This window comes from Streptomyces sp. NPDC096339 (genome assembly GCF_044762985.1).
Classification (GTDB): domain Bacteria; phylum Actinomycetota; class Actinomycetes; order Streptomycetales; family Streptomycetaceae; genus Streptomyces.
This window is the reverse complement of sequence record NZ_JBIWFI010000008.1, coordinates 54,148-234,838: the sequence shown is the minus strand read 5'-3', so window position 1 is coordinate 234,838 and position 180,691 is coordinate 54,148. Positions and strand designations below refer to the sequence as shown.

The window sequence follows — 180,691 nt, the reverse complement described above, 5'->3', positions numbered from 1 at the left end:
CCCCGCCGCATCGAAGACGCGGACGTCGCCGAGCTGTCCCTCGAGATCACTGAACACCTGCGTGGGGAGATCCGCCGCCATGGCCAGCACTGACATCAAGGCGAAGACGGACGACCTCGCCGGACTCGACGCCCTCGACACCGTCCAGACCCACCGCACGCCGGTCCGTGAGGTCCTCGTCAAGAAGGTCCTGCCGCCGTTCCTCGCCGTCGGCCTGGTCCTGCTCGTGTGGCAGGTCCTGGTCTCGTTGAAGATCGCCGAGGAGACCAAACTCCCGCCCCTGTCCGCCGTGTGGGACAGCCTGTCCGACATGTGGGTCAAGGGAACGCTGATCGACGTCATCTGGACCAGTGTGTCCCGGGGTCTGCTCGGCTTCCTCCTCGCGCTGGCCATCGGCACCCCGCTCGGCCTGCTCGTGGCCCGGGTCAAGCTCGTGCGCGCCGCGATCGGCCCGATCCTCCAGGGCCTGCAGTCGCTGCCCTCGGTGGCCTGGGTCCCGCCCGCCGTGCTCTGGTTCGGCCTCAACGACGCCATGATGTTCACGGTGATCCTGCTCGGCGCCGTCCCCTCCATCGCCAACGGCCTCGTCGCCGGCATCGACCAGATCCCGCCGCTCTACCTGCGCGCCGGCCGCACCCTGGGCGCCACCGGCCTGCGCGGCGCCCGGCACGTCATCATGCCCGGCGCGCTCCCCGGCTACGTCGCCGGCCTCAAGCAGGGCTGGGCCTTCTCCTGGCGCTCCCTGATGGCCGCCGAGATCATCGCCTCCTCCCCCGACCTCGGCCTCGGCCTCGGCCAGCTCCTGGAGAACGGCCGCAACAACATCGACCTCCCCGGCGTGTTCCTCGCGATCATCCTGATCCTCATCGTCGGCATCGCCATCGACCTGCTCATCTTCAGCCCGGCCGAACGCTGGGTCCTGCGCAGCCGCGGCCTCCTGGTCAAGAGCTGAACTCCCCTTCCACACCGGCCCGTCCGGCGCCGGCACCGGCTCCGCGGAGGCATCGCCTCCTGCGGAGCCGGTGCCGTTTTTGCCGTCTCGCAACCGCGGATCCGCCCGTCCCGGGCCGGTGTTCGCATCGTGGCCACGAGGTGGTCCACGTTGTGGTCACCGTGGTGGCGGATCTTGCCATGGCGCCTGCGAAATCGCAGGTCAGAGCCGTGTGAACGGATCGTCAGGTGGCGCAATACCGCTGCAACACCATGGGTGGCGCCGGCCCGGTACGTTCCTTTTCATGCCCGCCGAACCCGCCCCCGCCGCCCTCCCGGTAGCCGCCGCGCGCCGCCGCCGGCTGCGCGCGGACCAGGCCCGGCAGCTCGCCGACCTGCTGCGCCATCAGATCCTGGCGGGCGGCTTCCCGGGCGGTGTCCTGCCCCTGGAGGACGCCATCGCCGCCGACTACCGGGCCAGCCGCAACACCGTCCGCCAGGCCCTGGACCTGCTGCGCGGTGAGCAGCTCATCGACCGGCAGCCCGGGGTCGGCACGGTGGTGGTCTGCGAGAAGTACCGGCACGGCCTGGAGCGCCTCCAGGGCCTCGCCGAGACCCTGCACGAGCACGGCCGGGTCACGAACGAGGTCCGCACCGTGGGACCGGTGACCGCACCGGGCCCGGTGGCGCACCGGCTGGGGCTGCCCGAGCACACCGACGTGCTCTGCATCGAGCGGCTGCGCCGCCTGAACGGGCTGCCGCTCTCCCTCGACCTGTCCTACCTGCCCATGGACCTGGGCGGTGAACTCCTCGGCTGCGACCTCGAGAACACGGACGTGTTCCGGCTGTTGGAGTCACTGACCGGCGGCCCGCTGGGCCACGCCGAGATCACCCTCGAGGCCGTCAACGCCGACGCGCACTCCGCCGCCGTGCTCCAGGCTCCGCGCGGCGCCGCCGTCCTGATGCTGGAACGGCTGACCTGTCTGCCCGACGGGCGGCCGGTGGACCTGGAGTTCATCCGGTTCCGCGGCGACCGCATCACCATGAACGGCGTGCTGCGCCGCTCGCTCTGAGCACATCGCTCCTCCCCCTCCCTCCCTCCTCCTGTTCCCGCCCTTCCGGGCCCTTGGAGACAGCCATGCCCCTTGTTCCCCAGCGCACCGACGTGCCCGTGACCATCGACGAGTCCAAGTGCATCGACGGCTGCACGCTCTGCGTCGACATGTGTCCCCTCGATTCGCTCGCGATCCGCGAGGACAACGGCAAGGCGTACATGCACGTGGACGAGTGCTGGTACTGCGGCCCGTGCGCGGCCCGCTGTCCCACCGGCGCGGTGACCGTCAACATGCCCTACCTGCTCCGGTGAAAGGCCCCCTCCCCATGCGTCGCAGAATCCTCGCCCCTGCCGTACCGATCGCCCTGCTCCTGCCCCTCGCCACCGCCTGCGGTGGCGGCGACGGCAAGGCGGGCGGCACGTCGAAGACGGTCACGGTGACCGTCGGCTACCAGTCCAAGACCATCAACACCGTCACCGCCGGCACCCTGCTGCGCTCCCTCGGCTACTTCGAGGAGGAACTCGCGGCGCGCGGCAAGCAGGAGGGGGTGACGTACAAGGTCGACTGGCAGGACTACCCGACCGGCGCGCCCATCACCGCCCAGATGACCGCCGGGAAGATCGACATCGGTTCGATGGGCGATTTCCCGCTGCTGATCAACGCCGCCCGGGGCAGGGAACTGAAGCAGCCGACCGAACTGGTCTCGGTCACGGGCTACAACCTGCGCGGCGGCCTCAACACGGTGGTGACCGCACCCGATTCGAAGCTGGAGTCGCTGGCCGACCTGAGCGGCAAGAAGGTGTCCACGAGCGTGGGATCGGCCGCCGACGGGACGCTGATTCGGGCCCTGCAGCGCGCCGGGATCGACCCGGACAAGGGCATCCAGAAGCTCAACCAGCAGCCCAGCGTGGGGGCTTCGGCCCTCCAGGCGGGCAGCGCGGACGCGCTGTCCCAGTTCGTGGCCTGGCCCGGCCAACTGGCCTTCGAGGGCCGGGCGAAGGCCCTGTACGACGGGGCCGAGCTGAACCTGCCGACCTTCCACGGGGTCACCGTGCGCCAGAAGTTCGCCGGTGAGAAGCCGGGCGTGCTCGACGACTTCCTGAAGGCGCAGCGCCGGGCGACCGACTACCTGCGGACCAACCCGGTCGCGGCTGCCGAGTCGGTGGCGAAGGAGACGGGCCTGCCGCCCGAGGTGGTCTACCTCTACAACGGCGCGAACGGCATCGCCACCTTCGACCCGGAGCTCCGCCCGGAGCTGATCGCCGCGCTGAAGGAGGACGTGCCGGTGCTGAAGGCGGCCGGGCTGGTGACCGACGTGGACGTGGACGCCTTCGTCGACCCGGCGCCGCTGAAGCGGGCCGTCACGGCCCCGGCCTACCCGCAGGCGGCCGTCACCAAGCCCGAGCTGTGGCTGAAGGGCCAGGGCTCCACGGTCACCTTCGACAGCCCCAAGGAGCTGCTGAAGGCCACCAAGGGCGCCGAGGTACGGGCCGCGTACGTGCCGGACGCCCTGACCGGCACCCTGTGGTACGCCGACAAGGCGGTGTGGGTGGCCGACGGCGCCGAGCTGCGCGCCTTCGTCACCCCGGCCAACGCGAAGCGCTACGTCGACGCTCACGCCGGGGCGCGGATCATCGGCTACGCGGACGCCGTGGGTCTCGCGTCATGAGTGCGGGCCGATGGCTGGTCCGCGCCGCCTCGCTGGGCGCGGCCCTCGGGCTGTGGCAGCTGCTGACCTCCCTCGACGTCAACCTGTGGCTGCGGTTCGAGCAGTTCCCGACGGTCGGCGAGGTGGCCTCCGCCTTCGCCGACCGCCTCGGCACCGGACCGTACTGGCAGGACCTGGGACACAGCCTGCGCCGCATCGTGCTCGGCTTCCTGCTCGCCGCGGTACTGGGGGTCGCGGTCGGCACGGCCGTCGCCCGGTCCCGGTGGGCTGCCGACCTGCTGGGACCGTTGGTGGAGGTGGCGCGGCCGGTGCCGGCCATCGCCCTGGTCCCGGTCGCCATCCTGCTCCTGCCGACCAACGAGCAGGGCATCGTGTTCATCACCTTCACCGCCGCCTTCTTCCCGGTGGTGGTGTCGACCCGGCACGCGGTCCGCGCCCTCACCCCGGTCTGGGAGGAGGCCGTGCTGACCATGGGGGGCGGCCGGCTGCGGGTGCTGTTCTCGGTGGTGCTGCCCGGCGCCCTGCCGGGCATCTTCGGCGGTCTCTCGGTGGGCATCGGCGTCGCGTGGATCTGTGTGATCTCCGCGGAGATGATCTCCGGCGAGTACGGGGTGGGGTACCGCACCTGGCAGGACTACACGGTCATCGACTACCCGGGGGTCTTCGTCGGCATGGCCACCATCGGCGCCCTGGGCTGGCTCACCTCGACCGCGGTGGAGGTGCTGGGCCGCCGCGCCACCGCGTGGCTGCCCCGCCCGGCCTCTCGGGGTGCCGGCGGTGCATGGCGTCCGGCGTTCGGCGCGACCGGCCGCACCCCCCTGAGCACGGGCGCCGAACCCGCCGGCGCGCGCACCGCGGCCGTCACTCCCGTCCCCCGGAAGGAACCGGTCTCATGAGCACCGCCATCCTGCCCACCGCGCCCGCCGCGCAGACCGGGGCGGCACTCGCGCTGGAGGACGTACGGCTCGGCCACGCTGACGGCGTCGCCCTGCCGGGCGAGGTCACGCTGAGGATCGCGCCGGGGGAGCTGCTGGCCGTGGTCGGGCCCTCCGGCTGCGGGAAGTCCACCCTGCTGCGCACCCTCGCGGGCCTGCTGCCCCCGCTGGACGGGCAGGTCACCCAGGACGGCGAGCCGATCGCCGGGCCCGCCGCCGACCGGGCGCTGGTCTTCCAGCACGACGCGCTGCTGCCGTGGCGCACCGTACGCGCGAACGTGGAACTGCCCCTGGCGATCCGCCGGGTCCCCCGGGCCGAGCGGCGGCGGTCCGCGGCCGAGTGGCTGGAGCGGGTCGGTCTGGCCGGGCACGCGGGCAAACTGCCGCACCAGCTGTCCGGCGGGCAGCGCCAGCGCGTCCAACTGGCCCGCGCGCTGGCGGGCCGGCCCCGCGCCGTCCTGATGGACGAACCCTTCGGCGCGCTCGACGCGCACACCCGCGCCGGGATGCAGGACCTGCTGGTGGACATCCTGCGCGGCACGGGCGCGACCGTCGTCTTCGTCACCCACGACGTGGACGAGGCCCTGCACCTCGGCGACCGGATCGCCCTGCCGGCCTCCGGTCGGGTGCTGGACGTGCCGCATCCGCGCGAACGCGCCGCGCAGCACTCCCCCGACACGGCCGAACTGCGCCGCCGCATCCTCGAAACCCTCTGAAAGGCACCTCCCGTGGAGACCCTGGTGGACACTCCCCTGACCGTTCCGGCACTCGCCGACGCGACCGAACTCTCCTGTGACGTCCTCGTCATCGGCGGCGGGACCGCCGGCACCATGGCCGCGCTGACCGCGGCCGGACGCGGTGCGCGGGTGCTGCTGCTGGAGAAGGCGCACGTACGGCACTCCGGCGCGCTCGCCATGGGCATGGACGGGGTCAACAACGCGGTCGTCCCGGGCCGGGCCGAACCCGACGACTACGTCGCCGAGATCACCCGCGCCAACGACGGCGTCGTCGACCAGTCCACCGTCCGGCAGACGGCGACCCGGGGCTTCGCGATGGTGCAGCGCCTGGAGTCGTACGGGGTGAAGTTCGAGAAGGACGAGCACGGCGAGTACGCGGTCCGCCAGGTGCACCGGTCCGGTTCGTACGTGCTGCCGATGCCGGAGGGCAAGGACGTCAAGAAGGTCCTCTACCGGCAGCTGAGGCGGCGCGAGATGCGGGAGCGGATCCGCATCGAGAACCGGGTCATGCCGGTGCGGGTGCTCACCCACCCGGAGGACGGACGGGCCATCGGCGCCGCCGGGTTCAACACCCGCACCGGGGAGTTCGTCGTCGTCCGGGCGGGCGCGGTGATCCTGGCCACCGGGCCCTGCGGCCGGCTCGGGCTGCCGGCCTCCGGCTACCTGTACGGGACGTACGAGAACCCGACGAACGCGGGCGACGGCTACTCCATGGCCTATCACGCGGGGGCCGCGCTCACCGGGATCGAGTGCTTCCAGATCAACCCGTTGATCAAGGACTACAACGGGCCGGCCTGCGCGTACGTCGCCAACCCCTTCGGCGGCTACCAGGTGAACCGGCACGGCGAGCGGTTCGTGGAGTCGGACTACTGGTCGGGGCAGATGATGGCCGAGTTCGCCGCCGAACTCGCCTCCGACCGGGCCCCGGTGTACCTCAAGCTCAGCCACCTGCCCGAAGAGACCGTCAGCGCCGTCGAGTCGATCCTGCACACCACGGAACGGCCCACCCGGGGCACGTTCCACGAGGGCCGGGGCCACGACTACCGCACCCATGACATCGAGATGCACATCTCGGAGATCGGACTGTGCGGCGGCCACTCCGCCTCGGGCGTACGGGTCGACGCGCACGCCCGGACGACGGTGCCCCGGCTCTACGCGGCCGGCGACCTGGCCTGCGTCCCGCACAACTACATGATCGGGGCGTTCGTCTACGGCGATCTGGCGGGCGAGGACGCCGCGCGGTACCGGGTGTACGAGGGCGAGCTGCCCGGCGATCAGCTCGCCGCGGCCCACGAGCTCGTCTACCGGCCGCTGAGCCACCCGGACGGGCCGCCCCAGCCTCAAGTGGAGTACAAACTGCGGCGGTTCGTCAACGACTACGTGGCGCCGCCCAAGTCGGGGGCGAAGCTGTCCCTCGCCGTGGAGGCGTTCACCCGGATGTCGCGGGAGATCGCCGGGATGGGGGCCCGCACCGCGCACGAGCTGATGCGGTGCGTCGAGGTCTCCTTCATCCGCGACTGCGCGGAGATGGCCGCCCGGGCCTCGCTGGCCCGTACCGAGTCCCGCTGGGGCCTCTACCACGAGCGCCTCGACCATCCGGAACGCGACGACACGGGCTGGCTGCACCACCTCGACCTGCGCAAGTCACCCACGGGGGCGATGGAGTTCACGGCGCGGCCCGTGGAGCCGTACGTGGTCCCGGTGCCGGAGTTCACGCCGACTCCGGGACCGGAGCGGCTGCTGGGCGAGGTCACGCTGGTGCCGGTGGCCACGGCCGGGCCGAGGGACGCCGCCCCTGCGGCGCGGCCCGCCGGGGACGGCCCCGCCGCACTCCCGGAGGAGTCCGCGGAGGGCTCCGCGCCGAGCCCCGCCCTGCTGCGCCTGCTCTCCCTCGCCGAGGAGTCGCCCGACCTGGACGCGCTCCGCCCCTACTTGGAGGACCCCGATCCCGGGGTGCGGGTCGCGGCCGTGGCCGCCCTCGGCGAGACCGTGCCGGCCGGGGCCGGGCCCGCGCTGGCCGAACGCCTGTGGGACGGCGCGCCCCGGGTCCGCGCCGCCGCGGCCGCCGCGCTGCGCGAGCTCGTCGAGGTGCTGCCTGCCGGGCCGGAGCTGGGGGCCGGGCTGCGTGCGGCGCTGGAGGTCGCGGACCCGACCGTCCGGGCGGCCTCGCTCGACGTGCTGCGGGCGCTGCGGCTGGGCGAGGCAGAGGTGTACGCCCTCGCGCTCTCCGACGCCGACATCGAGGTCCGCACCACGGCCGTGCGCGCCCTGGTGTCGGTCGACGCGGTGGCGGAACTGGCGGTGGCCGCCGCGGACCCGGCCCGCGAGGTCCGGGTAGCGGTGGCACGCGGACTCGCGGCCGTGCACGCCCCGGTCCCGGCTCCGCTCGACCCGCTCCTGGACGACCCCGACCCGCTGGTCCGGGGCGCGGCACTGCGCGCACTGGCGGAGACCGGATGCCCGCCCCCGTACGCCCTGCGGGCCGCCGAGGCGCTCCACGACCCCGCGTGGCAGGTCCGGGCGGGTGCGGCGGGCGCCCTCCGGGCGGCGCTCCCCACGGAGGCGGTACCCGCCCTCTCCAAGGCCCTGGCCGATCCGAACGCGGACGTCCGCAAGGCCGCGGTGCTCTCGCTCCTCGCCCACCGCGCCGTTCCCGAAGCCCGTACGGCCCTGGCCACGGCCACCGCCGATCCCGACGCCGACGTACGTGCCTACGCGTCCCGCGCGGCCTCCTGACCAGGGCCCCGCCGCGGCGGCACGCGCCCGGACTGCGCCTGCCGCCGCACGGAACTAGGCTGATCAGGTGAGAGGGAGGTGAGGCCCCATGTCCGCACCTCGGGCAGCCCGGGCCCCCCGGGCAGCCGCGGCCCGCCGCACGGCCGCCACCACTGTCTGCTTGTTGGTCTTCGCCGGTACGGCCGCGGGCACCGGGGCCGCCCGGGCCGATGACAACGGCATCGCCGACCAGAGCGCCCAGGCCATCGCGGACGCCGCGCGCAAGGCGATGTCCGGGGTCACGTCCATGCGGATGGCGGCCAAGGTGACCGAGAAGTCGGGCACGACCTCGCTGGACCTCCGGTTCGACGAGGGCGGCAACTGCGTCGGCACGGTCACGCCGCCCGGCAACGTGGGCTCGGCCGCGATCATCAAACGCGGCAAGGACGTGTGGCTGAAGCTCGACGACGCCCTCCTGCGGTCCCAGGTGCCGGCCGCCGCCGCCGATGACGCGATCGCGCTCATCAACGGGCGCTATCTGCACGGCACCACGGGCAGTCTCCTGTTGCGCGACTTCGCCGACTTCTGTGATCTGGACTTCTTCAAGAGCGAGCTCTCGTCGAAGCCGGTGAACGAACAGCTGACCAAGGGGCCGCGGACCGAGGTCGACGGGCAGCCCGCCATCACGGTCACGAGCAAGCAGAACGGCCGGACGGGCACCTACCAGGTCTCCACCGAGGACGAGCCGTACCTCCTGCGGGTCAAGGGCACCGAAGCCTCCGGCGAGCGGATCGAGGCCACCTTCTCCGATTTCGACGAGACCGTCCCGGCCAAGGCTCCGGCCCCGTCCGACTCGGTCGACCTGTCGCAGCTCCAGTAGCCCGCGTGCACGATCAGCGGCGCCCCCGGACCGCGATCACCGCCAAGGGGAACGAGATACGGGCCGGGTCGAGCAGCTCCGCGATCCCGGCCTCGACCTCCTCCTCGCTGAGCAAACCGCGTTCGACCAGCGCGGGGGTGAGGGTGGTCAGGGAGAGCCGCGAGACCTCCGCGACCGGGGCGCCCGGGTGGGAGGCCGGCAGTGACGCCTCCGCCATCACCTCCCGATAGCCGCACCGCGTGAGGACCGAGGCGGCGCGCGTGCCCCAGTTGCGCTCCATTCCGTACGAAGCGGCGAGCATCGACCACGCCGTCTCGATGCCGCGGCGCAGCGGGGATGTCTCGGGCATCCCGGCGCACGGGAAGTTGACGAGCTCTTCGATGTGCAGCGTGCCGCCGGGAACGAGCCAGCGGCGCATGCGCTCGACCACCTGCTCGCGCTGGGGCAGGTGCATGAGGACGAACCTGGCGTGGATCAGGTCGAAGGAGTGCTCGGGGAACTCGTCGACCGTGACGTCGTGGCGCACCACGTCGAGGTTGTCCGGACGGTCTCGGGGCATGAGGGTGAGATCGAGATCCGTCGCCGTGACGCGGCCGCGGGAACACCGGGCCGCGAGCCACACGGCGGTCGTCCCGGTCCCGGCACCGACTTCGAGGCAGCGCCCGTCCTGCGGAACCCGCAGCGCGGCCAGCCGCTGTTCGGTGTCCGGGTCGAACGCGGTGGTGATGGCCCGCAGACGGGCCAACTCCAGCGGGTTCACATGCCCGAGCTCGTCGTCGTACCGGCCCGCCGACTGGGAGTCGGCCGTGGACATGACGCCTCCTCACGATGTGCGGTCCCCTGGCCACGGACGGTACGCGCGCCGCCGCGCCGGGCTCGCGCTCGACCCGTCCAGGAGCGCGGGGTCCACCCGCACGGCTCAGCCGTCAGTCCCGGGACCTGTCGGCATCGCCGGTCGCTCCCCGCCGTGGAGCGCCATCCCACGACCCGCAACCCGGGTCGGATCGACCGGTGTTGTACGCCGCCGGGTGCTGAATGCAAGGGGCACTGATCGGCCGCTCGCGGGCTTCTGATAGTTCTTCAAGACATGAACATGATCACCCGTCGGCACGCCCTGGCCATCGCTGCCGGCACGGTCACCGCTGCCGGCCTGACCACCGCCTGTTCCTCCAAGGACTCCAAAACGGCCTCGGGCGCCTCAGGCGCCCCGGGCGCGTCCGGCAAGCCCCTGGCCATACCCACCGGCACCATCGACGAGACCTTCGAAGGCCGTCGCATCCAGATCAGCTTCGACGGCGGCGGCCACCACTCCCCCGGCCTGCCCACCATCAAGATCGACGGCAAAGAGCTGCACCTGATGCGCAACGCCGACAACAGCTGGCTCACCGTCGTCAACCACTACGAGACGTTCCCCGACCCCATCTCGGCCGCGCGAGCAGCCGTCCGCGAACTCCAAGGTGCCGGACTCGTCGCCTTCACCCCCAAGAAGGCAGGCATCCCCAAGTGACCGTCCGCAAGAGCACGGCCGCCCTGACCGCCGCCGAGAAGCGCGCCTTCACCAACGCGGTGCTGGAGCTGAAGCGCAACGGCATCTACGACCAGTTCGTCGACGCCCACAACTGGTTCCTCACGGAGGACTCCGACTTCGGCAACCGGATCGCCCACCGCGGCCCCTCCTTCCTGCCCTGGCACCGCGCCTTCCTGCTGGCCTTCGAGGGGCAGCTGCAGAAGGTGGACCCGAAGGTCTCCCTCCCGTACTGGGACTGGACCGTGGACCGCTCCCCCACCTCCCCCCTGTGGGCCGCGGACTTCATGGGCGGCACCACCCGGGACAGGGACGGGCAGGTCCTCGACGGCCCCTTCGCCGCCTCGGGGGGCAAGTGGCCCATCACCGTGGGAGTGGACTCGCGCCAGTACCTGCGGCGCAACCTCGGCGGAAGCAAGGTCGAGCTGCCGACCAAGGCCGAGGTCAATTCCGTGCTCTCCATGCCGCAGTACGACGTGGCGCCCTTCAACAGCTCCTCGGAAGGCTTCCGCAACCACCTCGAGGGCTGGCGCGGGAGCAGCATCCACAACCGGGTCCACGTGTGGGTGGGCGGCCACATGACCAGCGCGGCCTCCCCCAACGACCCGGTGTTCTGGCTGCACCACGCCTTCGTCGACATGCTGTGGGCGGAGTGGCAGAACCGGAACCCGAAGTCCTCCTACGTACCGGCCACACCGACGGAGAACGTGGTCGACCTTCACGGCGTCATGAGCCCGTGGACCGATGTGACACCGGCCGACATGCTGGACCACCGCAAGTTCTACACATTCGACAGCGAGGGCAAGCGTTGAAGTGCTCTCCCGGCTGAAGCCGGCAGATTCCTGCTTACCTTGCGGCAGCGGGCTTGACGCGCTTGGCGCGCCTGACGACTGCCCTCCCGGCAGCCGGGATGAACGCGAGGCCCATCCGGTACAGGTGCAAGACGTTCCGGGCTGCGTTGTGGTCGGCATTGCCCGACCAGCCGCAGTCCGGGTTCTTGCACACGAACACGGCCTGGGACTCCCGGCTGCCGGGCGTGGTGAAGCCGCACGCTGAGCAGCGTCTGGAGGTGCCGGGTGCGGGGACTTCGTGCAGGGTGCCGCCGTGGCGGGCGGTCTTGTACGTCAGCATGGTGACCGTCCGGCCCCATGCCTCCCCGCTGATCGAGCGGTTCAGCCCGGATTTCCGGGCGACGTTCTTCCCCGGCTCTTCGGCGGTTCCCCTGGCGGACTTGACCATGTTCGTGATGGTGAGTGCTTCGACCACGACCGTGCCGTATGCGCGTGCGATGGCGGTGGTCGTCTGATGCTGCCAGTCCAGGGCCCTGCGCTTGGCTTTCGCGCGGAGTCCTGCGATCTGGTCGTAGGTGTGACGCAGCCGACTGCTGGTTGGCTCGCCGGGCTTGCGGTGCTGCTTACGCCGCGCGGCGCGCCGCTCCAGGTGCAGGAGCTTCGTCTGCTCCCTTTCGGTCAGCCACTGGTCATGCTCGTACGTCTGACCGTCCGAGAGGGCGATGGGCACGGTGACGCCCACGTCGATGCCGACCTCCGGCCCTGGGTGGGGCCCCGGCTTGACCTCCAAGGTCTGGACACGGAAAGCGATGTGCCAACCGAGCGCGTCCTTGACCAGCCGGGCCCCTGTGATCCGGTTCTGGGCGCCCGCGTGCTTGCCCACGGGCAGGTCTTTGGTCCACCGGAACCGGACCCGGCCCACCTTGGGAATGGTGACCTGCCCCCAGCGTCGGTGCACGCGGGTGATGTTCAGATCCCGGCCCTGCGGGATGTCCACGGACATCACCGTACGGAACCGGCCCTTGAAGTTCGGGGCGTCCGCCCGGCCGTCCCAGCAGTTCTTCCACGCCTGGAAGTACGTCCTCAGCACCGCTTGCGCGGCCTGCGCGGGAAGGACGGCGAGGAAGTCGATGTCCACGCGGGCCTGGCGGATCGCGGTGTCCGCGTTCGCGAGGGTTCGTTTCTCCTTCGGCATCATCTGCCACCAGGCGTGCAGCAGGTTCCACAGGGTGCGGGCCGCATGAGCCTGACTGTCAGTCCTCAACACCTGGACAGGCGACAGCGCAAGCCGGGCACGATGCCCGAACTGCCGCTTGACCAGCGTGTCTTGACTCACAATCGAGACCGTAGCAGCGGCCCGTGTCGCCGCGCTGGACGGCGGAAGGCGTTCACCCACGCCATGCTGACCCGCACCGAAGAGATCACGCGGGAGGTCTGCGCCGACTTCGAGGCCGAGCTGAAACAGTTCAACGGCGAAGAGGACCATGTGCACCTGCTCGTGCACTACCCGCCGAAGGTCCAGCTCTCCAAGCTGGTCAACTCCCTCAAGGGCGTCAGCTCCCGCAGGCTGCGAAAGGAATACGACAGCCACGTCCGCCGGGTACCTGTGGGGCGGACACTCCTGGTCCGGCGCCGGCTCCTGCGGCGGCGCACCCCTGACCCTCGTCAAGCAGTACATCGAGAACCAGCAGCGTCCCGTCTGACCGTCACCCCGGAGGCGCAGAGCAATCCGGCGCTTCGCGCCTCCAGCCCACGGATGGCCTTCACCCCGCCCTGAAACGCGGAGCACTGGCCAAGATCAGAGGCAGGAACGGCTTCACCGGACGGGGCGCCCGCACGCGCCCGGTCCGGTGAACCGTTCCCTCTGCCGGCGGGTGATCAGACCGCCGGGGGCACGACCGGCTGCGACTGGGTGCCGCAGTGGATGCCACCGCCGCCGCGCGCGATCTCGTCGATGTTCAGCTGGACCACGTTCCGGCCGGGGTAGGCGGTCCTCAGGATGTCGTAGGCCACGCCGTCGGCGTAGGCGTCGCCGAACTGCGGTGCGATGACGGCGCCGTTGACGGTGTAGTAGTTGGTGTAGCTGGAGAGGAACTCCTCCTCGTTTCGCACGCGGATGTTGTTGCGGTCCGGGCCGGGGAGTTCGGTGATGGCCAGCGGGCGCCCCTGGGCGTCGGTGGCGCTCTGCAGGGCCCGCTTGGTCTCCTCGTAGACCGCGACCCACTTGGGGTCGGTACGGGGGCCGGGCTTGTCCAGGATGACCTGGCCGGGCGCGGTGAAGCGGGCGAGGCAGTCGATGTGGCAGTCGGTGATGTCCTGGCCGGCGATGCCCGGTACCCAGATCACCTTGTCGATGCCGAGCGAGGACTTCAGGTCCTGCTCGACCTGGTCCTGGCTCTTGCCGGGGTTGCGGTTGGGGTTGACGAGCGAGCTGACCGTGGCGAGCAGGGTTCCCTGGCCGTCGGTCTCCAGCGAGCCGCCCTCGCCCACGAACGGCGCCCGGATCCGGTTGACTCCGTAGTCGTACAGCAGCGTCGCGGCCGCCGCGGCGTCGTTGGCGAAGGGCTGGGCCCACTTCGTACCGGCCTTCCCCCAGCCGTTGAAGTTCGTGTCCACGCCCGCGACCGCGCCGGGCGCGACGACGAAGGTGGGGCCGAAGTCCCGGATCCACAGGTCGTCGTTGGGTATCTCGACGACCGTGATGCCGTAGTAGGCGCCGGCCCCGCATTCGTACCGGGCGTCGGCGGCCTGCCCGGGGCGGGCCAGCACCACGACCGGCTCGTACCGCGAGATCGCGTCCGCGACGGTCGCGATGTGCCTGCGCACCCCCGCGAGCCGGGTCGACCAGACCGAGGAGAGCGCCGGCCAGGCCATGAAGGTGCGGACGTGTCGGTCGGTCTCCGCGGGGATCCGCAGCGTCGCGGATCCGGCCGTGGCGGCCCGGGCGACCGCGGGAAGGGCGGAACCGAGGGCCGCGAGCGGCAGGGCGGCCGCGCCGAACTGGAGCAGCCTGCGTCGGGAGGTGCCTGGCGTGTCCATGGGAACTCCTGATGACATATACGAACTGAAAATTCAGTCAATCGAAAAGGGATGGCGGGCAGAGGCGCGAGGTACGGTGCGGCGCGTCTGCCCGCCCGGAAATGCCTGGTGCGTGCGGGCCCGGTTACGGGACCGGCTGCTGCTGGGTGACGCAGTGGATGCCGCCGCCGCCGGCGCCCAGGTAGTCGGTGTTGAGCTGGACGACGGTCCGGCCCGGGAAGAGTTGGACGAGTGCGGCCTTGGCCGCGGCGTCCGCGGAGGCGTCGCCGAACTGGGAGGAGATCACCGCCCCGTTGCAGACGTAGTAGTTGGCGTAGGCCGCGACGAAGTTCGGGTCGGCCGAGCGGATCTTGTAGTAGTCCGGTCCCTGGAGCTTGGTGACCGCCATGGGCGTGCCGGTCGCCGTCTTGGACGTGGACAGGATCTGGTACTGCTGGCGCGCGTCCTTCGCGTAGGCGTCGGTGTCCGTCGCCAGCGGCATCTGGACCACCGCGCGACCCGGCGCGAGGAACCGGGACGTGGCGTCGACGTGGTCGTCGGTGATGTCCTGGCCGACCACCCCGTCGAACCAGATGACCTTGGACGCGCCGTACGCGGAGCGCATCGCGGCCTCGATCTGCGCCTGCGACATCCCGGGGTTCCGGTTGCGGTTGATGATGCTGCTGCGCGTCGCCATGAGGGTGCCGGCGCCGTCCTGCTCGATGGCCCCGCCCTCGGCCACCAGGTCGGCGTAGGTGATCGGCACGCCCGTGTAGGCGGCGATCTTCTCGGCGACCAGCTCGTCCCTGGAGTGCGTCTGCCGGTTGCCCCAGCCGTTGAAGTTCAGGGCGACCGCGTCCAGGCCTCCGGCGCCGTTCGTCCGGAAGACGGGCCCGGTGTCGCGCATCCAGCAGTCGTCGACCGCGATGGACGTGATCACCGTGACCGTCGGCCCGCACATCGAACGCGCCTTGTCCGCGCTCGCGGGGTTGGCGCACATGACGACCGGCTCGTACTTCGCGATCGTCTTCGCGATCAGCGCGATGTTCCCCTGGACGCCCGAGAGCTTGCCCCGCCAGATCGCGGTGCTGTCCGGCCACGCCATCCAGGTCCGGGTGTGGCGCACGTCCTCGGCCGGGACCGCGAAGGTCCCCGCCGACGCGGCCAGGCCGATGCGGGACGCCGCCCGCGCCGCCCCTTCGGACGTCGCCAGTGCGGCGCCGGCCGCGGCCAGGGCCGCCGCCGTCAGGAACCCGCGCCGACCGAGGGCTCCGCCGGCCGGCGGCCTCCCTGCTACGTGATCGTTCATCTACGCCTCCTGTGTCAACTGCCCACGGGATCCCCGTGGTTGGCCGGAAAGCTATTCCTGACCGAGCGCTCGGTCAATATTCCTGGCGGTATTTCTCGCGACCGGCCGGCCCGCCCCCGAGGGCGATCTCGCGGGGTGCGGGGAAACGCCCAGGTGGCGCTCCGTCACTCGTTAGAGTTGCGCCATGGCAGCCCCTCCCAAGGAACCGCGGACTCCCGTGTCCCTCCCCGTCCGAGCGGGACGGACCCGCGTCTCGGCCAAGGGGGAGCAGACGCGCGCACGGCTGATCGCGGCCGCGCGGACGCTCCTGGGCGGCGAGATGAGCGAACGTTTCACGACACGCAACGTGGCCGCCCTGTGCGGGGTGTCGCACGGCATGTGCCACTACCACTTCGAGGACCGTACGGACCTGGTCCTCGCGGTGATCGAGGACATCCGGCCGGAGTGGATCTCCCCCATGGAGGAGACGGTGGACGCCCCGGGCACCTTCGCCGAGCGCGCGGAACGGGTCGTCCTGATGCTGACCCGGGGCGAGAGCCCGGACCTGTCCCACCTCCATTCCGCGCTGCACTGGCACGCGTTGAACGACGAACGCGTACGGGTCAGCCTGGAAGCGGAGTACCGGAGGTGGCGGGCCTGCTTCGTCCGCCTCTTCCAGGTGCTGGCGCAGGAACGCGACGGCGTCGACCCGCGCCCCCTGGGCGAGGCGGTGGCCGCCGCCGTGGACGGACTGGCCGCCATCCAGTCGCTCGACGCCGAGGTCGACGCCGAGTCCGTCTTCCGTACGCTGGTCTTCACGCTCGCCGCAGGAGCCTGAGGCGGCCACGGCCCACCGCCAGGGGGTGTCCGGCGGATCATGGCCGGGTCCGCGCCTCTCCGGCCCCGATCCGCCGGATACCCCCTAGGGCAGGGCCCGGCGGGCCGCCGCGATCCGGCCCGGGTCCCAGCCGGGCCGCGGAACCGACTCCAGGAGCAGCCGGGTGTAGGGGTGCTCGGGCGCCGCGAGCACCTCGGCGGTGCGTCCCGACTCGACGATCGCGCCGTGCCGCATGACGATCACGTCGTCCGTGACGCAGCGGACCACGCCCAGGTCGTGCGTGATGAACAGGTAGCCGATCGCGGTCTGTTCACGGATGTCGGCCAGCAGGTTGAGGATCTGCGCCTGCACCGACACGTCGAGGGCCGCTACGGCCTCGTCGAGGACGAGTACGGACGGTTCCACGGCCAGCGCCCGGGCGATGGCGACGCGCTGGCGCTGGCCGCCCGACAACCGGCGGGGCAGGGCGTCGGCGGCGCGGGTGCCCAGTCCGACCTGGTCCAGCAGTTCACGGATGCGCGCCGCGTGGTCCCGGCCGGGGAAGTGCAGGCGCAGGGTTTCGCGCAGCACCGCCTCGACGCTGGTGCGCGGATCGAGGGAGAGGTACGGGTCCTGGAAGACCATCTGCACCTCGCGGGCGCGGGCCAGGCGCTGGGCCCGGCCGCGGCTGCGTCCGGTGCGGTCGCGGCCGTGCACCAGCACCTCGCCGGCGTCGGCCCGCTCCAGACCGACGACGATCCGGGCCGTGGTGGTCTTGCCTGATCCGGACTCGCCCACGATGCCGAGGGAGCCGCCCGCCGGGAGGGTGAACGACACGTCGTCCACGGCTCGTACGTCTCCGTAGGCGCGGTGCAGACCCGAGACTTCCAGCACGTTGTCAGGCATCGACGGCGCTCCCTTCGAGCCGGTCGCTGTGATGGCACGCCGCCTGGTGTCCGGGGGTTCCGGGTGCGGGCAGCGGCTGGGGGGCCTGCGTGTCGCACACCTCGGTGGCGAGGGGGCACCGGGCGGCGAAGGGACAGCCGTGCAGTTCCCGGCGCAGGTCCGGGGGCTGGCCGTCGATGGCGGTGAGCCTGCCGCGCGGGGCCTCCAGGCGGGGCGTGGAGGCGAGCAGGGCCGCCGTGTAGGGGTGGCGGGGCCGCGCGAAGAGGACTTCCGCGGGGCCGCTCTCGACGATGCGTCCGGCGTACATGACGCAGACGCGGTCGCTGATGGCCGCGGCGAGGTCCAGGTCGTGGGTGACGAAGAGCAAGCCGGTGCCGAAGCGTTCGCGCAGTGTGGCCAGGAGGGCGATGACCTCGGCCTGGGTGGTGACGTCGAGCGCGGTGGTGGGCTCGTCGGCGAGCAGGAGCGCGGGATCGCCCATCAGGGCGGCCGCGATCATGACGCGTTGCAGCATGCCGCCGGACACCTGGCTCGGGTACTTCCTCAGGGCCGAGCGGTCCAGGCCGACCGCCTCGATGAGTTCGGCGGCGCGGGCGTCCGCGTCCGCCTGACTCATGGCCTTGGTCAGGCGCACGCTCTCGGTGAGGAAGTCCCCGATGCGGCGCAGCGGGTTGATGGCGGCGCGGGGGTCCTGGAAGATCATGGCCACCGTGCCGGTGCGCAGGTCCCGCAGTTGGCCGTCGTCCATGGTGAGCACGGACTGGCCGCCCACGCGGACGGAGCCCTCGACCGTGGCGCCCGGCGGCAGCAGGCGCAGGGCGCTGCGGGAGGTGAGGCTCTTCCCGGAGCCGGATTCGCCGACGAGGGCGACGGTCTCCCCGGCGGCGACGGTGAGGTCGACGCCGTCGAGGACGGGGCGGGCGGTGCCGGGCAGGCTGAGCCGGAGCCCCTGGATGTCGAGGGCGTACCGCGGTTCCGTCGGGTCGATCGGTTCGATCGGTTCGATCGGTTCGATCGGGTGCGTCGGGTTGATTGGGGTCATCGGTCTCTCCTGGCGACGCGGTCGGCCCAGCGTTCTCCGACCACGTTGAAGGCGACCACCGTCAGCACGATGACGGCACAGGGCAGGATCGCCGAGAGCGGGTAGCCGAGCTGGATCGCGGTCTGGCCGTCGAAGACCATGCGGCCCCAGTCGGGGGTGAGGGCGGGCACGCCGAGTCCGAGGAAGGACAGTGCCGCGAGGTCCATGAGGGCGTATCCGAAGTTGATCGTGGACTGGGCGAGCACGACGGGGGCGATGTTGGGCAGGACGTGGCGCAGGCAGATCTGCAGCGAGGAGTGCCCCTGCACCTGGTAGGCGCTGACGTAGGGGCGCTCGCGTTCGGCCAGGACCAGGGAGCGGGTGAGGCGGCTGACGTAGGGGAGGTAGGCGACGGCGAGCGCGATGACCGGTGCGGTCAGCCCTTCGCCGTAGACCGAGATGATCAGGATGGCCAGCAGCATGCCGGGGAAGGCGAAGACCAGTTCCGTGCTGCGGGAGAGCAGGGAGTCGATCCAGCCGCCCTTCCAGGCCGCGGCCATGCCGACGGCGACGCCGGCGACGGTGGAGAAGGCGACCACGCCGAGCGGTCCCAGCAGGGACGTACGGGCTCCCAGCAGCAGGCGGGAGAAGGTGTCGCGGCCGGCGGCGTCCACCCCGAGCGGGTGCTCGGCGGAGGGGGCGGCGAGCGCGTTGCCCAGGTCGATGACGTTGGGGTCGTACGGCACGAGCCAGGAGGCGAGCACCGCCGCCACCACGACGAGGGCGACGAACACCAGGCAGACCAGGTACAGCGGTGAACCGGTCACCCGGATCCGGGAGAGGCCGGGCCGGCGGGTCAGGACGGCGGTCATGCGGAGGACCTCCTCGATCCGAGGGTGATCCGCGGGTCGACCAGCGGCAGTATCAGGTCGACGATGAGGTTCACGATCATGAACAGGGCGACGATGATCAGGGAGATGGCCTGGACGGTCGGGAAGTCCTTGGTGGTGGTGGACAGTTCGAGGAGCTGGCCGATGCCGCCGATGCTGAAGGCGGTCTCCACGAGGATCGTGCAGACCAGCAGGGTGGAGACGATGAGGCCGCCGGTGGTGAGCACGGTGCCCAACGCGTTGCGGAACACGTGGCGGCGGATGACCTGGTGTTCGGGGACGCCGCGGCTGCGCGCCACGGTGACGTGTTCGCTGTCGAGGGCTTCGAGCATCGCGGAGCGGGTGACCCGGGCGAGCATGCCGATCAGGTACAGCGCGAGCGCGAGGGCCGGGAGGGTCAGGTGCCAGAGCATGTCGCCGAACCCGTCGCCCGCGCCGCTGCTGGGGAACCAGCCGAGCTTGACGGCGAACAGGCCCTGGAGCAGCACGGCCGCGACGAACGAGGGGGTGCCCACGGCGAAGGTGGTGGTCACGAGGATGGCGGAGTCGGTCGCGCCGCCCTTCACCGAGCCGATCCAGCCGAGCAGCAGGCCGGCCACCACCACGACCACCAGGGCCATCGCGACCAGCATCAGCGTGCTGGGCAGGCGGTCGGACAGGAGCCGGGAGACGTCGGTGCGGTAGGTGATGGACCGCCCGAAGTCTCCCTGTACGACGTCACCGAGCCAGCGGCCGTACCGTACGAGGAACGGGTCGTTCAGGTGGTACTGGGCGTTGATCGCCTCCAGGGCCTCCGGGGAGGCCGAGCGGCCCGCGAGCAGGAAGCTCGCCGGGCTGCCCGGGGCCAGGTACATGGCGCCGAAGACGACGAACGAGGCGGCGAGCAGGGTGGCGGCCATCTCCCCCAGCCGTCGCGCCGCGAATCTCAGGAAGTTCACTGGGCGGCACCCACGTCGGCGGCCCACGGGTAGTACATGTACGAGATCGTCGTCGGGGCGCCGGTGATCCTCTTGTTCAGGAAGAGGGCGGTGGGCCACTCGGCGACCGGGATCCACAGGAGCTGCTCGGCGGCCTGCTTCTGGAGCTTGGCCTCGATCTCCAGGCGCTTTTCCGGCTCGTAGGTGCCGACGGCCTGGTCGACGAGCGCGTCGTACTGCTTGTCGCTGTAGCCGGCGAAGTTCATGTAGGCGCCGGTCTTGAAGTTCGTCAGCAGGTCGAGCGGGTCGGTGATCGAGTCGTAGTAGGTGAGCGGGAACATGTCTATGCCCTCGCGCGCCGCGGGGTCGGTGAACAGCGCGGTGAACGCGTTCGGTGCGATCGTCTTGAGCTGGATGTCCAAGCCGATCTGGGTACCGGCCGCCTGGACCGCGGTGGCGAGGAGGGAGACGTCCTGGCCGATGGAGCTGGTGGCCACGGTCAGCGTCTTGCCGGTGGCTCCGGCTTCCTTGATCAGCGCCTTGGCCTGCTCGATGTTGCGGTCGGGGCGCGGCAGGCCGTCGAGCGCGGTCTTCAGGGTGCTCTCGGGGGCCGCGGCCCAGGCGGCACGGGTGGTGAGGGAGTGGGTGACGGTCCCGGCGCCGCCGAGGCCGGCCTTGACGAACCCGGCCCGGTCCAGGGCGAGGGACAGGGCCTGGCGTACGCGGACGTCGCCGAGCGGGCCCTGCATGTTGGTGATGTTGACGTTGACCGTGCTCAGGCCCTCGCCGAAGTACAGCTTGCCCACGCCGCTGTCGCGAAGCCGGGCGTAGCTCTCGGTGGGGATCAGGTATCCGCCGTCGGCCTCGCCGCTGAGCATGGCGTTGGTGCGGGCGGAGGGGTCGGTCAGGACCCGGAAGACGGCCTTCTTGGACTTGGCCTTGGTGCCCCAGTAGTTGTCGAAGCGCTCCAGCTCGATCGACTGGCCCTTGTTCCAGGTGCCGAGCTTGAAGGGGCCGGTGCAGGCGAGGCTGCCGGTGGTGCCGTAGTCCTTGCCCGCCGCCTCGATCCCGGCCTTGGACGCGACCACGCCGGCGGCGGTGGCCATGTACTGGGGGAACTGGGAGTCGGGCTTCTTCAGCTTGACGGTGACCTGGAGCGGTCCGGTCTTGGTCACGGAGTCGACGTTCTGGAAGTTCTGGGCCCAGGCCGCCGCGTTGTCCGGGTCCATCTGCCGGCCCAGGCTGTAGACCACGTCGTCCGCGCTCATCACACCGCCGTCGTGGAAGCGCACGTTCGGCCGGAGGTCGTAGACCCAGGTGGTGGGGTCGGGGTTGGTCGCCTTCTGGGCCAGCCCCGGTTCCAAGGTCAGTCCCGGCGTCCACCGCATGAGGCTCTCGCAGACGTTCGAGAGGATCGTGTTCTGCGGGTAGTCGAAGGCCACCGTGTAGTCGAGCGTGGGCGGCTCGGCGTAGACCGCCCAGGTGAAGGAGTCGATCTCGCCCTTCGCCGTCGGCGTGGACTTCGACAGGGTGACCTCGGTGACGGGGGCCCCTCCGCTCTTGGGCGGGCCGGAGCAGGCCGCGACCAGGGCGAAGGACGCCAGGACCGCGGTCGCGGCGGCGAGCCGGGCGAACGGGCGGTCGGTGCGTCTGGCGGTGCGGGGCGGGGGTGTGGTCATCGTCGCGCTCTCTTTCCGTACGTGATGCGGGTGGCTGACGGGCCGCGGGGCCGGCCCGTCAGGAGCGGTCGGTCCGCGGTGGTCAGCCGTCGGCGCGCACCGAGGGCACCTGCTGCGTGATGCAGTGGACCCCGCCGCCGCCGAAGGCGATCGCGAGTGCCCGCACCCCGACGACCTTGCGGCCCGGGTACGCCGACGCGATCACGGCCATGGCCTCCTCGTCCTGGGGCAGACCCGCCACCGGGACGACGACGCCGTCGTTGGCCACGTAGTAGTTCAGGTAGGACACCTCGATCTCGCCGCCGGCGAGGTCGGCGAAGGCCGACTGGGTGACCTCGACGATTTCCAGGCTGCGGCCGTGGGCGTCGGTGCTCGCCTCCAGGACGGCGCGGTTGGCGCGCATCCGGGCGTAGTCGGGGTGCGCGGGGTCGTCGGGCAGGGAGATGACGACCTTGCCGGGGGCCGCGAAGGCGCAGACGCCGTCGACGTGGCCGTTGGTCTCGGTGTCGAGGAGACCGCCGTAGGGAAGCCAGATGACCTTGACGACGCCGAGGCGGGACTTCAGCTCGGCTTCGATCTCGTCCCGGTTCATGCCGGGGTTGCGGTTGGGGTGGAGCAGGCACTGCTCCGTGGTGATCAGCGTGCCCTCGCCGTCGACCGTGATCGCGCCGCCCTCGAGGATCATGTCGGAGTGGATGCGCTCGACTCCGAGGTGCTCCAGCAGCAGTCCGCTGATCCGGTCGTCGGAGTCCCACGGCTGGTGCTTCTCGCCCCAGGAGTTGAAGCGGAAGTCCACTCCCGCGCGCCGGCCGTCCCCGTCGAGCACGAACAACGGGGCGGAGTCGCGGAACCAGGAGTCGTCCAGCGGCATCTCGACGACGGTGACGTCGGGGCCGCAAGCGGTACGGGCGTCGTCGCCGTAGCCGGGCGGGGCGACCATCGTCACCGGCTCGAACTCGGAGATGGCGCGGGCGACGTTCGCGTACTCCTCCTTGACGTCGTCCAGCACGCTGCCCCAGAGGTCCGTGCGGGTGGGCCATGCCATCAGGCACCCGTCGTGGGCGGACCACTCGGCGGGCATACGGAAGGCAGTCATCTCGTGTCTCTCTTCTTTCTCGCCAGAAGTACCGGCCGGCGGCAGTCGGTGTGGCGCTGGGCCAATTCGAGCCAGAGGCTGGTACGCGGTGGTTGGAATCTTCCTCTCGACTGAAAATTCAGTCAAGAGCCTGGACGGCACATCCAACAGGATTCTGAAATTCCTGTCAGATCTACGCACAGGACGTGAGTCGTTCGGTCACAGGAAGTACAGGTGGCTGCGATGCTGACACTGACTGAAAAATCAGTCAATACGCGAGGTGTACGGAAGGCAACGCGTTCTGATCACGATGCGTACGGGCATACAGGCGTACGGGCGCACCGGGGGATGGCCCCGGCGCCGCCGAGGGGGTGCCTTCGAGGGCGGGGGCTACTTCTGGCGCAGCCGCGCCAGCTCGACGTCGATGGCGCCTTCCATCAGCGCCCGCGCGTGCGTGATCTGGAGCCCGCCGCTGAGCCAGCGCATGCTGAGGCCCTCCAGGAGGGCGGTGAGCCGCTCGCCGGCCGCGGCGAGCGCGGCCGCCGGGGCCATCGGCTCCACCTGACCCAGCAGGGCCGCCACTTCCTGCACCCACACCAGGGTCGCCCGGGCCAGGTCCTCGCGCAGCACCTCGTCGAAGACGGCGCTCGCCCGAAGCTCGCCCCAGGCGGTGCTGTTCTCCCGGACCTCCGCGGTGTCCTGGAGCTCCAGGAGGAGGGTCTCGGCGAGTTCCTCACGGGGGCCGAGCGGTTCCGCGTCCTCGCCGCGTTCCGTGGTGTAGCGCTCCGCCCGGTCGTTGATGAACTCGAGCGTCGAACGCAGGAGCCCGGTGCGGTCCTTGAAGTGGTAGTAGAGCAGCGAGGTGGACACGCCGGCCTCGGCGGCGACTTCCTCCACGCGCAGGCCACGGACGCCGCTCCGGGCAATCACCCGGGCGGCCGCTTCGAGAATGGATGTGCGTCGGGCCATGCGCCGAACCTTACCCGGCCGTACCCGGCCTCGGGGAACGGGTCTCATGGTCCGTCACTCCGCCCTCACCTCTCCTCACCTGTCCTTACTCGTCCGCACGCGTCCTCACGCCTCCTCACCCCGTCTTCCGGTGGTGGCTCACCTCCACCGTGACGGGTCCGCCGCCCGGTGCGGCCGAGACCAGGCGCACGACGGCGATCTCCTTCTGGTCGGCGCTGCGGATGCAGAAGGGCCGTCCGCCGCTCAGGGCGCTGAAGGCGATGGTGGTCACGGGCTGCGTCTCGACCCCCCGTACGCAGTCGGCGGGGCTCAGCTCGTTCCCGGTCGCGATGAAGGCGTCGCTGTCCTCGGAGGTGACGAACTCGGTCTGGGTGCGGGCCAGGTACCAGGCGGCCGTCTCGGCCGGGACCACCTTCCCCGTCTTGAGGTCGAACTCGTAGCCGGCCTCCGGAGAGGTCAGTTCGGCGTTGGCGTAGCCGGCCTTGAAGCCGGCCGACGACGGGGCCGAGGGGGAAGGGGACGGGCTGACCGGCGGGGAGGCGGGCGGCGAGGTGTGACCGGCGGAAGCCGCGGGGACCTCTGCCTCCGGCTCCTCCGGAACGTCCAGGAACCAGGCCGTGGCGGCGCCGCCCAGTACGAGTACCGAGACCGCGGCCAGAGCCGTGACCGGCAGTCGGCGCCCGCGCCGCCGGGCCCGGCGGGAGGCGGGCGGATCCGGCCGGACGGCGGTCGCGGGGTGCGCGACGGGGGCCGCGGGGGCGGCGAGCGTCAGCCGGTCATGCGTGGGAGTGGGGGCCGGGACGGGGACGGGTACGGGTACGGCGTCGGGCTGCTGGACGCGCCCCGATATCTCGCTGCTGACCTGGTGCGGGAGCCAGCCGTCGGCGAACTCCAGGCGGTGGCCCACGGTGGGGTGGGCCTGCACGGCCGAGATCAGCTCGTCCGGCGTCGGGCGGCCCTCGGGCCGCTTGGCGAGACACCACGTCAGGAGGGAGCGCAGGTCGTGCGGCACCCTGGTGAGGTCGGGCTGCTCGTGGACCACCTTGTACAGGGCGGCCGACTCCGCTCCGGCTCCGAACGGGGGCACTCCCCCGGCCACGAACGCCGCCAGCGACCCGAGGGCGAAGACGTCGCTCGCCGGGGTGACCTGCAGGCCCATCGCCTGCTCCGGTGCCATGAACGCGGCGGTGCCGATCCGCAGTCCGACGCCGGTCAGCGCGGTGGCGTCGGCCGCCCGCGCGATCCCGAAGTCGATCACGCGGGGACCGTCCTCGGCGATCAGGACGTTGGCGGGCTTGAGGTCCCGGTGGACCACCCCGGCCCGGTGGATCGCCTGGAGCGCCTCGGCGATCCCCGCCACGAGCAGCAGCACCGTGCGGACCGGCAGTGGACCGTGGCGCTGCACCACCTCGTGCAGGGTCGGGCCGGGCACATAGGCGGTGGCCAGCCACGGTGTGGGGGCGTCCACCCCCGAATCGACCACCTGGGCGGTGAACAGCCCGTGGATGCGCTCGGCGCTCGCCACCTCCTGGGCGAAGCGCCGGCGGAACTCGGGGTCTCCGGCGAAGTCCGCTCGCACCGCCTTCAGGGCGATCGGGCGGCCCCCCGGGGTGTAGGCCAGGTAGACCACCCCCATGCCGCCGGAGCCCAGCCGGGCGTGGAGGCGGTAGCCGCCGATCTCGTGGGGGTCGTCGGCGGACAGGGCCTTGTGGGCGTGTTGCACACCGGGAATCTGAGCGGACATGCGGTGGCTCTTTCGGCGATATGTACGAAGCGCAGGACGCGGCCCGCCCCGGTGCCTCCACGGCCACGACCGGCACCGGGCAGGGCAGAGCCGACTGCCCCCGCATCGTGCCGCTAACTAAAGATTCAGTCAATGTGAGACGATGGCGGCCGAGAACGTGAGGAGGGGATCAGGCAGTGACGGACCGCAGAACGGCAATCTTGGAAGCGGCCGCCCGGCTCATAGCCCGGCGGGGGGTCCGCGGGCTGCGGGTGGAGGAACTCGCGGCCGAAGCCGGGGTGTCCACGGCGCTCGTCTACTACCACTTCAAGGACCGGGCCGGCATCCTGCGCCGCACCCTGGAGTTCATCAACGACCGCGCGGAACGCTACACGGGAAGCCTCGACGACACGGACCCGTTCCCGGAGGACCCCCGCGAGACCCTGGAGCAGTCCCTCCTGCTCGAGTTCCAGGAGGCGGCCGCGGTGCGCGAGAACAGCACGGCCTGGGGCGAACTGCGCGCCAGCGCGATCTTCGAGCCCGAGCTGCGGGAGGACCTGGCCAAGGCCGGACTGAGCTGGGTCCAGGAGGTCGCCTACCTCCTCGCGTGCGCGCAGCCGCTGACGCCCGCCCCCGCGCTCACGGCCTCCGCGGAACGGCTGACGGCACTGCTGGAAGGACTCAGCATGCGCTGGCTCAGCGGCGTGCTGCAGGTGTCGCACGCCCGCGAGCTGATGCTCGACGCCGTCGAAGTGGAACTGGGACATCTGCGCCGACTCGGCGGGAACTGACCTCACCGCCCACCCCGCCCCTCCCGCATCCCCACCTCACACGCCCGTGAAATTGACTGAAACTTCAGTCAGTGCGAGAGTGGCGACACTGCGGCCCAGCCGCCCTGGCGGACCCACCCCACGTACGGTGAAGTCGACGCGCTGTGCTCCAAGCAGGCCCCGATCGTCGCCCCTGCGCCACGCGTCCCCGCGATGCCCGGCATCCACGGCTAACTTCATCCCGCCAGTTCACGATCGGAGTCAACCGTGTCCGCGTTCTCAGCATCCCGCCGTGCGGCCCTCCGCACGTTCGCCGGCCTCGGAGTGTTCGCCCTCGGCGCTTCGGCATGCGGCCCCGGTGAAACCGGACGGCCCGGCACCTCCGCCAACCCCTCCGGCCAGAGCTCCGCCCCCGCCGGAGCCCGGCACCTGGGCGCCGAGTGGGAGAGCCACACCCGCACCTTCATGTCCTGGCCGGCGCTGGCCTCCGTATGGGAGCAGGACCTGCCCTACGTACGGGAGGACATCGCCCGTGTGGCGCGCGCCATCGCGCAGTACGAGTACGTCGTGATGATGGCCAGGCCCGACCAGCAGGCCGCGGCCCAGAAGGCGTGCGGCTCCGGCGTCGAGGTCATCCCCATGGAGGTCGACGACCTGTGGGCCCGTGACACCGTCCCGGTGTTCATCGAGGACGGCGGCAAGCTCGCCGGCGTCGACTTCAACTTCAACGGCTGGGGCGACAAGCAGGAGCACACGAACGACGCCCAGGTCGGCCGCAAGCTGCTGGAGAGGTACAAGATCCCGCGCATCCAGGCGCCGCTGGTCGCCGAGGGCGGCTCCTTCGAGACGGACGGCGAGGGCACCCTCCTGATCACGGAGAGCTCGATCGTCAACGACAACCGCAACCCGGGCAAGAGCCGGGACCAGATCGAAGCCGAGCTCAAGCAGACCCTCGGAGTCCGGAAGGTGATCTGGCTGGCCGGCGTGCGCGGAGAGGACATCACCGACGCCCACGTCGACAGCCTCGTACGGTTCGCGGCCCCGGGTGTCGTCCTCCTGGACAAGGCGTACCCGGGCACGCCCCCCGATTCCTGGTCCCGCTCCTCCGACCAGGCGAGGGCCGTCCTGGCCAAGGCGACCGACGCCCGCGGGCGGCGTCTGGAGATCATCGACCTGCCGCAGCCCGACCTGGACAAGATCACGGGCCACGGTGACGACTTCGTGTCGACGTACGCCAACTTCTACGTGGCCAACGGCTCGGTGTTCATGCCCCGCTTCGGCGACGCGAAGGCCGACGACCGGGCGCGGGGCATCCTGCAGGAGCACTTCCCGAAGCGGGACATCGTGCCGGTCAGGATCGACACGATCGCCTCGGGCGGCGGCGGCATCCACTGCGCCACCCACGAACAGCCCGGCAAGCCGGCCGACTGACGGCAGGCCCGGTCCATCGACGGGCGGGCGGCGGGGTCCGGTGCCAGGCTGGGGTCGTACTCGATCCCCGAAAGGCAAGCGCCATGATCACCACCGACTTCGTGCCCGGATCCCCCTGCTGGCTCGACCTGGGCGCTCCCGACGTCCGTGCCGCCGCCGCCTTCTACGGAGCCGTGCTCGGATGGGAGTACGAGCCCATGGGCGAGGCGGGCGAGGGAGGAGATGCGGGGGACGGGAACATGGAAGGCGGGATGTTCCGCAAGGACGGCAAGCTCGTCGCCGGACTCGGCAAGCTCACCGAGGAGGGCGCGCGTTCGGCCTGGATGATCTACTACAGCGTCAGCGACGCGGACGCCACGACCCGGCTCGTCGAACGCGCGGGCGGCAAGGTGCGGGTGGCGCCGAGGGACCTCGGCGAATGGGGCCGGATGGCGCAGTACGACGACCCCGCGGGGGGCCAGTTCGCCGTGTGGCAGCCCGGGAAGGACAGCGGCGTCGAGCTGGTGGACGAGCCCGGCTCGCTGTCCTGGACGGAGCTGTACACGAGCGATGCCGCGGGCGCGCGGGAGTTCTACGGGGGTGTCCTCGGCTGGCAGTTCAGCGACACGCCGATGCCGGGCGGCGAGGGCACCTACACCCTCATCACCCCGGCCGGACTCCCCCAGGAGCGCATGCAGGGCGGGCTGCTGGAACTCCCCGCGGAGCACCTCTCCCTGGCGAACGGACGGCCGTACTGGCACCCGGTCTTCAACGTCACCGACTGCGACGCCGCGGTCGCCAGGGTCACGGAGAACGGCGGCAGCGTGCAGATGGGGCCCGTGGACGCCCCGGGCATCGGCCGGATGGCCGTCTGCCTCGACCCGTCGGACGCCGACTTCCTCCTGCTCACCCCCGCCGGGAGTTAGTGCCGTACCGTCACCCGATCGGGCGTAGGCTTCGCTTGGCATGGAGGCGCTGGGGGCGGAGCACATGGTTGCAGAAGCAGAGCAGAGGTGGGGGGCGACCCTCGATTCGGTCGTGGTGTACGCGCAGGGCGCGCTCTGCCGCCGCCTGGCCCGGGGCACCGTGCCCCCTGACGGCCGGGTGCGGGTGACCGGACTGCCCCGCTCGCTGGACCCCGGCTCGCTGCGGGCCCGCGTCCTGGGTGCCCCGGGGGTACGCGTCACCGAGGCCCGGGTGGAAGTGGAGGCCGAGCCCCTCGGTACGGACACGCCCGACGCGTTGCGGCGCGAGGTCGAGCGGCTGCGCGACGAGTACGCGGCGGCGCAGGGGCGCCGGGACCGGCAGTTGAGCCGGATCGAGGAGGTCACGGCCCTCCACCCGGTCCCGCCCGCCCGCGAGCCCGAGGACCCGCACCGGCGTACTCCGGTGGACGTGTGGCTGGAGTTCGCCGACTTCGTGGACGAGCGGCTGGAGCGGCTGCACGGCCGCCTCGTCGAGCTGGAGGCGGCCGTGCGCGATCTCGGGCACGAGCTCGCCGTCGCCACCGACCGGCTCTCCCGCGCCTCCACCGACGCACCGGCCGCGCACGTGGAGACCACCGTCTGCGCGGTCCTGACCTTCGACGGCACCCGTGGTTCCGAGACGGAGGTCGAGGTCGAGGTCGAGTACGGGGTGCCGGGCGCCGTCTGGGCGCCGGCCTACCGGCTCACCCACCGTCAGGGGGACGGCACCGGACGCCTGGTGCTGCGCGCGTCGGTCGCCCAGCGGACCGGCGAGGACTGGACCGGCGTCCGCATCGCCCTGGCCACCGCCGATCTGCGGCGCCGCACGGATCTGCCGAGGCTCCGGTCGATCCGGATCGGGCGCCGTCAGCCCGCCCCCGCGCCTTCCGGCTGGCGCGAGCCCCCTGCCGGGCTCGCCGACCTGTTCACCGCGTACGAGGCCGCCGGCCCCCGACCGCGCACGGCCACCACGCCCGTTCCGCCGCCGCCTCCGCCTCCCCCGCCGCTGCCCGTGCCCGTACCGGCATCGGCGCCGGTACCCCAGGCCTACGGTGCTCCGCCCGCCCCGGCGCCCGGGGCCGTCGGCGGCGCGATGCCCGACCTCGCCGCCTCGCCCGCCCCGCGCCCGGCCCCCGCCAGGGCGCGTGCCGGTGGCAGGCCGCGCGGCGGTGCCGGGCCGGGTGACGGTGCCGGGTTCGCCGGGCGCCCCGCCGGGATGGCTCCCCCGTCACCCGCGGCGCCTGCCGCTCCCGCGGCCCCCGGCATGGCCGCGGCGCCGCCCGCTCCCGCCCCGGACCCGGTATCCGGTCCGCCGCGGCCGAGCGGCGCCGAGCTCGACTACGCCGAGCTCGTCCTGTCCGGCCCCGAGGAGCCGGGCGCCCGCCGGGGCAGGCTGTTCCCCGGCGCGGCCGGCGACCCCGTGACGGACGAGTGCCGCCGCCGGGCCGAGGCGGTGGCCGCGCTGCCGCTGCCCGGGCAGGCGGTACGGCCCCGCGCGTCGGCCGGGTCCTTCGACCACCGCTTCGACGCCGCCGCCCGCGCGGACATCCCGTCGGACGGCACCTGGCACACCGTCACCGTCGGCGAGATCCCGGTCGGCCTGCGCACCGAGTACCTGTGCGTGCCGTCCGTGGAGGAGACGGTGTACGCGACGCTCGTGCTCTCCAACGCCACCGACCAGGCGCTGCTGGCCGGCCCGGTGGAGGTCGTCGTCGACGACGGCTTCCTGCTGACCGCCGGGCTGCCCACGCTCGCGCCCGGTGGCGTCCGCCGGGTGGGACTCGGGCCGGCCGAGGGCATCCGGGTCACGCGCCGCACGAACCTGAACGAGTCGACCTCGGGCCTGCGCGGCGGCACCACGGTGCTCGACCACCGTGTCCACGTGGAGCTGGCCAACCGGCTCGCGGGGCCCGTCACCGTCGAAGTCCGCGAGCGGGTGCCGGTCACCTCCGAACCGGACGTCCGGATCGAGGAACGGTCCGACTGGACGGCACCCGTGGAGGGCGAGGGATCGGAGCACCATGCCCCGGGCACCCGCATCTGGCGCCTCGACCTCCCCGCCGGCGCCACCGCCGCCCTCGACGGCGGCTACGAGATCCGCATCCCGACCGGCAAGGCCCTGGTCGGCGGCAACCGCAGGAGCTGACCACCGCCATGTCCACGGTCCCGAAGCCGATCCCCCTTCCCGTCACCGCCGTCACGTGCCTGGAGGACCGTGCCCACGTCGAGCGGAGCACCGTGCTCGATCTGGAGGCGGGCGTCCAACGGCTGCGTCTGGGGCCGGTCAGTGCGCTGGCCGTCGACCGGACCCTGCACGCCGAACTGACCGCCGAACACCCGGCGACCGTGCTCGACGTACGGATCGTCCGCAGCTGGACTCCGCGCGGGCCGCTGCCGTCCGCCGACGACGATTCCGTCCTGCGCCACCGCGTACACGCCCTCGAAGAGGAACAGACCGCCCTGGAGCGGGAACGCGGCCGGCTGCTCACCCGCCAGGGTCTGCTGGCCCGCCTCGCCGCCGACCTGCTGCGCGAGATCGGCGAGGGCGCCGGATCCGGGGAGTCCGAACGCTCCCGCTGGTCCCGCGAACTGGACCGGGTCGATGAGGAGCGCGATACCCGAGGGGAGCGGCTGCGCGTCGTGGAGGCCCGGCTGGCCGCGCTCGCCGCCGAGCTCGGGGAGACCCGGCGGGCGGTGCGGCTCTCCGAGGAGGAGCCCGCCGAGCTGGTCGGCCATGTCGAGTTGACCGTGGAGACCGCGGCGGCCGGGCCGGTCGGGCTGCGCCTGGGACACCTCACCCCGTGTGCGCTGTGGCGGCCCTCCTACCGGGCCGTGGCGGCCGGGGACGCCCTGACGCTGGAGACCGACGCGGTGGTCTGGCAGCGCACCGGCGAGGACTGGTCGGACGTACGGCTGACCCTGTCGACCGCCCGGTCGGCGCTGGCCGGCGATCCGCCGCGGCTCGGCGAGGACGTCCTGACCCTCAAGGACCGGTCCGCGGCGGAGCGCCGCACGGTCGACGTGGAGCTGCGCGAGGAGGAGATCGGGGACCTCGGCCCGGCCCCCGTGCTCGGCCTGCCGGGCGTGGACGACGGCGGCGAGGCGCGGGTGCTGACCTCCCCCGTTCCGGTCTCCGTGCCCGGGGACGGGCGCGCCCACCGGGTGCCGCTCTCCGTCTTCACCGCGCCCGCGAGCAGCGAGTACGCCTGCTCACCCGAGCTGTCGCCGCTGGTCACCCAGGTGGTGCGGTTCGACAACCTGTCCGGGCACGCGCTGCTCGCCGGGCCCGTGGACCTGGTCCGCGGCAACGGGTTCAGCGGCCGGGGCACGCTGGACTTCACCGCGCCGGGCGCGCCCGTGGAGCTCGCGTTCGGCAGTTGCGACGACCACGGCGTGGTCCGGCACACCGAGGAGTCCCGGGACACCACCGGGATCATGCAGCGGACCGTGGTCACCCGCACGGTCAGGCTGCACCTGTCGCGGTTCTCCGCCCCCGGGGAGCGCGGGGAGCGGGTCGTCGTCCTGCGGGAGCGGATTCCGGTCTCGGAGGTCTCGGCGGTGGAGGTACGCCTGCGGAAGGACGCCTGTTCCCCGGCGCCCGAAGCGGTCGACGCCGAGGGCATCGCCCGCTGGGACGTCTCCCTGCCTCCCGGCGGGCGGCGCACGGTCACTCTCGTGTACGAGTTGTCGGCGAGCTCGAAGGTCGCCGGGCTCTGAGCCGTCCGAACCGGATTGCCCATTCCTGTTTCACCTTTTCGGGCTCACGGAAATCCGCCGGCATTTCGATGAGAAGTCCATCCGATTTTCACCGCATCACCCGGATGGACTTCGGCTGATTGCCGGACGCCACGCCTGCGTGTTCTCGTGGCGGTGAGGTCTGCCGTGCGCGACCATACGGACGCCGAGCCGGCAGATATGGAACAGCGCGACAGGAAGAAGGACGGACGTGTCCGGCAGCGAAAGCGAGAACCCCGCAATCTCCTCCCCGACCCCCACCCCGACCACCCCGAGGACGAACCGGGACTGGTGGCCGAACCAGCTGGACCTCCAGGTCCTCCACCAGCAGTCACCCCAGTCCAATCCGTTGGGCGAGGACTTCGACTACGCCAAGGAATTCGCGACCCTGGACGTCGACGCCCTGAAGCGGGACGTCATCGCGGTGATGACGGATTCACAGGACTGGTGGCCCGCGGATTACGGCCACTACGGGCCGCTGTTCATCCGGATGAGCTGGCACGCCGCGGGAACGTACCGGATCGCCGACGGCCGGGGCGGTGGCGGCTCCGGCGCCCAGCGTTTCGCTCCCCTGAACAGCTGGCCGGACAATGCGAGCCTCGACAAGGCGCGCCGTCTGCTCTGGCCCGTCAAGCAGAAGTACGGGCAGAAGATCTCATGGGCGGATCTTCTGGTGTTCGCCGGAAACTGCGCCATGGAATCGATGGGGTTCAAGACCTTCGGGTTCGGCTTCGGGCGCGAGGACATCTGGGAGGCCGAGGAGATCTTCTGGGGGCCCGAGGACACCTGGCTCGGCGATGAGCGCTACACCGGCGACAGGGAGCTCACCGGTCCGTTCGGCGCCGTGCAGATGGGGCTGATCTACGTCAATCCGGAAGGCCCCAACGGGAACCCGGATCCGATCGCCGCCGCGCGGGACATCCGCGAGACGTTCGGGCGGATGGCGATGAACGACGAGGAGACGGTCGCGCTCATCGTCGGGGGCCACACCTTCGGCAAGTGCCACGGCGCGGTCGGCCCCGAGTACGTCGGTCCGGAACCCGAGGCCTGCCCCATCGAACAGCAGGCCCTCGGCTGGAAGAACAGCCAGGGCAGCGGCGTGGGCGTCGACACGATCACCAGTGGTCTGGAGGGCGCCTGGACCACGGAGCCCACGAAGTGGGACAACGGCTACCTGGACAACCTCTTCAAGTACGACTGGGAGCTGACGACGAGCCCGGCCGGTGCGCACCAGTGGACCCCCACCGACGCCTCGGCCCAGGGCACGGTGCCCGATGCGCACGATCCGTCGAAGCGGCACGCCCCCATGATGCTGACGACGGACCTCTCGCTGAAGCTGGATCCGGTCTACGGGCCGATCTCGAAGGGCTTCCACGAGAACCCGGACAGGCTCGCGGACGCGTTCGCCAAGGCCTGGTACAAGCTGCTGCACCGTGACATGGGGCCCCTCTCGCGCTACCTCGGCCCGTGGATCCCCGAACCGCAGCCGTGGCAGGACCCGGTCCCCGCGGTCGATCACCAGCTGGTCGGGGACCGGGAGGTGGCCGACCTCAAGGCCCGGATCCTGGCCTCGGGACTGTCCGCGTCCCAGCTGGCCGCCACCGCCTGGGCGTCGGCGGCGAGCTTCCGCGGCACCGACAACCGGGGCGGGGCCAACGGGGCGCGGATCCGGCTCTCGCCGCAGAAGGACTGGGAGGTCAACGCCCGTCCCGAGGTGGCCGAGGCGGTGCGGACCCTCGACGGGATCAAGCAGGAGTTCAACTCGCAGAACGGCGCGAAGGTTTCACTCGCCGACCTGATCGTGCTGGGCGGGTGCACGGCCGTCGAGCAGGCGGCGAAGAACGCCGGGCACGAGCTCACGGTCCCGTTCGCCCCCGGGCGCACGGACGCCTCGCAGGAGCAGACCGACGTGGAGTCGTTCGCCGTACTGGAGCCCAGGGCGGACGGATTCCGCAACTACCTCCGGGCGGGCGAGAAGCTGTCGCCGGAGACCCTCCTGCTGGACCGCGCCAGCCTGTTGACGCTGACCGCGCCCGAGATGACGGTCCTCGTCGGTGGCATGCGTGCCCTGAACGCCGGTTTCGGGCAGTCCCCGCACGGTGTGTTCACCGGCCGGCCGGAGACGCTGACCAACGACTTCTTCGTCAACCTGCTGGACATGGGTACGGAGTGGAAGGCGTCGGCCGCGGACGAGAACGTCTTCGAGGGCCGGGACCGCGCCACGGGCAAGGTCAAGTGGACCGCCACCGCCGTCGACCTCGTCTTCGGTTCGCACTCCGAGCTCCGGGCGCTGTCCGAGGTGTACGCGTCCGCGGACGCCGGAGCGAAGTTCGTGCGTGACTTCGTGGCGGCGTGGGTGAAGGTGATGAACCTGGACCGGTTCGACCTGGCCTGAGCCAGGCGTCCCGGCCGGCCGGCTCCCCCACCGGCCGGCCGGGACGTGCCGCCGGCGCCCTCAGCCCTCCTGGCGGGCGGCATCGGCGAGTTCCGCCAGGGCGGCCGCCAGTGCGATGAGGCCGGGGCCGGCGGGTCCGCCGGGTTCGGACATGTAGACGTCGCGTCGGATCTCGACCATCAGCGCACCGACCCGGTCGTCCCGGCCGTAGTGCTTCAGCGGGACGTAGGTGCCGGCGAAGGGGCTGTCGAGCCCCGTGCCGCCGAAGCCCGCGAACGCCTTCTCGGCCGCGGCGAGGAGCCCGGCCGGGGTGTGGAAGGGGTCCGTGCCCAGGCAGATCGGCGGGCGGCCGCCGTCGCCGTGCAGCTCGTACGGGAGCGGCTGCGTGGGGTAGGAGTGCACGTCGATGATCACGGCCCGCCCGGTGGCCTCCAGCCGGTCCTCCACGGCCCGCGTCATGGCCTCCGCGTAGGGGTGGAACCAGCGCTCGATCAGCGGCCGGCCGTCGAAGCCGTCGGGGCGCAGGTCCTCCCGGTGGGTGGTGCGCGTGTACACGGCGCCCATGCCCACGGCCAGCATCTCCTCGCGCTCGTCGGGAAACCGCTCGGGGTCGATGACGAGCCGGGACAGCCCGTTGACGAACTGCCACGGCGTGACCGCGCAGCGGGCAGCGGCCGCCGCGGCGATGTCGGCGGTGTGGGAGTCCGTGATGTGGTCCAGTTCCAGATCGAGCGCCCGGTCGTCCAGCACGATGCCGGCGCGGACGGACTCCGGTATGACGCGCGAGGAGTGCGGCACGTGCAGGATGACCGGCGACGTGTCGGCGCCGGCGAGGAGCCGAAACGGCTCGGGCGTGTGGTTCATGAGACGAGCGTACGGCCGAACGGGCGAATCACGCTGACGGAGCGCCACGTGACACTGGGTCACTCCGGTCGGGGCGACACGTACCCGGATGAGGCCGCGGGCCCGTCCCACGGGTGCGCAGACACCTGCTCCACGGACTGACGGGCCTTCACGTTGTGGGCATTTATGGCGGATCGTCAGGGTCTGGGTTGTACTGGGCGCCAAGGCAACACCACCCGGCGACTGGAGCGTTACGTGGCATCCACCACCCTCACCGTCTGGAAGTTCCCCACGCCCGAGGGCGCGCAGCAGGCCGAAACGGCCCTGCTCACGCTGCAGAAGGAACAGTTGATACAGGTGCACGACGCGGCGGTCGTCACGTGGCCCGAGGACCGCGGGAACCCGAAGACCCGGCAGCTGAACAACCTCACGGGGGCCGGGGCGCTCACCGGCACCTTCTGGGGGATGCTCTTCGGCCTCCTGTTCTTCGTGCCGCTGCTCGGCGCCGCCGTGGGTGCGGCGGCCGGCGCCATCGGCGGATCGCTGACCGACGTGGGCATCGACGACCGGTTCATCGACGACGTGAAGAGCGAGGTCAAGCCGGGGACTTCCGCGCTGTTCCTGCTCTCCTCCGACGCCGTGATCGAGCGGGTGCGCGGCGCCTTCCCGGAAGTGCGGGCGCAGCTGATCCGCTCGAACCTCTCCCATGAGCAGGAGCGGCAGCTCCGCGAGGTCTTCGCCGCCTGAGCCCCCGACGTCAGATCCCCGCCAAGACATCCGATATCGGAGGTATCTCCATGAAGCGTCTCGCCATCACCGCAGCGCTGGGCACGGCCACCGCGGTCCTGTTCCTGTCGGGCTGCTCGTCGGACGACAGCAGCCCCAAGGAACAGGCGACGAAGGCCGCCGCGGACCTGTGCGACGGCCTCTCCACGCTGAAGGCGGACCAGGCCAAGCTGGCCGCTCTCGACCCGGCCACCACGACGAAGGACCAGTTGGGGGACGCCGTGAAGGCGGTCCAGAAGGACTGGGAGAGCGTCGCCTCCTCCCTGGGCGATCTCGACTCGGCGAAGAAGTCGGCTGTGCAGTCGGCCGTCGGCGATCTCAAGTCCGGCTACGCGGACCTGCCGGGCGACGCAACGGGCGCCGACGCGCAGGCCAAGCTGAAGCCCCAGGTGCAGAAGCTCGACGAGACGCTCGTCGCCGCCTCGGCCGGGGTCAAGTGCGGCTGACGTAGGGCGAGAGGTCCCGTCAGGGCCGGGGGAACGCCCCCGCCCCCTCCTTCCGGGGCTCCGGGGCCGCTGTCGGCCCGGGCCTCGTGGCCTGCGCCAGCAGGCGCAGGGCCGTGTGAGCCGCCGAGCCGGCCGGGGCGGTCGCCACGACCAGGATCTGGTCCTCGGAGATCGTCAGCGCCTGCTGGGTGACCGTGAGCGCGCCCACCAGGGGGTGCCGCAGCCTGTGTTCGGCGATGGTGCAGGGCCGCACCCGGTGGTCGGCCCACATCGTCGCGAACTCGGGGCTGCGCATGCTGAGTTCACCGACGAGGGCGGCGAGAGCGGCGTCGTCGGGGTGCCGGCCCGCCGCGTAGCGCAGGGAGGCGACGACGGCCCGGGCCTTGTCCTCCCAGGTTTCGTACAGGTCCCGGGTGTGGGCGTCGAGGAACATGAGCGAGGCGTTGTTGGGGCGGTCCGCGGGCCGGTCCGGTGCGAGCGGGTCCAGGTGGCCGGCGAACAGGGCGTGGCCCAGCGGGTTCCAGGCCAGTACGTCGGTCCGCCGGCCCGTGACGACGGCCGGCACGTCGGGCATGGAGTCCAGCAACGCGCGCGTCGCCGGGGCGATCCGCTCCACCGGCGGGCGGCGGGCCGGACGGCGTCGTCGGACGGCGGCGCCCGCCAGGTCGTGCAGGTGGCGGCGTTCGACCTCCTCCAGCCTCAGGGCGTGGGCGATCGCGTCCAGCACCTCCGGTGAGGCGTTGTGCGCGTGGCCCTGCTCCAGGCGGGCGTAGTACGAGGCGCTGACCCCGGCGAGCAGGGCCAGTTCCTCACGGCGCAGGCCCTGCACGCGGCGCCTTTCCCCGTACGTGTCGAGGCCGATGTCCTGGGGCGTCAGCCGGGAGCGGCGGGCCTGCAGGAACGCGCCGAGTGAGCTCTGTCCGTCCATGTGCCCAGTATCCGCGGGCTGCATGCCGCCTGCCGCTCCCTGCCGGGGATAGGCAGCGAAGGGTGTGGCTGCCCGCGCCGTGGCCGCCGAGTGTGGTGGCCATGGACACCATCGAATTGGGCAACGTCAGCGTCAGCCGGGTCCGCGAGTACTACGGACCCCTCGGCCTCTCTCCCCACGGATTCATCCCCGACAGCAGCACGGACGTCTGGAAGGCGGAATCCGCCTGGCTGGAGCCGGAGTTCGTCGGCGGCGAGCCGCCCGTCGCCAACGCGGCGCTGCAGACCTGGGTGCTGCGCAGCGAGGGCCGCACCATCCTCGTCGACACGGGCGGCGGCAACCACAAGTCGCGCCCCGGCATGCCCTGGGACCGGCAGGAGACCGGCTTCCTGGACAACCTCGCCCGGGCCGGGGTACGGCCCGAGGACGTCGACCTCGTCGTCAACACCCATCTGCACGCGGACCACGTGGGCTGGAACACCCGTCTCGACGGCGACGACTGGGTGCCGACCTTCCCCAACGCCACGTACCTGATCCACCGCGACGACTTCGACTTCTGGAACCCGGCGAACGGACACACCTCCGTCCTGGGCGACGGCAACGTCGAGGCCTTCGAGGACAGCGTCGCCCCCGTCCACGCGGCGGGCCGGACCCTGCTGTGGGAGGGCGACAGCCACCGGATCGACGCGAACCTGCGCCTCGACCTGGCCGCCGGCCACACGCCCGGCTCGTCCGTGGTCACCCTCGCCTCCGGCACGGACCGGGCGGTGTTCGTCGGGGACCTGCTGCACAGCCCGGTGCAGATCCTGGAACCGGACGCGAACAGCTGCTTCTGCGAGGACGCCGGTCAGGCGCGGGCCGCCCGGCGCCGGCTGCTCGGCTGGGCCGCCGATCGGGGAGGGCTGCTGATCCCGGCGCACTTCGGCGGTCACGGCGCCGCCGAAGTGGCCCGGGACGGCGGCGGCTTCGCGATCAAGGGCTGGGCCCCGTTCACCGCGTACACACCGGGTGACGAGGGCTGACGGCGGGGCCACCGGGCGCGTGCCCGGGCGGGTGCCCGTACCCCACGGCGCCTCCCGGGGGCGCGCCCGCCCTGCGGTCTACGGGGCGAGGTCCCGCCTCCTCAGCAGTGCGTACGCCCCCGCCAGCCCCAGCGCGCCGACGCCTACGAGGACGCCCAACTGCGGCCACAGCACCTCGCCCCGGGCCAGCGCGTCGCCCGGCGTGTAGTAGTGGAACGGGCTGACGAACCTCAGCGGCGCCGCCTTGGACCAGGCCAGGGCGATGAAGTTCACGGCGAAGCCGACGGCCCCGATCGCGATGGTCACGCCGACCACCGGGGCCCGCCGGCTGCCGCCGGCCGACACGGCCAGCGCCGGGCCCGCCACGCAGAACGCGAATCCGCACCCCATCACCCCGGCGGCGAGGACGCCGGTCAGCGGCACGGCCCGGTGGATGCCGGGCGACAGCCAGACCCCGGCCGCCACCGCCGCCGTGGCCGCCGCGTTCAGGGCGAGGACGGCGATGCCGAGCGCCGCCGCCCGTTCGGTCAGCAGCCGGTTGCGGCTCACCGGTCGCACCATGACCAGTTCGATCGTTCCCGACTCCACGTCCGCGGCCACCGCGGCGGCGGCCAGCGAACCGATCGCGGTCAGCTGCATGGCGATCCAGAACGGGTGGATCAGCCCCGCCCCGAGCAGCCCGGGGTAGCTCGCGATCGACACGTCGCCACCGGAGCCGCTGAACGCCCGGTACACCGACGGTGGTCGTCTGCCGCCGGTGGCGAACAGCTGCCCCGGGGCGATGGTGTTGGCCACCACCACGATGAGCGTCTCGAAGACGACCATGCCCACCACGAGGGCGATCAGCATCCGCCGGCGCCGGTGCAGCGCCAGCCACAGCAGCGGCCACCGCGCGCTCACGGCTCCTCCCGCACGGTGCCGTTGCCGTTGCCTGTGCCTGTGCCGGTGCCGGTGCCGCTGCCGTTGCGGTAGAGGTCGAGGAAGGCCTCGTCCAGCCCCGCCTCCTCGACGGTCACGTCGGCCACGCCCATGGCGAGCAGGCTCCGCAGGGCCCTGACCACCTCGACCGGGGGGACGAGCAGCTCCACCCGGTCCCCCGCCCAGCGCGGGGCCCACTGGTCCGCCCGCCCCAGGGGCCGCGCGCCCTTCCCGTCCCCGAAGTCCAGACGGATCCGCCGCGCCCGCGCCTCCCGGAGCGCGGCGACGCTCTCCACCGTCACCAGCCGCCCCTCCCGGACGATCGCCACCCGCCCGCAGGCCCGCTGCACCTCGGGCAGTACGTGGCTCGACAGCAGCACCGTCCGCCCGGCGGCCACCGTCTCCGCCATCAGCTCGAAGAACGTCTCCTGGACCAGCGGGTCCAGCCCCTCCGTGGGCTCGTCGAGCACGACCAGCCGGGGATCGTGCTGCAGCGCCTGTACGAGCCCCAGCTTCTGCTTCATGCCCCGCGAGTAGCCGCCCACCGTGCGGCGCAGGACCGGGTCGGTCAGTCCCAGCCGTTCGCACAGCGCGCCGCGGCTCGGGGCGGGCACGCCTTGGAGGGAGCACAGCAGGTCCAGGGTCTGCGCGCCCGTGAGTTCCGGGTAGAGCCGCAGCTCGCCCGGGAGGTAGCCGAGCGCCCCGGCGAGCCGGCGGTGGTCGCGCACGGGGTCGAGGCCGAGCACCCTGACCCGCCCGGCCGTGGGCCGCAGCAGCCCGGTCAGGCAGCGCAGGGTGGTCGTCTTGCCCGCTCCGTTGGGGCCGAGGAACCCGAACACCTCGCCCTCGTCCACGGTCAGGCTCAGGGACTCGATCCCCACGACCGGCCCGTACGCCTTGGTCAGGCCGCCGAGCTCGATGGCACGCGAATCCACCCGCATACCCCCAGTCTCCGCCCGCGCCCCCGGGCACGCCCCCGCACGTGCCACACTCCCCCGGGGCCGGCGAAGTTCTCCCGGCACGATCCGGTGCACGCAGGGGGCGAGGAGATTCATGACGGACCACGACCTGTCCGGCTACGAGAAGAGCACGTTCGCGTACGGGGGCACCGAGCGCCGGATCCTCCGGCGCGGCACGGGACCCGCCGTGATCGTGATGGCCGAGATACCGGGCATCACGCCGAAGGTGCTGGAGTTCGCCGACCGGGTCGCCGCGATCGGCTGCACGGCCGTGCTCCCGGTGCTGTTCGGCGAGCCCGGCCGCGACCCCCGTCCCGAGGCGCACGGCATGCTGAGCGCCGGCCGGTACGCGGCCTCGTCGATGCTCAAGGTGTGCGTCAGCCGGGAGTTCACGCTGCTGGCCACGGGCCGCAGTTCCCGGGTCGTGGCCTGGCTGCGGGCCCTGGCCGCGCACGAGCACGAGCGGTGCGGCGGCCCGGGCGTCGGAGCCGTGGGAATGTGCCTGACCGGCGGTTTCGCCCTGGCCATGGCCACCGATCCCCGGCTGGTCGCCCCGGTGCTGTCGCAGCCCTCGCTGCCGGTGGCCGTCTCGGCGGGCCGTTCGCGCGTGATCGACATCAGCCCGGCGGAACTCGCCGTCGTACGGGGGCGGTGCGAGCGCGAAGGGTTGCAGGTGATGGGGCTGCGGTTCAAGGGCGACAAATTCGTCCCCGGGGACCGCTTCGCGTTCCTGCGCCGCGAGCTCGGCGAGGCCTTCGTCGCGGTGGAGCTGGAGGACGGGACGGCCAATCCCGAAGGCGTGCTGCCCCCGCACTCCGTACTGACCGAGCACCTGATCGACACCCCCGGGGAACCCACCCGGGCGGCACTGGACCAGGTGCTCGGCCTGTTCCGCACCCGGCTGCTGGCCGCCCCCTAGGCGTCGAGCCAGATCGGGTTGGTGAAGGCGGCCGGCGGGCCAGGCAGCGGAGGCGTTTGCGCCGGGTGGCGGACCTCCGCGCGGACGTATGCCGCCCGGGCGGGAGTCGTACGCCACTCCAGGGAGGTCGCCCCGGGCGCCGTGAAGGCCAGGCCCTGGTCCGTGACCAGCCGCAGGTCGCACCCCTCCGCCCCGGTCACGGACAGCCGTACGAGGACCTCCGTGGCCGGATCGGACACGCGCAGCCGCTCGCCGATGCCCGCGTGGGCGCCGCGCGGGGTGACGGCGGTGAAGTCGACGGAGACGGTGGAGGATTCTGCGGCGTAGGCGCGGCCGGCCCGCAGGCCCGCCAGGATCGCCGTGCGCGAGAGGTCGTCGGCCAGGACGACGGTCTGCGGGCCGCCGACGCGGTCCGGGTCGCGGTGGTAGTCGCTGTGCGCCAGGGCCGGGAGCCAGCGCTCCCCGTGGGCTCCGTGCAGGGTGGCGTCCCAGGAGGCCAGGGACACCTCGTCGTCGGGGGTCCAGGCACCGTTCCACACCTCCACGGCGTCCGCCTCGCCGAAGCCGAACTTCCAGGCGCAGCCGATGCAGGTGGCGTGCGGGTGGGCGGGGACGACGAGACCGCCCGCCTGCCGGACGGCACGGGCGAACCGCTCGAAGCGGCCGTCGCGGGAGCGGTAGCGCCAGTCGACGAAGGTGCCCGGGTCGGTGCCGACGGCCAGGACGTGGCCGGTGCGGGTGGTGATCTCCTCGCCCGTGAGGACGAGCAGGCCCTGTTCGGCGGCGCCGGCCCAGGCGGTGTGGGAGCTGTGGGTGTTGTGTTCGGAGGTGTTGACGAAGTCCAGGCCGGCGGCCCGGGCGAGGCCGGTGATCTCGGCCGGGGTGCGGCGGCCGTCGGAGTGCACCGAGTGCACGTGGCAGTCACCTCGGTACCAGGCGCGGCCGCGGCCCGGAAGGCGCTCGGGCGGGTAGGCCGCCGGGGTCGGGGCGGCCGGTTCGCCGTGGGTCAGCTCGGCGGTGATCTCGTACGACAGGCCCTGCGGGGCCACGGTGTAGGGGCCGAGCGCGATGTACCAGCGGCCGGGCTCCAGCGGGCCGGGCAGGTAGCCGGGCGTGGCTTCGTCGGCGCGGAGGAAGAACTCGCCGCGGGCGCCGCCGGACCAGCCCCGGAAGCCGCGGCCGCCGAGCGCGGTGCCGCGCTGGTCGAACAGGCCGATGTCGAGGGCGTTGCCCGGGGTGCCGGGCGGGGTGGGCGGCTTGTCGTAGCAGTAGGAGACGCGCAACTCCCGTACCCCCGGGGGAACGTCCAGCGGGAGGTACACGAAGTCCGGGGCTCCGGGTGGGATGGTGCCGCGCAGGGTCGTGGTGGTGGTCGGCTCCGCCCCCGAGGCGGCCGCCGCGGTGACGGAAGGGGTCGCGGCGGCGGCCGCCGCGGTTGCCTGTGCCAGCAGTGCTCGTCTACTGAGGGCCATGCCCCCGATCATCGCCGGGGAAGGTGAATCCGGCGTGAACGTTCCCGAGGTGCCGGGGGGTGGAACCTGTGCGCCGAGTCGCGCGTTGAGACCCGCGGCGCGGCCTGTCGGAGGGGGAGAGCATGGAGGCGCGGGAAGTGGCGGAGGCACGGGTGCGGTTCGCCATCGGGGCGGGGTACGCGTTCTACGAGGGGCCCACGACGGACAACTCCACGCACCGGCACGCCGCGTTCCAACTGGCCGTCGCCCCGCGGGGCGAGCTGACGATGGTGGACGCCGCCGGGGTACGCCACCGCGGCACCGTCCTGGCCGTGCCGCCGATGGTGGCGCACCGCATGGTGCCGGCGCCGTACCAGCGCACGTTCTTCGTGGAGCCGCACTGCGCCTTCGCCGACCGCCTGCGCGAGCTCTGCGGCAGCGGCATCAGCGCGGTTCCCGAGCTGCGCGGGCTCAGTGAGCGGGATCTGCTCGGTTCCGGCGCGCGGCCGTCGAGCCGGCTGGACGGCCGCCTGCTGTCGGCCCTGAACGCCCCGGCGGCGGAGGGGCTGACGATGCCAGAGCTCGCCGCCCGGGTCGGGCTCTCCCCGCAGCGGCTTCGCGCCCTCGCCCGGCAGCAGCTGGGCATGACCCTCGCTCGACGTCGCATCTGGCACCGGCTGGCCCGCACGGCGGGCGCGCTGCGTGCGGGCCGGTCTCCGGCCGAGGCCGCTGTCCTGGGCGGCTTCGCCGACCAGGCTCACTTCACCCGGCAGATGCGCGAGATGATCGGGATCACGCCGACGGCGTTGGTGGCGATGCTGCGCGCGTCGGACCCGTCGGGTCCCTCGGTCCCGGCAGGCCCCTCGGTCCTCTCAGACCTCTTGGACCTCTCAGGTCCCTCACGGGCGCCGGGCGACGTAGACGGAGATCGAACCGGTAACGGTTGACACCACCTCGGCCTCGCGGACACCGAGGAATCCCGCCTCCGCGATCAGTTCGGGCAGGGCGCCGTCGGCGTTCGGCTGCGTGTCCTCCTTGCCGTCCGCCCACTGCACCACCTTGAACGCGAGGCGCATCGCCCTGGTCCGCTGCAGTCCGAAATCGGCGATCACCAGCCTCCCGCCGGGCTCCAGCACCTCGAACATCGAAGCGAGGATCTTCCGCTTCACCGGGAGCGGGCACTGGTGGAGCACCAGGCTGGAGACCACGGCGCCGACGGACTCCGCGCCGACCACCTCGGTCAGCGCGTCACCCATCCCGACCCGCCACCGCACCCCCGTGCCGGCGCCGCCCTTGTCCCGCGCGATCTCCAGCACGTCGGGATCGGGATCGACGCCGATGATGCGCGCGCGGGGTTCGATCCGTTCCAGCAGCAGCGTGGTCGATCCGGTGCCGCAGCCCACGTCGATGATCACGTCACCGGGCTGCGGGGCCACGTACATGGCCAGCAGGCCCCGCCACAGCCGTTCGCGCGTCAGGGCCAGCACGGGGTCGTAGAAGCGCGCGGACGCGAAACGGCCCAGCGCGGGAGTGAAGCTTCGCTCGTTCACGGTCATGCGGACAGCCTGTCCCGGGCGCCCCCCACCGGTCTTGAACGAAGCGCTCGCGCGCCTGCTACTCCCAGTCGTCCCAGGGCGGGTCGATCTCGTCCGGCTCGAAGGGCGGCTCCTCGTCATACGGCTCCGCGGCACGAGGGGCCGACGCCCGCGGGATCGACTCGGCCGCGGGCGGGGCCGCCGGGGCCGGGACCGTCGCCTGGGCGTGCGCCTCGGCGAGCGCGTCGAGCACGCCTTCGGCGTACTTCGCGAGCTTCGCCTCGCCGACCCCTCCGATCGTGCCCAGCTCCTCCACCGTGCCGGGCACCCGCGTGGCGATCTCCCGCAGCGTCGCGTCGTGGAAGACGACGTACGCCGGCACTCCCTGTTCGCGCGCCGTCGCGGCCCGCCAGGCGCGCAGGGCCTCGAAGACCGGGACCGCGGCCGCCGGCAGGTCGGCCGGTACGCGAGAGCCCTTCCCCTTGCGCGAACCGGACTCCTTGCGGGCGGTAGCGGCCGCCGCCGTCTCCTTGCGCATCGTGACCTTGCGGCGGCCGCCCAGCACCTCGCCGCTGTCGTCCGTCAGCACGAGCGTCCCGAAGTCGCCTTCGACCGCCAGCAGCCGCAGCGCCAGCAGCTGGCGCACGACCCCGCGCCATTCCGCGGTGCCCAGGTCCGCGCCGACTCCGAACACGGACAGCGCGTCGTGGTCGAACTGGATGACCTTGGCGGTCTTCTTGCCCTGGAGGATGTCGATGATCTGGCCCGCGCCGAACTTCTGGCGCCGTTCCTTCGCCAGCCGCCACACCGTGGACAGCAGCTTCTGCGCCGCGACCGTCGCGTCCCAGGACTCCGGCGGCGTCAGGCAGGTGTCGCAGTTGCCGCAGGCCTCGCCCGGCTGACCGAAGTAGGCCAGCAGCCCGACCCGGCGGCAGTCGACCGTCTCGCACAGCGCGAGCATGGCGTCGAGGTGCGCCGCCATCGAACGGCGGTGGGCGTCGTCGCCCTCCGAGCCGTCGATGAGTTTGCGCTGCTGGACCACGTCCTGCAGTCCGTACGCCAGCCATGCCGTGGCCGGCTCGCCGTCGCGGCCCGCACGGCCGGTCTCCTGGTAGTAGCCCTCGACCGACTTCGGCAGGTCCAGGTGGGCCACGAAGCGCACGTCGGGCTTGTCGATGCCCATGCCGAAGGCGATCGTGGCCACCACGACGACCCCGTCCTCCCGCAGGAAGCGCGACTGGTTCGCGGCGCGCGTGCGGGCGTCCATTCCGGCGTGGTAGGCCACGGCGTCGATGCCCTGTTCCACCAGGAAGGCGGCGGTCTTCTCCACGGAGGAGCGCGAGAGGCAGTAGACGACGCCGGCGTCCCCCTCGTGCTCGGACCGGATCAGCTCCAGCAGCTGCCTGAGCGGGTTGTTCTTCGGCACGATGCGGTACTGGATGTTCGGCCGGTCGAAGCTGGCGACGAAGTGCCGGGCGTCCTGCAGACCGAGCCGCGTCGCGATCTCGGCGTGGGTGGCGGTGGTCGCCGTCGCGGTCAGCGCGATCCGCGGCACCTTCGGCCAGCGCTCGTGCAGCATGGACAGCGCGAGGTAGTCGGGGCGGAAGTCGTGGCCCCACTGGGCCACGCAGTGCGCCTCGTCGATGGCGAAGAGCGACACCTTGCCCCGGTCCAGCAGCCGCTGGGTGCCCTCCATGCGCAGCCGCTCGGGCGCCAGGTAGAGCAGGTCCAGTTCGTCGGCGAGGAAGGCCTGCTCGACGGCCTGCCGCTCGTAGGGGTCCTGCGTCGAGTTGAGGAATCCGGCGCGCACGCCGAGGGCGGTGAGCGCGTCCACCTGGTCCTGCATCAGCGCGATGAGCGGCGAGACCACGATGCCCGTGCCTTCTCTGACGAGCGCCGGGATCTGGTAGCACAGCGACTTTCCGCCGCCGGTCGGCATGAGCACGAGGGCGTCGCCGCCGCCGGTCACCTGCTCGATGATCTGCTGCTGCTCGCCGCGGAAGGAGTCGTAACCGAAGACGCGGTGGAGCACACGCAGAGCATCGGAGATCTCGGGGGACGCGTCCGGAAGGGCCATTCGAGAAGCCTAGCGGCACCCGCCGACACACCCGTCCCATCCGTCCGGACCTGTGGACGACGCGCGCACGACCCGGCGCCACCTGTCAAGTGACGAATTGCCGGGGCTACGGCTCCGTCCCTCCCCCGGGCACGGTGGAAACCGGCCTTCCGCGCACCGCGGGAGGAGTGGCCGTCAGCGAGATCGAGACCGGGATCGGAGGCATCATGTACCCCCGTGCAGGGGTCTTCGTGACCCGCCGCCCCCGGTTCGTCCTCCTCGCGGCACTCGCCTTCCTGCTGCTGTCCGCCGTGTTCGGCGCCTCGTCGGCGGGCCGGCTGAAGACGCAGGGTTACGACGATCCGCGCTCGGAATCCAGCCGGGCCGCCCGTGTGGCCGCCGAGCACCTGGGGGCCACACCCAACCTGGTCGTCGTCGCGCAGACGCGCGGCGGCTACGTGGACGATCCGGCGGCGCGGCGCGCGGGCGAGGCCCTGACGAAGCGGCTGGCCGCCGAGGCGCACGTGAGCGCGGTGAGCTCGTACTGGACGAACGGCGACGCGGCGGCGCTGCGCGGCCGGGACGGCCACTCGGCCATGATCGTCGCGCACGTGGACGGCGACGGGAAGCGGTTGGCCGAGCGCGCCGGACACCTGCGCGAGGAGCTGAGCACCCCCAAGGCTCCGACGACCGGCCTCACGGTGCACGTGGGCGGGTCCGCTCTGGTCGACGCCGAGCTCCAGGACATCGCGGAGTCCGACCTGAAGCGGGCCGAGTCCGTCGTCCTGCCGGGCACCCTCGTCCTGCTCGTCCTGGTGTTCGGCAGCGTGGTGGCCGCCACACTGCCCCTGCTCATCGGGGTCCTGGCCATCGCCGGGACGCTGCTGGTCCTGAGCGTCCTCGCCTCCGTCACCGACGTGTCCGTCTTCGCGCTGAACCTCACCACCGCGCTCGGCCTGGGGCTGGGCATCGACTACGGGCTGCTGATCGTCTCCCGGTTCCGGGAGGAGCTCGCCGCCGGGTACCGGCCGCGCAACGCCGCCGTACGCACCGTGCGCACCGCGGGTCACACGATCCTCTTCAGTGCCGCGACGGTCTCCGCCGCGCTCGCGACGCTGCTCGTGTTCCCTCCGTACTTCCTGCGCTCCTTCGCCTACGCGGGCATCGCCGTGGTGGCGATCGCGGCCGTGAGCGCCGTGACCGTCCTGCCGGCCCTGCTCACGCTGCTCGGGAAGCGGGTGAACGCCTGGCCCGTACCGTGGCGCCGCCGTACGCACACGGGCTCGCGCTCCCGCTTCTGGGAGGGGCTCGCGCGGATCGTCGTACGCCGCCCGGTGGCCGCGGCCCTGCCGGTGATCGGTCTGCTCGCGCTGCTGGCCGGCCCGTTCGCGCACGCCGGTTTCGCCACCCCGGACGACCGGGCGCTGCCACTGAGCGCGGCCGGCCGTCAGACCGGGGACCTCGTGCGCGGCGCCTTCGACGCGCAGGGCGCCGGCCCGCTCACGGTCCTCGTCCTGGGACCGGCTTCCCCGTCGGCGCGGGAGGAGTACGCCCGACGGCTGTCCGGGCTCCCGCACGTCGCCCGGGTCATGGCGCCCGGCGCCGTGTTCCGCGACGGGGCCAGGGACACCGGTCCCGGCGCCGCCCGGTCCCTCACCGCGCCCGCCGCCGACGGACCCGCACGGTTCTCGGTCGTACCGCTGGTCGACCCCCAGTCGCACGCAGCCCAGCAGCTCGTGCGCGAGGTCCGCAGGGCTCCGGCCCCGGCGGGCGCCGAGGTACTGGTCGGCGGACCGAGCGCCGTCCTGGTCGACGCCAAGGCCACGGTGGGAAACCGGCTGCCACTGGCGCTCTGCGTGATCACCCTGACCACCTTCGCGCTGCTGCTCGGCTTCACCCGCAGTCTGCTCCTGCCCCTGAAGGCCATCGCGCTGAACGCCCTGAGCCTCACGGCCGTCCTCGGCGCCATGGTGTGGGTCTTCCAGACGGGCCATCTGAGCGGGTTGCTCGGATTCACGCCCGGCCCCCTCAGCACGACCATGCCGGTGCTGCTGTTCTGCATCGTCTTCGGGCTGTCGGTGGACTACGAGGTGTTCGTCCTCGCCCGCATCAAGGAGGCGCACGACGCCGGGCAGGACGACGACGCCGCGATCGTCTCGGGCATCGCCCGCACGGGCGGCATCGTCACGACCGCCGGCGCCCTGCTCGCCTTCACCCTGCTGGGCTTCGGCACCTCCCGGGTCTCCCTCCTCCAGTTCTTCGGGATCGGCGCGGCCCTGGGCGTCCTCCTCGACGCCACGCTCGTACGGGGCGTCCTCGTACCGGCGCTGATGCGCCTGGCCGGTGGCCTGAACTGGTGGGCGCCGCGGCCGCTGCGGCGCGGCCCGCCCAAACCGGCACCGCGGCCTCCCCCGGGCACCTCCGGGAGGTGCCCGCCGGCCCGGAACCGGGCCCCGGTCCGCACCCCGCTCTGCACCCGGACCCCCGCGCGCCGCTGACCACCCGGCCGCCTCCCCGAAGAAGTCCGCTCATCCCGTCCCCGAGAACACCCCGCACAGCGAAGGAAGAACCGTCATGAACGAGATCGCCATCACCGGACTCGGCTGCCGCTTCCCCGGAGCCCCCGACGTCAACGGCTACTGGAAGCTCCTGATGAGCGGGGAGCGGCAGTTCTCCGCCGTCCCGTCGGACCGCTGGAACCACGGGACCTTCCACGAACCCGGCAACCGGTCGGCCCCCAACGCGGCCTACACCGACCAGGTCGCCTTCCTGGACGGCGTGGACCGCTTCGACGCCGAGCACTACGGAGTGCCTCCCGCGCGCGCCCGGGCCATGGACCCGCAGCACCGGCTGATGCTCGACGTCGCCCGCGAGGCCCTCGACGACGCGGGGCTGGGCCGCGGGGACTTCGACCGGGAGAACACCGGGGTCTTCTTCGGGGTGTCGGTGTCCGACTACAAGGACCTGATGACGGCCCCCATCCGGGCCATCACCCTGGCCGAGGAATCCCTCCACGCGGACGACCCCGGCGGCATCGAAGCCGTCAAGGAGCAGGCGGCCCTGCTCGGCTCCATCCAGAGCTTCACCCTGCCCGGCAGCCTCCTCAACATGGCCTGCGGCACCGTCAGCCGCCACTTCGACCTGGGCGGCCCCAGCTTCGCGGTAGACGCCGCCTGCTCCGGATCGCTGGTCGCCCTCGACCAGGCCGTCGCCCACCTGCGGCAGGGCACCTGCCGGATCGCCGTCGTCGGCGGGGTGTACCTCAACCTCACCCCCGACAGCCTGGTCGGCTTCTCCAGGCTCCGCGCCCTGTCCGCCGCGGGGGTGTGCCGCCCGTTCGACGCGGAGGCCGACGGCTTCGTCCTCGGCGAGGGCGCCGGGGTCGTCGTCCTCCGGCCGCTCGCCGACGCGCTCGCCGACGGCGACCGGGTGTACGCGGTGATCAAGGGCATCGGCTCGGCCAACGACGGCGCCTCCCCCGGACCGCTCGTGCCCACCGCCGAAGGCCAACTGCGCGCCATGCACCGCGCCTACGACGACGCCGGTGTCGCCCCCTCCTCCGTGGGCTTCCTGGAGGCCCACGGCACCGGTACCGCCGCGGGCGACCGCGCCGAGACCGAGGCCCTGCGCCGGCTGCGCACCGAGTGGCCCGACGACGACCCGTCGCTGTGCTACCTCGGCGCGGGCAAGGCCCTCATCGGGCACTCCCTGTCCGCGGCGGGCATCGCCGGGCTGATCAAGACGGCCCTGGTCGTCCACCACCGCACGATCGTGCCGCAGCCGCACACCACCCCCCACCCGGACCTGGCGATCTCCGCCGCGGGCCTGCGCATCGCCGACACCGCGCGGCCCTGGCCTGAGCACGGCCCGCGGCGGGCCGCCGTCAGCTCCTTCGGCTTCGGCGGCACGAACGTCCACGTGGTGCTGGACGAGGCGCCGGCCACCCCGGCCGTGGCAGGTCCCCCGGTACGCACCGAGCGGCCCGCGCCCCAGCTCGTACTGGTCTCGGCCGGCGGCCCCCGGCAGCTCGACCGGCACATCGGCGAGGTGCTCGACCACCTGGACGCGCTCGGCCCGGCGGACCGCCCGCCGCTCGCGGCACTGGCGCACACGCTGGGCTCGCGCCGGCCGCTGAAGGCGCGGCTCGCGATCGTGGCCACCGACACGGAGGAGTTCACCGAGCGGCTGCGCGAGGCCCGTGAGCAGCTCCTCGAAGGCGCCAGCGGCGACCTCGGGGACGGCGCCTTCGCCGCCGATGCCCCACTGCCGGCCGAGCAGCGCAGGATCGCCTTCCTCTTCCCCGGCCAGGGCAGTCAGGGGCCGGGCATGATGGCCGACCTCCACGAGCGGTTCACCGGCTTCCGGGCGACCGTCGGCGTCCTCAGCGCCGTGGCGCGCCGGGACACCGGCGTCGACCTCGCCGATCTGCTGTACGGCGAGGCCGCGGCCGGCGGCGACACCGAGGAGATCGGGCGGCGGATCACCGCCACCGAGGTGTGCCAGCCACTGCTCGGCACCGTCCAGATCGCCACGACCCGGCTGCTCGCCGACTGCGGGATCGCTCCGGACGTCGCCCTCGGGCACAGCGTCGGGGAGTTCGCCGCGGCCGCGGCCGCCGGAGCGCTCACCGACGCGGACACCGTCCGGCTGCTGGTCCACCGCGGGGCGGCCCTGCGGCTGGCCGAGACGGGCCTGCGGGGCGGGATGCTCGCCGTGCAGAGCGACAAGGAGACCTGCCGCCGGCTGATCGACGGCATCGACGACGTGTGGCTCGCCTGCTTCAACCAGCCCCGGCAGGTCGTGGTCAGCGGCACTCCCCAAGGGCTCGCCGCGCTCCGCAAGGCCTGCGCCGAGGCCGGGGTCGTCACGGCGATGCTCGAAGTGTCCAACGCCTTCCACTCGCCGCGGCTGGCGGCCGCCGAGGAGAGCATGCGCGCGGACCTCGCCGGCCGCCGTGTCAGCAGCCCCGTGCTGCCGTTCGTCTCGTCGGTGAACGCCGCGGTCTGCACCGACACCGGGGAGCTGCGCGAGCTGTGGGTGCGGCACGCGTCCACGCCGGTGCACTTCTCCGACGCGGTGGGCACGGCGTACGAGCAGGGGGCCCGGGTCTTCGTCCAGGTGACCGGCGGCAGCTCGCTGCTCACCTCGGTCCGCCGCAACCTCGCCGGCCACGGGGACGTCCATCTCGTGGCCGCCGCGGCGGCGGAGCCGGACGGTGGCCGCGCCTTCGTCCTGGCCCTGGCCCGGCTCGCGGTCCTGGGCGCCCCGGTCGACCCGCGCGCGCTGGTTCCGCGGGAGGACCGCCGTCTGCTGGACCTGCCGGTGGCGAAGCTCGACGCGCAGTCGTACTGGGTGACGGACCGACGCCCCACGGAACCGGCCGCCGCCGAGGCCCGACTCCACCCGGGATCCGCTCCCCAAGCCGCAACCCCGCCCCGTGCCCAGACTCCGCCCCAGGCCCCGGCCCCGGTCGCGTCCCAGGCACCGGCCCTGGTTGCGGCCCAGGCCCCGGCCCCGGTCGCGTCCCAGGCACCGGCCCCGGCTCAGGCCCCGCCTCAGGTCCAGGTTGCGGCTCCGGCTCCGGCTGGGGCCCCAGCCCCGAGCCCGGCCCAGGCCCAGGCCCAGGCCCAGACTCCGGCATCGGCATCGGCATCGGCCCGGACTCCGGCTCCGGCCCCGGTTGCCGACCAGGCATCGACACCGGCCGGGGCCCCGAACCCGGCCCAGGCCCAGACTCCGGCATCGGCATCGGCATCGGCACCGGTTTCGGCGCGGCCGGAGGGCGGGGCGGCGCCGTTGCCGCCGGCCGGGGCCTCCGGGCCGGCCGCCGAGGAGTCCTCGCTGATCGGAGGACTCGACGAGGTGACCGAGACCGTACTCGGCCACGTGGCCCGGATCAGCGCGTTCCCGGTGAGCCGCTTGCGGGCCGACCAGCTGCTGATCGACGACCTCGGCTTCGACTCGCTGATGCTGACCGACCTGTTCACCTCCCTCAAACGGCAGTGGCCCCGGTGGAGGTTCGACGAGCGGGTGGCCGACCGGCCGACCGCCGCCCGGATCTCCGCACTGATCGCGACCGGCTCCGCCGACCCCGCCGATCCCGCACCGGCTGCCGTAGCCGTCCCCGCACCCGTGCCCGTGCCCGTCCCGGGACAACGTGCCGAGTACGAGGGCGAGGCCGGGACCCCTCCCCCGCTGCCCGACGAGCACACCCGGATCGAGTGCTTCCCGGAGGTCACCGAGCACGGCCGGCGGGTCGCCGCGCTCGGGGGGCTCGGGCTGGCCAATCCGTACTTCCTCGTCCACGAGGGCGGCCTGACGGACACCACCGTCGTCGACGGCCGCGAACTCCTCTCGTTCGCCGGTTACAACTACCTCGGCATGGCCACGCACCCCCGGGTGAACGAGGCGGCCAAGGAGGCGATCGAGCGCTACGGCACCTCCGCGTCGGCCAGCCGGCTGCTGTCCGGCACCCGTCCGCTCCACCTGGAGCTCGACGCGGAACTCGCCGACCTGCTCGGATGCGAGGACGCGCTCTCACTGGCCAACGGGCACGCCACCAACGTCACCGTGATCGGGCACCTCGTCGGACCGGGCGACCTGGTCGTCCACGACTCCCTCGCCCACGACAGCGTCCTACAGGGCTGCAGGCTCTCCGGTGCGACCCGGCGGCCGTTCCCGCACAACGACGCGGCCGCCCTCGACGCCATCCTCACGCAGGTCCGCGACCAGTACCGGCGGGTCCTCGTCGTCGTCGAGGGCGTGTACAGCATGGACGGGGACATCGCCGACCTGCCCTCGATCGTCGAGGTCAAGCGCCGGCACGGTGCGCTGCTGATGATCGACGAGGCGCACAGCATCGGAACGATCGGTGCGACGGGGCGCGGCATCGGCGAGCACTTCGGCATCGACCGCCGGGCCGTGGAACTGTGGTCGGGCACCCTGTCGAAGGCCCTCGCGAGCTGCGGCGGCTACGTCGCCGGGAGCCGGGCGGTCGTCGAGTACCTGCGCTACACCGCTCCGGGTTTCGTCTTCAGCGCCGGGATGACCCCGGCCGACGCCGCCGCCTCGCTGACGGCCCTGCGGGTGCTGCGTGCCGAGCCGGAGCGGGTGGCCCGCCTCGCGGAGAACGCCGCGCTGTTCGTCCGCCTCGCGCGCGCCGAGGGCATCGACACCGGTGAGAGCCGCGGCACGGCGATCGTCCCGTGCATCGTCGGCGACTCGGCGAAGACCCTGCGGCTCGCGGAGGCCCTGTTCCGGCAGGGTGTCAGCGTCAACCCGATCCTGTACCCGGCGGTACCCGAGGAGATGGCCCGGCTGCGCTTCTTCGTGACCCGCGACCACACGCTCGACCAGATCCGCCGTACGGTCACCGCGCTGACGCGGGAGCTGCGGCACCTGGACGCGGCGGCCCCGGCCAGGGCCGCCGCATGAGCCCCGCCGCCGTGGCGGCCGGCGCCTTCCCGCCGATCGCGCCGGGCGGCGTCCACCGATGGGGCGGGGCCGCCCTCATCGTGGCCCGGCGCCCCGGCCCGCACGAGGCGCCGTGGCCCTCCCCCGGCCTCTCGCCGGCCGAGCGGCGGGTGGTCCGGGCGCTCCCGGCCTGGCGGCGGGCCGAGTGGCTGGCCGGCCGGCTGCTCGCCAAGCGTCTGGTGGGCGGGGCCCTGGCCGCGCCGGAGCGCGAGGTGGAGATCCTCCCGCGGGACGACGGCAGCCCGTACGCGGTGGTCGGCGGCAGCCCGGTGCCCGCGCTGAACGTGTCCATCAGCCACACGGCCCGTCACGTGGCGGCCGCGCTCGCTCCGGAACCGGTCGGAGTGGATCTGTGCGAGGCCGGCTCGGCCGACGCGGTACGCCGGGTCGCGGACCACGTCTTCTCGCCCGCGGAGCTCGCCCTCATCGGTACGGACCGGGCCGATGCCCTGGCCGGTGCCTGGGCGCTGAAGGAGGCCGCGGTCAAGGCCGACCGGAGCGGCGTCTTCGGTTCCGCCCCGCGCGGTGTCGCGCTCCTCGGCCTGACGCCGCCCCTGCTGGGCGGTCGGCGCCGCGCGATGGTGTGGCGGGCGGGCGGCGCACTGCTCGCCCTCGTCCTCGCGCGGCCGTGAAGGCACTGCGTTGGTGCTCCCTGCCCGGCTGGATCATGCTTGTCAGTGGAGCCCCTCGCCGTGCGGGGTGCCGTCGGACTTCGGCAAGGGAACTAGCGAGGGCGAGATGAGCGGCGATGGAGCAACTTCCCACCTCCCCGGGTGAGCGGCCGCAGGTCGCGCTGGACGCATGGGCCTTCGACCAGTCCCCCTGCTTCCTCGCGATCTTCGATGCCGATCTGAGGCTGCTGCGCGCGAACCGCGGAATGGAGCGCACGCTGTCGCTCACGGAGGCCGAGATGCGCGGGCGGAGGCTGCCGGAGATCGCGCCGGATCCGGTGAGCGACGAGACCGAGCGCAAGATGCGCCTGGTGCTGGACACGGGTGAGCCACAGCACCTGGACGCCTTCGTCCGCCCGCCGGGGACGAGCCCGGAGCACGGCTGGGCGACCTCGCTGTCCCCGGTGCGGGACCCGGACGGCCGGGTGCGTGCGGTGGGGCTGTCCGCGCACGACAAGACCGCGATGGAGGGCGGTCCCCGGCAGCACCTGCTCATGCCGGACGTGGCCGGCGCGCCGATCGGCACCACCCTGGACAGCACCCGGACCGCGCAGGAGCTGGCGGACGTGGCCGTGCCCCGGCTCGCGGACCTCGCCGTCGTGGATCTGCTGGAGCCGCCTCCGCGTGGCAACGAGGCCTCCCGCGGCCGTTCGGCGGGGCCGGTCACCGTGTCCCGTTCCGCCGTGCGCTCGGTCCTCGCGGGGAGCCCGGAGGCCCGGATCGGGGTCGGGGGGTCGACGGTCTATCCACCGCAGTCGCCGCCCGCCGAGTGTCTGGCCTCGGGTCGTGGCGCCGTGTACGCGGGCACGGACCCCGCCGTGGCCCGGTGGCTGGCCCAGGACGCTTCGGCCGCCTGGATCGGCGAGTACGGGGCCCGGGCGCTGATGCTGGTGCCGCTGCGCGCCGACGGCGTCACGATCGGCCTGGCCGTCTTCAGCCGTCACGAGCGCCAGGAGCCCTTCCAGCAGGCGGACCTGCTGCTGGCCGAGGAGCTCACGTCCAAGGCGGCGATCAGCATCCACAAGGCCCGCCGGTACACCCGCGAGCACACCAGCACCATGACCCTGCAGCGCAGCCTGCTGCCGCACACGCTGCCCGATCAGGCGGCACTGGAGATCGCCTCCCGCTACCTGCCCGCCGGCGGCGAGGCGGGGGTGGGCGGCGACTGGTTCGACGTGATCCCGCTGTCGGGCGCGCGGGTGGCCCTGGTCGTCGGCGATGTCGTCGGCCACGGCATCCGCGCCTCCGCCACGATGGGCCGGGTGCGTACGGCGGTGCGCACCCTGGCCGATGTCGACCTGCCGCCCGACGAGCTGCTCACGCACCTCGACGACCTGATCATCCACCTGTCCGCCGACGAGGCCGACCAGGAAGGGGGCGGGGAGGCCGCGGGGGGCATCGGCACCACCTGTCTGTACGTGGTCTACGACCCGGTCACCCGGGGCTGCACCGTCGCCCGGGCCGGTCACCCGCCACCCGCCGTGGTTTCCCCGGACGGCTCCGCGTACCTGCTCGACGTGCCGGCGGGGCCGCCGCTGGGCCTGGGCGGCCTGCCCTTCGAGACGGTCGAGGTCGAACTGCCGGAGGGCAGCATGCTCGCCCTGTACACCGACGGTCTGCTCCAGGCCCGCGACCACGACATCGACGAGGCCCTGAACACGATGCTGGAGGCGCTCGTCCGCCCGGCGTCCACGCTGGACACGGTCTGCGACCGGGTGCTGACGGCCCTGCTGAGGCACCGGCCCGATGACGACGTGGCCCTGCTCGTCGCCCGGACCCGGGCCCTCCACGCCGACCAGGTCGTCGTCTGGGACCTGTCCTCCGACCCGTCCGTGGTCGCCGAGGCCCGTCGCAAGACCACGGAGCAGCTGACGGCGTGGGGGCTGGAGGAGGCCTCGTTCGTCACCGAGCTCGTGGTGAGCGAGCTGGTCACCAATGCCATCCGGTACGGCGCGCCGCCGGTGCAACTGCGGCTGATCCACGACAAGTCCACGCTGATCTGCGAGGTCTCCGACACGAGCAGTACCGCCCCGCACATGCGGCGGGCACGGATCTTCGACGAGGGAGGGCGGGGCCTGCTGCTGGTCGCCCAGCTCGCCCAGCGGTGGGGGACCCGGCACACGCCCGTCGGCAAGACCATCTGGGCGGAACAGTCCCTCGTCGACTTCGGGTCCCTGTGACACCGCTGTGACAGTCGGCGGACACCGCCATGAACTCCGACGAACAAGCTCTTTAACAGGGACATACAACGACATTCGGGATATGTCCCCTGCTGACAAGGGTGTGAGCAGTGATGACCGAACCGATTCGTCGGAGGAAATCCCATGAGCCTCACCCTCGTCGCGCCGCACGTCGAAACCACCGCCACCACGCTGGCCCCGCGTGAGCAGGAGGCACTGCGCCACATCGCCTCCGGGTGCACCTACCTGCAGACGGCCCGCCTCATGGGACTCTCCAAGCACACGGTCGACGCCTACCTGCGCCGCATCCGGGCCAAGCTGGGCATCAACACCACGGCGGAAATGACCCGCCTGGCCATCGCCCTGGGGCTGTGAGCGCCCCCTGACACACATCCCGGCAGGGCGCCGGGACCGGCCTACCAGCGCCGGGCGTACGGGTCGGGGAAGACCGGCCGGGCCCAGGCGGGAGGCTCCGGAGGCGGCGCCGGGTTCGCCACGACGGTCCGCTTGACGGCGCCGTTCGCGGTCCCGGTGGCCGCGCGCAGGGCCGCCACGAATTCCAGGCAGGAGCCGTACCGGTCCTCGGGGATCTTCGCGAGGGCCTTCGCCAGTACTTCATCAGCAGCGGGCGCGATGTCCGGCCGCCTCTCGGTCACGGGAGGCGGCTGGTCGTATTGGTGTGCCCAGAGCAGGGCGACGTCCTCGTCACGCACGAAGGGGGGCCCTCCGGCGAGGGATTCGTAGACCACGCAGGCGAGGCTGTAGAGATCGCACCGGCCGTCCACGGGACGGCCGGTGATCTGTTCGGGGGCCATGTAGTCGAGCGTGCCGACGAACTCGCCGGCGGTGGTGAAACCGGTGAGCGAGAGCGCCTTCTTCGTCAGCCCGAAGTCCGTGAGGTAGATGTGCTCGGGGTGGTCGCTGTCGGTGCCCGCGGCGACCAGGATGTTGGCGGGCTTGACGTCCCGGTGGACCAGGTCGTGTTCGTGGGCCGCGTCCAGCGCGGACGCCACCTGGGCGGCGATGCGCAGGGCGGTCGTCACGGGAAGCGGGCCGTCGCGGTCCAGCAGGCCCCGCAGGTCCAGGCCGGATACGTACCGCATGGCGATGTACAGGACGCCCTCGGTCTCACCGGCTTCGAAGATCGGCACGATGTGTGGGTGGTCGATCTTCGCGGCCACCCGCGATTCGTGGGTGAAACGGCGCCGGAAGGTTTCGTCCCGGGCGCGCTCCGGGGCGATCAGCTTGAGCGCGACCATCCGGTCCAGGCGCAGGTCCTTGGCCCGGTAGACGACGGCCATGCCGCCGCGGCCGATCATGCGCTCGATCCGGTAGCCCGCGATCTGCCGGCCGATCAGGCCGGAGGCCCGGCCCGAGTACGCGCTCAGGTTCGCTGCCGTGCCCATCGGGGGCCGCCCCCTTCACCGGGCCGGCCCGACGACGGACGCCGCGGGCCGCACTTCCATACCGTGAATTCTATCGAGCGATGCATTCGAGTGCCCTTGTGAATGGCTCCAGGGGTCCCGGTGTGGAGGAGGTCGGGACCCCTGGAGCAGTGCTTCGCCGGGCGTGCCGGCCGGATGTGGAGGTTGGGGGGTTGAAGGGGGTTGAAGGGGGGTGTCGGGGGATGTCGGGGGGTGTCAGCCTTCGCCCCCGTCGCCGCCGCGGCCGCCGAAGCCGCTGGTCTCGCAGCCGACGCCGACGCAGAGGCCGCCGTCGCCGCCCCAGCCGCCCTTGCCGCCGTCGCCCCCGGCGGGCGCGGCCCCGCCGTTGCCGCCGTTGCCCCCGTTGACGCTGCCGCTGCACACACCTACGCAGACCCCGCCCTTGCCGCCGTTCGTACCGTTGGCACCGATCCCGCCGGTGGTGCCGTTGCCGCCGTTGCCGCTGCCGTTGCAGAGCCCGGCGCAGACCCCGCCGTTGTGGCCACTGGTGCCGTTCACCGTGCCGTTGCAGGTACCCGCGCACACCTTGTCGCCGACGCGGACGCTGCCGTTGCCCACCTTGACCCCGCCGAGGGCCGCGGCGCCGGTGCCGAGTCGGCTCCCGCCGCTCCGGCCGTCTCCGCTGCCGTGCGAGGAGCCGTGGTACCCGACGACGGCGGTGGAGGTCGGCGCCGCCGTGGCGGCCGGCACCATCGCTCCTGCGCCCATGAGGGTCGCCGAGACGACGAGACCGAGACGGAACTTCCAGGTGCGCACACGCATGACGTTCTCCCTTTCCAGAGATTGAATTCCTTGGCGCGGTTCCGCTCGTCCGCTTTCCGCGCCGATTTCCGAATGGGGGCCGGATCGGGTCCGGGTCACAGGCAGAAGGGGAGTCCGCCCGCCATCAGGGAGCACCAGTCGCCTGCGAGGTAGTCCTTCTTCCAGTCGTCGAGCTGCTCCTGCGAGATCTTGTACTTCTTGGCGATCTTCTCCTTCATCTCGTCCGAGTCGTCGGTCACCAGGAGCATCACGATCCGCACCTTGTCGACCGCGTTCAGCTCCGACTTCGACTTGTCGGGCAGGTCCTCGAACCGGAAGCAGCCCACGCCGCCGGGCTTGCCGGGCTCACCCGGCTGACCGGGCTGACCGCCCCTGCCGCCTTCTCCGCCCTTGCCGCCTTCGCCGCCCGCTCCGCCCAGAACACAGTGGGAGGGAGTGGAGCCGACGGCCGCGGTGGTGTGGGACTGCGACGCTTGCGCGGCGCACGCCGTACCGGTGACCAGAGCCAGGGAGGCCGCCGCCAGGATGAGCGGGCGCTGCCAGGGACTCGTGAACATGGGGGTTCTCCTATTCCGTGAATACGGATGTCGTTCGATGTGGGGGGTGAGGGGGTGGAGGCCCCAGGGCCTCCACCCCCGTGGATCAGGTACCGCCTTGGTCGGGTGCGGGGTCAGAAGATGCTGCCGCCACCGGCCCCACCGGCTCCGCCGAGGCCGCCGAAGATGCCGCCGAAGCCGCCCTTGCCGCCCTTGCCGCCGTTGCCGCCCTGGAGGACGCCGAAGCCACCCTTGCCGCCGTTGCCGCCGTCGCCGCCCTTGATGAGGCCGCTGCCGCCGCCACCGCCGTTACCGGCGTTGCCGCCGAAGATGCCGGTACCACCGTCACCGCCGTTGCCGCCCTTGCCGCCGATCACGCCGTCGCCGCCGCCACCGCCGCCACCGCCGCCACCGCCGGCGAGGAGCCCGTCGCCGCCCTTGCCGCCGTTGCCACCGGCGCCGCCGACGCCGAGGACGCTGCCGCCACCGGAGCCACCGGAGCCACCACCGCCACCGACGAGGCCGCCGCCGCCGGCACCGCCATCCCCTCCGGCGCCTCCGCCGTTCGGGAGGGCGGTTACCGAGTGGGCCGGCATCGGGGCCGCCGACGCCATGGAGGCCGGAAGGAGGATCGCTCCCGAAGCCATCGCGGCCGAAGCGACCAGTGTCGCGAGCCGGAATCCCTTGCGGTGGGGACGGACAACGCTGTTGGTGCGAATCTTGCGGTTCATGACTTTCTCCTACTTATTCGGATGCGGTGACCCATTTCGTTTCCGGGTTTCTGTTCCGGTGAGGCCCGCACCACAAGTAAGCCGCGATCGGCACATCCGGGTCATGTTCCGGAAAGTCGGGACTTGACACACCCGGAGACACCGGGTAAAAACCCGGCCCGCGCGGCCCCGGGCGGCCGGTACGGTGCCGTTATGGATCTTTCCTCAGCAATTCCGACCGACGAGAATCCGACCCTGCGGGGGGCCGTGAAGGCCGCCGCGCGCCGGCAACTGGTGAAGGTGGGGGCCGGGGGGCTGTCCCCGGAGGGCGTGGCCCAGGACCTCGGCCTCGGCACGGCCGAGGTGGAAGCCCTCTTCCCGCACCGGGACGACCTGCTGACCGCACTGGTCATCGACGCCTACGACGCCTCCGGCGCCGCGATGGAGCAGGCCGACCTCGCCGCCGGAAAGGCCGGAGCCTCTGCGGGTGCGCGACTCCTCGCGGTCACGCGCGCCCTGCGGCAGTGGTCCTTCGACAACCCCGGCGAGTTCACGCTGATATACGGCTCGCCCGTGCCGGACTACCACGCCCCGCAGGACACGGTCCCGTCGGCCTCGCGCACCCCGGCGGTGCTGGCCGGGATCGTACGGTCGGCACTCGAGGGTGGTGAACTGGTCCCGCCCCGGCGGGCGGTGCCCGGTCCGCCGCTGCTCCTGCCGGCGGCCGTGGAGCTGTTCGGCGGCGTGCCCGAGGCTCCGTTCTCGGACATCATCGAGCGCGGCATCGTCCTGTGGAGCAATCTCATCGGGCTCCTGGTCTTCCAGGTGTTCAGCCGCACCCACGACAGCGTCCGGGACGAGGCCGCCTTCTTCGACTACGCCGTCGCCGTGGCGGCCGAGAGCATCGGGCTCACGGTGTCCCCGGGCGAGGACTCCGTCTCCGGCTGATCCGGGGCCCGGCAGGACGGTGTGGTTCCGGTAGGGACCGTACCGTCCCGCGTCGGCCAACTCGCCTGATTCCCGGGCAAGTTCACATGTGTCTGACCTATGTTCGAGGGCGCCGATCCGATTCGCCCCTGGAGGTCAGATTGCAGTTCCGACGACGCCCGACCCGTCCCCCTCTCATACGCCGCTCCCACCTGCTGGTGGCCGCGGGCCTCGGGTCGCTCCTGATCGGGATGACGCCCTGGCTCGGGGTCGCGAGCCAGGCGCCGGCCGCCCGTAAGCCGCCGCCGGGCGCCGCGGCCCTCGACCAGCAGGGGGCGAAGCAGTCACCGCACCACGGCATAGCGCCGGCGAACGCGATGGAACCCTCGGCTCCCGTCCTCGACCGGACCGGCTGGACGGCCACCGCGAGCGACGAGGAGACCACCGGCGAGAACGGCCGCGCGGCGAACGTGCTGGACGGCGACGCCGCGACGATCTGGCACAGCAAGTGGACCGGCACCCCGGCCCCGCTCCCGCACACCATCACCATCGACATGCACCGCACGGCGGTGGTGTCCGCACTCGTCTACCGCCCCCGCGCCAACGGGGCCAACGGGCGGGTCGGCGAGTACGGAATCAGCGTCAGCGCGGACGGCCAGAACTGGGGCAGCCCGGTCGCCACCGGCACCCTCGCGGACGACGCCACCACCAAGACCCTCGGGTTCGCGCCGCAAGGCGCCCGGTTCGTCCGGCTCACCGCCGTCACCGAGGCCGGCGGCCGCGGCCCCTGGACCTCCGCCGCCGAACTCAACCTGCTGGGAGACCCGGGAACCCCCGCCGCCACCGTCGACCTGGCACGCACCGGCTGGACGGCCACCGCGAGCGACGAGGAGACCGCGAGCGAGAACGGCCGCGCGGCGAACGTGCTCGACGGCGACGCCGCGACCCTCTGGCACAGCAAGTGGAGCGGCACCCCGACCCCGCTCCCGCACACCATCACCATCGACATGCACCGCACGCAGACGGTCTCGGCCCTCAGCTACCAGCCGCGCCGCGACGGGCCCAACGGCAGGGCGGGCGCGTACTCCATCACCACCAGCACCGACGGCACTTCCTTCGGCACGCCGGTGGCCGCGGGTACCTGGCGGGACGACGACACCGTCAAGACCGCCACTTTCACCCGCGCCGAGAACGCCCGCTTCGTACGCCTGACGGTGACCAGCGAGGCCGGTGCCCGCGGCCCGTGGACCTCGGCCGCCGAGATCCGCCTGAGCGGACCTGCGAGCGCCGCCGTCCACGGCTCCTGGGACCGGATCACCGGCTTCCCGCTGGTGCCGGTCGCCACCGCCGTCCTGCCGGGTGACAAGCTGCTGGCCTGGTCGGCGTACGCGACGGACCGTTTCGGCGGCAGCAACGGCTACACCCAGACGGCGATCCTCGACCTGAAGACCGGCAAGGTCACCCAGCGCCGGATCGACAACACCGGGCACGACATGTTCTGCCCTGGCATAGCCATGCTCGCCGACGGCCGGGTCCTCGTCACCGGGGGCAGCAACGCGGACAAGGCGAGCATCTACGACCCGGCCACCGACGCCTGGTCCGCCACCACCAACATGAACATCGCCCGCGGCTACCAGGCCATGACGCTGATCTCCACCGGTGAGGCCTTCGTCCTCGGCGGCTCCTGGAGCGGGACCGCGAACACCGACAAGGCCGGCGAGGTCTGGTCGCCCACCACGGGCACCTGGCGAAAGCTCCCGGGCGTTCCCGCCTCCCCGGCGCTGACGGCCGACCCGGCCGGCCCCTACCGCGCCGACAACCACATGTGGCTGCACGCCACTTCGGGCGGCAAGGTGCTGCAGCTCGGGCCGAGCAAGCAGATGAACTGGATCTCGACGACCGGCACGGGCGGCATCACGGCCGCCGGCCCCCGCGCCGACAGCCAGGACGCGATGACCGGCAACGCCGTCGCCTACGACATCGGCAAGCTGCTCACGCTGGGCGGCTCGCCCGCCTACCAGGACGTCCCCGCCACCCGCCGCGCGTACACGGTGGACATCTCGGGCGGCCAGGTCCAGGCCTCCCGTACGGGCGACATGGAGAACGCCCGCGCCTTCAGCAACAGCGTCGTCCTCCCGGACGGCAAGGTGGCCGTCTTCGGCGGGCAGGCCTACCCGGTGCCGTTCAGCGACGCGACCTCCGTGCTGACCCCCGAACTGTGGGACCCGGCGACGGGCGTCTTCACCCCGCTGGCCACCATGGCCGTCCCGCGCAACTACCACAGCGTGGCGAACCTGCTGCCGGACGGGCGGATCTTCTCGGGCGGCGGCGGCCTGTGCGGTGACTGCGCGACCAACCACGCCGACGGAGCCGTGTTCACTCCGCCGTACCTGCTGAACGCGGGCGGTTCGCCCAAGCCCCGTCCCGTCATCACCGGCGGGGTGCCCGCGCGCGTCGCGCCCGGCGCGACGCTCACCGTCGCCGCCCAGGGCCCGGTGGCGTCCTTCGTGCTGATGCGGGCCGCGGCGGCGACCCACTCCACCGACAACGACCAGCGCCGGGTCCCGCTGCAGTCCACGGCCACCGGATCCGGCTCGTACTCGGTGGCCATCCCGTCCGACACGGGCGTGGTACTGCCGGGGAACTACATGCTGTTCGCCCTGGACGCGCAGGGGGTGCCGAGCATCGCCAAGTTCCTGACCGTCTCCGCGCCGTAGGCGGGAGAAGTCGTCAGCGGCCGCCCCGCCCCGGGGTCCCGCCCTTGACCCCCGTGGTGTCCGCCGCGCCGGTGGGCGCCGCGGCGGCCGGGGCGGCCGTGCTGTCCGCGATCCGGTCCAGGTCCGCCAGCAGCGACGCCAGCCAGGCGTCCGCCGCGTAGTAGCCGGTCGGCGCCCCTGCCGTGACGGTCCCCGCCGCGCCGTCCGCGTACGGCGCGGCGGGGGCCTGCCGGGAGTCCTCGATCGGGTCCAGTACCGCGGACAGCATCAGCATCCGCCCCGCCACCCGGTCCCCGAGCCTGGTCAGCGCGGCGGCCGCCGCCGGCTCCAGCGGCGGTACGCCCTCGTCCGCCGGGCCCCGGCCCGGCGCGGGCGGCGCCAGCACCCGGCCGGCGCCCCACAGCGTGTGGTGGCCGGCCAGCAGCACCGCCTGCCAGTCGACGAGCAGCCGCCCCTGCGCGGACCCCGGCTCGCTCTGGAGCTGGGCGAACGCCGACTCCGCCAGGACGAGCGAGTGCCGCAGCGACTTGTGCTCCGGCGGCACGTCCACGTCCCGTACCCCTTCGGCCGTGAGCGCCGCGGCCGTGGTGACCACGGCCTCGGCCGCGGACCGCAGCAGCGCGGCGCCCGCGCGCCGCACCTCCCGCCGTGCGCCGCGCGGCCAGGCCAGCAGCCCGAAGACGGCGCCGATCGCGCTGCCGATCAGCACGTCCAGCACCCGTACCTCGGCGAGCCGCCAGGTGGCGGGAGCCAGCTGGGCGAAGACCAGGGCGACCGTCATGGTGAACAGCGCCTGGGACCAGCCGATGCCCTTGACCGGGCCCACCGTGAACGTGAACAGCATGATCGGGAGCAGGACGATCGCGTACACCGTGGTGTGGGTCCCGACCAGGGAGAGCACCCCGGCCGTGCACAGGGCCCCGATCAGGGTTCCGGCCAGGGCCTGCCGGATGCTGCTGCGCGTGGCCTCCATGGTGGTGCGGGTCAGCGTCAGCGTCGCGAGCATCGCCCAGAAGCCGTGCGGCAGCGTGTCCAGGCCGGCCACGGCCCGGGCGGCCGCCAGCGCCAGGCTGGTCCGTACCGCGTTCTGGAAGAAGACCGACCGGCTCCCCGCGTTGCCCATCAACCGCACCCACCACAGCCGCGGCGCCCGCATCCGCGCGTACCAGAACCGGCCGGAGGGCACGTCGGGCGCGGCCTCCCGCCCCCGTACGGCCAGCGCCGCGGCCGCCGCCAGCACCAGGGCCGCGTCGGCCACCTCCAGCAGGTCCGCCCTGCGGCGCAGCGCGGCCGGGCCGGCCCCGCCGGTCGGGGCGGCCGCGAGCGCCGCGCGCTCCCGGCCCGGGCCGGAAGGCTTCGGCTCCACCGGTCCGGGCGCACCGCGCAGCAGTGCGGCGGTGTCGGCCGCGGACCGTCCGACCGCGTTCAGCAGGGCGAGCGCGGCCTCGCGATCCGGATCCGCCTCCGGGCCGGGCGGCGGGCCGGGCAGCCGTCCCAGCCGGTTCAGCAGGGTGCGGGCCGCCAGCCCGGTGTGGCCCAGGCCGCGTGAGCGGACCCCGGCCCCGGCCGGGCGTTCCGCCTCCGGGACGTTCGAGGGCCGCAGCGCCTCGCCCGCGGCCCTGGCCGCGGCTGCGGTCGCCGGGGACAGCGCGTACGGAGCCCGGGCCAGCTCCCCGGCGCAGCGCTCGGCGGTGATCGCGGCGCGGGCGGCCAGCTCCCGGTAGGGCAGGGTCGGCGGTTCGGGCAGTACGAAGGCCTCGGCGAGCACCAGCAGCAGGAGCCCGGTGGTGGTGCCGATGAGCCGCTCCCCCAGGGTGTCCGGGGCGTACGGCGGGAAGGACGGCAGGATGTACAGCAGCTGGAGCCCCGGCGCGGCGCCCGCCGGGCGCGGACCGCCCACGGCGACGAAGGCCAGCGCGAAGCCGATGACCAGCATCCCGGCCACGGCGGTCCAGGTCCGTACGGCCAGGAAGGTGCCCACGACCACCAGCAGCCAGGCCGCCGGGATCAGCCGCAGCACCATGCCGGCCCGCTGCCGTCCGGTCCCGGGGATGCGGGACAGTCCGGCCAGCGACACCGCCGAGAACAGCGCGTAGGTGGCCGCGACCGTGGACCCGAAGCCGTAGAGGAACAGGAAGAACCCGGCCCCCGCCGCGAGGGTGACCCGCAGTGATCGGCGGGCCGCGCCCGCGTAGGCGGCGGCACCGTTCGTACCCATGCCACCAGCATCGGGCACGCGCCCGGGCCCGGCACTTCCGCCCGGTGCGGAAAACACCTGGCGCGGCGGGCCGGGAAGCCATAGCCTTCCGCACGATGATCACTGACTCGGCTATCCGATCGGAGGTCCCGTACGCGCAAGGTGAGTGCTGATGTCCACTCACATCGCGAACGGGTCTTCCCACCTGTCCATGTGGCTGCGCGTGCGCGAGTTCGCCGTGCCGCCCTCCATGATCGAGACCGCGACGGCCCGCCGCCGCTCCGGGGACTGGGCCGGAGCGTGCTCGGCCGCCCGCTTCGACCTCGATCTCGACCTGCGGTCCGTGGCGCGTGTCCACGGCCGTGAACCAACCGCCCGGATCCGGGCCGATCTGCGCCGGCTGGCGCCCGATCTGCTGCGCTGGCACATGCCGAGGGTGGCTCCGCACGGGCTGCTGCGGCCCGGGCTGACGGTCTCACTGGCCCGGTACGAGGTCCCCGGGCGGGACGGCGACCAGCCGGTGCACCTCGTGGCCCGGACGGCGCCCGCCTGGGCCGACGCCGGCCAGCGGATCAGCCTCGCGCTGTGGGACGGATCCCGCGCTTCCCGGTCCGACGAGGCCGCCCGCCGGCACCCGCACGCCCGGCCGAACCGGCGGTTCCGCCTCGATCTGCACCGGCACCTGTGGGACGCGGACCGGGCCGACGAACTGCGGGCCCGCTCCGGGGCCGACCTGCCGCCCGGCGACGGCCCGCGGCGCGCCGCCGACCGGTGGGCGGCCGAGGCGGCGCTGCTCCTCCACGCCGAGGGGCGGGCCGACGGCGCCGTCACCGTACGGCTCGCGGCCCGCGAGCGGCTCCTCCTGGAACTGGTCACCGGGGCCGGGGGCCAGGGGCCGCCCGTGCCGCGGGTTTGGCAGGCTCCCCCGCACCGGGGGCTCTCCGCGCTGCCGGTCCTTCCCGATGCGGCCACCTGGGAGCTGCCCGATCTGGAACTGCTCCGCGCCGGCCTGATCGGGGCCGACGCGCTGCATCCGCTGGTCGCGGCGGCACTGGTACCGGATCACGTGCCGTCCGGGTCGTCCCGGACGGCGGACGTGGCAGGAGCTCCGCACCACGTGGAGTGCCGGGGAGCCCGGCACCGGATCGGCCTGGTCGACGGGGTGCTCTCCGCGCTCGACCACGGCCCGGACGAGCTCCGCCGCGAGGAACTGCTCGTGGCGCTCACCGGCACCCCGCTCCCCTGCCTGCGGGCGATCGACACGGCCCACCGCGAGCCCCACTGCCTCACCGGCGTCCGCGAACGCCTGCGCCACGGGGACGTCGCCGGCGGGCTGGCCGTCGTCGAGGGCCTGCTGGGCCCCGGCGCGGTGCTGCGCTCGGGCGCCCTCAAGGACGAGCTGGCGGCGGCCGCGCGGCGCCGGATCACGTACGGACTGTTCCGGGCCGGCCTGTACGGACCGGGACGCGACCGGATCCGCCCCGCCGAGCCCCGGCCCGTCACCCACCGCTCTCACCCGCGCCACACCACGGGCCGCTGAGCCGCGCGCTCCGCCGCCCCTTCCGCTCGCCACGAACCCAAAGGTGATCTCCCATGCCCACGCACGCCCCACTCGCCCCCGCTTCCCGGATCGACGTCGCCGGCGAGCTGCTCGCCCTCCTGCGCGACACCACGACCGAACCGCGCCCCGACCCGCAGCTGGAGGCCCTGACCTTGGCCGTCGCCGCCGACCTGCCCGTACTGCTGTGGGGAGAGCCGGGGATCGGCAAGACCGCGGCCCTGAACCAGCTCGCCGAATCCCTGGACCTTCCGCTGACCACCGTCATCGCGAGCGTGCACGAGCCGTCGGACTTCTCCGGGCTGCCGGTGATCGGCGAGGACCCCGCGGTGCACGGCGTCCCGATGGCCCCGCCGGACTGGGCCGTGCGCCTGGTCCGGGCCGGGCGCGGGCTGCTGTTCCTGGACGAGCTGTCCACCGCTCCACCCGCCGTGCAGGCCGCGCTGCTGCGCCTGGTACTGGAACGGCGGATCGGCGCCCTGCGGCTGCCGGCCGGGGTGCGGATCGTGGCGGCCGCCAATCCGCGCTCCTCGGCCGCCGACGGCTGGGAGCTCAGCCCGCCGCTGGCGAACCGGTTCGTCCACCTCCAGTGGGTCCACGACCACGAGGTGGTCGTACGCGGTCTCGGCGGCACCTGGCCCCGGGCGACGCTGCCGCGCCTCGACCCGGGGCGGTTGGCGGAGGCGGTGGACTTCGCCCGCCGCGCGGTGTGCGGGCTGCTGGCCGCGCGCCCCACTCTCGTGCACCGGCTGCCCGAGGGCGAGGCGCGCCGGGGCGGCCCGTGGCCCTCGCCCCGCAGCTGGGACATGACCCTGTCCCTGATCGCCTTCGCGACGGCGGCGGGATCCTCGCGGGACGTGCTGTCCCTCCTGGTCAGGGGCACGGTGGGGGACGGCCCGGGGCTGGAGCTGCTGGCGAGCCTGGACCGGATGGACCTGCCCGACCCCGAGGTGCTGCTCGCCGACCCGGCCGGCGCCGTGCTGCCCGAGCGGGGGGACCTGCGCCAGGCCGCGCTCGACGGGGTGGTGGCCGCGGTCAACCGGCGCCCGGAGAAGTCCCGCTGGGACGCGGCCTGGGAGCTCATGGTGCGGGCCCTGGACACGGGGGCGCCGGACCTGGTCGTCGTACCCGCCTCCACGCTCGCCGCGCTGCGCCGGGAGGACTGGGACGTACCGGCCTCGATCGAGCGGCTCGCCGGCGCCGTCGACCTGTCCCGGCGGGCGGACGACGCGGCGGCCCGGGTCGCGGCCAAGGCCGTGGCCGCCTCGAACGGGGCCCGATGAGGAGCGGGGCGCCGGGGGCGCTCGACCTGGACAAGTTGTTCGCGGCCCGGCTGCACGCCGTACGGGCCCGGCCGTATCTGGCGACGGCACTGTTCGCCCTGCACGCGGTGGAGTCCCGGCGGGTGCCGACGATGGCGGTCGACCGGCACTGGCGGTGCTACGTCTCGCCCGCCTTCGTGGACCGGACCCCGGTGGAGGAACTGGCCGGGGTGTGGGTGCACGAGGTGTCGCACCTGCTGCGCGACCACCACGGGCGCGGGGACCGGGTCGCGCGCGAGCGGGGACTGACGGGGCCGGGCGACCGGCTGCGGATGAACATCGCGGCGGACTTCGAGATCAACGACGACGTGTTCGGCGACGGGCTGGCCATGCCCGAGGGTGCCGTCCTCCCGTCCCGGCTGCGGCTTCCGACGGGCCTGCTCATGGAGCAGTACCTGTACGAGTTCCAGGTCGGGCCGCACTTGCAGGAGCTGGCCTGGCTGGACTGCGGCAGCGGCGCCGACGGGCTGGAACGGGACTGGGAGCTCGGACCGGACGGCGCGCACGGCCTGAGCGCCCAGGAACAGGACGCGGTCCGCTTCCGGGTGGCCGAGGGGATCAAGGGCCGCCCCGGGGACGCGCCGAAGGGGTGGAAGCGGTGGGCGGAGGAGGCCTTCCACCCGACCCAGCCGTGGCGGGAACTGCTCGGAGCGGCGCTCCGCTCGGCCGCGTCCGGGGCCGGTGCGGGCGACGACTACACGTACGGCCGGCCGGCGAGGCGCGCGGCCGGGGTGCCGGGCGTCGTGCTGCCGGCCCTGCGGCGCACACCGCCCCGGGTCTGCGTGGTCATCGACACCTCCGCCTCGGTCAGCGACGCCGAGCTGGGCAGCGCGCTCCACGAGGTCGCCGCGATCACCCGCGCCGTGGGCGGCCGCCGCGACCTGGTCACCGTGCTGTCCTGCGACGCGTCGGCGCAGGCCGCGCACCGGCTGTGCCGCGCCGAGGGGATCTCCCTGGTGGGCGGCGGGGGCACGGACCTGCGCACCGGATTCGCCGCGGCCCTGCGGTCGCGCCCCGCCCCGGACGTCGTCGTGGTCCTCACCGACGGCCAGACCCCCTGGCCGGGCACGCGACCGCCGTGCCGCACGGTGGTCGGCCTGTTCCCGCGCCGGTCGGCCCGCTCGTACGACGAGGACGACCCCGACTACGTCCCGGACACCCCGCCCGCCTGGGCCCGCGTGGTCGAGATCGGCTGACGCCCGACAGACCCTAGGAGCAGGCCGGGCACAGCCCGCGGTAGGTGACGTCGGCGCCGGAGACCTCGAAGCCGAACCGCGCCTCGGCCGGGAGGACGGCCAGCGGGTCGCCGGTCGGGTGGACGTCGCGGATGAGTCCGCAGCCGGAGCAGACCAGGTGCTGGTGGGGGCTGTGCGCGTTGGGGTCGTACCGCTTGGCGCGGCCGTCGGTGGAGACCTCCACCACCTCGCCCAGGGAGACCAGCTCGCCCAGCGCGTTGTAGACGGTCGCCCGGGAGATCTCGGGCAGCAGCCGCGCCGCGCGGGCGTGGACCTCGTCCGCCGTGAGGTGGACGTGGTCCCCGTCGAGGACCTCTGCCACGACACGCCGCTGGGAGGTCAGTCGCCAGCCACGCTCGCGCAGCCGTTCCAGCAGGTCACTCATATCGCTCCACCTTTCAGGCCCGGCGTCATTCCCGAAGGTTCACCCGACTGGGATCCGGGATCCGATTGGATATGGCTTTGGCGCGCTTCTTGACTTGGACTCTGTCCATCGTAGGATCGGTTCCGTTGATAACCAAGTGACTAGAAGACTCCAGTACGGCTCGAGACCAAGCCGTGACGGACATGCACGGACCGCTCCACCGCATGTAGTTCCTCTCAGCTCCATGACCCCCCGGGTCCGGAAGGATTCCCATGTCTGAGAACAACGACGCCCACGCCGTAGACGCGAACGCGGAGGCCGGCGGCTGCCCCGTCGCGCACGGGCGAGCCTCGCACCCCACCCAGGGCGGCGGTAACCGCCAGTGGTGGCCGGAGCGGCTCAACCTGAAGATCCTCGCGAAGAACCCCGCCGTGGCCAACCCGCTCGGCGAGGAGTTCGACTACGCCGAGGCGTTCGCCGCCCTGGACCTCCAGGCGATAAAGCAGGACATCGCCGAGGTGCTCACGAACTCGCAGGACTGGTGGCCGGCCGACTTCGGCAACTACGGCCCGCTCATGATCCGTATGGCCTGGCACAGCGCCGGCACGTACCGCATCAGCGACGGCCGCGGCGGCGCGGGCGCGGGTCAGCAGCGCTTCGCCCCCCTGAACTCCTGGCCGGACAACGGCAACCTGGACAAGGCCCGCCGTCTGCTGTGGCCCGTCAAGAAGAAGTACGGCCAGTCCATCTCCTGGGCCGACCTCATGATCCTCACCGGCAACGTCGCCCTGGAGACGATGGGCTTCAAGACCTTCGGCTTCGCCGGTGGCCGTGCCGACGTCTGGGAAGCCGACGAGGACGTCTACTGGGGTCCCGAGACCACCTGGCTCGGCGACGAGCGCTACACGGGCGACCGTGAGCTGGAGAGCCCGCTCGGCGCGGTCCAGATGGGTCTCATCTACGTGAACCCCGAGGGCCCCAACGGCAACCCGGACCCGATCGCCGCCGCCCGCGACATCCGCGAGACCTTCCGCCGGATGGCGATGAACGACGAGGAGACCGTCGCCCTCATCGCCGGTGGCCACACCTTCGGCAAGGCCCACGGTGCGGGCCCGGCGGACAACGTCGGCGCCGACCCCGAGGGCGCCCCGCTGGAGGCCCAGGGCTTCGGCTGGTCGAGCACGTACGGCTCCGGCAAGGGTGCCGACTCGATCACCAGTGGTCTCGAGGTCACCTGGACCACCACGCCCGCCAAGTGGGGCCACGACTTCTTCAAGCACCTCTTCGAGTACGAGTACGAGCTCACGCAGAGCCCGGCCGGCGCGAACCAGTGGGTGGCGAAGGACGCCGAGGCGATCATCCCGGACGCCTTCGACGCGGAGAAGAAGCACCTCCCGACGATGCTCACCACCGACCTTTCGCTGCGCTTCGACCCGGTCTACGAGCAGATCTCCCGCCGCTTCTACGAGAACCCGGACCAGTTCGCGGACGCCTTCGCCCGCGCCTGGTACAAGCTGACCCACCGCGACCTGGGCCCGGTCGTCCGCTACCTCGGCTCCGAGGTCCCGGCCGAGACCCTGCTGTGGCAGGACCCGCTGCCGGCGCGTGACGGCGAGCTGATCGACGCCGCGGACATCGCCTCCCTCAAGGAGCAGATCCTCGGCTCGGACCTCACGGTCTCCCAGCTGGTCTCCGCCGCCTGGGCCGCCGCCTCCTCCTTCCGCGGCAGCGACAAGCGAGGCGGCGCCAACGGCGGTCGCATCCGCCTGGAGCCGCAGCGCAACTGGGAGGTCAACAACCCGGACGACCTCGCGCAGGTGCTCCGCACCCTCGAGGGCATCCAGGCCTCCTTCAACTCCGGCGCCAAGAAGGTCTCGCTGGCCGACCTCGTCGTGCTCGCGGGCTCCGCGGCCGTCGAGAAGGCCGCCGAGGACGGTGGCTTCGCGGTCGAGGTGCCGTTCACCCCGGGCCGTGTCGACGCGGCGCAGGAGCAGACGGACGTCGAGTCCTTCGCCGCTCTGGAGCCGTCCTCCGACGGGTTCCGCAACTACGTCGGCAAGGGCAACCGCCTGCCGGCCGAGTACCTGCTGGTCGACAAGGCGAACCTGCTGACCGTCTCCGCTCCCGAGATGACGGTCCTCGTCGGTGGTCTGCGCGTCCTGGGCGCCAACCACGCCGGTTCGAAGCACGGCGTCTTCACGGACCGTCCGGGCACCCTGACCAACGACTACTTCGCCAACCTGCTCGACATGGGCACGACCTGGAAGTCGACGTCGTCGGCCCAGGACGAGTACGAGGGCCGTGACGCCTCGGGCGCGGTCAAGTGGACCGGCACCCGTGCCGACCTCGTCTTCGGCTCGAACTCCGAGCTGCGCGCGCTCGCCGAGGTCTACGCGAGCGATGACGCGAAGGAGAAGTTCGTGAAGGACTTCGTCGCGGCGTGGGTCAAGGTCATGGAGCTCGACCGCTTCGACCTGGTCTGATCGCCCGCGTCCGGGCCGGCCCCCACGGGCCGGCCCGGACGTGTTCGCGGAGGGGCACGCCCGCGGTCTTGTGCGGGACGGAGGCCTTCCGCATACTCCCCGGAGCGCTTGTCAGGAACACGCCAATCCTGACGGGCCTCACAGGGCCCACCACCCATCGGGCCCCGACTCTCCGAGGAGGAGACCAGTGAGGAAACCGCGCACCTCGTCCCCCGTCACCCCCACCGCCCGGCGCACCGCGATCGCGGCCGCCGCGGCCGGCCTGCTGGCAGCGACGGTGCTCACCGTACCCACCGCGCAGGCGGCCGCCCCCAGGTCCTTCGGCGCGGCCGAACTCGCCGCGGTCGACCGGGCGGTGCTCTCTGCGGACGTCGGCGGCACCGCGTGGTACACGGACGCCGCGAGCGGGCGGATCGTGGTCACGGCCGACAGCACCGTCTCCGAGGCCGGCCTCGCGAAGATCAGGAAGGCCGCGGGAGCGAACGCCGGGGCACTGCGCGTCGAGCGCACCCCCGGGACGTTCACCCGCCTCCTCGGTCCGGGTGACGCCGTCTACGGCGGCGGATACCGCTGTTCGGTCGCCTTCAACGCCGTCAGCGGCGGCACCCGCTACTTCCTGACCGCCGGCCACTGCGGCAACGTCGTCAAGACCTGGTACACCAACTCCGCCCAGAGCACGCTGATCGGCCCCACCGTGGGATCCAGCTTCCCCGGCAACGACTACGCGCTCGTCCGCTACGACAACGCCTCCATCAGCGCCCCCGGCGGCTTCATCGCCGCCGACGCCTACGTGGGCGAGCCGGTCAAGCGCAGCGGATCGACCACGGGCACCAAGAGCGGTACGGTCACCGCCCTCGACGCGACCGTCCACTACAGCGGTGGCGGGACGGTCCGCGGCATGATCCAGACCAACGTGTGCGCGGAGCCCGGCGACTCGGGCGGCGCGCTCTACGACGGCACGAAGGCGCTCGGCATCACCTCCGGCGGCAGCGGGAACTGCTCCGTCGGCGGCACCACCTTCTACCAACCGGTCCCCGAGGCCCTCGCCAAGTACAAGGTCTCCCTGTCCTGACCCGCGCGCCGTGCGGGGCCGTCGGTCCTCGGCGGCCCCGCCGAGGACCGACGGGCCGAGGACCGACGGCCGGCCCTAACCCGCCTGGTGCACTTCCAGGGCGGTCCGTACCGCCGACTCCAGGGCGCCTTCGATCCACGCCGGCTTGACGGAGGTGTGGCAGCCGGCGAAGTGCAGGGGGCCCTCGGCCGCGCGGACGTGGGGGAAGAGCTCGGTGTGCTGGCCGGGCAGCAGGACCGACGCCTCGCCGTACGCGTACGGGTCGCGCATCCAGGACTGGGTGCGGCCGACTCCCGTGTAGAACACCTCGATCCGCTGCCCGAACACCTCCTGGACCCCGGCGAGCGCGCGCGGGTAGCGCTCCTCGTCGTCCAGGGAGTCCCACTTCAGCGCGTCGTCGGACCAGCTGTACGAGGCGAGGACGACCCCGCCGGGGCTGCCTTCGACGGGGTGGGAGGGCTGGAACACGAAGCGGTTCGGATTGTCGGTCGCCGAGCCGCCGCCGATGACTCCGGCCGCCTCGGGCTGGTCGCGGGTGACCACGCGGCAGGCGGCGTAGTGGGCGCGCTGGACTTCCGAGATGTGCCCCCGGGGTACGGAGGGGTGTGCGCCGAGCAGGCCGCCGTCCGCCGGGGTCTTCGCGATCTGGTAGCCGCGGTAGAGCCCGGGCTTCACCGCCTCCAGTTCGCGCTTCCAGTCCGCCTCGTCGAACTCCCACCAGCGGCGGCTGAATTCCAGCAGCACCTTGGTGGCGGCGTCGTAGTGCAGTTCCGTGACCGCGCGCCGCTTGCCGTACGAGAGCGCGGGCGTGACCGGGATGTGGCGCAGCCCTGAGAAGGGGACGGTGACGATCGCGGTGTCGCCGGTGAAGGTCTCGCGCCGCACGGTGCCGTCGCGGCCCTCGGAGACGGTGTCGATGCTCACCTTGCCGTCGCCGTGCGTGATCCGGGTGGCGCGCCGGTCGAGCCGTACCAGGTCCTTGACGCGGGCGTAGAGGGCGTCGGCCAGTGTGGCGGTGCCGCCGGGCAGTTCGAAGAAGGCGGTGTCGGGGCTGATCAGGGAGGCCCCGATGAAGCTGTGGATGAAGGCGAGGTGGAGACGGGAGGTGAGGTTCTCCACGGTGCCGATGAGGTCGACGGTCCGTTCGTCGAGCTTCGCCTCCTCGGTGAGGTAGCGGTACATCGACATGTGGCCGTAGCGCTGGACGATCCGCGCCCAGCCCTCGACGAGCTCCTTGTCCTTCTTGCCCTCGATCTCCTCGCGCACGGGGGCGAAGGCGCCCCGGACGATCTGAGCGGCGGGCACGGACTCGTGGGCCGCCGGAACCCCGAAGGAGCGGTTGACGGCCTTCGGGTCGCGGGCATAGTCGGCCCGCCGTACCCGGATGCCGTTCACGTGGATCCACGTCCGGTGCGCGGGGCGGCCGGCCCCGTCGACGTCGACGAGGTGGAAGCGCCGGCGCTTCAGGCCCAGGCCGTCGATCAGCCCGGTGACCAGCGGGTGGCTGTCGGGGATGCGCATGGCCCCGGCCTCCGCGTACTGCTTGGGGTCCGCGAAGGGTGCCTGCGCCTTCTCGTGGCCGCCCGCGCGGAAGGTCTTGATCCGGCCGCCCACCCGGTTCGCGTTGGCTTCGATGACGGTGACCCGGTGTCCGGCCTCGCGCAGCAGGTGGGCGGCGGTGAGCCCGGCGGGCCCGGCGCCGACGATCAGCACCTTCCTGCCGGGGCGGCCGGCGGCGCCGCGCTGCTTGGGCAGGCCGTTCTTCAGCAGGACGTCGGCGTAGTGCGGTACGAGCGGCCGGTCGTTCTCGTCCCGTACGAGGATGGCCCGCGCGATGGTGAGGCAGGTGTCCCAGTCGGGCCGGGCGGAACCCGTCGGCACCTGCGGGGTCTCGGCGGAGGCGGCGGCGACGGTCAGCGTGGCGGCGCCCGCGACGGCGGCGGCGCCCGCGACGGCGGCGGCGCCCGCGATGACGGTGCGGCGGGAGGGCCTGCGGGAGGGCTCCGGGGCGGGCTCGGCGGAGGGTTCGGGGGTGGGGAGCGGGTCCGTGATCATGGACCCACTCTTGCGGCCCCCCGGAAGCCCCGGAGACCGAAAGAGCCCCCGGCGGCGAACAACCACCCGGACGTGCGGTCCGGTCAACTCAGCGCTGACGTACGGGATTTCGTACGGCCGGCCCCTTTCCGCGGGGGCCGGCCGTACGGGGCTACTGGCGCGAGCCGATGACGTCCGCCGGGCGGCCGGACAGCGCCAGCCGGCCCGGGATCAGCGTGGCCAGTGCGGTCAGCGCCGCCGCGAAGCCGAGGACGCCCAGGTACATCCACGGGTCGACGGACGGGGACGCGGAGCCCGTCATTCCGATGCTGAAGGCGGTGAGCACCGCGAAGGCGATGCCGGTGCCGAGCACCGCGGCGATCAGGACCACCTGGGCGGCCTCGATGCGGAGCATGCGCATCACCTGACGGCGGGTGGTGCCGACGAGCTGGAGCAGGGCGAACTCACGGGTGCGGTCGGAGACGGACATGGTCAGGGTGTTGACCACGGCGATCGCGGTGAAGGCGATGATCAGCCCCATGGCCACGTAGTTGACCTCGGCGTTGGACTGCTGGACCTCGGCCTGGAGGTCCGCCACCTGGTCGCGGTCCAGGACGCCGACGCCGGGCAGGCCTCCCAGCGCCTTCTGCAGTTCCGCGCGTCCGGCGGCGCCGCCGGCGGCGGTCTTGACCAGCAGGGAGGCGGCCAGGGGGTTGTCAACGTGCTGGGATACCAGGGCGTGGGACATGGTGAGGTCTCCGAAGCCCAGGCCCCGCTCGTAGACGGCGGCCACCTCCAGCTCGGTCTCCGTGCCGTCGCCGAGGGTCAGTTTCAGGGTGTCCCCCGGCTTCTTCCCCAGGTTGTCGGCCGCGACCTCGCTGAGCGCGACGCTCTTCGGGCCGAAGCCGTCCAGGCTGCCGCCGGTGACGCCCGGGTCCCAGGTGCGGGTCAGGCCCTCGGTGGACACGCCCTGTGCCGGGTACTTCTCCAGGCCCACGCGCACGGAGGTCCGTACGACTTCGGTCACCGCGCTCACTCCGGAAACGCGGCGCAGTCGTTCGGCGGCCTCGCCGGGCACGCCGGGTCCGGCCGAACCCACGACCCAGTCGGCCTTGTTGCCCGCCTGGGCCTGCGCGGTGGCGGCCGCACCCATCGTGGTCTGCACGAAGAACACCGTGCAGGCCATCCCGATCAGCAGGGCCAGCGGGGTGACCGCGGCCGCCACGCGCTTGGTGTTGGCGCGGGCGTTGGCCGTGGCCAGGTGCCCGGCGACCCGGGAGGCGCGCAGCGGGACTCCGAGGGCCCCGACCGCGATCCGGGCGATCAGCGGCCCCAGCAGGGAGACCGCCACCGAGAGGACCACGACCGACAGGAAGGTCACCGGGGTGGACGCGGGCTCGCTGCGCAGCGCCCCGAGGACGGCGAGCAGTACGACCCCGCCGACCAGGAACGCGGCCCCGGCACCGAGCCGGCCCCAGGCGAGGTTCCGCTGTTCCATGGCGGCCTCGGACAGGGCCTCGGCGGGCCGGATGCGGGCGGCGCGCCGGGCGGAGATCCTCGCGGCGGCCCAGGCTCCGAGCAGGGCCGCGCCGATGGCGGCGAAGAACGGGAAGACGCTGAAGGTGACTTCGAGGGTCTCGGGAATGGCCTTGAAGCCGACGAAACGGGCGTGGAGCCAGTACGCGATGGGCAGTCCGGCGATCGAGCCGAGCACTCCGGCGAAGAGGCCGACGATCAGCGCCTCGCGGCCGATGAGCTGCCGGATCTGCCGGGGGGTCGCCGCGATGGCGCGCAGCAGGGCCAGTTCGCGGTAGCGCTGCTGGATGGAGAGGGCGAAGGTGCCGACGACGACGAGGATGGCGACGAGCAGCGAGGTGCCGCCGATGGCGCCGCCCATGGACACCAGCTTGATCCGGGCCTTCGCGGCGTCGAGGAATTCCACCGGGCCGCGCTCTCCTCCGGTGACCACCTGGGCGGTGGTGCCGGCCAGGGCCTTCTTCACCTGCGCGGCGAGCTCGGCGGTGGTGACGCCGGGCTTGGGCAGGACGCCGACGGCCGTGATGCGGCCGTTGTGGCCGGAGAGCCGTTCGGCTTCGCCGTCGGAGAAGAACAGCGAGGTCTGCTGCTCGAGGTCGCCGCCCGCGGGCGCCGCGATGCCGGTGACCCGGTAGGTGCGCGGGGATCCGGTGGCCTGGACGGTCAGTTCGGCGCCGGGCTTGAGGCCGGCCCGCCGGGCGAGTTCGCGGTCGACGACGACCTCGTCCGGGCCGGCCGGGGCCGCGCCGTCGGCCAGGGTGAAGGGGGTCAGGGGCGCGGAGGTCCACGCGTGCCCGTACGAGGGCTTGCCGTCGACGCCCGGGACGATCTGCCCCTTGGCCGTGACCGCGTACGCCGGGAAGGTGGTCTCGGGCAGCGCGGCCCGGACCCCGGGCAGCGAGCCGAGGGTGTTCGCGGTGTCGGCGGGCAGCCAGACCCGCTCGCCGAGCGGCTTGGCCTTCTCCTTGGTCTTGCTCTTCCCGTCTCCCTTGTCCTTCACGGTGACCTGGTGGACGTTCTGGTCGGCGCCGACGATCACCGGGGCACCCGCGTAGCGCTCGGTGCCGATGGTGCCGCGCAGTCCGGTCTCCAGGAGGATGCCGCAGGCCGTGACGAGCGCCGCGGCACAGAAGAGGGCGAGGAAGGCGCCGATGAAGCCGCCCTTGCGGGCGCGCAGTGTCTGCAGGGCGTAGCGCAGCATCAGGCCCACGCTCCCAGGTGCGTCATCCGGTCGGCGACGCGGTCGGCGGTCGGGGACTGCATCCGGTCGGCGATCCGGCCGTCGGCGAGGAAGAGGACGGTGTCGGCGTAGGAGGCGGCCACCGGGTCGTGGGTGACCATGACCACGGTCTGGCCGGTCTCGTCCACGCAGGACCGCAGCAGGGAGAGGATCTCCTTCGCGGTGACGGTGTCGAGGGCGCCGGTGGGCTCGTCGCCGAAGATGACGTCGGGGTGGGTGATCAACGCGCGGGCGATCGCCACCCGCTGCTGCTGGCCGCCGGACAGCTCGGCGGGCCGGTGGGTGGCCCGGCCGGCGAGGCCGACGCGGGCGAGGATCTCCTCCAGCCAGGCGGGGTCGAGGCGTTCGCCCGCGAGGCGCAGCGGGAGTTCGACGTTCTCCCGTACGGACAGCGAGGGGATCAGGTTGAAGGCCTGGAAGACGAAGCCGATGCGCCCCCGGCGCAGTTCCGTCAGCTGGGTCTCGTTCATCCCGTTCAGCTCGGTGTCACCGATGTACGAGCGGCCGCTGGAGGGCTTGTCGAGGCCTGCGGCGCAGTGCAGGAAGGTCGACTTGCCGGAACCGGAGGGCCCCATGACGGCGGTGAACGAGCCCCGGTCGATCCCGACGGAGACGCCGTCCAGCGCGCGCACGCCTCGCCCGGCCTTGCCGTACTCCTTCACGACCTCGTCCAGGCGCAGCGCAACTGTAGGTGACATCGAAGACTCCACAACTCGGCAGGTTTCTTGACTGCGTCGACGTTATGGATCGGTCATATCGGCGGCTTATCGAGCGGTTAAGCGCTGCCGTCGAGCGCCGCGCTCACCTTGTCCTCCCAGGGCGGCGAACCGATGTGCCGGAAGATCGCGAGCGCGGCGGTCAGGTGCTGTCGCCCCTCCTCCTCGCGGCCGCTCGCGCGGCAGGTTTCGCCGAGCGCGTGCAGGATCTGGGCCTCGACCATGGGGCTCTGCGTGCGGCGGGCGACGTCCAGCGCTTCGCGGAAGGTCCGCTCGGCCGCTTCTGTCGAGCCCGCCAGGAGCCGGGTCTCCGCGAGACCCAGCAGCGTGTAGGCGACGCCGAGCAGATCGGACCGGTCCCTGACGATCTCCAGGGCTCGGATGAACTCGATCTCCGCCGTCTCCAGTTGACCCAGCACGAGATGGGCGCTCCCCAGCCGGTGCCTGGCCTGCGCCAGACTGCGCCGGTCCACGCCCATGGCCTCGCATACGCGTACGGATTCCCGGCACAGCTCCAGCGCGGCCTCCGGTTGCCCCGTGTCCAGAGCACACTGCCCCATGTTCTGGAGCGTGTACGCCTCCGATGAACGGTCGCCCACCGCCCGGAACACCGGGAGGATCTCCCGAAGCCGCTCCCATGCCCGGTCCGGGTCTCCACGGAGCCTGTCGATCATGGACAGTCCGCTCATGACCAGTGCCCGCCCGTGGACTTCCCCCACCTCGGTGTACAGAGCGAGGGCCCTCTCGTACCGTTCGGTCGCCTCTGCGACCCTGCGCAGGCGCAGCTCCAGCGCGCCCAGCTCGTGCTCCATGACGGCCTGGCCCCGGACGTTGCCCGCGACGCGTGTCGCTTCGAGGGCGTACTCACTGCACCGGCGCCAGTCCTCCAGGTAGTTGCGGTATCCGAAGAGCGGCTCCATGTGCGCGACCAGCTCCCAGACCAGCTCGTCCATGCCCATCCGGGCCGACTGCTCCACGACGGCGTTCAGCGCGAGCCGTTCGACTTCGAACCACTCCAGCGGGGCCGCGATCAGCTCCTCCAGCAAGGCGGGTTCGATCGCACGGCGAGGGGCGTGGCCGGGCACCTTGCCGTAGGGTCCGCCGTACTCACTCTGGTAGGCCTGGTCCGCGATGGTCAGGAAGGTGCGGAAGACCCGGTCGCAGGCGGCCCGCCGGTCCGCCTCCGGCTCCTCCTCCCGGACCCGTTCGCCCGCGTACAACCGCATCAGGTCGTGGAAGCGGTAGCGCAGCTGCCCGGTGGTGTCGACGCCGACGACCTGGAGGAACTGGGTGTCCACGAGGTGCTCCATGAGCCGTTCCGCGTCCAGTACCCCGCTGTCCAGCAGCGCTGCCCCCACCCACACGGTGAAGTCGGGTACGGAGAGCAGCCCGAGGAGGCGGTAGAGCCGGGCGGCGTCGTTCGGCAGGTAGCGGTAGCTCAGCTCGAAGCTCGCCCGTACCTGGGACTCCCCCTGGCTGAGCTCGTCCAGGCGGCGACGCTCGTCAGTGAGCCGGGTGACCAGGTGGCGGACCGACCAGTGCGGCTTGGACGCGAGGCGGGCAGCGGCGATGCGCAGGGCGAGGGGCAGCCGGTCGCAGAGCTCGGCCAGCCGTGTCGCTTCCCCGGGTGCCCCGGCGATGCGGGCCTCACCGACGATGCGCCCGATGAGTTCGACCGACCGGTCCTCGGGGAGCAGGCCGAGGTGGACCCGGGCCGATTGCGGCCAGGTGACGAACTGCTCCAACTGGTCCCGGCTCGTGACCAGGACGGTGCAGCCGGCGCTGCCCGGCAGCAGCGGCCGTATCTGTGCGAACGTCCGGACGTTGTCGAGCACCAGGAGCACCTGGCGGTCGGCCAGCACGCTGCGGTAGAGCGCGATGCGGTCCTCCAACCCGTCGGGGACGACGTCGCCCTCCACTCCGAGGGAGCGCAGGAAGCGGCTGAGGATGTCTCCGGCGGTGGTCGGTGCCTGTTGCTCGTCGTAGCCACGCAGGTCGGCGAAGAGCCGCCCGTCCGGGAAGTGTTCGGCGACCCGGTGGGCCCAGCGGACGGCGAGGCCGGTCTTGCCGACTCCGGCGACGCCGGTGATCAGGCCGGTCGTCGGGGCGTGCCGGTCCTCGCCCGCGTCGTCGATCAGGCCGTCGAGGGAGGCGAGTTCCTCGGCGCGTCCGGCGAACCCGGGTACGTCCGGAGGAAGTTCGGAAGGCACGATCTGGCCCCGCGCTCTCGGGGGCTGCGGGCCGGCGGCCGTTTCGGCGGCGGGCCGGCGCGCCCCGGCGGGTCCGGCCGCGCCGTCACCGGGCCGGTGCGCCGCGGGCGCGCTCAGCGCCGGGTCGTCCCTGAGGATCGCCTCGTGCAGCTCGACCAGTTCGGGCCCGGGAGCCATGCCGAGTTCGTCGATGAACCGGCGCCGCGCCTCCCGGAAGCTCTCCATCGCCTCGGCCCGGCGCCCGGAGCGGTACTGGGCGAGGATGAGGTGGTAGCGGGCCCGTTCGCGCAGCGGGTGTTCGCGCACCATCGCGGCCAGTTCGGGCAACAGCAGCTGGTGCTGCCCGAGTTCGAGCCGTACTCCGGTCATCGCCTCGTGGGCGTTGATGCGTATCTCTTCCCAGCGGGCCGCCTCGTCCTCGACGAGCCGCCCCGCGACCCCCGCGAGTGCGGGACCGCGCCACAGCCCGAGCGCCGCGGCGTAGGAACGCGCGGCATCGGCCGGTCTGCGCTCGCGCGTCGCGGCTTCCGCCTCGGCGACCAGATCGGTGAAGGCGAGGCTGTCGAGCGCATGCCCTTCGACGCGCAGCACGTACCCGGGGTGTGCGGTGGCGATGACCTCCTCGTCCACCCCCTCGCCCTTGAGCGCCTTGCGCAGGGCCGCGATGACGATGGCGATCTGGGTCCGGGCGGTGGCGGGCGGGCTGTCGTGCCACACCGTGTCCACCAGGGTGTCGACCGGCACGATCCGGCCGGCGTTCAGCAGCAGCACGCCGAGGACCGTCCGCTGCCGGGCCCCCCCGAGTGCGACCGCGCGCCCACCCACGGTGACCGTGAGCGGGCCCAGAATTCTGAAATCGAGCTGCTCGCCCACTGGTTCTCCCCCGTTGTCGGCCGCGCCAACCGACAAGATCACCCTACCTGTTGGCGGTCGGCAGGAGCAGGGCCTCGGGTCGTCAGAGGGGCTCGACGTCCATGAAATCCCACAGGTCAGCCGGTTCCGCGCGGCCGGGGGCGCCGGGCAGCGCCTGCTGCGCCCAGATGACCTTCCCCTCGGCGGTGTAGCGGGTGCCCCAGTGCTCGCTGAGCTGCGCGACGAGGAACAGGCCCCGGCCGCCCTCGTCCGTCGTGGCGGCGTACCGCAGGTGCGGGGCGGTGCTGCTGCCGTCCCACACCTCGCAGGTCAGGGTGTGGTCGTGCAGCAGCCTCACCCGTACCGGCGCACGGCCGTGACGCACGGCGTTGGTGATCAGCTCGCTGAGGATCAGCTCCGTGGCGAAGGCGAGCTCCGGCAGGCCCCAGTCGTCGAGCTTCCTCGACGCGGCGTTGCGCACGGCGCTGACCGCGCTGGGCTGGAACGCCACCTCCCACTGTGCGACCCGGTCCGGGCCCAGGGTCCGCGTACGCGCGATGAGCAGCGCCACGTCGTCGGTGGGGCGGGCCGGCAGCAGCATGTCCAGTACGGCCTGACAGCTCTCCTCCGGGGTCCTGCCGGGCCGGCTGAGGGCCGCGCGGAGCAGCTCCAGCCCCTCGCCGATGTCCCGGTTGCGTTCCTCGACGAGACCGTCCGTGTACAGGACGAGCTGACTGTCCTCCGCCAGCTCCAGTTCGGCGGTCTCGAAGGGCATGCCGCCCAGGCCCAGCGGGGGTCCGGCCGGCAGGTCGAGGACGGTCGTGGTCCCGTCGGGGGCGACGACCATGGGCGGCAGGTGCCCGGCCCGCGCCGCCGTGCAGACGCGGGAGACGGGGTCGTAGACGGCGTAGAGGCAGGTCGCGCCGAGGACGCCGCCGGCGCCGTCGCCGGCCTCCCCGTCGTGGTCGATGCGCTGTACGAGGTCGTCCAGGCGGGCGAGGATCTCGTCGGGCGGCAGGTCGAGGGAGGAGAAGTTGTGCACCGCCGTGCGCAGCCGTCCCATGGTGGCTGCGGCGTGCAGGCCGTGCCCGACGACATCCCCGACGACCAGGGCGACGCGGCTGCCCGGCAGCGGGATCACGTCGAACCAGTCGCCTCCCACCCCGGACTGCGCGGGCAGGTAGAAGTGGGCCACGTCGACGGCGCTCTGCTCGGGCAGGGCCCGGGGCAGCAGGCTGCGCTGGAGCGTCACGGCGAGGGCGTGTTCACGGGTGTAGCGGCGCGCGTTGTCCATGCTGACCGCCGCCCGGGCGACGAGCTCCTCGGCCAGGGACAGGTCGTCCTCGTCGAAGGGCTCGGGCTTGCTCGACCGCCAGAAGTTGACCACACCGAGTACGACGCCCCGGGCCTTGAGCGGGGCCGCGATCAGCGAGTGGATCCCGTAGTCCACGATGGCCCGGGCCCGCGGCGGGTCCTGGGCCTCCCAGCCCGGAGCGTCGCCGAGGTCGGGCACCAGCTCCGCCTGGCCGGTGCCGTAGCCGATGGCCTGCGGGGTGGACGGCAGGAAGTCGATCAGGCGGCCGCGGGGGTAGAGGGGGTGGTCGGCGCGGATGCCGTGGACGGCGGTGCGCCGCATGTCTGCGCTGGGGCCGGGCTCGTCCCCGTCGAGCACGGCGGCGGCCAGGTCTACGGTGACGTAGTCCGCGAAGCGGGGGACGGCGACGGTGGCCAGTTCCTCGGAGGTTCGCACGACGTCGAGGCTGGTGCCGATGTCGCCGCCCGCGTCGTAGAGGAGTTTCAGCCGCCTGCGGGCCGCGTCCGCCCGGCCGGACAGCACGCGCATCTCGGTGGAGTCGCGGATGGTGGCCACGGTGCCCTCCGGCTTGCCGCCGGGGTGCGTGAGCCGCTGGTTCACGACGAGGAGCCGCTCGCCGCTCTCGAGCACCTCGTCGGTGGCGACGCGGCCGGAGAGCAGCAGGTCCGCCATCCGGCGGTCGAGTCCCGCCACGTCCGCGATCAGGCTTCCCTCGGCGTCGTCCGGCAGGCCGAGGAGGCGTTTGGCCTCGTCGTTCGCCAGCAGCAGCCGCCCTTCGCCGTCCGTGATCACCACTCCTTCCCGGACGGCGTGGAGCACCGCGTCGTGGTGCTCGTACATGCGGGTCATCTCCTGCGTGCCCAGCCCGTGGGTCTGGCGGCGCAGCCTGCGGCTGATCAGCGCCGTGCCCACGGTGGCCAGGGCCAGGCCACCGGCGATGGCCAGGAGGATCACCGGTAGCTGGCGGTCGACGACACCGCTCACGTTCTTCACGGTCATGCCGGCCGAGACCAGCGCGACGACCTTGCCGTCGGCGTCGGTGACGGGCACCACCGCCTGGATCTCCTTGCCGAGCGGGCCCTTCACGCTCTCGGTGTGGACCTTGCCCGCCAAGGAGGGCTCGATCGTGCCGACGAAGCGTTTTCCGATGCGGTCGGGCTTGGGATGGCTGTACCGGATGCCGTTTTTGTCCATCACGACGATGAAGTCCACCTTGGCGGCCTTGCGGGTGCCTTCGGCGAGTGGCTGCAGGACGGCGGACGGGTCGCTCGTCTTCAGGGCGTCCTGGAGGCCCAGGGAGTGGGCGAAGGTCTCGGCGACGGAGACCGACCGGTTGCGGGCCTCGCGGTCGATGTCGTGGCGCGACTGGAGCAGGAGGGCCAGCAGGGCTCCGGCAGCGAGCAACACCACGATCGTCACCTGGAGGACGAATACCTGGCCGGCGACGCTCCTGAACCGGTTGCCTAGAGGTGACCGCACCGACGTACCCGGCACGGGTGGCGAGGAATGGTCACGCCCCCAGTTGTAGCACCTCCGGGCGGCGATGGCCCACGACAGGCCCACCAGGCGTCCGATAAGTCACCAGGAGTGACGAAAAAAGAACGGTCACGTCTCTCAATTCCTTGAATTCAAATCTTTGACGATCGGCCGACCGAAAGAAATAGGAAGATGCAACCACGATGCCCGGCAACGGAGTTACCGACCAGAAGCCATGGAACGTCGCACTCAAATTCGGGTACCTTCTGTCACGTCGCCGCTACACCTCGGGCACAAGGCCCTCCTGGGACTCGCGGCGCGAAGGACCAGACACCCGTTGACGACAGCGACCGAAGTCTTCACTGTCCGGCCGTACACCCCTCATTGCGAAGTCATTAACAATGAGGGTGATCATGCGGTCATCGGCATCTCTCCCGGTAATAGTTATTTCTCGGCACAGCGCATCCACGATCTCGCCCAGTGGGGGCTGCGCAACTTCGATCAGGTCGACATCATCTACACCGACCTGTACGTCGCCGAGATGTTCGAAGCCCTCGGCTACGACGAGATCGAGGCGCGGCGCAAGACGGTGAAGAACCTGCGCGGAGTCCGCGCCAAGGTGAACAACGCCGCCGCCGAGGCCGACCCCTCCGGCGAGCGCCTGCGCGCCCGCCCGATGTCGGCACTGACCGACATCCCGGCCTACAAGGCCATCCACGCGGACCTGACCAGCCGCCTGGACAACGACCCCGACTTCCTTGCCACGTGCAACGAGCTGGTGGACTCGTTCCTCTCCTCGAAGGTGCTGAACGGGGAGAGCGCCACCACCCGGCAGCGCGAGGTCTGCCTCCAGTACGTCTGCGCCGAGGCGCCGCTCTTCCTCGACACGCCGGCCATCATGGGCGTGCCGTCCTCGCTCAACTGCTACCACCAGCTCCTGCCGATGGCGGAACTGCTGTACTCGCGCGGCTCGGGCCTGCGCGCCTCCCGCAACCAGGGCCACGCCGTGATCACCCCCGCCGAAGGAACCTTCGATGAGCACTGACACCATCCTCGACTTCCCGTTCTCCGCCCGCGGCGACCAGATCCCCGCCGAGGTCGAGCAGCTCCGCTCCGAGCCGGTCAAGAAGGTCCGGACGATAGCCGGGGACGAAGCCTGGCTCGTGTCGTCCTATGAGCTGTGCAAGCAGGTCCTCGAAGACCCGCGGTTCAGCCTCAAGGACACCTCGGCCCCGGGCGTGCCCCGTCAGTACGCGCTGACGATCCCGCCCGAGGTCGTCAACAACATGGGCAACATCACCGGCGCCGGCCTGCGCAAGGCCGTGCTCAAGGCGATCAACCCCAAGGCCCCCGGCCTGAACGACTGGATGCGCGACGAGGCCAACAAGCTCGTCGACAGCCTCCTGGCCTACGGTGCCCCGGTCGACCTGCGCGGCCAGTTCACCAACCCGTACTCCGAGAACCTGCACTGCCGCATCCTCGGCATCCCGTTCGAGGACGCCCCGAAGCTGGCGCACAGCCTCGACATCGCGTTCATGAACTCGGCCTGCCCCGTCACCGGTGCCAAGCTCAACTGGGACCGCGACATCGCGTACATGATCGAGCGGCTCGACGACCCGGCCACGACCGGTCTGATGGCCGAGCTCGCGGCCCTGCGCGAGGACCCCGACTACGCGCACCTGACGGACGAGATGCTGGCCACGGTCGGCGTCACCTTCTTCGGTGCCGGCGTCATCTCCACCATGGGCTTCCTGACCATGGCGATCTTCTCGCTCCTGCAGAACCCCGACGTGTGGGAGCAGCTGCGCGAGAACCCGGAGAAGATCCCGACGGCCGTCGACGAGCTGCTGCGCGTCAACCTCTCCATCGCCGACGGCCTGCCCCGGCTGGCCACGGAGGACGTCCAGCTCGGTGACGTCCTGGTGAAGAAGGGCGAGCTGTGCCTCGTCCTGGTCGAGGGCGCGAACACCGACCCGTCGGTGTTCCCGGACCCGCACACGTTCGACATCGACCGGGAGAACGCCCACCAGCACCTCTCCTTCGGCGGCGGCGGCCACTACTGCCCCGCCACGGCCCTCGGCAAGCGGCACACCGAGATCGCCATCGAGGTCCTCCTGGAGAAGATGCCCAACCTGGCCCTGGCCGTGCCGGTGGACCAGCTCGTGTGGCGCACCCGCTTCATGAAGCGCATCCCGGAGCGCCTGTCCGTTCTCTGGTAACAGCGCGCCGACGCCGTCCTCGGCGCGAGGTACGAGGCGTGAGGCATGACGATGGCCCCGGTCGGGATTCCCCGGCCGGGGCCGTTGCCGTACCGCCCGGTCCGCGGGTCCGCGGGGCTAGGGCACGGGACCGCGGGCAAGGCGATGGCCCCGGCCGGGGAATCCCGGCCGGGGCCATCGCCTTACCGCTCAGACGTACCGGATCAGACGCCCGGGACCGGGTAGGTCGGGTACTCGACCCCGGAGATGTGCCGGACGACCCGGATGACCTGGCACGAGTAGCCGAACTCGTTGTCGTACCAGAGGTAGAGGATCGCGTTGTCGCCGTCGACCTTGGTGGCGCCCGCGTCGACGATCGAGGAGTGGCGCGAGCCGACGAAGTCCATGGAGACGGCGTCGGGGGCCGTGGTGAAGTCGATCTGGCGCTTCAGCGGCGAGTGCAGCGAGACGTCGCGGAGGTAGTCCAGGACCTCCTCGCGCGTGGTCTCACGGCCCAGGCGCAGGCTCAGGATGGCGATCGAGACGTCCGGGACGGGGACGCGGATCGAGCTGCCGGTGATCGGGGCCTTGAGGTCGGGCAGCGCCTTGGCGACGGCCGAGGCGGCACCGGTCTCGGTGATCACCATGTTGAGCGGCGCGGAGCGGCCGCGACGGTCGGCCTTGTGGTAGTTGTCCAGCAGGTTCTGGTCGTTCGTGAACGAGTGGACGGTCTCCACGTGACCGCGCAGCACGCCGTACTCGTCGTCCATGGCCTTGAGCGGCGGGACGATGGCGTTGGTGGTGCAGGAGGCGCAGGACAGGATCTGCTCGTCCGGCTTGATCGTGTCGTGGTTGACGCCGTGGACGATGTTCGGGACGTCGCCCTTGCCCGGAGCCGTCAGGACGACCTTGTCGATACCGGGGCGCAGGTGCTTCGACAGACCCTCGCGGTCGCGCCACTTGCCCGTGTTGTCGATGAGGATGGCGTCCTTGATGCCGTACGCCGTGTAGTCGACCTCGGACGGGTCGTTGGCGTAGATCACCTTGATCGCGTTGCCGTTGGCGATGATCGTGCTGTTCGCCTCGTCGACGGTGATCGTGCCGTTGAACTGGCCGTGGATCGAGTCGCGGCGCAGCAGCGAGGCGCGCTTGACGAGGTCCTGGTCCCCACCACCGCGGACGACGATCGCACGCAGGCGCAGACCGTTGCCGGAGCCGGCCTTCTCGATGAGCAGGCGGGCGACGAGTCGGCCGATGCGGCCGAAGCCGTAGAGGACGACGTCACGGCCGGTGGCGCGCTCCAGCTTGTTCGCGCCGGTGGCGCCGGCGACGGCCTCGGCGGTGAACTCCGCCACCGAGAGACCGCGGCTGTCGCTCTTGTAGTCGGCGGCGAGCATGCCGATGTCGATCTGCGAAGGGCCGAGATCCAGCGTGGTGAGAGCCTGCAGGAACGGCAGGGTCTCGGTGACCGAGAGCTCCTCACCGTCGATCTGCCGGGCGAATCGGTGGGTCTTGAGGATGCTGACCACCGACTTGTTCACCAGCGAGCGGCTGTGAAGCAGGACCGTGACGTCCCGCTCCCGGTGCAGCTTCCCGATGATCGGAATCATCGACTCCGCGATCTCTTCGCGGTTTTTCCAGCTGCTGAACGAGTCCTCAATGACAGTCACAGGTTTATCTTTCGAGCTAGGCGGTGCTCATATGCTAACCACCTTATCCCCTGCCCTTTCACTCGCCCCCCTCGGGCTACGCTGCGAGTGATCCTCTAGGAGTCAGGGATGGAGCAGCACATGGAGACGCAGAGCCGTACCGCGCTGGTGGAAGGCCTGATGGAGCGCTTCCCGCACGTGCCCCGGGAGGCCGTGATCAAGGAGGACCTGCTCCGCGGAGGCATGGCCTTCGACGAGTCCGCGCTCAGCGGTACGGCCGACGGCGCTTCGGGGGACGTCAAGCCGAAGTCGTACTTCATCTTCTCCTTCGACCACCGGACCCTGCCCGAGCTCGGTGCCGCCGCGCTGAACCGCCCGCCGGAGGAGATCGTCCTCACCGGCGGCCCCTACGGGCTGCGCCGCACGGTCGTGTCGGTGCGGGTCAACCCGGACTCCCCCTACGTCGTGCGCGGCGGCGAGGACGGTTCGCTCGGCCTCTACCTGGACGGCGTACGGATCTCGGACGTGGGCCTGCCGCCGATGCCGGAGTACTACCGGCACAAGCTGTCGAACGGCAAGTCGGTGATGGAGGTCGCGCCGACCATCCAGTGGGGCTACCTGATCTACCTGACCGTCTTCCGGGTGTGCCAGTACTTCGGCGCCAAGGAGGAGTGCCAGTTCTGCGACATCAACCACAACTGGCGCCAGCACAAGGCGGCCGGCCGCCCCTACACCGGCGTGAAGCCGGTCGAGGAGGTGCTGGAGGCCCTGGAGATCATCGACCGGTACGACACGGCGGGCACCTCGCGGGCGTACACCCTGACCGGCGGTTCGATCACCTCGCAGGTCGGCGGCCGTGACGAGGCCGACTTCTACGGCCACTACGCGAAGGCCATCGAGGAGCGCTTCCCCGGCCGCTGGACGGGCAAGGTCGTCGCCCAGGCCCTGCCCCGGGACGCCGTGCAGCGCTTCCACGACTACGGCGTCAAGATCTACCACCCGAACTTCGAGGTGTGGGACCGCCGACTGTTCCAGCTGCACTGCCCGGGCAAGGAGCGGTACGTCGGCCGCGACGAGTGGCACCGCAGGATCCTGGACTCCGCCGAGGTGTTCGGCCCGCGCAACGTGATCCCGAACTTCGTGGCGGGCATCGAGATGGCCGAGCCCTTCGGCTTCACCAAGGTGAGCGAGGCCATCGAGTCGACCACCGAGGGACTGCGGTTCTTCATGTCGAACGGTGTCGTACCGCGCTTCACCACCTGGTGCCCGGAACCGACGACCCCCCTGGGCAAGGCGAACCCGCTGGGCGCCCCGCTGGAGTACCACATCCGACTGCTGCAGGCCTACCGGGCGACGCTGGAGGAGTTCGGCCTGAGCTCCCCTCCCGGCTACGGTCCGGCCGGTCCGGGGCGCGCGGTGTTCTCGGTGAGCTCGTTCATGGACAGCATCTCTGATTAGCCACGTGATCCTGTGTCGGACGTGGTGTCCGGGATCGTTTCCCATCGTGGTGGGGTGGCGTGGGCGTGGAGGTGGAATCCCGCGCCCAGTGCGGCCCCTCGTGGCCAGTGTCGGCCGGTGGTGGGTGTGCTGATCGTCGTCACGCCCTGGTGCCGGTGGGCTGCGCGGGGCAGCCTGGGCCGGTCCGTGTGAGCGTGTCCCTCCGGACGCTTGCCCGCCGGACCTTGCGGCCTGGTGGGGGAGGGTGTCCGGCGTCGCCTGGGCGTCGGACGTGTTGGCTTGTGTCGGGTGGGTCCGGTCTTGGACCGGTCCCGGCCGGCCTTGGGCGTGGTCGGTGTGATGGCCGCGCGGGCTTCGAGGTGGTCAACGGTTACGCGGATGACCATGGTGGCGGTGGTGCGGTCCACCACTGTCTTGGCCTGGTGGGTCAGTCCGCGTGCGGCGATACGCCGCCATGCGCCTTGGTCGCGGTCGCCCTGCCAGCCGCAGCCCGGACAGAGCGCCCATTTCCAGCCGGGTGTGGTGGGACGGTCGGCCGCCTTGCGGTGCCGCAGCGGGGTGAGGCAGTTCGGGCAGTGCTTCGAGGTGCCCCGGGCCGGGACGGTCACCACCGCGATACCGGTCTCTGCTGCGAGGTGCCGCATGTGTTCGGCGATCTGGCCGCGCACGGTCTGGGAGAGACGGGTGTTCATGGTGCGGCCCATGCCGCGGGCTTCCATGGAGCGCAGGTCTTCGAGGTAGATGACCGTGGCGCGGGCGGCGACGGCCTGGTCGACGGCCCAGCGGGCGGCCGACCGCGCGAGGGCATCGTTGAGGTGGGAGCGGCGCTCGGATACGTGGTGGATCTCGTCCCGGATGAGCGCCTGCTTGCGCTCCAGCGGGACGTTGGGCTTGAGGTCCTGTTGTGCGCGGCCGCCGGTGAGGCGCTGGTGCCGGTCTGTCTTGGTGTGCAGCTTCTCGGACTGGCGGCGCAGGCGGTGCTGTTTGGCGAGGACGCCCGCGGCCTGAAACCGGGCACCCGAGCCGAGGGTCGTGATCTGCCCGTCCTCGTGCAGCCGGACGGCTCCGGCGGACAGGAGCGTGTTCAGGCCCCAGTCCACACCGAGCGCGACCATGTGACCGGCACGCCGGGTCTTCGGCACGGCGTGACTGTAGGCGAGGTCGGCGCACACCCGGCCCTGGTGGAAACGCAGCGTGGGCAGGTGCACCACCGCCCCGGCCGGAACCGTCGGCGGCAGGTTGATGCGGCAGGCCACCCAGCTCCAGTCCCGGTACGACCGAGGGTCGGGACGGACGGGCAGTTGCAACCGCAGCACCACCCGGCCCGGCTCGTCCACGCAACGTTCGATGGTGGCCTGCTGCCCGTCGCACGCGGACAGCAGCAGCACCCGGGCCACACGCGGCACACCCTCCAACTCGAAAACGCTGGTAGGCATGCGGCCATTGGCCTTGGCGAACGCAGAGACTTGCCTCGTGCGGCCCTTGATCACACTGGATGGAAGGTGCTGCCCGCCGGGTACGGCGGCACGTACCTTCGCCCATTCGTCGTCGGTGCGCCTGTCAGGGTCGGCGGGCCACGACGTGAGGACACCGGCAGTGAGTTCGGTCCGCCACTGCACGGATCTCAGCGTGCGCCCGGCCTGTTCCTGTGCCATGCGCACGATCCGGTCATTGACCTTGACACCCACAGGAGCGGAGGCGCCCCACTCCAGACGCCGCAGTGCCATCCACGCGTTCGACGGCAGCGCGCGCCCTCCGGCATCCTCTCCGGAGGCAAGCATGCCCACGTCGGATGCGTTCCAGTGCTCGGTGATCAGCGATCGGGCCATGCCGGACACCAGATCGGCGCACCAGCCGACCCGCTGAGCCACCACGGCCCGGCCGAGTAATTCGCCGGTCCTCTCATCCACCCCAGATCGCACAGCACCACGGACGCAAGCGGTCCGGGAGACCTCACCCTCGGCAAGCGGCACCTTCCCTTTCACCACCCACCTCCCCACGACCCGATGCTGTCATCCGATCAACGACCATCCACACGCAAGGTCACTCATTCGACCCACGAACCCACATCCGCCATACGGCACCAGCACAGGACGAACACCAGGACGCGAACACACAATCGCTACGGATACTCAAGAAACTGCGTAAGCCAGGAAGGCCCGAAGGCCTGACGCCTGACCGGAGGCGCCCGACTCTCGCCGCTCAGCCCTCACCCCCGAGCGCGTCGCGCTGGATGCGGTAGGCCAGGGTGCGGCGCACCGGGCCGACACGGGTGCGGCCGCGGTCTTCGACGGGACGTCGAGGCCACGGCTGATCTCGTCGTACGCGGCTCGGTGGCCGCGCGGTCGGGGAGTCCGACCTGAACCAGCCCTCCCCCGCCGGCCCACGAGTTCGCCGGGCTGTTCCCCGACGCCGCGTCCGCGGTGCAGCCCGGGGCCGGGCACTACCCGTGGACCGACGACGCCGACCGGTTCACGGCCACCGTCCAGGCCTTCCAAACCCCTTCATCTCACGATACGAGACGGTAGGATTTCGAATTCCCTTCACAGATAACAATTTCCCGTAAACGGGGTTTGAACTCCGTACGATCTCTTATCCTCCCCGCATGCCGATCTTCGGAACCCGCCGCCGCAAGCCGCGCCTCGCACCTGAGCTCGACGACGTCCAACTCGGCCGGGTCCTGAAGGCGTTGGAAGGCAGCCCCTCCCCCGGCCTGGCGGACCTTCAGATCGCGCAGGTGGAACAGCTGCTGGCGGACGCCGGCACGGACTGGGACCGGCGTTCGCACCGGATCGGCGTGCTGGCCCACGCCGCGGCCGACTCCAACTTCGTACGGACGTGGCCCGCCCGGCGCCCCGGCAGCGCCGACGCGCTGCTGCTGCAGGCCTGGGCGGACCTCGTACGAGGCACCCGCAAGGGCGACATGGACGACGCACAGGCCGCGGTCGACGCCTGCTACGACGCGGCGGACCTGCAGCCCGTCGACCCCGCCCCGTGGGTGGTGCTGCTGGGGATCCTGCGCCTGCTGCGGCGCCCCTCGCAGGAGGTGTTCCGGATATGGCAGGAGGTGCTGTCCCGTGACACCTGGAACCGCGAGGCGCACCTCCAGATGCTCGGCTACCTCTCGCCGGACGAGTGCGGCTCGCACATGCAGGTGCTCGAATTCATCGACGCCTCGCGCTCCCGCATGCCGGCCAACGCGCCCACGGCCGCCATCGAGCTGACGGCGACCGTCCGGCGGCACCACACCGGCGCCACCGAGGACGACCTGAGCACGCTCATGGCGCGCAGGCACTGGGCGAGCGCCCCCGCCGCGCCCGTCCTGGACCGGGCGTACGCCAACTGGAGGAGCCCGGGGTTCCTGAACCACGCGGCGGCCAAGGCCGATCTGAACCTGCTGGCCTTCGCCCTGGTGCAGGCCAATCGCATCCGGGACGCCGGTGAGGTCTTCGCGCTGATCGACGGCACGGTCACCGAGTGGCCGTGGCGGCTCGCCGGCGACCCGATGCAGCAGTACGCGTACTGGCGGGAGCGCGCGCAGCGCTGATCCGCGCCGTCCGCCGCGGGATCCGCGGCGAGCCCGGCGCGGCGCCCGTCAGCCCTTCCTGACCACGCTGGACTTCAACTGCATGTTGCCGAAGCCCTCGATCCTGCAGTCGATGTCGTGGCCGTCGACCCCGTCGACGAGGCGGATGTTGCGCACCTTCGTGCCCGCCTTGATGCCGGAGGTGCTGCCCTTGACCTTCAGGCCCTTGACCACCGTCACCGTGTCCCCGTCCGACAGCACGTTGCCCACGGAGTCCTTGATCACCCGCTCCTCGGAGGGGGCGTCGCCCGACCTGGCGCCGGCGGGCTCCCACTCGTGCCCGCACTCGGGGCAGACGAGCAGCGCGCCCATCTCGTAGGCGTACTCACCGGAACATTCGGGGCAGGGGGGCAGGGAGGTTTCACTCATCCCGTCAGTATATTTCCGACAACGCGGCCTTCCGCGGCCGCCCTCCGCCCCGCTCTCCTGACAAATCATCAGGTCATTTGTCCCGGACTATTGACTCTGCTGTCAGCAGCCGAGATTCTCGGTCGGATCCCCCACCGTGCCATCTGCCGAGCGAAGACGTGATGATGACATGTTCATGACCCCTCTCCCGCGCTTCAGGCGCAGACCGTTCGCGGTCCTCTCGATACTCCTCACCGTGCTCGCCATGGTGATCGTGCCCGCGGCGAGCTCCTCCGCCGCCGACCCCGGCTGGTGGAACCCGGTCGCCCGACCCGCCCCGGACTCCGAGATCAACGTCACCGGCGAGCCCTTCAAGGGCACCGACGCCCAGGGCCGGGTCCGCGGCTTCGTCGACGCCCACGACCACCTGATGTCCAACGAGGGCTTCGGCGGCCGCCTCATCTGCGGCAAGCCGTTCTCCGAGCAGGGCGTCGCCGACGCGCTCAAGGACTGCCCCGAGCACTACCCCGACGGCACGCTCGCGATCTTCGACTTCATCACCAAGGGCGGCGACGGGAAGCACGACCCGAACGGCTGGCCCACCTTCAAGGACTGGCCCGCGCACGACTCGCTCACCCACCAGCAGAACTACTACGCCTGGGTGGAACGGGCCTGGCGCGGCGGCCAGCGGGTGCTCGTCAACGACCTCGTCACCAACGGGGTCATCTGCTCGGTCTACTTCTTCAAGGACCGCGGCTGCGACGAGATGACCGCCATCCGCCTGGAGGCGCAGAAGACGTACGACATGCAGGCGTACATCGACAAGATGTACGGCGGCCCGGGCAAGGGCTGGTTCCGCATCGTCACCGACTCCGCGCAGGCCCGCGAGGTGATCAAGCAGGGCAAGCTCGCCGTCGTCCTGGGGGTCGAGACCTCCGAGCCCTTCGGCTGCAAGCAGATCCTGGACATCGCCCAGTGCTCCAAGGAGGACATCGACCGCGGCCTGGACGAGCTGCACAAGCTGGGCGTGCGCAGCATGTTCCTCTGCCACAAGTTCGACAACGCGCTCTGCGGGGTCCGCTTCGACGAGGGCGCCCTGGGCACCGCGATCAACGTGGGCCAGTTCCTGTCGACCGGAACCTTCTGGAAGACGGAGCAGTGCACCGGCCCGCAGCACGACAACCCCATCGGCCTGGCGGCGGCACCCGAGGCGCAGAAGCAGCTCCCGGCGGGCGTGGCCGTGCCCTCGTACGCGTCGAACGCGCAGTGCAACAGCCGCGGTCTGACCGACCTCGGCGAGTACGCGGTGCGCGGGATGATGAAGCGCAAGATGATGCTCGAGGTCGACCACATGAGCGTCAAGGCCGCGGGGCGGGCCTTCGACATCCTGGAGACCGAGTCCTACCCCGGCGTGATCTCCTCGCACAGCTGGATGGACTCGGAGTGGAGCGAGCGGGTCTACAAGCTCGGCGGCTTCATCGCCCAGTACATGAGCGGCTCCGAGGGCTTCAGCGCGGAGGCCAAGAGCAAGGACGCCCTGCGCGACAAGTACGGCGTCGGCCTCGGGTACGGCACCGACATGAACGGCGTGGGCGGCTGGCCGGGCCCCCGGGGCGCGGGCACCCCCAACCCGGTGAAGTACCCCTTCCGCAGCACCGACGGCGGCTCCGTCATCGACAAGCAGACGACGGGGCAGCGCACTTGGGACCTCAACACCGACGGCGCCTCGCACTACGGCCTGGTCCCGGACTGGATCGAGGACATCCGGAACGTCGGCGGCCAGGGCGTGGTGGACGACCTCTTCAAGGGCGCCGAGTCCTACCTCGGCACCTGGGGCGCCTCCGAGCGGCACAAGGCGGGCGTGAACCTCGCCGCGGGCGCTCCCACCTCGGCCAGCTCGGCGGAGTGGAACCCCTTCACCAGCTACGCGTCCGGCCGTGCCGTGGACGGCGACACGGGCTCCCGCTGGGCGAGCGACTGGAGCGACGACCAGTGGCTCCAGATCGATCTCGGCAGCACGAACCTCGTCAAGCGCGTCACGCTCAACTGGGAGCGCGCGTACGGTAAGGGCTACCGCATCGAGGTCTCGTCCGACGGCACGAACTGGCAGTCCGCATGGTCCACGACGACCGGTGACGGCGGCCTGGACACGGCGTTGTTCGACGGGGTCTCGGCCCGCTACGTACGCGTCCACGGGGTGCAGCGCGGCACCAAGTGGGGCTACTCCCTCTACGAGGTCGGCGTGTACAGCAGCTGACCCCCGTACAGGGGCACGGAAACACCCCGGGGCCGGCCGGATCGGGAACCTTCCCGGTCCGGCCGGCCCCGGCACCGGAACGGAAGGGACCCGATGGCACGGATGCCGTCCGCCGAGCGCCGCCGGCAGCTGACCGAGGCCGCGATCCGCGCCATGACCCGCGACGGGGTCGCCCGGACGACGACGCGCTCCATCGCCGCCGAGGCGGGCGTGTCGCTGAGCGTCTTCCACTACTGCTTCGACTCCAAGCAGGCCCTGCTCGAATCCGTCATCACCGCGATCACCGGCGAGTACATCACCGTGGTGCGGGAGGCGATCCGGCCGAAGGCCACCCTCCGCGAGACCGTACGGGCCGGCTTCCGGGCGTACTGGGACCACGTGGCCGCCCACCCCGGCACGCACCTGCTCACCTACGAGCTCACCCAGTACGCGATGCGCCAGCCCGGCTTCGAGCACCTGGCGCGCCGGCAGTACGAGGTGTACTCCGAGACCTACACCGAGCTCCTCGAAGAGCTCCGGGGCAGTGTGGAGTTCGAACTGCGCATCCCGCTGCCCGCGCTGGCCCGCTATCTGGTGGCCATGACCGACGGGCTGACGCTGAACCTCCTCGTGCTCGGCGACGACAAGGCCGCCGCGGAGATCCTCGACACGATGACCGAGCACGTGGCCGCCCTCGTCACCCACGACGGCTGACCGCCCGGGGCGGGGCGGCCGGCTCAGGCCCGGTGGAGCAGGGTGGTCAGCACCTCGTGGAGGACGGCCTCCGGGTCCTCCGCCTCCTGCGGCCACCGCCAGGCCACGAACCCGTCGGGCCGTACGAGGACGGCGCCGGCCGGGGTCGTGCCGTGCGCCTGCGCCCAGTCGGCGCCCTCCTCCGGGGACAGGTCGGCGTCGGGTCCGGTGCCGATCGCGTAGGCGACCAGGTCCACGCCCAGCTCCTCGGCGACGGACCGGGCCGCTTCCCGCCACGGCGTGCCCTCGGAGCCGAGCAGCACGAAGGACCGCTCGTAGAGGTCCACCGTCGACACCCGCTCCGCGGGCCCCGGCTCCCCACGGGTGTGCAGCCACATGTGCGGGGCCCGTGTGCCCGGATCGCCGGCCGGCCGCATCCGCTCGGGTACGACGGGCTGCTCGGGGTCGGCGCCCAGGACCGCGCCGTGGTGGTAGCGGTAGCCCATGGCCACGGACAGGACCCCGCCCTGCCGTCCGCCGCCGGGGGCGGCGGAGCCGGGGTCGGGCTCGTAGCCCGGGTGGCTGTGCTCGGCCGAGCGGGCCGAGGCGCGCGCGCTCGTCGCCCGCGCCACCGGCAGCCGTTCGGCCTCGTAACTCTCCAGCAGCCCCGGGCCCGCCGCCCCCTTCAGCACCGCGGCGAGCTTCCAGGCCAGGTTGTGGGCGTCCTGGATGCCGGTGTTCGAGCCGAACGCGCCGGTGGGGGACATCTCGTGGGCGGAGTCGCCGGCGAGGAAGACCCGCCCGGCGCCGTACCGCTCGGCGACCCGTTCGGCGGCGTGCCACGGGGCCTTCCCGGTGATCTCCACGTCCAGGTGGGGCGCGCCGACGGCCCGTCGGATGTGCTCGGCGCAGCGCTCGTCGGTGAAGTCCTCCATGGTCTCGCCCCGGTCGGGGTGCCAGGGCGCGTGGAAGACCCACCGCTCGGCGTTGTCGACGGGCAGCAGGGCGCCGTCCGCGTCGGGCTTGGTCAGGTAGCAGACGATGAAGCGCCGCTCGCCGACCACGGCCGCGAGCCCGCGGGAGCGGAAGGTGATGCTGACGTTGTGGAAGAGGTCGCCGGGGCCGGTCTGCCCGATGCGGAGCTCCTCCCGTACGGGGCTGCGCGGGCCGTCGGCGGCGACGAGGTAGTCCGCGCGCACCTTGAGGTGCTCCCCGGTCTCCAGGCCCTTCAGGACGGCGGTCACCCCCGTGGCGTCCTGGTCGAAGGAGAGCAGCTCGGTGGAGAACCGCAGATCGGCGCCGAGCCCGGGGGTCACCGACATCAGCACCGGCTCGATGTCGTTCTGGCTGCACAGGCACCAGGTCGCCGGGCTGAAGCGGGCCAGGCCGCCGCCGGGGTCGATCTCCTGGAACAGCCACTCCTGGTCGTCACCGGTCAGCGAGCCGCCCTGCAGGATGCCGTGGTTGTCCGCGAGGACGCTCGCGGCCGCGCGGATCCGGTCCTCGACACCCGCGACCCGGAACAGCTCCATGGTCCGCACGTTGATCCCGCGCCCGCGCGGGTGCAGCGAAGTGCCCGCGTGCTTCTCGACGAGCATGTGCCCGATGCCGTGCCGCCCGAGGAACAGCGAGGTGCACAGGCCCACCAGTGAGCCGCCCACGATGAGGACCGGGACGCGGAAGTCGACGTTTTCCTTCATGGCTCTTCCATGCCCTGTGCGAGGGCCGTTCCCTCGCCCGTTCACCCGCTTGGTTCTCCCCTCTCGCGCCGGGCGGTCCACGGGACAACGATCGGTCACGGGTGGCGCCGCCTCCCGTGGCGACCGCGACGTCCCGAAGGAGTGTGAAAGATGACAACTTTGTCGGAACGGATATCCCAGTCCGCCTTCGACGGCTCGAGACTTCGGGTCGTGCTGCTGCTGGACCTGTACGACGGCGCTCAGAACCGGTTCCTGGAGGTGTACGAGCATCTGCGCAAGCAGGTGTCCTCCGTACCCGGCCACATCAGCGACGAACTGTGCCAGTCGATCGAGAACCCTTCTCAGTGGCTGATCACCAGCGAATGGGAGAGCGCACCGCGCTTCCTCGCCTGGGTGAACAGCGAGGACCACGTCGCGTCCGTCCAGCCGCTCCACGGCTGCGTACGGGACACCCGCTCGCTGCGGTTCAGCGTGATGCGCGAGGCCGGGAAGGACTCCGTCGTTCCCCTCGACTCCCCCGCTCCGCGCCGCGGGGACGGGGTGGTGCGCCACGCGCTCACCTTCACCGTGAAGCCGGGCAGCGAGGCCGTGGTCGCCGAGCTGCTGGCCTCGTACGTCTCCCCGCAGGCCCGGGTCGACGAGAGCACACGGCTGCGCCGCACTTCGCTCTTCATGCACGGCAACCGTGTCGTGCGGGCGATCGAGGTGGAGGGTGACCTGCAGGTGGCCCTGAGCCATGTGGCCCGGCAGCCCGAGGTCCGGGCGCTGGAGGAGGCCATCAACCCGTACCTGGAGCTCGACCGCGACCTCGCCGACCCGGGATCGGCCCGGACGTTCTTCACCCGGGCGGCCCTGCCCGCCGTGCACCACGTGGCGGCGGCGCGGCCCGAGAGCGAGGGCCTCGCGCGGCACGCGCTCTTCTATCCCGCGAAGGACGGGTGCGGCATGGCCCTCGCCCGGCTGCTCGCCCGCCAGGACGAGCTGGCCGTGGACGATCCGACGAGCCCCGTCGAGGCCAGCACCGTCTTCGAGCGCGACGACGTGGTCGTGCGCCTCCTGGACGTGCGCGGGCCGCTCGACGCCCGACCCGCCCTGGCGCTCGGCGTGGAGGGCGACCACAAGGCGGCCGTCCTCGCCCGGCTGCTCGACAGTGCCAAGGACGGGGTTCCCATCACCGACCAGGAGATCTCGCGCTTCCTCGCGCGCTCCGAAATGCGCCTGATCACCGACCGGCGTTCGCCGGCGCGAGCCTGAGGAGTTGTCCGTCATGACCGATCGACTGACCATCGAAGAGCTGGCCGCCCTGATGAAGAAGGGCGCCGGCGTCACGGTCGACGCCCGCGACATGGCGAGCCGCCCCGACTCGGCGTTCGACGAGTGGGGCCTGGACTCCCTGGGCCTGCTGGGCATCGTCGGCGAACTGGAGAACCGGCACAGCCGGTCCCTGCCGCCCGACGCGGAGCGGTGCAAGTCGCCGCAGGAGTTCCTCGACCTCGTCAACGGCGCCCTGATGTCGGGCACCTGAGCGGTACCGGGGCAGGACACGTCTGCGGAACGCCCCCGGGACCGGCCCTGCGCCGGTCCCGGGGGCGTTCCGCGCACGAGCCGTGCCGGACGGCCGGGGTCATCCGGGCACGGTGGACTCGAACGCGTGCAGGTAGGCGTTGACCGGCCGGACGGAGGTGACCACCAGGCCGGCGTCGGCCATCCGGGTGCGCATGCTGTCCTCGGTGTGCTTCGCCCCGCCGACGTTGAGCAGCAGGAGCAGGTCCATGGCCGTGGTGAACTTCATCGACGGGGTGTCGTCGACGAGGTTCTCGATGACGACGACCCGGGCTCCGGGGCGGGCCGCCGCGATCACGTTCCGCAGGGTCCTGCGGGTGCTCTCGTCGTCCCACTCCAGGATGTTCTTGATGATGTAGAGGTCGGCCTCGACCGGGACGGCCTCGCGGCAGTCCCCGGGGACGATCTCGGCGCGCGCCGCGAGCGGGCCGCCGTCCCGCAGCCGGGGATCGGCGTTGGCCGCCACGCCCGGCAGGTCGAGCAGGGCTCCCCGTACGGCCGGGTGCTTCTCCAGCAGGCTCGCCAGCACGTGGCCCTGGCCGCCGCCGATGTCGGCGACCGCCCGGACCCCGGTGAGGTCGAGGAGTTCCGCGACGTCCAGCGCCGACTGCCTGCTGGAGGTGGTCATGGCCCGGTTGAAGACGTGGGCCGATTCGTGGGCGTCCTCGTGCAGGTAGTCGAAGAATCCCTTGCCGAACAGGTCCTGGAACACGCTGCCGCCTGTGCGTACGGCCTCGTCGAGGCGCGGCCAGGCCTGCCAGGTCCAGGGCTCGGTGCACCACAGGGAGATGTAGCGCAGGCTGTGGGGGTCGTCCTCGCGCAGCAGCCGGGACATGTCCGTGTGGACGTAGGTGCCCTGCTCGGTCTCCGCGAAGATCCCGTAGCAGGACAGGGCCCGCAGCAGCCTGCTCAGCGGTCGGGGCTCGCAGCCGACGGCCGTCGCGAGTTCCTCGGCGGTGGCGGGCGCGTCGCCGAGCGCGTCGGCGACGCCGAGGCGGGCCGCCGCACGGACCGCCGCGGCGCAGGCGGCGCCGAAGACGAGCTCGCGCAGCCGCATGCCGGGCTGGGGGGTGTGGGGCTGGGCGGGGGGCGAGAGGGGGGTCGGCTTCGGGCTCACCGTGGTCATGGGGCCTCGTCTCTCCTGGTGGCGGTGGGCACGGTCAGCACATCCCGGCGGGCACGGACGTCCGGCAGCGGTTGCCGGTGAACTTGTTGCCGGTTCCGGTGCCCTGGTTGGCGAGGTCGGCCGGCTCGTTGCCGCGCACCACGTTGTCCTTGATGACGTTGTCGCTGTTCTTGGCGCCCACGAAGCTCTTGAACAGCAGGATGCCGCCCGAGAGCGGCGAGGAGCCGACGTTGTCGCGGATGGAGTTGGAGCGGATCACCGTCTCCTCGGCGCCGGTGAGCACGATGCCGACGCCCTGGATGTCGGGGAGGCGGGTGTTGCCCTTGCAGAACTTGTTGTTCGCGTGGATGCGGTTGCCGCGGATGGTCATGTCGCCGGCGCCGGGGATGCCCTCGTCGCCGACGACGAAGACGCCGCCGCAGTTCCCGGTGGCGGTGTTGTCGTTGACGGTGAGGTTCCGGACGCGCCTGACCGTCACTCCGATCCGGTTCCCGGTCAGGGTGTTGTCCCGGACCACGGCTCCGAGCGTGTCGGTGGCCCCGCCCTCCCGGTCGACGGTGTTGGCGATGAAGATGCCGGACTCCGCGTTGTCCCGGGCGGTGTTCCCGCGGAACAGCCCGCGGGTGGACCTCTCCTGGGCGATGCCCCAGGTGCCGTTCTTCTCGGAGATCACCTGCTCGACGGCGAGCCGGTCGGTGCGGGAGGCCCAGATGCCGTTCCGCTTGAAGCCGGAGACGGTCAGCGAGCGGATGTTCACCCGGTCGACGTCCTTCTCCGCCGTTCCCATGACGCAGATGCCGGTGTCGGCCTGGGAGCAGGCGGCGCCGGCCGCCCGGGCGGGCGGAGCCGCGGCGGGGGTCGCCGGCGGCTTGATGACGGTCTGGCGCCCCCAGCCGCGCAGGGTCAGCCGCTTGGTGATGAGTACGTTCTCCCGATAGGTGCCGGGCAGCACGGTGATGCTGTCTCCCGGCTTCGCGGCGTCCACGGCCGCCTGGATCGATTCTCCCGGATGCACCATGTGTCCGGCCGCGGCGGCGGGTGGCGCGGCGACTCCCAGACCGGCGGCCATGACGGCTGTGATGCATGTGAGGCACTTGAGTTGTCGGTTCGTCACCTTGCCGAAGCTAGGGGCGATCACCACCGCCCGCCACACCGGGTAAGCGGATGGATACATCCCGTCGGCAAACGGCTGCATTTTGAGGTTCACCGGCGTGGCGGCCTTCCCCTGTTGACCACCGGTCCGGAACCGGGCAGGTCGGCGGGGGTTTCCCCGCTCCGCCGGGGACGGGCAACGGGAAACCCGTCGACCCCGGCTCCGCCGCGGGCACACGCTGAAGGGGTCCGCACGAAGCGGGACCCGGAGAAAGACCGGAGCAGGACCGGAGCCAGACCCGAGGGGAAAACATGTTCAAGCTGTTCCGCGGCGCCGCCGCACTCGCGACCGCCACCGTCGCCGTCGTCGCGCTCAGCGGCACGGTTCAGGCCAAGCCCGCCGACGCGTGGGCCGGGTGCCCGGACGGAGCGGTCTGCATCTACCCGCAGAACCAGAACCCGGCCGTCAAGCCGACCCACGTCTTCTACAGCTACGGGGCCCACAACCTGAACGGCCAGTACGGGAACCACTGGGTCCTCAACAACCAGTACGGCGGTGCGACCGCAAACCTGTGCACGGGCTACAACGGCGCGGGCTGCGGCAACCCCATCGCGGCCAAGACGGGCGTCTACGCCGACCTGACGCCCATCAACTCGATCCGCCTCAACCCCTAGCACCGCGACCCGAGCAGCCGCGTCCGGAGCCGTACCCGAAACGGCTCCGGACGCGCCTGATCCGGTCACGCACGTGCGTGGACCCGGCTCACCGTCAGACCCCCGCTGTAGCCTGGGCAGTGCCGTCTCGCTGCCTCGGCACGCACCGCCATGGGGGATGTTGTGGGGGATCCGGACCACCGTCGCAAGACCGGTCACCAGCTCGATTCCGACCTCGCCGAAGACGCCGACGCGCCCTTCCCCGTCCGATTGCGGCGTCTGCGTGTGCAACGCGGGCTGTCGCTGGCCGACCTGGCCAGGCAGACGCACTACAGCAAGGGCTACCTGAGCAAGATCGAGACCGGCGCGAAGCGGGCGACCCCCGACGTGGCGCGCCGCTGCGACGAGGTACTGCGAGCGGAGGGCGAACTCCTGCGGATGGTGCGGGAAAACGAACCACCGCCGCCTGCGGACCACCCGGCCGAGTCCGACGAGTGTCCGTACCGCGGTCTGCCGGCGTTCACCGTGCGGGAGGCGGGCTGGTTCTTCGGCCGGGAGCGGGCCACCGCCGAGCTGGTCGAGCGGGTCTTCGAACGGACCGGCAGCGGTCCCCTGCTGCTGGTCGCCCCGTCCGGCGCCGGCAAGTCGTCCCTGCTGAACGCCGGTCTCGTGCCGGCGCTGCGACGCCCCGGCGGCTTCCCGATGGCGGGCGCCGACTCCTGGCCGGTGGTGCGGCTCACCCCCACGGCGCACCCCCTGGACGAGCTGCTGGACCGTACCGCGAAGGTGCTCGGCAGCGATCTCGGTCTCACCGCGGAGGGGTTGACGGCCGAGCCGGCGGCCCTGCTCGCGGCCGTCCACCGACTGCACGGCGGCTCCCCCGCGGACCCGCGGGACCGGCCGGCTCCGCCGCGGCGGCCGGTGCTGATCGTCGATCAGTTCGAGGAGCTGTTCACCCTCTGCTCCGACGAGGAGGAACGGCGCGCGTTCGTCCGGGTGCTGCGGGCCCTGGCCGCGGCCCGTCCGGCGGAGGGCGGGCACGACCCGGCCGTCGTGGTGCTCGGCGTACGGGCCGACTTCTCGGGGAACTGCCTGGACCTCCCCGAGCTGGCACCGGTCTTCGCCGAGGGCCTGTTCGTGCTGCCGCCCATGTCCGTGGCGGAGCTGCGGGAGTCGGTCACGCGCCCGGCCCAGTGCGCCGGGCTCTCCCTCGAACCGGGCCTCGTCCCCCTGCTGCTGCGCGACGCCGGTCTGCGGGGCGACCCGGCGGACCGGATCCCCTCCGGCGCGCTCCCCCTGGTCTCCCACGCGCTGATGGCCACCTGGCGCCGGCGGGAGGGCGACACCCTGACCGTCGCCGGATACGAGCGGACCGGCGGGATCCGGGGGGCGGTCGCACGGACCGCCGAGGACGTCTTCGCCCGGTTGTACCCGGCCGAGCAGCGGACCGTCCGGCGGATGCTCGTACGGCTCGTCCACGTGGTCGACGGCGCCGACGGCACCGGGGTGACGCGGCGCCGGGTGAGTCGGAGCGAGCTCATGGCGGCGCAGCCGGCCGGGCCCGACCGCGCGACGGCCGCGCTCGACAGTTTCGTACGGGCCCGCCTGATCACCATGGACAGCGACACCGTGGAGATCACCCACGAGGCCCTCCTGGAAGCCTGGCCGCGGCTGCGCGGCTGGATCCGGACCGACCGGGCGGGGCTGCTGATCCACCAGCAACTGGCCCTCGCCGCCGCCGAGTGGGAGCGCGAGGGCCGCGATCCGTCGGCCCTCCACCGCGGCGCCCGGCTGGAGAACGCCCGCGCCTGGGCCGACGAGCTCGACGGCAGCGGCCGCCTCGGTCCCCTGGAGGAGGCCTTCCTGCGGGCCAGTCAGGCCGCCGAGGAGGCCCGGCAGCGGCAGGCCGGCCGCCAGGTGCGGCTGCGGCAGCGGATGCTGGCCACGCTCGTGGTCCTGCTGGTCCTCGCCGTGGGCGCGGGCGGGCTGGCGTACCAGCAGCGGGCCGGCGCGCTCGACCAGGAGCGCGTGGCACGGTCTCGGGCGCTCGCCCTGCAGTCCGCTGCGCTCTCGGCCGGGCAGCCCGAGGCCTCGATGCGGCTCGCCGGGGAGGCCTACCGCGCCGCGCCGACGAGCGAGGCCCGGGGCGCCCTGCTGAGCACGCAGTCACAGCCGTTCATCGCCCGGCTCGGCGGGCACGACGGGCCCGTCAACGCGGTGGCGTTCGCACCCGACGGCCGGACCCTGGCCTCGGCCGGGGCCGACGGCACGGTGCGCGTGCGGGAGACGGCCGGGCACCGCGTCCTGGCGTCCTTCACCGTGCCGGGCCGGGTCCGCGCGGTGGCGTTCAGCCCCGACGGCCGCACCCTCGCGGCCACTTCCGCGGACGGGCCGGCCCGGCTGTGGGACATCGCCGGGCGCCGTACCGCTGCGGTGCTCCCGGCGAGCACGTCCGGCGCCCGGGCCGTCGCCTTCGCCCCGGACGGCCGGACCCTGGCGGTCGCGGGCCCGGACGGGACGATCCGGCTGTGGGGCACGTCGGGGGACACGGCGGGCGGGTCGGCAGGCGATGCCGCGGCCGGGGAGGGATCCGGGGAACGCCGCGCCGTGGGCTCCCTGGAGGGGCACACGGGCCGGGTCAACGCCCTCGCCTACGCCCCGGACGGCCGGACGCTCGTCTCGGCCGGCGCGGACCGGACCGTACGGCTGTGGGATCCGGCGGGGGCCCTCCCCCCGGCCGTCCTCGCCGGGCACACCGACGAGGTGCTGGGAGTGGCCTTCGCCCCGGACGGCCGTACGGTCGCCAGCGGGGGCGTCGACCGGACCGTACGCCTGTGGGACGTGGCCGGCCGCCGCACCACCGCGACGCTGACCGGCAACAGCGACGACGTCAACGGCGTCGCGTACACCCCGGACGGGACGACGGTCGTCAGCGCGGGCGGAGACGGGGCGACCCGGCTGTGGGACGTGGACAGCGGCCGGCTGACGGCGACCCTGTCCGGGCACACCGACTACGTCCTCGGGGTGGCCGTGGACCCGGCGGGTGCGGTGCTGGCCACCGCCGGGTTCGACCAGTCGGTGGTGCTGTGGGACCTGCGCGGCGCGGTGCTGGCCTCGCGGCCGTTCTCGGAGATCTGGCACGCGGCCTACAGCCATGACGGGAAGCTGCTGGCCACGGCGGAGGGGGACCACGCGGTGCGGCTCTGGGACGTGCCGGGCCGCAAGGTGCTGGCCGCCTTCGAGGGGCACGGCGAGACGGTGTTCTCGGTGGCCTTCTCCCCCGACGGCCGCACGCTCGCCTCGGCCGGGTCCGACGGCACGATCCGGCTGTGGGACATCGCCGCGCGCCGCTCCTCGGCCGTCCTCCCGGGCCGGGCGGGGACGGTGTTCTCGGTGGCCTTCTCCCCCGACGGCCGCACCCTGGCCTCCGCCGGATCCGACGGCGCCGTCCGCCTGTGGGACACCGCGGGGCGCACCGAGTCGGCCGTCCTCACCGGTCACACGGACTTCGCCAACGACGTGGCGTTCAGCCCCGACGGGCGCACCCTGGCGAGCGCCGGTGACGATCTGACGGTGCGCCTGTGGGACGTGACCGGGCGCCGCGCGCTCGCCACGCTCACCGGCCACACGGGTGCGGTGCGCGGTGTGGCCTTCAGCCCCGACGGGTCGACCCTGGCCAGCAGCGGCAACGACGGGACGGTCCGGCTCTGGGACGCCCGGCGCCACCGCTTCGAGGCCGCGCTGAGCGGCCACACCGGTTCGGCCCGCGGAATCGCCTTCTCCCCCGACGGCCGCACCCTCGCCAGCAGCGGCAACGACCGTACGGTGCGGCTGTGGGACGTGGCCGGGCGCCGGGCGGTGGCCACGCTGTCGGGGCATACGAACGCGGTCTGGGGCGTGGTGTTCTCCCCGGACGGGCGGACGGTGGCCTCCAGCAGCACCGACGGCACGGTCCGGCTGTGGGACCCGGACGTCGAGGCGCGGCTGGCGGCGATCGCCCGGACGCTCCGTCCGGGCGACTGAGGACCGGTTTTCGCGAGCGGCGGCCCCTGAAAGGGCCTTTCACGCCTACGCGTTGGCGATGACCAGCAGGGTGCGGGCGGGCTCCGGGCCCGACAGGCGGCAGCGGTGCGGGACTTCGCCGCGGTGGTGGGCGCTCTGGCCCGCGCGCAGGGTGAGCGGCTCCTCACCCTCGACCTCCAGCACGATCTCGCCCGCCAGGACGTACAGGAAGTCCTCGCCGGGGTGTTCGAACCAGCCGCGCTCGCCCTGGCCGGGTTCGAAGTGGTGCTCGTAGGCCTCCATGAGGGTGCTGCGCCCACCGGGGATGAGCACCTGCGCGATCTGCCCCGCGGCCTCGTTGACCCGGATCACCTGCGGGTCCGCCTCGTGGCTGACCGTGCCGGGCCGGCCGGGCGGCCGCAGGAAGGTGCCCGGCGTGACGTCGAGGGCCTCGGCGATCCGGTAGATCGAGCTGAGGCTGGGCGTGGCGAGCCCGCGTTCCAACTGGCTGAGGAAGGGCTGCGAGAGGCCCGACCGGGCGGCGAGCACGGCCATGGAGACGCCGCGTTGCTTGCGGCAGCCGCGGATCACCTGTCCGACCTCGATGGCTTCGGGCGTGGGTTCGGGGCGAGACACGCTGGTGAACGTACCTCATGGCGGATCACGGGCCGGACGGCTCCGGGAGGTTTCGCACTGCCGCAACACTCCCTTAATAAGCGTCGTCAATTATTGACCTCACTTATCCCGCCTTGAGCGAACGCCCTCCTCGGGCGAACGCACGACCCAGGAGCCGCCCCGTGCACGCCACCCCCTCACCGCCCGGCCGGGCCCTCGGCCGACTCGGCCCGGCCCTGGGCGCGGCCGGTGCCGTACTCGCCCTCTGGTACCTGCTCGCCCGGTCCGGTGCGGTGGCTCCGGGTCTGCTGCCGACGCCCGCGCAGACCCTCGCCGCGCTCGTGGACAGTGCGGCCGGCGGCACGCTGGCCACGGATCTCGGCGCCAGCCTCACCCGGGCGGGACAGGGCTTCGCCTTGGGCGCGGCCGTCGGCAGCGCGCTCGGCTTCGCCACCGGCAGCCTGCCCTGGCTGTCCGCCGCCGTGTCCCCTGTGGTCTCCTTCCTCCGCCCGATTCCGGCGATCGCGCTGGTTCCGCTGGCCACCGCCTGGTTCGGCATCGGCGAGAGCGCGAAGCGGCTGCTCATCGCCTACGCCGTCCTCCTCGCGGTGTGGCTGTACGTGCACGACGGGGTGTCCCGGGTGCCCGTCTCGCACCTGCGGGCGGCCCGGTCGCTCGGGGCGCCCCTGCACCGGCGGATCACCGAGGTCCTGCTGCCCGCCGCGGCCCCCGCCCTGCTCGCGGCGCTGCGCTACGGAGCCTCGGTGGCGCTGCTCGCGCTGGTCGCGGCCGAACTGGGCGGTGCGGACAGCGGATTGGCGTACCGGCTCCAGGTCGACGGCCAGTTCCTGCGGGTGGACCGGATGTTCGCCGGGCTGCTCGTCCTCGGGCTGCTCGGGGTCGCCGTCGACCTCGTACTGGCGGCGGCGGGCCGCCGGTTCGCGCACTGGAGCGAGTCATGAGCCTCGACGTACGCCTGGAGGGGCTGTCGGTCGGCTACGGCACGGCCCCGGTGCTGGAGCGCACCGACCTGGAGTTCCCGGCGGGCTCGTTCACGGCCCTGCTGGGCCCCAGCGGCTGCGGCAAGTCGACCGTGCTGAACACGATCGCCGGGTTCGTACGGCCCGCCTCCGGGCAGGTGACGGCCGGCTCGACGCCGGTGCTCGGACCGGGCCCGGAGCGGGGCGTGGTCTTCCAGCACTACGCGCTGTTCCCGTGGCGCACGGCCCGCGGCAACGTCGAGTTCGCCCTCAAGCGGCTCGGCCTGCCCCGCGCGGAACGCCGGCGGCGGGCCCTGGAGGCGCTGGCCGGAGTGGGACTCGCGGACGGCGCGGAGAAGTACCCGGCCGAGCTGTCGGGCGGGATGCGCCAGCGGGTGGCGCTGGCCCGCGCGCTGGCGGCCGAGCCGGAAGTCCTGCTGATGGACGAGCCGTTCGGGGCGCTCGACGCCTTGACCCGGACGCGGATGCAGGAGCTGCTGCGGGAGCTGTGGCAGCGCACCGGCACCACCGTCCTCTTCGTCACGCACGACATCGACGAGGCCCTGGCCCTCGCCCAGCGGGTGATCGTCCTCGGCGGCTCCCCGGGCCGCGTGCTCGCCGACCACCCCGTGCCGGCCGGGCCGCCGGACCCGGATCTCCGCGCCTTGATCGCACGCCACCTCGGCTCCGAATGATCGCCCCCGCCGGACCCTCGCCTCTCGCCCCTCCCCTTGACCCTCGCCTCTCGACTCTCGCCTCTCGACCCTCGCCTCTCGACTCTCGCCTCGTGACCCCGGAAGGACCTCCACCATGCTCAGACCCCGCGCAGTGGCCGCCGTACTCCTGACCGCCCTGCTCGGCACCTTCGCCACCGCTTGCGCCGGCTCCCCGTCCGACAAGGCGGGCAGCGGCGGCCGTCCGGCCGTCTCCATCGCGGCGAGCGACCACCTCGGCGGCGCCCCCGTCTACGTGGCCCAGGAGCGGGGGCTGTGGTCCGCCGAGGGCGTCGACGCCACCGTCACCACCCATCCCACCGGCCGCGACGCGCTGAACGCCGTCCTCGGCGGCCAGGCGCAGCTCGGCGTCGTCGGCGACCTGCCCGCCGTGACCGCCGCGCTGGGCGGGCGCGAACTGCGGGTCGTCGCCGACCTGTCCCGGTTCTCGGACTGGCGGCTGCTGACCCGGGCCGACCGGGGGATCACCGGTTTCGCCGCGCTGAAGGGCCGCAAGGTCGGCGTCCCGCAGGGCACGAACGTCGAGTACGCGCTGTCGCGGATGCTCGCCTCGGCGCAGTTGACGGCCGCCGACGTGACGGTGGTCAACCTCGCCCCGAACCAGGTCCCTTCCGCGCTGGCCCGCGGGGACATCGACGCCGGGGTCACCTTCCCCGGCTTCTACGACGCCACCCGCACCGCCCTGGGCACGGGCTACGCCGAGGTCCCCTTCACCGGGTACACCGCCAGGACCCTCCTCGTCGCCGGACCCAAGGCAGACAAGGACACCACGGCCGCGGTGCTCCGGGTGGTGCTGGGCGCGCAGCGCGAGATCGCCGCCGACCCGGCAGGGGCGCGCAAGGCCTTGGTCACGCAGTCCAAGGGCACCCTCCAGGCCGGATACGTCGACGTCTTCCAGCCCCGCTACACCTACGGCGCCGCCCTCTCCGCCGAGCTGCTCGCGCAGCTGGAGGAGGAGGCCGGCTGGGCGAAGGCGGCCCAGGGCCTGCCGGGCGCCGCGGACCGCGCCTCGCTGCGGCGGTACCTGGACCCCGCCCCCCTCACGGCCGCGGACCCGTCCGCCGTCACCGTCCACTGACGTCCCCCGAACCGAACTCCCCCACCCGACTTCCTTCGAGGAGATCCCCATGACCGTCGACCAGAACACCCTGCGCCGCCGCGGCGTCGGCCTCATCGCCCACGACCCCGAGCGCAGCTACGGCGGCTACACCCTCTACACGCCGATCACCAGCGCCGGCGAGATCCACCTCGTCGACATCGAGGGCCGCACCGCCCACACCTGGAACTCCCCTCACCCGCCGGGCCGCCAGGCGCAGCTCCTCCCGAACGGGAACCTCTTCTACGCGGCCAAGGACACCAGCGGCCCGGTCCTCTTCCCCATCTGGGAGGTCTACCACGGCGGCATCTTCCAGGAACTGGCCCCGGACTCCAGCGTCGTGCGCGAGGTCCGCCACCCCTTCCACCACCACGACGCCTCGATCCTGCGCAACGGCAACCTCCTCATCGGCGCCGTGGAACCCCTCGACCCCGCCGACGCGGCCCGGATCCGGGGCGGCATCCCCGGCTCCGAGGCTCCGGGCGGGGTGATCTACGGGGACGTGGTGTACGAACTGACCTGGGACGGCGAGATCGTGTGGCGCTGGGCCGCCATCGAGCACCTCGACCCCGAGGAGGTGCCGCTCGACCGGCACTTCGACCGCAACCACTGGCCGATGGCCAACACGGTCAACGAGAGCGCGGACGGTTCCATCGTGGTGGGCTTCCGCAGCGCGTCGACGGCCGTGTCGATCGACCGTGCCGACGGATCCGTCCAGTGGCGGTTCGGCCCGGACGTGCTCGCCCAGCAGCACCACCCGCACGAACTGCCCAGCGGCAACATCCTGGTCTTCGACAACGGCAGCTACCGCGACACGACGTCCGTGCCGTACTCGCGGGTGCTCGAGCTCGACCCGCGCACGGGCAAGGAGGTGTGGTCGTACGAGGACAACCCGCCGCAGAACTTCTACAGCCCGTACATGTCCAGCGCGCAGCGCCTGCCGAACGGCAACACCTTCATCGCCGAGGGCTCCTTCGGCCGGCTCTTCGAGGTGACCCCGGAGCGGGAGGTGGTGTGGGAGTTCGTGGTCCCGCAGTTCCGGTCCTTCGGCGACGGCGTGGGCCTGGAGTCCTCGGCCGGCGCCCAGAACTCCGTCTTCCGCGCCTACCGTTACAGCGCGCAGGAGCTGCCCTGGCTGTAAACGGAAGCCCCGTTTTATTTCACCAAAGGGCGTTCTGTGTACGGCGGATGACATTGCCGTGCGCTTGACGGGACATCGATATCGAGGACGTTGACAGCTCTTCAGGGGGCTGCCTAGCTTACGCCGCAGACAAAGACATCAGCGGCCTCTTTCTGTCCGGTATGACGGCTGCTTTTCGAGAATTCACCTTGTCGAAGCCGAAACCGCTGGAGCGTCCGTGACCGAATCGCTCACCCTCGTCGCACCCACCGGCCGGTCCGGGGAACCCCCCGGGCCGGCCGAGCGGGTCCTGCCGCTGCGCCGGCCCGGGCGGTGGATCGCCACCGCCCTCGTGCTGGTGCTGGTCGCCCAGGCCGGCCACGGTCTGTTCACCAACCCCTTCTACCAGTGGGACCGATTCGCCTACTGGTTCGTGCGGCCCGCCATTCTGGACGGACTGCTCATCACCCTCCAGGTGGCCGCGCTCAGCGCGCTCCTCGGTCTGGCCGGCGGGATCCTCCTCGCCCTCGCCAGGCTCTCGTCCAACCCGGTGCTGCGCTCGGTGAGTTGGACGTACGTCTGGCTGTTCCGTTCCGTGCCACTGATCGTGGTCCTGCTGTTCCTCTACAACTTCAGTGCGCTCTACCCCACCCTGAGCATCGGGGTCCCCTTCGGCCCCGCCTTCTTCACCTTCGACGAGTCCCGTCTCGCGACCGACACGGTGCTGGCGGTCGTGGGACTGAGCCTCGCGGAAGCGGCGTACGCGGCCGAGGTGGTCCGGGCGGGTCTGCTCTCCGTCGACCAGGGCCAGCACGAGGCGGCGGCGGCGCTGGGGCTGCCCAGGCGGTACCAGTTCGCCCGGATCGTCTTCCCCCAGGCGCTGCGCGCGATCGTCCCCGCGTACGTGAACCTGCTGCTCGGGCTGGTCAAGGCCACCTCGCTGGTCTTCTACGTGTCGCTCCTCGACCTCTTCGGCACGGTGCAGAGCCTCGGCAGCACCTATTCCGGCGACGTGGTGCCGCTGCTGCTGGTGGCCACCGCCTGGTACGTGATCCTCACCAGCGCACTGTCCGTCGTCCAGTTCTACGTGGAGCGGTACTACGCGCGCGGCGCCCTGCGCACCCTGCCGCCCACCCCCCTGGAGCGGGCCCGGGCGGGCCTGCGCGACCTGCGGGTCCGCTTCCGGAAGGAGACGGCGCGATGACCACGCCCACGACCACCACCGCTGCCACCACCGCTGCCACTGCCACTGCCACTGCCACTGCCACTGCCAACGCCACCCGACCCGCCGCGATCGAAGTCCACGACGTGCACAAGTGGTTCGCAGGCCGACGCGTCCTGGACGGAGTGAACCTCACGGTCGCTCCGGGCACGGTCACCGCGGTGCTGGGGCGCTCCGGTTCCGGCAAGTCCACGCTCCTGCGGGTCATCAACCACCTGGAGAAGCCCGAGGCCGGCCACGTCAGCGTGGGCGGCGAGCCGATCGGCGTGCATCGACACGGCAAACGACTCAAGGAGCTCCGCGAACGGGAGATCCTCGCCCAGCGGGCCCGGATCGGGTTCGTCTTCCAGAACTTCAACCTCTTCCCGCACCTGACCGTCCTGGACAACGTCGCCGCGGCCCCGGTGGCCACCGGGCGACTGTCCAGGTCCGAGTCCGAGGCGAGGGCGCGCGAGCTGCTGGAGCGGGTCGGGCTCGGAGACCGGGCCGGCGCGTACCCCAGACAGCTCTCCGGCGGCCAGCAGCAGCGCGTCGCCATCGCCCGCGCGCTCGCGCTTCGGCCCGGGGTCATCCTCTTCGACGAGCCCACCTCGGCGCTCGATCCCGAACTCGTCGGCGAGGTGCTGTCCGTCATCAAGGACCTCGCGGGCGGCGGCACCACGCTCGTCATCGTCACGCACGAGATCGGCTTCGCCCGCGAGGTGGCCGACGAGGTGGTCTTCCTCCACGAGGGCCGCATCGTCGAACAGGGGCCGCCCGAGGAGGTACTGGACCGGCCGGCCCACCCCCGTACCCGGGAGTTCCTGAGCAAGGTCCTCTGACCTCCCCCGCTCCCCCTCCCTCCCCCCCCGTAATCCAGCAAGGGAAAACCATGCGACGACACTCCATCCTGCGCACCGGACTCGTCCGCGGGCTCGGCGCCCTCACCACCACCGTCGCCCTCGGCTCCGTGCTCACCGCCTGCGGCGGCGATGCCGAGGCCGGTGAGCAGACCTCCGACCGCGTCACCGTCGGCGCCGTGTCGAACGGCGTCGCCCGGGAGACCGAGCTGTCCGTTCCGGTCGTCGAGTCGCTGCGCGCCCAGCTGCCCGCGGCCGTCCGTGACCGCGGCGAACTGGTCATCGGCGTCGGCGCGCTGCCCGCCGGCTTCCCACCGCTCGCCTACCCCGGCACCGACCAGCAGACCCTGACCGGGGCGGAGCCCGATCTCGGCCGACTGGTGGCGGCCACCCTCGGGCTCAAGCCCGTGGTGAAGAACTCCACCTGGGAGAACCTCTTCGTCGGCATCGACAGCGGCAAGGTCGACGTCGCCTTCTCGAACATCACGGTGACCGAGGAGCGCAAGAAGAAGTACGACTTCGCCTCGAACCGGAAGGACAACCTGGGCTTCGAGGTGCTGAAGGACAGCACCTGGAACTTCGGCGGCGACTTCCACAACCTCGCCGGCCGGAACATCGCGGTCGCTTCGGGCACCAACCAGGAGAAGATCCTGCTGGAGTGGCAGAAGAAGCTCCAGGCCGAGGGCAAGGACTTCAACGTCAAGTACTTCCCGGACGTCAACAGCACCTACCTGGCGCTGAGCGGCAGGAAGATCGACGTCAACTTCGCCCCGAACCCGGCCATCGCCTACCACATCACCCAGACGGCGAGCGGCAACGCGCCCACGCGCAACGCCGGTTCCCACTCGGGCGCGGGCGAGTCGATCCAGGGCCTGATCGCGGCGACCGCGAAGAAGGACAGCGGGCTGGCGGGGCCCGTGGCGGCCGCGATCAACCACCTGATCGAGAACGGGCAGTACGGCAAGCTGCTGGGCGCTTGGAACCTGTCCGACGAGGCCGTCACGACCTCCGAGGTCAACCCGCCCGGCCTGCCGCTGACCAACTCGTGAGCACGACCGCGCGCGCTCCGCTCTCCCCGCACGTGCTGGACAACCCTGCCTGGGCCTCGCTCTCGGGTGCGCACGCGGCCCTGGCCGAGCGTCCTCCGGGCGGCGGGCGGGCCGCGCGCTACCCCGAGGACGTCTCGCCCTTCACCGCGCTGGCCGATCCGGACGACCCGCGCGCCTGGGCCGACCTGCGCGCCCTGGTCGGGCCTGGCGAGGTCGCCTCGCTGGCCGGGGTACTGACCCCGCCCGACGGCTGGGAGACGGTGGGCGCGATCCAGGGCGTCCAGCTGGTCGACGCCTCGCTGCGTGCCGAACCCGCCCCCGAGGCGGTCCGGCTGGGCCCCGCCGACGTACCGGAGGTCCTGTCGCTGATCGAGCTGACGCGGCCCGGCCCGTTCCGGGCCCGTACCGTCGAGCTGGGCACGTACCTCGGCATCCGCCACCGGGGCCGGCTCGTGGCGATGGCCGGGGAGCGGCTGCGGCCGCCCGGGTGGACCGAGATCAGCGCGGTGTGCACCCACCCGGACCACCGGGGCAGGGGCCTGGCGACACGCCTGGTCCGCGCCGTGGCGGCCGGTATCCGGGAGCGCGGCGAGATCCCTTTCCTGCACACCGCCGCGAGCAACACCGAGGCGATCCGGCTCTACGAGTCGATCGGTTTCACCCTGCGCCACCGGCCCTTCTTCATGGCGGTCCGGGCGCCGGGAAACACCGCCGCCACACCCTCGTAATACCGCCAAGTTCTTTTCATACCGGGGTCATTGAAGGGCCCGTCGGCGCGCCGTAGCGTTTTCGAGAAGATCTCCCGTTCAACGGCCCGTCCGTTTCCGTTCCCTGCGCCCATTCCCTACGCCCATTCCGTACGTCCATTCCCTACGTCCATTCCCTACGTCCATTCCGTACGTCCATTCCGTACGGCCGATCAGGAAGGCTGCATTCGACGTGTCCACACTGCATCTCGCCGTCGCCCTCGACGGGGCGGGCCGGCATCCCGCCGCCTGGCGGGAGCCGGGCGCCCGGCCCGCCGAGCTGTTCACCGCCCGGTACTGGGCCGACGTCACCGCGGAGGCCGAGGCCGGACTGCTGGACTTCGTCACCTTCGACGACGGCCTCGCCCTCCAGTCCTCGTCCCCGTCGGATCCCGACCTGCGTACGGACCAGGTGCGCGGGCGGCTCGACGCGGTGCTCACCGCCGCCCGGATCGCACCCCTGACCCGGCACATCGGTCTGGTCCCCGGGGTGACGGCCACCCACACCGAGCCGTTCCACATCTCCAAGGCCATCGCGACCCTCGACCACGTCAGCCGTGGCCGCGCCGGCCTCGGCGTCCAGGTGAGCGGACTGCCGCACGAGGCACGTCACTTCGGGCGCCGCGCGTTCCCGGTGTCCGAGGCCGAGCTTCACGGGGAGGCCGCGGACCACGTCGAGGTCGTCCGGCGGCTGTGGGACAGCTGGGAGGACGACGCGGAGATCCGGGACGTGGCCACGGGCCGCTTCGTGGACCGCCGCAAGCTCCACTACATCGACTTCGAGGGGCGGCACTTCTCCGTGCGGGGCCCCTCCATCACCCCGCGCCCGCCGCAGGGACAGCCCCTGGTCGCGGCGGCGTCCGGGGTCCTGGACGGCTCGGCCGACCTCGTGTACGTCAACGCGCGCGACGCCGACGAGGCCCGCGCCGCCGTGTCCCGGGTCGCGGGCGACCCCGCGCACGTCTTCGGCGACCTCACGGTCTTCCTGGACACGGACGCCCGGGCCGCCGAAGACCGCCTCGCCCGGCTGGACGAGCTCGACCCGAGCCCGTACGCCGATGGCACGGCGAGCTTCACCGGCACCCCGGCGCAGCTCGCGGACCTGCTCCAGGACGCGCGGGCGGCGGGCCTGACCGGGTTCCGGCTGCGGCCCGGGGTGATCGCCCACGACCTGCCCGCGATCACCCGGTCCCTGGTGCCCGAGCTCCAGCGGCGCGGGGTCTTCCGCCGCGCGTACGGGGCGGACACCCTGCGTGGCCTGCTCGGGCTGGGGCGACCCGGCAACCGCTACGCCCGCCCGCCCGCCGCCTGAGCGCCACCAGACCGGAAAGGACGATCCATGAGCACCAAGCCGCTCAAGCGGATCCATCTCGCCGCCCACTTCCCGGGCGTCAACAACACCACCGTGTGGAGCGACCCGGCGGCCGGCAGCCACATCGACTTCGACTCGTTCGTCCATTTCGCGCGGACCGCCGAGCGCGCCAAGTTCGACTTCCTCTTCCTCGCCGAGGGACTGCGGCTGCGCGAACAGGGCGGGAAGATCTACGACTTGGACGTGGTGGGCCGGCCCGACACCTTCACGGTGCTCGCCGCGCTGGCGGCGGTCACCGAGCGCCTCGGCCTGACCGGCACCATCAACTCCACCTTCAACGAACCCTACGAGGTGGCCCGCCAGTTCGCCTCGCTCGACCACCTCTCCGACGGCCGGTCCGCCTGGAACGTCGTCACCTCCTGGGACGCCTTCACCGGGGAGAACTTCCGCCGCGGGGGCTTCCTGCCGCGCGAGGACCGCTACTCCCGCGCCAAGGAGTTCCTGGCCACGGCCACCGAGCTCTTCGACTCCTGGGACGGCACCGAGGTCGTCGCCGACGCGGGATCGGGCACCTTCCTGCGCGACGCCCGGGCCGGGGCCTTCCGCCACCAGGGGCGGCACTTCGACATCGAGGGCCGCTTCAACGTCCCGCGCAGCCCGCAGGGCCGTCCGGTGATCTTCCAGGCGGGCGACTCCGACGAGGGGCGCGAGTTCGCCGCCGCCGGCGCCGACGCGATCTTCGGCCGGTACGGGACCCTCGACGAGGGCCGCGCCTTCTACGCCGACGTCAAGGGCCGGCTGGCCAAGTACGGCCGTACGCACGACCAGTTGAAGATCCTGCCCGCCGCCACCTTCGTCCTCGGCGACACCGACGCCGAGGCGCAGGAGCTCGCCCACGAGGTGCGCCGGCTCCAGGTCAGCGGACAGACCGCGATCAAGTACCTGGAGCACGTCTGGAACCGGGACCTGTCGTCCTACGACCCGGACGGCCCGCTGCCCGACGTCGACCCGGAACCCGGCGAGAACACCGTCGCCCTCGGGCGGGCGAGCGTACGCCAGTTCTCCGACCCGCTCGCGACGGCGCGGCAGTGGCGCGAGCTCGCCGCGGCCAAGAACCTCTCCATCCGCGAGCTCGTCATCGCGACCACCTCCCGGCAGACCTTCGTCGGCTCGGCCGCCACGGTCGCCGACCGGATCAACGACCTGGTGCAGGCGGACGCGGCCGACGGCTTCATCCTGGTCCCGCACATCACCCCGGGCGGCCTGGACGTGTTCGCCGACACCGTCGTCCCCCTGCTCCAGGAGCGCGGGGTCTTCCGCACCGACTACGAGGGCACCACCCTGCGCGACCACCTCGGCCTCGCCGTGCCGGAGCCGGTCGCCGGGCGGGCCGCCGCCTCGTGAAGTTCCTCGCCATCACCCTGATCACGGACTCCGCCGATCCGGTGACCGGCGCCCCCACGCCCACCCGTCAGCGGTTCCGCGAGGTCGTCGACGCCGCGGTCTTCGCGGAGCAGCTCGGGTTCGACGGGTTCGGTGTGGGCGAGCGCCACGAGCGGCCGTTCCTGTCGTCCTCGCCGCCCGTGGTCCTCTCGCACATCGCCGCGCTGACCCGCCGGATCCGCCTGTTCACGGCCGTCACCACGCTGAGCCTGCTCGATCCGGTCCGGGCGTACGAGGACTACGCGACGCTGGACCACCTCAGCGACGGGCGCCTGGAGCTGATGATCGGCAAGGGCAACGGCACGGGCCTGCGCGAGCTGTTCCAGGTGACCCCCGAGGACCAGTGGGAGCGCAACTCCGAGAGCTACGAGCTGTTCCGGCGGCTCTGGCGCGAGGACAAGGTGACGGCCCGGCCGCGCTTCCGCCCCGAGCTGACGGCCGCGGAGGCGCTGCCGCGGCCGTTCCAGCGGGAGCTGCGCGTCTGGCACGGCAGCGCCACGAGCTGGGAATCCGTCGACCTCGCCGCGCGCCACGGCGATCCGCTGTTCTCGGCGAACGTCACCCACCCGATCGGCCCGTACGCCGAGCTGATCCGTCACTACCGGGAGCGCTGGGAGCACCACGGGCACGACCCGGCCCACGCGGTCGTCGGCGCGGGCACGGCCGGCTACCACGCGGCGCCCACCTCGCAGCGGGCGGTGGCCGCGTACCGGCCGGCCTTCGCCCGTTACCTGGCCTTCCACGAACAGCTGGGCGCGGCTCCCGTGTTCCCGACCCTGGAGGACTTCGTCGAGCGCAGCTCCGCGCTGATCGGCAGCCCGCAGCAGGTGATCGAGAAGGTCCACCGCTACCACGAGGAGTTCGGCCACACCGTCCTGCACCTGCAGGCCGAGCCGGGCGGGCTCACCCACGCGGAGCACCGTGCCTCGCTCGAACTCTTCCAGTCGCAGATCGCGCCGGTGCTCCGCCGCGAGATCCCCGACCCGCCCTTCTCCGACCTTTAAGGAGCCGCCATGTCCGGCATCCCCCTCGGGGTCCTCGATCTGATCCCGGTCGCGTCCGGTTCCACCGCCGCCGAGGCCCTCCACCGCAGCATCGACCTCGCCCGGCAGGCGGAAGGCTTCGGCTACGCCCGGTACTGGTTCGCCGAGCACCACCTCAACCCCGGGGTCGCGGGGACCTCCCCGGCCGTGGTCCTCGCGCTCACGGCCTCGGCGACGAGCACCATCCGGCTCGGCTCCGGGGCCGTGCAGCTCGGGCACCGCACCGCGCTGTCGACGGTCGAGGAATTCGGTCTGATCGACGCGCTGCACCCGGGCCGCATCGACCTGGGGCTGGGCCGTTCGGCGGGCCGGCCCCCGGCGCGCACCGGCGAGCCCGTACCGTCACCCGCCACCCCGGTCGTGGACGGCTACACGGCGAACGGGCTGCGCATCCCGGACCGGTTCTCCTTCGCGCACCTGCTCGGCCACCCCCGCGTCCTGCTCCAGCAGAAGCTGCTGAACCTGCCCGGCGCCCGGCCCCAGGACTACGCCGAGCAGGTCGACGACGTCCTCGCACTGCTGCGGGGCGAGTACCGGTCCCCGGAGGGGGTGGAGGCGCATGCCGTCCCCGGCGAGGGGGCCGACGTACAGGTGTGGATCCTCGGCAGCAGCGCTGGGGTGAGCGCGGAGGCGGCGGGAGGCAACGGGCTGCGGTTCGCGGCGAACTACCACGTCAGTCCCGCCTCGGTGCTGGAGGCCGCCGACGCCTACCGGGCCGCCTTCAAGCCGTCGGCCGAACTGGACCGGCCCTACCTGACCGTCTCCGCGGACGTGGTCGTCGCCGAGGACGACGAGACCGCCCGGGAGCTGGCCATCGGGTACGCGCCGTGGGTGCGCGGCATCCGCAGCGGCGAGGGCGCCATCGCCTACCCCACCCCGGCCGAGGCGCGCGCCCTGCCGTGGACCGACGCGGACCGGGCGCTGGTGGCCGACCGGGTGGAGACGCGGTTCGTGGGTTCGGCGCGGACGGTGGCCGATCACCTGGAGCGGCTCCAGGAGGCCACCGGCGCGGACGAGTTGCTGATCACCACCATCACCCACGACCACGCGGCCCGGGTCGACTCCTACCGACTGCTGGCCGAGGAGTGGGCCCGACGGTGAGGCCGGCACGAGTATGACGGAAGTCTGACGGACCGCCGCGGACCCTGGTCCCGCCGGGTCCGCGGTGGTCGAATCGCCGGGTGAGCACAGACGAACGCACCGCCCCCGACGGACGGGGCGCCCCCATCGGACGCCGGCTGGTCCTCGGGATGCTCGGCCTCGGCGGCGCCGGGCTGGTCGCCGCCCCGTACCTGCAGCGCGGCTTCGAGACCGTCACCAAGAAGGACCCGACCGGCCTCACCGGCCTGCTGCCGAACGGCGGCGGCTTCCGTTACTACTCGGTGGCCTCATCGGTGCCCGAGCGCGGACCCGCCGACTACCGCCTCACGGTCGGCGGGCTGGTCGATCGCCCGACGGCCTACACCCTGGACGCCCTGCGGCGGCTCCCCCAGACCCGGACGGTGCGGGACGTCCAGTGCGTGACGGGCTGGCGTGTCCCCGCCACCCCCTTCGAAGGGGTGCCGCTGTCCGTGCTGCTCGACGCCGCCGGAGTCCGGCCCGAGGCCACCGCCGTCCGCTTCGACTGCTTCGACGGTACGTACACGGAGAGTCTGACCATCCGGCAGGCCCGACGGGACGACGTGCTGGTGGCGTTGCGGATGCGAGACCGGCCTTTGACACACAGCCATGGCGGACCGGTGCGGCTGTATGTGGCACCGATGTATTTCTACAAGTCCGCCAAGTGGCTCTCCGGCATCACCCTCACCGAGAGGGTGGAGCCCGGCTACTGGGAGCACCTCGGCTACGACGTCGACGCGTGGGTCGGCCGATCGAACGGACGCGACGATGCCCCTACCGTCTGAGCCGCCGCGCCGGGTGCGCCGCTTCAGCCGCGCCGAGCGCTGGGTCCACCGGTCGACGGCGTCGCTCGCGCTGCTGTGCGTGGCCGGGGCGGGTTTCCTGTACCTGCCGCCGCTGGCGGAGCTGGTCGGCCGCCGGCATCTCGTGGTGACCGTGCACGAGTGGTCCGGACTGCTGCTCCCCGTCCCGTTCCTGCTGGGTCTGGCCTCCCCCGCCTTCCGCGCGGACCTGCGCCGGCTGAACCGCTTCGGGCCGCACGACGGCCAGTGGCTGCGGGCCGCGCTGCGGCGCGACCGCCTCGCACCCCGGCCCGCGGGCAAGTTCAACGCGGGGCAGAAGGTGTACGCGGGCTGGCTGGCCGGAGCGGTCCTCGTGATGCTCGGCACCGGGATCCTGATGTGGTTCACCGGTCTCGCGCCGCTGATCTGGCGGACCGGCGCCACCTTCGTCCACGACTGGCTCGCCCTGGCGCTCGTCGTGGTGCTCACCGGGCACATCGCCAAGGCGCTGGCGGACCCGGAGGCCCGGCGCGGCATGCGTACCGGATCCGTGGAACGGGCCTGGGCCGAGCGCGAGCACCCGCTGTGGAGTACCGACGACTGAGCCGGCCGGCACGGATCGCGTGCCGACCGGGTCATCGGCTTGTGCCGTCAGCCGCCGTCTCGGACCGCGACGATGCCGTTGAAGACGCCGACGTACGCCGTGCCGTCCGGGCCGAGGGTGATCGGGGCCCAGTTGTTGTCGTACAGCGGGCCGGTTCCGGTGAGCTTGCTCCAGCGCCGCTCACCGGAGCGGAAGTCCACGGCGGTGAGGTACCAGGCGTCGACGCCCCAGAAATTGGGCTGCTTCTCGTAGAAGTAGAGCAGTCCGTTGGCGGTGGAGAGCTTGGGGACGACGGAGGGAGCGCGGATCGCGCTCTCCCAGACCGTGTCGCAGCCGCTGCCGTCCGCGCGGACGTCGATGCGGCTGACGCCGCCGACGACCGACTTGCCCAGGAGCAGCGTCGTCACGTTCTCGTAGCCGTAGTTGTTCTCGACGACGATGCTGTTGCCCCAGGTGATCAGGGAGTTGTCGGTGGTCGAGGCGCCGGAGCCGAAGACCGGCACCTTGCAGACCAGCCGCTGGTCCGCGGGGACGTCCACGCCCCGCTTGTAGACCAGGACGTTCATCCGGTCGTCGGCGTTGTCGGTGATGGCGACGTAGCCGTTGCCGAAGAGGTCCGGGGTGGTGCCCGAACCCTGGTTCACGGAACCGGGCTTGGTGCCGGTGCCGCGGTCGTACGTCTGGCGCCACTGCACCACGGGGGTGCCGTCGGCGGCGGCTCGGAAGCTGTAGAGCGCGTGGTCGGAGACGATGGAGACACCGTCCTCGGCCACCGAGAAGGAGTTCTGGATCTCCTCACCCGCGAGCTGGACGGAACGGATCTGCGAGGTCGCCGGGTCCACGGTGCCGACGCGGCCCTGGCGGGTGACCCACCAGATGCGGCCGTTCCAGTCGGGCATCACGGAGGTGACGGGGTCGCAGGTGCCACTGGGCCACAGGTTGGTCCAGCTGACGCAGTCGTGCGGCACCTGACCGGTGAGGTCCCAGTCGTTGTCGACCGCGAACTTCCAGCTCCCGTCGGGGTTCTGGGAGTGGGACAGACGCAGGATGTGCTGGCGGGAGTCGGCCAGCACGGCCCGGTCCTGGTTGTCCAGGTAGAAGTACGCACCGCCCGAGGTGTCCTTGAAGATCTTCGAGAAGTCGAGCTGGGTGATGGCCTCGACCGTCGAGGAGCGCTGCGGGAGCTGGTACTCCGCCAGCGTGGCCAGCGTACGGGGCTCGAGGAGCTTGACCTTGAAGCCCGAGAAGGTCCCGCACACCGTGACGAGCCGGCCCCCGGAGTCGAAGGTGGCGGTGGCGCATTCGCCACCGAGGGCCGCGATGGCCTCGCTCTTGACCTGGGGGTTCTTGCCGAGCGGGCCCGACCAGGGCGAGGTGGCGCTGCCGCCCGCGTCGGAGTGCATGCCGCTGCGGCCGTTGGGAGCGAGGAACGGGTGCTGCGGGGGCGCCTCCCCCGGCAGCGGGGCGGCGGTGGCCGGGGCGCCCTCGTAGTTGCCGACCAGGCGGTGGCCGGGGGTCTTGGGTATGTCGTCGGCCCCGGCCGACGTGATGCCGTTGATCGTCGCGAACACGGCGACCACCGGTATCACGGCGCAGTTCAGCGCTCTTCGGAACATTCGGGCTTCCTCCCCTTCTCTTCGGCTTTGTTGACAATGTGTCTGACATCGCGCCGCCGCCAGACGCTAGATCGCCGTGCCCGAAGAGTCCATGGATGTGGCGGATGATTCACGAACGCGCAACAGTTGATCGACTTTCGGCATGGGAAGCCGGAGTCGCCGCCCGTCGGATGGGTCAGGGCCTGAGGCCGGAGACCACGTTCGCGGTGGCCGAGAGGCCGTCGTGGATGGTCGCGGCCATGCTGCTGCTCGCCAGGTAGAAGCCGAGCAGCACGCAGACGAGGGCGTGCGAGAACTTGAGGCCGCCGCTGCGCAGGAAGATCCACGCCAGGACGATCAGCAGGACGACCACCGAGAGGGAAATCACCATCGAAACCTCCTTGCTCGGCGCCATGTTGGCGCAGAGAGGGGTTGCTGCGGACGAACGAGGTGTCCGCCGAACGGGTGTTGACCGTCCGTGACGTCGATCCGGTCCTTGACGATCGGCCGGCGGGGAGCCGGAGAAAGGCTGGAGAAGGGCCGCGCCGACGTCTTGCCCGGCCCCCGATCCGCGTGCCATATATGTCTAGACCTTTCGGCCAAAGGAAGCGGAGGACGGCACCCGTGCGACGCACCACCCCCGCACTCGCCCTGTGCCTGGCCCTCGCGGCCACGGCTGCGGCCTGCACCGCCTCCGACACCACTCCGCCTTCCGCCCCCGCAGGTCTCACCGCCCAGGCCGGCAGCGCCACCAGCGTGCACGTCATGTGGGACGCCGCCGCCGAGGGCGAGGGGGTGAGCGGCTACCAGGTCTTCGAGGACGGCCGCCTCGTGCGCGAACTCCCGTCAGGGAAGACGATGGTGGACGTCACCGGCCTCGCCCCGGAGACCGGCTACACCTTCACGGTCCGCGCCCGGGACGCCGCCGGGAACCACTCGCGGCCGGGCGCCCCCGTGCGCGTTACGACTCCGGCGGCCAAGGCCGAGGACCGGCGGCCCCCCACCGCCCCGGCCACGGTCACGGCCCGCGCGACGGGCCCGCGGGCGGCCCTGGTGTCCTGGACCCCGGCGAGCGACGACACCGGCGTGACCGCCTACGACGTCTACCAGGGCGGCGTACGCGTCCACACCGCGGGCCCCGGCGCGAACGAGACCGCGCTGACCGGCCTCCAGCCCGACACCGCCTACACGTTCACGGTCCGGGCCCGGGACGGGGCCGACAACTCCTCCCCCGACGGCCCGGCCGTGGACGTGACGACCCCGCCCGCCCCCGGCACCGGCCCGGACACCGCCCCGGCCGGGTTCACCGCGACCGCCTCCCCGGGCGCGGTCACCCTCGGCTGGACCGCCCCGGACACCGGCCGCGCGACCAGCGAGTACGAGCTGTACGTCAACGGACGGGCCACCACCGTCATCCAGTTCGGGGCGGGCGCGGTCCCGAGCGGAAGGGCCGAGCACCGGCTGACCGTGAGCGAGCCCGCCGGCACCGTGTGGACGGTGAAACTGCGGGCCAGGCTGCCGGACGGGAAGTGGGGCGCCTTCTCCGCGGAGCGGACCATCACTCTCACGGGGTGAGTTTCGGCAACGATCTGGCCGGAATCGACTCTGTCGGATAAGAAGATCACGCACAATACATCCGTGTTCGGTGAGTACTCGGTCAACGACAATCAGGCAGGATCCGCCGGTGGCGATCCCGCGCGCACTCCGGCGACGGCGGCGGGGAACCTGCCGCCGGAGCCCTCGGGCTTCGTCGGCCGTGAGTGCGAACTGGCGTGCCTGCGCGAGCTGTTGGAGAACCGGCGGCTGATCACCCTCACCGGGGCGGGCGGTGTGGGCAAGTCCCGGCTCGCCCTGCGGGCCGTCTCCGACGCCATCGGGCCGAGGCCCGATGGCGTGTGGTGGGTCGAGCTCTCGCCGCTGCGCGACCCCGGCCTGCTCACCACGACCATCTCCCATGCCGTCGGCCTAGCCGACCACTCCTCGGGTTCCCTGGACGAGGAGTTGTGCGCCTGGATGGCGGACAAGCGGCTCCTGCTCGTGCTGGACACCTGCGAGCACCTGGTGACCGAATGCCGCCACCTGGTGGGTGAACTCCTGCAGTCGGCACCGGGCTTGACCGTCGTGGTCACCTCCCGCGAGCCGCTCGGCTCCCCGGGCGAGGAGGTCGTCGAGGTCCGCCCGCTGCCCTGCGAGGGGCCCGACAGCGACGCCCTCGCCCTCTTCCGCGCGCGTGCCCTCGCCGCGACCCCGCAGGCGGCGGCCGTGTTCGCGGACCCCGCCCGCACGGCGGTCGCCGCCGAGGTGTGCAGGCGTCTCGACGGCATCCCCCTCGCCCTCGAACTCGCGGGCGCCCGGATGCGGTTGTGGACGCTGGAGCAGATGGCCGAGCGGCTCGGCGAGCGCTTCAGCCTGCTGTCGGACACCCGGGCGTCCCGCGTGCCCCGGCACCAGACGATGCGCACCACGATCGGCTGGAGCCACGAGCTGTGCGAGCCTCTGGAACGGCTGCTGTGGGCCCGGTTGTCCGTGTTCTCGGGGGACTTCGACGTCGCCGCCGCCCGCGCGGTGTGCGCGGGCGGCCCGCTGGCCGCCTCGCGCGTGGAGCGCGTACTGGCGGGCCTGGTCGCGAAGTCGGTGGTGCTGCGCAGCGAGGAGCGCGGGGCGGGGTCCCGCTACCGGATGCTGGACACGATCCGCGAGTACGGGCACGACTGGCTGGCCGAGCTCGGCGAGGTCCAGATCGTCTCCGACCGGCACGCCCACTGGTACGCGGCGCTCTCCGAGGCCGCCGAACGGGGCTGGCTCGGCCCGGGCCAGGTCGACTGGTACCGCAGGATGACCGCCGAGCACGCACAGTTGCGCACGGCCCTGGAACACCTGCTGGGCACCGACCCGGAGGCCGCCCTGGGGATGGCCGGGGCCTTGTGGTTCTACTGGTTCTCCTGCGGGCACGTGCACGAGGGCCGGGGTTTCCTGGAACGGGCCCTGCGGGCCGCCCCGCACCCCGGACCGGCGCACAACCAGGCCCTGTGGGCGCTCGGACTCACCACGCTGCTCCAGGGCGACCTGGAGACGGCCGAGCGGCTCGGCGAGGAGTGCACGCGGGACGCGGCCCGTCTCTCCGACCCGGAGCGGGAACTGCGCGCGGCCTACCTCCACGGGGTGGCGCTGCTGATGCCGGGCGATCCCGTACGGGCCCTCGCGCTGACGGGCCCGCGGGCCCGGGCGGGCCACGGCGGGCGCACCGACGGCGCGGGGTGGCTGCTGTGCAAGCTGGCCACCGGCTACGCCCTGTGCGACCTGCGGCGGTTCGAGGAGGCGACGGAGGAGGCGCGGTCGCTGCGGGAGGCCTGCGCGGAGCTGGGCGAACGATGGCTACGGGCCTACGCGGACTACATCCTGGCGGTGGCGGCGCTGGGCCTCGGCGAACACGGCGAGGCGGCCCGGCACGTGCGGGCGATGCTGTCGGGGAAGCGGCTGCTCGGCGACCGCTTCGGGATCGCGCTGGGCCTCGACCTGCTGGCCGCGGCGGTGGCGGCGCTGGGCGACGGCGAACTGGCGGCGCGGCTGCTGGGCACCGGGCACGCCTGGTGGCGCACCGTGGGCCGGCCGCAGATGGGCTCGCCCTCGCTGACGGCCCTGCGGGACCAGGGCGAGCGGCAGGCCCGGGCGGCGATCGGCGACGCCGCGTACGAGACGGCCTTCCTGGGTGGCACTGCCGCACCCACCGGCTGACCGGCAGCCGGTGGGCGGCGTAACTCGTGGGCTCCCGTCAGTACGGGAGGGGTCTGCCCGACGGTGTGCGCAGATCCAGGTCTCGGGGAGCGGGCTTGGGGACGGGCTTGCGGATCAGCTGCTGGCGCATGCTGCCTCCTGGCTCAGACCAGGGCCGGGCGGCGGGGTTCCACCGTCTGGCCTTCGGGGAGCAGTTCACCGGTGTCGTCGAAGACGACCACGCCGTTGCAGAGCAGACTCCAGCCCTGTTCGGGATGGGAGGCCACGGTGCGGGCGGCGTCGTGATCGGCGCTGTCGGCGGACGGGCAGGGGGGCTGGTGGGAGCACATGGCGCACCTCCTCGCAAGTGTGGGGCGGGAGGGCCGGTGGTCACCCGGTCGAATCCGCGATCCACGGTGGCGGTGAGTATTACTGATCGCCACCCCCCGACGGAACCCATATTCGAGGTCCAGTTCAAGGTGTGTATGCCCGATTACCATGCGCTCATGCCCGTTATCCGGATCGTTCACCAGACTCCTCTGGCCCCTTCCGAATCATGGAAGAGGCTGACGGACTGGGCCGGACACGGCGCACAGGTCCCTCTCACGCGGACGATCATCGAGACGCCCGGCCCCACCCGCGTCGGAACGATCTTCACGGCTCGAACGGGCGTGGGCAGGGTCACATTCGACGACCCGATGGAAGTCGTCCTCTGGCACCCCCCGGAGGACTCCGGGCCGGGCCTCGTCCGCCTGGAGAAGCTCGGCCGCGCGGTGACGGGCTGGGCGGAGATCGAGATCCGCCCGTCCCCGGCCGGGGGCAGCGAGATCCTCTGGACCGAATTCCTCCGCCTCCGCGGCCTCCCCCGCTTCCTGGACCCCTTGGTCGCCAGAGCGGGCCACCGCCTCTTCACCCGGGCCATGAGCCGCCTCCTGGCCCGGGCCGCCCCCTGACACCGGCCCCGCGAGGCCCGGACGGGCCCCGGCTCCGGTCCGGGGCCGGGGACGGGGCCCACAGGCCCGGCAAGGGCCGCAGACCCGAGCAACCCCCGAGGCCTGCGGCCCCGGGGGTTGCCACCGCCGAGGCACAGCGCCTAGCGGATCGGCATGCCGGAGAGGGTGCGGGCGATGACGAGCCGCTGGATCTCGCTCGTACCCTCGAAGATCGTGTAGATCGCGCTGTCCCGGTGCATGCGCTCCACCGGGTACTCCCGGGTGAACCCGTTGCCGCCGAGGATCTGGACCGCCTGGGCGGTGACCTTCTTCGCCACCTCGCTCGCGAAGAGCTTCGACATCGAGCCCTCCGCCGAGGTGAACGGCCGGCCCGCGACCGCCATCCACGAGGCGCGCCACACCAGCAGCCGGGCGGCGTCGATCTGCGTCCGCATGTCGGCGAGCTGGAAGGCCACGCCCTGGTTGTCGATGATCGGGCGGCCGAACTGGGTACGGGTCTTCGCGTAGTCCAGGGCCACCTCGTACGCCGCGCGCGCCGTGCCCACCGCCATCGCGCCGACGGCCGGCCGGGAGGCCTCGAAGGTGGCCATGGCGGCGTTCTTCACGCGCTCCCCGCCCCCGCTGCGTGCCCGCTCGCGCGCCCGCGCCAGCCGCTCGTCCAGCTTCTCCTTGCCGCCGAGCAGGCAGGAACCCGGAACCCGTACGTCCTCCAGCACCACCTCGGCGGTGTGCGAGGCACGGATCCCGTGCTTCTTGAACTTCTGCCCCTGGGACAGCCCCGGGGTGTTCGGCGGGACGATGAAGGAGGCGTGCCCCTTGGTGCCCAGCTCCGGGTCGACCACGGCCACGACGATGTGGACGTTGGCGATGCCGCCGTTGGTCGCCCAGGTCTTGGTGCCGTTCAGCACCCACTCGTCCTTGGCCTGGTCGTAGACGGCCCGGGTGCGCATGGCCCCGACGTCCGACCCGGCGTCCGGCTCGGAGGAGCAGAAGGCGGCCACCTTCACGTCGTCCGGGGTGCCGTACATCTGCGGGATCCAGGTGCCGATCTGCTCCTCGGTGCCGTTGGCGACGACGCCGATGGCCGCGAGACCGGTGCCCACGATGGACAGGGCGATGCCCGCGTCGCCCCAGAAGAGCTCCTCCATCGCCATCGGGATGCCGAGGCCCGTCGGGTCGAAGAACTGCTGGGCGTAGAAGTCGAGGGAGTAGATGCCGACCTTGGCGGCCTCCTGGATGACGGGCCAGGGAGTCTCCTCGCGCTCGTCCCATTCCGCGGCGGCCGGGCGGATCACGTCGGCGGCGAAGCCGTGGATCCACTCCTGCACCTGCTTCTGGTCCTCGCTCAGCTCCATGGTGAACTCCGCCATGTCCCCTCCACCTGTCCTACTCGTTCTCGTCCCAGCGCGGGTTACCAGCAGTAACCCGTACGTTCGCCACAGTCTGTTACCGGCGAGTAAGCACTGTCAAGCGCGGCCGAAGGAGGTACGGCCGATGGGATCGACGAGGTGTCCGGGGTGTTACGTTGCGTGGGCGTCACGCACATCGCAAGGGCGGGGAGAGAAACACGTCATGGAGACCACGCAGCAGGCCGGCGAGCCCGGCGCGGCCGATCGCCGGCGCCGGGAACTGCTCGAGGCGGCGGACCGGGTCGTGCTCAGGGACGGCCCCAAGGCCTCCATGAACGCCATCGCCGCCGAGGCCGGCATCACCAAGCCGATCCTCTACCGCCACTTCGGTGACAAGGCGGGCCTCTACCAGGCGCTCGCCGTCCGGCACACGGACGCCCTGCTGGACTCGCTGCGGGCCGCGCTCGACGCCCCGGCCGAACGCCGGAGCCGGGTGGAGCACACCCTGGACACCTACCTGGCCGCCATCGAGGCCCGCCCGCAGGTCTACCGCTTCCTGATGCACCCGGCCGAGGACTCCCACAGCGCGGAGCGCGGCTTCGACGTGGGCCTGCACTCGGCGCCGCTGCTGCGCAGGCTCGGCGAGGAACTGGCGCAGGTGATCGGCGAGCGGGTCGACCTCGGCCCCGGCGGGGAGCGCCTGGCCCGGGTCTGGGGGCACGGCATCGTCGGCATGATGCACGCGGCCGGCGACTGGTGGCTGGGCGAACGCCCCTGCGAGCGCGCGGAACTGGTGGCCGCCCTCACCGACCTCCTCTGGGGCCGCCTCTCCACCGCCGGCAACCGCCAGGACGGCCCGGGCTTCTGACCCTCGCGCCTCCCCGGCCCCGCCGGGGCAAATCCAGCCTCGCCGGCGTTTGAGGCGCGGGTCCGGGCGGAGCCCGGTGCCCGGCGGAGCCGGGTTTCCCGGGGGGGCCGGGGTCAGCCGCGCAGCGCAGCCGCGCCCCAGGGGGTTTTGCGGATGGCACGCCGCAGGCGACGGGCGCGGAGCCCCGTGACCCGGTCCGCGTACACCGCACCGGCAAGGTGATCGCACTCGTGCTGCAGGCACCGCGCGAAGAACCCCGTCCCCTCGATCCGCACGGCGGCGCCGTCCGAGGTGACCCCCTCCACGACCGCCCGGTCGAACCGCGCCGTGCCAGCCTCCAGCCCAGGGAGCGACAGGCAGCCTTCCGGTCCGAGGAACTCGTCCCCGTCCGCGGCGACCAGCCGCGGGTTCACGATGTGGCCGACGTGCCGCACGTCCTCGTCGTCCGGGCAGTCGTACACGAACACCCGCTGCCCCACGCCGATCTGGTTCGCGGCGAGCCCGACGCCCTCCGCGGCGTACATCGTCGCGAACATGTCCTCGATGAGCCGGTCGAGGGCCGGGCCGAATTCGGTGACCTCCGCACAAGCGGAATGCAGCACCGGATCGCCCAGGAGGCTCATGGTGCGGACGTGACCGTTGGTACCTGGGATGGGGCGCTGTCGCATGGCCGTAAGGGTACGACGGGCGAATATATGAGGAGATCTGCCGTGGCGTTGGGGCGCCGCGGTCAAGGCCCCGGCAGGTACTGGATAGGCTGGGGCCGACCGACGCAAGGAGGACAAGGGACGATGGCAGGCAACACGGAGCCGCTTTCGCCGCGGGCCAAGCTGGCCGTGACGGCGGGCAAGGCCGCGGCGGCGGTGTCGCGGGCCGCGGGACGCGGAAGCGGATCGGTGATCGGAGGCAAGGTCGCTCTCAGGCTCGACCCCGATCTCCTCGGAGCACTCGCGCAGCATCTCGATGTCGTCCTCGTCTCCGCGACGAACGGCAAGACCACGACGACCCGACTGATCGCGGAGGCCCTGCGGGCCAGCGGTCCGGTCGTCTCCAACGCGCTGGGCGCGAACATGCCGGCCGGCATCACCTCGGCCCTCGCCGGCGGCTCGGACGCCAAGTACGGCGTCATCGAGGTCGACGAGAAGTACCTGGCGGGCGTGGCCCGGGACGTCACCCCCAAGGTGATCGCCCTGCTGAACCTCTCCCGCGACCAGCTGGACCGCGCCGCCGAGACCCGCATGCTCGCGGAGAAGTGGCGCGAGGGCCTGGAGGGTTCGAAGGCGACCATCGTCGCGAACTGCGACGACCCGCTGATCGTGTGGTCCGCGTCCTCCTCGCAGAACGTGGTCTGGGTCGCGGCGGGCCAGGAGTGGAAGGACGACGCCTGGTCGTGCCCCTCCTGCGGTGGCGTCATGCAGCGCCCGGGCGACGACTGGTTCTGCGGCGAGTGCGGTTTCCGCCGCCCCACCCCCACCTGGGTTCTCTCGGGCGACCACGTGCTGGACCCGCACGGTTCGGCCTGGCCGATCCACCTCCAGCTGCCCGGCCGCGCCAACAAGGCGAACGCCGCGACCTCGGCGGCCGTCGCCGCGGTCTTCGGCGTCCCGCCGCAGGTCGCGCTGGAGCGGATGTACCAGGTGCAGGCCGTCGCCGGCCGTTACGACGTGGTGAACTTCCAGGGCCGTGAGCTGCGGCTCCTCCTCGCGAAGAACCCGGCGGGCTGGCTCGAAACGTTTTCCCTGATCGATCCCCCGCCCACGCCGGTGATCCTCTCGGTGAACGCGCGCGGCGCCGACGGCACCGACACCTCCTGGCTGTGGGACGTGGACTACCCGCGCCTGGCCGGCCACCCGATCTTCGTGATCGGCGACCGCAAGCTGGACCTGGCGGTCCGCCTGGAGGTCGCGGGGCTGGAGTTCCGGGTGTGCGAGACCCTCGACGAGGCCGTGCAGCTCGCGCCGCCCGGTCAGATCGAGCTGATCGCGAACTACACCGCCTTCCAGGACGTCCGCCGCCGCGTCGGCAACTAGCACCCTCAAGGACAGATGAGCATGAGCGACAACAGCCTGCGTCTGGTGTGGGTCTACCCCGACCTGCTGAGCACGTACGGAGACCAGGGCAACGCCCTCGTGGTGGAGCGCCGGGCGCGCCAGCGCGGTCTGGACGTCCAGCGCGTGGACGTGCGCAGCGACCAGCCGATCCCCACCTCGGGTGACATCTACCTGATCGGTGGCGGCGAGGACCGGCCGCAGCGGCTGGCCGCGGAGCGCCTGCTGCGCGACGGCGGCCTGGAGCGCGCCGTCTCGAACGGGGCGATCGTCTTCTCCGTCTGTGCCGGTTACCAGATCCTCGGCAAGGAGTTCGTCAACGACATGGGCCAGCGCCAGGAGGGGCTGGGCCTGCTCGACGTCGTCACCGTGCGCGGTGAGGGCGAGCGGTGCGTCGGCGACGTCCTCGCGGACATCGACCCGCGGCTCGGCCTGCCGCAGCTGACGGGCTTCGAGAACCACCAGGGCGTGACCCACCTGGGTCCGACGGCGAAGCCGTTCGCCCGGGTGTCGATGGGCCGCGGCAACGGCACCGGCGACGGCACCGAAGGCGCGTACAACGACACGGTGTTCGGCACGTACATGCACGGCCCCGTGATGGCCCGCAACCCGCTGATCGCGGACCTGCTGCTCAAGCTGGCCCTCGACGTGAACGCCCTGCCGCCCATAGACGACCGGTGGTACGAGGCGCTGCGCGCGGAGCGCATCGCGGCGGCGACGCAGCCCGCGTAGCGCGCCCGCACCAGCCGTTCGGCCCGGTTTCCCCTGGTGGGAACCGGGCCGACGTGCGTTCGCACGACCTTTGGGAAGAGGATGTGGAGGATGGTTCAGTCCACCCTCTTTCCGCTTGTAGGGTGACGGGTAGTTCCAACCGGACGACGTGGTCCGGTCGTCGGCCCACGTTGCAAAGGTCTCCCCTGCCATGCGCATAGGTGTGCTCACTTCCGGTGGCGACTGCCCCGGCCTCAACGCCGTCATCCGTTCCGTCGTGCACCGCGCCGTCGTGGACCACGGCGACGAGGTGATCGGCTTCCTCGACGGCTGGAAGGGCCTGCTGGAGGCGGACTACCGCAAGCTCGACCTCGACGCCGTGGCGGGCATCCTCGCCCGCGGCGGCACGATCCTCGGCTCCTCCAGGGTCCAGCCCGCGCACCTGCGCGACGGTGTGGAGCGCGCCCGCGGCCACGTCGCGGACCTCGGCCTCGACGCGATCATCCCCATCGGCGGCGAGGGCACCCTGAAGGCCGCGAACCTCCTCTCCCAGGCCGGTCTGCCCATCGTGGGCGTCCCGAAGACCATCGACAACGACATCGCGTCGACCGACGTCACCTTCGGCTTCGACACCGCCGTCGGCGTCGCCACCGAGGCCCTGGACCGGCTGAAGACCACCGCCGAGTCCCACCAGCGCGTGATGGTGGTGGAGGTCATGGGCCGCCACACCGGCTGGATCGCCCTGCACTCGGGCATGGCGGCCGGCGCGCACGCGATCGTGGTCCCTGAGCGCCCCTTCGACATCGAGCAGCTGACGCGGATCGTCGGCGAGCGCTTCTCCGCGGGCAAGCGGTTCGCGATCGTCGTGGTCGCCGAGGGCGCCAAGCCGAAGCCCGGCTCGATGGAGCTGGAACAGGGCGGCACCGACATCTACGGCCACGAGCGGTTCGCCGGCATCGGCAACCGGCTGGCGGTGGAGCTGGAGAACCGTCTGGGCAAGGAGGCCCGGCCGGTGATCCTGGGCCACGTCCAGCGCGGCGGCACGCCCACCGCCTACGACCGGGTGCTGGCCACCCGCTTCGGCTGGCACGCCGTCGAGGCGGCGCACCGGGGCGAGTTCGGCATGCTGACGGCGCTGCGCGGCACGGAGATCGAGATGGTGCCGCTGGCGGAGGCGACCTCGACCCTCAAGACGGTTCCGGCGCAGCGCTACGAAGAGGCGCAGACGGTTCTGTGACGCCCTTTCGGGGGCTTTTGCCCTGATGCCGCCCCCGCGCGCAGCAGCGTTCGGGGGCGGCACTACTGTGGTGGGGCAGCACAGTCAAGGGAGTGAACAGATGGATCACAGCGGGCACGGCATGGACATGAACATGGACATGGACCTGCCGCCCTTCACTCTCGGACGCGGGTTGGAGTTCTCCTTCGACTCCTTCTTCCTGTTCGGCTCGCTGATCGGCCTCGCGCTCTACGGGTGGGGCGTGCTGCGGCTGCGCCGCCGCGGGGACTCCTGGTCGACGGGCAGGACGATCGCGTTCACGGTCGGCGTCCTGACCGTGGTGCTGGTGATGTGCACCAAGCTGAACGACTACGGCATGGTCATGTTCAGCGTGCACATGGTCCAGCACATGGTGATCAGCATGATCACCCCGATCCTGCTGCTGCTCGGGGCGCCGATGACGCTGGCGCTGCGCGCCCTGCCGCCCGCCGCGCGCGGTCACAAGGGTCCGCGCGAGCTGCTCCTGATGCTGCTGCACAGCCGGTACATGCGGATCATCACGCACCCGGCCTTCACGATCCCGATGTTCATCGCGAGCCTGTACGCCCTGTACTTCACCCCGCTCTTCGACTTCCTGATGGGGAGCCGGACGGGGCACATCGCGATGATGGTCCACTTCCTCGCGGTGGGCATCGTGTTCTTCTGGCCGATCATGGGCGTCGACCCGGGCCCGCACCGGCCCGGCTACGTCATGCGGATGCTGGAACTCTTCGCGGGCATGCCGTTCCACGCCTTCTTCGGCATCGCGCTGATGATGGCGAGCCAGCCGATGGTCAAGACGTACTCGAACCCGCCGGCCTCCCTCGGGATCGACCCGCTGCTCGACCAGCAGTGGGGCGGCGGCATCGCCTGGGCGTTCAGCGAGATCCCCTCGGTGCTGGTGCTGATCGCGCTGATGTACCAGTGGTACCACTCGGAGCAGCGGGCGGCGAAGCGCGCCGACCGCGCCGCCGACCGGGACGGTGACCAGGAGCTTGCGGCGTACAACTCGTATCTCGCCTCGCTCCGCGCGCGTGGCCAGTAGCGGAACCACGCCTTCGCGCGCCACCATGGGGCATGACCGGATCCGTGAAGGCGATGGCCATCCTGACCTTCGCCGCCCTGGTGGCCGTCGCCACGTACTCCGTGGCCCTCGGCAGCAACGGCTGGCTTTGGTTCGGCTGGATCGTGCTGGGGATGATCACCGTCGGCATGGCGGCCTCGCGCAACGGGTGACCGGGCGGTAGGAACCCGCCGAGCGCCTGCGGACGCCGGCCAGGCCGCCGACCCGCGGTGCCCTGCCGCACGACCCCGCCGGTGGGGCGGGTCAGTTGATCACGCCGTCGCCCGGCAGTGTAGAAAGAGTGCTCGTACGACCGGTTCGGTCGACACATCACGCACATTTTCGGGGGGAATCCGACCATGCGCACACGCACGCTCCGCACGACCTTCACGTCCCTGCTCGTCGCCTCGGCGGTGACCGTCCTGGTCCCGTCGCCGGCGTCGGCCGCCGATCCCGGCCAGTGCATGACCAGCGCGACCGGCCGCTCCGAGGACCTGCGGCCCGGCCGGCAGCTCGCCCCGGGCACGAGCCTGATCCCCACGCCCGGCAAGGCCGAGCTGGTCATGCAGCCCGACGGGAACCTCGTCGTGTACGCGCCCGGCCGGCCGGGCGGCTACAAGCTCCCGCTGTGGAGCAGCGGCACGTACGGCAACCCGGGCGCCTACGCCCTCATGCAGGACGACGGCAACTTCGTCGTCTACCGCCAGGGCGGCGGCCCCCGGACGGGCGGCGCCCTGTGGGACTCGGCGACGTACGGCTCCCGGGCCAACACCTACATGGCCGCCTCGATCAAGGACAACGGCGAGCTCAGTGTGAGCGGCCGCAGCGAGCAGACCTGGAGGTCGGGCACCGAAGAGTGGCACGTCAGGCTGTGCTCCACCGACCCGTCCTGGAGTCGGGGCCTCTGGGCCCAGTCCGCCACCGCCTGGCTGGTGCTCCAGCGGGACAACAACCTCGTCATGTACCGCAAGAGCGACGGCAAGGCCATCTGGAGCAGCGGCACCTACGCCGGCCGGAACGCCCTGAACCTGGAGATGGGGGACAACGGCAACCTGACCCTGCGTGAGTACGGGCTCAACGGCACGGTCCGCTGGAGCACCGGCACGGGCGGCAACACCGGCGCCTACGCCCTGCTCCAGGACGACGGCAACTTCGTCGTCTACAAGAAGGACGGCGGCCCCGGCAAGGGCGGCGCCCTCTGGGCCACCGGCACCTACGACAAGATCTGACCGCTCCGCGGGGCGGATGCCGAGGGGCGGGGTGCGACGGGCACCCCGCCCCTCCTGCGTACGGCGGCCCCGGCCCACCCGAGCCGGTTCCGGCTCCCCCTCCCCCTCCCCCTCCGGTCCGGGACTGACCGTACGTAAGATGTCCGTGACAACGGGATGTCGACGGGAGCGCCCTGGTGTTCTACCACTTGCTCAAGCACGTGTTCCTCGGCCCACTGCTGCGGCTGCTGTTCCGACCCCGGATCGAGGGACTGGAGAACATCCCCGAGGAGGGCGCCGCGATCGTCGCGGGCAACCACCTGTCGTTCTCCGACCATTTCCTGATGCCGGCGATCCTCAAGCGCCGGATCACCTTCCTCGCGAAGGCCGAGTACTTCACCGGCCCCGGGGTGAAGGGCCGGCTGACCGCCGCCTTCTTCCGCAGCGCCGGGCAGATCCCGGTGGACCGCTCCGGCAAGGACGCCGGGCAGGCCGCGCTGCGGGAGGGGCTGGGGGTGCTGGCCAAGGACGAACTGCTCGGCATCTACCCGGAGGGGACGCGCTCGCACGACGGCCGGCTCTACAAGGGCAAGGTGGGCGTGGCCGCGATGGCGCTGGGCGCGGGGGTGCCGGTGATTCCGTGCGCGATGGTCGGGACCTTCGAGATCCAGCCCCCCGGGCAGAAGATCCCGAACATCCGGCGGGTGACCATCCGCTTCGGCCGGCCGCTGGACTTCTCCCGGTACGAGGGTCTGGAGGGCGAGCGGGCCGTGCTGCGGGCCGTCACCGACGAGATCATGTACGCGATCCTCGAACTCTCCGGCCAGGAGTACGTCGACCGGTACGCGGCCGAGGTCAAGGCCGAGGAGGAGGAAGCACGGAAGAAGGCCCGGCGCTCCTCACGCTGAGCCTTCTCCCGTACGTCACTGCCGCTCCCGGTCCTTAACGGATGGCCGGGAGCTCCTCACGCGCCGGGAACACGGAGTTCGCCGGTGCGGCGTCGGACGTCAGCGCCCGGGCCGCGGCGGGGGCCGGGGCGACCGGGGCGGCGTGCGGGTCGCACGTCACGTCCTGGGCGTCGACCTTGCCGGTCAGCAGGTAGGCGTCGACCCGCGTGTTGATGCAGGGGTTCACCAGGCTGGTGACACCGTGCGAGCCGGCGTTCTTCTCGGTGATCAGACGCGAGCCGCCGAGACGGCGGTGCAGCTCGACCCCGCCCTCGTACGGCGTGGCCGCGTCGCGCTCGGACTGGACGATCAGGACCGGCGGCAGACCGCGCTTGGCGTTCGCGCCGACCTCGATCGGGTTGCTCTGCTTGGACTTCCAGGTCGCGCAGGGCAGGTTCATCCACGCGTTGGACCAGGTCAGGAACGGGTACTTCTCGTGCAGCTTGGAGTTGTCCCGGTCCCACTTGGACCAGCTGGTGGGCCACTTGGCGTCGGCGCACTCGACCGCGGTGTAGACGGCGTTGCCGTTCTCCGAGGCCGCGTTGCCCGCGATGTCCGTCATGTCCGGGGCGATGGCGTCGATGAGCGCCTGCTCGTCACCGGCGGCCCAGGCCGCGAAGGTCTGGGCGACGGGCACCCACGAGGAGTCGTAGTACGGCGCGCCCTGGAAGAAGCCGATGAGCTCCGCCGGGCCGACGATCCCGCCGAGCGGGTGCGCCTTGGCCTTGGCACGCAGCTCCTGGTACTTGGCCTCGACCTTGGCGCGCGTGTCGCCGAGGTGGAAGGTGGCGTCGTTCTTGGCGACCCAGTCCTGCCAGTCGTTCCAGCGCGTCTGGAAGGCGACGTCCTGGCCGAGGTTGGCCTCGTACCAGATGTTGTCCTGCGCCGGGTTGACCACGCTGTCGACGATCATGCGGCGCACGTGGTTCGGGAACAGGGTCGCGTAGACCCCGCCGATGTAGGTGCCGTAGGAGACGCCGAGGAAGTTCAGCTTCTTCTCACCGAGGGCGGCCCGGATGACGTCCAGGTCGCGCGCGGTGTTCGGAGTCGTCATGTACGGCAGCATCTCGCCGCTGCGCTCCTTGCAGCCGTCCGCGTACTCCGCGGCGAGCTTGCGCTGGGCGCTCTTGTCGGCCGCGGAGTCCGGGACCGGGTCGGCCTTGGGGGCCTTCACGAACTCCTGCGGGTCGACGCAGGAGATCGGCGCCGAGTGTCCGACACCGCGCGGGTCGAAGCCGACGAAGTCGTACGCCTTGGCGGTGTTGACCCACAGCGGGCTCTTGGTGGTGGACCGGCGCGGGAAGCGCATGCCCGAACCGCCGGGGCCGCCGGGGTTGTAGACGAGCGCGCCCTGGCGCTCTTCCTTGGTGCCGGTGCTGACCGCGCGGTCGACCGCGATGTCGATGGTCTTGCCGAAGGGCTTGGCGTAGTCGAGCGGGACCTTGACCCAGCCGCACTGGATCGGGGCCGCGAAGCCCCAGTCGGCCGGGCAGTCCTTCCATTCGATCCCGGTACGGGCGGCGCGGGCGGCGGCGAGCTGTACGCCCAGCGCCTCCGGGAGCCCGTTGTCACGGCCGGCGGTGGCCGCCGAGGCCGGCGTGGCGAGCAGCAAGCTCGCCGCCAGCGTTCCGGTGATCAGTGTGGCGGCGCTCCCCAGCGCCGCGTTGCGTATCACGTGGTTGATCCCCCTGCGTCAGATACGGCACGGACCGCCGGGTGCGGCGGTCCGCGTGCAGGGGGATCCTTGCGCCTTACCGGGAGTTGGCGACAGGGTCGGTTCGACTTCTTTGCCAACCCGATAACCGGAAAGGTGTGTACCGCTGAGCGGTGTCTGCTTCGTCCCGTGTTCGCCTCCGGGTCACCAGGCGTAGGTGGCGCGGGCCTCCTCCAGCAGGGCGCGCAGCGCGAGCGCGTCCGGGGCGAGGGCCGTGACCAGGACCGCGGGGCCGGCCAGCGGGGTCACCGCCGCGAACTCGCCCAGCGTCCCGGCCTGCGGCGGCTGCCCTGTGAAGTCCGGGTTCACGACGAGGAGTTGCCCGAGGACCCGGTGTCCGGCGAGGACCGCCGGGCCGTCCCATCCGTTCGGGGCCCCCGGTCCGCAGGCGACCTCCTGGTCCAGCAGGGGCCGCTCGTCCCGGGTGACGGTGAGGCGGCTGCGCAGCAGACCCGGGGCCTCACCGCTGCGGCCCAGCACCTGCTCCTCGCGCAGCAGCAGCCGGGCGGTGGGGGCCAGCTCCACCCGTGTGTGCACGCGCAGTTCGCTGCCGCGTACGGAGACCAGCGGCTCCGGCAGCCAGCGCGCGGACGCCCCGTCGTCCAGGGTCAGGTGTACGTCGTACCGCGCGGGTTCGCCGCCCCGGCCGGGCAGGGCCAGGGTGGCCGCCGCCGAGCCGAGCGCGAGGTTCGCCCCGGGCCCGACGGCGGCCTCGACGGTGAGGTGGTCCCCGCCGAGGGGGGCGCTCATGGCCCCGACCAGCATCACGCCGGCCACGGCTCCGGCGCCCCGGGTGCGGCGCAGCGCGAGCGGTCCTTCGCCGGCCAGCAGCGGCAGGGCGGTGCCGCCCCGCCCGTCGGCGGTTGCGCGGATGCGGGCGGTGGCCCGTACGCCGGCCGGGGGCGGGCCCAGGGGCGGTGCGCTGGTCACCGGGCGCTCCAGGCGGCGATGCGCTCGCGCACCCAGTCCGCCACCGGACCCACCCCTTCGGCTCCGCGCAGCGACTGGAAGGCGACGGGCAGTTCGCCGCGCTGGTCGGCGGCGTCGCGCGCCATCCGGCCGAGGTCGGAGCCGACGTGCGGGGCGAGGTCGGTCTTGTTGACGACGAGGAGGTCCGCGGTGGTGACGCCGGGGCCGCCCTTGCGGGGGATGTCGTCGCCGCCCGCCACGTCGATGACGAAGATCTGGGCGTCGACGAGTCCGCGGGAGAAGGTGGCGGTGAGGTTGTCCCCGCCGGACTCGACGAGGATCAGGTCCAGCCGGCCGTTCTCCCGGAAGGTCTCCTCCAGTTCCTCGACGGCCTCCAGGTTGGCGGAGATGTCGTCGCGGATGGCGGTGTGCGGGCAGGCCCCGGTCTCGACGGCGGCGATCCGCTCGGGGGGCAGGACGGCCTCGCGCAGCAGGAACTCGGCGTCCTCCCGGGTGTAGATGTCGTTGGTGACGACGGCCATGGAGAGCTCGCTGCGCAGGGCGCGGCACAGGGCGGCGACGGTGGCGGTCTTTCCGGAGCCGACGGGTCCGCCCAGGCCGATCCGCAGGGCGCGCCGGGTGCCGTCGGGCCGTAGCGGGTCGGCGCTGTGGGTGTGCCGCTGGGGATAGGTCACGGCGTGGTCGAGGTGCATGGGGGTCTCCTTGGGGATTCAGGAAGCGAAGAGGCGTACCGGCCAGTCGGCATGGACCTGCGCCGAGATGTCCAGCAGCGGCGAGGAGGCCGCGGGCAGCGCGTCCAGGCCCTCGGAGCGGGCCAGCAGCGCGGCCGCGGCCGCCTCGGCGCAGACACCGTCGAGTTCGGGGGCGAGGCGGGCCAGTACCCCGCTCGCCTCGAAGGGGTCCAGGCCGAGCAGGCGTACGGTCGCGGTGGCGGGACCGCTGACGCTCTCGTACGCCGCCACGTGCGCGGCGTCGAGAGGCCTGAGCCCCGCCGCCCGGGCGGTGACCCCGAGCACCACGGGCTGGTGGGCCCCGCGCGGGAAGGCCGCCGCCAAGGCGTCCAGTTCGGGCGCCGGCCAGGTGGCCCGGGCGGCGCGCAGCAGCTGCCGTCCGAGCCTGCGGGCCGCTGAACGCAGCGCGGGCGAGGGGGTGCGGGCGTCGGCGGCGGCGTCGAGTGCGGCCGGGTCGAGCCCGAGGGCGGCGGCCGCGGTGAGGGCGGCCGCGGTGAGCCCGGAGGTGTGCAGCCGGCCCCGGCAGAACTCCTCCAGGGTGGCGGCGTCGTGGATCCGGCCCGCCTTGCAGGCGGCCTCCGCCCCGCCGGAGTGGGCGTGCCCTCCGGCGGGGAAGCGGCCGTCGGCGAGGACGAGCAGTGCGGCGAGGCTCATCGGTCCGTGCCCATCAGAAGAGGAAGTATCTCTGCGCCATGGGCAGTTCCGCCGCGGGCGCGGGCTCCACGGCCTCGCCGTCGATGGTGACGGTGAAGGTGTCGGCGTCGACCTCGACCCTCGGCATGGCGTCGTTGTTCCGCATGTCCGCCTTGGAGACCTTGCGGGTGTTCTCGATGGCCGTGAAGGTCTTGCCCAGGCCGAGCCGTTCGGGCAGTCCGTCGTCGAGGGCCGCCTGCGCGGTGAAGTTGAGCGAGTTCAGGGCGGGTGCGCTTCCGGTGCCGCCGAACATCGGACGGGGCAGGACGGGCTGCGGGGTGGGGATGGAGGCGTTGGCGTCGCCCATCTGCGCGTAGGCGATCTGGCCGCCCTTGATGACCAGTTCGGGCTTGACGCCGAAGAAGGCGGGGTTCCACAGCACCAGGTCGGCGAGTTTGCCGTTCTCCACCGAGCCGATGTCGCGGGCGAGTCCCTGGGCCACGGCGGGGTTGATCGTGTACTTGGCGACGTAGCGGCGGGCGCGGTGGTTGTCGGCGGGTCCGTCGCCGGGGAGGAAGCCGCGCCGCTTCTTCATCACGTGGGCGGTCTGCCAGGTGCGCATCACGACCTCGCCGACCCGGCCCATGGCCTGGGAGTCAGAGGAGATGATGGAGATGGCCCCGAGGTCGTGCAGGACGTCCTCTGCGGCGATGGTCGAGGGCCGGATCCGGGATTCGGCGAAGGCGAGGTCCTCGGGGACGGCCGGGTTGAGGTGGTGGCAGACCATCAGCATGTCGAGGTGTTCCTCGACGGTGTTGACGGTGTGCGGCCGGGTCGGGTTGGTGGAGCTGGGCAGGACGTTCGGCTCGGAGACCACCGAGATGATGTCGGGTGCGTGCCCGCCGCCGGCGCCCTCGGTGTGGTACGAGTGGATGGTCCGCCCCGCGATGGCGGCGAGGGTGTCGGCGACGAAGCCGGCCTCGTTGAGGGTGTCGGTGTGGATGGCGACCTGGGCGCCGGTCTCCTCGCAGACACTCAGGCAGGCGTCTATGACGGCGGGGGTGGAGCCCCAGTCCTCGTGGATCTTGAATCCGAGTGCGCCGCCCCGCAGTTGGGAGTGCATGGCCTCGCGGGACATCGTGTTGCCCTTGCCGAGCAGGCCGATGTTGACCGGGTAGGCCTCCAGCGCCGCGAACATCCGGGCCAGGTGCCAGGGTCCGGGGGTGACGGTGGTGGCCTTGGAGCCTTCGGCCGGTCCGGTGCCGCCGCCGACGAGGGTGGTGATCCCGGAGGCGAGCGCCGCTTCGATGACCGTCGGGGAGATGAAGTGCACGTGCGCGTCTATGGCGCCGGCGGTGACGATCTTGCCGTTGCCCGCGATGATCTCGGTCTCGGGGCCGATGACGAGTGCGGGATCCACCCCGTCCATGGTGTCGGGGTTGCCGGCCTTGCCGATGCCGCAGATCCGGCCGTCGCGGATGCCGACGTCGGCCTTGACGATGCCCCAGTGGTCGAGGACGACGACCCCGGTGATCACGGTGTCGGGTGCGCCCTCCGCCCGGGTGGTACGGGCCTGCCCCATGGACTCGCGGATCACTTTGCCGCCACCGAACACGGCCTCGTCGCCGGCCCGTCCGGGGCCGCCGGCCAGGTCCTGTTCGATCTCGACGAAGAGGTCCGTGTCTGCGAGCCGGATCCGGTCGCCCGTGGTCGGCCCGAAGAGGTCGGCGTACACCTGTCGGGAGATCTCAGACATCGAGCGGCCCTCCGGTCTCGCCGCGCAGACCCGGTACGGTGCGCAGCCCGGCCAGCGGTACGAGGTCCACCGCGACCGGGATGCCCGGCTCGAAGCGGACGGCCGTGCCGGCGGCGATGTCGAGGCGCAGCCCGCGGGCGGCGAGCCGGTCGAACTCGAGGCCGGGATTGACCTCGGCGAAGTGGTAGTGGGAGCCGACCTGGACGGGCCGGTCGGCGGCGTTGAGCACGGTGAGGCGGGTGACGGGGCGGCCCTCGTTGAGGAGCACCGGTCCGTCCCCGTAGGCGATCTCGCCCGGGATCATGCGGGTGACTCCCCTTCAGACGATCGGGTCGTGGACGGTGACGAGCTTGGTGCCGTCCGGGAAGGTCGCTTCCACCTGGACGTCGTGGATCATCTCGGGAATCCCCTCCATGACCTCCTCGCGCGTCAGGACGGTACGGCCTGAGGCCATCAGCTCGGCCACGGTCCGGCCGTCTCGGGCCCCTTCGAGGATGTGCGAGGTGATCAGCGCGATCGCCTCGGGATGGTTGAGGCGCACCCCGCGCGCCTTCCGTTTCTCGGCCACGTCCGCGGCCACGTGGATGAGCAGTCTCTCCTGCTCATGCGGTGTCAATTGCACACGTCTCACCTAGTTTCCGGGACAAGGTCAACTTCGAGCACGGCGACCCTAGCGGCCTTCAACACTTTGTTGACCTGCACATATCCGAGCCAAGCGTCTCTTGCCCAACGCGGGGGAAGGCTTTCCGTCCCGACCACCGTCGCTTTACCGGTCCATGGGTGATCATTGGCGGTCGAGCGTTACCCCACGGTAGGGGCCGCGCTTTTCCGGCGAGTTAACCCACGTTTCCGGCAGGCAACCGGTTCGATCCGGTGGTCCGCGGACCGTCGTTCCGTATACGGAGCTCCACTCGGAATGCCCACTGAGGAGACAGATGTTCGTCAATCCCGTCCGGCACATCACCTTCGACGCCCACGACCCCTACAAGATCGCCGAGTTCTGGTCGGCGGTGACCGGCTTCCCGATCCACCCAGACGACGAGGCCGATGACGACGAGATCCTGCTGGAGGCGGGCCAACCGAACGTGCCCGGCCTGCTGTTCATCCGCGTGCCCGACGGAAAGTCCGTCAAGAACCGGGTTCACCTGGACATCCAGCCCGCCACCGGCACCCGGGACGAGACCGTCGAGCGCCTGGTCGGGCTCGGCGCACGGGTGGTCGACGACCGGCGCGCCGAGGACGGGGTCCTCGGCTGGGTCGTCCTCGCCGACCCGGAGGGCAACGAGCTGTGCATCGAGCGCAGCGCGGCGGAGCGGGCCGCGTCCGACTGATCCCGAGTTCAGCGGCCGGTGGGGGCCTTCGCCTGCGCCCCGGCTCCGACCGTCCACGGCAGGGCGATCGAGACCGTCTTGCCGCCGTCCTCGGTGGGGGTGACCGAGAGCCGGCCGCCCGCCTCCGCGGTGAGCCAGCGGATGATGACCATGCCCCGGCCGTTGTCCTGCTGGACGGCGGCCGGGAGTCGCTTGGGCCAGCGCGGGTGGCTGTCGGTGACCCCGATCCGGAGCCACTCCTCCCGTTCCAGCCGGATGTCGACGGTGAACGTGGGCGACTGGCCGAAAGTGTGCTGTACGGCGTTGGTCGCGAGCTCCGAGACGATCAGCCGGATACTGTCCGCGGTATCCGCGTCATCGGGGAGCCCCCATTCGCCCAGTACCTCCGCGACGTAGCGGCGGGCGGTGGCGACCGAGGCGGGATCGCTCGGCAGAGTGACGGATGCTTCCTGGTGATCTGCCATGGCGACGGTCCCTTTCCCACCGGGGCCGAGCCGCCCCGGATCTGTGCTGGACGCCAGAGTGCCACCCCTCGCCCCGCCGCACCCGCCGTTCCCCCAAGATATGCATATATCTGTCGCTCGATGCGGTGAACTCTGCTACGGAAGAGCGTATTTGGACGGCAGACTGGTGCGAGCTGTGCCGGTGGAAGGAGGCGGGTGTGCAGCACGGTCCCGCGGTGCGTCGGCGCAAGCTCGGCGAGGAACTGCGTGCCCTTCGAGACCGGTCCGGACTCACCAGTGGTGAGGCGGCCCGGATCGTGGGATGGCACCAGTCGAAAATCAGCCGCATCGAAACCGGTCGAAGTGGCGTGAAACCCGAGGACATCCGCCTGCTCCTCGACGCCTACGGGGAGATCGTCAGCCCCGAGCAGCGCGCACTGCTGGAGGCGCTGTCCGTCTCGGCCGCCGGCCCCGGGCCGGGTGGGGACACCGGGCGGGGCCGCCAGTGGTGGCACGACTACCGGGGGCTGCTGCCGCAGGAGTACCGGGACTTCATCAGCCTGGAGGCCGGGGCCCGGTCCGCCCGCACCGTGGAACTGTCCGTCGTGCCCGGCCTGCTGCAGACTCCCGGGTACGCCCGGGCGGTGACCCGGGCCGCGCTGGGCGGGCTCCCGGAACCGAAGGTGGACGCGCTCGTCGACGTACGTCTGGCCCGGCAGTCGGTGCTGCGGGCCGATCCACCGCTGGAGCTGAGCGCCGTACTGGACGAGGCGGTGCTGCGCCGGCAGATCGGCGGGCCCGGGGTGATGGCCGAGCAGCTGCGGCACCTGGTGGAGGTGTCACGGCTGCCCCAAGTGCGGCTGCAGGTACTGCCGTTCAGCGTGGGGGGACATCTCGGCCTCACCGGACCGTTCGTGATTTTCTCATTTCCGAACATCGCCGATCTGGATGTGGTGGTACTCGACCATTTGACGAGTAGCCTCTATCTGGAGCGGAAGGAAGACCTAGAGGCGTACAGCGCCGCGTTCCGCACCATCCAGGCGCACGCCCTCCCGCCCCAGGACTCGTCGGATCTCATCAGCACCCTCGCTGACGACGCGTAAGGAGGCACCCCCGTGTCCGCAACCCCCTTATCCACCAGCGGACTTCTGAACAGCGCGCGGTGGCGGCGGAGCAGCCGCAGCACCGGAATGAACAACTGCGTGGAAGCGGCCGTCCTCTCGGGCGGCCTGCTGGCCGTCCGTGACTCCAAGCGGACGGACGGCCCGGCCGTGCTCTTCACCGGGCCGGCCTGGGACGGCTTCCTCGCACACGTCAGGGCGGACGTTCCCGCGTAACCCGCCTACCGGTCCGTGGCTCCGGCCGGAGCGGTCCGCAGGATCGTCCCGACGGCCCGGTCGATCTCGTCCCCCGTGAGATCCGCCCGGGCGGTCAGCCGCAGCCGGGAAATGCCGTCCGGTACCGACGGCGGCCGGAAGCACCCCACGGACAGACCTGCCTCGCGGCAGTCGGCGGCCCATTGCAGTGCCGCCGAGGCCGACGGGGCCCGAACCGACACCACGGCCGCGTCCGGCCGGGCCGCGGTCAGGCCGGACGCGGTGAGCCGCCCGTACAGCAGGGCGGCCACCTCGCGGGCGCGGTCCGCGCGCTCCGGTTCCCGCCGGAGCAGGCGCAGGCTCGCCAGTGCCGCGCCCGCGGCGGCCGGGGCCAGCCCGGTGTCGAAGATGAAGGTGCGCGCGGTGTTGACCAGGTGCCGGATGACCTTGGCCGGACCGAGTACGGCTCCGCCCTGGCTGCCCAGGGACTTGGAGAGGGTCAGCGTGGCGACCACCCCGGGCGCGCCCGCGAGCCCGGCGGCGTGCAGCGCGCCGCGGCCGCCCTCGCCGAGCACGCCGAGCCCGTGCGCGTCGTCCACGACCAGGGCCGCGCCCTCGTCCCGGGCGGCCGCCGCGTAGCCGGCGAGCGGGGCGGCGTCCCCGTCAACGGAGAACACCGAGTCGCTGACCAGGAGCGCCCTGCCCTCGTGCGCGGCGAGCGTCTTGCGCGCGGCGTCGGGGTCGGAGTGCGGGATCACCGCGGTCTCGGCGCGCGAGAGCCGGCAACCGTCGACGATCGAGGCGTGGTTCCCGGCGTCGGAGACGACCAGGGTGCCGCGCCCGCTGAGCGCGGTGACGGCCGCGAGGTTGGCCGCGTACCCGGAGGAGAGGACCAGCGCCGCCTCGAAACCGCAGAATGCCGCGAGCTCGCGTTCCAGTTCCTCGTGGAGTTCGGTCGTTCCCGTCACCAGCCGGGAGCCGGTGGCGCCGCCGCCCCAGCGCTCGGCCGCCTCCCTGGCGCCGCGGACGGTCTCGGGGTGCCGGGTCAGGCCGAGGTAGTCGTTGCTCGCGAGGTCCAGCAGCGACGACGACTCCGGGCGCGGGCGCAGCGTCCGTACGAGTCCGGCCTCGGCCCGGGCGCTCTCCGCGTCGTCGATCCACGCGAAGACGTCCGCGGGGTCGGGGGTGTGCTGGGGCAACGGCGGCATCGGCAGGTCCTCGCGTTTTGTCGGCAGTCCACAGACCAGCCTTGACCCTAGTCGCCGTCACCGGCGCGTCAGGTGTGGCGATACACACACTCCCATCCGGCCATGTTGTGCGATCTCTCCTTGGCCGGGAGCGGTCGTGTAGTCCAGGATCGGCGTCATGGACCTGCTGAACAACCTGGTGGACAAGGGGCTCCGACGCGAGCTGCCGACCCGCGAAGAGGCGCTCGCCGTACTGGCGACTTCCGACGACGAACTGCTCGACGTGGTGGCCGCGGCCGGCAAAGTGCGCCGCCAGTGGTTCGGGCGTCGGGTCAAGCTGAACTACCTGGTCAACCTGAAGTCGGGCCTGTGCCCGGAGGACTGCTCGTACTGCTCCCAGCGGCTGGGCTCGAAGGCCGAGATCCTCAAGTACACGTGGCTGAAGCCGGAGGAGGCCTCCGAGGCCGCCGCCGCGGGTGTCGCGGGCGGCGCCAAGCGGGTCTGCCTGGTCGCGAGCGGCCGCGGTCCGACGGACCGGGACGTGGACCGCGTCGGCAAGACCATCGCGGCGATCAAGGAGCAGAACGAGGGCGTCGAGGTCTGCGCGTGTCTCGGCCTGCTCTCGGACGGCCAGGCGGAGAAGCTGCGCGACGCGGGCGCCGACGCGTACAACCACAACCTGAACACCTCCGAGGCCACGTACGGCGCGATCACCAAGACGCACACCTACGCGGACCGGGTGGACACCGTGCAGAAGGCGCACGCGGCGGGCCTGTCGGCCTGCTCGGGCCTGATCGCGGGCATGGGCGAGAGCGACGAGGACCTGGTCGACGTCGTCTACTCGCTGCGCGAGCTGGACTCCGACTCGGTGCCGGTCAACTTCCTGATCCCCTTCGAGGGCACCCCGCTGGCCAAGGAGTGGAACCTCACCCCGCAGCGCTGCCTGCGGATCCTGGCGATGGTCCGATTCGTCTGCCCCGACGTGGAGGTCCGGATCGCCGGCGGCCGCGAGGTGCACCTGCGCTCGATGCAGCCGCTGGCGCTGAACATCGCCAACTCCATCTTCCTCGGCGACTACCTCACCAGTGAGGGCCAGGCCGGCCAGGCCGACCTCGACATGATCGCGGACGCCGGTTTCGAGGTGGAGGGCGCCGGTACGACCACCCTTCCCGCGCACCGCGCCGACGTGGCCGCGGCCAGGACCGGCGGCGGGTGCGGCTCCCACGGTGGCGGCGCCTCGGTCTGCGGCACCGCCGGCTCCGACGCCTCCGCCGCCGAGGCCGGCTGCGGCTCGGCGTGCGGCGGCTGCTCCGGGCACGCGGACGAGGCTCCCGTCCCGGCGCAGGCCGAGCCGGGCGAGGTGCGCTCCGACCTGGTGGCCGTGCGCCGCCGCGGCACGGGGACGGACATCGCCCCCAATGCCTGATCAGCACCACTCGCTGTCGACGGGCGCGGAACTCCTCGCGCTGGACCGGCAGCACGTCTGGCACCCGTACGGTCCGATGCCCGGGCGGCAGGAGCCGCTGGTCATCGCGTCCGCGTCGGGGGTCCGGCTGAGGCTCGGCGTGCCCTCCCAAGGGCAGGGGCACGACGAGTTGGTCGACGGCATGTCCTCCTGGTGGTCGGCCATCCACGGCTACAACCACCCGGTGCTGAACGAGGCCGCGACCGCGCAGCTCGGTCTGATGTCGCACGTGATGTTCGGCGGGCTCACCCATGAGCCCGCCGTCCGGCTCGCCGCGAAGCTCGTCGAGATCACCCCGGCCGGACTGGAGCACGTCTTCCTCGCCGACTCGGGCTCGGTGTCCGTCGAGGTCGCGGTCAAGATGTGCCTGCAGTACTGGCGTTCCCTGGGCCGCACGGGCAAGACCCGGCTGCTGACCTGGCGCGGCGGCTACCACGGGGACACCTGGCAGCCGATGGCCGTCTGCGACCCCGACGGCGGCATGCACGAGCTGTGGCAGGGCCACCTGCCGCGGCAGGTCTTCGCCGACGCGCCGCCCGGCGGCTTCGACACCCCGGTGGACCCGGCGTACGCCGACCACCTGCGCTCCCTGATCGCCGCGCACGCCGACGAACTGGCCGCGGTGATCGTGGAACCGGTGGTGCAGGGTGCGGGCGGCATGCGCTTCCACAACCCGGGGTACCTGCGGGTGCTGCGCGAGCTGTGCGACGAGTACGGCGTACTGCTCATCCTGGACGAGATCGCGACGGGCTTCGGCCGCACGGGTGCGCTCTTCGCCGCCGACCACGCGGGGATCACCCCGGACGTGATGTGCCTGGGCAAGTCGCTGACCGGCGGCTACCTCACCCTCGCCGCGACCCTGTGCACGGAGCGGGTGGCGGACGGCATCTCGCAGGGCGAGGTCCCCGTCCTCGCCCACGGGCCGACCTTCATGGGCAACCCGCTCGCGACGGCCGTGGCGTTGGCCTCCGTCGACCTGCTGCTCGGCCAGGACTGGACGGCCGAGGTCAAGCGGATCGAGGCCGGCCTGCGCGAAGGCCTCGCGGACGTCGCCTCGGTGCCGGGTGTGAAGGACGTACGCGTCCTGGGCGCGATCGGAGTGGTCCAGCTCGACCACGAGATCGACATGGCGGCCGCCACCCGGGCGGCGGTGCGCGAGGGCGTCTGGCTGCGCCCGTTCAGGGACCTGATCTACACCATGCCGCCGTTCGTCACGGGCGACGCGGACGTGGCCCGTATCTGCCGTGCGGTGCGCGCGGCGGCCGAGGAAGGCTGAGATGTCCGTACTGGTCGTGTCCGGCACCGGAACCGAGATCGGCAAAACGGTGGTCACGTCGGCGATCGCGGCCGCCGCGCTGGCGGCCGGCCGTTCGGTGGCGGTGCTCAAGCCGGCTCAGACGGGCGTCGGCCCGCAGGAGCCGGGGGACGCCGCCGAGGCGGTTCGGCTGGCCGGTCCCGCCGTCACGGCGACGGAACTGGCCCGCTACCCGGAGCCCCTGGCCCCGGACACGGCCGCCCGCCGTGCGGGTCTGCCCACGCTGTCCCCGGCCCGGATCGCGGAAGCCGCCCGTGAGCTGTCCCTGACCCACGATCTGGTCCTGGTGGAGGGGGCGGGCGGCTTGCTGGTCCGCTTCGACGAGGCGGGGCACACCCTGGCGGACGCGGCCCGCCTGCTCGACGCGCCGGTCTTGGTGGTGGCCGCGGCGGGCCTCGGCACCCTCAACTCCACCACCCTCACCGCGGAAGCCCTCCGGACCCGGGGGCTGACCGGGCTGGGCGTGGTCGTCGGCAGCTGGCCCGCCGAGCCGGATCTGGCCGCCCGCTGCAACCTGGCGGACCTCCCCAGGAGCTCGGGCCTGCCGCTGCTGGGCGCGGTGCCCGAGGGCTCGGGCGGCCTGGCGCCGGAGGAGTTCCGCGGCTCGGCGCCCGGGTGGCTCTCCCCCGCCCTGTCTGGCACGTGGTCGGCCGAGTCGTTCCTGGCGGCCTGGCCGGCGTAAGGGCGTGACGCGCGGGGCCCCCGGCAGCAGCCGGGGGCCCCGTTCTCCTACCCGAACGGCTTCACCCAGCGCCGCCAGCGGTCCTCACGGTGGTAGCCGGCCGCCGCCCACACCAGGTGCGCCCGCGTGTTCGCTTCGAGGACCATCGCGTCCCCACGCCGGCCCCCGACGGCGGTGAAACGCCGCTCGGCCGCTTCGAGGAGCGTGCCCGCGATCCCCCGTCGCCGGTGGGAGGGCAGTACGGCCAGCCGGTAGAGCGAGGCGCGCCAGCCGTCCCAGCCGGCGATCACCGAGCCGACGAGGAGCCCGTCGGACTCCGCGAGGATCAGGGCCTCGGGATCACGTGTGACGAGGCGTGTCACGCCGTCCAGGTCGTCCGTGATCGAGGTGCCCTCCGCCGCTTCCTTCCAGAAGGCGAGCACGTTCTCGGCGTCGGCCGGCACAGCGGTCCGTATGCGGATCTCGGTCATGATCTGGAGCCAAGCACGCCCGGCCCGCGGGCCGCCACCGACTTCTTCCCCCGGGGACGCGGACCGGGTCCGCCAAAAGGATGATCCGCCCCCTTTGCCCTTCCTTTACGATGTGGGTCGGGCGTTCCGCAGGGAACGGCCGAAGGACCGAAGGACCGAACGACTCCGATGAAAGGTGTGAGCGTCCGCCCATGGGCGAGCCTCCCAGTCCACGACCCTCCCGATCGCGACACCGCGCGGTACTCCTCCTCCTGGCCGATCATGGAACGGAGGTGATCGACCGATGACCGAGGTGCTCCTGCTCGTCGTGGCACTGCTGCTCTGCCTTGCATGCGGAGTCTTCGTCGCGGCCGAGTTCTCGCTGACCACCGTCGAACGCAGCGAACTCGAACGAGCCGTCGAGCGCGGCGAGCGGGGCGCCGACAGCGCCCTGGCCGCCGTTCGCACCCTGACCTTCCAGCTCTCCGGCGCCCAGCTCGGCATCACCGTGACGGGCCTGGTCATCGGCATGATCTCCAAGCCGTCGATCGCGGCCCTGCTCCAGGGTCCGTTCGAGGCCATGGGACTCTCGGCGGCCGCCGCGTCCTCCACCGCGCTGGTCCTCGGCACCGTGCTGTCGACCGTCGTCCTGATGGTCATCGGTGAGCTGGTGCCCAAGAACTGGGCGATCTCCTCCCCACTCGCCATCGCCAAACGCGTGGCGACCATGCAGCGGGTGTTCAGCCGGATCTTCAGGCCCCTGATCAGCCACCTGAACACCACCGCGAACCACATGGTCCGCCGCTTCGGCATGGAGCCGGCCGAGGAGCTGGCCTCCGCCCGCACCCCCCAGGAGCTGGTCGCGCTGGCGCGGCACTCCGCGAAGGCGGGTGCGCTGGAGAAGGACACCGCCGAGCTGTTCGTGCGCACCCTGAACCTGGCGGACCTGACCGCGGAGAACGTGATGACCCCGCGCGTCCAGGTCACCGCCCTCGACGTGCAGACCACCGCGGAGGACGTGGCGAACGCGACGCTGGCCACCGGCCTGTCCCGTTTCCCCGTCTACCGGGGCAGCCTCGACACCGTCGTCGGCACCGTCCACATCAAGGACGTGCTGGCGCTGCCCGCCGAGGAGCGCCACCGCCACCCCGTGGCGCAGCTGCTGCGCGAGCCCCTGCTGGTACCGGAGTCTCTGACCGTGGACCGGCTGCTGGACCGGCTGTCCGGCAGGCAGACCATGGCCGTGGTCATCGACGAGTACGGAGGTACGGCCGGCGTGGCCACCCTCGAGGACATCGTCGAGGAGGTCGTCGGCGAGGTCCACGACGAGCACGACCTGCACGAGACCCTGGACCTGGCCCCGACCGGTACGGACGCCGACGGGCGCACGCTCTACTCCGCCGACGGCGCGGCCCGCACCGACCAGCTCCAGCGGATCGGGCTGCGCGTGCCCGAGGGGCCGTACGAGACGCTCGCCGGTCTGATAGCGACCGAGCTGGGCCGGATCCCGGTGGTCGGCGACAGCCTGGAGCTGGGCGGCTGGCGGCTGGACGTGGTGGACGCGGGCGGGCGACGGGCCGCGCGGGTGCTGCTGCACATGCCGGCCGAGCACCAAGAGCACCGGGACCACCAGGGTGACGAGGGTACGGAGGGGGCCCGATGACCGCGATCCAGCTTCTGATCGGCCTGGCGACGCTGGTCGTCAACGCATTCTTCGTCGGCGCGGAGTTCGCGCTCATCTCGGTCCGGCGCAGCCAGATCGAGCCGTACGCGGAGCAGGGCGACCGGCGGGCCCGCGCGGTCCTGTGGGGTCTGGAGCACGTGTCGGCGCTGATGGCGGCGGCCCAGCTCGGGATCACGCTGTGCACGCTGGTGCTGGGTGTGGTGGCCGAGCCGGCCATCGCGCACCTGCTGAGCCCCCTGCTCGACGCCGTCGGGGTGCCGGCCGGGGTGACGCACGCGATCTCCTTCGTGGTGGCGCTGGCCCTGGCGACGTACCTGCACATGCTCTTCGGCGAGATGGTGCCGAAGAACGTGGCGCTGGCCGAGCCGGTGCGCACGGCTCTGCTTCTGGGCCCGCCGCTGGTGACCCTCACCCGGGCTCTGCGGCCGGTGATCTTCGCGATCAACGCCTTCGCCAACGCCCTGCTGCGGCTGCTGCGGGTGGAGGTGAAGGACGAGGTCGCGGCGAGCTTCTCGGACGACGAGCTGGCGCGGATCGTCAAGGACTCCAGTGACGCGGGGCTCATCGACGACCGGGCGAGCGAGCGGCTGCACGACGCCCTGGAACTGGGCCGCCGGCCGGTCACCGACGTGGTGCTGGCCGCGGACCGGGTGGTCCCGGCCCGTGAGGACATCACCCCCGCCGGGCTGGAGCGGTTGTCGGCGCAGTCGGGGTACTCCCGCTTCCCGGTGATCGACGCGCAGCACCGGATCCTGGGATACCTGCACGTCAAGGACGCCCTGGACGCCGATCCGGACGCGCGTGACGAGCCCTTCCCGGTCGCTGCCCTGCGGCCGATCGCGCAGATCCGGGCCGAAACCCCGCTGGACGACGTGCTGACCGCGATGCGGCGCAGCCGTACGCACCTGGCGGCGGTGCTCGGCCCGGACGGGACGATGACGGGCCTGGTGACGATGGAGGACGTCCTGCGCGAGCTGTTCGGCCGTCCCGCCTCCGCCTGAGGATCCGGCCCCCGGCCCTGCGGGGCCGGGGTACCGCGCGGTAACATCACTCCGCCATGGAGATGAATGCGCGTTACACCAGTTTCGTCGCGGTCGGCGACTCCTTCACCGAGGGCATGTCCGACCTGCTCCCGGACGGCTCCTACCGGGGCTGGGCCGACCTGCTGGCCGCCCGCCTGGCGGCGCTCGAACCGGACTTCCGCTACGCGAACCTCGCGGTGCGGGGCAAGCTCATCGGTCAGATCGCCGAGGAGCAGGTCCCGGTGGCGGCCGCGATGCGGGCCGACGTGGTGACGCTGGTGGGCGGACTGAACGACACCCTGCGCCCCAAGGTGGACATGGGCCGTGTCCGGGAGCGGTTGGAGACCTCCGTGGAACTCCTCGCCCCCTCGTGCCGACAGCTGGTCCTGATGCGCTCCCCGGGACGCAACGGACCGGTGATGGAACGCTTCCGGCCCCGCATGGAGGAGCTCTTCCTCTTCATCGAGGAGCTCGCGGCCCGGCACGGCGCCCTGGTGGTCGACCTGTACGGGGCTCCCGCCCTCGGGGACCAGCGCATGTGGGACGTGGACCGGCTGCACCTGACCGCCGAGGGCCACCGCCGGGTCGCCGAGGCCGTCTGGCAGACTCTCGGGCTGCCGGCGGAACAGGACTGGCGTGCCGAACTCCCGGCCACGGAGCCCCCGGGCTGGGCGGTCCGCCGGGCCCGGGACCTGAGCTTCGCCCGCCGGCACCTGCTCCCCTGGATCGGCCGCCGCCTGACGGGCCGCTCCTCCGGAGACGGCCGCCCGGCGAAGCGCCCGCAACTGCTGCCGTACGCGCCGTACGAGGACTCGCCCGTCTCGTAGCAAGGCACAATCGGGCGCGGGTGCCCTACCTGCGTAAACGCACAGCTCGGGCCCAAGTAGAATCCCTACACGTGACAGCCAAGCCCCGCATCCCCAATGTCCTGGCCGGCCGCTACGCCTCCGCGGAGCTCGCCGTCCTGTGGTCCCCCGAGTACAAGGTGACGCTGGAGCGGCGGCTGTGGCTCGCCGTGCTGCGCGCCCAGAAGGACCTCGGCATCGAGGTCCCCGACGCGGCCCTCGCCGACTACGAGCGCGTCCTCGAGACCGTCGACCTCGCCTCCATCGCCGAGCGCGAGAAGGTCACCCGGCACGACGTGAAGGCCCGCATCGAGGAGTTCAACGCCCTCGCCGGCCACGAGCACGTCCACAAGGGCATGACCTCGCGCGACCTCACCGAGAACGTCGAGCAGCTCCAGATCCGGCTCTCCCTGGAGCTGGCCCGCGACCGCACCGTCGCCGTCCTCGCCCGCCTCGGCAAGCTGGCCGGCGAGCACGCCGAGCTGGTCATGGCCGGCCGCTCCCACAACGTCGCCGCGCAGGCCACCACCCTGGGCAAGCGCTTCGCGACGGCGGCCGACGAGCTCCTCGTCGCCTACGACCGCCTGGAGAACCTCCTCGAGCGCTACCCGCTGCGCGGTATCAAGGGCCCCGTCGGCACCGCCCAGGACATGCTCGACCTGCTCGGTGGCGACGCCGCCAAGCTCGCCGACCTGGAGCAGCGGATCGCCTCCCACCTCGGCTTCGCCCAGGCCTTCACCTCGGTCGGCCAGGTCTACCCGCGCTCGCTCGACTACGACGTGGTCACCGCCCTGGTCCAGCTGGCCGCCGCGCCCTCCTCCATCGCCAAGACGATCCGCCTGATGGCCGGCCACGAGCTGGTCACCGAGGGCTTCAAGCCCGGCCAGGTCGGCTCCTCCGCGATGCCGCACAAGATGAACACCCGCTCCTGCGAGCGCGTGAACGGCCTGATGGTCATCCTGCGCGGCTACGCCTCGATGACCGGCGAGCTGGCCGGCGACCAGTGGAACGAGGGCGACGTCTCCTGCTCCGTGGTCCGCCGCGTGGCACTGCCGGACGCGTTCTTCGCCTTCGACGGCCTCCTGGAGACCTTCCTGACGGTCCTCGACGAGTTCGGCGCCTTCCCGGCCGTCGTCGCCCGCGAGCTGGACCGCTACCTCCCCTTCCTGGCCACCACCAAGGTCCTGATGGGTGCCGTCCGCGCCGGTGTGGGCCGCGAGGTCGCCCACGAGGTCATCAAGGAGCACGCGGTGGCCTCGGCCCTCGCCATGCGCGAGCAGGGCGCCGAGCGCAACGAGCTGCTCGGCAAGCTGGCCGACGACGAGCGCATCCCGCTGGACCGCGCCGCCCTCGACGCTCTGATGGCCGACAAGCTGTCCTTCACCGGCGCCGCCGGCGACCAGGTCACGGCAGTGGTCTCCCGTATCGAGGCGATCGCCAAGCAGCACCCGGAGGCCGCCGGGTACACGCCGGGGTCGATCCTCTGACCCCCGACGAGCTGAACGCCGCCCGTGACCGCGTCCTCCCGGACGTGGTCGCGGGCGGTCTGCGTGTGCTCTTCTGCGGTATCAATCCCGGCCTCCTCTCCGCCGCGACGGGCCACCACTTCGCCCGCCCCGGCAACCGCTTCTGGCCCGTCCTCCACCTGTCGGGCTTCACCCCGCGCCGGCTCGCCCCCTCCGAGCAGGAAGAGCTGCTGACCTACCGGCTCGGCATCACCAACATCGTGGCCCGCGCCACGGCCCGCGCCGACGAGCTGAGCACCGAGGAGTTCCGCGAAGGCGGCCGCATCCTGACGGCCAAAGTGGAACTCCTGCGCCCCCAGTGGCTCGCGGTGGTCGGGGTCACCGCCTACCGCACCGCCTTCGGCGAGCGGAAGGCTCAGATCGGCCCCCAGGAGCGGACCATCGGCTCCACCCGGATCTGGGCCCTCCCCAACCCCAGCGGCCTCAACGCCCATTGGACCGCCGAAACCATGGCCCAGGAATACGCCCGCCTCCGCGCCGCCGCCGAATCGCCGGACACCCCCTAAAGCGGATCGATGACCGTGACCCCCGCCATCAACAGGTAGGGATCTTCCGTGTCCCACTGCGCCACATAGGCCACCAGCCACTTCTCCCCGGCCCGCCACAGGTGCACGTGATCGGTGGTGTTGCTCACCTCGCCCCACGGCTCCGGTATCTCCTCCCCCTCGAACCCCCGCTCCAGCAGCGACGTGACGCTGAAGACCTGCTGCTCCCCCCACCGGTCGGCCAGGGCCTGGGTGAGCGCCTCGTACTCGGCCTCGATCTGATCGGCCGCCTCGGCCCGGCCCGAGCCGTCGTCCTCCCAGAAGTCCCGCGTCCGGCCGAGCTGGACGAGGTGGTAGCCCGGGCCGCTGCTCTGCCCGCCGGACCACACCGGCTCGGGCGGGAATTCCGTCACCCGGAGCCGGTCGATCGTGTCGAGATGCTCTGCCGTGGTCATGCCGTCAGTATCCCGACCCCCACTGACAACTGGCCTGCCGTCAAGCGTCCCGGCGCCGCACCGCCATGAGACCACCGATGACCGCGGCCGCGGCCCACAGCATCGCCACCCCCATTCCGGTCCACGGGCCGAGGACCCCGCCTATCGACTCGCTCCGCAGCACCATCTGCCCGGCCTTGTCCGGCATGAACTGACCGATGTCGCTCGCGGCTCCACTGATGACGAAGGAGAGCAGCAGCACGAAGGGGACGAGGATGCTGATGACGGCGACACCACTGCGCAGGATCGCCGTCAGGCCGGCCGAGAAGATCGTGATGACCGTCAGGTAGAGCCCGCAGCCGACGATGGACCGCACGGTGCCCGGGTCGCCGAGCCCCAGCGCGTACTGCCCCATGAACGCCTGCCCGCCGACGAAGGTGAGCAGTCCCGTCACCTGGCCCACCAGGAGCGCGAGGCCGCCGATCACGGCCATCTTGGAGAGGTAGAACCGCGTACGGTTCGGCACGGCGGCGAAGGTGGTGCGCAGGGCACCGTTGTGGAATTCGGCGGAGAAGGCATTGGCGCCGAAGGCGATGGCCGCCACCTGGCCGAAGTTGATGGCGTAGTAGGCGGCGAACAGCGGATCGTCACCCATGCTCCCTTCCTCGGCCGTGCCTATCGCCCAAGCCGTGAACGCCTGGATGCCGGCGGTCGCGATCAGCACGGCTATCAGTGCGCCGATCGTGCCGCGCAGCGATCTGATCTTGATCCATTCGGAGTGCAGGACGGGTCGGGTGGGCAGGGCGGTGCTCATGGCGAGCCTCCAGTCAGGAAGGGGGGCGGTCAGTGGGTGGCGGCGAACTGGGCGTGGTCCGCCGTGAGGTCGAGGTAGGCCTGCTCCAGTGAGGCGCGCTCGTCGGCGAGTTCCAGCATCGGGATCCCTTCGCGGGCCGCCATGATGCCGAGCTGTTCCGCCTGTACGCCGTCGACGGTCCAGCGCCCGCCGTCGGCTTCCACCAGCTCGTGGCCGTCCCTGGCGAGGGCGGCCCGCAGCCGGATCGGGTCCGTGGTGCGCAGCCGCACCCGGGGGGTGCTGCGTGCCTCGATGAACTCCTCCATCGAGGTGTCGGCCAGGAGTCGGCCCGCGCCGAGCACGACCAGGTGGTCGGCCAGGGTCGAGGTCTCGGACATGAGGTGGCTGGAGACCAGGACGGTCCGGCCTTCGGCCGCCAGCCCGCGCATCAGCTCGCGGATCCAGATGATCCCCTCGGGGTCGAGCCCGTTGGTCGGCTCGTCGAGGAGCAGCACCCCGGGATCTCCCAGCAGTGCGGCGGCGATGCCCAGCCGTTGGCGCATGCCCAGGGAGAAGGTCTTCACCCGGCGCTTGGCCGCCGAGGCTATGCCGGCCTGCTCCAGTACCTCCTCCACCCGGCGGGCCGGTATCCCGTTCGAAGCGGCGAGGAAGCGCAAGTGTTCGCGTGCGGTGCGCCCACCGTGGATGGACTGCGGGTCGAGGAGCGCTCCGACCCGGCGCAGCGGATCGGCGAAGGTGGTGAACGAGTGTCCGCCGATGGTGGCGGTACCGGAGGTCGCCCGGTCCAGGCCCAGCAGTAGCCGCATCGTGGTCGACTTTCCGGCGCCGTTGGGGCCGAGGAAGCCGGTGACCCGTCCGGGCAGCACGTCGAAGGTGAGGCGGTCCACAGCACGGGTGGTGCCGTATTCCTTGGTCAGTTCCCGAATCTCGATGCTGTTCATGTCTCAAGATTCGCCGCCGGCCCCACCCCCTGCCCTCCCCCACGTGGGGGGATCGTCTCCCCCGCATGGGGGAGACGGGAGCCTCACACCGGCTGCCAGGATGAGGACATGTACCGACTGCTCCGTGCTCCCTTCCGCGGGATCACGTACACCCGCTGGCTGCATCTGAACGTACCGATCCTGCTCGTCTCCATCTGGATGTTCATAGAGCCCGCCTGGCCGTGGATGCCCGCCGTGATCGTCGCGCCGTTCGGGTTGGTCCCCTGGGTGCGGCTGGCCGAGGGGCTGCAGGCGCAGTTTCTGCTGACTCCGCACGAGCGTGGCCGGCACGACGGGTCCATCAGCACTGCCGCATCCGCCCGTTGGGGGGACCGCTGGCGGACGGTCGCCTGGCTGGAGATACGGCTCCTGCTGTCGGGCGTGGCCATGATGGCAACGGTGTGGCTCCCGATGACGACGCTGGAGCTCGCCATCACCGGTGCGGGCCGCGCTCTCGGGTCGGACGACGTGATCCTCCCTTTCATCCCGCCGCGCTGGGCGGCCCTGCTCCTCCTGCCGGTGCCGCTGCTCCTGCTGCTGGCCATCATGGTTCTGCTCGGTGAGGCCGTCACCGCGATAGCGGCGAAACTCCTGGGGCCGTCGGCGGCCGAGCGTCTGACCGCGCTGGAGGCGCGGACCGAGCAGCTGCTGGAACGGACCCGGATCGCGCGGGAGTTGCACGACTCCATCGGGCACGCGCTGACCGTGGCGGTCGTCCAGGCGGGAGCCGCCCGGGCGGCGGGCGATCCGGAGTTCACCGAGCGGGCCTTGTGCGCGATCGAGGAGACCGGTCGGGCCGCGATGGAGGATCTGGACCGGGTGCTGAAGGTGCTCCGGGAATCGGACCAGCCTCCCTCCCAGCGGCCCACTCTGGCCGATGCCGACCGGCTGCTGGAATCTGCGCGCGCGTCGGGCGCCCCGGTCGACGCCGAACTGTCGGGACCGCTGGAGCAGTTGCCGGGCCCGGTCACGCGCGAGGGGTACCGGATCCTGCAAGAGGCACTGACCAACGTGCTGAGACACAGCGGGCCGGTTCCGGTCCGGGTCCGGGTCGAAATGGCCGTGGGAAGACTGGACTTGGAGGTGACCAATCCGCTCCCGTCCGAGGCCGCGCCGATGACGGGCCGCGGCTCCGGTCTACGCGGCATCCGGGAACGGGCGGCACTGCTCGGCGGGGAGGCCGAGACCGGGCCGCACGAGGGCAATTGGAGGGTGCGCGCCCGGCTTCCGCTGGAGCGAATACGCTGACCGGATGCCGGTTACCGTACTCCTCGTCGATGACGAGCCCCTGGTGCGCGCAGGTCTGCGCGCCGTCCTCGAAGCCCAGCCCGACATCAAGGTGGTGGGCGAGGCGCCCGACGGGGCCTCCGTGGTCCCGCTCGTGCGACAGCTGCGGCCCGACGTGGTGGCGATGGACGTACGGATGCCGCTGCTCGACGGGATCGAGGCGACCCGGGCGATCCTGAAGACGGTCGACTCCCCGCCGAAGATCCTCGTCGTCACCACCTTCGAGAACGACGAGTACGTCTACCAGGCGCTGCGGGCCGGCGCGGACGGGTTCCTGTTGAAGCGTGCACGACCCTCCGAGATCGTGCACGCGGTCCGGCTGGTGGCGGAGGGCGAGACGCTGCTCTTCCCCGCGGCCGTGCGGGCCCTGGCCGCCGAGTACGGAAATCGCCAGGCCCGGGCCGTCCTGGAGCGGGCGGCCCTGACCGAGCGCGAGGAGGCGGTCCTGAGGCTCATGGCGCGAGGGCTGACCAACGTGGAGATCGCGGGCAAGCTGATCGTCGGCACGGAGACGGTGAAGTCCCACGTCAGTGCGATTCTGTCGAAGCTGGGAGCTCGGGACCGGACCCAGGCCGTGATCACGGCGTACGAGTCGGGGTTCGTCGCCCCGGCTTGAGCGGAGGGGCCAGTTCCGGCCGATGGGGGGCTGGTTCTCGCTGAAGCACCAGGTGGGCAGTACCATCCGGCTGACGGGCTCGCTAGCTGGGAGGACACACGTTGGGGCAGCTGACCGGCGGGGACCCCTCTCTGCTGAGGCGGATCAATTCCGCCGTGGTGCTGCGTGCACTGCGCGCGGCCCAAGCGCCGACGCTCACCGATCTCACGCGGGTCACCGGGCTGTCCCGGCCGACCGTCGAAGGGGTCGTGGAGGGGCTGATGGCGACCGGACTGGTCGCCGAGGCCGACGCCGAGGAAGGCGCGCGGCGGCAGGGTCGACCGGCGAGGCGGTTCCGTTTCAGGGCCGAGGCGGGGCACCTGCTCGGCATAGAGATCGGTTCGCACCGCGTCGCGGTGCTGCTCTCCGGCCTGGACGGACGGGTCATCGGCGCGGGCACGAAGGACGTGGCGGAGTCGGCTTCCGCCGATGAGCGGCTGGAGAAGGTCCGTTCGGCCGTGGCCGATCTGCTGCGCCGGGCCGGGGTGCCGCGGGATTCCCTGCGTGCGGTCGGCGTCGGCAGCCCCGGGATCGTGGAGGCGGACGGCACGGTCCGCCTCGGTACGGCCCTGCCCGGCTGGACGGGGCTCCCACTGGGGGAACGGCTCCAGCGCTCGTTCCGCTGCCCGGTGAAGGTGGAGAACGACGCCAACGCCGCGGCGGTCGCCGAGCACTGGAAGGGGGCCGCGCGCGACACCGACGACATCGTGTTCGTCATGGCGGGGCTCAGTCCCGGTGCCGGTTCCCTGATCGGCGGCCGGCTCCACCGGGGCTTCGGCGGAGCGGCCGGAGAGATCGGCGCGCTGCATCTGCTGGGCCGTGAGGTCACGCCGGAGAAGCTGCTGTCGACCACAGGCGAGCCGCTGCACCCGCTGGACGAGCCGGCGGTCGCCGAGGTCTTCGCGATGGCCAAGCGGGGCGACGAGCGCGCTGTGGCCGCCGTGGAGCGGTTCCTCCAGCGGCTGGTGCACGACGTGGCGGCGCTGGTCCTGGCGATGGATCCGGAACTGGTGGTGGTCGGCGGCTGGGCGGCCGGGCTGGACGGGGTGCTCGATCCCCTGCGCCGGGAGCTGGAGCGCTACTGCCTGCGCCCGCCGAGGGTGGCCCTGTCCCTGCTCGGCGAGGCCGCGGTGGCCACCGGCGCCCTTCGCCTCGCGCTGGACCACGTCGAGGAAGAGCTGTTCGCGGTGGAGAAGACGGTCACGGCCCGCCGCCGCTGACCGTGTCGCGCGTCGCCGCCGGCCTGGTACTGGCGCCGGCGCCCGTGCCCGGAAACCGGTACGGCCCGGGCCCGGCGACTGCTGGGCCCGGGCCGTACCGACGACCTCGACGACTCGGCCCGCGCGGGGCCGCCCGTGTCAGGAGGCGACGCGCGGCTCGTGGGTGATCTCGACGTCGCCCGAGTCACCGAAGGTGAGGCGGCAGGTGTCGGCCCGGTAGGTGGCCACCGAGACCGCGGCCGTGCCCGCGCCGGTGAAGTAGCGCGTGGTGACGACGAGTACGGGCGCGCCGGGCAGCCGGTCCAGTTCCTTGGCGTCGTCGGCTCGTGCGGAGCCGAGCTCCACCGAGCGGTCCTGGCCGTCGAGGACCAGTCGCTGCAGCTCGCGCAGGACCGCGCGGGCGCGGGCGGGGCCGGCCGGGGCGTCGATCGCGGGGAGTCCGGGCACCGAGGCGGCCGGGACGTAGAGCATTTCGGCGGCGACGGCCTGCCCCTGGGTGACCCGGGTCCGGCGCACGGTGTGGACCGGCTCGTCGGCGGAGAAGGCCCCGCCGGTGCCCAGCAGCTTCAGGACCGCGGCCGGCGGCAGCGCCTCGGCGGCGTCCACCGGCTCCCAGCCGTCGGCCTGCTCGCCGGGCCAGCTGTGCCCCGGGGTACCGACGGCGACACCCACCCGCGGCGGGGCGACGGTGGTTCCGACCCCGCGGCGGCGCTGCAGACGGCCTTCGAGCTCCAACTGCTCCAGTGCCTGGCGCAGGGTCGCTCGGGCGACGCCGAACCGGGCGGCGAGTTCACGCTCGTTCGGCAGGACCTCTCCGACGGCGAAATCCTGGTCGAGTGCTTCGCTGAGGACGGTCTTGAGGTGCCAGTACTTCGGCTCCGGCACCGTTTCGAGCTGCGTGGTCCCCACCCTGACTCCTCCTGCCATCGCCGCACTCGCCGTGTGTTCCAGCGGCAGTTCCGCGCCTTTGTTTATTAAAGGTTCCTGCACTATCCCTGCGACGATAGGACGGTGCACCCCCTTGGTCAAGACCAATGGTCACCCCTGTACCGGGCAGATCGGGCATGGGCATCAAGCCGTTCACAGGATGTTCTCGCGGGCGCCGAAGGCTTGTAGTCAAGGGCTACCGGACGGTAATGATGACGGCAGGGCTACTGACAGCCTGTCTCACACGCGTCCAGCCGACGAGGAGCAGCATGACCGCCACGGTCTCCTTCACGATCGAATCGCCGCTCGGCCCCCGCACCGCCACCGTCGCCTACGAGCGCAAGGGCGCGGGCGAACCGCTCCTCCTGCTGCACGGCATCGGCCACCACCTCCAGGCCTGGCACCCGGTGACCGACATCCTGGCCGCCGAACACGATGTGATCGCCGTCGATCTGCCCGGCTTCGGCGCCTCGGCGCCCCTGCCCGAGGGCGTCCCGTACGACCTGGCCACCGTGTCCCCGGCACTCGGGGCGCTCTGCGCGGCCCTCGGTGTCGAGCGCCCGCACGTCGCGGGGAACTCCCTCGGCGGCCTGCTCGCGCTCGAAATGGGCCGGACCGGCCTGGCCCGCTCGGTCACCGCCCTCTCCCCGGCCGGGTTCTGGACGGAAGGCGAGCGCCGCTACGCCTTCGCCGCCCTCCTCGCGATGCGCGCCGGCGCCAAGGCGCTGCCCCTTACCGCACTGGAGCGGCTCTCGCGCGGCTCCGCGGGCAGGATGGCGCTCACCGGCACCATCTACGCCCGCCCTGCCCGCCGTTCGCCCGAGGCCGTGGTCGCCGAGACCCTCGCCCTGCGCGGGGCCACCGGCTTCGAGGCGACCCTGGCCGCGGGTGGGTCCGTACGGTTCACCGACGACGTGCCCGGTCTGCCGGTCACCATCGCCTGGGGTGCCCGCGACCGGCTGCTGCTGCGCCGCCAGGGCGTACGGGCCAAGCACACCATCCCCGGCGCGCGGCTGGTCCGGCTCCCCGGGTGCGGACACGTGCCGATGAACGACGATCCGGCGCTCGTCTCCCGGGTGATCCTGGACACCGCCCGTGCCCGGACCCCCGTGGCGGCCTGACGGCGGCACGGCGCGGGGTGGCCTGACGGCGGCACGGCGCGGGGTGGCCGAAAAGGGCGAACGGGTCGAAGAGCTGAACGGCTGAGCGGCTGGCGGCTGTTCATCCCGGGTTCGCGTGGGCGACGCGGCCGGGCCGGGGTGTGGCGGCACCCTGGTCCGACCCACCCCCGCCCGCCCCTGGAGACGCACCGATGGCACCGATGCCGCACACCCGACGGTCCCTGATCGGCGGTTCCCTCGCCCTGTCCTCCGCGCTGTTCGCCGTTCCGGCGCTCGCGGCCCCCGCCTTCGCCCGCTCCGGCCGGCCGAACGCGCTCTGGGGCGTGCAATCGGGCGAGATCACCGCCCACTCGGCCACCGTGTGGACCCGCTCCGACCGCCCCGCGTGGATGTCCGTGGAGACCTCCCCGAGCGAGGCGTTCCGGTACGCCGTGCGCCGCCACCGCGGTCCGCTCCTCGGCCCCTCCTCCGACTTCACCGGGACCACCGTCCTGCGCGACCTCCCGCCCGGCCGGCAGATCCACTACCGGGTGGTCCTGGCCGACCCCGACGACCCGCGCCGCACCTCCGAGCCGGTCCACGGCAGCTTCCGCACCACCCCCGTCTCCCGCCGGCACGACGTGCGCTTCGTGTGGTCCGGGGACCTGGCGGGCCAGGGCTGGGGCATCAACCCCGACCTCGGCGGCTACCGCGTCTTCGAGGAGATGCGGCTGCGCAATCCCGACTTCTTCCTCTTCAGCGGGGACACCATCTACGCCGACGGGCCGATCAAGCCCTCCGTGCCGCTGCGCGACGGCACGACGTGGCGCAACGTCACCACCGAGGAGAAGTCGAAGGTCGCGGAGACCCTCGCCGAGTTCCGCGGGAACTTCCGCTACAACCTGCTCGACGACAACCTGCGCGCCTTCAACGCCCAGGTGCCCGTGCTCGCCCAGTGGGACGACCACGAGGTGCGCAACAACTGGTACCCGGGCCAGCTGATCGACGACCCCCGCTACACGGTGCGGGACGCCGACACCCTCGCCGCCCGCGCCCGCCAGGCCTTCGGCGAGTACTTCCCCGTCACCGACCTGCGCGGCGGTCGCGCCGAGGGCCGGATGTACCGCGTGATGCGGTACGGCCCGCTCCTCGACGTCTTCGTACTCGACATGCGCACGTACCGGAACGCCAACTCCCCCGGCACCGCGGCGGAGGACCCCATCGGGATCCTCGGTCCCGAGCAGCTGGCCTGGCTGCGGCGCGAGCTCAGCCGCTCCCGCGCCACCTGGAAGGTGATCGCCTCCGACATGCCGCTCGGCATCGTCGTCCCCGACGGCGCGACCGATTTCGAGGCCGTGGCCCAGGGCGACCCCGGCGCCCCGCTGGGCCGCGAGCTCCAGATCGCCGAACTGCTGCGCCACATCAAGCACCAGCGCATCACCGGCACCGTCTGGCTCACCGCCGACGTGCACTACACCGCCGCCAACCACTACGCACCGGAGCGGGCGGCCTTCGCCGACTTCGCGCCCTTCTGGGAGTTCGTCTCGGGCCCCATCGGCGCGGGCGGCTTCCCCTCCGGACGGCTCGACGCCACCTTCGGCCCGGAGACGGCCTTCGTCCAGTCGGCGCCGTTCGCCAACATGTCACCGTCGGAGAACCCGCCCTACTACGGCGAGGTCGACATCGACGGCGACAGTGGGGAACTCACCGTCCGCCTGCGGCGCCAGGGAGGCGGCGTACTGTTCACCAAGACGCTCCAGCCCGGTCGGGTGGGGCAGTAGGGTCGGCGGGTCCACGGAAATGCCCCGGAAAACTGGGTGAAATCGGCCAGATGGACACTTAACCAGGCGGTCACAGATCGTTCGTGATCACGCAACACCCCTGCGCCACAGTGGTGTGCATGACTGACCGTGATCTTGCCTCTGCCCAGCGTCCCCACCGCCACCACTGGCGTCGTGACGTCGTCGAGCTCGCCGCCCTCTTCTGCGCCGTCGCGGTCGCCGACGCCATCGCCAATCTCGTCGCGCACGGGCCCGGAGGCCCGGTCCTGCTCGTCGCCTCGGCCGTCGCGCTCCTCGTCACCGCGGCCTTCCACACCTGGTGGGCCAGGCGCCACAGCCATGCGCCGCCGCCGGACACCGGGCCGGCGGCGGTCCGGGGCACGAGGACAGGCGCGGGCACGGCCCCCACCGCCGACGCGCCGACCGCCGCCCTGTGGCGGATGCGCACGACCGTACGGGACGAACCCGGCTCCCTGGCCGCCCTCTGCACCGCCCTCGCCCGCAACGGCGTCGACATCCTCACGCTCCAGACGCACCCGCTCCCCGAGGGCGGCACGGTCGACGAGTTCCTGCTGCGGGCCCCGCAGCAGCTGCCGTCCGCCGACCTCACCCGCGCCATCGCGCTGGCCGGCGGGCACAGCACCTGGATCGAGCGCGCCGACGCCCACGACCTGGTCGACACCCCGACCCGGGTCCTGGGCCTGGCCACCCGCACCGCCCTCGACGCCGCCGAACTGCCGCTCGCGCTGCGCCAGCTGCTGGGCCGCTGCACCATCCACTCGATCCCGGCGACCACCCTCTCCGGCCGTCCCAACGCGGGCGCCGACGCCCCGGTGGAAGGAGTGCTGGAGGCCACCGTCATGCGGCTGCGCGACCCCTCGGGCGGCGCGATCACCGTGGAGCGGCCCTACCTCCCCTTCACGCCGACCGAGTTCGCCCGCGCCCGTGCCCTCGTCGAGCTCGACGCCCGCCTCGGCCCCCGCGTCCCGCGCGGCCTGGACGTACTGACCCTGCCCGAGGGCAACGAGGTCACCGTCCGCCGCGCCGACGGCTCCGACCTGACCGCCGCCCGCGCGATGCACGACCGCTGCTCCGAGCGCACCCTGTCGCTGCGCTACCACGGCCCCGTCGCCGACGCCGACCGCTACCTCGGCCACCTGCTCAGCCCCCGGTTCGGCCGCACCCTGGCCGCCACCACCGCCTCGGGCAGGCTCGTGGCCCTCGGCCACCTCCTGTGGGACGGCGACGAGACCGAGGTCGCGCTCCTCATCGAGGACGACTGGCAGCGCCGCGGCATCGGCTCCGAACTGCTGCGCCGGCTCGTCGCGATGGCCGTCGAGGCCGGCTGCGACAGCGTGTACGCGGTCACTCAGGCCTCCAACACCGGCATGGTCGCCGCCATGCGCGGGCTCGGCCTCCCCCTCGACTACCAGATCGAGGAGGGCACGCTCGTGATCACGGCCCGGCTGGACGCGACCCCCGTCAGCTCGCGCCTGCCGTACGACGTCACCCACGACATCACCCACCAGATCACCCACGACGGCACGCACGAACTCCCGCGGCGCGAACCGCGGCCTCCGCGCAACCACCACTGAACCCACCCGCCGGGACCGGCGACAACCAGCCACAACCGGCCGCCGGGGAACGTCCCTTTCGCCCCGACCCGCACCCCGGCCCGCACGCGACGCGGCAGCCGATCCGGCACCTGCCCGGGCCGCGTGCGGGTCGGCGGCATTTCCGAAAGCTGCCCAGGTCAGCAGACTGGCGTCATACGGTGATGACGTAGGACCGTCTCACGTACGAAGATGGCCGCATGTCAGAGATCTTCAACAACGGCAGCACTCCGAAGCTGCCCCGCCAGGTGGCCGACGCGTACGTCGACGACCTCATCGCCCTCGATCCGATCACGGGCACCTACCTCGGTGTCGCCGAGTGCTCCGGCAAGCTCCCGGACTTCTCCCCGGCCGGCCGGGCGGCCGTCGCCGAACTGGCCCGCACCACCCTCGCCCGGCTCGACGCCGCCGAGGCGCTGCCCGGCGCCGACAGCGACGCCGAGCGCCGCTGCGGCCGGCTGCTGCGCGAGCGGCTGAACGCCGAACTCGCGGTCCACGGGGCCGACGAGGACCTGTGCGCGGTCAGCAACATCCACAGCCCCGCGCACGCCATCCGCGAGGTCTTCACCCTCACCCCGTCCGACACCGACGAGGACTGGGCGGCCATCGCCGAGCGGCTGCGCGCCGTACCCTCCTCCCTCGGCGGCTACCGCGAGGGCCTGGCCCTCGGCCTGGAGCGCGGCCTGTACGGCGGCCCCCGCGCCACCGCCACCATGATCGGCCAGCTCACCGCCTGGGCCGGGCAGGACGGCGACGAGCCCGCCTTCTTCGAGGACTTCGCCTCGGGCGGCCCCGAAGCGCTGCGCGCGGAACTGGACGGGGCGGCCGCCGCCGCGACGGCCGCCCTCGTCGAGCTCCGCGACTGGATGCGCGACGTGTACGCCCCGGCCGTCGAGGGCAAGCCGGACACCGTGGGGCGCGAGCGGTACGCCCGCTGGTCGCGCTACTTCAACGGCACCGATCTGGACCTGGACGAGGCGTACGCCTACGGCTGGTCCGAGTACCACCGCCTGCTCGCCGAGATGAAGGCCGAGGCCGCCAAGATCCTCCCGGGCGCGGGCCCCTGGGAGGCACTGAAGCACCTGGACGAGCACGGCACCCACATCGAGGGCGTCGACGAGGTCCAGGCCTGGCTCCAGGGGCTCATGGACGAGGCCATCGAGAACCTCGACGGCACCCACTTCGAACTCGCGGAGCGGGTCAAGCGGGTGGAGTCGAAGATCGCCCCGCCCGGCGGCGCGGCGGCTCCGTACTACACGAACCCGTCGGAGGACTTCTCCCGTCCGGGCCGCACCTGGCTGCCCACGATGGGCCAGACCCGCTTCCCGATCTACGACCTGGTCTCCACCTGGTACCACGAGGGCGTCCCCGGCCACCACCTCCAGCTCGCGCAGTGGACGCACGTCGCGGACCAGCTGTCCCGCTACCAGGCCAGCGTGGGTCTCGTCAGCGCCAACGCCGAGGGCTGGGCGCTGTACGCGGAGCGCCTGATGGACGAACTGGGCTACCTCAAGGACGCCGAGCAGCGCCTGGGCTACCTGGACTGCCAGATGATGCGCGCGGCGCGGGTCATCGTGGACATCGGCATGCACCTGGGCCTGGAGATCCCGGCGGACTCACCGTTCCACCCGGGCGAGCGGTGGACGGTGGACCTGGCCCAGGAGTTCTTCGGCCTGCACAGCGGTCGGCCGGGCGACTTCATCGAGAGCGAGGTGACCCGCTACCTGTCGATGCCGGGGCAGGCCATCGGGTACAAGCTGGGCGAGCGCGCCTGGCTGCTGGGCCGCGACAACGCGCGGGCCGCGCGCGGCGAGTCCTTCGACCTGAAGGCCTGGCACATGGCAGCGCTGTCGCAGGGTTCGCTGGGTCTGGACGACCTGGTGGACGAGCTGTCCAAGCTCTGAGGCCATCGGGAACACGGACGGGCCGCTCATCTCCCCCCGGGGTGAGCGGCCCGTCCGCCTGCGCGGGACCCGGCCCGCACGGCGCACACGTCAGCAGCCGCAGTCGTCCGAGTCGGTGGGCGCGGTCAGCGGGTCGGCCTCGGCACGCTGCTGGTTGCCCTGCCAGGTCTCGACCTCGAAGCCCTCGCGGATCCAGTACTCGATGCCGCCGAGCATCTCCTTGACCTGGAAGCCGAGTTCGGCCAGGGCCAGGGCGGAGCGGGTGCCGCCGTTGCAGCCGGGGCCCCAGCAGTACGTCACCACGGGCACGTTCTTGTCCAGGAGCCGCTCGGCCTGCTCGGGGATGAGGGCGGTGGGCAGGTGGATGGCGCCGGGCACGTGGGCCTGGTCCCAGGACGGGGTGGAGCGGGAGTCGATCAGCTGGAAGCCGAGCTCGGCGCCCTGCTCGCGGTGGGCCTTGAAGGCCGCGGCGACGTCCGAGACGTCCGCGTGGAAGGCCAGGCTCGCGGCGAAGTACGCGGCGGCCGCGGCCGGGGAGGCCGGGGGCACCCGGAGCACGGGGTTGGCGGTGGCGGCGGGGGAAGTGGTGTTCTGCGTCGTCGTCATGACTGGAAATCTACGAGTTGTTGATCAACCTAGGAAGTGATTTTCCCCGGCCTTTGGCTTGTACTGCCGGGGAATCCCCTGCTAGATCTGCAACATGACCGAGTATTCCCCTGACGCCACCGACTGGCGGATCCTCGAAGCCCTCCAGCAGGACGGCCGCGCCAGCTTCACCGAACTCGCCCGCTCCGTGTCCATGTCCGCGAGCGCCGTCACGGAGCGGGTCCGCCGTCTGGAGGAGGTCGGGATCATCACCGGCTACACGGCGGTGGTCGATCCGGAGAAGCTGGGCAAGGCGATCCTCGCCCTGGTGCGGCTGCGCTATCCGCACGGCAACTACAAGCCGTTCCACGACTTCCTGGACGCCACTTCGGAGATCCTGGAGGCCCACCACGTCACGGGCGACGACTGCTTCGTACTGAAGGTCGCGGCCCGCTCGATGGCGCACCTGGAGGAGATCACGGGCCGGATCGCGGGCCTCGGGCCGGTGACGACGAGCATCGTGTACTCGTCCCCGCTCCCGAGGCGCCCGCTCAGTCCGTGAGGTCCGGGAGGTCCGGGAGGTCCGCGAGGTCCGCGAGGTCCGCGAGCGGATCCGCTCAGTCCGTGAGCGCCGCCGTCCGGTGGCGCACCACGGAGCCGCCGCGCTGCTTGACGACCTCCAGCTGGGTCTGGACCCGAGTCCGCAGGTCGGCGACGTGGCTGACGATGCCGACGCTGCGGTCCCGCTCGCGCAGCGAGTCCAGTACGTCGAGCACCTCGTCCAGCGCCTGGTCGTCGAGGCTGCCGAAGCCCTCGTCGATGAAGAGCGTGTCGAGGCGCATCCCGCCCGCCTCGTCGGTGACCACGTCGGCGAGGCCCAGCGCGAGCGAGAGCGAGGCGAAGAAGGTCTCGCCGCCCGACAGCGTGGCCGTGTCCCGCTCACTGCCGGTCCACGCGTCGAGGACGTGCAGGCCGAGCCCGGAACGCCCCCGTCCGCTCGCCCGCGCGTCGGAGTGCACCAGGGTGTACCGGCCGCCGGACATGCGCAGCAGCCGTACCGTCGCGGCGGCGGCCACCTGCTCCAGGCGGGCGGCCAGCACGTAGGCCTCCAGCCGCATCTTGCGCTCGTTGTCGGCCGAGGTGCCCGCGGTGAGTCCGGCCAGCCGGGCCACCCGGTCGTAGGCCTCGCGCAGCGGGCCCAGAGCGCGCAGTTCGTGCTCCGCCTGCCGGGAGAGGCGGTCCAGCTCCTCGCAGCGGACCCGGGCCGCGTCGAAGGCCGATCCTGCCGTACGAAGTTTCGCGGCGGCCCGCGCCGCGTAGGCCTCGGCCTCCATCGGTGCAGCCGGGGGCAGCTCTCCGGCCGCGGCGGTGTCGCTCTCGGCGAGGCGGTCCGCCAGCATGGCCTCCTCCGCCTGCCAGCCGTCCAGCCGGTGTTGGAGCGCGGAGCGTTCGTAGTCGGGCAGCACCGCGTCGGCCGCGTCCTCGATGGTGTCGAAGCCGGCCTTGAAGGCGGCGTCGGCGAGCTGGTCGTCGGCCTCCTTCAACCGGGCGGCGGTGGTTTCGGCGCGGCGCAGCGCTGCGGCGGCCCCCGAGACGATCCGGACCCGGTCCTCCAGGAGGCGGGCGCGGGCGGCGACGGTGGGCGCACCGTCCCGCACCTGTGCGAGCTCCGCCTCCAGCGAGGCCTGCTCCCGGTCCAGCGCCTCGCGGCGCGAGGCCCTGGCGGCGGCCCGGCGTTCGGCGTCGAGCCGGTCGGCACTGCGCGCGGCGTGCTCGCGTTCGGCGCGGGCGAGGCGCTCGCGGGCGGTGTGCAGTCCGGCGGCCGCCGCGTGGGCGGCGGCGTGACGGGAGCTCAGGTCGGAGGTCAGTTCGAGGAGTTCGGCGGCGGTGGCGTCCCCGGCGGCGGCCGCGGCCTCGGCGCGGGCCTGCCGGGCGGCGGCGAGGCGGCGTTCGACGGCGGCGCGTGCCTGTTCGGCGCGCTCGAAGAGGGCGTGGGCGGCGTCCTCGGCGGCACGGTCCACATGGCCCGGGGCGGGTCGGGCGGGTGCGGGGTGCTCGGCGCAGCCGCACACCGCGCAGGCCTCGCCCGCCACCAGCGCCTCGGCGAGTTCGGCGGCGATCCCGCGCAGCCGGGCTTCCTTCAGCTCCAGCCAGCGTTCCCTGGCGAGGGCGGACTCCTCGCGCAGGGTGAGGAGTTCGCGCTCGGTGCGCTCGGCCTCGGCGGCCAGCTCGTCGCGCCGGCGGGCGAAGTTCAGGTGCATGCGGGCGGGTTCCAGCTTGCCCGCGAGCTGCTCGGCGAGGGTCGCGGCCTGCTGGGCCGCGTCCGCCCGCTGCCGCAGCCCGGCCCGGGTGGCGTCCCAGCGCGCGAGCCACTCGGCCGATTCCAGGTGGGCTTCCTCCGCGGCCCGGGACTCCCGTTCCAGGTCGGCCCGTTCGCGGCCGATCTCGGCGCTGCGCTGCTCGTCCCGGCGGGCCGCTCCCAGTGCGCCGAGTGCCTCGCGCAGTTCCTGCTCGACCCCGGCCAGTTGCTCGGTGCCCGCCTCCCTGAACATCGGGGGGAGTTCGGACCGGGCGGCCGTCTCCGCGTGGGCGGCGGCGAGGTGCGCGGCCGAGGCCGCTCCGCGCAGTTCCAGCGCGGGGGCGACCAGGGCGCCGCGCCGGGCCCGGTCCAGGAGGGCGCGCACGCGCTCCCGCTCGGGCTCCGCCCCGGCGAGCAGGGCGGCCCGGCGGGTGGTCTCCGCGTGGCGGCGCTGCAGGCGGTCCAGCTCCCGGGCGTCCTCGGCGGCCCGCCGGGCCGCGGCGTGCCGGCCCTCGACAGCGGCGAGCGCGTACTCGGCCACCGCCAGCCGCTCCCGGGCGGAGCACCGGGCGACGGCCGCCCACGCGCGGACGGCTCCGGCGAGCCCGGGGTCGCCCGGCTGGTGCCCGGGCATGGGCCAGGCCCGCAGGTCGGCGCTGTCCCCGGCTGCCTGGGCGAGCCTCTGGGCGGTGTGCAGCACCTTCTCGTCGCCGGCCCGCACCTTGGCCTCGGCGGCCCGGCGGCGGTCTCCGAGCAGGGTCTCGACGGCGGCGAAGCGGCGGGTGTCAAAGAGCCGGCCGAGCAGGCGGCCGCGCGCGGCCTCGTCGGCGCGCAGGAACTTGGCGAACTCACCCTGCGGCAGCAGCACCACCTGGCAGAACTGCTCGCGGCTCATGCCGAGGAGCTGCTCGATCTCCTCGCCGATCTCCTGGTGGGAACGGCTCAGCGCCTCCCAGCCCTCGCCCGTGTGCTCGCGCAGCCAACTCTGCGCCTTGTCCTTGGTCGTGCCCGTGCCGCGCTTCTTGGGCCGGTCCTGCTCGGGGCGGCGGGTGATCTCCAGGCGCCGTCCGCCCGCGGTGAGTTCGAGGGTGACCTCGGTCGGGGTGTCGGGGGCGGCGTGGTCGCTGCGCAGACTGGTGCCGGGGGCCTGGCGGGGGCCGGGGACGGAGCCGTACAGCGCGTAGCAGACGGCGTCGAGGACGGAGGTCTTGCCGGCGCCGGTGGGCCCGTGCATCAGGAAGATCCCGGCGCCGGACAGGGCGTCGAAGTCGATCTCCTGGGGCTCGGCGAAGGGCCCGAAGGCGGTGACCGCCAGCCGGTGCAGCCTCATCGGTGGGTCTCCTGGCGGCTGTCGTCGGTCCGTACGTCGTCGAAGGCGCTGCGCAGCACGGCCCGTTCGGCCTCGTCCGCGTGCCCGCCTCCGCGTACGTGGGCCACGAAGTCCTCGGCGATCTCCTGGTCGCTGCGGCCGCGCAGCCGCTGGGCGTAGGAGGTGCCGGTCTCCTCCTCGCGGCCCTCGGGGTCGAAGGCGAGGCTGAGGGTGTGCGGGAAGCGGGTGACGAGCCGGGCCATGGGGTCGTCGGGCCGGACCGGGTCGGTGAGGGTCGCCTCGACCCAGGCGTCCTCGTGCGCCGTGTACGCCGGGTCCTCGAGCAGGGTCTCCAGCGGCCCTCGCAGCCGGGCGAGGGCCCGGGGCACGGGGGTGTCGATCCGCTCGGCTCCGGTGATCTCCCCTTCCGCGCCCAGTTCGACGAGCCACATCGTCTTGCGGTGGTCGGCCTCCGAGAACGAGTAGGCGAGCGGGGAACCGGAATACCGGACCCGTTCGTTGATCGTCTGGCAGCCGTGGAGGTGGCCGAGGGCCGCGTAGTCCACCCCGTCGAAGACGGAGGCGGGCACGGCCTCGACCCCGCCCACGGAGATGTCGCGCTCGCTGTCGCTGGCCTGCCCTCCGGTGACGAAGGCATGGGCGAGGACGACGGAGCGGGTGCCGGGCGCACGCCCGGAGAGATCGGCCCGGATCCGCTCCATGGCCGCGCCCAGCACGGCCTCGTGGCTGACCTTCTGCGTCGCGAACTCGTCCTTGACCAGGGCCGGTTCCAGGTAGGGCAGCCCGTAGAAGGCCACGTCTCCGTGTACGTCGGCCAGCACCACGGGGTCGGCGCAGCCGGCCGGGTCGGTCCTGAGGTGGATCCCGGCCCGGTCGATCAGCCCGGCCCCGACCCCGAGGCGTCGGGCGGAGTCGTGGTTCCCGGAGATCATGACGGTGGGCACGCCGAGCTCGGCGAGCCGGTGCAGGGCCTGGTCGTAGAGTTCGACGGCCGGCAGCGGGGGCACGGCCCGGTCGTAGACGTCTCCGGCGACCAGGACGGCGTCGACCTCGTACTCCCGGGCCGTCTCGACGAGGTGGTCGACGAAGGCCGCCTGGGCGGCGAGCAGGTTGACGCGGTGGAGGGACCGGCCGAGGTGCCAATCGGAGGTGTGCAGGAACTTCACTCGCCGGTCCCGCCGCACATGCCGTGTCCCCCTGATCGTCTTCCGCTCGCCTGACCCCTCTACGCTAACCCGTCCCGGGGGCGCTCAGGGCGCGTACGTCTCACCACCGAGCGTGAGGGTGGCACTGCCCGCCGTGCTGTCGGCGAGCCAGGCCTCGAAGCCGGGCAGGTCCGCCTCCGGCAGGGCGACCTCTATCTCCACCGCGGCCCCGTAGCGCAGGTCCACGACGGTGCGGCCGGTGGAGCGCAGGTCGTTCTGCGTCTTTCCGGCCCGCTGGTGGTCCACGGTCACGGTGGCCAGCCGGTAGCGGCGCCGGGTGACGGTGCCGAGCGCGTCGAGGGCCTCGCCGACGACACCGCCGTACGCCCTGATCAGACCGCCGGCGCCGAGCTTGACGCCGCCGTAGTAGCGGGTGACCACGGCGACGGCGTACCGGACGTCCCGGCGCATGAGCATCTGCAGCATCGGCACCCCGGCGGTGCCGCCGGGCTCGCCGTCGTCACTGGCCTTCTGCACGGCGGCGTCGGCGCCGATCACGTACGCGAAGCAGTTGTGCGAGGCGGTGGGGTGCTCCTTGCGGATCCGCGCGAGGAAGTCCTGCGCCTCCTGCTCGGTCGCGGCGGGCGCGAGCGAGCACAGGAAGCGCGAGCGGTTGATCTCGGACTCGTGCATGCCCTCTCGGGCCACCGTCACGTATTGGTCTGCCTTCACTTCTCCACCCTACGGGGAAGACGACGTGCGGTTTTTCCGTTGAGGAGTCGGGGTCCGGCAACGGTCGGACGGCCAGACCAGCAGGAGGCGGCACACGTGTACGGCGACCCGGCAACCATCCGCAAGATCCTCACCGAGCTCGGGGACACCTGGGCCGTCGTGGGCCTGTCCAACAACCAGGACCGGGCCGCGTACGGGGTGGCCCGCGTGCTCAAGCAGTTCGGCAAGCGCGTGGTGCCCGTGCACCCGAAGGCCGAGACGGTGCACGGCGAGCCCGGGTACGCCTCTCTGGAGGAGATCCCGTTCAAGGTGGACGTGGTGGACGTCTTCGTGAACAGCACCCTGGCCGGGGCGGTCGCCGACTCCGCGGTCGCCGCCGGCGCGGAGGCCGTCTGGTTCCAGCTGAACGTGGTCGACGAGGCGGCCTTCGCCCGCACCCGTGAGGCGGGGCTGGACATGGTGATGGACCGCTGCCCGGCGATCGAGATCCCGGCCCTCTAGGGCCTTCCCCCAGCCTCGGGCGGCCAGTCAGTTCCGGGGCTCGGCCACCCGGGCGGGCGGGGCCGCGTGCGCGGGGGCCGGCACCGGTGCCGACACCGGCGGGACCGACACCGCGAGCGTCATCTCCATCGGCACCGTGCCGTCGTTGCGGTAGGCGTGCGGGAGGTTGGCCTCGAAGGTGGCCGCGGCCCCGGCCGGTACGCGGAACTCCTCGTCGCCGACCACCAGCGTCAGGTCCCCCGCGGTGACGTGGAGCATCTCGATGGTGCCGGAGGGGTGCGGAGCCGATTCCGTCCCCTCGCCGGGCACGAGGTGCCAGGTCCACAGTTCCATCGGCCCGCGCTCGTCGGTGCCGATCAGCATCGTCGTCGAGCTGCCCGCCTCGCTGGACCAGATCCGCACCGTCTGGCCGGGCTCGACGATCCGCACCTGGGGACCCCTGTCGTAGTCGAGCAGCGTGGAGATGCTGACCCCGAGGGCGTCGGCCAGTTTCACCGTCGTGCCGACGCTCGGGTTCGTACGGGCCTGTTCGATCTGGATGATCATCCCCCGGCTGACTCCCGAGCGGGCGGCCAGCGAGTCCAGGGTGAATCCGCGCTCACCGCGCCAGCGCTTGAGGTTCCGGGCGAGTGCCTGGGTGAGCTCTTCGAGATCCGACACATTCCGTCCAATATTTTGGATGACGCAGTCCAGCACAATGAACTACCGTGCGGAGTGTTCGATGCTGCACCCCACCGTTCATCACACTGTACTGCGAGGCCCGCCATGACCGCCCTCTTCGCCCTGGCCACAGCCGTGCTGTGGGGCCTGGCCGACTTCGGCGGCGGGCTGCTGACCCGCCGGATCCCCGCGCTCACGGTGGTCGTGGTCTCGCAGATCGCCGCGGTGGCCGTGCTCGGCGCCGTGGTCCTCGGCACGGGTGCCTGGCGGGAGGCCGGCCCGCAGCTGTGGTTCGCGGTCGGCGCGGGCCTCGTCGGGCCGGTGGCCATGCTCAGCTTCTACAAGGCGCTGGCCCTCGGCCCCATGGGCGTGGTCTCCCCGCTCGGCTCCCTCGGCGTGGTCGTGCCCGTCGCCGCGGGGCTGCTGCTGGGCGAACGGCCCGGCCTCGGCCAGTTCGCGGGGATCGCGGTGGCCGTCGTCGGCATCGTCCTCGCGGGCGGCCCGGAACTGCGCGGCGCCCCCGTCCAGCGGCAGGCCGTGGTCCTCACCCTGGTCGCGGCCTTCGGGTTCGGCGCGGTGATGGCCCTGATCGCGCAGGCCTCCACCAGCGTGACCGGGCTGTTCCTCGCGCTGTTCGTGCAGCGGGTGACGAACGTCGCCGTCGGCGGCGCCGCCCTGTGGGCGCAGACCCGCCGCGGCATCCCGGCCCTGCCCGCGGGGACCGGTCCGCGGATCCTGTGGGGGCTGCTGCCGGCGCTCGCCTTCGTCGGACTCGCTGACGTCGCGGCGAACGGCACCTACTCCGTCGCCGCCCAGCACGGCCCCGTCACCGTGGCCGCGGTGCTCTCCTCGCTCTACCCGGTGATCACCGCGCTCGCCGCCTTCGCCGTACTCAAGGAACGGCTGCGCACCGTACAGGCGGCCGGCGCGGGCCTCGCCCTCGCCGGAACGGTTCTCCTCGCGGCCGGCTAGGACGGGTCACTTCGCCTGTTCGGCCTCCGCCAGCTGCGCCAGCCCGCGCAGTTGCTCCGGGGTCATCCCGTCCGGGATCGGCACGGGCGCCGGGGTCCGCAGCGGCGGCTGCCAACCGGTCTCGGGCTGCCACCTGCGTACGATGCGCGCGGGCGCCCCCGCCACCACCGCGTGGTCGGGCACCTCGCCCCGTACGACGGCCCCCGCGGCCACGACGACGTTGCGGCCGAGCCGGGCGCCCGGCAGGATCACCGCGCCCGTGCCGAGCCAGCACCCCGGACCGATCTCCACCGGGGCGCTGCGCGGCCACTGCCGGCCCACGGGCTCGTGCGGATCGTCGTAACTGTGGTTCGTGGACGTGATGTAGACCCCGGGGCCGCAGAAGGTGTTGGCCTCGATCGTGATCCGGGCGTCGGCGATGACATGGCTGCCCCGGCCCAGGACGACCCCGTCGCCGAGCACGAGCATCGGCTCCGCGCCCAGGTCCAGGTCCGGCATCATGCCGGCGGTGAGGGTGACCTGCTCGCCGATGATGCAGTGCTCCCCGAGGCGGATCCACTGCTCGCCGAAGACCGTGCCCTGCGGGAAGGCGAGCCGGGTGCCGTGCCCGATCGCGCCGAACCGCAGGCGTCCCGGGGTCTGCGCGGTGACGGCGCCGGCCTGCTGCATCCAGCGCCAGCCGGCGTGGACCGCGCGGTTCGCCAGCCGGCGGCGCAGGGCCGTCAGCGATGAGAACGTGTTCTGGTTCTTCGGCACCCGGCCACGGTAGTGCGCCGGGCGCCGGTCGTCGGGGCCACGATCCTGTGATCTTCACCCCATCGCGGGTGCGGGGACCCGCGTGCCCTACGGTGCTCTGAGCGCGGCAGCGGCATCCGGAGAGACGAAGGAAGAGAACATGACGCACCAGGGGCCCCAAGCACTCGTGGCGGGCGTCGGCGGCAAGAACCCCGACATCGACGCGACGGCCTTCACCGCGCCCACCTCGGTCGTGGTTGGGGAGGTCACCCTCGGCGCCGGCGCGAGCATCTGGTACTCGGCGGTGCTGCGCGCCGACTGCGGCCCGATCGCCCTCGGCGCCGACAGCAACGTGCAGGACAACTGCACGATCCACGTGGACCCGGGCTTCCCGGTCTCGATCGGCGAGCGCGTCTCCATCGGCCACAACGCCGTCGTGCACGGCTGCACCGTCGAGGACGACTGCCTGATCGGCATGGGTGCGACCGTCCTGAACGGCGCGGTGATCGGCGCGGGTTCGCTGGTGGCCGCGCAGGCGCTGGTGCCGCAGGGCATGGTGGTCCCGCCCGGCTCGCTGGTCGCGGGAGTCCCGGCCAAGGTGCGCCGCGAGCTGTCCGAGGAGGAGCGCGAGCACATCCGGATCAACGCCCAGATGTACGTGGAGCTCGCCAAGCAGCACCGCGCCTCGGTGACCCCGGAGGCGTAGGGCCCGTCCGGCGTATCAGGGTCGCCGGCGGATCAAGGTCTTACGGGCCGCGCCGTCCGTCCGGGCGGCGCGCTCCCCTACGGGCCCCGTACGCGCCGACCCGGCGGCCTCAGGTCCCGAGCGCGGCCCGGAGTGCGGCCACGACCCGCTCGTACGCCGGGATGCGGTGGCCCGAGTCCGGGGTGCGGGTCCTGAACCCCCGCCCCGACACCGCCTCCCGCACGGCCCGCTCCGTGACGGCGGCGCCGCGCGCGATCAGCTGCTCCACCACGGCCTGGTGGCCGAACCGGGCCGCCCATTCGAGCGCGGTGCGGTCCCGCATCCGCTCCTCGGGGTCGGCGCCCCGGTCCAGCAGCAGGTCCACGGTC

Annotated in this window: 154 protein-coding genes and 2 pseudogenes (1 of these 156 cut by a window edge); 93 read left to right on the top strand and 63 right to left on the bottom strand. The window is 72.3% G+C overall.

Annotated features, from left to right (window positions below; all coding sequences use genetic code 11):
- From ACIQ5Y_RS14560 to ACIQ5Y_RS14520, 9 genes and pseudogenes are all read left to right on the top strand, one after another.
- Positions 1–93 (top strand): annotated as a pseudogene (locus ACIQ5Y_RS14560) (ABC transporter ATP-binding protein); the annotation flags it as partial.
- Positions 80–952: an ABC transporter permease gene (locus ACIQ5Y_RS14555; protein ID WP_403879624.1), complete on the top strand. Its 873-nt coding sequence runs from the start codon at positions 80–82 to the stop codon at positions 950–952. The pseudogene ACIQ5Y_RS14560 and the gene ACIQ5Y_RS14555, both read left to right, overlap by 14 nt.
- A 283-nt stretch (positions 953–1,235) precedes the next feature.
- On the top strand, positions 1,236–2,003 hold the full coding sequence (locus tag ACIQ5Y_RS14550) for a GntR family transcriptional regulator (RefSeq protein WP_403879622.1): 768 nt from the start codon (positions 1,236–1,238) through the stop codon (positions 2,001–2,003).
- 65 nt (positions 2,004–2,068) lie between these two features.
- Complete coding sequence (locus ACIQ5Y_RS14545; protein WP_384582820.1) at positions 2,069–2,296, top strand: ferredoxin family protein; 228 nt, start codon at positions 2,069–2,071, stop codon at positions 2,294–2,296.
- A 14-nt stretch (positions 2,297–2,310) separates the two neighbouring features.
- Positions 2,311–3,654: an ABC transporter substrate-binding protein gene (locus tag ACIQ5Y_RS14540; protein ID WP_403879620.1), complete on the top strand. Its 1,344-nt coding sequence runs from the start codon at positions 2,311–2,313 to the stop codon at positions 3,652–3,654.
- A complete protein-coding gene (locus ACIQ5Y_RS14535) occupies positions 3,651–4,550 on the top strand; it encodes an ABC transporter permease (protein WP_403879618.1) in 900 nt (299 codons plus the stop codon). Before ACIQ5Y_RS14540 ends, ACIQ5Y_RS14535 begins: the two co-directional genes overlap by 4 nt.
- Positions 4,547–5,305 carry an ABC transporter ATP-binding protein gene (locus ACIQ5Y_RS14530; RefSeq protein ID WP_403879616.1) on the top strand — a complete coding sequence of 253 codons (759 nt, stop codon included), beginning with the start codon at positions 4,547–4,549 and terminating at the stop codon, positions 5,303–5,305. The genes ACIQ5Y_RS14535 and ACIQ5Y_RS14530 overlap by 4 nt, the downstream gene beginning before the upstream one ends.
- Before the next feature lie 24 nt (positions 5,306–5,329).
- Positions 5,330–8,062, top strand: a complete 2,733-nt coding sequence (locus tag ACIQ5Y_RS14525; protein WP_403879614.1) for a fumarate reductase/succinate dehydrogenase flavoprotein subunit — start codon at positions 5,330–5,332, stop codon at positions 8,060–8,062.
- An 88-nt stretch (positions 8,063–8,150) separates the two neighbouring features.
- Positions 8,151–8,921 (top strand): hypothetical protein, encoded by a 771-nt coding sequence (locus tag ACIQ5Y_RS14520; protein WP_403879612.1) that lies wholly within the window; start codon positions 8,151–8,153, stop codon positions 8,919–8,921.
- Between the two features lie 13 nt (positions 8,922–8,934).
- Here ACIQ5Y_RS14520 and ACIQ5Y_RS14515 read toward each other — a convergent pair whose 3' ends face one another.
- Positions 8,935–9,735 carry a class I SAM-dependent methyltransferase gene (locus ACIQ5Y_RS14515; protein ID WP_403879610.1) on the bottom strand — a complete coding sequence of 267 codons (801 nt, stop codon included), beginning with the start codon at positions 9,733–9,735 and terminating at the stop codon, positions 8,935–8,937.
- A 273-nt stretch (positions 9,736–10,008) separates the two neighbouring features.
- On the opposite strand from ACIQ5Y_RS14515, the gene ACIQ5Y_RS14510 reads away from it, so the two are divergent.
- On the top strand, positions 10,009–10,428 hold the full coding sequence (locus tag ACIQ5Y_RS14510) for a tyrosinase family oxidase copper chaperone (RefSeq protein ID WP_403879608.1): 420 nt from the start codon (positions 10,009–10,011) through the stop codon (positions 10,426–10,428).
- Complete coding sequence (locus ACIQ5Y_RS14505) at positions 10,425–11,258, top strand: tyrosinase family protein (protein WP_403879606.1); 834 nt, start codon at positions 10,425–10,427, stop codon at positions 11,256–11,258. The genes ACIQ5Y_RS14510 and ACIQ5Y_RS14505 overlap by 4 nt, the downstream gene beginning before the upstream one ends.
- 34 nt (positions 11,259–11,292) lie before the next feature.
- Here ACIQ5Y_RS14505 and ACIQ5Y_RS14500 read toward each other — a convergent pair whose 3' ends face one another.
- Positions 11,293–12,573, bottom strand: a complete 1,281-nt coding sequence (locus tag ACIQ5Y_RS14500) for an RNA-guided endonuclease InsQ/TnpB family protein (RefSeq protein ID WP_403879604.1) — start codon at positions 12,571–12,573, stop codon at positions 11,293–11,295.
- 90 nt (positions 12,574–12,663) lie between these two features.
- Between ACIQ5Y_RS14500 and tnpA the strand changes: the two are divergent.
- Positions 12,664–12,940, top strand: a pseudogene (gene tnpA, locus ACIQ5Y_RS14495) (IS200/IS605 family transposase); the annotation flags it as partial.
- 175 nt (positions 12,941–13,115) lie between these two features.
- Here tnpA and ACIQ5Y_RS14490 read toward each other — a convergent pair.
- Complete coding sequence (locus tag ACIQ5Y_RS14490) at positions 13,116–14,276, bottom strand: agmatine/peptidylarginine deiminase (protein WP_403879602.1); 1,161 nt, start codon at positions 14,274–14,276, stop codon at positions 13,116–13,118.
- 124 nt (positions 14,277–14,400) lie between these two features.
- Positions 14,401–15,564, bottom strand: coding sequence for an agmatine/peptidylarginine deiminase (locus tag ACIQ5Y_RS14485; RefSeq protein WP_403879600.1), 1,164 nt, complete (start codon positions 15,562–15,564; stop codon positions 14,401–14,403).
- Positions 15,565–15,748: 184 nt separating this feature from the next.
- On the opposite strand from ACIQ5Y_RS14485, the gene ACIQ5Y_RS14480 reads away from it, so the two are divergent.
- Positions 15,749–16,381, top strand: a complete 633-nt coding sequence (locus ACIQ5Y_RS14480) for a TetR/AcrR family transcriptional regulator (RefSeq protein ID WP_403879599.1) — start codon at positions 15,749–15,751, stop codon at positions 16,379–16,381.
- An 84-nt stretch (positions 16,382–16,465) separates the two neighbouring features.
- Here ACIQ5Y_RS14480 and ACIQ5Y_RS14475 read toward each other — a convergent pair whose 3' ends face one another.
- From ACIQ5Y_RS14475 to ACIQ5Y_RS14440, 8 genes are all read right to left on the bottom strand, one after another.
- Positions 16,466–17,266, bottom strand: coding sequence for an ABC transporter ATP-binding protein (locus ACIQ5Y_RS14475; protein WP_403879597.1), 801 nt, complete (start codon positions 17,264–17,266; stop codon positions 16,466–16,468).
- A complete protein-coding gene (locus ACIQ5Y_RS14470; RefSeq protein ID WP_403879595.1) occupies positions 17,259–18,308 on the bottom strand; it encodes an ABC transporter ATP-binding protein in 1,050 nt (349 codons plus the stop codon). The genes ACIQ5Y_RS14475 and ACIQ5Y_RS14470 overlap by 8 nt, the downstream gene beginning before the upstream one ends.
- Positions 18,305–19,159: an ABC transporter permease gene (locus ACIQ5Y_RS14465; protein ID WP_403879593.1), complete on the bottom strand. Its 855-nt coding sequence runs from the start codon at positions 19,157–19,159 to the stop codon at positions 18,305–18,307. The genes ACIQ5Y_RS14470 and ACIQ5Y_RS14465 overlap by 4 nt, the downstream gene beginning before the upstream one ends.
- Entirely contained in the window at positions 19,156–20,115 is a 960-nt protein-coding gene (locus ACIQ5Y_RS14460) for an ABC transporter permease (RefSeq protein WP_403879591.1), read from the bottom strand. Before ACIQ5Y_RS14460 ends, ACIQ5Y_RS14465 begins: the two co-directional genes overlap by 4 nt.
- Complete coding sequence (locus tag ACIQ5Y_RS14455; protein ID WP_403879589.1) at positions 20,112–21,773, bottom strand: ABC transporter substrate-binding protein; 1,662 nt, start codon at positions 21,771–21,773, stop codon at positions 20,112–20,114. The genes ACIQ5Y_RS14460 and ACIQ5Y_RS14455 overlap by 4 nt, the downstream gene beginning before the upstream one ends.
- An 82-nt stretch (positions 21,774–21,855) precedes the next feature.
- Positions 21,856–22,869 (bottom strand): agmatine/peptidylarginine deiminase, encoded by a 1,014-nt coding sequence (locus tag ACIQ5Y_RS14450; RefSeq protein ID WP_403879587.1) that lies wholly within the window; start codon positions 22,867–22,869, stop codon positions 21,856–21,858.
- 369 nt (positions 22,870–23,238) lie between these two features.
- Positions 23,239–23,817, bottom strand: coding sequence for a TetR/AcrR family transcriptional regulator (locus ACIQ5Y_RS14445; protein WP_403879585.1), 579 nt, complete (start codon positions 23,815–23,817; stop codon positions 23,239–23,241).
- Between the two features lie 115 nt (positions 23,818–23,932).
- Positions 23,933–25,561 carry a serine/threonine-protein kinase gene (locus tag ACIQ5Y_RS14440; protein WP_403879583.1) on the bottom strand — a complete coding sequence of 543 codons (1,629 nt, stop codon included), beginning with the start codon at positions 25,559–25,561 and terminating at the stop codon, positions 23,933–23,935.
- A 176-nt stretch (positions 25,562–25,737) separates the two neighbouring features.
- On the opposite strand from ACIQ5Y_RS14440, the gene ACIQ5Y_RS14435 reads away from it, so the two are divergent.
- The 6 genes from ACIQ5Y_RS14435 to katG (ACIQ5Y_RS14410) all read left to right on the top strand — a co-directional run bounded on the left by ACIQ5Y_RS14435 (position 25,738) and on the right by katG (ACIQ5Y_RS14410) (position 34,815).
- Positions 25,738–26,331, top strand: coding sequence for a TetR/AcrR family transcriptional regulator (locus ACIQ5Y_RS14435; protein WP_403879581.1), 594 nt, complete (start codon positions 25,738–25,740; stop codon positions 26,329–26,331).
- A 246-nt stretch (positions 26,332–26,577) separates the two neighbouring features.
- Entirely contained in the window at positions 26,578–27,741 is a 1,164-nt protein-coding gene (locus ACIQ5Y_RS14430; RefSeq protein WP_403879579.1) for an agmatine deiminase family protein, read from the top strand.
- A gap of 83 nt (positions 27,742–27,824) precedes the next feature.
- Positions 27,825–28,646 (top strand): VOC family protein, encoded by an 822-nt coding sequence (locus ACIQ5Y_RS14425; protein ID WP_403879578.1) that lies wholly within the window; start codon positions 27,825–27,827, stop codon positions 28,644–28,646.
- A gap of 64 nt (positions 28,647–28,710) precedes the next feature.
- Positions 28,711–30,831, top strand: a complete 2,121-nt coding sequence (locus ACIQ5Y_RS14420; protein ID WP_403879576.1) for a DUF4139 domain-containing protein — start codon at positions 28,711–28,713, stop codon at positions 30,829–30,831.
- An 8-nt stretch (positions 30,832–30,839) separates the two neighbouring features.
- Complete coding sequence (locus tag ACIQ5Y_RS14415) at positions 30,840–32,402, top strand: DUF4139 domain-containing protein (protein ID WP_403879574.1); 1,563 nt, start codon at positions 30,840–30,842, stop codon at positions 32,400–32,402.
- Positions 32,403–32,631: 229 nt separating this feature from the next.
- Positions 32,632–34,815 (top strand): catalase/peroxidase HPI, encoded by a 2,184-nt coding sequence (gene katG, locus ACIQ5Y_RS14410; RefSeq protein WP_403879572.1) that lies wholly within the window; start codon positions 32,632–32,634, stop codon positions 34,813–34,815.
- A gap of 60 nt (positions 34,816–34,875) precedes the next feature.
- Here katG (ACIQ5Y_RS14410) and ACIQ5Y_RS14405 read toward each other — a convergent pair whose 3' ends face one another.
- Positions 34,876–35,679, bottom strand: coding sequence for an N-formylglutamate amidohydrolase (locus ACIQ5Y_RS14405; protein ID WP_403879571.1), 804 nt, complete (start codon positions 35,677–35,679; stop codon positions 34,876–34,878).
- Positions 35,680–35,913: 234 nt separating this feature from the next.
- Here ACIQ5Y_RS14405 and ACIQ5Y_RS14400 point away from each other — a divergent pair, with 234 nt between their 5' ends.
- Positions 35,914–36,405, top strand: coding sequence for a DUF1269 domain-containing protein (locus tag ACIQ5Y_RS14400; RefSeq protein WP_403879569.1), 492 nt, complete (start codon positions 35,914–35,916; stop codon positions 36,403–36,405).
- Between the two features lie 50 nt (positions 36,406–36,455).
- Complete coding sequence (locus ACIQ5Y_RS14395; protein ID WP_403879567.1) at positions 36,456–36,890, top strand: hypothetical protein; 435 nt, start codon at positions 36,456–36,458, stop codon at positions 36,888–36,890.
- Between the two features lie 19 nt (positions 36,891–36,909).
- Here ACIQ5Y_RS14395 and ACIQ5Y_RS14390 read toward each other — a convergent pair whose 3' ends face one another.
- Positions 36,910–37,818 (bottom strand): helix-turn-helix domain-containing protein, encoded by a 909-nt coding sequence (locus ACIQ5Y_RS14390; RefSeq protein WP_403879566.1) that lies wholly within the window; start codon positions 37,816–37,818, stop codon positions 36,910–36,912.
- Positions 37,819–37,919: 101 nt separating this feature from the next.
- On the opposite strand from ACIQ5Y_RS14390, the gene ACIQ5Y_RS14385 reads away from it, so the two are divergent.
- Entirely contained in the window at positions 37,920–38,840 is a 921-nt protein-coding gene (locus ACIQ5Y_RS14385; protein WP_403879564.1) for an MBL fold metallo-hydrolase, read from the top strand.
- Between the two features lie 78 nt (positions 38,841–38,918).
- Here the strand turns inward: ACIQ5Y_RS14385 and ACIQ5Y_RS14380 are convergent, their stop codons facing one another.
- Together ACIQ5Y_RS14380 and ACIQ5Y_RS14375 are read right to left on the bottom strand one after the other, a co-directional pair.
- On the bottom strand, positions 38,919–39,740 hold the full coding sequence (locus ACIQ5Y_RS14380; RefSeq protein ID WP_403879562.1) for an ABC transporter permease subunit: 822 nt from the start codon (positions 39,738–39,740) through the stop codon (positions 38,919–38,921).
- The gene (locus ACIQ5Y_RS14375; protein WP_403879560.1) at positions 39,737–40,699 is read right to left on the bottom strand and encodes an ABC transporter ATP-binding protein; all 963 of its coding nucleotides are present in this window, start codon (positions 40,697–40,699) and stop codon (positions 39,737–39,739) included. Before ACIQ5Y_RS14375 ends, ACIQ5Y_RS14380 begins: the two co-directional genes overlap by 4 nt.
- Before the next feature lie 112 nt (positions 40,700–40,811).
- Between ACIQ5Y_RS14375 and ACIQ5Y_RS14370 the strand changes: the two genes are divergently transcribed.
- Entirely contained in the window at positions 40,812–41,636 is an 825-nt protein-coding gene (locus tag ACIQ5Y_RS14370) for a dienelactone hydrolase family protein (protein ID WP_403879558.1), read from the top strand.
- On the opposite strand, the gene ACIQ5Y_RS14365 is transcribed toward ACIQ5Y_RS14370, so the two are convergent.
- On the bottom strand, positions 41,633–43,108 hold the full coding sequence (locus ACIQ5Y_RS14365) for a CehA/McbA family metallohydrolase (protein ID WP_403879556.1): 1,476 nt from the start codon (positions 43,106–43,108) through the stop codon (positions 41,633–41,635). The two genes, ACIQ5Y_RS14370 and ACIQ5Y_RS14365, sit on opposite strands and share 4 nt — an antisense overlap.
- Before the next feature lie 122 nt (positions 43,109–43,230).
- On the opposite strand from ACIQ5Y_RS14365, the gene ACIQ5Y_RS14360 reads away from it, so the two are divergent.
- A complete protein-coding gene (locus ACIQ5Y_RS14360) occupies positions 43,231–44,034 on the top strand; it encodes a helix-turn-helix domain-containing protein (RefSeq protein WP_403879554.1) in 804 nt (267 codons plus the stop codon).
- Here ACIQ5Y_RS14360 and ACIQ5Y_RS14355 read toward each other — a convergent pair.
- Together ACIQ5Y_RS14355 and recQ are read right to left on the bottom strand one after the other, a co-directional pair.
- Positions 43,987–44,643: a class I SAM-dependent methyltransferase gene (locus ACIQ5Y_RS14355; protein ID WP_403879552.1), complete on the bottom strand. Its 657-nt coding sequence runs from the start codon at positions 44,641–44,643 to the stop codon at positions 43,987–43,989. The two genes, ACIQ5Y_RS14360 and ACIQ5Y_RS14355, sit on opposite strands and share 48 nt — an antisense overlap.
- 58 nt (positions 44,644–44,701) lie before the next feature.
- Positions 44,702–46,699 (bottom strand): DNA helicase RecQ, encoded by a 1,998-nt coding sequence (gene recQ, locus ACIQ5Y_RS14350; RefSeq protein WP_403879550.1) that lies wholly within the window; start codon positions 46,697–46,699, stop codon positions 44,702–44,704.
- A 206-nt stretch (positions 46,700–46,905) separates the two neighbouring features.
- Between recQ and ACIQ5Y_RS14345 the strand changes: the two genes are divergently transcribed.
- From ACIQ5Y_RS14345 to ACIQ5Y_RS14325, 5 genes are all read left to right on the top strand, one after another.
- Positions 46,906–49,176, top strand: coding sequence for an MMPL family transporter (locus ACIQ5Y_RS14345; protein WP_403879548.1), 2,271 nt, complete (start codon positions 46,906–46,908; stop codon positions 49,174–49,176).
- 76 nt (positions 49,177–49,252) lie between these two features.
- Positions 49,253–54,112, top strand: a complete 4,860-nt coding sequence (locus ACIQ5Y_RS14340) for an aminotransferase class I/II-fold pyridoxal phosphate-dependent enzyme (RefSeq protein WP_403879546.1) — start codon at positions 49,253–49,255, stop codon at positions 54,110–54,112.
- The gene (locus ACIQ5Y_RS14335; RefSeq protein ID WP_403879544.1) at positions 54,109–54,783 is read left to right on the top strand and encodes a 4'-phosphopantetheinyl transferase family protein; all 675 of its coding nucleotides are present in this window, start codon (positions 54,109–54,111) and stop codon (positions 54,781–54,783) included. The genes ACIQ5Y_RS14340 and ACIQ5Y_RS14335 overlap by 4 nt, the downstream gene beginning before the upstream one ends.
- A 116-nt stretch (positions 54,784–54,899) precedes the next feature.
- Positions 54,900–57,002 carry a SpoIIE family protein phosphatase gene (locus ACIQ5Y_RS14330; protein WP_403879542.1) on the top strand — a complete coding sequence of 701 codons (2,103 nt, stop codon included), beginning with the start codon at positions 54,900–54,902 and terminating at the stop codon, positions 57,000–57,002.
- Positions 57,003–57,146: 144 nt separating this feature from the next.
- Positions 57,147–57,377 (top strand): response regulator transcription factor, encoded by a 231-nt coding sequence (locus ACIQ5Y_RS14325; protein WP_403879540.1) that lies wholly within the window; start codon positions 57,147–57,149, stop codon positions 57,375–57,377.
- A 41-nt stretch (positions 57,378–57,418) separates the two neighbouring features.
- On the opposite strand, the gene ACIQ5Y_RS14320 is transcribed toward ACIQ5Y_RS14325, so the two are convergent.
- From ACIQ5Y_RS14320 to ACIQ5Y_RS14305, 4 genes are all read right to left on the bottom strand, one after another.
- On the bottom strand, positions 57,419–58,408 hold the full coding sequence (locus ACIQ5Y_RS14320) for a serine/threonine-protein kinase (protein ID WP_403879538.1): 990 nt from the start codon (positions 58,406–58,408) through the stop codon (positions 57,419–57,421).
- Positions 58,409–58,642: 234 nt separating this feature from the next.
- Positions 58,643–59,209, bottom strand: coding sequence for a hypothetical protein (locus tag ACIQ5Y_RS14315; protein WP_403879536.1), 567 nt, complete (start codon positions 59,207–59,209; stop codon positions 58,643–58,645).
- A gap of 95 nt (positions 59,210–59,304) precedes the next feature.
- The gene (locus tag ACIQ5Y_RS14310) at positions 59,305–59,766 is read right to left on the bottom strand and encodes a hypothetical protein (RefSeq protein ID WP_403879534.1); all 462 of its coding nucleotides are present in this window, start codon (positions 59,764–59,766) and stop codon (positions 59,305–59,307) included.
- A 113-nt stretch (positions 59,767–59,879) separates the two neighbouring features.
- Positions 59,880–60,476 carry a hypothetical protein gene (locus tag ACIQ5Y_RS14305; protein ID WP_403879532.1) on the bottom strand — a complete coding sequence of 199 codons (597 nt, stop codon included), beginning with the start codon at positions 60,474–60,476 and terminating at the stop codon, positions 59,880–59,882.
- 192 nt (positions 60,477–60,668) lie between these two features.
- Between ACIQ5Y_RS14305 and ACIQ5Y_RS14300 the strand changes: the two genes are divergently transcribed.
- Both ACIQ5Y_RS14300 and ACIQ5Y_RS14295 read left to right on the top strand, forming a co-directional pair.
- Positions 60,669–61,403, top strand: coding sequence for a TetR-like C-terminal domain-containing protein (locus ACIQ5Y_RS14300; RefSeq protein WP_403879530.1), 735 nt, complete (start codon positions 60,669–60,671; stop codon positions 61,401–61,403).
- A gap of 140 nt (positions 61,404–61,543) precedes the next feature.
- Positions 61,544–64,099, top strand: a complete 2,556-nt coding sequence (locus ACIQ5Y_RS14295; protein WP_403879528.1) for a discoidin domain-containing protein — start codon at positions 61,544–61,546, stop codon at positions 64,097–64,099.
- 13 nt (positions 64,100–64,112) lie between these two features.
- Here the strand turns inward: ACIQ5Y_RS14295 and ACIQ5Y_RS14290 are convergent, their stop codons facing one another.
- Positions 64,113–66,317 carry an FUSC family protein gene (locus tag ACIQ5Y_RS14290; protein WP_403879526.1) on the bottom strand — a complete coding sequence of 735 codons (2,205 nt, stop codon included), beginning with the start codon at positions 66,315–66,317 and terminating at the stop codon, positions 64,113–64,115.
- Positions 66,318–66,468: 151 nt separating this feature from the next.
- Between ACIQ5Y_RS14290 and ACIQ5Y_RS14285 the strand changes: the two genes are divergently transcribed.
- Genes ACIQ5Y_RS14285 through ACIQ5Y_RS14275 form a run of 3 tightly spaced genes read left to right on the top strand, consistent with a single transcriptional unit; the run spans position 66,469 to position 70,372 of the window.
- On the top strand, positions 66,469–67,836 hold the full coding sequence (locus tag ACIQ5Y_RS14285) for a hypothetical protein (protein WP_403879524.1): 1,368 nt from the start codon (positions 66,469–66,471) through the stop codon (positions 67,834–67,836).
- 53 nt (positions 67,837–67,889) lie between these two features.
- On the top strand, positions 67,890–69,137 hold the full coding sequence (locus ACIQ5Y_RS14280) for an AAA family ATPase (protein WP_403879522.1): 1,248 nt from the start codon (positions 67,890–67,892) through the stop codon (positions 69,135–69,137).
- Positions 69,134–70,372 carry a VWA-like domain-containing protein gene (locus ACIQ5Y_RS14275; RefSeq protein ID WP_403879520.1) on the top strand — a complete coding sequence of 413 codons (1,239 nt, stop codon included), beginning with the start codon at positions 69,134–69,136 and terminating at the stop codon, positions 70,370–70,372. The genes ACIQ5Y_RS14280 and ACIQ5Y_RS14275 overlap by 4 nt, the downstream gene beginning before the upstream one ends.
- A gap of 13 nt (positions 70,373–70,385) precedes the next feature.
- Here the strand turns inward: ACIQ5Y_RS14275 and ACIQ5Y_RS14270 are convergent, their stop codons facing one another.
- Complete coding sequence (locus tag ACIQ5Y_RS14270) at positions 70,386–70,796, bottom strand: Fur family transcriptional regulator (RefSeq protein ID WP_403879518.1); 411 nt, start codon at positions 70,794–70,796, stop codon at positions 70,386–70,388.
- A gap of 251 nt (positions 70,797–71,047) precedes the next feature.
- Between ACIQ5Y_RS14270 and katG (ACIQ5Y_RS14265) the strand changes: the two genes are divergently transcribed.
- A complete protein-coding gene (gene katG, locus ACIQ5Y_RS14265) occupies positions 71,048–73,258 on the top strand; it encodes a catalase/peroxidase HPI (protein ID WP_403879516.1) in 2,211 nt (736 codons plus the stop codon).
- 187 nt (positions 73,259–73,445) lie between these two features.
- Positions 73,446–74,330, top strand: a complete 885-nt coding sequence (locus tag ACIQ5Y_RS14260; RefSeq protein WP_403879514.1) for a S1 family peptidase — start codon at positions 73,446–73,448, stop codon at positions 74,328–74,330.
- Between the two features lie 75 nt (positions 74,331–74,405).
- On the opposite strand, the gene ACIQ5Y_RS14255 is transcribed toward ACIQ5Y_RS14260, so the two are convergent.
- From ACIQ5Y_RS14255 to ACIQ5Y_RS14235, 5 genes are all read right to left on the bottom strand, one after another.
- Complete coding sequence (locus ACIQ5Y_RS14255) at positions 74,406–76,385, bottom strand: FAD-dependent oxidoreductase (protein WP_403879512.1); 1,980 nt, start codon at positions 76,383–76,385, stop codon at positions 74,406–74,408.
- Between the two features lie 151 nt (positions 76,386–76,536).
- Positions 76,537–79,101, bottom strand: a complete 2,565-nt coding sequence (locus ACIQ5Y_RS14250) for an FtsX-like permease family protein (RefSeq protein WP_403879510.1) — start codon at positions 79,099–79,101, stop codon at positions 76,537–76,539.
- A complete protein-coding gene (locus ACIQ5Y_RS14245; RefSeq protein ID WP_403879508.1) occupies positions 79,101–79,838 on the bottom strand; it encodes an ABC transporter ATP-binding protein in 738 nt (245 codons plus the stop codon). Before ACIQ5Y_RS14245 ends, ACIQ5Y_RS14250 begins: the two co-directional genes overlap by 1 nt.
- Before the next feature lie 77 nt (positions 79,839–79,915).
- Positions 79,916–82,939 carry a BTAD domain-containing putative transcriptional regulator gene (locus ACIQ5Y_RS14240; RefSeq protein ID WP_403879506.1) on the bottom strand — a complete coding sequence of 1,008 codons (3,024 nt, stop codon included), beginning with the start codon at positions 82,937–82,939 and terminating at the stop codon, positions 79,916–79,918.
- An 82-nt stretch (positions 82,940–83,021) separates the two neighbouring features.
- Positions 83,022–85,712 (bottom strand): SpoIIE family protein phosphatase, encoded by a 2,691-nt coding sequence (locus ACIQ5Y_RS14235; RefSeq protein WP_403879504.1) that lies wholly within the window; start codon positions 85,710–85,712, stop codon positions 83,022–83,024.
- Between the two features lie 334 nt (positions 85,713–86,046).
- Between ACIQ5Y_RS14235 and ACIQ5Y_RS14230 the strand changes: the two genes are divergently transcribed.
- Entirely contained in the window at positions 86,047–86,754 is a 708-nt protein-coding gene (locus tag ACIQ5Y_RS14230; protein ID WP_403879502.1) for a tRNA-dependent cyclodipeptide synthase, read from the top strand.
- A complete protein-coding gene (locus ACIQ5Y_RS14225) occupies positions 86,744–87,928 on the top strand; it encodes a cytochrome P450 (protein WP_403879500.1) in 1,185 nt (394 codons plus the stop codon). The genes ACIQ5Y_RS14230 and ACIQ5Y_RS14225 overlap by 11 nt, the downstream gene beginning before the upstream one ends.
- 203 nt (positions 87,929–88,131) lie before the next feature.
- Here ACIQ5Y_RS14225 and ACIQ5Y_RS14220 read toward each other — a convergent pair whose 3' ends face one another.
- On the bottom strand, positions 88,132–89,577 hold the full coding sequence (locus ACIQ5Y_RS14220) for a glyceraldehyde-3-phosphate dehydrogenase (protein ID WP_403879498.1): 1,446 nt from the start codon (positions 89,575–89,577) through the stop codon (positions 88,132–88,134).
- Positions 89,578–89,697: 120 nt separating this feature from the next.
- On the opposite strand from ACIQ5Y_RS14220, the gene ACIQ5Y_RS14215 reads away from it, so the two are divergent.
- Positions 89,698–91,014, top strand: a complete 1,317-nt coding sequence (locus ACIQ5Y_RS14215; RefSeq protein WP_403879633.1) for a radical SAM protein — start codon at positions 89,698–89,700, stop codon at positions 91,012–91,014.
- On the opposite strand, the gene ACIQ5Y_RS14210 is transcribed toward ACIQ5Y_RS14215, so the two are convergent.
- Entirely contained in the window at positions 91,011–92,450 is a 1,440-nt protein-coding gene (locus ACIQ5Y_RS14210) for a zinc ribbon domain-containing protein (RefSeq protein ID WP_403879496.1), read from the bottom strand. The two genes, ACIQ5Y_RS14215 and ACIQ5Y_RS14210, sit on opposite strands and share 4 nt — an antisense overlap.
- 1,169 nt (positions 92,451–93,619) lie before the next feature.
- On the opposite strand from ACIQ5Y_RS14210, the gene ACIQ5Y_RS14205 reads away from it, so the two are divergent.
- Positions 93,620–94,561, top strand: coding sequence for a hypothetical protein (locus ACIQ5Y_RS14205; RefSeq protein WP_403879494.1), 942 nt, complete (start codon positions 93,620–93,622; stop codon positions 94,559–94,561).
- Positions 94,562–94,609: 48 nt separating this feature from the next.
- Here the strand turns inward: ACIQ5Y_RS14205 and ACIQ5Y_RS14200 are convergent, their stop codons facing one another.
- Entirely contained in the window at positions 94,610–94,969 is a 360-nt protein-coding gene (locus tag ACIQ5Y_RS14200; RefSeq protein WP_403879492.1) for a zinc ribbon domain-containing protein YjdM, read from the bottom strand.
- A 175-nt stretch (positions 94,970–95,144) separates the two neighbouring features.
- Between ACIQ5Y_RS14200 and ACIQ5Y_RS14195 the strand changes: the two genes are divergently transcribed.
- Together ACIQ5Y_RS14195 and ACIQ5Y_RS14190 are read left to right on the top strand one after the other, a co-directional pair.
- The gene (locus ACIQ5Y_RS14195) at positions 95,145–97,205 is read left to right on the top strand and encodes a discoidin domain-containing protein (protein WP_403879490.1); all 2,061 of its coding nucleotides are present in this window, start codon (positions 95,145–95,147) and stop codon (positions 97,203–97,205) included.
- Positions 97,206–97,298: 93 nt separating this feature from the next.
- Entirely contained in the window at positions 97,299–97,898 is a 600-nt protein-coding gene (locus ACIQ5Y_RS14190) for a TetR/AcrR family transcriptional regulator (RefSeq protein ID WP_403879489.1), read from the top strand.
- A gap of 23 nt (positions 97,899–97,921) precedes the next feature.
- Here the strand turns inward: ACIQ5Y_RS14190 and ACIQ5Y_RS14185 are convergent, their stop codons facing one another.
- Positions 97,922–99,577: an FAD-dependent oxidoreductase gene (locus ACIQ5Y_RS14185; RefSeq protein WP_403879487.1), complete on the bottom strand. Its 1,656-nt coding sequence runs from the start codon at positions 99,575–99,577 to the stop codon at positions 97,922–97,924.
- A 150-nt stretch (positions 99,578–99,727) separates the two neighbouring features.
- Here ACIQ5Y_RS14185 and ACIQ5Y_RS14180 point away from each other — a divergent pair, with 150 nt between their 5' ends.
- A complete protein-coding gene (locus tag ACIQ5Y_RS14180) occupies positions 99,728–100,831 on the top strand; it encodes a SchA/CurD-like domain-containing protein (protein WP_403879485.1) in 1,104 nt (367 codons plus the stop codon).
- A gap of 13 nt (positions 100,832–100,844) precedes the next feature.
- Positions 100,845–101,102 carry a phosphopantetheine-binding protein gene (locus tag ACIQ5Y_RS14175; protein ID WP_403879483.1) on the top strand — a complete coding sequence of 86 codons (258 nt, stop codon included), beginning with the start codon at positions 100,845–100,847 and terminating at the stop codon, positions 101,100–101,102.
- 99 nt (positions 101,103–101,201) lie between these two features.
- Here ACIQ5Y_RS14175 and ACIQ5Y_RS14170 read toward each other — a convergent pair whose 3' ends face one another.
- Both ACIQ5Y_RS14170 and ACIQ5Y_RS14165 read right to left on the bottom strand, forming a co-directional pair.
- Positions 101,202–102,266 (bottom strand): methyltransferase, encoded by a 1,065-nt coding sequence (locus tag ACIQ5Y_RS14170; RefSeq protein ID WP_403879481.1) that lies wholly within the window; start codon positions 102,264–102,266, stop codon positions 101,202–101,204.
- A gap of 34 nt (positions 102,267–102,300) precedes the next feature.
- Positions 102,301–103,335 (bottom strand): nitrous oxide reductase family maturation protein NosD, encoded by a 1,035-nt coding sequence (locus ACIQ5Y_RS14165; protein WP_403879479.1) that lies wholly within the window; start codon positions 103,333–103,335, stop codon positions 102,301–102,303.
- Positions 103,336–103,670: 335 nt separating this feature from the next.
- On the opposite strand from ACIQ5Y_RS14165, the gene ACIQ5Y_RS14160 reads away from it, so the two are divergent.
- Both ACIQ5Y_RS14160 and ACIQ5Y_RS14155 read left to right on the top strand, forming a co-directional pair.
- Positions 103,671–104,033: a hypothetical protein gene (locus ACIQ5Y_RS14160; RefSeq protein ID WP_403879477.1), complete on the top strand. Its 363-nt coding sequence runs from the start codon at positions 103,671–103,673 to the stop codon at positions 104,031–104,033.
- 162 nt (positions 104,034–104,195) lie between these two features.
- Complete coding sequence (locus tag ACIQ5Y_RS14155) at positions 104,196–108,035, top strand: helix-turn-helix domain-containing protein (protein ID WP_403879475.1); 3,840 nt, start codon at positions 104,196–104,198, stop codon at positions 108,033–108,035.
- A 45-nt stretch (positions 108,036–108,080) separates the two neighbouring features.
- On the opposite strand, the gene ACIQ5Y_RS14150 is transcribed toward ACIQ5Y_RS14155, so the two are convergent.
- Positions 108,081–108,650 (bottom strand): helix-turn-helix domain-containing protein, encoded by a 570-nt coding sequence (locus ACIQ5Y_RS14150; RefSeq protein ID WP_403879473.1) that lies wholly within the window; start codon positions 108,648–108,650, stop codon positions 108,081–108,083.
- Positions 108,651–108,811: 161 nt separating this feature from the next.
- Between ACIQ5Y_RS14150 and ACIQ5Y_RS14145 the strand changes: the two genes are divergently transcribed.
- From ACIQ5Y_RS14145 to ACIQ5Y_RS14080, 14 genes are all read left to right on the top strand, one after another.
- A complete protein-coding gene (locus tag ACIQ5Y_RS14145; RefSeq protein ID WP_403879471.1) occupies positions 108,812–109,591 on the top strand; it encodes an ABC transporter permease in 780 nt (259 codons plus the stop codon).
- Positions 109,588–110,304 (top strand): ABC transporter ATP-binding protein, encoded by a 717-nt coding sequence (locus tag ACIQ5Y_RS14140; RefSeq protein ID WP_403879469.1) that lies wholly within the window; start codon positions 109,588–109,590, stop codon positions 110,302–110,304. The genes ACIQ5Y_RS14145 and ACIQ5Y_RS14140 overlap by 4 nt, the downstream gene beginning before the upstream one ends.
- A gap of 115 nt (positions 110,305–110,419) precedes the next feature.
- The gene (locus tag ACIQ5Y_RS14135; RefSeq protein ID WP_403879467.1) at positions 110,420–111,421 is read left to right on the top strand and encodes an ABC transporter substrate-binding protein; all 1,002 of its coding nucleotides are present in this window, start codon (positions 110,420–110,422) and stop codon (positions 111,419–111,421) included.
- Between the two features lie 49 nt (positions 111,422–111,470).
- Entirely contained in the window at positions 111,471–112,580 is a 1,110-nt protein-coding gene (locus tag ACIQ5Y_RS14130) for an aryl-sulfate sulfotransferase (protein WP_403879465.1), read from the top strand.
- Between the two features lie 217 nt (positions 112,581–112,797).
- A complete protein-coding gene (locus ACIQ5Y_RS14125; protein ID WP_403879463.1) occupies positions 112,798–113,763 on the top strand; it encodes an amino acid ABC transporter permease in 966 nt (321 codons plus the stop codon).
- Positions 113,760–114,602: an amino acid ABC transporter ATP-binding protein gene (locus ACIQ5Y_RS14120; RefSeq protein ID WP_403879461.1), complete on the top strand. Its 843-nt coding sequence runs from the start codon at positions 113,760–113,762 to the stop codon at positions 114,600–114,602. The genes ACIQ5Y_RS14125 and ACIQ5Y_RS14120 overlap by 4 nt, the downstream gene beginning before the upstream one ends.
- 50 nt (positions 114,603–114,652) lie before the next feature.
- Positions 114,653–115,669, top strand: coding sequence for a transporter substrate-binding domain-containing protein (locus ACIQ5Y_RS14115; protein ID WP_403879459.1), 1,017 nt, complete (start codon positions 114,653–114,655; stop codon positions 115,667–115,669).
- Entirely contained in the window at positions 115,666–116,397 is a 732-nt protein-coding gene (locus ACIQ5Y_RS14110) for a GNAT family N-acetyltransferase (RefSeq protein ID WP_403879457.1), read from the top strand. Before ACIQ5Y_RS14115 ends, ACIQ5Y_RS14110 begins: the two co-directional genes overlap by 4 nt.
- Before the next feature lie 211 nt (positions 116,398–116,608).
- A complete protein-coding gene (locus ACIQ5Y_RS14105) occupies positions 116,609–117,727 on the top strand; it encodes an LLM class flavin-dependent oxidoreductase (protein ID WP_403879455.1) in 1,119 nt (372 codons plus the stop codon).
- A gap of 27 nt (positions 117,728–117,754) precedes the next feature.
- Positions 117,755–119,131 carry an NtaA/DmoA family FMN-dependent monooxygenase gene (locus ACIQ5Y_RS14100; RefSeq protein ID WP_403879453.1) on the top strand — a complete coding sequence of 459 codons (1,377 nt, stop codon included), beginning with the start codon at positions 117,755–117,757 and terminating at the stop codon, positions 119,129–119,131.
- Positions 119,128–120,174, top strand: a complete 1,047-nt coding sequence (locus ACIQ5Y_RS14095) for an LLM class flavin-dependent oxidoreductase (RefSeq protein WP_403879451.1) — start codon at positions 119,128–119,130, stop codon at positions 120,172–120,174. The genes ACIQ5Y_RS14100 and ACIQ5Y_RS14095 overlap by 4 nt, the downstream gene beginning before the upstream one ends.
- A 9-nt stretch (positions 120,175–120,183) precedes the next feature.
- Entirely contained in the window at positions 120,184–121,314 is a 1,131-nt protein-coding gene (locus ACIQ5Y_RS14090) for an LLM class flavin-dependent oxidoreductase (protein WP_403879449.1), read from the top strand.
- Positions 121,315–121,394: 80 nt separating this feature from the next.
- The gene (locus ACIQ5Y_RS14085) at positions 121,395–122,117 is read left to right on the top strand and encodes a molybdopterin-dependent oxidoreductase (RefSeq protein WP_403879447.1); all 723 of its coding nucleotides are present in this window, start codon (positions 121,395–121,397) and stop codon (positions 122,115–122,117) included.
- Positions 122,101–122,718, top strand: a complete 618-nt coding sequence (locus tag ACIQ5Y_RS14080; RefSeq protein WP_403879445.1) for a cytochrome b/b6 domain-containing protein — start codon at positions 122,101–122,103, stop codon at positions 122,716–122,718. Before ACIQ5Y_RS14085 ends, ACIQ5Y_RS14080 begins: the two co-directional genes overlap by 17 nt.
- A gap of 47 nt (positions 122,719–122,765) precedes the next feature.
- Here ACIQ5Y_RS14080 and ACIQ5Y_RS14075 read toward each other — a convergent pair whose 3' ends face one another.
- Positions 122,766–124,334 carry a hypothetical protein gene (locus ACIQ5Y_RS14075; protein ID WP_403879443.1) on the bottom strand — a complete coding sequence of 523 codons (1,569 nt, stop codon included), beginning with the start codon at positions 124,332–124,334 and terminating at the stop codon, positions 122,766–122,768.
- 175 nt (positions 124,335–124,509) lie between these two features.
- Complete coding sequence (locus ACIQ5Y_RS14070) at positions 124,510–124,704, bottom strand: hypothetical protein (protein WP_403879441.1); 195 nt, start codon at positions 124,702–124,704, stop codon at positions 124,510–124,512.
- Positions 124,705–124,937: 233 nt separating this feature from the next.
- Between ACIQ5Y_RS14070 and ACIQ5Y_RS14065 the strand changes: the two genes are divergently transcribed.
- Entirely contained in the window at positions 124,938–125,888 is a 951-nt protein-coding gene (locus tag ACIQ5Y_RS14065; protein ID WP_403879439.1) for a fibronectin type III domain-containing protein, read from the top strand.
- Between the two features lie 63 nt (positions 125,889–125,951).
- The gene (locus ACIQ5Y_RS14060) at positions 125,952–128,048 is read left to right on the top strand and encodes an ATP-binding protein (RefSeq protein ID WP_403879437.1); all 2,097 of its coding nucleotides are present in this window, start codon (positions 125,952–125,954) and stop codon (positions 128,046–128,048) included.
- 143 nt (positions 128,049–128,191) lie between these two features.
- Here the strand turns inward: ACIQ5Y_RS14060 and ACIQ5Y_RS14055 are convergent, their stop codons facing one another.
- Positions 128,192–128,377 (bottom strand): DUF5999 family protein, encoded by a 186-nt coding sequence (locus tag ACIQ5Y_RS14055; RefSeq protein WP_365170754.1) that lies wholly within the window; start codon positions 128,375–128,377, stop codon positions 128,192–128,194.
- Between the two features lie 321 nt (positions 128,378–128,698).
- Here ACIQ5Y_RS14055 and ACIQ5Y_RS14050 point away from each other — a divergent pair, with 321 nt between their 5' ends.
- A complete protein-coding gene (locus ACIQ5Y_RS14050; protein ID WP_403879435.1) occupies positions 128,699–128,980 on the top strand; it encodes a hypothetical protein in 282 nt (93 codons plus the stop codon).
- A 140-nt stretch (positions 128,981–129,120) separates the two neighbouring features.
- Here the strand turns inward: ACIQ5Y_RS14050 and ACIQ5Y_RS14045 are convergent, their stop codons facing one another.
- Positions 129,121–130,350: an acyl-CoA dehydrogenase family protein gene (locus tag ACIQ5Y_RS14045; RefSeq protein WP_403879433.1), complete on the bottom strand. Its 1,230-nt coding sequence runs from the start codon at positions 130,348–130,350 to the stop codon at positions 129,121–129,123.
- A gap of 202 nt (positions 130,351–130,552) precedes the next feature.
- Between ACIQ5Y_RS14045 and ACIQ5Y_RS14040 the strand changes: the two genes are divergently transcribed.
- A complete protein-coding gene (locus tag ACIQ5Y_RS14040) occupies positions 130,553–131,197 on the top strand; it encodes a TetR family transcriptional regulator (protein WP_403879431.1) in 645 nt (214 codons plus the stop codon).
- A 113-nt stretch (positions 131,198–131,310) separates the two neighbouring features.
- On the opposite strand, the gene def is transcribed toward ACIQ5Y_RS14040, so the two are convergent.
- Positions 131,311–131,865 (bottom strand): peptide deformylase, encoded by a 555-nt coding sequence (def, locus tag ACIQ5Y_RS14035; protein WP_403879429.1) that lies wholly within the window; start codon positions 131,863–131,865, stop codon positions 131,311–131,313.
- A gap of 123 nt (positions 131,866–131,988) precedes the next feature.
- Here def and ACIQ5Y_RS14030 point away from each other — a divergent pair, with 123 nt between their 5' ends.
- The 7 genes from ACIQ5Y_RS14030 to ACIQ5Y_RS14000 all read left to right on the top strand — a co-directional run bounded on the left by ACIQ5Y_RS14030 (position 131,989) and on the right by ACIQ5Y_RS14000 (position 138,390).
- The gene (locus ACIQ5Y_RS14030) at positions 131,989–133,227 is read left to right on the top strand and encodes a MurT ligase domain-containing protein (RefSeq protein ID WP_403879427.1); all 1,239 of its coding nucleotides are present in this window, start codon (positions 131,989–131,991) and stop codon (positions 133,225–133,227) included.
- Between the two features lie 21 nt (positions 133,228–133,248).
- Entirely contained in the window at positions 133,249–133,977 is a 729-nt protein-coding gene (locus ACIQ5Y_RS14025) for a type 1 glutamine amidotransferase (RefSeq protein WP_403879426.1), read from the top strand.
- Positions 133,978–134,167: 190 nt separating this feature from the next.
- A complete protein-coding gene (locus ACIQ5Y_RS14020) occupies positions 134,168–135,193 on the top strand; it encodes a 6-phosphofructokinase (protein ID WP_403879424.1) in 1,026 nt (341 codons plus the stop codon).
- A 100-nt stretch (positions 135,194–135,293) separates the two neighbouring features.
- Positions 135,294–136,256, top strand: coding sequence for a cytochrome c oxidase assembly protein (locus ACIQ5Y_RS14015; protein ID WP_403879422.1), 963 nt, complete (start codon positions 135,294–135,296; stop codon positions 136,254–136,256).
- A 32-nt stretch (positions 136,257–136,288) separates the two neighbouring features.
- Positions 136,289–136,447 carry a hypothetical protein gene (locus tag ACIQ5Y_RS14010; RefSeq protein WP_403879420.1) on the top strand — a complete coding sequence of 53 codons (159 nt, stop codon included), beginning with the start codon at positions 136,289–136,291 and terminating at the stop codon, positions 136,445–136,447.
- Positions 136,448–136,633: 186 nt separating this feature from the next.
- Entirely contained in the window at positions 136,634–137,503 is an 870-nt protein-coding gene (locus ACIQ5Y_RS14005; RefSeq protein WP_403879418.1) for a hypothetical protein, read from the top strand.
- 176 nt (positions 137,504–137,679) lie between these two features.
- The gene (locus ACIQ5Y_RS14000) at positions 137,680–138,390 is read left to right on the top strand and encodes a lysophospholipid acyltransferase family protein (protein ID WP_403879416.1); all 711 of its coding nucleotides are present in this window, start codon (positions 137,680–137,682) and stop codon (positions 138,388–138,390) included.
- 34 nt (positions 138,391–138,424) lie between these two features.
- Here the strand turns inward: ACIQ5Y_RS14000 and ACIQ5Y_RS13995 are convergent, their stop codons facing one another.
- The 7 genes from ACIQ5Y_RS13995 to ACIQ5Y_RS13965 all read right to left on the bottom strand — a co-directional run bounded on the left by ACIQ5Y_RS13995 (position 138,425) and on the right by ACIQ5Y_RS13965 (position 144,815).
- On the bottom strand, positions 138,425–140,104 hold the full coding sequence (locus tag ACIQ5Y_RS13995; RefSeq protein ID WP_403879414.1) for an alpha/beta hydrolase: 1,680 nt from the start codon (positions 140,102–140,104) through the stop codon (positions 138,425–138,427).
- A 183-nt stretch (positions 140,105–140,287) separates the two neighbouring features.
- Entirely contained in the window at positions 140,288–141,073 is a 786-nt protein-coding gene (locus ACIQ5Y_RS13990; protein ID WP_403879412.1) for an urease accessory protein UreD, read from the bottom strand.
- A complete protein-coding gene (ureG, locus tag ACIQ5Y_RS13985) occupies positions 141,070–141,765 on the bottom strand; it encodes an urease accessory protein UreG (RefSeq protein WP_403879410.1) in 696 nt (231 codons plus the stop codon). The genes ACIQ5Y_RS13990 and ureG overlap by 4 nt, the downstream gene beginning before the upstream one ends.
- Before the next feature lie 18 nt (positions 141,766–141,783).
- Positions 141,784–142,458 (bottom strand): urease accessory protein UreF, encoded by a 675-nt coding sequence (locus ACIQ5Y_RS13980; protein WP_403879408.1) that lies wholly within the window; start codon positions 142,456–142,458, stop codon positions 141,784–141,786.
- Between the two features lie 13 nt (positions 142,459–142,471).
- Positions 142,472–144,193 (bottom strand): urease subunit alpha, encoded by a 1,722-nt coding sequence (locus ACIQ5Y_RS13975; RefSeq protein ID WP_403879406.1) that lies wholly within the window; start codon positions 144,191–144,193, stop codon positions 142,472–142,474.
- A complete protein-coding gene (locus tag ACIQ5Y_RS13970; RefSeq protein ID WP_376657125.1) occupies positions 144,186–144,497 on the bottom strand; it encodes an urease subunit beta in 312 nt (103 codons plus the stop codon). The genes ACIQ5Y_RS13975 and ACIQ5Y_RS13970 overlap by 8 nt, the downstream gene beginning before the upstream one ends.
- A gap of 15 nt (positions 144,498–144,512) precedes the next feature.
- A complete protein-coding gene (locus ACIQ5Y_RS13965; protein WP_384593923.1) occupies positions 144,513–144,815 on the bottom strand; it encodes an urease subunit gamma in 303 nt (100 codons plus the stop codon).
- 313 nt (positions 144,816–145,128) lie between these two features.
- Between ACIQ5Y_RS13965 and ACIQ5Y_RS13960 the strand changes: the two genes are divergently transcribed.
- Entirely contained in the window at positions 145,129–145,524 is a 396-nt protein-coding gene (locus tag ACIQ5Y_RS13960; protein WP_403879404.1) for a VOC family protein, read from the top strand.
- 8 nt (positions 145,525–145,532) lie between these two features.
- Here the strand turns inward: ACIQ5Y_RS13960 and ACIQ5Y_RS13955 are convergent, their stop codons facing one another.
- Complete coding sequence (locus ACIQ5Y_RS13955; protein WP_403879402.1) at positions 145,533–145,988, bottom strand: ATP-binding protein; 456 nt, start codon at positions 145,986–145,988, stop codon at positions 145,533–145,535.
- A 197-nt stretch (positions 145,989–146,185) separates the two neighbouring features.
- On the opposite strand from ACIQ5Y_RS13955, the gene ACIQ5Y_RS13950 reads away from it, so the two are divergent.
- Positions 146,186–147,070: a helix-turn-helix domain-containing protein gene (locus ACIQ5Y_RS13950; protein WP_403879400.1), complete on the top strand. Its 885-nt coding sequence runs from the start codon at positions 146,186–146,188 to the stop codon at positions 147,068–147,070.
- 12 nt (positions 147,071–147,082) lie between these two features.
- Positions 147,083–147,304: a DUF397 domain-containing protein gene (locus tag ACIQ5Y_RS13945; RefSeq protein WP_403879398.1), complete on the top strand. Its 222-nt coding sequence runs from the start codon at positions 147,083–147,085 to the stop codon at positions 147,302–147,304.
- Between the two features lie 5 nt (positions 147,305–147,309).
- Here ACIQ5Y_RS13945 and ACIQ5Y_RS13940 read toward each other — a convergent pair whose 3' ends face one another.
- The gene (locus tag ACIQ5Y_RS13940; protein WP_403879396.1) at positions 147,310–148,491 is read right to left on the bottom strand and encodes an 8-amino-7-oxononanoate synthase; all 1,182 of its coding nucleotides are present in this window, start codon (positions 148,489–148,491) and stop codon (positions 147,310–147,312) included.
- A gap of 157 nt (positions 148,492–148,648) precedes the next feature.
- Between ACIQ5Y_RS13940 and bioB the strand changes: the two genes are divergently transcribed.
- The 3 genes from bioB to bioD are packed head-to-tail and all read left to right on the top strand — an operon-like array spanning position 148,649 to position 151,932.
- On the top strand, positions 148,649–149,896 hold the full coding sequence (bioB, locus tag ACIQ5Y_RS13935) for a biotin synthase BioB (RefSeq protein ID WP_403879394.1): 1,248 nt from the start codon (positions 148,649–148,651) through the stop codon (positions 149,894–149,896).
- A complete protein-coding gene (locus tag ACIQ5Y_RS13930) occupies positions 149,889–151,211 on the top strand; it encodes an adenosylmethionine--8-amino-7-oxononanoate transaminase (RefSeq protein ID WP_403879392.1) in 1,323 nt (440 codons plus the stop codon). The genes bioB and ACIQ5Y_RS13930 overlap by 8 nt, the downstream gene beginning before the upstream one ends.
- Position 151,212: 1 nt before the next feature.
- Complete coding sequence (gene bioD / locus ACIQ5Y_RS13925) at positions 151,213–151,932, top strand: dethiobiotin synthase (protein WP_403879390.1); 720 nt, start codon at positions 151,213–151,215, stop codon at positions 151,930–151,932.
- A 47-nt stretch (positions 151,933–151,979) separates the two neighbouring features.
- On the opposite strand, the gene ACIQ5Y_RS13920 is transcribed toward bioD, so the two are convergent.
- Entirely contained in the window at positions 151,980–152,402 is a 423-nt protein-coding gene (locus ACIQ5Y_RS13920; protein ID WP_403879388.1) for a GNAT family N-acetyltransferase, read from the bottom strand.
- A gap of 283 nt (positions 152,403–152,685) precedes the next feature.
- On the opposite strand from ACIQ5Y_RS13920, the gene ACIQ5Y_RS13915 reads away from it, so the two are divergent.
- The 5 genes from ACIQ5Y_RS13915 (at position 152,686) to mug (ending at position 157,964) form a co-directional block, all read left to right on the top strand.
- A complete protein-coding gene (locus ACIQ5Y_RS13915) occupies positions 152,686–154,044 on the top strand; it encodes a hemolysin family protein (RefSeq protein WP_403879386.1) in 1,359 nt (452 codons plus the stop codon).
- Positions 154,041–155,066, top strand: coding sequence for a hemolysin family protein (locus ACIQ5Y_RS13910; protein WP_403879385.1), 1,026 nt, complete (start codon positions 154,041–154,043; stop codon positions 155,064–155,066). The genes ACIQ5Y_RS13915 and ACIQ5Y_RS13910 overlap by 4 nt, the downstream gene beginning before the upstream one ends.
- 56 nt (positions 155,067–155,122) lie before the next feature.
- Positions 155,123–155,914: an SGNH/GDSL hydrolase family protein gene (locus ACIQ5Y_RS13905; RefSeq protein ID WP_403879383.1), complete on the top strand. Its 792-nt coding sequence runs from the start codon at positions 155,123–155,125 to the stop codon at positions 155,912–155,914.
- Between the two features lie 71 nt (positions 155,915–155,985).
- Positions 155,986–157,419 carry an adenylosuccinate lyase gene (purB, locus tag ACIQ5Y_RS13900; protein WP_403879381.1) on the top strand — a complete coding sequence of 478 codons (1,434 nt, stop codon included), beginning with the start codon at positions 155,986–155,988 and terminating at the stop codon, positions 157,417–157,419.
- Complete coding sequence (gene mug / locus ACIQ5Y_RS13895; RefSeq protein WP_403879631.1) at positions 157,416–157,964, top strand: G/U mismatch-specific DNA glycosylase; 549 nt, start codon at positions 157,416–157,418, stop codon at positions 157,962–157,964. The genes purB and mug overlap by 4 nt, the downstream gene beginning before the upstream one ends.
- On the opposite strand, the gene ACIQ5Y_RS13890 is transcribed toward mug, so the two are convergent.
- From ACIQ5Y_RS13890 to ACIQ5Y_RS13880, 3 genes are read right to left on the bottom strand one after another with little or no spacing between them, the layout of a single operon-like run.
- Positions 157,961–158,398, bottom strand: coding sequence for a hypothetical protein (locus ACIQ5Y_RS13890; protein ID WP_403879379.1), 438 nt, complete (start codon positions 158,396–158,398; stop codon positions 157,961–157,963). The two genes, mug and ACIQ5Y_RS13890, sit on opposite strands and share 4 nt — an antisense overlap.
- Positions 158,399–158,438: 40 nt before the next feature.
- Complete coding sequence (locus ACIQ5Y_RS13885) at positions 158,439–159,191, bottom strand: ABC transporter permease (protein ID WP_403879377.1); 753 nt, start codon at positions 159,189–159,191, stop codon at positions 158,439–158,441.
- 29 nt (positions 159,192–159,220) lie between these two features.
- The gene (locus ACIQ5Y_RS13880; RefSeq protein ID WP_403879375.1) at positions 159,221–160,132 is read right to left on the bottom strand and encodes an ABC transporter ATP-binding protein; all 912 of its coding nucleotides are present in this window, start codon (positions 160,130–160,132) and stop codon (positions 159,221–159,223) included.
- A 108-nt stretch (positions 160,133–160,240) separates the two neighbouring features.
- Between ACIQ5Y_RS13880 and ACIQ5Y_RS13875 the strand changes: the two genes are divergently transcribed.
- From ACIQ5Y_RS13875 to ACIQ5Y_RS13865, 3 genes are all read left to right on the top strand, one after another.
- A complete protein-coding gene (locus tag ACIQ5Y_RS13875; protein WP_403879373.1) occupies positions 160,241–161,419 on the top strand; it encodes a sensor histidine kinase in 1,179 nt (392 codons plus the stop codon).
- 4 nt (positions 161,420–161,423) lie between these two features.
- Entirely contained in the window at positions 161,424–162,074 is a 651-nt protein-coding gene (locus ACIQ5Y_RS13870) for a response regulator (protein WP_403879371.1), read from the top strand.
- Between the two features lie 101 nt (positions 162,075–162,175).
- Positions 162,176–163,333: an ROK family transcriptional regulator gene (locus ACIQ5Y_RS13865; protein ID WP_403879369.1), complete on the top strand. Its 1,158-nt coding sequence runs from the start codon at positions 162,176–162,178 to the stop codon at positions 163,331–163,333.
- A 138-nt stretch (positions 163,334–163,471) separates the two neighbouring features.
- On the opposite strand, the gene ACIQ5Y_RS13860 is transcribed toward ACIQ5Y_RS13865, so the two are convergent.
- Complete coding sequence (locus ACIQ5Y_RS13860; protein ID WP_403879367.1) at positions 163,472–164,242, bottom strand: GntR family transcriptional regulator; 771 nt, start codon at positions 164,240–164,242, stop codon at positions 163,472–163,474.
- Positions 164,243–164,529: 287 nt separating this feature from the next.
- Here ACIQ5Y_RS13860 and ACIQ5Y_RS13855 point away from each other — a divergent pair, with 287 nt between their 5' ends.
- The 4 genes from ACIQ5Y_RS13855 (at position 164,530) to ACIQ5Y_RS13840 (ending at position 170,658) form a co-directional block, all read left to right on the top strand.
- A complete protein-coding gene (locus ACIQ5Y_RS13855) occupies positions 164,530–165,381 on the top strand; it encodes an alpha/beta fold hydrolase (protein ID WP_403879365.1) in 852 nt (283 codons plus the stop codon).
- A 191-nt stretch (positions 165,382–165,572) separates the two neighbouring features.
- Positions 165,573–167,141: an alkaline phosphatase D family protein gene (locus tag ACIQ5Y_RS13850; RefSeq protein ID WP_403879363.1), complete on the top strand. Its 1,569-nt coding sequence runs from the start codon at positions 165,573–165,575 to the stop codon at positions 167,139–167,141.
- 119 nt (positions 167,142–167,260) lie between these two features.
- Positions 167,261–168,736, top strand: coding sequence for a GNAT family N-acetyltransferase (locus ACIQ5Y_RS13845; RefSeq protein ID WP_403879361.1), 1,476 nt, complete (start codon positions 167,261–167,263; stop codon positions 168,734–168,736).
- A 218-nt stretch (positions 168,737–168,954) separates the two neighbouring features.
- A complete protein-coding gene (locus ACIQ5Y_RS13840; RefSeq protein ID WP_403879359.1) occupies positions 168,955–170,658 on the top strand; it encodes a DUF885 domain-containing protein in 1,704 nt (567 codons plus the stop codon).
- Positions 170,659–170,748: 90 nt separating this feature from the next.
- Here ACIQ5Y_RS13840 and ACIQ5Y_RS13835 read toward each other — a convergent pair whose 3' ends face one another.
- The gene (locus tag ACIQ5Y_RS13835; RefSeq protein WP_385364098.1) at positions 170,749–171,264 is read right to left on the bottom strand and encodes a rhodanese-like domain-containing protein; all 516 of its coding nucleotides are present in this window, start codon (positions 171,262–171,264) and stop codon (positions 170,749–170,751) included.
- 94 nt (positions 171,265–171,358) lie between these two features.
- Here ACIQ5Y_RS13835 and ACIQ5Y_RS13830 point away from each other — a divergent pair, with 94 nt between their 5' ends.
- A complete protein-coding gene (locus ACIQ5Y_RS13830) occupies positions 171,359–171,805 on the top strand; it encodes an Lrp/AsnC family transcriptional regulator (protein ID WP_403879357.1) in 447 nt (148 codons plus the stop codon).
- Positions 171,806–171,860: 55 nt separating this feature from the next.
- Here the strand turns inward: ACIQ5Y_RS13830 and ACIQ5Y_RS13825 are convergent, their stop codons facing one another.
- The 3 genes from ACIQ5Y_RS13825 to ACIQ5Y_RS13815 form a co-directional block, all read right to left on the bottom strand.
- Positions 171,861–174,872 (bottom strand): AAA family ATPase, encoded by a 3,012-nt coding sequence (locus tag ACIQ5Y_RS13825; RefSeq protein ID WP_403879355.1) that lies wholly within the window; start codon positions 174,870–174,872, stop codon positions 171,861–171,863.
- On the bottom strand, positions 174,869–176,038 hold the full coding sequence (locus tag ACIQ5Y_RS13820; RefSeq protein WP_403879353.1) for an exonuclease SbcCD subunit D: 1,170 nt from the start codon (positions 176,036–176,038) through the stop codon (positions 174,869–174,871). Before ACIQ5Y_RS13820 ends, ACIQ5Y_RS13825 begins: the two co-directional genes overlap by 4 nt.
- A gap of 84 nt (positions 176,039–176,122) precedes the next feature.
- Entirely contained in the window at positions 176,123–176,749 is a 627-nt protein-coding gene (locus ACIQ5Y_RS13815) for a YigZ family protein (protein ID WP_403879351.1), read from the bottom strand.
- Between the two features lie 96 nt (positions 176,750–176,845).
- Between ACIQ5Y_RS13815 and ACIQ5Y_RS13810 the strand changes: the two genes are divergently transcribed.
- The gene (locus ACIQ5Y_RS13810; RefSeq protein ID WP_403879349.1) at positions 176,846–177,250 is read left to right on the top strand and encodes a CoA-binding protein; all 405 of its coding nucleotides are present in this window, start codon (positions 176,846–176,848) and stop codon (positions 177,248–177,250) included.
- A 27-nt stretch (positions 177,251–177,277) separates the two neighbouring features.
- Here ACIQ5Y_RS13810 and ACIQ5Y_RS13805 read toward each other — a convergent pair whose 3' ends face one another.
- A complete protein-coding gene (locus ACIQ5Y_RS13805) occupies positions 177,278–177,910 on the bottom strand; it encodes a helix-turn-helix domain-containing protein (protein WP_403879347.1) in 633 nt (210 codons plus the stop codon).
- Between the two features lie 105 nt (positions 177,911–178,015).
- On the opposite strand from ACIQ5Y_RS13805, the gene ACIQ5Y_RS13800 reads away from it, so the two are divergent.
- A complete protein-coding gene (locus ACIQ5Y_RS13800) occupies positions 178,016–178,882 on the top strand; it encodes an EamA family transporter (RefSeq protein ID WP_403879345.1) in 867 nt (288 codons plus the stop codon).
- Positions 178,883–178,888: 6 nt separating this feature from the next.
- On the opposite strand, the gene ACIQ5Y_RS13795 is transcribed toward ACIQ5Y_RS13800, so the two are convergent.
- The gene (locus ACIQ5Y_RS13795) at positions 178,889–179,638 is read right to left on the bottom strand and encodes an acyltransferase (RefSeq protein WP_403879343.1); all 750 of its coding nucleotides are present in this window, start codon (positions 179,636–179,638) and stop codon (positions 178,889–178,891) included.
- A gap of 139 nt (positions 179,639–179,777) precedes the next feature.
- Here ACIQ5Y_RS13795 and ACIQ5Y_RS13790 point away from each other — a divergent pair, with 139 nt between their 5' ends.
- Positions 179,778–180,323 carry a gamma carbonic anhydrase family protein gene (locus ACIQ5Y_RS13790; RefSeq protein ID WP_403879341.1) on the top strand — a complete coding sequence of 182 codons (546 nt, stop codon included), beginning with the start codon at positions 179,778–179,780 and terminating at the stop codon, positions 180,321–180,323.
- Between the two features lie 109 nt (positions 180,324–180,432).
- Here ACIQ5Y_RS13790 and ACIQ5Y_RS13785 read toward each other — a convergent pair whose 3' ends face one another.
- On the bottom strand, positions 180,433–180,691 hold the end of the coding sequence (locus ACIQ5Y_RS13785) for an ankyrin repeat domain-containing protein (RefSeq protein ID WP_403879339.1). Its footprint extends 419 nt past the window's final position; the window shows 259 of its 678 coding nt (coding positions 420–678); the start codon falls outside the window, past its right edge; it ends in the stop codon at positions 180,433–180,435.

Bases quoted from the DNA above. Each gene is read 5' to 3' on its own strand.
- ACIQ5Y_RS14555 (WP_403879624.1), top strand. From the start codon at position 80: ATGGCCAGCACTGACATCAAGGCGAAGACGGACGACCTCGCCGGACTC.
- ACIQ5Y_RS14550 (WP_403879622.1), top strand. From the start codon at position 1,236: ATGCCCGCCGAACCCGCCCCCGCCGCCCTCCCGGTAGCCGCCGCGCGC.
- ACIQ5Y_RS14545 (WP_384582820.1), top strand. From the start codon at position 2,069: ATGCCCCTTGTTCCCCAGCGCACCGACGTGCCCGTGACCATCGACGAG.
- ACIQ5Y_RS14540 (WP_403879620.1), top strand. From the start codon at position 2,311: ATGCGTCGCAGAATCCTCGCCCCTGCCGTACCGATCGCCCTGCTCCTG.
- ACIQ5Y_RS14535 (WP_403879618.1), top strand. From the start codon at position 3,651: ATGAGTGCGGGCCGATGGCTGGTCCGCGCCGCCTCGCTGGGCGCGGCC.
- ACIQ5Y_RS14530 (WP_403879616.1), top strand. From the start codon at position 4,547: ATGAGCACCGCCATCCTGCCCACCGCGCCCGCCGCGCAGACCGGGGCG.
- ACIQ5Y_RS14520 (WP_403879612.1), top strand. From the start codon at position 8,151: ATGTCCGCACCTCGGGCAGCCCGGGCCCCCCGGGCAGCCGCGGCCCGC.
- ACIQ5Y_RS14515 (WP_403879610.1), bottom strand. From the start codon at position 9,735: ATGTCCACGGCCGACTCCCAGTCGGCGGGCCGGTACGACGACGAGCTC.
- ACIQ5Y_RS14510 (WP_403879608.1), top strand. From the start codon at position 10,009: ATGAACATGATCACCCGTCGGCACGCCCTGGCCATCGCTGCCGGCACG.
- ACIQ5Y_RS14490 (WP_403879602.1), bottom strand. From the start codon at position 14,276: ATGGACACGCCAGGCACCTCCCGACGCAGGCTGCTCCAGTTCGGCGCG.
- ACIQ5Y_RS14485 (WP_403879600.1), bottom strand. From the start codon at position 15,564: ATGAACGATCACGTAGCAGGGAGGCCGCCGGCCGGCGGAGCCCTCGGT.
- ACIQ5Y_RS14480 (WP_403879599.1), top strand. From the start codon at position 15,749: ATGGCAGCCCCTCCCAAGGAACCGCGGACTCCCGTGTCCCTCCCCGTC.
- ACIQ5Y_RS14475 (WP_403879597.1), bottom strand. From the start codon at position 17,266: ATGCCTGACAACGTGCTGGAAGTCTCGGGTCTGCACCGCGCCTACGGA.
- ACIQ5Y_RS14470 (WP_403879595.1), bottom strand. From the start codon at position 18,308: ATGACCCCAATCAACCCGACGCACCCGATCGAACCGATCGAACCGATC.
- ACIQ5Y_RS14465 (WP_403879593.1), bottom strand. From the start codon at position 19,159: ATGACCGCCGTCCTGACCCGCCGGCCCGGCCTCTCCCGGATCCGGGTG.
- ACIQ5Y_RS14455 (WP_403879589.1), bottom strand. From the start codon at position 21,773: ATGACCACACCCCCGCCCCGCACCGCCAGACGCACCGACCGCCCGTTC.
- ACIQ5Y_RS14450 (WP_403879587.1), bottom strand. From the start codon at position 22,869: ATGACTGCCTTCCGTATGCCCGCCGAGTGGTCCGCCCACGACGGGTGC.
- ACIQ5Y_RS14445 (WP_403879585.1), bottom strand. From the start codon at position 23,817: ATGGCCCGACGCACATCCATTCTCGAAGCGGCCGCCCGGGTGATTGCC.
- ACIQ5Y_RS14440 (WP_403879583.1), bottom strand. From the start codon at position 25,561: ATGTCCGCTCAGATTCCCGGTGTGCAACACGCCCACAAGGCCCTGTCC.
- ACIQ5Y_RS14425 (WP_403879578.1), top strand. From the start codon at position 27,825: ATGATCACCACCGACTTCGTGCCCGGATCCCCCTGCTGGCTCGACCTG.
- ACIQ5Y_RS14420 (WP_403879576.1), top strand. From the start codon at position 28,711: ATGGTTGCAGAAGCAGAGCAGAGGTGGGGGGCGACCCTCGATTCGGTC.
- ACIQ5Y_RS14415 (WP_403879574.1), top strand. From the start codon at position 30,840: ATGTCCACGGTCCCGAAGCCGATCCCCCTTCCCGTCACCGCCGTCACG.
- ACIQ5Y_RS14405 (WP_403879571.1), bottom strand. From the start codon at position 35,679: ATGAACCACACGCCCGAGCCGTTTCGGCTCCTCGCCGGCGCCGACACG.
- ACIQ5Y_RS14395 (WP_403879567.1), top strand. From the start codon at position 36,456: ATGAAGCGTCTCGCCATCACCGCAGCGCTGGGCACGGCCACCGCGGTC.
- ACIQ5Y_RS14390 (WP_403879566.1), bottom strand. From the start codon at position 37,818: ATGGACGGACAGAGCTCACTCGGCGCGTTCCTGCAGGCCCGCCGCTCC.
- ACIQ5Y_RS14385 (WP_403879564.1), top strand. From the start codon at position 37,920: ATGGACACCATCGAATTGGGCAACGTCAGCGTCAGCCGGGTCCGCGAG.
- ACIQ5Y_RS14375 (WP_403879560.1), bottom strand. From the start codon at position 40,699: ATGCGGGTGGATTCGCGTGCCATCGAGCTCGGCGGCCTGACCAAGGCG.
- ACIQ5Y_RS14370 (WP_403879558.1), top strand. From the start codon at position 40,812: ATGACGGACCACGACCTGTCCGGCTACGAGAAGAGCACGTTCGCGTAC.
- ACIQ5Y_RS14365 (WP_403879556.1), bottom strand. From the start codon at position 43,108: ATGGCCCTCAGTAGACGAGCACTGCTGGCACAGGCAACCGCGGCGGCC.
- ACIQ5Y_RS14360 (WP_403879554.1), top strand. From the start codon at position 43,231: ATGGAGGCGCGGGAAGTGGCGGAGGCACGGGTGCGGTTCGCCATCGGG.
- ACIQ5Y_RS14355 (WP_403879552.1), bottom strand. From the start codon at position 44,643: ATGACCGTGAACGAGCGAAGCTTCACTCCCGCGCTGGGCCGTTTCGCG.
- recQ (WP_403879550.1), bottom strand. From the start codon at position 46,699: ATGGCCCTTCCGGACGCGTCCCCCGAGATCTCCGATGCTCTGCGTGTG.
- ACIQ5Y_RS14345 (WP_403879548.1), top strand. From the start codon at position 46,906: ATGTACCCCCGTGCAGGGGTCTTCGTGACCCGCCGCCCCCGGTTCGTC.
- ACIQ5Y_RS14340 (WP_403879546.1), top strand. From the start codon at position 49,253: ATGAACGAGATCGCCATCACCGGACTCGGCTGCCGCTTCCCCGGAGCC.
- ACIQ5Y_RS14335 (WP_403879544.1), top strand. From the start codon at position 54,109: ATGAGCCCCGCCGCCGTGGCGGCCGGCGCCTTCCCGCCGATCGCGCCG.
- ACIQ5Y_RS14330 (WP_403879542.1), top strand. From the start codon at position 54,900: ATGGAGCAACTTCCCACCTCCCCGGGTGAGCGGCCGCAGGTCGCGCTG.
- ACIQ5Y_RS14325 (WP_403879540.1), top strand. From the start codon at position 57,147: ATGAGCCTCACCCTCGTCGCGCCGCACGTCGAAACCACCGCCACCACG.
- ACIQ5Y_RS14320 (WP_403879538.1), bottom strand. From the start codon at position 58,408: ATGGGCACGGCAGCGAACCTGAGCGCGTACTCGGGCCGGGCCTCCGGC.
- ACIQ5Y_RS14315 (WP_403879536.1), bottom strand. From the start codon at position 59,209: ATGCGTGTGCGCACCTGGAAGTTCCGTCTCGGTCTCGTCGTCTCGGCG.
- ACIQ5Y_RS14310 (WP_403879534.1), bottom strand. From the start codon at position 59,766: ATGTTCACGAGTCCCTGGCAGCGCCCGCTCATCCTGGCGGCGGCCTCC.
- ACIQ5Y_RS14305 (WP_403879532.1), bottom strand. From the start codon at position 60,476: ATGAACCGCAAGATTCGCACCAACAGCGTTGTCCGTCCCCACCGCAAG.
- ACIQ5Y_RS14300 (WP_403879530.1), top strand. From the start codon at position 60,669: ATGGATCTTTCCTCAGCAATTCCGACCGACGAGAATCCGACCCTGCGG.
- ACIQ5Y_RS14290 (WP_403879526.1), bottom strand. From the start codon at position 66,317: ATGGGTACGAACGGTGCCGCCGCCTACGCGGGCGCGGCCCGCCGATCA.
- ACIQ5Y_RS14285 (WP_403879524.1), top strand. From the start codon at position 66,469: ATGTCCACTCACATCGCGAACGGGTCTTCCCACCTGTCCATGTGGCTG.
- ACIQ5Y_RS14280 (WP_403879522.1), top strand. From the start codon at position 67,890: ATGCCCACGCACGCCCCACTCGCCCCCGCTTCCCGGATCGACGTCGCC.
- ACIQ5Y_RS14275 (WP_403879520.1), top strand. From the start codon at position 69,134: ATGAGGAGCGGGGCGCCGGGGGCGCTCGACCTGGACAAGTTGTTCGCG.
- ACIQ5Y_RS14270 (WP_403879518.1), bottom strand. From the start codon at position 70,796: ATGAGTGACCTGCTGGAACGGCTGCGCGAGCGTGGCTGGCGACTGACC.
- katG (WP_403879516.1), top strand. From the start codon at position 71,048: ATGTCTGAGAACAACGACGCCCACGCCGTAGACGCGAACGCGGAGGCC.
- ACIQ5Y_RS14255 (WP_403879512.1), bottom strand. From the start codon at position 76,385: ATGATCACGGACCCGCTCCCCACCCCCGAACCCTCCGCCGAGCCCGCC.
- ACIQ5Y_RS14250 (WP_403879510.1), bottom strand. From the start codon at position 79,101: ATGCTGCGCTACGCCCTGCAGACACTGCGCGCCCGCAAGGGCGGCTTC.
- ACIQ5Y_RS14245 (WP_403879508.1), bottom strand. From the start codon at position 79,838: ATGTCACCTACAGTTGCGCTGCGCCTGGACGAGGTCGTGAAGGAGTAC.
- ACIQ5Y_RS14225 (WP_403879500.1), top strand. From the start codon at position 86,744: ATGAGCACTGACACCATCCTCGACTTCCCGTTCTCCGCCCGCGGCGAC.
- ACIQ5Y_RS14215 (WP_403879633.1), top strand. From the start codon at position 89,698: ATGGAGACGCAGAGCCGTACCGCGCTGGTGGAAGGCCTGATGGAGCGC.
- ACIQ5Y_RS14210 (WP_403879496.1), bottom strand. From the start codon at position 92,450: ATGCCTACCAGCGTTTTCGAGTTGGAGGGTGTGCCGCGTGTGGCCCGG.
- ACIQ5Y_RS14205 (WP_403879494.1), top strand. From the start codon at position 93,620: ATGCCGATCTTCGGAACCCGCCGCCGCAAGCCGCGCCTCGCACCTGAG.
- ACIQ5Y_RS14200 (WP_403879492.1), bottom strand. From the start codon at position 94,969: ATGAGTGAAACCTCCCTGCCCCCCTGCCCCGAATGTTCCGGTGAGTAC.
- ACIQ5Y_RS14195 (WP_403879490.1), top strand. From the start codon at position 95,145: ATGACCCCTCTCCCGCGCTTCAGGCGCAGACCGTTCGCGGTCCTCTCG.
- ACIQ5Y_RS14190 (WP_403879489.1), top strand. From the start codon at position 97,299: ATGGCACGGATGCCGTCCGCCGAGCGCCGCCGGCAGCTGACCGAGGCC.
- ACIQ5Y_RS14185 (WP_403879487.1), bottom strand. From the start codon at position 99,577: ATGAAGGAAAACGTCGACTTCCGCGTCCCGGTCCTCATCGTGGGCGGC.
- ACIQ5Y_RS14180 (WP_403879485.1), top strand. From the start codon at position 99,728: ATGACAACTTTGTCGGAACGGATATCCCAGTCCGCCTTCGACGGCTCG.
- ACIQ5Y_RS14175 (WP_403879483.1), top strand. From the start codon at position 100,845: ATGACCGATCGACTGACCATCGAAGAGCTGGCCGCCCTGATGAAGAAG.
- ACIQ5Y_RS14170 (WP_403879481.1), bottom strand. From the start codon at position 102,266: ATGACCACGGTGAGCCCGAAGCCGACCCCCCTCTCGCCCCCCGCCCAG.
- ACIQ5Y_RS14165 (WP_403879479.1), bottom strand. From the start codon at position 103,335: ATGGCCGCCGGTCTGGGAGTCGCCGCGCCACCCGCCGCCGCGGCCGGA.
- ACIQ5Y_RS14160 (WP_403879477.1), top strand. From the start codon at position 103,671: ATGTTCAAGCTGTTCCGCGGCGCCGCCGCACTCGCGACCGCCACCGTC.
- ACIQ5Y_RS14140 (WP_403879469.1), top strand. From the start codon at position 109,588: ATGAGCCTCGACGTACGCCTGGAGGGGCTGTCGGTCGGCTACGGCACG.
- ACIQ5Y_RS14135 (WP_403879467.1), top strand. From the start codon at position 110,420: ATGCTCAGACCCCGCGCAGTGGCCGCCGTACTCCTGACCGCCCTGCTC.
- ACIQ5Y_RS14130 (WP_403879465.1), top strand. From the start codon at position 111,471: ATGACCGTCGACCAGAACACCCTGCGCCGCCGCGGCGTCGGCCTCATC.
- ACIQ5Y_RS14120 (WP_403879461.1), top strand. From the start codon at position 113,760: ATGACCACGCCCACGACCACCACCGCTGCCACCACCGCTGCCACTGCC.
- ACIQ5Y_RS14115 (WP_403879459.1), top strand. From the start codon at position 114,653: ATGCGACGACACTCCATCCTGCGCACCGGACTCGTCCGCGGGCTCGGC.
- ACIQ5Y_RS14100 (WP_403879453.1), top strand. From the start codon at position 117,755: ATGAGCACCAAGCCGCTCAAGCGGATCCATCTCGCCGCCCACTTCCCG.
- ACIQ5Y_RS14090 (WP_403879449.1), top strand. From the start codon at position 120,184: ATGTCCGGCATCCCCCTCGGGGTCCTCGATCTGATCCCGGTCGCGTCC.
- ACIQ5Y_RS14080 (WP_403879445.1), top strand. From the start codon at position 122,101: ATGCCCCTACCGTCTGAGCCGCCGCGCCGGGTGCGCCGCTTCAGCCGC.
- ACIQ5Y_RS14075 (WP_403879443.1), bottom strand. From the start codon at position 124,334: ATGTTCCGAAGAGCGCTGAACTGCGCCGTGATACCGGTGGTCGCCGTG.
- ACIQ5Y_RS14070 (WP_403879441.1), bottom strand. From the start codon at position 124,704: ATGGTGATTTCCCTCTCGGTGGTCGTCCTGCTGATCGTCCTGGCGTGG.
- ACIQ5Y_RS14055 (WP_365170754.1), bottom strand. From the start codon at position 128,377: ATGTGCTCCCACCAGCCCCCCTGCCCGTCCGCCGACAGCGCCGATCAC.
- ACIQ5Y_RS14045 (WP_403879433.1), bottom strand. From the start codon at position 130,350: ATGGCGGAGTTCACCATGGAGCTGAGCGAGGACCAGAAGCAGGTGCAG.
- ACIQ5Y_RS14040 (WP_403879431.1), top strand. From the start codon at position 130,553: ATGGAGACCACGCAGCAGGCCGGCGAGCCCGGCGCGGCCGATCGCCGG.
- def (WP_403879429.1), bottom strand. From the start codon at position 131,865: ATGCGACAGCGCCCCATCCCAGGTACCAACGGTCACGTCCGCACCATG.
- ACIQ5Y_RS14030 (WP_403879427.1), top strand. From the start codon at position 131,989: ATGGCAGGCAACACGGAGCCGCTTTCGCCGCGGGCCAAGCTGGCCGTG.
- ACIQ5Y_RS14025 (WP_403879426.1), top strand. From the start codon at position 133,249: ATGAGCGACAACAGCCTGCGTCTGGTGTGGGTCTACCCCGACCTGCTG.
- ACIQ5Y_RS14020 (WP_403879424.1), top strand. From the start codon at position 134,168: ATGCGCATAGGTGTGCTCACTTCCGGTGGCGACTGCCCCGGCCTCAAC.
- ACIQ5Y_RS14015 (WP_403879422.1), top strand. From the start codon at position 135,294: ATGGATCACAGCGGGCACGGCATGGACATGAACATGGACATGGACCTG.
- ACIQ5Y_RS14010 (WP_403879420.1), top strand. From the start codon at position 136,289: ATGACCGGATCCGTGAAGGCGATGGCCATCCTGACCTTCGCCGCCCTG.
- ACIQ5Y_RS14005 (WP_403879418.1), top strand. From the start codon at position 136,634: ATGCGCACACGCACGCTCCGCACGACCTTCACGTCCCTGCTCGTCGCC.
- ureG (WP_403879410.1), bottom strand. From the start codon at position 141,765: ATGCACCTCGACCACGCCGTGACCTATCCCCAGCGGCACACCCACAGC.
- ACIQ5Y_RS13980 (WP_403879408.1), bottom strand. From the start codon at position 142,458: ATGAGCCTCGCCGCACTGCTCGTCCTCGCCGACGGCCGCTTCCCCGCC.
- ACIQ5Y_RS13975 (WP_403879406.1), bottom strand. From the start codon at position 144,193: ATGTCTGAGATCTCCCGACAGGTGTACGCCGACCTCTTCGGGCCGACC.
- ACIQ5Y_RS13970 (WP_376657125.1), bottom strand. From the start codon at position 144,497: ATGATCCCGGGCGAGATCGCCTACGGGGACGGACCGGTGCTCCTCAAC.
- ACIQ5Y_RS13960 (WP_403879404.1), top strand. From the start codon at position 145,129: ATGTTCGTCAATCCCGTCCGGCACATCACCTTCGACGCCCACGACCCC.
- ACIQ5Y_RS13955 (WP_403879402.1), bottom strand. From the start codon at position 145,988: ATGGCAGATCACCAGGAAGCATCCGTCACTCTGCCGAGCGATCCCGCC.
- ACIQ5Y_RS13940 (WP_403879396.1), bottom strand. From the start codon at position 148,491: ATGCCGCCGTTGCCCCAGCACACCCCCGACCCCGCGGACGTCTTCGCG.
- bioB (WP_403879394.1), top strand. From the start codon at position 148,649: ATGGACCTGCTGAACAACCTGGTGGACAAGGGGCTCCGACGCGAGCTG.
- ACIQ5Y_RS13930 (WP_403879392.1), top strand. From the start codon at position 149,889: ATGCCTGATCAGCACCACTCGCTGTCGACGGGCGCGGAACTCCTCGCG.
- bioD (WP_403879390.1), top strand. From the start codon at position 151,213: ATGTCCGTACTGGTCGTGTCCGGCACCGGAACCGAGATCGGCAAAACG.
- ACIQ5Y_RS13920 (WP_403879388.1), bottom strand. From the start codon at position 152,402: ATGACCGAGATCCGCATACGGACCGCTGTGCCGGCCGACGCCGAGAAC.
- ACIQ5Y_RS13915 (WP_403879386.1), top strand. From the start codon at position 152,686: ATGACCGAGGTGCTCCTGCTCGTCGTGGCACTGCTGCTCTGCCTTGCA.
- ACIQ5Y_RS13910 (WP_403879385.1), top strand. From the start codon at position 154,041: ATGACCGCGATCCAGCTTCTGATCGGCCTGGCGACGCTGGTCGTCAAC.
- ACIQ5Y_RS13905 (WP_403879383.1), top strand. From the start codon at position 155,123: ATGGAGATGAATGCGCGTTACACCAGTTTCGTCGCGGTCGGCGACTCC.
- ACIQ5Y_RS13890 (WP_403879379.1), bottom strand. From the start codon at position 158,398: ATGACCACGGCAGAGCATCTCGACACGATCGACCGGCTCCGGGTGACG.
- ACIQ5Y_RS13885 (WP_403879377.1), bottom strand. From the start codon at position 159,191: ATGAGCACCGCCCTGCCCACCCGACCCGTCCTGCACTCCGAATGGATC.
- ACIQ5Y_RS13880 (WP_403879375.1), bottom strand. From the start codon at position 160,132: ATGAACAGCATCGAGATTCGGGAACTGACCAAGGAATACGGCACCACC.
- ACIQ5Y_RS13875 (WP_403879373.1), top strand. From the start codon at position 160,241: ATGTACCGACTGCTCCGTGCTCCCTTCCGCGGGATCACGTACACCCGC.
- ACIQ5Y_RS13870 (WP_403879371.1), top strand. From the start codon at position 161,424: ATGCCGGTTACCGTACTCCTCGTCGATGACGAGCCCCTGGTGCGCGCA.
- ACIQ5Y_RS13855 (WP_403879365.1), top strand. From the start codon at position 164,530: ATGACCGCCACGGTCTCCTTCACGATCGAATCGCCGCTCGGCCCCCGC.
- ACIQ5Y_RS13850 (WP_403879363.1), top strand. From the start codon at position 165,573: ATGGCACCGATGCCGCACACCCGACGGTCCCTGATCGGCGGTTCCCTC.
- ACIQ5Y_RS13845 (WP_403879361.1), top strand. From the start codon at position 167,261: ATGACTGACCGTGATCTTGCCTCTGCCCAGCGTCCCCACCGCCACCAC.
- ACIQ5Y_RS13840 (WP_403879359.1), top strand. From the start codon at position 168,955: ATGTCAGAGATCTTCAACAACGGCAGCACTCCGAAGCTGCCCCGCCAG.
- ACIQ5Y_RS13835 (WP_385364098.1), bottom strand. From the start codon at position 171,264: ATGACGACGACGCAGAACACCACTTCCCCCGCCGCCACCGCCAACCCC.
- ACIQ5Y_RS13830 (WP_403879357.1), top strand. From the start codon at position 171,359: ATGACCGAGTATTCCCCTGACGCCACCGACTGGCGGATCCTCGAAGCC.
- ACIQ5Y_RS13825 (WP_403879355.1), bottom strand. From the start codon at position 174,872: ATGAGGCTGCACCGGCTGGCGGTCACCGCCTTCGGGCCCTTCGCCGAG.
- ACIQ5Y_RS13800 (WP_403879345.1), top strand. From the start codon at position 178,016: ATGACCGCCCTCTTCGCCCTGGCCACAGCCGTGCTGTGGGGCCTGGCC.
- ACIQ5Y_RS13790 (WP_403879341.1), top strand. From the start codon at position 179,778: ATGACGCACCAGGGGCCCCAAGCACTCGTGGCGGGCGTCGGCGGCAAG.